General features: G+C 33.9%; 199 protein-coding genes, 2 tRNA genes, 1 rRNA gene, 1 pseudogene and 2 riboswitches (2 of these 205 cut by a window edge). Of the genes and pseudogenes, 133 read left to right on the top strand and 70 right to left on the bottom strand.

Annotation, left to right across the window (positions count from 1 at the left end; genetic code table 11):
- From ACTU6T_RS04250 to tsaB, 13 genes are all read left to right on the top strand, one after another.
- A protein-coding gene (locus tag ACTU6T_RS04250) for a cytochrome c oxidase subunit 3 (RefSeq protein ID WP_460220018.1) crosses the window boundary here: on the top strand, nt 1–212 show its 3' portion. It extends 766 nt beyond the left edge of the window; 212 of the gene's 978 nt are visible here — the last part of the coding sequence; the start codon falls outside the window, past its left edge; the stop codon is at nt 210–212.
- Nucleotides 213–234: 22 nt separating this feature from the next.
- Entirely contained in the window at nt 235–615 is a 381-nt protein-coding gene (locus ACTU6T_RS04245; RefSeq protein WP_460220017.1) for a cytochrome C oxidase subunit IV family protein, read from the top strand.
- Nucleotides 616–704: 89 nt separating this feature from the next.
- Nucleotides 705–1,424 carry a hypothetical protein gene (locus ACTU6T_RS04240; RefSeq protein ID WP_460220016.1) on the top strand — a complete coding sequence of 240 codons (720 nt, stop codon included), beginning with the start codon at nt 705–707 and terminating at the stop codon, nt 1,422–1,424.
- A gap of 1 nt (nt 1,425) precedes the next feature.
- A complete protein-coding gene (locus ACTU6T_RS04235) occupies nt 1,426–2,190 on the top strand; it encodes an SCO family protein (RefSeq protein WP_460220015.1) in 765 nt (254 codons plus the stop codon).
- Nucleotides 2,183–2,731, top strand: a complete 549-nt coding sequence (locus ACTU6T_RS04230) for a DUF420 domain-containing protein (RefSeq protein WP_460220014.1) — start codon at nt 2,183–2,185, stop codon at nt 2,729–2,731. Before ACTU6T_RS04235 ends, ACTU6T_RS04230 begins: the two co-directional genes overlap by 8 nt.
- A 3-nt stretch (nt 2,732–2,734) precedes the next feature.
- Nucleotides 2,735–2,962 (top strand): hypothetical protein, encoded by a 228-nt coding sequence (locus ACTU6T_RS04225; protein ID WP_460220013.1) that lies wholly within the window; start codon nt 2,735–2,737, stop codon nt 2,960–2,962.
- A gap of 136 nt (nt 2,963–3,098) precedes the next feature.
- On the top strand, nt 3,099–3,800 hold the full coding sequence (locus ACTU6T_RS04220) for an ABC transporter ATP-binding protein (protein ID WP_460220012.1): 702 nt from the start codon (nt 3,099–3,101) through the stop codon (nt 3,798–3,800).
- Nucleotides 3,793–5,037, top strand: coding sequence for an ABC transporter permease (locus tag ACTU6T_RS04215; RefSeq protein WP_460220011.1), 1,245 nt, complete (start codon nt 3,793–3,795; stop codon nt 5,035–5,037). Before ACTU6T_RS04220 ends, ACTU6T_RS04215 begins: the two co-directional genes overlap by 8 nt.
- 1 nt (nt 5,038) lies before the next feature.
- Entirely contained in the window at nt 5,039–6,298 is a 1,260-nt protein-coding gene (locus ACTU6T_RS04210; RefSeq protein WP_460220010.1) for an ABC transporter permease, read from the top strand.
- A gap of 20 nt (nt 6,299–6,318) precedes the next feature.
- On the top strand, nt 6,319–7,479 hold the full coding sequence (locus ACTU6T_RS04205) for an efflux RND transporter periplasmic adaptor subunit (protein WP_460220009.1): 1,161 nt from the start codon (nt 6,319–6,321) through the stop codon (nt 7,477–7,479).
- 52 nt (nt 7,480–7,531) lie between these two features.
- Nucleotides 7,532–8,974, top strand: a complete 1,443-nt coding sequence (locus tag ACTU6T_RS04200) for a TolC family protein (protein WP_460220008.1) — start codon at nt 7,532–7,534, stop codon at nt 8,972–8,974.
- Nucleotides 8,975–8,977: 3 nt separating this feature from the next.
- Nucleotides 8,978–10,297 carry an efflux RND transporter periplasmic adaptor subunit gene (locus ACTU6T_RS04195; RefSeq protein WP_460220007.1) on the top strand — a complete coding sequence of 440 codons (1,320 nt, stop codon included), beginning with the start codon at nt 8,978–8,980 and terminating at the stop codon, nt 10,295–10,297.
- 10 nt (nt 10,298–10,307) lie between these two features.
- Nucleotides 10,308–10,979 carry a tRNA (adenosine(37)-N6)-threonylcarbamoyltransferase complex dimerization subunit type 1 TsaB gene (tsaB, locus tag ACTU6T_RS04190; protein WP_460220006.1) on the top strand — a complete coding sequence of 224 codons (672 nt, stop codon included), beginning with the start codon at nt 10,308–10,310 and terminating at the stop codon, nt 10,977–10,979.
- Here the strand turns inward: tsaB and ACTU6T_RS04185 are convergent.
- The 4 genes from ACTU6T_RS04185 to ACTU6T_RS04170 form a co-directional block, all read right to left on the bottom strand.
- Nucleotides 10,976–11,788, bottom strand: coding sequence for a mechanosensitive ion channel family protein (locus ACTU6T_RS04185; protein WP_460220005.1), 813 nt, complete (start codon nt 11,786–11,788; stop codon nt 10,976–10,978). The genes tsaB and ACTU6T_RS04185 overlap by 4 nt on opposite strands.
- An 89-nt stretch (nt 11,789–11,877) precedes the next feature.
- Nucleotides 11,878–12,561, bottom strand: a complete 684-nt coding sequence (locus ACTU6T_RS04180) for a hypothetical protein (RefSeq protein ID WP_460220004.1) — start codon at nt 12,559–12,561, stop codon at nt 11,878–11,880.
- Between the two features lie 110 nt (nt 12,562–12,671).
- Entirely contained in the window at nt 12,672–12,872 is a 201-nt protein-coding gene (locus ACTU6T_RS04175) for a dodecin family protein (RefSeq protein ID WP_299333818.1), read from the bottom strand.
- A gap of 58 nt (nt 12,873–12,930) precedes the next feature.
- Nucleotides 12,931–13,836, bottom strand: a complete 906-nt coding sequence (locus ACTU6T_RS04170) for a NifU family protein (protein WP_460220003.1) — start codon at nt 13,834–13,836, stop codon at nt 12,931–12,933.
- A 334-nt stretch (nt 13,837–14,170) separates the two neighbouring features.
- Between ACTU6T_RS04170 and ACTU6T_RS04165 the strand changes: the two genes are divergently transcribed.
- Nucleotides 14,171–20,719, top strand: coding sequence for a choice-of-anchor L domain-containing protein (locus ACTU6T_RS04165; protein WP_460220002.1), 6,549 nt, complete (start codon nt 14,171–14,173; stop codon nt 20,717–20,719).
- A gap of 7 nt (nt 20,720–20,726) precedes the next feature.
- The gene (locus ACTU6T_RS04160; protein ID WP_460220001.1) at nt 20,727–21,734 is read left to right on the top strand and encodes a PorP/SprF family type IX secretion system membrane protein; all 1,008 of its coding nucleotides are present in this window, start codon (nt 20,727–20,729) and stop codon (nt 21,732–21,734) included.
- 200 nt (nt 21,735–21,934) lie between these two features.
- Here ACTU6T_RS04160 and ACTU6T_RS04155 read toward each other — a convergent pair whose 3' ends face one another.
- Together ACTU6T_RS04155 and ACTU6T_RS04150 are read right to left on the bottom strand one after the other, a co-directional pair.
- Nucleotides 21,935–23,095, bottom strand: coding sequence for a VWA domain-containing protein (locus ACTU6T_RS04155; RefSeq protein WP_460220000.1), 1,161 nt, complete (start codon nt 23,093–23,095; stop codon nt 21,935–21,937).
- A gap of 13 nt (nt 23,096–23,108) precedes the next feature.
- Nucleotides 23,109–24,125, bottom strand: a complete 1,017-nt coding sequence (locus tag ACTU6T_RS04150) for an SIMPL domain-containing protein (RefSeq protein WP_460219999.1) — start codon at nt 24,123–24,125, stop codon at nt 23,109–23,111.
- Nucleotides 24,126–24,338: 213 nt separating this feature from the next.
- Between ACTU6T_RS04150 and ACTU6T_RS04145 the strand changes: the two genes are divergently transcribed.
- Genes ACTU6T_RS04145 through ACTU6T_RS04130 form a run of 4 tightly spaced genes read left to right on the top strand, consistent with a single transcriptional unit; the run spans nt 24,339 to nt 28,170 of the window.
- Nucleotides 24,339–26,507, top strand: coding sequence for a histidine kinase (locus ACTU6T_RS04145; protein WP_460219998.1), 2,169 nt, complete (start codon nt 24,339–24,341; stop codon nt 26,505–26,507).
- Nucleotides 26,508–27,242, top strand: a complete 735-nt coding sequence (locus tag ACTU6T_RS04140) for a LytR/AlgR family response regulator transcription factor (RefSeq protein WP_460219997.1) — start codon at nt 26,508–26,510, stop codon at nt 27,240–27,242.
- On the top strand, nt 27,239–27,637 hold the full coding sequence (locus ACTU6T_RS04135; RefSeq protein ID WP_460219996.1) for a hypothetical protein: 399 nt from the start codon (nt 27,239–27,241) through the stop codon (nt 27,635–27,637). Before ACTU6T_RS04140 ends, ACTU6T_RS04135 begins: the two co-directional genes overlap by 4 nt.
- A 17-nt stretch (nt 27,638–27,654) precedes the next feature.
- Nucleotides 27,655–28,170: a gamma carbonic anhydrase family protein gene (locus ACTU6T_RS04130; RefSeq protein WP_460219995.1), complete on the top strand. Its 516-nt coding sequence runs from the start codon at nt 27,655–27,657 to the stop codon at nt 28,168–28,170.
- Between the two features lie 10 nt (nt 28,171–28,180).
- Here ACTU6T_RS04130 and murI read toward each other — a convergent pair whose 3' ends face one another.
- From murI to ACTU6T_RS04090, 8 genes are all read right to left on the bottom strand, one after another.
- Complete coding sequence (gene murI / locus ACTU6T_RS04125) at nt 28,181–28,960, bottom strand: glutamate racemase (RefSeq protein ID WP_460219994.1); 780 nt, start codon at nt 28,958–28,960, stop codon at nt 28,181–28,183.
- A 66-nt stretch (nt 28,961–29,026) separates the two neighbouring features.
- Complete coding sequence (locus tag ACTU6T_RS04120; RefSeq protein ID WP_460219993.1) at nt 29,027–29,536, bottom strand: OmpH/Skp family outer membrane protein; 510 nt, start codon at nt 29,534–29,536, stop codon at nt 29,027–29,029.
- Nucleotides 29,537–29,569: 33 nt separating this feature from the next.
- A complete protein-coding gene (locus tag ACTU6T_RS04115) occupies nt 29,570–30,616 on the bottom strand; it encodes an OmpH/Skp family outer membrane protein (RefSeq protein WP_460219992.1) in 1,047 nt (348 codons plus the stop codon).
- A gap of 168 nt (nt 30,617–30,784) precedes the next feature.
- On the bottom strand, nt 30,785–33,391 hold the full coding sequence (gene bamA, locus ACTU6T_RS04110; RefSeq protein ID WP_460219991.1) for an outer membrane protein assembly factor BamA: 2,607 nt from the start codon (nt 33,389–33,391) through the stop codon (nt 30,785–30,787).
- Nucleotides 33,363–34,103, bottom strand: coding sequence for an isoprenyl transferase (locus ACTU6T_RS04105; RefSeq protein ID WP_460219990.1), 741 nt, complete (start codon nt 34,101–34,103; stop codon nt 33,363–33,365). The genes bamA and ACTU6T_RS04105 overlap by 29 nt, the downstream gene beginning before the upstream one ends.
- Entirely contained in the window at nt 34,104–34,769 is a 666-nt protein-coding gene (porG, locus tag ACTU6T_RS04100) for a type IX secretion system protein PorG (protein ID WP_460219989.1), read from the bottom strand.
- A gap of 122 nt (nt 34,770–34,891) precedes the next feature.
- The gene (locus ACTU6T_RS04095) at nt 34,892–35,767 is read right to left on the bottom strand and encodes an NAD kinase (RefSeq protein WP_460219988.1); all 876 of its coding nucleotides are present in this window, start codon (nt 35,765–35,767) and stop codon (nt 34,892–34,894) included.
- Nucleotides 35,768–35,769: 2 nt separating this feature from the next.
- Nucleotides 35,770–36,426, bottom strand: a complete 657-nt coding sequence (locus ACTU6T_RS04090; protein ID WP_460219987.1) for a CBS domain-containing protein — start codon at nt 36,424–36,426, stop codon at nt 35,770–35,772.
- A 94-nt stretch (nt 36,427–36,520) separates the two neighbouring features.
- Here ACTU6T_RS04090 and ACTU6T_RS04085 point away from each other — a divergent pair, with 94 nt between their 5' ends.
- From ACTU6T_RS04085 to ACTU6T_RS04055, 7 genes are all read left to right on the top strand, one after another.
- Complete coding sequence (locus ACTU6T_RS04085) at nt 36,521–37,234, top strand: pyridoxine 5'-phosphate synthase (RefSeq protein WP_460219986.1); 714 nt, start codon at nt 36,521–36,523, stop codon at nt 37,232–37,234.
- Nucleotides 37,235–37,289: 55 nt separating this feature from the next.
- Complete coding sequence (locus ACTU6T_RS04080) at nt 37,290–38,072, top strand: alpha/beta fold hydrolase (protein WP_460219985.1); 783 nt, start codon at nt 37,290–37,292, stop codon at nt 38,070–38,072.
- 3 nt (nt 38,073–38,075) lie between these two features.
- Nucleotides 38,076–38,426, top strand: coding sequence for a phage holin family protein (locus tag ACTU6T_RS04075; RefSeq protein WP_460219984.1), 351 nt, complete (start codon nt 38,076–38,078; stop codon nt 38,424–38,426).
- A 98-nt stretch (nt 38,427–38,524) separates the two neighbouring features.
- Nucleotides 38,525–39,847, top strand: a complete 1,323-nt coding sequence (gene tig / locus ACTU6T_RS04070; protein WP_460219983.1) for a trigger factor — start codon at nt 38,525–38,527, stop codon at nt 39,845–39,847.
- 108 nt (nt 39,848–39,955) lie between these two features.
- Complete coding sequence (gene clpP, locus ACTU6T_RS04065; RefSeq protein WP_460219982.1) at nt 39,956–40,630, top strand: ATP-dependent Clp endopeptidase proteolytic subunit ClpP; 675 nt, start codon at nt 39,956–39,958, stop codon at nt 40,628–40,630.
- A gap of 120 nt (nt 40,631–40,750) precedes the next feature.
- The gene (clpX, locus tag ACTU6T_RS04060) at nt 40,751–41,983 is read left to right on the top strand and encodes an ATP-dependent Clp protease ATP-binding subunit ClpX (RefSeq protein WP_460219981.1); all 1,233 of its coding nucleotides are present in this window, start codon (nt 40,751–40,753) and stop codon (nt 41,981–41,983) included.
- A gap of 23 nt (nt 41,984–42,006) precedes the next feature.
- A complete protein-coding gene (locus tag ACTU6T_RS04055; RefSeq protein ID WP_460219980.1) occupies nt 42,007–42,630 on the top strand; it encodes a hypothetical protein in 624 nt (207 codons plus the stop codon).
- 304 nt (nt 42,631–42,934) lie between these two features.
- On the opposite strand, the gene ACTU6T_RS04050 is transcribed toward ACTU6T_RS04055, so the two are convergent.
- Nucleotides 42,935–44,455: a GH3 auxin-responsive promoter family protein gene (locus ACTU6T_RS04050; RefSeq protein WP_460219979.1), complete on the bottom strand. Its 1,521-nt coding sequence runs from the start codon at nt 44,453–44,455 to the stop codon at nt 42,935–42,937.
- A gap of 43 nt (nt 44,456–44,498) precedes the next feature.
- Between ACTU6T_RS04050 and ACTU6T_RS04045 the strand changes: the two genes are divergently transcribed.
- Nucleotides 44,499–45,293: a DUF2797 domain-containing protein gene (locus ACTU6T_RS04045; protein ID WP_460219978.1), complete on the top strand. Its 795-nt coding sequence runs from the start codon at nt 44,499–44,501 to the stop codon at nt 45,291–45,293.
- A gap of 57 nt (nt 45,294–45,350) precedes the next feature.
- On the opposite strand, the gene ACTU6T_RS04040 is transcribed toward ACTU6T_RS04045, so the two are convergent.
- The 5 genes from ACTU6T_RS04040 to ACTU6T_RS04020 all read right to left on the bottom strand — a co-directional run bounded on the left by ACTU6T_RS04040 (nt 45,351) and on the right by ACTU6T_RS04020 (nt 50,732).
- Entirely contained in the window at nt 45,351–45,971 is a 621-nt protein-coding gene (locus ACTU6T_RS04040) for a LysE family transporter (protein WP_460219977.1), read from the bottom strand.
- A gap of 99 nt (nt 45,972–46,070) precedes the next feature.
- Nucleotides 46,071–46,265, bottom strand: coding sequence for a 30S ribosomal protein S21 (gene rpsU / locus ACTU6T_RS04035; RefSeq protein ID WP_033957818.1), 195 nt, complete (start codon nt 46,263–46,265; stop codon nt 46,071–46,073).
- A 28-nt stretch (nt 46,266–46,293) separates the two neighbouring features.
- Nucleotides 46,294–47,157 carry a sigma-70 family RNA polymerase sigma factor gene (locus ACTU6T_RS04030; RefSeq protein ID WP_460219976.1) on the bottom strand — a complete coding sequence of 288 codons (864 nt, stop codon included), beginning with the start codon at nt 47,155–47,157 and terminating at the stop codon, nt 46,294–46,296.
- A gap of 143 nt (nt 47,158–47,300) precedes the next feature.
- Nucleotides 47,301–49,937: an AsmA family protein gene (locus tag ACTU6T_RS04025; RefSeq protein ID WP_460219975.1), complete on the bottom strand. Its 2,637-nt coding sequence runs from the start codon at nt 49,935–49,937 to the stop codon at nt 47,301–47,303.
- 90 nt (nt 49,938–50,027) lie between these two features.
- Nucleotides 50,028–50,732 carry a queuosine precursor transporter gene (locus tag ACTU6T_RS04020; RefSeq protein WP_460219974.1) on the bottom strand — a complete coding sequence of 235 codons (705 nt, stop codon included), beginning with the start codon at nt 50,730–50,732 and terminating at the stop codon, nt 50,028–50,030.
- 70 nt (nt 50,733–50,802) lie between these two features.
- Here ACTU6T_RS04020 and folK point away from each other — a divergent pair, with 70 nt between their 5' ends.
- Nucleotides 50,803–51,933, top strand: coding sequence for a 2-amino-4-hydroxy-6-hydroxymethyldihydropteridine diphosphokinase (folK, locus tag ACTU6T_RS04015; protein WP_460219973.1), 1,131 nt, complete (start codon nt 50,803–50,805; stop codon nt 51,931–51,933).
- Here the strand turns inward: folK and ACTU6T_RS04010 are convergent.
- Together ACTU6T_RS04010 and ACTU6T_RS04005 are read right to left on the bottom strand one after the other, a co-directional pair.
- Nucleotides 51,910–52,617, bottom strand: coding sequence for a class I SAM-dependent methyltransferase (locus ACTU6T_RS04010; protein WP_460219972.1), 708 nt, complete (start codon nt 52,615–52,617; stop codon nt 51,910–51,912). The two genes, folK and ACTU6T_RS04010, sit on opposite strands and share 24 nt — an antisense overlap.
- A gap of 4 nt (nt 52,618–52,621) precedes the next feature.
- On the bottom strand, nt 52,622–53,155 hold the full coding sequence (locus ACTU6T_RS04005; RefSeq protein ID WP_460219971.1) for an RNA methyltransferase: 534 nt from the start codon (nt 53,153–53,155) through the stop codon (nt 52,622–52,624).
- Nucleotides 53,156–53,265: 110 nt separating this feature from the next.
- On the opposite strand from ACTU6T_RS04005, the gene mutS reads away from it, so the two are divergent.
- The 6 genes from mutS (at nt 53,266) to ACTU6T_RS03975 (ending at nt 59,512) form a co-directional block, all read left to right on the top strand.
- Nucleotides 53,266–55,878 carry a DNA mismatch repair protein MutS gene (mutS, locus tag ACTU6T_RS04000; protein ID WP_460220739.1) on the top strand — a complete coding sequence of 871 codons (2,613 nt, stop codon included), beginning with the start codon at nt 53,266–53,268 and terminating at the stop codon, nt 55,876–55,878.
- A gap of 102 nt (nt 55,879–55,980) precedes the next feature.
- Nucleotides 55,981–56,052, top strand: a tRNA-Gly gene (locus ACTU6T_RS03995).
- Between the two features lie 22 nt (nt 56,053–56,074).
- Nucleotides 56,075–56,158 (top strand) — tRNA-Leu (locus tag ACTU6T_RS03990).
- A gap of 445 nt (nt 56,159–56,603) precedes the next feature.
- The gene (locus ACTU6T_RS03985) at nt 56,604–57,422 is read left to right on the top strand and encodes a hypothetical protein (protein ID WP_460219970.1); all 819 of its coding nucleotides are present in this window, start codon (nt 56,604–56,606) and stop codon (nt 57,420–57,422) included.
- Nucleotides 57,423–57,457: 35 nt separating this feature from the next.
- On the top strand, nt 57,458–59,029 hold the full coding sequence (locus ACTU6T_RS03980) for a phage tail sheath family protein (protein WP_460219969.1): 1,572 nt from the start codon (nt 57,458–57,460) through the stop codon (nt 59,027–59,029).
- Between the two features lie 39 nt (nt 59,030–59,068).
- Nucleotides 59,069–59,512: a phage tail protein gene (locus tag ACTU6T_RS03975; protein WP_460219968.1), complete on the top strand. Its 444-nt coding sequence runs from the start codon at nt 59,069–59,071 to the stop codon at nt 59,510–59,512.
- Nucleotides 59,513–59,559: 47 nt separating this feature from the next.
- Here the strand turns inward: ACTU6T_RS03975 and ACTU6T_RS03970 are convergent, their stop codons facing one another.
- Nucleotides 59,560–59,943 (bottom strand): hypothetical protein, encoded by a 384-nt coding sequence (locus ACTU6T_RS03970; protein WP_460219967.1) that lies wholly within the window; start codon nt 59,941–59,943, stop codon nt 59,560–59,562.
- 108 nt (nt 59,944–60,051) lie between these two features.
- Complete coding sequence (locus ACTU6T_RS03965) at nt 60,052–61,278, bottom strand: 3-deoxy-D-manno-octulosonic acid transferase (protein WP_460219966.1); 1,227 nt, start codon at nt 61,276–61,278, stop codon at nt 60,052–60,054.
- 89 nt (nt 61,279–61,367) lie between these two features.
- Here ACTU6T_RS03965 and ACTU6T_RS03960 point away from each other — a divergent pair, with 89 nt between their 5' ends.
- Entirely contained in the window at nt 61,368–62,522 is a 1,155-nt protein-coding gene (locus tag ACTU6T_RS03960; protein ID WP_460219965.1) for a DegT/DnrJ/EryC1/StrS family aminotransferase, read from the top strand.
- Nucleotide 62,523: 1 nt separating this feature from the next.
- A complete protein-coding gene (gene galE / locus ACTU6T_RS03955; protein ID WP_460219964.1) occupies nt 62,524–63,546 on the top strand; it encodes a UDP-glucose 4-epimerase GalE in 1,023 nt (340 codons plus the stop codon).
- Here the strand turns inward: galE and ACTU6T_RS03950 are convergent, their stop codons facing one another.
- Together ACTU6T_RS03950 and ACTU6T_RS03945 are read right to left on the bottom strand one after the other, a co-directional pair.
- Complete coding sequence (locus ACTU6T_RS03950) at nt 63,547–64,587, bottom strand: sensor histidine kinase (RefSeq protein ID WP_460219963.1); 1,041 nt, start codon at nt 64,585–64,587, stop codon at nt 63,547–63,549. It lies immediately after the preceding gene.
- A gap of 121 nt (nt 64,588–64,708) precedes the next feature.
- Complete coding sequence (locus tag ACTU6T_RS03945) at nt 64,709–65,485, bottom strand: LytR/AlgR family response regulator transcription factor (protein WP_460219962.1); 777 nt, start codon at nt 65,483–65,485, stop codon at nt 64,709–64,711.
- Nucleotides 65,486–66,057: 572 nt separating this feature from the next.
- Here ACTU6T_RS03945 and ACTU6T_RS03940 point away from each other — a divergent pair.
- The 4 genes from ACTU6T_RS03940 to ACTU6T_RS03925 are packed head-to-tail and all read left to right on the top strand — an operon-like array spanning nt 66,058 to nt 72,383.
- Nucleotides 66,058–69,102, top strand: coding sequence for a SusC/RagA family TonB-linked outer membrane protein (locus tag ACTU6T_RS03940; RefSeq protein ID WP_460219961.1), 3,045 nt, complete (start codon nt 66,058–66,060; stop codon nt 69,100–69,102).
- 17 nt (nt 69,103–69,119) lie between these two features.
- Nucleotides 69,120–70,595, top strand: a complete 1,476-nt coding sequence (locus tag ACTU6T_RS03935) for a RagB/SusD family nutrient uptake outer membrane protein (RefSeq protein ID WP_460219960.1) — start codon at nt 69,120–69,122, stop codon at nt 70,593–70,595.
- Nucleotides 70,596–70,613: 18 nt separating this feature from the next.
- Nucleotides 70,614–71,450 carry a hypothetical protein gene (locus ACTU6T_RS03930; protein WP_460219959.1) on the top strand — a complete coding sequence of 279 codons (837 nt, stop codon included), beginning with the start codon at nt 70,614–70,616 and terminating at the stop codon, nt 71,448–71,450.
- A gap of 12 nt (nt 71,451–71,462) precedes the next feature.
- Nucleotides 71,463–72,383 carry a hypothetical protein gene (locus ACTU6T_RS03925; protein WP_460219958.1) on the top strand — a complete coding sequence of 307 codons (921 nt, stop codon included), beginning with the start codon at nt 71,463–71,465 and terminating at the stop codon, nt 72,381–72,383.
- Nucleotides 72,384–72,435: 52 nt separating this feature from the next.
- Here the strand turns inward: ACTU6T_RS03925 and ACTU6T_RS03920 are convergent, their stop codons facing one another.
- Nucleotides 72,436–73,644, bottom strand: a complete 1,209-nt coding sequence (locus ACTU6T_RS03920; RefSeq protein ID WP_460219957.1) for an amidohydrolase family protein — start codon at nt 73,642–73,644, stop codon at nt 72,436–72,438.
- Nucleotides 73,645–74,272: 628 nt separating this feature from the next.
- Here ACTU6T_RS03920 and ACTU6T_RS03915 point away from each other — a divergent pair.
- Nucleotides 74,273–75,550, top strand: coding sequence for a metal-dependent hydrolase family protein (locus ACTU6T_RS03915; protein ID WP_460219956.1), 1,278 nt, complete (start codon nt 74,273–74,275; stop codon nt 75,548–75,550).
- 42 nt (nt 75,551–75,592) lie between these two features.
- Here the strand turns inward: ACTU6T_RS03915 and lspA are convergent, their stop codons facing one another.
- The 4 genes from lspA to ACTU6T_RS03895 form a co-directional block, all read right to left on the bottom strand.
- On the bottom strand, nt 75,593–76,090 hold the full coding sequence (gene lspA / locus ACTU6T_RS03910) for a signal peptidase II (RefSeq protein WP_460219955.1): 498 nt from the start codon (nt 76,088–76,090) through the stop codon (nt 75,593–75,595).
- Nucleotides 76,091–76,095: 5 nt separating this feature from the next.
- A complete protein-coding gene (gene fabD, locus ACTU6T_RS03905; RefSeq protein ID WP_460219954.1) occupies nt 76,096–76,989 on the bottom strand; it encodes an ACP S-malonyltransferase in 894 nt (297 codons plus the stop codon).
- Nucleotides 76,990–77,065: 76 nt separating this feature from the next.
- The gene (locus ACTU6T_RS03900) at nt 77,066–78,625 is read right to left on the bottom strand and encodes an NAD(P)/FAD-dependent oxidoreductase (protein ID WP_460219953.1); all 1,560 of its coding nucleotides are present in this window, start codon (nt 78,623–78,625) and stop codon (nt 77,066–77,068) included.
- Nucleotides 78,626–78,630: 5 nt separating this feature from the next.
- Nucleotides 78,631–79,560, bottom strand: a complete 930-nt coding sequence (locus ACTU6T_RS03895) for a dihydrofolate reductase (protein WP_460219952.1) — start codon at nt 79,558–79,560, stop codon at nt 78,631–78,633.
- Between the two features lie 299 nt (nt 79,561–79,859).
- Between ACTU6T_RS03895 and ACTU6T_RS03890 the strand changes: the two genes are divergently transcribed.
- Nucleotides 79,860–80,159, top strand: coding sequence for an isoamylase early set domain-containing protein (locus ACTU6T_RS03890; RefSeq protein ID WP_460219951.1), 300 nt, complete (start codon nt 79,860–79,862; stop codon nt 80,157–80,159).
- A gap of 77 nt (nt 80,160–80,236) precedes the next feature.
- Here the strand turns inward: ACTU6T_RS03890 and ACTU6T_RS03885 are convergent, their stop codons facing one another.
- The 5 genes from ACTU6T_RS03885 to ACTU6T_RS03865 all read right to left on the bottom strand — a co-directional run bounded on the left by ACTU6T_RS03885 (nt 80,237) and on the right by ACTU6T_RS03865 (nt 85,502).
- On the bottom strand, nt 80,237–81,061 hold the full coding sequence (locus ACTU6T_RS03885; protein WP_460219950.1) for a thymidylate synthase: 825 nt from the start codon (nt 81,059–81,061) through the stop codon (nt 80,237–80,239).
- Nucleotides 81,062–81,307: 246 nt separating this feature from the next.
- Nucleotides 81,308–83,032, bottom strand: coding sequence for a nucleoside transporter C-terminal domain-containing protein (locus ACTU6T_RS03880; protein ID WP_460219949.1), 1,725 nt, complete (start codon nt 83,030–83,032; stop codon nt 81,308–81,310).
- Nucleotides 83,033–83,044: 12 nt separating this feature from the next.
- Nucleotides 83,045–83,653: a bifunctional nuclease family protein gene (locus ACTU6T_RS03875; RefSeq protein WP_460219948.1), complete on the bottom strand. Its 609-nt coding sequence runs from the start codon at nt 83,651–83,653 to the stop codon at nt 83,045–83,047.
- A gap of 115 nt (nt 83,654–83,768) precedes the next feature.
- Nucleotides 83,769–84,731: an electron transfer flavoprotein subunit alpha/FixB family protein gene (locus ACTU6T_RS03870; RefSeq protein WP_460219947.1), complete on the bottom strand. Its 963-nt coding sequence runs from the start codon at nt 84,729–84,731 to the stop codon at nt 83,769–83,771.
- A 24-nt stretch (nt 84,732–84,755) separates the two neighbouring features.
- Nucleotides 84,756–85,502, bottom strand: a complete 747-nt coding sequence (locus ACTU6T_RS03865; RefSeq protein WP_460219946.1) for an electron transfer flavoprotein subunit beta/FixA family protein — start codon at nt 85,500–85,502, stop codon at nt 84,756–84,758.
- A 332-nt stretch (nt 85,503–85,834) separates the two neighbouring features.
- Between ACTU6T_RS03865 and ACTU6T_RS03860 the strand changes: the two genes are divergently transcribed.
- Nucleotides 85,835–86,812, top strand: a complete 978-nt coding sequence (locus tag ACTU6T_RS03860; protein WP_460219945.1) for a pyruvate dehydrogenase complex E1 component subunit beta — start codon at nt 85,835–85,837, stop codon at nt 86,810–86,812.
- Nucleotides 86,813–86,878: 66 nt separating this feature from the next.
- Entirely contained in the window at nt 86,879–89,389 is a 2,511-nt protein-coding gene (locus tag ACTU6T_RS03855; RefSeq protein ID WP_460219944.1) for a DUF5686 and carboxypeptidase-like regulatory domain-containing protein, read from the top strand.
- Nucleotides 89,390–89,440: 51 nt separating this feature from the next.
- Here ACTU6T_RS03855 and ACTU6T_RS03850 read toward each other — a convergent pair whose 3' ends face one another.
- Nucleotides 89,441–89,881: a hypothetical protein gene (locus tag ACTU6T_RS03850; protein ID WP_460219943.1), complete on the bottom strand. Its 441-nt coding sequence runs from the start codon at nt 89,879–89,881 to the stop codon at nt 89,441–89,443.
- Between the two features lie 141 nt (nt 89,882–90,022).
- On the opposite strand from ACTU6T_RS03850, the gene ACTU6T_RS03845 reads away from it, so the two are divergent.
- The 5 genes from ACTU6T_RS03845 to ACTU6T_RS03825 all read left to right on the top strand — a co-directional run bounded on the left by ACTU6T_RS03845 (nt 90,023) and on the right by ACTU6T_RS03825 (nt 97,655).
- Entirely contained in the window at nt 90,023–90,550 is a 528-nt protein-coding gene (locus ACTU6T_RS03845) for an inorganic diphosphatase (protein WP_460219942.1), read from the top strand.
- 114 nt (nt 90,551–90,664) lie between these two features.
- Nucleotides 90,665–93,079 carry a sodium-translocating pyrophosphatase gene (locus ACTU6T_RS03840; protein ID WP_460219941.1) on the top strand — a complete coding sequence of 805 codons (2,415 nt, stop codon included), beginning with the start codon at nt 90,665–90,667 and terminating at the stop codon, nt 93,077–93,079.
- 129 nt (nt 93,080–93,208) lie between these two features.
- Nucleotides 93,209–95,956, top strand: a complete 2,748-nt coding sequence (locus ACTU6T_RS03835) for a T9SS type A sorting domain-containing protein (protein ID WP_460219940.1) — start codon at nt 93,209–93,211, stop codon at nt 95,954–95,956.
- A gap of 136 nt (nt 95,957–96,092) precedes the next feature.
- Nucleotides 96,093–96,608: a hypothetical protein gene (locus tag ACTU6T_RS03830; protein WP_460219939.1), complete on the top strand. Its 516-nt coding sequence runs from the start codon at nt 96,093–96,095 to the stop codon at nt 96,606–96,608.
- A gap of 51 nt (nt 96,609–96,659) precedes the next feature.
- Entirely contained in the window at nt 96,660–97,655 is a 996-nt protein-coding gene (locus ACTU6T_RS03825) for an App1 family protein (RefSeq protein WP_460219938.1), read from the top strand.
- 112 nt (nt 97,656–97,767) lie between these two features.
- Here ACTU6T_RS03825 and ACTU6T_RS03820 read toward each other — a convergent pair whose 3' ends face one another.
- From ACTU6T_RS03820 to ACTU6T_RS03805, 4 genes are all read right to left on the bottom strand, one after another.
- Nucleotides 97,768–98,382, bottom strand: coding sequence for a deoxynucleoside kinase (locus tag ACTU6T_RS03820; RefSeq protein WP_204346931.1), 615 nt, complete (start codon nt 98,380–98,382; stop codon nt 97,768–97,770).
- 2 nt (nt 98,383–98,384) lie between these two features.
- Nucleotides 98,385–99,167, bottom strand: a complete 783-nt coding sequence (locus tag ACTU6T_RS03815; protein WP_460219937.1) for a hypothetical protein — start codon at nt 99,165–99,167, stop codon at nt 98,385–98,387.
- A gap of 108 nt (nt 99,168–99,275) precedes the next feature.
- Nucleotides 99,276–99,953, bottom strand: coding sequence for a response regulator transcription factor (locus ACTU6T_RS03810; RefSeq protein ID WP_460219936.1), 678 nt, complete (start codon nt 99,951–99,953; stop codon nt 99,276–99,278).
- Nucleotides 99,946–101,481 carry a sensor histidine kinase gene (locus ACTU6T_RS03805; RefSeq protein ID WP_460219935.1) on the bottom strand — a complete coding sequence of 512 codons (1,536 nt, stop codon included), beginning with the start codon at nt 101,479–101,481 and terminating at the stop codon, nt 99,946–99,948. The genes ACTU6T_RS03810 and ACTU6T_RS03805 overlap by 8 nt, the downstream gene beginning before the upstream one ends.
- 127 nt (nt 101,482–101,608) lie before the next feature.
- Between ACTU6T_RS03805 and ACTU6T_RS03800 the strand changes: the two genes are divergently transcribed.
- The 4 genes from ACTU6T_RS03800 to ACTU6T_RS03785 all read left to right on the top strand — a co-directional run bounded on the left by ACTU6T_RS03800 (nt 101,609) and on the right by ACTU6T_RS03785 (nt 107,485).
- A complete protein-coding gene (locus ACTU6T_RS03800) occupies nt 101,609–102,457 on the top strand; it encodes a GLPGLI family protein (RefSeq protein ID WP_460219934.1) in 849 nt (282 codons plus the stop codon).
- Nucleotides 102,458–102,575: 118 nt separating this feature from the next.
- On the top strand, nt 102,576–103,463 hold the full coding sequence (locus ACTU6T_RS03795; protein ID WP_460219933.1) for a GLPGLI family protein: 888 nt from the start codon (nt 102,576–102,578) through the stop codon (nt 103,461–103,463).
- A 63-nt stretch (nt 103,464–103,526) separates the two neighbouring features.
- Nucleotides 103,527–106,283 carry a carboxypeptidase regulatory-like domain-containing protein gene (locus ACTU6T_RS03790; protein WP_460219932.1) on the top strand — a complete coding sequence of 919 codons (2,757 nt, stop codon included), beginning with the start codon at nt 103,527–103,529 and terminating at the stop codon, nt 106,281–106,283.
- A gap of 365 nt (nt 106,284–106,648) precedes the next feature.
- Nucleotides 106,649–107,485 (top strand): GLPGLI family protein, encoded by an 837-nt coding sequence (locus ACTU6T_RS03785; protein ID WP_460219931.1) that lies wholly within the window; start codon nt 106,649–106,651, stop codon nt 107,483–107,485.
- Between the two features lie 202 nt (nt 107,486–107,687).
- On the opposite strand, the gene metK is transcribed toward ACTU6T_RS03785, so the two are convergent.
- Nucleotides 107,688–108,944 carry a methionine adenosyltransferase gene (gene metK / locus ACTU6T_RS03780; RefSeq protein ID WP_460219930.1) on the bottom strand — a complete coding sequence of 419 codons (1,257 nt, stop codon included), beginning with the start codon at nt 108,942–108,944 and terminating at the stop codon, nt 107,688–107,690.
- Nucleotides 108,945–109,327: 383 nt separating this feature from the next.
- A riboswitch (SAM riboswitch) is annotated at nt 109,328–109,453 on the top strand.
- 141 nt (nt 109,454–109,594) lie between these two features.
- On the opposite strand from metK, the gene ACTU6T_RS03775 reads away from it, so the two are divergent.
- The 21 genes and pseudogenes from ACTU6T_RS03775 (at nt 109,595) to ACTU6T_RS03675 (ending at nt 131,414) form a co-directional block, all read left to right on the top strand.
- Nucleotides 109,595–110,887, top strand: a complete 1,293-nt coding sequence (locus ACTU6T_RS03775; protein ID WP_460219929.1) for an O-acetylhomoserine aminocarboxypropyltransferase/cysteine synthase family protein — start codon at nt 109,595–109,597, stop codon at nt 110,885–110,887.
- A 71-nt stretch (nt 110,888–110,958) separates the two neighbouring features.
- Nucleotides 110,959–111,978 carry an alpha/beta fold hydrolase gene (locus ACTU6T_RS03770; RefSeq protein ID WP_460219928.1) on the top strand — a complete coding sequence of 340 codons (1,020 nt, stop codon included), beginning with the start codon at nt 110,959–110,961 and terminating at the stop codon, nt 111,976–111,978.
- Nucleotides 111,941–113,014, top strand: a complete 1,074-nt coding sequence (locus tag ACTU6T_RS03765) for a homoserine dehydrogenase family protein (protein ID WP_460219927.1) — start codon at nt 111,941–111,943, stop codon at nt 113,012–113,014. The genes ACTU6T_RS03770 and ACTU6T_RS03765 overlap by 38 nt, the downstream gene beginning before the upstream one ends.
- Before the next feature lie 4 nt (nt 113,015–113,018).
- A complete protein-coding gene (locus tag ACTU6T_RS03760; RefSeq protein ID WP_460219926.1) occupies nt 113,019–114,185 on the top strand; it encodes a trans-sulfuration enzyme family protein in 1,167 nt (388 codons plus the stop codon).
- Between the two features lie 25 nt (nt 114,186–114,210).
- Nucleotides 114,211–114,621: an RrF2 family transcriptional regulator gene (locus tag ACTU6T_RS03755; RefSeq protein WP_460219925.1), complete on the top strand. Its 411-nt coding sequence runs from the start codon at nt 114,211–114,213 to the stop codon at nt 114,619–114,621.
- Nucleotides 114,622–114,747: 126 nt separating this feature from the next.
- Entirely contained in the window at nt 114,748–115,011 is a 264-nt protein-coding gene (locus ACTU6T_RS03750) for a DUF2061 domain-containing protein (RefSeq protein WP_460219924.1), read from the top strand.
- Nucleotides 115,011–115,625 (top strand): phosphoadenosine phosphosulfate reductase domain-containing protein, encoded by a 615-nt coding sequence (locus tag ACTU6T_RS03745; RefSeq protein ID WP_460219923.1) that lies wholly within the window; start codon nt 115,011–115,013, stop codon nt 115,623–115,625. The genes ACTU6T_RS03750 and ACTU6T_RS03745 overlap by 1 nt, the downstream gene beginning before the upstream one ends.
- A gap of 11 nt (nt 115,626–115,636) precedes the next feature.
- Nucleotides 115,637–116,541, top strand: a pseudogene (gene cysD / locus ACTU6T_RS03740) (sulfate adenylyltransferase subunit CysD).
- A gap of 48 nt (nt 116,542–116,589) precedes the next feature.
- Nucleotides 116,590–117,837: a sulfate adenylyltransferase subunit 1 gene (locus ACTU6T_RS03735; RefSeq protein ID WP_460219922.1), complete on the top strand. Its 1,248-nt coding sequence runs from the start codon at nt 116,590–116,592 to the stop codon at nt 117,835–117,837.
- A gap of 9 nt (nt 117,838–117,846) precedes the next feature.
- The gene (locus tag ACTU6T_RS03730; protein WP_460219921.1) at nt 117,847–119,937 is read left to right on the top strand and encodes a HEPN domain-containing protein; all 2,091 of its coding nucleotides are present in this window, start codon (nt 117,847–117,849) and stop codon (nt 119,935–119,937) included.
- Nucleotides 119,938–119,944: 7 nt separating this feature from the next.
- Nucleotides 119,945–120,709 carry a uroporphyrinogen-III C-methyltransferase gene (gene cobA, locus ACTU6T_RS03725; protein WP_460219920.1) on the top strand — a complete coding sequence of 255 codons (765 nt, stop codon included), beginning with the start codon at nt 119,945–119,947 and terminating at the stop codon, nt 120,707–120,709.
- A gap of 11 nt (nt 120,710–120,720) precedes the next feature.
- A complete protein-coding gene (locus ACTU6T_RS03720; RefSeq protein WP_460219919.1) occupies nt 120,721–121,296 on the top strand; it encodes a precorrin-2 dehydrogenase/sirohydrochlorin ferrochelatase family protein in 576 nt (191 codons plus the stop codon).
- A 2-nt stretch (nt 121,297–121,298) separates the two neighbouring features.
- Complete coding sequence (locus ACTU6T_RS03715) at nt 121,299–122,348, top strand: NAD(P)/FAD-dependent oxidoreductase (protein WP_460219918.1); 1,050 nt, start codon at nt 121,299–121,301, stop codon at nt 122,346–122,348.
- A complete protein-coding gene (locus ACTU6T_RS03710) occupies nt 122,348–122,668 on the top strand; it encodes a 2Fe-2S iron-sulfur cluster-binding family protein (protein ID WP_460219917.1) in 321 nt (106 codons plus the stop codon). Before ACTU6T_RS03715 ends, ACTU6T_RS03710 begins: the two co-directional genes overlap by 1 nt.
- Before the next feature lie 7 nt (nt 122,669–122,675).
- Nucleotides 122,676–123,434: a serine O-acetyltransferase EpsC gene (gene epsC / locus ACTU6T_RS03705; RefSeq protein ID WP_460219916.1), complete on the top strand. Its 759-nt coding sequence runs from the start codon at nt 122,676–122,678 to the stop codon at nt 123,432–123,434.
- Nucleotides 123,421–124,326, top strand: coding sequence for a cysteine synthase CysM (cysM, locus tag ACTU6T_RS03700; RefSeq protein WP_460219915.1), 906 nt, complete (start codon nt 123,421–123,423; stop codon nt 124,324–124,326). The genes epsC and cysM overlap by 14 nt, the downstream gene beginning before the upstream one ends.
- A 69-nt stretch (nt 124,327–124,395) precedes the next feature.
- Nucleotides 124,396–124,513: riboswitch (SAM riboswitch) on the top strand.
- Nucleotides 124,514–124,569: 56 nt separating this feature from the next.
- On the top strand, nt 124,570–125,571 hold the full coding sequence (locus ACTU6T_RS03695) for a homocysteine S-methyltransferase family protein (protein WP_460219914.1): 1,002 nt from the start codon (nt 124,570–124,572) through the stop codon (nt 125,569–125,571).
- Entirely contained in the window at nt 125,571–128,294 is a 2,724-nt protein-coding gene (gene metH, locus ACTU6T_RS03690) for a methionine synthase (protein ID WP_460219913.1), read from the top strand. Before ACTU6T_RS03695 ends, metH begins: the two co-directional genes overlap by 1 nt.
- A gap of 279 nt (nt 128,295–128,573) precedes the next feature.
- Nucleotides 128,574–129,530 (top strand): methylenetetrahydrofolate reductase [NAD(P)H], encoded by a 957-nt coding sequence (metF, locus tag ACTU6T_RS03685; RefSeq protein ID WP_460220738.1) that lies wholly within the window; start codon nt 128,574–128,576, stop codon nt 129,528–129,530.
- 40 nt (nt 129,531–129,570) lie between these two features.
- Entirely contained in the window at nt 129,571–130,668 is a 1,098-nt protein-coding gene (locus tag ACTU6T_RS03680) for an acyloxyacyl hydrolase (protein ID WP_460219912.1), read from the top strand.
- On the top strand, nt 130,665–131,414 hold the full coding sequence (locus ACTU6T_RS03675) for a head GIN domain-containing protein (RefSeq protein ID WP_460219911.1): 750 nt from the start codon (nt 130,665–130,667) through the stop codon (nt 131,412–131,414). Before ACTU6T_RS03680 ends, ACTU6T_RS03675 begins: the two co-directional genes overlap by 4 nt.
- Before the next feature lies 1 nt (nt 131,415).
- Here ACTU6T_RS03675 and gldA read toward each other — a convergent pair whose 3' ends face one another.
- The gene (gldA, locus tag ACTU6T_RS03670; RefSeq protein ID WP_460219910.1) at nt 131,416–132,312 is read right to left on the bottom strand and encodes a gliding motility-associated ABC transporter ATP-binding subunit GldA; all 897 of its coding nucleotides are present in this window, start codon (nt 132,310–132,312) and stop codon (nt 131,416–131,418) included.
- A 281-nt stretch (nt 132,313–132,593) separates the two neighbouring features.
- On the opposite strand from gldA, the gene ACTU6T_RS03665 reads away from it, so the two are divergent.
- The 14 genes from ACTU6T_RS03665 to rlmN all read left to right on the top strand — a co-directional run bounded on the left by ACTU6T_RS03665 (nt 132,594) and on the right by rlmN (nt 148,450).
- A complete protein-coding gene (locus ACTU6T_RS03665) occupies nt 132,594–133,421 on the top strand; it encodes a prephenate dehydratase (protein WP_460219909.1) in 828 nt (275 codons plus the stop codon).
- Nucleotides 133,418–134,563 (top strand): pyridoxal phosphate-dependent aminotransferase, encoded by a 1,146-nt coding sequence (locus ACTU6T_RS03660; protein WP_460219908.1) that lies wholly within the window; start codon nt 133,418–133,420, stop codon nt 134,561–134,563. The genes ACTU6T_RS03665 and ACTU6T_RS03660 overlap by 4 nt, the downstream gene beginning before the upstream one ends.
- A gap of 3 nt (nt 134,564–134,566) precedes the next feature.
- Entirely contained in the window at nt 134,567–135,418 is an 852-nt protein-coding gene (locus ACTU6T_RS03655) for a prephenate dehydrogenase (RefSeq protein WP_460219907.1), read from the top strand.
- 68 nt (nt 135,419–135,486) lie between these two features.
- The gene (locus ACTU6T_RS03650; RefSeq protein ID WP_460219906.1) at nt 135,487–136,569 is read left to right on the top strand and encodes a chorismate mutase; all 1,083 of its coding nucleotides are present in this window, start codon (nt 135,487–135,489) and stop codon (nt 136,567–136,569) included.
- A 178-nt stretch (nt 136,570–136,747) separates the two neighbouring features.
- The gene (locus ACTU6T_RS03645) at nt 136,748–138,391 is read left to right on the top strand and encodes a hypothetical protein (RefSeq protein WP_460219905.1); all 1,644 of its coding nucleotides are present in this window, start codon (nt 136,748–136,750) and stop codon (nt 138,389–138,391) included.
- 84 nt (nt 138,392–138,475) lie between these two features.
- The gene (rsgA, locus tag ACTU6T_RS03640; protein WP_460219904.1) at nt 138,476–139,426 is read left to right on the top strand and encodes a ribosome small subunit-dependent GTPase A; all 951 of its coding nucleotides are present in this window, start codon (nt 138,476–138,478) and stop codon (nt 139,424–139,426) included.
- 2 nt (nt 139,427–139,428) lie between these two features.
- A complete protein-coding gene (dtd, locus tag ACTU6T_RS03635; RefSeq protein WP_460219903.1) occupies nt 139,429–139,881 on the top strand; it encodes a D-aminoacyl-tRNA deacylase in 453 nt (150 codons plus the stop codon).
- The gene (locus ACTU6T_RS03630) at nt 139,881–140,402 is read left to right on the top strand and encodes a metal-dependent hydrolase (protein ID WP_460219902.1); all 522 of its coding nucleotides are present in this window, start codon (nt 139,881–139,883) and stop codon (nt 140,400–140,402) included. The genes dtd and ACTU6T_RS03630 overlap by 1 nt, the downstream gene beginning before the upstream one ends.
- 129 nt (nt 140,403–140,531) lie before the next feature.
- Nucleotides 140,532–142,403, top strand: coding sequence for a DUF3857 domain-containing protein (locus ACTU6T_RS03625; protein WP_460219901.1), 1,872 nt, complete (start codon nt 140,532–140,534; stop codon nt 142,401–142,403).
- A gap of 2 nt (nt 142,404–142,405) precedes the next feature.
- Nucleotides 142,406–144,352 carry a DUF3857 domain-containing protein gene (locus tag ACTU6T_RS03620; protein ID WP_460219900.1) on the top strand — a complete coding sequence of 649 codons (1,947 nt, stop codon included), beginning with the start codon at nt 142,406–142,408 and terminating at the stop codon, nt 144,350–144,352.
- A 2-nt stretch (nt 144,353–144,354) separates the two neighbouring features.
- Nucleotides 144,355–144,681 carry a nucleotide pyrophosphohydrolase gene (locus tag ACTU6T_RS03615; protein ID WP_460219899.1) on the top strand — a complete coding sequence of 109 codons (327 nt, stop codon included), beginning with the start codon at nt 144,355–144,357 and terminating at the stop codon, nt 144,679–144,681.
- Nucleotides 144,682–144,709: 28 nt separating this feature from the next.
- Nucleotides 144,710–145,936, top strand: a complete 1,227-nt coding sequence (locus ACTU6T_RS03610) for a 3-phosphoshikimate 1-carboxyvinyltransferase (protein WP_460219898.1) — start codon at nt 144,710–144,712, stop codon at nt 145,934–145,936.
- Between the two features lie 143 nt (nt 145,937–146,079).
- A complete protein-coding gene (queA, locus tag ACTU6T_RS03605) occupies nt 146,080–147,129 on the top strand; it encodes a tRNA preQ1(34) S-adenosylmethionine ribosyltransferase-isomerase QueA (protein ID WP_460219897.1) in 1,050 nt (349 codons plus the stop codon).
- A 280-nt stretch (nt 147,130–147,409) separates the two neighbouring features.
- A complete protein-coding gene (rlmN, locus tag ACTU6T_RS03600) occupies nt 147,410–148,450 on the top strand; it encodes a dual-specificity RNA methyltransferase RlmN (RefSeq protein WP_460219896.1) in 1,041 nt (346 codons plus the stop codon).
- 48 nt (nt 148,451–148,498) lie between these two features.
- Here the strand turns inward: rlmN and ACTU6T_RS03595 are convergent, their stop codons facing one another.
- A complete protein-coding gene (locus ACTU6T_RS03595) occupies nt 148,499–149,746 on the bottom strand; it encodes a T9SS type A sorting domain-containing protein (protein ID WP_460219895.1) in 1,248 nt (415 codons plus the stop codon).
- 153 nt (nt 149,747–149,899) lie between these two features.
- Here ACTU6T_RS03595 and ACTU6T_RS03590 point away from each other — a divergent pair, with 153 nt between their 5' ends.
- The 4 genes from ACTU6T_RS03590 to ACTU6T_RS03575 all read left to right on the top strand — a co-directional run bounded on the left by ACTU6T_RS03590 (nt 149,900) and on the right by ACTU6T_RS03575 (nt 153,423).
- Complete coding sequence (locus ACTU6T_RS03590; protein WP_460219894.1) at nt 149,900–150,877, top strand: polyprenyl synthetase family protein; 978 nt, start codon at nt 149,900–149,902, stop codon at nt 150,875–150,877.
- Between the two features lie 73 nt (nt 150,878–150,950).
- Nucleotides 150,951–151,517 carry an RNA polymerase sigma factor gene (locus ACTU6T_RS03585; protein WP_460219893.1) on the top strand — a complete coding sequence of 189 codons (567 nt, stop codon included), beginning with the start codon at nt 150,951–150,953 and terminating at the stop codon, nt 151,515–151,517.
- Entirely contained in the window at nt 151,504–152,322 is an 819-nt protein-coding gene (locus ACTU6T_RS03580; RefSeq protein WP_460219892.1) for a hypothetical protein, read from the top strand. The genes ACTU6T_RS03585 and ACTU6T_RS03580 overlap by 14 nt, the downstream gene beginning before the upstream one ends.
- A gap of 27 nt (nt 152,323–152,349) precedes the next feature.
- Nucleotides 152,350–153,423, top strand: coding sequence for a hypothetical protein (locus tag ACTU6T_RS03575; protein WP_460219891.1), 1,074 nt, complete (start codon nt 152,350–152,352; stop codon nt 153,421–153,423).
- A 24-nt stretch (nt 153,424–153,447) separates the two neighbouring features.
- Here the strand turns inward: ACTU6T_RS03575 and ACTU6T_RS03570 are convergent, their stop codons facing one another.
- Nucleotides 153,448–154,728 carry an aryl-sulfate sulfotransferase gene (locus ACTU6T_RS03570; RefSeq protein WP_460219890.1) on the bottom strand — a complete coding sequence of 427 codons (1,281 nt, stop codon included), beginning with the start codon at nt 154,726–154,728 and terminating at the stop codon, nt 153,448–153,450.
- 118 nt (nt 154,729–154,846) lie between these two features.
- On the opposite strand from ACTU6T_RS03570, the gene dnaG reads away from it, so the two are divergent.
- Nucleotides 154,847–156,814 (top strand): DNA primase, encoded by a 1,968-nt coding sequence (dnaG, locus tag ACTU6T_RS03565; RefSeq protein ID WP_460219889.1) that lies wholly within the window; start codon nt 154,847–154,849, stop codon nt 156,812–156,814.
- Here the strand turns inward: dnaG and ACTU6T_RS03560 are convergent.
- A complete protein-coding gene (locus tag ACTU6T_RS03560; protein ID WP_460219888.1) occupies nt 156,811–157,440 on the bottom strand; it encodes a response regulator in 630 nt (209 codons plus the stop codon). The genes dnaG and ACTU6T_RS03560 overlap by 4 nt on opposite strands.
- A 133-nt stretch (nt 157,441–157,573) precedes the next feature.
- Nucleotides 157,574–158,362 carry an NAD(+) synthase gene (gene nadE / locus ACTU6T_RS03555; protein WP_460219887.1) on the bottom strand — a complete coding sequence of 263 codons (789 nt, stop codon included), beginning with the start codon at nt 158,360–158,362 and terminating at the stop codon, nt 157,574–157,576.
- A gap of 104 nt (nt 158,363–158,466) precedes the next feature.
- On the opposite strand from nadE, the gene gldB reads away from it, so the two are divergent.
- From gldB to ACTU6T_RS03540, 3 genes are read left to right on the top strand one after another with little or no spacing between them, the layout of a single operon-like run.
- Entirely contained in the window at nt 158,467–159,429 is a 963-nt protein-coding gene (gene gldB / locus ACTU6T_RS03550) for a gliding motility lipoprotein GldB (RefSeq protein WP_460219886.1), read from the top strand.
- A complete protein-coding gene (gene gldC, locus ACTU6T_RS03545) occupies nt 159,429–159,767 on the top strand; it encodes a gliding motility protein GldC (protein WP_460219885.1) in 339 nt (112 codons plus the stop codon). Before gldB ends, gldC begins: the two co-directional genes overlap by 1 nt.
- A gap of 4 nt (nt 159,768–159,771) precedes the next feature.
- Entirely contained in the window at nt 159,772–160,386 is a 615-nt protein-coding gene (locus ACTU6T_RS03540; protein WP_460219884.1) for a DUF4230 domain-containing protein, read from the top strand.
- Here ACTU6T_RS03540 and ACTU6T_RS03535 read toward each other — a convergent pair.
- Nucleotides 160,381–160,686 (bottom strand): rhodanese-like domain-containing protein, encoded by a 306-nt coding sequence (locus ACTU6T_RS03535; protein WP_460219883.1) that lies wholly within the window; start codon nt 160,684–160,686, stop codon nt 160,381–160,383. The two genes, ACTU6T_RS03540 and ACTU6T_RS03535, sit on opposite strands and share 6 nt — an antisense overlap.
- Nucleotides 160,687–160,729: 43 nt before the next feature.
- Here ACTU6T_RS03535 and ACTU6T_RS03530 point away from each other — a divergent pair, with 43 nt between their 5' ends.
- The 18 genes from ACTU6T_RS03530 to ACTU6T_RS03445 all read left to right on the top strand — a co-directional run bounded on the left by ACTU6T_RS03530 (nt 160,730) and on the right by ACTU6T_RS03445 (nt 178,079).
- Nucleotides 160,730–161,299: a TetR/AcrR family transcriptional regulator gene (locus ACTU6T_RS03530; RefSeq protein ID WP_460219882.1), complete on the top strand. Its 570-nt coding sequence runs from the start codon at nt 160,730–160,732 to the stop codon at nt 161,297–161,299.
- Nucleotides 161,300–161,368: 69 nt separating this feature from the next.
- Nucleotides 161,369–162,442, top strand: a complete 1,074-nt coding sequence (gene paaE, locus ACTU6T_RS03525; RefSeq protein ID WP_460219881.1) for a 1,2-phenylacetyl-CoA epoxidase subunit PaaE — start codon at nt 161,369–161,371, stop codon at nt 162,440–162,442.
- Between the two features lie 103 nt (nt 162,443–162,545).
- Entirely contained in the window at nt 162,546–163,502 is a 957-nt protein-coding gene (paaA, locus tag ACTU6T_RS03520; RefSeq protein ID WP_460219880.1) for a 1,2-phenylacetyl-CoA epoxidase subunit PaaA, read from the top strand.
- 102 nt (nt 163,503–163,604) lie between these two features.
- Nucleotides 163,605–163,892, top strand: coding sequence for a 1,2-phenylacetyl-CoA epoxidase subunit PaaB (paaB, locus tag ACTU6T_RS03515; protein WP_460219879.1), 288 nt, complete (start codon nt 163,605–163,607; stop codon nt 163,890–163,892).
- A gap of 88 nt (nt 163,893–163,980) precedes the next feature.
- The gene (paaC, locus tag ACTU6T_RS03510; protein ID WP_460219878.1) at nt 163,981–164,736 is read left to right on the top strand and encodes a 1,2-phenylacetyl-CoA epoxidase subunit PaaC; all 756 of its coding nucleotides are present in this window, start codon (nt 163,981–163,983) and stop codon (nt 164,734–164,736) included.
- Nucleotides 164,737–164,815: 79 nt separating this feature from the next.
- Nucleotides 164,816–165,316, top strand: a complete 501-nt coding sequence (gene paaD, locus ACTU6T_RS03505) for a 1,2-phenylacetyl-CoA epoxidase subunit PaaD (RefSeq protein WP_460219877.1) — start codon at nt 164,816–164,818, stop codon at nt 165,314–165,316.
- Nucleotides 165,317–165,427: 111 nt separating this feature from the next.
- On the top strand, nt 165,428–166,213 hold the full coding sequence (locus ACTU6T_RS03500; RefSeq protein WP_460219876.1) for an enoyl-CoA hydratase-related protein: 786 nt from the start codon (nt 165,428–165,430) through the stop codon (nt 166,211–166,213).
- Nucleotides 166,214–166,264: 51 nt separating this feature from the next.
- Entirely contained in the window at nt 166,265–167,419 is a 1,155-nt protein-coding gene (locus tag ACTU6T_RS03495; protein WP_460219875.1) for a 3-hydroxyacyl-CoA dehydrogenase NAD-binding domain-containing protein, read from the top strand.
- Nucleotides 167,419–167,826: a PaaI family thioesterase gene (locus ACTU6T_RS03490; RefSeq protein WP_460219874.1), complete on the top strand. Its 408-nt coding sequence runs from the start codon at nt 167,419–167,421 to the stop codon at nt 167,824–167,826. The genes ACTU6T_RS03495 and ACTU6T_RS03490 overlap by 1 nt, the downstream gene beginning before the upstream one ends.
- Nucleotides 167,823–168,275, top strand: a complete 453-nt coding sequence (locus ACTU6T_RS03485) for a hypothetical protein (protein WP_460219873.1) — start codon at nt 167,823–167,825, stop codon at nt 168,273–168,275. Before ACTU6T_RS03490 ends, ACTU6T_RS03485 begins: the two co-directional genes overlap by 4 nt.
- Nucleotides 168,272–169,480 (top strand): 3-oxoadipyl-CoA thiolase, encoded by a 1,209-nt coding sequence (gene pcaF, locus ACTU6T_RS03480; protein WP_460219872.1) that lies wholly within the window; start codon nt 168,272–168,274, stop codon nt 169,478–169,480. Before ACTU6T_RS03485 ends, pcaF begins: the two co-directional genes overlap by 4 nt.
- A gap of 1 nt (nt 169,481) precedes the next feature.
- Nucleotides 169,482–170,084: a short chain dehydrogenase gene (locus ACTU6T_RS03475; RefSeq protein WP_460219871.1), complete on the top strand. Its 603-nt coding sequence runs from the start codon at nt 169,482–169,484 to the stop codon at nt 170,082–170,084.
- A gap of 97 nt (nt 170,085–170,181) precedes the next feature.
- Nucleotides 170,182–172,719, top strand: a complete 2,538-nt coding sequence (gene paaZ / locus ACTU6T_RS03470; protein WP_460219870.1) for a phenylacetic acid degradation bifunctional protein PaaZ — start codon at nt 170,182–170,184, stop codon at nt 172,717–172,719.
- A 1-nt stretch (nt 172,720) separates the two neighbouring features.
- Nucleotides 172,721–173,473: an enoyl-CoA hydratase/isomerase family protein gene (locus ACTU6T_RS03465; protein ID WP_460219869.1), complete on the top strand. Its 753-nt coding sequence runs from the start codon at nt 172,721–172,723 to the stop codon at nt 173,471–173,473.
- A 1-nt stretch (nt 173,474) separates the two neighbouring features.
- The gene (locus ACTU6T_RS03460; protein WP_460219868.1) at nt 173,475–174,071 is read left to right on the top strand and encodes an acyltransferase; all 597 of its coding nucleotides are present in this window, start codon (nt 173,475–173,477) and stop codon (nt 174,069–174,071) included.
- A 2-nt stretch (nt 174,072–174,073) separates the two neighbouring features.
- The gene (locus tag ACTU6T_RS03455; RefSeq protein WP_460219867.1) at nt 174,074–175,390 is read left to right on the top strand and encodes a dihydrolipoamide acetyltransferase family protein; all 1,317 of its coding nucleotides are present in this window, start codon (nt 174,074–174,076) and stop codon (nt 175,388–175,390) included.
- 112 nt (nt 175,391–175,502) lie between these two features.
- Nucleotides 175,503–177,590, top strand: coding sequence for an alpha-ketoacid dehydrogenase subunit alpha/beta (locus ACTU6T_RS03450; protein WP_460219866.1), 2,088 nt, complete (start codon nt 175,503–175,505; stop codon nt 177,588–177,590).
- Between the two features lie 192 nt (nt 177,591–177,782).
- The gene (locus tag ACTU6T_RS03445) at nt 177,783–178,079 is read left to right on the top strand and encodes a hypothetical protein (RefSeq protein WP_460219865.1); all 297 of its coding nucleotides are present in this window, start codon (nt 177,783–177,785) and stop codon (nt 178,077–178,079) included.
- Nucleotides 178,080–178,122: 43 nt separating this feature from the next.
- Here ACTU6T_RS03445 and ACTU6T_RS03440 read toward each other — a convergent pair whose 3' ends face one another.
- From ACTU6T_RS03440 to ACTU6T_RS03425, 4 genes are all read right to left on the bottom strand, one after another.
- Nucleotides 178,123–179,799 carry a SulP family inorganic anion transporter gene (locus tag ACTU6T_RS03440; RefSeq protein ID WP_460219864.1) on the bottom strand — a complete coding sequence of 559 codons (1,677 nt, stop codon included), beginning with the start codon at nt 179,797–179,799 and terminating at the stop codon, nt 178,123–178,125.
- Nucleotides 179,800–179,931: 132 nt separating this feature from the next.
- A complete protein-coding gene (locus ACTU6T_RS03435) occupies nt 179,932–180,501 on the bottom strand; it encodes a DUF4136 domain-containing protein (RefSeq protein ID WP_460219863.1) in 570 nt (189 codons plus the stop codon).
- Nucleotides 180,502–180,521: 20 nt separating this feature from the next.
- Nucleotides 180,522–182,507, bottom strand: coding sequence for a urocanate hydratase (locus ACTU6T_RS03430; protein WP_460219862.1), 1,986 nt, complete (start codon nt 182,505–182,507; stop codon nt 180,522–180,524).
- Nucleotides 182,508–182,637: 130 nt separating this feature from the next.
- Complete coding sequence (locus tag ACTU6T_RS03425) at nt 182,638–182,814, bottom strand: DUF5522 domain-containing protein (protein ID WP_460219861.1); 177 nt, start codon at nt 182,812–182,814, stop codon at nt 182,638–182,640.
- Nucleotides 182,815–182,861: 47 nt separating this feature from the next.
- Here ACTU6T_RS03425 and ACTU6T_RS03420 point away from each other — a divergent pair, with 47 nt between their 5' ends.
- Entirely contained in the window at nt 182,862–183,185 is a 324-nt protein-coding gene (locus ACTU6T_RS03420; protein WP_460219860.1) for a hypothetical protein, read from the top strand.
- On the opposite strand, the gene ACTU6T_RS03415 is transcribed toward ACTU6T_RS03420, so the two are convergent.
- A complete protein-coding gene (locus ACTU6T_RS03415; protein WP_460219859.1) occupies nt 183,186–187,697 on the bottom strand; it encodes an Ig-like domain-containing protein in 4,512 nt (1,503 codons plus the stop codon).
- 199 nt (nt 187,698–187,896) lie between these two features.
- Here ACTU6T_RS03415 and ACTU6T_RS03410 point away from each other — a divergent pair, with 199 nt between their 5' ends.
- The 3 genes from ACTU6T_RS03410 to hemL all read left to right on the top strand — a co-directional run bounded on the left by ACTU6T_RS03410 (nt 187,897) and on the right by hemL (nt 190,896).
- A complete protein-coding gene (locus ACTU6T_RS03410) occupies nt 187,897–188,787 on the top strand; it encodes a 1-aminocyclopropane-1-carboxylate deaminase/D-cysteine desulfhydrase (protein WP_460219858.1) in 891 nt (296 codons plus the stop codon).
- 74 nt (nt 188,788–188,861) lie between these two features.
- Nucleotides 188,862–189,608: a glucosaminidase domain-containing protein gene (locus ACTU6T_RS03405; RefSeq protein WP_460219857.1), complete on the top strand. Its 747-nt coding sequence runs from the start codon at nt 188,862–188,864 to the stop codon at nt 189,606–189,608.
- Between the two features lies 1 nt (nt 189,609).
- Nucleotides 189,610–190,896, top strand: coding sequence for a glutamate-1-semialdehyde 2,1-aminomutase (gene hemL / locus ACTU6T_RS03400; protein WP_460219856.1), 1,287 nt, complete (start codon nt 189,610–189,612; stop codon nt 190,894–190,896).
- Nucleotides 190,897–190,947: 51 nt separating this feature from the next.
- On the opposite strand, the gene ACTU6T_RS03395 is transcribed toward hemL, so the two are convergent.
- The 3 genes from ACTU6T_RS03395 to ACTU6T_RS03385 all read right to left on the bottom strand — a co-directional run bounded on the left by ACTU6T_RS03395 (nt 190,948) and on the right by ACTU6T_RS03385 (nt 193,458).
- Nucleotides 190,948–191,277: a hypothetical protein gene (locus ACTU6T_RS03395; protein ID WP_460219855.1), complete on the bottom strand. Its 330-nt coding sequence runs from the start codon at nt 191,275–191,277 to the stop codon at nt 190,948–190,950.
- 111 nt (nt 191,278–191,388) lie between these two features.
- Nucleotides 191,389–191,847 carry a hypothetical protein gene (locus ACTU6T_RS03390; protein ID WP_460219854.1) on the bottom strand — a complete coding sequence of 153 codons (459 nt, stop codon included), beginning with the start codon at nt 191,845–191,847 and terminating at the stop codon, nt 191,389–191,391.
- A gap of 99 nt (nt 191,848–191,946) precedes the next feature.
- Entirely contained in the window at nt 191,947–193,458 is a 1,512-nt protein-coding gene (locus ACTU6T_RS03385; RefSeq protein WP_460219853.1) for a hypothetical protein, read from the bottom strand.
- Nucleotides 193,459–193,770: 312 nt separating this feature from the next.
- Here ACTU6T_RS03385 and ACTU6T_RS03380 point away from each other — a divergent pair, with 312 nt between their 5' ends.
- The 6 genes from ACTU6T_RS03380 (at nt 193,771) to ACTU6T_RS03355 (ending at nt 198,983) form a co-directional block, all read left to right on the top strand.
- Nucleotides 193,771–194,238, top strand: a complete 468-nt coding sequence (locus ACTU6T_RS03380; protein ID WP_460219852.1) for a hypothetical protein — start codon at nt 193,771–193,773, stop codon at nt 194,236–194,238.
- A 39-nt stretch (nt 194,239–194,277) separates the two neighbouring features.
- Nucleotides 194,278–194,760 carry a hypothetical protein gene (locus tag ACTU6T_RS03375; protein WP_460219851.1) on the top strand — a complete coding sequence of 161 codons (483 nt, stop codon included), beginning with the start codon at nt 194,278–194,280 and terminating at the stop codon, nt 194,758–194,760.
- A gap of 75 nt (nt 194,761–194,835) precedes the next feature.
- On the top strand, nt 194,836–195,531 hold the full coding sequence (locus ACTU6T_RS03370) for a CPBP family intramembrane glutamic endopeptidase (protein WP_460219850.1): 696 nt from the start codon (nt 194,836–194,838) through the stop codon (nt 195,529–195,531).
- Nucleotides 195,532–195,580: 49 nt separating this feature from the next.
- The gene (locus tag ACTU6T_RS03365; RefSeq protein ID WP_460219849.1) at nt 195,581–197,230 is read left to right on the top strand and encodes a dipeptidyl-peptidase 3 family protein; all 1,650 of its coding nucleotides are present in this window, start codon (nt 195,581–195,583) and stop codon (nt 197,228–197,230) included.
- A 90-nt stretch (nt 197,231–197,320) separates the two neighbouring features.
- On the top strand, nt 197,321–198,199 hold the full coding sequence (locus ACTU6T_RS03360; RefSeq protein WP_460219848.1) for an alpha/beta hydrolase: 879 nt from the start codon (nt 197,321–197,323) through the stop codon (nt 198,197–198,199).
- On the top strand, nt 198,159–198,983 hold the full coding sequence (locus tag ACTU6T_RS03355) for an alpha/beta hydrolase (protein WP_460219847.1): 825 nt from the start codon (nt 198,159–198,161) through the stop codon (nt 198,981–198,983). The genes ACTU6T_RS03360 and ACTU6T_RS03355 overlap by 41 nt, the downstream gene beginning before the upstream one ends.
- A gap of 54 nt (nt 198,984–199,037) precedes the next feature.
- On the opposite strand, the gene ACTU6T_RS03350 is transcribed toward ACTU6T_RS03355, so the two are convergent.
- From ACTU6T_RS03350 to ACTU6T_RS03305, 10 genes are all read right to left on the bottom strand, one after another.
- Nucleotides 199,038–201,521 carry a zinc-dependent metalloprotease gene (locus ACTU6T_RS03350; protein ID WP_460220737.1) on the bottom strand — a complete coding sequence of 828 codons (2,484 nt, stop codon included), beginning with the start codon at nt 201,519–201,521 and terminating at the stop codon, nt 199,038–199,040.
- Between the two features lie 168 nt (nt 201,522–201,689).
- Nucleotides 201,690–202,949 carry a fibronectin type III domain-containing protein gene (locus ACTU6T_RS03345; protein ID WP_460219846.1) on the bottom strand — a complete coding sequence of 420 codons (1,260 nt, stop codon included), beginning with the start codon at nt 202,947–202,949 and terminating at the stop codon, nt 201,690–201,692.
- A gap of 105 nt (nt 202,950–203,054) precedes the next feature.
- On the bottom strand, nt 203,055–205,643 hold the full coding sequence (locus tag ACTU6T_RS03340) for a T9SS type A sorting domain-containing protein (protein WP_460219845.1): 2,589 nt from the start codon (nt 205,641–205,643) through the stop codon (nt 203,055–203,057).
- A gap of 124 nt (nt 205,644–205,767) precedes the next feature.
- Entirely contained in the window at nt 205,768–207,453 is a 1,686-nt protein-coding gene (locus ACTU6T_RS03335; protein WP_460219844.1) for a toxin-antitoxin system YwqK family antitoxin, read from the bottom strand.
- A gap of 102 nt (nt 207,454–207,555) precedes the next feature.
- A complete protein-coding gene (gene lysS / locus ACTU6T_RS03330; RefSeq protein ID WP_460219843.1) occupies nt 207,556–209,244 on the bottom strand; it encodes a lysine--tRNA ligase in 1,689 nt (562 codons plus the stop codon).
- 108 nt (nt 209,245–209,352) lie between these two features.
- Complete coding sequence (locus ACTU6T_RS03325) at nt 209,353–210,171, bottom strand: tetratricopeptide repeat protein (protein ID WP_460219842.1); 819 nt, start codon at nt 210,169–210,171, stop codon at nt 209,353–209,355.
- Nucleotides 210,168–210,665 carry a hypothetical protein gene (locus tag ACTU6T_RS03320; RefSeq protein ID WP_460219841.1) on the bottom strand — a complete coding sequence of 166 codons (498 nt, stop codon included), beginning with the start codon at nt 210,663–210,665 and terminating at the stop codon, nt 210,168–210,170. Before ACTU6T_RS03320 ends, ACTU6T_RS03325 begins: the two co-directional genes overlap by 4 nt.
- A complete protein-coding gene (locus ACTU6T_RS03315) occupies nt 210,655–211,554 on the bottom strand; it encodes a hypothetical protein (protein ID WP_460219840.1) in 900 nt (299 codons plus the stop codon). The genes ACTU6T_RS03320 and ACTU6T_RS03315 overlap by 11 nt, the downstream gene beginning before the upstream one ends.
- Before the next feature lie 4 nt (nt 211,555–211,558).
- On the bottom strand, nt 211,559–212,017 hold the full coding sequence (locus tag ACTU6T_RS03310) for a DUF1573 domain-containing protein (RefSeq protein WP_460219839.1): 459 nt from the start codon (nt 212,015–212,017) through the stop codon (nt 211,559–211,561).
- A gap of 110 nt (nt 212,018–212,127) precedes the next feature.
- The gene (locus tag ACTU6T_RS03305; protein WP_460219838.1) at nt 212,128–213,192 is read right to left on the bottom strand and encodes a helix-turn-helix domain-containing protein; all 1,065 of its coding nucleotides are present in this window, start codon (nt 213,190–213,192) and stop codon (nt 212,128–212,130) included.
- Nucleotides 213,193–213,378: 186 nt separating this feature from the next.
- Between ACTU6T_RS03305 and ACTU6T_RS03300 the strand changes: the two genes are divergently transcribed.
- Genes ACTU6T_RS03300 through lipB form a run of 3 tightly spaced genes read left to right on the top strand, consistent with a single transcriptional unit; the run spans nt 213,379 to nt 215,048 of the window.
- Nucleotides 213,379–213,537 carry a YqaE/Pmp3 family membrane protein gene (locus ACTU6T_RS03300; protein WP_460219837.1) on the top strand — a complete coding sequence of 53 codons (159 nt, stop codon included), beginning with the start codon at nt 213,379–213,381 and terminating at the stop codon, nt 213,535–213,537.
- Between the two features lie 39 nt (nt 213,538–213,576).
- Nucleotides 213,577–214,347 (top strand): hypothetical protein, encoded by a 771-nt coding sequence (locus ACTU6T_RS03295; protein WP_460219836.1) that lies wholly within the window; start codon nt 213,577–213,579, stop codon nt 214,345–214,347.
- A gap of 2 nt (nt 214,348–214,349) precedes the next feature.
- Nucleotides 214,350–215,048 carry a lipoyl(octanoyl) transferase LipB gene (gene lipB, locus ACTU6T_RS03290; protein WP_460219835.1) on the top strand — a complete coding sequence of 233 codons (699 nt, stop codon included), beginning with the start codon at nt 214,350–214,352 and terminating at the stop codon, nt 215,046–215,048.
- 30 nt (nt 215,049–215,078) lie between these two features.
- Here lipB and ACTU6T_RS03285 read toward each other — a convergent pair whose 3' ends face one another.
- The 4 genes from ACTU6T_RS03285 to ACTU6T_RS03270 form a co-directional block, all read right to left on the bottom strand.
- Nucleotides 215,079–216,128, bottom strand: a complete 1,050-nt coding sequence (locus tag ACTU6T_RS03285) for a nucleoid-associated protein (protein ID WP_460219834.1) — start codon at nt 216,126–216,128, stop codon at nt 215,079–215,081.
- Nucleotides 216,129–216,248: 120 nt separating this feature from the next.
- Nucleotides 216,249–217,787 (bottom strand): OmpA family protein, encoded by a 1,539-nt coding sequence (locus tag ACTU6T_RS03280; protein ID WP_460219833.1) that lies wholly within the window; start codon nt 217,785–217,787, stop codon nt 216,249–216,251.
- Nucleotides 217,788–217,909: 122 nt separating this feature from the next.
- On the bottom strand, nt 217,910–220,345 hold the full coding sequence (locus tag ACTU6T_RS03275) for a ribonuclease HII (protein WP_460219832.1): 2,436 nt from the start codon (nt 220,343–220,345) through the stop codon (nt 217,910–217,912).
- A gap of 27 nt (nt 220,346–220,372) precedes the next feature.
- On the bottom strand, nt 220,373–220,975 hold the full coding sequence (locus ACTU6T_RS03270) for a ribonuclease HII (RefSeq protein ID WP_460219831.1): 603 nt from the start codon (nt 220,973–220,975) through the stop codon (nt 220,373–220,375).
- 203 nt (nt 220,976–221,178) lie between these two features.
- Here ACTU6T_RS03270 and ACTU6T_RS03265 point away from each other — a divergent pair, with 203 nt between their 5' ends.
- The 6 genes from ACTU6T_RS03265 to ACTU6T_RS03240 all read left to right on the top strand — a co-directional run.
- Entirely contained in the window at nt 221,179–224,217 is a 3,039-nt protein-coding gene (locus ACTU6T_RS03265) for a SusC/RagA family TonB-linked outer membrane protein (RefSeq protein WP_460219830.1), read from the top strand.
- 17 nt (nt 224,218–224,234) lie between these two features.
- Nucleotides 224,235–225,722, top strand: a complete 1,488-nt coding sequence (locus ACTU6T_RS03260) for a RagB/SusD family nutrient uptake outer membrane protein (RefSeq protein ID WP_460219829.1) — start codon at nt 224,235–224,237, stop codon at nt 225,720–225,722.
- Between the two features lie 18 nt (nt 225,723–225,740).
- A complete protein-coding gene (locus ACTU6T_RS03255; protein ID WP_460219828.1) occupies nt 225,741–226,574 on the top strand; it encodes a hypothetical protein in 834 nt (277 codons plus the stop codon).
- A 12-nt stretch (nt 226,575–226,586) separates the two neighbouring features.
- Nucleotides 226,587–227,492, top strand: a complete 906-nt coding sequence (locus ACTU6T_RS03250; protein ID WP_460219827.1) for a hypothetical protein — start codon at nt 226,587–226,589, stop codon at nt 227,490–227,492.
- Between the two features lie 116 nt (nt 227,493–227,608).
- A complete protein-coding gene (locus ACTU6T_RS03245; protein ID WP_460219826.1) occupies nt 227,609–229,585 on the top strand; it encodes a putative porin in 1,977 nt (658 codons plus the stop codon).
- Nucleotides 229,586–230,004: 419 nt separating this feature from the next.
- Nucleotides 230,005–230,686 (top strand): 16S ribosomal RNA (locus tag ACTU6T_RS03240); it runs 844 nt beyond the window's last position.

Raw genomic sequence — 230,686 nt, 5'->3', positions numbered from 1 at the left:
CGCTATTTGCTGATTTCTTTTTCTTTATTACAGGTTTTCACGGTTTCCACGTATTCTCTGGAGTTGTGATTAATATTATCATTTTCTTCAACGTTATCCTTGGTACTTATGAGCGAAGAGGAAGTTATGAAATGGTTGAAAAAGTAGGTTTATATTGGCACTTTGTCGATTTAGTTTGGGTATTTGTATTTACATTCTTCTACCTGGTTTAAATTTTATTTAATAGTATAAAACATGGCACACGAACATAAATTAGCAATATTTAGAGGTACACTCAAGTTTAAATCCAATACTCAAAAAATTTGGGGAGTATTAATATTATTATCCATTGTAACCGCTGTTGAGGTCGCACTAGGTATTTATAAGCCTGAGTATTTAATGACTAAGGTTTTAGGTATGAAACTCCTTAACTGGATTTTCATCATCTTAACCATTGTAAAAGCCTATTATATTACTTGGGATTTCATGCATATGAGAGATGAAACCAAAGCATTAAGACGTATGGTGGTTTGGACTACTATTTTCTTAATTTGTTACTTAGTGTTTATCTTATTACAAGAAGGAGGTTATGTAGAAGGCGTATGGGAAACAGGCTTTACCAAAAAAGATTTTTAAATGATTTTATTATCATAAAGTATACAAAAAGACGGTTTTTTTAAACCGTCTTTTTTATTTTTGCACCATAAAATCAAACTCAGCACCTTATGAATAAAATGCCATTAAAAACCGTTCTTATTTTAGGTGTTTTATTCTTCCTGCCTGTCATTTTTTTGTTATTTCTTTACCCTTCAACACATAATTATAATCCTTTAGAAGTTGTTGATGAAAAGGTAACCGAATTGGAATTGTTTTCTTCATCCTCTGAAGATAAAATTAAGTTAGAAGATCACATCACTATTTTAGGATTTCTCGGAAATGAGCCCTTTGATGCTGTCATTGCTGCTTCAAACCTCAAAGAATTAGTTTACGATAAGTTTAAAGGGTTTAAAAAATTTCAGATTGTTATTGTATTGCCAAAAGGAGCCGAAAAAAAGGCTTTAGCCCTTCAGAAAGAAATAAATAACTACGATGACATGCGTTTTTGGCATTATGTTTTTGGTGAGCCAAATGATATTAAAGCAGTATTTAATAGTTTAAAAACAGAGGAAGCTTTAGGTGAGAGTTTGTTTACAGATCATGTGTTTATTGTGGATAAAGATTTAAAGCAACGTGGAAGATTGGATGATAGGGAAGATAACGAGAAAGAAAAACAGGAACATGTGTATTCACTTTATTCTTACGATTGTATTGAAGTTGCCGAAATTAAAAATAAAATGAGTGACGATCTTAGGATTTTATTTACAGAGTATCGTCAAAAACGAAAAGGTGAATTTGATTCTTCTACGCGACGTGCCGAAGATTTAAATGCAGATAAAAATAAATGATATGAGCACAAAAAAAACAAACTACACCTATATAGGAATTGCTTTTGCACTATTGGTCTCTGGAATCATCTTTGTTCCAAAGATTGTTGATCGAATTAAAGGAGGTGATATCACTCGAACAGAAAGTAGATCTCAGGATGTGTCTTCTAATACAAACGGTTATATTTCTGATTTAATGTTTCTAGAAATTAATAACGAACCTAAAAAAGTTCCGTCATTTTCTTTTGTTGATCAAAACGGGAAGACAATAACCAATAAAGATTTTGAAGGCAAGGTGTATGTAGTTGAGTTTTTCTTTACGACCTGTCCAACAATTTGTCCTAGAATGACTAGAAACCTAGTTCAAATACAAAATACCTTTTCAGATTTTGAAGATTTTGGAGTGGCTTCATTTACAATTAATCCAAAACATGATACACAAGAAGTGTTAAAATCATATGCCGAGAATTACGGAGTAACTAACCCTAATTGGCATTTAATGACTGGAGAGCAAGATGCGATTTATGCTTTGGCAAATGTAGGATTCAATATTTATGCTGGTGTAAACCCTGAGGTTGAAGGAGGTTTTGAGCATTCGGGAAATTTCGCATTGATTGATAAGAATGGATTTATACGTTCTCGACAAGATAACTTCGGAAATCCTAAAATATTCTACAAAGGTATTATGAGTGAAAGCGATCAAGAGGATGAAGATGGAGAAACTCAGGAAATAAGTATACTTAAGGAAGATATTGCTAAACTATTAAAAGAAGACTATAATGACTAAGGTTAATACGACTTCAACTGAAAAAAAATACAACAAATGGATCGTGCTTTTGGCTATTGTTATTCCACTTGTTGTAGCAGTATTATCAAGAATAAAATTGCAAGACTTTGGTATTGAGGTTGAGCCTTTAACATTTTTACCTCCAATTTACGCTGCGATTAACGGACTAACGGCTTTAATTTTAATTCTCGCAGTAATCGCAATTAAAAAAAATAATAGAAAACTTCACGAACGTTTGATGAAATTTGCCATTACATTATCAGTAGCATTTTTGGTGATGTATGTAGCCTATCACATGACTAGTGATTCTACGAAATTCGGAGGTGAAGGAGCAATCAAGTACGTCTATTATGTAATATTATTATCTCATATATTATTGTCTATTGTTATTATACCATTTGTATTGATTACATATGTAAGAGCTATAACAAATAATATTGAACGCCATAAACAAATCGCCAAGATTACATTTCCTCTTTGGTTATATGTTGCTGTAACTGGAGTTATTGTGTATGTAATGATTTCACCTTATTATATATAAACTATGAAACAGAAGGTGCTTTTTACAATATATCTTGCATTAATTTCATTAAGCGCAAGTGCACAATGTGCTATGTGTAGAGCGGTTTTAGAAAGTGAAGAAGGACAAACTACAGCCGAAGGAGTTAACGACGGTATTATGTATTTAATGGCCATTCCTTATCTACTTGTTGGAGGAATTGGATTCGTGATTTATTGGAAGTTTTTTAGAAAAACAAAAGAAACTCAATAAAATCACGTTATAACTGTAACATTATTGATGTTTTGTCGTCTTTTATATATATCAATCAAAAATCAATTCTTAACAAATACTTAGGATAAATCATTTTAGGTTTTAATTAAATTTGTAGGAATTAACCATCCGTATTATGATTCAAATCAAAGATTTGCATAAATCTTATCATATGGGAAGCAACTCGCTTCACGTATTAAAAGGTATAAATTTTGATGTAAAACAAGGAGAACTCGTCTCTATTATGGGGTCTTCAGGCTCAGGCAAATCCACTTTGCTAAATATTCTAGGAATGTTAGATGAAGCTGATGAAGGGCAGTATATTCTTGATAATGTTCCAATTAAGAATCTTAACGAGAAGATTGCTGCAAAGTATAGAAATGAATTTCTTGGATTCATTTTTCAGTCTTTCAATCTTATCAATTATAAATCTGCACTCGATAATGTCTCAATGCCTTTGTATTATAAAGGTATAAAACGTAAAGAGCGTACAGATCGCGCCATGCATTATCTTGAAAAAGTTGGTTTAGCAGATTGGTCACATCATTTACCAAGTGAATTATCTGGCGGACAAAAACAACGAGTTGCTATTGCCCGAGCTTTAGCAAGTGATCCAAAAGTGCTAATGGCCGATGAGCCAACAGGAGCACTAGACACTAAAACATCTTATGAAGTCATGGAGCTTATTCAAGGCATCAATGACGAAGGAAAAACGATTTTAGTAGTGACGCATGAGCACGATATTGCTCAAATGACAAAACGAATTGTGAACCTAAAGGACGGAATTATTATTAACGATACTACTGTAGAACAAGTAAGAGCATCTCAACATGTTTGATATAGAACGTTGGCAAGAAATTTTTGAAACCTTACGAAAAAATAAACTTCGTACGTTTTTAACTGGACTTTCAGTAGCATCAGGTATATTCATTTTAGTTATTTTACTTGGTTTTAGTAGAGGACTGGAGAATGGTGTTAAATCTGAGTTCGAAAGAGATGCAACCAATCTTATTACAGTATGGACTGGTGTCACTACTAAGGGATATAAGGGTTTAAACCCTGGACGTTATATTCAAATGAAAAATGAAAATTTCGATTTCATTTCTGAAAAATATAAAAGTAATATAGAACACGAAACTGCCTTATATTCGATTTGGGGAGCAGATATTACCTATAAAAATGAAAGTGTTAGATATCAAGTAAGAGGTGCTATGCCTGGCCATCAATTTATTGAAAATGCTGATATGGAAACTGGGCGATTTGTGAGTGAAATAGACTTGGAAGAAAATCGGAAAATTGCAGTTATTGGTAGAAAGCTACGCCAAGATTTATTCAAGGATGAAGATCCAATAAATAAGGATATTAAAATCTTTGGCATGAGTTTTAAAGTAGTTGGTGTGTTTATTGACCCAGGTGGTGAACGTGAAGAACAACAAGCATATATTCCATTAACTACTGCACAAAAAGTGTTTGGTGCTGGAGATGATATTCGAAATATTTTGGTTACTGTGAAAATGAGTGATGATTTTGAAGAAGCAGTACAATTGTCTAATAAGATGTCTGATGCTATAGAAAGTGAACTTAAACAAATGCATACTGTATCACCTGAAGATACAAGCGCAATTAGAGTATTTAATACACTAGAAGAAGCAAAAAAAATCTATGGACTCATTGATATGATTCAATTGGTATTTTGGATTATTGGAGTTTTAACCATTATAGCTGGTGTGGTAGGTGTTGGAAATATTATGCTCATTATAGTTAAAGAACGAACCAAAGAAATAGGAATCAGAAAGGCTTTAGGTGCATTACCAATTTCTATCATTGGGATGATTCTTCAGGAAGCTATTTTTGTAACTATGTTCGCCGGTTTATTCGGCTTGATCTTTGGGTTGGGACTGTTAGAATTGTTAGGGCCTCAGATTGAACATGATTTTATTAAATATCCTCAAGTCGATTTTAATATTGCCATAAGTGCTGTATTTGTTCTTGTTTTTGCAGGAGCCGTAGCTGGTTTTTTCCCAGCATATCGTGCAGCTAAAATTCGACCTATTGTAGCACTAAGAGACGAATAATATGTTTGATAAAGAACGCTGGAGCGAAATATTAGAAGCATTAAATGCAAACAAGTTTAGAACCGCCTTAACGGCATTTGGTGTAGCTTGGGGAATATTTGTACTTGTTATTTTATTGGCACTAACCAATGGACTTCGTAATGGTGTCACTGCCGATTTTGGCGACTTCGCTACTAATTCCATGTTTATGTGGACTCAAGGTACATCGAAACCCTACAAAGGCTTGCCTAAAGGACGCTTTTTTAATTATAAAATAGACGATGTAGCTGCTATAAAAAGTCAAGTTCCTAGTCTTAAATATGTCTCTCCTAGAAATCAACTTGGTGGCTTTAGAGGTAATAATAATGTCATAAGAGGTACAAAAACTGGTGCATTTGAAATTTATGGAGATTACCCAGAGTATATTAAACAACAGCCCATGGATATTCTACAGGGTAGATTTATTAGTTATTCGGATATTAATGAAAAGCGAAAAATATGTATTATTGGGACTGGAGTTATAAAAGGACTTTATGATAAAACGGAAGATGCTCTAGGTACTTATATCAAAATAAATGGAGTCAATTTTTTAGTTGTAGGGACGTTCAAAAACACCAATAGTCAAGGTGATAGTGAAGAAGAAGCTAATACAATTTATATTCCATTTACTACGTTTGGACAAGCCTTTAATAGAGGAGATCGCGTGGGTTGGATGGCTATAACAGCAGAAGATAATGTTCCAATAACATCTATTAAACAACAGGTTTTTGATTTAATGAAATCTCGACATAAAGTACATCCAGAAGATGATCGCGCGATTGGTCATTTTGATCTAGCTGAAGAATTTGGAAGAATTAATGGTTTGTTTTCTATACTGAGTATCGTAGGATATTTTGTTGGAATACTTGTGTTAATGTCTGGTATTATTGGCATTAATAACATTATGCTTATCGTCGTTAAAGAGCGTACTAAAGAAATAGGAATTAGACGAGCACTTGGAGCTTCACCTTGGACCATTAAATCTCAAATCCTTCAAGAAAGTTTATTGTTAACCACCTTATCAGGAATGTTAGGAATTACATTTGCTGCATTTACAATTTGGGGTATGAATTCGATTTTAGATAGTGCAGGTCCAACTGAAAACTTTGCTAACCCGAGTGTAGGAATGCAGGTCGTTGTGATAGCTCTTGTTATATTAATAGTTTCAGGGTTGGCAGCTGGATTTATTCCGGCGAGTAGAGCAACTAAAATGAAACCGGTCGACGCTTTAAGAATAGAATAAATTAAATTAATCATCAACACATGAAAAGAACAAAAACACTAATCGCTTTAATACTTATTGTAATTCTATTTGGAGCTGCACTATTTTATCTGTGGCAGAAGAATCAAGAAGATCCAGTTACTTATACTACAGAGGTACCTTCTGAAGAAACCATCGTTGTCAAAACGGTTGCAACAGGAAGTATTGTGCCAAAGGAGGAAATCTTAATCAAACCAAATATTTCTGGTGTAGTGGAAGAAGTATTCATTGAAGCTGGTGAGTATGTCAAACAAGGAGATTTAATTGCTCAAATACGAGTGATTCCTAATGTATCTAATTTAACAAGTGCAAAGAATACTATAGCGTCTAATAGAACAGCATTACAAACCGCTGAAATTAACTACAAAACTCAGAAGGCGATTTTTGATCGACAAAAAGGACTTTTTGAAAAAGGTGTTATTGCTGCAAACGAGTTTGATCAAGTAAATAACACTTATTTACAAGCAAAGCAACAAGTAGAGCAGGCAAGAATTAATGTCACCCAATCGCGTCAAAATTATGATATCATTAAAACAGGAACAACTTCTGGATTAGGTAATATTGCTCAAACTCAAGTGAGAGCAACTGTAGCAGGAATGGTTCTTGACGTTCCGGTAAAAGCAGGTAATCAGGTTATTGAAGCCAATAATTTTAATGAAGGAACCTCTATTGCTTCATTAGCCGACGTTACAAAGATGATCTTTGAAGGAAAAGTTGATGAAAGTGAAGTTGGTAAAATTAAAGAAGGGCTTCCTTTAGAAATTACTGTTGGTGCTATTGAAGACGAAACTTTTGATGCCGTGTTAGATTATATTGCACCTAAAGGTGTTGAAGAAAATGGCGCTATCCAATTTGAGATTAAAGGAACACTTAAAAAAATGGACTCAACGTTTATTCGTGCAGGATTAAGCGCTAATGCGTCTATTATTTTAGAGAAAGCAGTAAAAGTATTGGCCATTAAAGAAGCACTTGTACAATATGATGAAGAAACGAAAAAGCCATATGTAGAAGTAGAAGTGGGAGACCAAAAATTTGAACGTAAAGATTTAGAATTAGGTATAGGTGATGGTATTTTCGTAGAGGTTAAAAGCGGTATAACAAAAGACGATAAAATAAAAGTTTGGAATCCTGTCCAAGGTGGTATGCAGTTCGCTGGACAATAAATTTTAACATGCAGTGTAACACTTTAACATTTATAGAGACATATAGATAATTATGAAAAAAATAGTTAGCATTTTCATTGTTCTAGTAACAATTAGTTTACAAGCTCAAAATAAAAAATGGACACTTATTGAATGTGTTCAGTATGCTTTAGAAAATAATATTTCAGTAAAGCAAAGTGAATTAGATATTGAAACAGCAGATATTGAGAGGCTTACTGCAATTGGTAATTTTCTTCCAAGTATAAATGCAGGCGCTGGAGTATCTGAAAACACCGGACTTAGTTTTAACCCAGTAACCAATAATGCTCAAACAACAACATTTTTATCAGCTAATGGTAGTATCAATGTTGGGTATACATTATTTGATGGTCTTAGAAATATAAGATCTGTTCAGCGTGCTGAAATATCAAAACTCGCAAGTCAGTATCGTTTAGATAAAATGAAAGATGATATTTCACTTTTTGTGGCCAATGGATATCTTCAAGTGATATTAAATAAGGCTAATGTGGAAGTGTTGAAATCTCAGAACGAAGTCACTAAAGAACAAATTCAACGTACAGAAGATTTGGTTGAAGCTGGCTCATTGCCTAGAGGAGATTTACTAGAAATTCAAGCAACAGACGCTAGTGAACAACAAGCTATTATTAATGCTGAAAATAACGTAAGAATATCACTCATAAGCTTGGCCCAATTACTACTTATTAAGGATTATGAAACCTTCGATATTGAAGACGAAGGCTACGATATAGTTGACGACGGTATCGTAGGGAAGGATATTTCAGAAATTCTAACTAAGGCAAAAGAAGTGCGATCTGAGATTAAGATTGCTGAACAAAATGTGGAACTTGCAAAAAAAGACTTGCAGATTTCGAAAGGGGCTAACTTACCAACGTTATCAGCATTTTTTGGCTACAATACACGATATGCCAATACTACATCTTTCATATCTGAAGTTGATCCAGACAATCCAACTGTGACACAACAAATAGGTGTTGTTCAGGCTACAGGTCAATCTGTTGTAGGAGAGTTTCCTAATACAATTGTACGTGAAGTTGGAGCAGATCCTTTTGGAGATCAGTTGTATCAAAATGATGGTATTGGTTACGGCCTTAATTTAAATATTCCTATTTTTAATGGGTTTGCCACTAAAGGAAATATAAAAAGAAGCAAAATAAATTTACAACGCACACAATTTCAACTCGAACAAGCTGAATTAGATTTAGAGTCAAATGTGTATCAAGCCTATGTAGATGCAAAAGGCGCTTTAAAATCATTTGAAGCTGCTGAATCTGCGTTAGAGTCTCAGAGACTAGCCTATGATTATGCAAAAGAACGCTATGATGTAGGGTTAACAAATGCATTCGATTTTAGTCAGTCAAAATTGCGATACGACAATGCTCAAATTGAAGTTAATCGTGCAAAATATGATTACATATTTAAGTTGAAGGTTCTCGAATTATACTTCGGAATACCTGCAACAGAATTAAAGTTTTAAACCATGACCAAAAAAACAAAAATCATTCTCGGGATTGCTGTCTTGCTACTTATTGCTTTAGTAGCAGGAAAGTCAATGGGAATGTTCGGCAAAAAAGGGAATTTTAAAGAAGTAGACGTAAAGAAAGTAGCACTAGTAGATATTACTGAAACAGTTTCTGCTACGGGTAAAATTCAGCCAGAAGTTGAGGTAAAAATATCTAGTGAAGTTTCTGGAGAAATTTTAGCACTTCCATTTAAGGAAGGTCAACAAGTTGAAAAAGGTGACCTTTTGGTGCGTGTAAATCCAGATTTAATTCAATCTGCGGTGAATCGTTCTCAAGCTAGTTATCAGAATGTTAAAGCTGGGTTAGAACAGGCTGAAGCATCATTAAAAGAGGCTAAGGCCAATTACGACAGAAATAAAACGCTTTTTGAAAGAGGTGTCATCTCTAAAGCAGACTGGGATAGAGCTACTGCTGCATATGAAACTGCAGAAGCATCTAAAAGCTCTGCCTACTATAGTGTCCAAAGTGCCGCAGCGACAGTAAATGAGGCAAAAGATAACTTAAGTAGAACTGAAATTTATGCGCCAATGAGTGGTACAATTTCGATGCTAAATGTTGAATTAGGTGAACGCGTTGTTGGAACACAACAAATGGCTGGAACCGAAATTTTAAGAGTGGCTAACCTGAATAATATGGAGGTTGAAGTTGATGTTAATGAAAATGACATTGTGAAGGTGCAAATAGGAGACTCCACTATTGTTGAAGTTGATGCGTATTTAAAGAAAGAATTTAAAGGAATAGTTACAGAAATTGCCAACTCGGCTGCTGGAGCTTTAACGTCAGACCAAGTAACAAACTTTAGAGTTAAAGTTAGAATACTTGAAGAGTCATATCAAGATTTAATTGAAGGAAAACCAGAGAATTTTTCCCCTTTTAGACCAGGTATGACAGCAACAGTGGATATTATAACCGATAAAAGTAATAATTCTGTAGCTGTACCAATAAGTTCGATTGTCATTAAGACCGAATCTGAAATGAAAGAAAAAAAGAGAAGAAGAGGAAATGATGATAATGATGACACTGAAGAAATAAAAGCCGAAGATGAAGAAAAATTTGAGTGTGTTTTTGTGAATGATAATGGTGTTGCTAAATTAAAGAAGGTTACTACTGGAATACAAGACGATACAAATATTGAGATTGTTTCTGGATTAAGTGAAAGTGATGAAATAATCACTGGACCATATAATATGGTTTCAAAAACACTTAAACCTGGCGATAAAATTGAAAAGAAAAATAAAAAAGTAAAAAAAGAGAATGATTCTGCGGAAGATTCTTAAATAAATAGTCATGTCTCTAATATTAAATATAGAAACATCTACAACTAATTGTTCAGTCTCTCTTTCTAAAGAAGGAGAGACTTTAGTTTTAAAAGAAGACAATAATGTCAATTATTCACATGCAGAATCTCTTCATGTGTATATTGATGATGTTTTGAAAACTGCTGATGTTAAACAAGATCAACTTAAGGCTATTGCAGTAAGTAAAGGGCCAGGATCTTATACAGGATTAAGGATTGGAGTATCGGCAGCAAAAGGCTTAAGTTATGCCTTAAATATTCCGCTTATTTCCGTGTCAACATTGGAGGCTTTATCCAATCAGGTGCGAATTGATGAGGGGGTTATAGTGCCTATGCTCGATGCAAGACGATTGGAAGTGTATTCTGCTGTTTTTGATTTTCAGCATGAAGAAATAAGAAGAGTAGAAGCTCAAATTCTTGATGAAAATTCCTTTAATGAATATTTGAAAAAAGGTCTAGTGTTTTTCGTTGGAAATGGTGTTGAGAAAACGAAAACGTTAATTAATAATCAAAACGCAAGATTTATTGACGGAAAACTACCATCAGCTAATGAAATGGGCGCGCTGTCTTATGCAAAGTATAAAAAAAGCGACATCGAAGATGTCGCCTATTTTGAACCTTTTTATTTAAAAGATTTTATCGCTTTAAAACCAAAGTCTTAAGCATCTTTTTGAATTTCCACAGCATGTGGGTATGGAATTTCAATTCCAGCTGCATCTAATGCCATTTTTGCACTTTCATGAGTATTAAAATGAACATCCCAATAATCTTCAATTTTCACCCAAGGTCTTACAGCAAAATTAACAGAACTGTCTGCCAATTCTGTAACATTTACTAAAGGAGCTGGATCTTTAAGAACTTTAGGGTTTGAAGTTAGTACATTCATCAACACGTCTTTAGTTTCCTTAATATCTGCATCATAACTAACACCAAACACTAAATCTAAACGTAAAATTCCTTCTGTAGAATAGTTTACAATATTGCCATTAGACAATGCGCCATTAGGAATAATAACTTCTTTATTGGTAGGTGTTAACAACTTAGTAGTGAAAATCTCAATTTCTTTTACCACACCTAGTTCCCCTTGTGCTTCTACAAGATCACCAATTTTAATAGGTTTAAAAATCATGAGTAAAACACCTCCAGCAAAATTAGCAAGAGATCCTTGTAAGGCTAATCCAATAGCAAGACCTGCTGCTGCTAAAATAGCGGCAAATGACGTGGTTTCTATTCCAACGGTACCAAGAACAACTACAATAAGAACGATTTTTAAGACCCAACTTAATAGATTTAAAAGAAATTTCTTTAAACTTTCATCATATTCTCTTTTATCCATGACTTTGCGAACACCTTTTAAGATACTCTTAATAATCCATGATCCAATAATCCATATGGCTATTGCAGCCAATACTTTTGGGCCAAAGTCGATAAGTAAATCGTAGCCCTTATCAACCCATTTTTGTAAATCCATAATATAGTTTTAAATTAGACTATAATATTAATAAAAAAACCCGAACGATTCATAAAATTGTTCGGGTTTGATATTTTGAAAAATGTAATCTATTGTACATTTAGAAAGTTTACTAGCTTAATGAGGTCTTCTTTCTTAGAAGGCTTTATTTTTTCAGATTTCATAAAGGCAGCTATTTTACTTGAGTTCTCAGGAAATAGTTTTAATATATCTTTTTTCTTTTCAGGTAGTATTTGAGCAGTATTGTTTTTTATTATAATGTAATACACGTCATCAACCTTTTTAAATCGTGCAGGTTTGGTATCTTGATAGCTGCTTTTTGCAGGTTGTCTTTCAATGAATTTTTTCGATTCTTTTAATAATAAGTTTATTTTCGAATCAGGACTATTAACATGGATGAAATAACCTCTTTCGGCAATGCCATCTTCATTTATGTAATTAAGCGATTGATAGGTTTTATTATCTTTTAGAAATGTTATTGTCACGCCTTCAATATTTCTATTTATGGCTTGAATTGTATTTTTGTCTGACTGAACTTCCATTTGATCAGAAACAGCATTGTATCTAAGATTAAATATTTTGTTTTGATCTGCCGAAACTCTTGCAGGTGTAAATTCATCTATGATATAGGGTGTTCCTTGAATAGTTTTATCACTTCTATCAAATGTAAAACTCATATTACCAGTGGTAAGTGTTTGAGTCTGAACCAAATCTTGAGCGAACGAAACTGCAGAAGCTAATAATAAAACGATAAATAATTGTGTTGATTTCATAACGAGTAATTTTAACAATTAGCATCAAATTTAATGCCAACTCTATTGATTTAGGGGTTTGTTTTTTTGTTAATTAGAAAAGCACCCTTAATAGAGTGCTTTGACGTGGTTTATTTAACTTCAAAAGTTAATTTGACATTGACTCTAAATTCAGTAACATCATCATCTTTTACAATTGCGCTTTGATCTTGTACATATACAGATCTAATATTTTTTACGCTTTTAGAAGCTTGCTTTACAGCTTTTCTGGTTGCATCTTCCCAACTTTTATCAGAATTTGATAATACTTCAATTACTTTTAATACTGCCATTTGATATTTATTATTTAATTATTATTAAGTGAGTTAAATATAGAAATAATATTTAAAATTAGCCATTAATTGCTTCAACGGTTTCAACTTTCCCTTTAAGCATTTCTTTTAGCATATTTTCGATACCATTTTTTAATGTAAAGGTTGAAGAAGGACAACCACTACAGGCACCTTGAAGTATAACACTTACTTTCTTCTCTTCTGCATTATAAGATTGAAATTCAATATTACCACCATCACTTGCAACAGCAGGTTTTACATACTCTTCTAGGATATTAATAATTTCTTTGGATATATCATCCTTTTGTTCAAATTGTTCATCTAAATAGCTTTGATTCTTTTCAACTTGTTTTGGAGCATTAGCGTTAATAATTTCTTTTCCGTTTTCTACATAAGCTCTAATAAACTCTCTTAATTCTATTGTAATATCATTCCATTCTGCAATATCGAATTTTGTAATAGACACAAAGTTCTCATCAATAAAAACACTTTTAACAAATGGGAAATGAAATAATTCGGCAGCTAAAGGAGCATATTTCGTATCGTCTATTGATGTAAATTCGTGTGACGCAGTTACCAATTTTTTATTGGCTACAAATTTTAAAACACTAGGATTAGGAGTGCTTTCCGCATACACAGTTACAGGAACTTTCTTGTTTGCATTGCCTGTGGATGTTACTACGATTCCTCCGTTGTTGAGGTAAGATTTAATTTGTTCAGCAACTTCATCTTGTACATCAATCCATTCGACAATGTTAAATCGTTCTATTGCAATAAAGTTACTTGAAATGTAAACTTTTTTCACAAAAGGTAAATAAAATAGTTGTTGTGCTAAAGGAGATGATTTGGCTTCATCAATATTGTTGAATTCAAAACTTTGATGTTGTGTAATAAACTGATCGATTTCAAATTTTAATATTGTTGGGTTGCTTGTTTCTTTAATTGCAATTGAATAAGTAGACATATATTTTTCTTTTTGCAAAAATAAGTAACAAAAATGTCAAAATACTAGTTTTAAGAATTTGATAATGACATAAAACAGGATATTAATCGTAATAACAAGTTATTTGAACGAAGGTGTTAGGGTTTTTTAGTGTTAAACTGTTATTTTTAAAACGATTTAGAAGTCGTTATTACTTAATTTTTATTAAATTTCGCTCTTATTATCAAAAACCTCTACCTATAACTAGATTGTCTTTTCTTCTCGTTAAGAAAACAATTATTCATCGTTATAGTCTTCATTTTTTATAAAATGAAAAAGTGGTTTATAATAAGTATAAATACTATTTTAAACCGCTATGAAGAAGCTTTACATTTTATTTATCTTATTTTCCTACATTTCATTTGCTCAAGATTTAAATATGCAAGATGGATCATTCGTAAGATGTGCTCCAGATAAGTTTTTTGATTCAGGAGGTGCAGGAGGAGCCTATGGAAGTGACGAAAATTTTGTAACCACAATTTGTGCACAAAATGCAGGGGAGTTTATCATCTTAGATTTTACAGCATTTAGTACACAACTTAACGCAGATGTCTTAACAATTTATGATGGAGATGATACAACAGCTCCAGTAATAGGTACTTACTCAGGGGTTGCTGGTCCAGGATTGGTTATTGCATCAGACACTAATACTAGTGGCTGTATTACTGTACAGTTCGTGTCAGATTCTGCTGGAACTACTACTGGATGGGAAGCCGATATTATTTGTGCTGTTCCTTGCCAAACCATTACACCTTCAATTACAACTGTCCCTGTAGCAAATACAGGAGGTGTTGTACAGGTTAATGTTGGTCAGCAGGTCGATTTTACAGGCAGCGCTACATTTTCTGATGATGGTACTGGAGCAACATATGATTGGAGTTTTGGTGATTTTAATTCAGATACTGGACAAACAGTTTCAAATACTTATGCAAACCCGGGAACATATACAGTTACTTTAACCGTTACAGATGCCAACCCAGTTGGTTGTGATGAAATTGCTCAAGTTACAGTTTTTGTGGTTGGAGAAAATATTGTAGTCGACCAAACTACATTTACGGTTGAAGAACTTGTTCAGGATGTTCTAATTGACAGTCCTTGTGCTTCTGTTAGTAATATTACTTTTTCAACGGGAACTAATTTTGGAGATGATAATGGGATTGGTTATTTCATTAATGATGGTTCTATTTTTCCATTTACTGATGGAGTTCTTTTAACTTCTGGTGATGCAAGTAGAGCAAGAGGTCCTAATGATAATGCATTGAGTGATGGTGCATGGCCAGGTGATCCAGAATTGGATGCAGTAGTTGGGATTAATTCTAATAATGCATCTATTATTCAATTTGATTTTGTGCCATTAGCAGATAGTATCAGTTTTGACTTCTTGATGGCTTCTGAAGAGTATAATGGAAACACAGGTGGTACTTTTGAATGTACATTCTCTGATGCTTTTGCATTCTTACTTACAGATTCTGCTGGTACTACTACTAATTTAGCTGTTTTACCTGGGACAAATACACCAATTCTTGTTACTAATATTCATCCTGAAAATCCAGGATGTCCAGCTATTAATGAACAGTATTTTGGTGGCTATACAGATACAGTTCCAGGAGATAATTCACCACCAATGAGTTTTGATGGTCGTACAACAGTATTTACAGCCTCATCACCTGTTATCCCTGGAGATACGTACACAATTAAACTGGTAATTGCTGATGCTTCTGATAATGCTTTAGATTCAGGAGTTTTCATTGAGGCAGGAAGTTTTAATCTAGGCGGTGACTTAGGAGATGATATTACTATAGCTGCGGGTACTGCTGAATGCGGAGGAGAAATTATTACGCTAAATACTAATGCACCTACAGCTAATCATGTTTGGTATAAAGATGGAATTGAAATTGCTGGCGAAACATCATCAACGCTCGACGTTACTGAAGCTGGTGTATATAGTGTAGATGTTGTTTTTTCTGGAAATTGCCAAGCCACTGATTCGGTGATTGTCGAATTTAAACCAAATGCAGTAGCAAATACACCTCCAGATTTGTCGATTTGTAGCTTTTCTGGAGTAGGAGATTTTATACTTACTGATAATGATGATGATATTCTTGGAGCCCAAGACCCAGGAGATTTTCTAATCTCATATCATCTTACCGAGCAAGATGCAATGGATAATGTAAACCCGTTGGCAAGCCCGTATACTAATATTTCTAACCCTCAAACAGTTTATGCCCGAATTTCAGATAATACTCAGGAATGTTATGCAACTACTATGTTTGACCTTGTATTTACGAACTTAAATATCAACACATCGGTAACTCCTTTAGATGAATGTGATGATAACAATGACGGATTTGCAATGTTTACATTAACAGATAGAAATCTTGAAGTTATTGACACTCTTGACCCTAGTACTGTTACAGTGTCTTATCATGAAACACAAGCTGATGCAGATATTGGAGCAAACCCTTTACCAATACCTTACACTAATAGTATTCCTAATTTGCAAACGGTATTTGTTAGAGTTGAGGCAAATGGTGTCCCAGATTGTTACAATACAACGACTTTAGATTTAATTGTAAATCCAACTCCTATTCCTAATTTGCCTTCGGCTTTGGAAGTTTGTGATGATGATAATGATGGTTTTGCAACATTTAATTTAACGTTGAAAGATTTAGAAATTATAGGACCGCAAACTAATATGACGGTAACCTACCATGAAACACAATCTGATGCAGATACAGGAAGTAATGCGCTTGCAAGTCCGTATAGTAATATTTCCCCTAATACACAGACAGTTGTTGCGAGGTTGGAAGATGCCAATTCTGGATGTTACGATACTATTGAATTAGTATTAATTGTTAACCCTTTACCTACTGTAGGAACGATTTCTAATTACGAATTATGTGATTATAATTTACCAGGTGATGAAACTGAAATTTTTGACTTATTTTCTAAAAATGTAGAAGTCATAAATGGACAAGTTGGAGTTTCTGTGTCATATCATGAAACTCAAGCTGATGCCGAAACAGGATTAAATCCACTTCCGCCTTTATATAATAATACGAGCACACCTCAAACTATATATGTTAATGTTACTAATACGACAAGCAACTGTACAAATGTTGGTAGTTTCGATTTAATTGTGAATCCATTACCTGCATTAGTAGCCCCAACGTCTTTAGAGGTTTGTGATGATGGGACTCCAGATGGAATAACGAGTATAGATTTAACGTTAAAGAATGTAGAGGTTACGGGGAATAATCCAAATTATTCGGTGAGTTATCATTTAGATCAGTTTGATGCAGATAATAATTTAAATCCTTTACCGATACCTTATACAAATACAGTCAATGGGCAAATAGTAGTTGTACGTGTTCAAGATATAAATACGGGTTGTTATGATACTACAACATTAGAGCTTATAGTTGAGCAGGCACCAATAGCCAATACTCCGACTGCATTGGAATATTGTGATCCAGACAGTGATGGCTTTGGTGTATTTGATTTAACGAGCAAGGATATAGAGATTACTGGAGGAGATCCAAGTTTAACGGTGAGTTACCATGAGACTATGGCCGATGCTGATAATGATGTGAATCCACTAGTGAGTCCATATAACAATATCGTAGAGGATCAGCAAACGGTTTATGTACGTGTGGAGAGTTCAACCATAGCGACAGATTGCGCTACTATAGTAGAACTTATATTGATAGTCAACCCAACGCCACAGTTAGGGGCAGGTCCAAGTCCATTAGAGATTTGTGATGATTTATCGGCAGATGGTTTTGGACAATTTGATTTAACGAGTAAGGAGGCAGAGATTCTACAGAATTTATCAGATCCAACCTTATATACGGTTACCTATTATGAGACAGAGCTCAATGCAGACACAGGGTCTAATGCAATTTTAAATCCAGCGAATTACACAAATACAACTGCGTTTAATCAAACGATATGGATACGTGTAGAGGATAATGCGACAGGTTGTTATAAGTTAACGACCTTAGAGTTAATAGTTAATGCATTACCAGTATTGTTGCAACCAAGTCCATTAGAGTTATGTGATGATAATAATCCAGGCGACGAGATGGAGTCTTTCATGTTGGAAGATGCTACAGATGAGATATTAAACGGTCAAACAGGGATTAGTTTAACCTATTATGAGACACAGGCAGATGCTGATGCAGGGACGAACCCAATTTCAAGTCCTTATACAAATATTGTGAACCCACAAACGATATTTGTAAGAGCAACCAATGATGTTACAGGCTGTTTTGTAAGCACTACAGCGAGCATATTACTTAGAGTAAATCCAATACCATCACCAACAGCTCCGATGGATTTAGAGGTTTGTGATGAGGACAATGATGGTTTTGCAAGTTTTGATTTAGAGGAACGAACATTAGAGGTTATAGGAGGAGAATTGGACACAGCGGTGACTTATCATGAGACTCAGGCAGATGCAGAGAGTGGCGATAATGCGTTATCAAGTCCGTACACGAATATAGTAGAGACCGAGCAAACGATTTACATCAGACTGACCAATACGGTTACAGGTTGTTATAATGCCACAGCGACCTTAACGATTCGCGTATTAGAATCACCAGAGGTTCCAGTAGATATAGAAGACTATGTAATTTGTGATACAAATGCAGATGGTATCGCTCAGTTTGATTTGAGTATAAAAGATGCAGAGATTTTAGGAGGTCAATCGGATGTGACATTAACTTATCATGTAACCCAGGCAGATGCCGAAACAGGCAACAATCCAATAGCTAATGTTGGGAACTATACTAATACGAGTAATCCACAAACGATTTATGTGCGATTGGAGAGTGTAGTCAATGGTTGTGTAGATACAGGGGAATTTGAGATTCGAGTAGAGCTTCCACCAGTAGGAGTACAACCAAGTCCATTAGAGTTATGTGATGATGAGATAGCCGATGAGATTACGGTATTTGATTTGAGTGTAAAGGATAATGAAATCACAGGAGGTGAGGCAAGTTGGAGTGTGAGTTATTATGAGACACAGGCAGATGCTGATGCGCAGATGAATGCTGTAGATGCAGAGAGTTATACCAATACTTCAGTAGGAGGAGCGCCAGCAAACCCACAAACACTTTATGTAGTAGTTACCGATACCGATACAGGTTGTACTGATCAGGTTACTTTGACAATACGAGTGCTTCCAAACCCAACCCCAACAACGGTATTACCAGAGCTTATCCTTTGTGATGATATCAATCCAGGGGATATGGAAGAGGTATTTGATTTAACGACCAATGAAGTTTTATTACTTAATGGCGAAGTAGGAGTTACACCGACCTATCATGAGACAGAGGAAGATGCAGAAGATGGTGTTAATGCGATAGCTGACCCAACGATGTATACCAATACTAGTACACCACAGGAGATTTATGTACGTGTGACTAATGATATTACAGGATGTTATACGATAGTAAGCTTTACCCTTATTGTTAATCCGTTACCGGATGTTGTTGCAGTTACAGATTTTATAGCCTGTGAGCTTAATAATGATGGGTTCTATGATTTTGATTTAACGATGAAGGATGCTGAAGTACTAAATGGTCAAGATCCAGCGTTATTTACAGTAAGCTATCATGCTACTCAGGCAGATGCTGATGATTTAATGAATGCACTAGTGAGTCCATATACGAATGTAACTAACCCACAACAGATTTTTGTGGCTATTACTAATAATGATACAGGCTGTTCAATAAGTACACCGAGCTTTAATGTAGAGGTTCAAGAGGCAGCAGAGGCTAATAGTGATATGGAGGCTATTGTTTATGAGATTTGTGATGATCAGATGGATGATGATAATGATCCGACCAATAATAGTGCACAGTTTGATTTGACGACACAGAATGATTTTATACTTGATGGACAAGATCCAGCGAATTATATAGTGAGTTATTATGCGAGTGAGGCGGATGCAGAGTTAGGAGTTAACCCATTACCATTTTTGTATGAGAACTTAGTGAATCCTCAAGTAATATGGGCACGAGTTGATAATGACACTCCAGATGGAGCGGGTATGGATACATCGATATGTTATGCAGTGGCATCATTGACCTTACAGGTTAATCCATTGCCAGTGTTTGATTTAGAGGACAGTTATATTCTGTGTGTGGATACTAATGGGACAGAGGTGTTAAATGACTTGATCTTAGATACAGGATTGAGTACACCAACTTATAGTTTTACCTGGTTTTTAAATGGAACAGAGATCACAGGAGCTACCCAGGGGAGTTATATGCCGAGTGAAGGCGGAACTTATAGTGTGACTGTAGTTGATGTGAGTAGTTCACCAAATACGATGTGTGAGAGTAGTGATAGTACGGAGGTGATAGAGAGTGATCCACCAGAGGTGACAGCTACGGTAACTACAGATGCTTTTGCAGATACACATGTGATAGAGGTTAGTGTAGAAGGTGTTGGTGATTATGAGTATAGTTTAGATGATGGGCCGTGGCAGGATGAGAATATTTTTGTAGATGTATCTATAGGAGATCATGTGGTAACTGCTCGAGATAAGAATGGATGTGGAGAGGCAAGTGATACAGTCACAGTGATGGATTATCCAAAATTCTTTACTCCAAATGGAGATGGCTATCATGATACATGGAACATTAGCGCAATAAATAGTCAACCAAGCGCAAAAATTTATATATTTGACAGATATGGAAAGTTACTCAAACAACTTAGTCCAACAGGAGCAGGTTGGGATGGAACCTATCAAGGGAATCTAATGCCAACGAGCGACTACTGGTTTGTAGTAGAGTATAATGAACCTAATACTGGCGACCGTAAAGAATTTAAAGCCCATTTTACCCTGAAAAGATAAAAATCGTATGAATCTAAAAAAGTATTGTTTAATTGCTAGTGTAGCATTATTTTCATTTATTGGGACTGCCCAAGAGGGATTACCCATCTATGCTGATTATTTAACAGATAACTATTATCTCATTCACCCGTCAATGGCAGGTGTTGCTAATTGTGCTAAAGTGCGTTTGACTGCTCGAGCTCAATGGTTTGGACAAGACGAAGCACCTAACCTTCAAACCTTAAGTGTAAATGGTAGAATTGGAGATACTCCTTCTGCTGTAGGTGCCATTGTATATAATGATAAGAATGGGTATCATTCGCAAACTGGTGCATATTTAACATATGCACATCATTTAATGTTCTCTCGAAATGAGATTGATTTAAATATGTTGTCCTTTGGTTTAAGTGCAGGATTGATTCAATATAAATTGGATGAAACGGAATTTTTAGCAGATGGATTTGACCCTATCATTGCTGGTGTAGAGCAAAGTGCTACTAATTTTAATGTTGACGTTGGATTTTCATATCACTTAATCGATTTCTATGCTCATGCTACAGTAAAAAATGTATTAAGCAACGAGGGTATTAATTTCAATGAACAAGGATTGAGTTATGATAATTTAAGAACTTACATTTTTTCGGCAGGAAATACGTTTAGCAAATACAATAGTGATTGGAGTTTTGAACCTTCAATCATGTTTATGTATAGAGATGCCACTGAAGAAGCATCGATAGATATTAATGCTAAAGCTTATAAGGTCATGGACTTTGGGAAACTTTGGGGTGGATTATCTTATCGCAGAAGTTTAGATGGTGCCGAGTTTCAAGATGGAGCTGGTGTAAGTAGTCAAAAGCTACAATATTTTACGCCATTTGTAGGAGTTGATTATAATAACTTTGTATTTGCATACACATACTCTTACCAAGCTAATTCTGTAGTTTTTAATAACGGAGGTTTTCACCAGATAACCTTAGGTTATAATTTCAACTGTAGACGAGAAAAGTACGAGTGTAATTGTCCAGCGATTAACTAAAAATAGATTACTTATATTATAAAAAAAGTCTCGATATTATCGAGACTTTTTTGCATTAGTGATGGAGGTATTGTTGGAGCTCTCCAGTTAAGACTGGAAGCGACTACCGAGAGCACGACCCATATCAAATTAGTGAGAATTTGATGTGGGTAATGCCCAACTCCACTTAACCATTATTGGGTTAGTCCTCATCATTTATTTTACCAGTTATATTTCTTTTCTTTGGCTTGCGTCTTTATAGCTTTTATCATGGCATTTTCCAAACCATTGGAGTCATTTTGTTTTTGTGTTTGAATATGTTGTCTACGCTTTTCATTTAAGTCTTGAATTTCCTTTTGGATAGATGCTCGCTCTTGACGCTTTTTAGCGACATAAGCTTTAATTTCGGATGTTGATTTTCCTTTTAACTCTTTTGGGAGTTGTTCTTTTTTTAGGTTTTTATATGAAAAGCTTTCTTCTTGTTCAGCATCAACTAAATCCCATGTAGAGTTCATATACAAATGTGAACTTTTGCTTACCGTACGACTTACAGCATTTGCTTGACTATACCCTAATGCATTTATATCTTGTTCAGCCTGAAGTTCCATTTTTTTATGTCCTGCACTACCAAATGCTACATAAGTATTATTTAATTTTTCGTTTAGTTTGAGAATTTGGTTATCATAAGGTGTTGCCACATAAATAGTTTCTTGATTATGATTTATTGCCATATAGTCGCCATGTGCTAAATCGGCACCATCTTTCCAATATGAAGCAATTCCTTGATTATAATCACCGCAAAAAATGGTATTGATGGTAACATCATTTTTATGAGCTAGTTCTGCTGCATCTTGATAACTAATCTTTCCTTGGGTAAATGGTTCATTTCCTGCAATAAAAATTAGTTTTAAGTCGTTTTCATTTTGTCCCCATTTTAACTGCTTTAAAGAGGTTTGAATAACATGACCGCAATATTCATTTCCACCGTTGGTAGTCAATGAAAAAAGTTCTTTAGAAATTTCATCGAGATCATTACTAAATGCTAAAATTTGTCTTATGTAACCTTCATCACTACTTAGATTATCATTACCATATTCGTATAAAGCAATTTCTAGATTTGGTTTTTTATCACCACACTTGGCATATGATAATTCGTTAACGATGTCCCATAATTGTGCTTTAGCTTGATCGATAAGACCATCCATGCTATTGCTAGTATCTAGTAATAAGGCAACTTTAATAAATTGTTTATCTGTGCGATGAGACTCTACTTTAGTATTAGCAAATGCTAAGGCTTTTGTTTCTTTCTTCTCTCTGGCGTTGCATGATAAGGTGCTTATCACACAAAAAATAATGGCGAATGTTTTGACTATTGTTTTCATTTCATACTATTTTTTAATCTGTTTGTAATGCTTTGATGTCTAATGTTCCATTTGGAGATACGACATAATATTTATGTTTTGTTTCAGTTTTAACTATAGGTTCTTGTTTAGCTTCTTCAGGTTTTGGCGAGTACTGTAGTCTTATGTTCATTCCTATTTGTACAACAGGTTCTAGAATAGATGGGTTAACAACCACATCATAGTTTTCGTAGGATAAAGGTTGATAGTAATAGCTAGTTTGTTTTTTTGCAGTAGTTACCCCTTTTTTCTTTGTTATGGCTTCAAACGAAATACTATTAAAGGCTTGATAGCTTTGATAAAAATCTTTTGGGAAATAGCAGTATTGATCGTCAGCAATCGCAACATTATAATTAGCCAAATCAAATCCCAGAACTTTGTAATAGGTTTTCTTTTCTTCGATGAGTTTTAAAAGTTGTGTTTGGAGGTTTTTATACACTTCAGCAATATTCTCGATGTAATAATCTACTTTAACCAGATTGTATATTTCGCTTTTGGCACAAGCGGTTAAAATGGACTCAAATTGACTGGTTTTTTCAAATTGGATATGTAGATTTTGTTGAAGCTCAAATCCATTTGGAACTTCAGTATAGGTTTTACTAAAGAGTTTTTTCTGTATTTCAATTTCATAATTTGGTACAAACGAGATAACATCAACTGCAAAATGTTCTTCCCCAATTCCATCAGATTTTAACTGACTTTTAATTTTGTTAATTCGTTGATTGATAAGAAGGGTTGTACTATCTGCGGTAGGTCCAATTTGAGAGACATTAAAGATTGCGGTATAAGTTGTTGCGTCTACGTTTTGTAATGCTTTTACATCTACAAAAACATGAGTGCTTGGAGTTAATACTTTGTTGACTTGTTGGTGAATTGTAGGGTTATATATCGCGGCATTACCAGAGTGTAAAATGTTCTGTCTGGAGATTTGATCATAATTACCTTTGTGTTGGGCATGCATGCCATAGATACATGTAAAAGCTAATAATAAGCTAAGGGTTTGATTTCTCATTTGTTACGATTGTTTTTTGATTAACACTGTAAATCTATGGTCAACTTTTTTGTATTAAAAATGAGAATGAGCGAATGGTGATGATGAATGAGTGAATGCGATTATTAAATGAGTGAGCTGTGGTTTTTAGGAGGTTAAATTATATGACTTTCGAAATACTCATTTTATTTACTCAATTAAAGTGTGTAAGTTTATTCCATTCAATTTTTAATAATGAAACAATTAGTTATATATAGCCTTTTAATTTTGATGCTTTTTCCCTTCGGAAATGTAAGTGCTCAAGAACGTGAAGATTCGGTTCAAAAAGTTAGAACGGCTACCTTATTTACTATTAGAGGTTCGGTTAGAGAAAGTGACACCTACAAACCTATATCTAAAGTAAATATCGAAGTTAATGGAGGTGCTTATACAAGAACTGATTTGGATGGAACCTTTATTATACAAGCACGACAAGGAGATGAATTGGTTATAAGACATAAAGATTTTGAAACCGTGTATTACACTATAGAAAGTGACGAAAGAATATCGGTTGAAGTAGAGCCAGCGAAAGTTAGAGCGCAAGAGGAAACCAAATTTAAAAAGGATATTAAGGTATTTAATGCACTAATAGATTCGGTAACAAAACACAAAAAAACGGATGTTGATAAGAGTATATCTTTTGTTGGTGAGGCCTTATCTCAAAGTAGTTCTCAAAAGCAAAACGCTGAAGCTTATTTAGTTCTTGCCGAAGTTTACATGTATTGGAAGCAGTATGATTTGGCAGTTACCAATTACAGGATGAGTCTTCAAAATATTGAGACTAACGAAGCTAAATTAGGTTTAGCTAAAGCTTATGGTCTCAATAAAAATTATCAAGAAAGCATTGAAACTTACAAAGCAATAGACGAAAAAACACTTAGTAACTATCAGCGTGTAGCCTTACATGAGGGTCTTGGAGATACCTATTTTAGTATCAAGAATTATGCAGCTTCTATTGCATCTTATAAGGAAGGTTTATCTATTGCAAATAAGCATTTGATTAAACCGAAAATTGTAGACCTCAATTCAAAAATTGCTCAAGGCTATAATTCGAGCGGTAAGGTAGAAAAAGCCGAAAGTTTCTTTTTAAACTCATTAGACTTAGCTGAAAAAGAAACCAAAAAACGAGCTTTAGAAGAGAAGGTGACGGTTGCCGATTTTCGAAACACCAATCGTAATTATGAAGAGGAAATTCAACTGAGAAAAGAGATAGTAGAAGATGTAAAAGAGGTTCAGAAAGATTCGGTTATTGTAAATGAAAGCCCGTTAACACTTCAAAAGCAAAACTATAAAATTGGGAATGCTTATTTTCTACAGAAAGATTATGCCAATGCCATTCCATACTTAGAAAAAAGTATTGAAGAAGCCGATGCTAATGAAGATTTAGTGGTTAAAAAAGATGCGACAAAAAAATTATCTGATGTGTTTGCGGATGCTGGTGAGTATGAAAAAGCTAAAATTGCATTTGAAGATTACAAGAATGTAGTTGATGAGCTTTACATAAAACGAGAACAAGAACTGTCACGTGCTGATCAATTTAGGAGAAATATTATCCAACAGCAAAATCGTATTACAAGCTTAGAAAGTGATCGTGAACTCACCTCAAGTTTAGCCAATGAGCGTCATAAGAATCAACAACTAATTATCTATTCTTTGATTACAGGATTGATTTTATTGTTGATTACCGCTTTTTTTATGTTCAAATATATCAAGCAACAACGTTTGGCTAACAATTTATTGGCACTCAAATCATTGCGTAGTCAAATGAATCCTCATTTTATTTTTAACGCGTTAAACTCAGTGAATAGTTTTATAGCGAGTAATGATGAACGCACAGCAAATAAATATTTATCAGATTTTTCGCATTTAATGCGAGCTGTATTAGAGAATAGTGAAGAAGATTTTATTCCCTTAGAAAAGGAGATTGCCTTACTAGATTTGTATACCAAGTTGGAACATTTCAGATTTCAAGATAAATTTGATTATACCATTGCAGTTGATGACGATGTTAAAGTAGCTGAATATCAGATTCCTCCAATGTTATTGCAGCCTTATATTGAAAATGCAGTGTGGCATGGCTTACGTTACAAAACTGAAAAAGGTCATTTATATATTAAAATTGCTAAGAAAAGTAATACAGAAATTACCATTACCGTTGCTGATGATGGAATTGGACGTATACGCTCAAAAGACTTGAAAACGGCCAATCAGCAAAAGCAAAAATCAAAAGGAATGGGCAATATTAAAAAGCGAGTTGCGATACTTAACAATATGTATAAGGATAAAGTGGATGTATCTATCGCTGATTTTCAAGATGCAGAAGACACAGGAACTAAAGTCGTTGTAACCTTAAAAAAAGACTAAATGAAATTAAGATCTATAATTGTTGAAGACGAAGAAACTAGTAGACAAATTCTAAAGAATTATCTCTATAAATATTGTCCTAATGTAGAAGTATTAGGAGAGGCTGCAAACATTGAAGAGGCTTTAGTATTGATTCGAAATACCGAGCTAGATTTGGTGTTCTTAGATGTGGAGATGCCTTACGGAAACGCATTTGATTTATTAGATAAGGTTGGTGATGTGAATTTTGAAACGGTGTTTGTAACGGCGTACAACCATTATGCGATTGATGCGTTAAATGCACATGCATCATATTATTTGATGAAACCAATTTCTATAGATGAACTTATTAAGGCTGTTGATTATGTTACTGAAATAAAGTCGAAAGAAGACGCCTTACAGGATCAGGTTTTAGTTCCAAAAACGAGCGCAGTTAATGGTAAGATTACGATACCACAACAGGATGGATTTGAAGTTTTAGAAACGGCAAATATTTTATATTGCAAGGCCGATGATAACTATACCGAAATTTATCTCAACACTAACAAAAAGAAATTAGTAAGTAAGACCTTAAAATATTTTGAAGAAGCTTTACGTGACAGTAATTTTGCTAGAGTTCATAAAAGTTACCTAGTTAATGTTAATGAGGTTAAAAAATATGTAAAAGGTAAAGGAGGAAGTGTGGTTCTAAGCAATGGGAAACAGATTATGGTATCTGCTTCAAAAAAGTCGGATTTGTTATCTTATTTTAAGTGAAAACTATTTTTACCACTTTGTGTTTTGTGACTTTTATAAATCTGAGTTCTAGTCAAGACATTATCGCTACATATGTGTACGAAAAAGAACTAGAAGGAAGAAATTCAATAAAAGAATATACAACATGGTACTTTTCTCGATTAGATAGTTTAGTTCTCTATAAAGATGGAACGTTTTATCGAAATGTAAAGATGAAATTTAACGAAACAATTCAAACTCAATATAATGGAAAATGGAGAAAAGAGAATAGAATATTAACGTTATATAATCTAAAAATTAATAATGAAGAGAAACTTGATGATAGAAAAGAATTTAGATTTAAGATTAAACGAAAAAAAATAATTCCTTTATCTGCAAACAGAAAAGATTCGAATAAAATGTCTAGATTGCTTTAATATTTAATTTAAAATTTATGCCAATCATAAAACCAGTAAAAGGAAATTACCCACAGCTACCTGAGGATTGTTTTATTGCAGAAAATGCCACAATTATTGGAGACGTCACTGTTGGAAACAATTGTAGTATCTGGTATAATGCTGTTATAAGGGGAGATGTTCATTTTATTAAAATAGGCAATAAAGTTAATGTGCAAGATGGAGCTGTAATTCATGCAACTTATCAAAAATCACCAACGACCATCGGGAATAATGTATCCATAGGGCATAATGCAATAGTTCATGGTTGTACCATTCATGATAATGTGCTTGTTGGAATGGGTAGTATTGTAATGGATGATTGTGTAGTTGAAAGTAACAGTATTATTGCTGCAGGAGCAGTACTTACAAAAAACACCGTTGTCGAGTCAGGAAGCATCTATGCAGGAGTACCAGCAAAAAAGGTAAAAGATATTAGTCAAGAGTTAATTTCTGGTGAAATTAATCGAATTGCTGATAACTATGTTAAATATTCCAGTTGGTTGAAGGAATAATTACTTGCGATTAAAAATCTAGAAATTTAACCTCGTAAGTATGATCTAAAATAGCATCTAAGATGGTCGTATTTCCATTGGAATAAAATAGATGATCTGTAGTAGTACTTGCAGTATTAGATAGCTTGTTTTGATTTAGAATCGATTTTGTTTGTTTAGCTACAGCGAGTCCAGAATCAATAATTTTTACATGAGCAGGTAGCATATTATTCAGCAAAGGAATGAGATAAGGATAGTGTGTACAACCCAAAACCAAATAATCTATATTAGCTTTAAGCATAGGTTTTAAATACATACTTAGCAAGTCTTTCATTTCTTCACTTTCGACCTGTCCTTGTTCTATTAATGGAACAATACCTTCACCTACTTTTTCGATAACAGTAATACCATCACTATATAAATCTGTTGTTTTATGAAAGAGTTTACTACTCAAAGTTCCTTTAGTTGCTAGAATGCCAACCGCTTTTGTTTGTGTACGTAATGCAGCTGGTTTGATGGCAGGTTCTATTCCTATAAAAGGGATCTTATATGTTGCTCGTAAATAGGATATAGCATTCGTAGTAGCAGTGTTACATGCAACAACAATAAGTTTACAGTTTTTTTCTAATAACAGTTCTGTATTTTTTATACATAAAGCAATAATCTCATCACCAGATTTATTACCATAAGGTGCGTTTTTACTATCGGCTAAATAAATGGTACTCTCGTGTGGTAATAGAGCACAAATCTCCTTGAAGATTGATGTGCCTCCAATACCAGAATCAAAAAGACCTATAGGTTGCTTACTCATTATTACAAAAATAAAAAAGCCACTTATTAAAAGTGGCTTCTTATCGATTTATTTAAGTATTCTTTCTTAGAATCCTAATTCTTTTTTTACATCTGCTAAAAGGTCTTTCCCAGTTGCTACAATGACACCACCACCTTGTGTAGAATCTAATACGTATTGGAAACCTTGATCTGCAGCAACTTTAGTAATTGCAGCTTTAGCCTTCTCAAAAATAGGCTTTAATAAGGCAGCTTCTTTTTTACCTAAATCTTCTTGAGCTCCAGCTTGGTACTCACGAATACTTTGTTCCATTTGCTGAACTTCTTGTGCACGTTTTGTGTTCTCTTCTTCAGTCTTAGTATCAACTTCTGCTCTATATTGCTTTACTTTATTTTGAAGTTCAGTAACCATGGTTTTGTAATCTGCATCATACGTCTTAGAGAGCTTTTCAATTTCTGCTTGAGCAGCTTTCATCTCTGGCATTGACTGTACCAACTCAGTCGTGTTAATATGAGCAACTTTACTTTGTGCTGTTGCAAGGCTTGTAGTACCTACAAATAGTATAGCTGCTAATAAAAGGGTTTTTAAATGTTTCATTTTTAAATTTGTTACGTGTTATAATTATTGTTTTTAGTTATCGTCATTAGGAACGGAGTCATTTTCTTTCTTTTGTGCTTCACGTTCTTCCTTAGCTTTTTTTCTTGCGTCTAATATTTTCTTTTTTCGATCTTCAAGTGCTTTTTTTCTTGCTTCACGGTCTTTAATTTTTTGTTGTTTCTTTTCTTCTGCTAGTTGCGCTGGAGTTTTAGTTCCAGTTGCCGCTTTAGCAGTTGATGAATCTGTTTTTCTAGCATTTCCACCTTTTTCTGTTGGAGGTGATTTGGCACCTTTAGCGCTATTTACACTATCTCTCGCAGCTTTAGCTTTAGCTCTATCATCTAATATTTTTTGACGCTTTGCAGCTGCAGCGGCTTTCAATGAATCTCTGCGTTTTAATTGAGCAGCTTGACGTTCAGCAATCTGTGCCTCACGAGCAGATTTTTTATCTTCTATTGCTTTTTGACGCTCATCTAATTCCTTATTTACCACAGGAACGACATCTTCTTTTTCTGCTTGTTTACGTTCGGCTCTAGATTTTGCTTGTGTTCGTTTTGATGATCGTGTAATACTTCTAATCACTAATTCACTTAAATCAAAACGTTCAGCAGAAAATAGCATCACAACATCGGCAGATTTATCAAAAATAAAATCATATTTTTTTCCACTCGCTATTTCTTGAACAGCAGCAAAAATTTGATCTTGAATTGGTTGAATCAACTGTTGCTTTTGAATCATTAAATCACCATTAGGTCCAAATCGTTTTTGTTGATAATCAAGTATTTCAGCTTCTTCAAATGAAATATCTTCTAGACGTTCTTCATACAACTCTTTGGTTAATAAGACACTTTCACTGTTTAATTGTTTCTTTTTAGAGTCAATTTCAGTTAGTCGTTGCTCGATTTCAGTTTTCCACTGTTGTACCTTGCCTTCTAATTGTGAAGAGGCTTGCTGGTATTCAGGAATATTTTGTAAAATATATTCTGTATCAATATAACCTATTCTTACACCACGTTGGGCATTAGATACAAAGCTCATTAGACTTATGATGGTCACTAAAAAAAGAACTTTACTTTTCATCTGTAATATTTTTGATTTATGATAACTTCTATAAACTTCAAACAACAGACTCAAATTACGATTCTGTCTTTTTTGTGTTTAGTTTTTCAAATTAACGAAATATATTTAGAAAAATTTCAACACATAGATTAAATCGTCGTATTGTTAATAGAAAATATCGTGCCAAAATTAAAATTGCTGTCCAATTATAAAGTGCGTTTCTAATCCATTTCTCACTGTTTGACCAGGAAGTGCATCAAATCCATAACCAAAATCTATACCTAATAAACCAAAGGCTGGCATAAAAATACGTATACCTGCTCCTGCCGATCTGTTTAGTGTAAAAGGGTTGTAATCTCTAAATTTATCATAAGATCCACCTGCTTCAAGGAAGGTTAATCCATAAATTTTTGCTTGTGCTCCAAGTGTAATAGGGTAGCGTAATTCTAAAGAGAATTTGTTATAAATACTAGAACCATCTGTAGAGGCTCTTCCAGTAGTTTCATCTAAGTGAGTTAGCGACTGGTTGGGATATCCACGAAGCTGTATTACCTCACGACCATCTAGGGCAAAATTTCCTAAACCATCACCTCCAAGAAAAAATCGCTCAAAAGGAATGACACCTCTATCTTGGTTGTAGGCTCCTAAGAATCCAAATTCAATACTTGATTTAAACACCAATTTATCAACGATTCTAGTGTACCAATCTCCTTTAAATTTAACTTTGTAAAATTCTAGCCAGCTAAATCGCTCTTGATCTATTTCTCCAATTCTTGCACTGTTTGGATCTGTAGCTAATAATTGTTCGCGTTCTTCTTTTAAAGCACCATAATCTACATCATTAAATAATGAATAAGGTAAGGAGAACTTGGCACTTATAGAAAAACTTGATCCACCCATAGGGTAAATAGGATCTGTTCGTGTATTATTACGTGTTAAACCAACCGTATATGATAAGTTGTTAGAGTAACCATCTCCAAATGTAAATAAGCCAGTGTTGTAATTTTTTAAGTTATAGTGTTGAAACGCAACAGCTTGAGATAATTGGAAATAATCATCTGGTACTTTTAAACGTTTTGCTATACCTACTGAAATTCCAGTAATGTTAAAACGTCTGTTGCTATCACGTCGTCGAGATATTGGATCAAATAAAAATTGTCTCGTGTGCGATATAGACGTTGATAATTGTACAGGTCGTTTTCCTCCTAACCAAGGTTCGGAAAAAGAGAAACTATAGGTTTGGAAAAACTGTGATGCCTGCAAACGCAGTGCTAAACTTTGACCATCTCCAGATGGGATAGGCTTATAAGCTTCTTTCTTGAATATGTCTTTTATCGCAAAGTTGTTAAATGATAATCCTAAAGTACCAATAAAGCCACCTCCACCGTAACCACCTTGAAGTTCAATCTGACTAGAACCTCGTTCTACCACTTGGTATTCAATATCAACAGTACCATCCTGAGTATTGAAATTTTTCATGTTAGGGGTTAGTTGTTGTGCATCAAAGAATCCAAGTTGACCAAGTTCTCTAATGGTTCTTATTACATCGCTTTTACGATATAATGCTCCTGGTTTTGTTCTAAGTTCTCTATAGATAACATGATCATTAGTTTTGTCATTTCCAGAAACAGATACATCATTAAAGTATGCTGGTTTACCTTCGGAAATTCTAATTTCCATGTCTATTACATTACCTTCTGCGCTCGTTTCAACTGGGTTTATCGTCGAAAACAAATATCCACTGTCTTGATAGAGATTGGTAATATCTACCGCATCTGGTTTTGAGTTATCTGCAATACGTTTTCTCAATTCAACACCATTATACGTAGATCCTTCATTTATTTTTAATATCGAATGAAGTTGTTGGTCTGAATACACGGTATTACCAACAAAAGAGATTTTACCAAACTTGTATTGTTCACCTTCTTCAATATCAATGTAAAGCGTTACAGTTTTATCATCTTTGTATACAATTGAATCGGATAAGACTCTAGCATCACGATATCCATTTTCTTTGTAGGCATCAACAATACTAATTTTATCTTCTTCGAAATCTTCCTTAATATATTTAGAACGCTTAAGTATTCGAATTGGATTTTTTTGTTTTGTATTTTTCATGGCCTTTCTAAGTTTTTTACCTGAAAGTTTTTCATTACCATTAAAAATAATTTTGTCAATTTTTACCTTTTCACCTTTGTCGATATACACTAGCATATCAACTCTACTCTTTTCAATAGAGTCAACAACTGCTTTAGTATTTACAGTGACTTTGGTATTTAAAAATCCGTCTTTTTTGTATTTATTAGTGATGTAATTACGTGTTGTAGTCACTAAGTTTTCAGTAACTTTTACACCTTTAGCAAGATTATTATCTTTTTTTAACTGATCTACTTTACCTTTTTTTACACCTTGAATTGTCGCTTCATTCAATTCTGGTAAATCAATAAGATTGATTTCTAAATAGGCTTTATCGCCTTCAACTTTTGTTAGAAAAACATCAATGCTACTAAATAGGTTAGAATCCCATAGTTTTTTAATAGCATTACTAATTTGTTCACCTGGAATTATAATTTCTTCACCAATCTTCAACCTTGAATACGTGATAATTGTTCCAGGGTTAAAATTAGTGTCTCCAGTAATTTGAATGTCTTCAAGGATATATCTTTTGCCTTGATTAAAATCGGATTGCTGTGCAGTAACTACTGTAGAAATTGTACATAATAATACAATAAGTAGTGACTTAATATATGTTTTCAAAAGTAAATTGTTAGCTAAGTTGTTCACTTGTTTTTCCAAATCGTCGTTCTCTATTTTGATAATTAATCAAAGCTTCATAAAGGTCCTTCTTCTTAAAATCAGGCCAAAGAATGTCTGTAAAATATAATTCGGCATAAGCAATTTGCCATAATAAAAAGTTGCTTATCCTCTGTTCTCCGCTGGTTCTAATTAATAGATCAACATCTGGCAAATTATGCGTGTAAAGATGCTTATTTATAATTGATTCGTCAATACTTTCTACGGAAATTATATTATTTTTAACTTTATCTGTTAATTCTTTTATAACCTTAACAATTTCTTCTCTAGATCCATAACTCAATGCTAGAGTTAATGTCATATGTGTATTGTTTTTGGTTTTATCTATGACTTCTAATAATTCAATATGAGCTTTTTTAGGTAAATCTTTTAGATTTCCAATTGCCAATAATCGTATATTGTTATCCTGAAGTGTTTTAATCTCTTTTTTTAATGATTTTACTAGAAGTTTCATTAGTGTTTGTACTTCTAATTTTGGGCGTTTCCAGTTTTCAGTTGAAAAGGCATACAAGGTTAAGTTTTTGATGCCTATTTCTGCACTTGCTTCAACAACATCTCGTACAGATTTCGTGCCATTTTCATGACCAATAACTCTAAGCATACCTTGTTGTTTTGCCCAACGACCGTTTCCGTCCATGATGATAGCAACATGGTTAGGTAGTTTATTGATATGTATTTGGTCTTTTAAGTTCATTTAAAAATTACAATAACATGGTCTTTGTCCAAATGTATAAGTTAATGTGAAGCCGGTAAATACATACCAATCATCACTATTTGTGTTACCAAAGCTTAGATTTTCTCTAAAAGGGTCATCAGGTACGCTTCCATCCAACTCATCAGAGAACGTATATCGTGCACCAATTTCGAAACCTAAAACAAAATGTTTGGTAATATTGCTTTTTACACCTAACACAATTGGAATCCCAAAAGCCCAACTATTAGTGTTTTCAGATGTATAATTTCCATTAACATCAAAATAATAATTTGGATGTCTTGCGGTTGAAATTCCTGAATATAAGTATGGCGTAAATTTAATACCACTTTGATGTAAATCGAAATCAACAAAAGTAAATTCCATTCCTGCTGAAATCTCCAAAAGATTACTGTCAAAACTATAATCACGTTGTAAACGTCTTGGATCATCAGACTTTGAATCATATCCTTTTAAGTCTGAATACATTATCGATACTCGCCATGAGTGTCTAGGGCTACGATTCCATTTTAATAATAGTCCCAATGCCGGAGCATTTGGTGCGATATAAGTTGTTGAGCCTACATCTCCAATAAAATTACTTCCTCCTGCAAAAACACCTACTTCATAGATTTGAGAGTGGCTAGATTGCATGAAAAAAATACTCAATATTAATAAGATTAAATACCTCATAAAATTTTAAAAGTTTGCAAATATAACAAATATGAATTGCCTATGGTAATTTGTGGCAAATAGTCTTACAGAAAACAGATTTTATAAGGTTTTATTGTTTAGTTTCGTCTATCTTCTCCCCAAAGCATTTTCTTTCTAAGCGTATCAATAAAACTCTCATCTAGAAGCTCAACCATTTTAATTTTAAAATTTGCTTTTTTTATGGTAATCAATGTATCGTTAGAAAGTGTTATGATTCTTGAGTCTAAAGACATTAAATGCTGATCTTCACGTCCATCTACCTTTAATTGTATGACAGTGTTGTCAGGAATAACCAAAGGTCTTGCATTCAAATTATGAGGCGCAATAGGCGTCAATACAAAACTGTTAGCTTCAGGAGTAATTACTGGTCCACCGCAGCTTAATGAATATCCTGTAGAACCTGTTGGTGTTGCTACAATAAGTCCGTCAGCCCAATAAGAGGTTAAATACTCATTGTTTAAATGTGTTTCTACCGTAATCATCGACGTTGTGTTTTTTCTACTCACAGCAATTTCATTCAAAGCAAAATTGGTGTCTTTTAAATCGTCGTTGCTAGCATTAGTTTCAACACTTAGTAATGAACGTTCTGAGGTTTTATAATTTCCGTTGAGAATATGTTCAATAGCAGAAGTGATGTCATCGGTTTGAATGGTTGCTAAAAAGCCAAGTCGTCCCGTATTAATGCCAACAATAGGGATTGAAAAATCTCTAACATAGGTTATGGCTCTTAAAATCGTTCCGTCTCCTCCAACACTAATTAAAAGGTCATAACTGTCATTCAATTCTGAAAAGGTATGTACCAAATTCATAGCTTTTATTTCGGCATTGATGTGTTTGTAAAATGAAGATTCAATATAAATATCAACATTGTTTTTATGAAGTATATCAATGAGATCTTCAAAAGATTGAAATGATTTTCCCGAATAGAATTGACTGTAAATCGCTACCTTCATTGTTAAATGTCTAAATATTTTTTAAGGTATTCTGAACGCTCTTTAAGATTTTCAACATAGGTGTCTTCTTCGTGACCTGAGATGATATTATAACTATAACGTCTAAAGGTTTGAATCACATCATTAAGTCCTGAATTTCCTATTTTTAAGGTGATTTGAATCACATCACTTTCCATTTTAGACACAAAAGCCCCTAGTATTTTAGCATCATTAGATTCAACTATTTGGCTAATTTCACTAAATGAGTAGTCTTGAATACCTTTTTCAACAATTAAAATGCCACCTGGTTCTGCAAAAAATGGAGTCTCATTAAATAAACCAATAATATCACCCAATTCATAGTAGCCTAAATAGTTATTGTGTTTGTCTAACACAGGCATGATATTACACGAATTTTGAGCAAAGGTTTCAAGAACATCTAACCAATTGGTGTCTGATTTTGCAAAAAAACTATCTAGAGCATAGTTGCAATCGGCAATTGTTTTTTGAGATTCAAAACAATGAGCATCGGTTTCAGATATACAACCTTGATATCTGCCCTCATTTTCAACAGGAATATGAGAGTAGGTTAATTCATTAAAAATAAGCTGCACGTCACTCACCTTGTCATTAATGTTAAGTGGTTTTATATCGTTAATTATATATTCTCTTAAAGGCATATCTATATAGTAAATTCTACTGCAAATTAATTAAAAATAACCACAATAAGCATGAACTAGTTCTGTATTTTTGTATTCTAAATGAATGGATATTATGACAAAATTAAGTGTAAATATTAATAAGATAGCTACGCTAAGAAATTCTAGAGGAGGAAACACACCAAATGTAGTAAGCTTTGCTAAAGATGTACAGCAATTTGGTGCAGAAGGTGTTACTGTGCATCCTAGACCTGATGAGCGTCATATACGTTATCAAGATACGAGGGATTTAAAGCCTGAAGTGTACACCGAATTTAATGTGGAAGGAAACCCTATTTCATCGTTTGTGGATTTGGTACTAGAAGTAAAACCTACTCAGGTTACTTTAGTTCCTGATGCTGTAGATGCATTGACGTCTAATGCTGGTTGGGATACAATTACTCATAAATCCTTTTTGACTGAAGTAATTTCAGAATTTAAATCTAATGGTATTAGAACATCTATTTTTGTTGATCCAGTTTTAGATATAGTTGAAGGTGCTAAAGCTACAGGAACCGATCGTATCGAATTATATACCGAAACATTTGCACATCAATATGGTTTGGGAAATGAAAAAGCTATTGAATCCTTTACAAAAGCTGCCGAGTTATCCAATTCTATTGGATTAGGAGTGAATGCAGGTCATGATTTATCATTAGACAATATCAAATTTTTTAAAGACCATATACCAGGTTTATTAGAAGTGTCTATCGGTCATGCTTTGGTCTCTGAGAGTCTGTATCTTGGTGTTGAAAATGTGATTCAAATGTATCTTCATAAATTAAAGTAAACTTTTTTGTTACATCGAGAGCAGTCGAGATGTCTCATAAATAAAAAAGGCGGCTATGACACTACATTCAAAAATTTTAGGAGAAGGACAACCCTTTATCATTTTACACGGATTTCTTGGTATGTCTGATAACTGGAAAACCCTAGGAAATAAATTTAAAGAGGCTGGATTCCAAATGCACTTGGTAGATCAGCGCAATCATGGTCGGAGTTTCCATCATGACGAATTTAATTATGACGTTTTAGCCCAAGATTTAAAAAGCTATTGTGACGAGCATAAACTTCAAGATATCATTCTCTTAGGCCATTCTATGGGAGGGAAAACAGCCATGCTTTTTGCTGCTGAATATCCTGAACTTGTCTCAAAACTGTTAGTCGCAGATATCAGTCCGCGTTTTTATCCTATCCATCACGATGCAATTTTAGAGGGATTATCTGCTTTAGATTTTTCAGACATTAAAAGTAGAGGTGCAGCCGATACTATGTTATCGCAATATGTTTCTGAAATAGGAACACGTATGTTTTTGCTTAAAAATTTGTATTGGGTTGAGAAAGGACAATTAGGCTTGCGTATTAATCTTGAAGTTCTGAGAGATCATGTGTCTGAAGTTGGAGAAGCATTACCCATACACGCCAAGTTTGAAAAACCGACCTTATTTCTAAGAGGAGACAAAAGCGAATATGTAATGCCAACTGACGAGAATTTAATAAAGCAGCATTTTCCGCTCGCGGAAATAGAAACCATTAGTAATGCTGGCCATTGGTTACATGCCGAAAACCCTACAGCATTTTATGAGGCTGTGATTAATTTTGTAACTTCAAATCAACAAAATCTATAAGTTATGAATCTTTTAATCCGATTACTAGTCACAGCAGGTATAGTCATGTTACTATCACATTTTTTATCAGGTGTAGCTGTTAGTGGTTATGAAGCAGCGCTAATTGTTGCTGTAGTTTTAGCCTTGCTTAATACTGTTGTAAAACCTATTTTAATCATCTTAACCATTCCGATTACCATTTTAACGTTTGGCTTGTTTTTATTTGTAATTAACGCATGTATCATACTGTTGGCAGACAAATTTATAGATGGCTTTGGTGTTAATGGTTTTTGGACGGCTTTATTGTTTAGTATACTATTGTCTATCTCACAATCTATTGCCTATTCAATTCTTAAAGACAAAAAGAAAAAGTAGTCTCAAACACAGTCTATTAAAATCTTGTTGGGTTGCAAAAAAAGTCGTATTTTTGCAGCCCTTTTTAACACCCAATAATGGGTTTAGTATAGATAGAAATGAATATTACAAGAGAAAACATCGATGCATTAAATGCAGTGGTAAAAGTAGATATCGCTAAAGAAGATTATAGCGATAAAGTGGAGCAAATATTAAAAGACTACCGTAAATCGGCTAATATTCCTGGTTTTAGAAAAGGTCATGTACCAATGGGCTTAGTAAAAAAACAATACGGGAAAGCAGTTTTAGTTGATGAGGTAAACAAGCTTTTACAAGATGCTTTAGGGAAATATTTAACCGAAGAAAAATTAGATGTATTAGGTAATCCATTACCTAAACCTCAAGATGATTTAGATTGGGATGCAGATGCCTTTTCTTTTGAGTTCGAATTAGGATTAGCTCCAGAATTTGAAGTGAACTTAAAAAGTAAAAAAGCGATTACACATTATAATATCGTTGCTGATGATAAAATGCTAGACAACCAAGTAGAGCATATTAGAAAGCAATACGGTAAAATTGTTTCTGAAACTGAAGTGTCTCAAGATTCTGAGATTACTGGTGTGTTCAAAAATGAAGAGCAAGGTATCGAAAACTCTACAATGATTACTTTAGATAAATTTAAAGGTAAGGCTACAGCAAAGAAATTTATTGGGGCTAAAGTTGGTGATGTGATTACTTTAAAAACTAAAGGCTTATTTAATGACGATCATGATTTAATGACCTTCTTAAAAGTGCCTCATGATGATGCTCATGGATTAGCAATAGAAGTGACATTTACAATTTCAGAAATCAATTCTAGAGAATTAGCCGATTTAGACCAAGAGTTGTTTGATAAATTATTTGGACCTAAAGTTGTCACATCTGTGACTGAATTAAAGGCCAAAATTAAAGAAGATTCTGAAAAGCAATTTGCACAACAAGGTGATCAAAAGTTGTTAAATGACGTCACTGAGTATTTAGTAGACAATACAAAGTTTGATTTACCAGCTGAGTTTTTACAGAAATGGATGCAAACTGCAGGCGAATCTGAAATGGATGCAGAGCAAGCTAAAGAAGAATACGAAAAATCTGAAAAAAGCATGCGCTATCAATTAATCGAAGGGAAATTGATTGAGAAACATGATCTACAAGTAAAGTTTGAAGACTTACAGTCTCACGCTAAAGAAATGATTAAAGTGCAAATGGCTCAATTTGGTCAAACAGATCCTTCAGATGAAGAGTTAGACGGTATCGCATCACGAATTTTATCTAACAAAGATGAAGTGAAACGTTTATCTGAACAATTGATGAGCACTAAATTGTTAAACCTTTATAAAACCGAAGCCAATCTTAAGACAAAAGAGATAACTTACGACGATTTTGTAAAAGAGTTTTACAGCTAAGTAAATACATTATAAATTAGTATCTTTGAGCGTAAGACTTTCAGGTCTTACGCTTTTTGTTTAAAAGCATATTGAAATCAATTAATATAAAACGATTTAAAACAATCTATGGATTACGGAAAAGAATTTGAAAAATTCGCAATAAAGGATCAAGGGATTAGTAGTACATACTATAATAAGATTATTAGTAGTATGTATCCAACGGCATTAACTCCTAACATTATTGAAGAGCGTCAAATGAACATTGCTATTTTTGATGTATTCTCGCGTTTAATGATGGATCGTATTATTTTTATGGGTACAGCGATTAATGATCAAGTAGCCAATATTATTCAAGCACAATTATTGTTTTTAGAAAGCACAGATGCGTCTAAAGATATTCAAATATATATCAACTCTCCAGGTGGTAGTGTATATGCTGGCTTAGGTATTTATGATACTATGCAATTAATTAAACCTGATGTTGCAACAATCTGTACAGGAATGGCTGCGTCTATGGGAGCCGTATTATTATGCGCTGGAGAAAAAGGAAAACGTAGTGGGTTAACCCATTCTCGTGTTATGATTCATCAACCTTTAGGTGGTGCACAAGGGCAAGCGAGTGATATCGAAATAACAGCACGAGAAATATTAACACTCAAAGAAGAGTTATATAGAATTATTAGTAAGCATTCAGGACAAGATTACGACAAGATTTATGAAGATAGTGATCGTGATTACTGGATGAAAGCTGATAAAGCTAAAGAATATGGAATGATAGACGAAGTACTATCAAGAGGATAATTATTTGTACTTCGGAAATAACAGTGTCTTAGTATTTGTTTACTAGAATTTACACTGTCATTTCGAGCGAAGTCGAGAAATCTCTTTTAGAGTTTTTAGAATAGAAGTTAATATTAAATAATGGCAAAGGAAGAATTAGAATGTTCGTTTTGTGGTAGAAAAAAGCCAGAGACCAATCTGTTGATTGCCGGTCTTGATGCACATATATGTGATCGCTGTATCGAGCAGGCACATGGTATTGTTTTAGAGGAATCTAAACAATCAGATAATGCAGAGTTAACCTCTGAGTTAATGCTTAAAAAACCACAGAAGATAAAGGCATTTCTTGATGAATATATTATCGGTCAGGAACACACAAAAAAAGTGATGTCTGTAGCTGTTTATAATCACTATAAAAGGTTGCTACAGCCAGCTTCTGATGATGATATCGAAATTCAAAAATCGAATATCATAATGGTTGGACAAACAGGTACTGGTAAAACCTTAATGGCAAAAACAGTAGCAAGGATGTTAAATGTGCCTTTAGCTATTGTAGATGCAACTGTTTTAACTGAGGCTGGATATGTAGGTGAAGATGTTGAGAGTATTTTAACACGATTACTACAAGCTGCCGATTACAATCTTGAAAAGGCAGAACGCGGTATCGTTTTTATTGACGAAATAGATAAAATTGCGCGCAAGAGTGATAACCCATCTATTACTAGAGATGTGTCAGGTGAAGGTGTACAGCAAGCCCTATTGAAATTGCTAGAAGGAACGGTTGTTAATGTACCGCCTAAAGGAGGTCGTAAACATCCTGATCAGAAGTTTATTGAAGTAAATACTGAGCATATTTTATTTATAGCTGGTGGAGCCTTTGATGGTATAGAACGTGTGATCTCTAAGCGATTAAACATGGCTGCAATAGGATTCAAAGCATCTCATGATGATGAAATTGCCGATCCTGATAATATGTTACAATATATCATTCCAAAAGATTTAAAAGACTTTGGGTTGATTCCAGAAATTATTGGCCGTCTTCCAGTATTGACTTACATGGATCCATTAGATGCAAACACCTTAAGAGCTATTTTAACAGAGCCAAAAAATGCAATTATCAAACAATACAAAAAGTTGTTTGCAATGGACGACATTGATTTTACTATTACAGAAGGGGCATTAGAATTTATCGTAAGTAAGGCGATTGAATATAAGCTTGGAGCTAGAGGATTGCGTTCGCTTTGTGAAGAAATCTTAACAGATGCCATGTTTGAAATGCCAAGTTCTGATGATAAAAAACTGAATGTAACAAAATCCTATGCTGAAAGTAAACTTACTAAGACAACGCTTAAGAAATTAAAAGCAGTTTCTTAAATCATTAATTTTATTTCTACTTTATGTTTAAGCCAGTTTTTATACCTGTTAAAAGATTGAAATGCGCTTTACCTTTATTAGGATTACTTATCCATTTTTGCCTTTTATCTTGTAATTCTAATGATGATTCTAATACGAGTGAAGAAGAGGAAGAAGATTTTTTTATAACAACTGTAGAATTGATAATGGTTCCTGAAGGCGATGGTGATACAATTACTTCTACAAGTTATGATCCTGATAGTTGGGATGGACCAACTCCTGGGCCAAGTGCTACCTCTGGAGTAGGTGAGTTTAATACCACCTATGTTGGAAGTGTTAGATTTTTAAATGAACGTGTAGATCCACCTATTGATTATACACAGCAAATTATTGATAATGGGATACAATATCAAGTCACGTTTGGAACCATAACTGGTGGAACACCATTTTCTTATGAATACTTGCCGCCATTTGATAGTAATGGAGAGCCATTAGGTATTAATTTTAAGATCCATAGTAGTGATGAAAACTGCGGTGTACTATTCTTGTATTTAAATAAAATTGAAACCTCAAAACTTTTAGATGTAACTGGATTAGGTGGAAGCCAAGTTAATCAAGATGTTATAGCTGGAACGAATACTTTAATAGAGTGTAATTATGAGGATTAATATGAATTATTTTTTATAAAAAAAGAAAACCACTCTTTCCCAGGAGTGGTTTTTTTATTAGGATTAAAAACTAATATTGCTAAACAATATTTTGAATATTTTTATCAATTTTAGGTCTTTTTATAATCATAAATTTTTGTTGATTTTTTTTAAGACTTCGTAAATATAGGTGCATTAGCTTCAGAATAAAAACGACTTTGGGCAGTTTTGGATAAACATCAACAAATACTCGTTGTGTGGGAAAAATCGTTACCGTTCATCGGTGTTTTGAATTTTAAGAATGATTCTATAGATAATAATCAAACTATAATGGTCTATTTAAATGGAGTAATTCATCTATATATTCTCTACTATTTGATAATCTAGGAATTTTATGTTGTCCACCAAGTTTGTCATGTTGTTTTAACCAATCGTAAAATAAACGTTCTCTTGCAATATGCACTTTTGGCATGTTTAAAGTCATATTATTTTGACGTTTAGCTTCATAATCAGAATTTAATGATTTTAACTTGGTGTCTAATAATTCATTAAAAGTATTAATGTCTTGAGGCGGTTTTTTAAATTCGATTAACCATTCATGAGAACCTTTATTTTTTCCACTCATAAAAATAGGTGCAGCGGTGTAATCAACAATTTCAGATTGTGTAGAATGACAAACTTCTCTTAGAGCGTCTTCAGCATTTTCAATAATGAGTTCTTCTCCAAATGCATTAATGTGATGTTTTGTGCGCCCAGATACTTTAATTCGATATGGATTAATAGATGTAAAACGTACGGTGTCTCCAATTTTATAACGCCAAAGTCCGGCATTAGTCGTAATAATAACAGCATAGTTTTTCCCAACTACTACTTCACTAAGAGGAATGACATGTTGTTGAGGTGTTCCATAAGTATCCATTGGAATAAACTCATAGAAAATACCATAGTCAAGCATTAATAATAATTCGCTGCTATTGTTTTGATCTTGAATGGCAAAAAATCCTTCTGAAGCATTATAAATTTCGTAGTATTTAAAATCAGATTTAGGTAAAATCGTTTTGTATTGATCAACATATGGAACAAAACTTACACCTCCATGAAAATAGACTTCCAGATTTGGCCATATATCTAATAGATTATTTTTACCTGTGCTTTCAAGAACAGTATTGAGTAGTACCAACATCCAAGAAGGCACACCAGCTAGGCTTGTTACATTTTCATTTATAGTCTCTTCAACTATAGCTTGCATTTTTATTTCCCAGTCACTCATTAAAGATACTTTACTGCTAGGTGTACTACTAAACTCAGCCCAAAACGGCATATTATCAATTAGAATGGCCGATAAATCACCAAACACAGTTCCGTTTTCACGATAGAGCTCTTTACTTCCGCCTAAACGCAAACTCTTTCCTGTAAATAACTGTGAATTTTCATTGTTGTTGAGATACATGCATAGCAAGTCTTTACTTGCAGCATAATGACATTCTTCAAGAGATTCTGTACTAACAGGTATAAACTTACTTTTCGCATTTGTTGTACCACTAGATTTAGCAAACCATCGTATTGGAGTTGGCCAAAATATATTTTGTTCTCCACGACGAGAGCGTTCGATCATATCTTGACAATCTTCATAAGACGAAATTGGAATGCGTTCGCAAAAAGTTTTATAATTGGTTATAGAACTAAAGTCATATTGCTTACCAATTTCAGTATCTTTTGCTGTAGAAAGCAACTGAAAGAGTAATTCATTTTGTACCTCATTGGGGTATTTTAAGAACAATTCAATCTGATGGAATCGTTTTTTTAAAAACCATGAAGCAATAGAATTTACTAATGGAATCGGCATTTTTATAGTATCTTTAAGTTTTAAAAATAATACTTTTTTTTATATGTTTTATCAAGGTGTTTTAACAAAAATGCAAACTGAGTTTGCCGAACCTATTCAATATTATTTGATATTAGAAAATGATTTCCTGAATATGAATCAGTTATTGGATAAGAGCATCACAATGGAATTTATAAAACACCAATGTTTAATGTGTGGTTTAGATAAGCCAATTTATCGTCAAGGCTTTTGTAAAGACGACTTTTTTGATATTCCTCAGGCAGGTGATTGGATTATGAGACCAGAATTATCTACAGCACATTTAGGCAAAGAAGATCGCGATTTAGAGTATGAAAAAAAGGTGCAATTACAGCCACATATTGTGTATTTGGCAAATTCAAGTAATGTGAAAGTAGGTGTTACTAGGAAATCTCAAGTCCCAACACGCTGGATTGATCAAGGAGCACATGAGGCTATCGAAATTGTAGAAGTTCCTAACCGCTATCTTGCAGGAATTACAGAAGTAGCCCTTAAAGATTATGTAGCCGATAAAACCAATTGGCGAAAAATGCTCAAGAATGAGAATGAAGATGAAAATTTAGTTGAGTGGCGTGAGCGCTTAAAAGATTATATTCCTGAGGAAGCAAAAGACTATTATATCGCTTCTAATACTGAAACTAATCTTCAGTTTCCTGTGCATCAGTATCCATTAAAACCCAAAAGTCTTAATATCAAAAAAGAGCAATCTTATACAGGAAAACTTGTAGGTGTAAAAGGTCAATATCTCATTTTTGAAGACAATACCGTTTTTAATGTGCGTGCTAATGAAGGTTTAGTTGTAAAATTTACAATAAACTAGATTTAGATGTCGTCTTGAGTACAGTCGAAAGATTGTTATAAGGAATCAGGATGCCTTTTATAAACTTAATTTAATAGCTTGAACAATTCCTATTACAATCAATAAAACACCAGTAACTTTATTAATTACGAACAAGATGTTTTGCACTTTGTTTTTGATCACAATACTAAATTTGCTATAGAGGTATAGGGTTACTAATTTTCCTAGGTATACACCTGTAAAAAACAAAAATAATACGAATAGTGGAGATCCTAATGACAACATTAAATTGTTATTGTTAATGATTCCAAAAGCTACAATCCAATAGATGAGTACAGGAGGATTTAAGATACCTAATAAAAATCCCGTGGCATATTTAGAAGAGGTAAGCTTATTCTTTTTTGGCGTCTTTTCTGTTGTCTTTTTAAAAATCAAAACACTTCCAATAATCATAAGAAGAATAACAATTGTTATTTGAATCCACATATTACGATCAAAAAAGTCTCTAACAACCATGTTACAATGTAAAGCGTAATATGATAATACAACTTCGGCGACACCAGCTGCAATAGCTATTTTAAAGGCCTGTTTCGCGTTCTGTTTGATTGTTGTATTGATGACAGCAATATTTGAAGCGCCAAGTGGTAAAGCACCAATAATACTAGCTAAAACTCCAATTAAAAAGTATAAAATAATCATATGGAGTTAGTAGATTGTATTCTGAAAAGCTTACAGAGAAATATAAAAAAAGCGTCCTGAAATTTTCAGGACGCTTTTTTTATATAAAGTGAAAAACTACTAAATATCTTCTTGATCTCTCAAGTTTTGGATATAACCAGCTTTTTGGATTTCACGTCTTCTTTTTACAGATGGCTTAGTGAAAAATTGATTTTCACGAATGTTTTGCATTGTCTTTACGTTACGGTGTTTTCTTTTGTAACGTTTTAAAGCACGTTCAATGCTTTCTCCTTCTTTTACTAAAATTTTAATCATTGTAATACTTGTAATTATTGGTTTAGGGCTATCCTAAATACGTTTTTAATATTTTACTTTTCGAATCTTGGCGCAAGCGCTTGATTCCTTTTTCTCTAATTTGTCTTACACGTTCTCTTGTTAAATCAAATGTTGCTCCAATTTCATCTAAAGTCATTGGTGGCTCATTACTTAATCCAAAATTTAAACGAATCACATCACTTTCTTTTTGAGATAGTGTGTCTAATGCTCTATTGATTTCAACATTAAGTGATTCTTTCATCAAATCTCTATCAGGATTTGGTGATTCACCAGATTTAACAACATCGTATAAACTCGATGTCTCTCCTTCTTTTAAAGGAGCATCCATCGATAAATGTCTCCCAGAATTTTTTAAAGATTGTTTCACTTCTGAAACCGTCATGTCTAATTCATGTGCAATTTCTTCAGCACTAGGAGGCCTTTGATGTGTTTGCTCTAAAAATGAGAACGTCTTATTGATTTTATTAATAGAACCAATTTTGTTCAAAGGTAATCTAACTATTCGAGATTGTTCTGCTAAAGCTTGTAAAATTGCTTGCCTAATCCACCACACAGCATAAGAAATAAATTTAAATCCTCTGGTTTCATCAAAACGTTTTGCTGCTTTAACAAGTCCAGCGTTTCCTTCGTTAATCAAATCAGGAAGTGTAAGTCCTTGATTTTGATATTGTTTTGCAACAGATACTACGAAACGTAAGTTAGCTGTCGTGAGTTTGTCTAAAGCTAATTGATCGCCTTCACGTATACGTTGTGCGAGCTCAACTTCTTCTTCAGCAGTAATCATTGGTAACTTGCTGATGTCTTGTAGGTATTTGTCTAGAGATTTAGATTCACGGTTGGTAACTTGTTTGGTAATTTTTAATTGCCTCATGTATGTAAGTGTATTTAAAAAGTTTGCAAGAGTACATTATAACTTTTAAAATGGAAAAAGCAAATATTTAGGCACTTCTTTGCAAAAAAATCTTGAATTTGACTAATTTTCAGCCTTTTTTTAAGCTTAGAATTTAAAATCGACTAGTTTTTAGTAGAATCTTTTTGTTTTTTTCGGTTTTTAAGCAAGCCTCCTAGTAAATCTTTAACCCCTTCTTTAAGAGGATCTGTCGTTTTTATACCATTTGTTTTTGTACTTGTAGAATCTTTAGTCGTCTCATTCTTATTTCCACCTAAAATCCCTCCAAGTAAATCATCTAGTTTATCGGTACCTTTGTCAATAAGTTTTTGTTTTTCAATTTCAATTAATTGCTGTGTTAAATTTGAAATTCCACTGGTTAAATCTGTCTTTACCTGTGGACTCGTATAACTACCTGTTATATTTGCTGTCACTGGAATAGTGATTTTAGCTACTTCTGGATCGTTAATCTTTCCTATTAATTGATTTACTTCACTGCCTAGATATTTTGCTGGGACTTGAAATACTGCATTGTAATTCAAAGTTTTGTCAAATCCGTGAGCACCAGAAACGATAATATCAATATCCTCATATTTTAAATTAAACGGTTTGACGTTGACTTGCCCATCTGAAAAATCCAATCGGGTTTTAATGTCTTTTAAGTTAAGTTTCTTAAAATCGATAAAGTCTAAAGCGCCACCTAATTTATTTAATATAGACGCTTGATCGTTATTTAAGTTTGTTGAAAATAATTCTGCAAACGCATCACCTGATACTGTGTTTAAATTAGGTGTAAATTCTTCATCAAGTGTACCTTGAAGTTTAATTACTGTATTTAGTTTTCCTTGTAAGACTTTAGCAATTGGAGCCAAGTTTTGAAGTAGTTCTAAATCTTTGAAGGATTGCGATATATCAAAATCTTCGGCACCTAAATTTAAATTAAAGACAGGTGTGTCTGTTTTTGTAGACACAGTTCCTGTCATAGCGAGAACACCATTAAACAGATTTGATGTTAGGTTTTTAAGATTTGCTTCTTGATCTTTTATCGCTAGTGTGCCTTTAACATCTTTAAGCGTTAAGTTATCATAGGTTACGGATTTGGCGTTTGCGTTTATTGTGCAATCTAAGAAGTCGGGAATTTTGAGTGATTCGCCATCCGAAGTAGTTTTGTTAGAATCATCCACGGCCATTTCATCCTCAACCATAAAATCACTTACTACAAATGTATTAGAATTAACATTGAAATTCCCTTGTAGCTTATTATCACTTAAAAGAAATCCTAGTAAATTTTTTATGGTTCCAGTGGCTTTAAAATCGCTTGTTCCTGTTTTGGCATCAAAAGAGTTAAGTGTTACATTGCCAGGATTAAATGTCATGCTTGCTGTATTGATTTGAATTGGATTAACAATGTCTTCCGAAGAAAACACAAAATCACTTACGCTTATATTACCATTATTTTTGATACGATTATAGGCATTAGTTTCAATGGCATTCATATCAAAAGCAGTATTGAGTTTTCCTTTAAGAATACCACTTAATTGTTTTTCAAAATCGATAGGATAGGCTTTAGAAATGTTAGCTAAGTTTAAAGTGCCATCAATATTAGCATTTACCAACATGTTTTTTGTTAGATTCTTTAAGGTAACATTCGATTTAAATACATCTTCATCAATTTTAAAATTGAGTGTTTTGATGTCCACAAATGTATCGTCAAGGTTTCCTGTGGTGTTTTTTATAGCAGTATTTATGGTAATATTCTCAACACGTTTTGGTAAATCTGGATATTTAAAGGAGGCATTATCAGATGAGATATTTATATCCAAAGTTGGAATTGTTAACTCAGTTACTTTTCCTTTAATAACACCGCTAACTTTAAAATCCCCAGAAGTGTCAACATCTTCAATGTTTTTAGAATACGATTGAGGGATAACAGCAAGAAAATCTTTAAATGAAGATTCTGGGTTTTCGAAAGAAATATCAATATCCTGGCCATCTTCTAGTTGTTGTATGTAACCATTAAAAACAAGAGGGAGTTGATTTATGAACCCTTTATTTTCCATGAAAGTGTATTTCTGCTCATTAAGATTCATGCCTATTAAGGCATCCAGTTTTATATTATTTTGGTTGAGGTATTGCGTACTGTCAATACTCATACTTACATTGGCAGTTGTTTCTGTGTCGAGTTGTGATATCTCTTCGGAAAACGTACCATGCCCAGAATGGTTTAATTCTGAAATATACAATCTAGTATTAGACTTTTCATCTATATAAGTAATTGCACTATTATTGATATTGTAATCCTCAATGTCAAATGCAAATCCGTCTGATGTATCTGAAACTGTTGTATCATTTCCCTTTTCTTTAGTTATGTCATAATTATTGTTGCCTAAAGCGTCAGATTTTATTGTTAGTACAGCTTCATCAATGTTGATAGCGTTAACAACTATAGGATCTTCATCAGCACTTTTAAATAGCTCCTTTACCGACATCGTGAAGTTCAAATTTTTTGCAGTTGCAAAAGTTTCGTCTTCAAAAGGTTTGTAATTTGTAATCACCAAATCATCAACACTTACATGTGCTTGAGGAAAACTGCGAATGAAGCTTAAACTCACATCGCTAAATTCTACTTTAGCATTGAGATTCTCATTAATAAAAGTTTTAACCATGTCTTTGATTTGCCCTTGAAAAGCAAATGGAATGGCGAGTAATAAGAAAAAAATGATGAGAATAGTAATTCCTGTAATCTTTAATGCTTTCTTCATATGATTGTTTTGTATACTATATACGTGCAGAATAAAGTTTAAGTCTAATTAATGCAAAAGTTTAATATAATTTTAACCCGAATTTAGGCTTTAAATCAGTTCAATTTCTTCATTCACTTCTAAGTTGAAGCGCCTTCTGAAAAGAAAAACACCAAGATATAAAAACGGAGTGTCAAGAGCGGCAACAATAACTTTAAAAATAAATCCGCTAATTAATAAACCTTTAAAATTAACCCAAGGTATAATTCCGAAAGAACATAATAGCATTAGGATTGTAAACGTATCTACAAATTGAGAGAACCATGTAGAGAAATTATTTCTTAACCATAAATGCTTGCCTTTTGTAAGTCGTTTCCAAAAATGATAAATCTGAATATCTACAAACTGAGCAAATAAATACGTAATCATGCTAGCGAAGACAGCTATTGAAGAGTTCCCAAATACCTGTGTAAAGGTTTCGTCGTTAACATAAGACCATGTAGTTGCTGGTACATGACTAGATATTAATATGATTAGTAAAGAAAAAATAGAGGCAAAAATACCAGCTACAACAACTTGATTTGCACGTTTCTTTCCGTAGATTTCACTAATTAAATCGGTAATTAAAAAGGTTAATGGGTATGGAAGTAATCCAACGGAGATTTCAAAAAGCTTTGTGCCGAAAATTTCAACATCAAAAGGATACCAGTAAAAAAATTTCTGGAAAATAAGATTTGAAACAACCAATGACGTAATAAACAAGGCTGCGAGAAATAAATAAATTTTTTGTGCATCAAGTTTATCTTTTAACTCCATAAATTGTGAATAAATACTTGGTGTAAATATAAGCTAAAATGGATTTCTTTTCATTATTTTGACGATTCATATGAATTCTACTAACCAGGTTTATATCGCTCTCGGAAGCAATAAAGGTGACAGATTAAAATATCTGCAAGACGCTGTGAATTTGATTTTTACTGAAATAGGAAAAGTCATCAGTATAGCTAAAGTCTATAATACACCTGCTTTTGGGTTTGAAAGTGATGATTTTTTAAATACTTGTATTGTTGTAGAAACTAGGTCTTCTGCCGAAAAGACGCTTAAAAAACTTCAAGATATAGAAGCTAAATTAGGTAGAGAGAAGACAAAATCAAACACTTATGAAGCCAGAACTATTGATTTGGATATTCTGTTTTTTAATACAGATTGTATTTCAATTAATGGATTAGAAATACCACACCCTCGTCTTCAAAATAGACAATTTGTTTTGCAACCTTTAAAAGATATTGCTCCGAAATTTGAACACCCAAAGTTTGAGAAAACCATTGAAGATATCTTGGTTGAATGTGAGGATAAAAGTGAGATTGAAGATGTTAAAATTTGGTTGAAAAACCCATCAAAACAATTTGATTTTTCTAAGTACAATTATATCGCCATCGAAGGCAATATTGGAGCCGGTAAAACGAGTTTGGCACACCAAATATCAAATGATTTTAATGCCAAGTTGATTTTAGAGCGATTTGCAGATAATCCGTTTTTACCTAAATTTTATGAAGAACCGCTGCGTTATGCATTTACCTTAGAAATGTCTTTTCTCGCTGATCGTTATCAACAAATAAGTGATGATTTATCACAACTCGATTTGTTTAAAGATTTTATTGTGAGTGATTATGATATTTACAAATCTTTAATTTTCTCCAAAATTACGTTGCCTGAAGATGAGTTTAAATTGTATAGAAAGTTATTTTATTTGATGTACAAAGATATTGCTAAGCCTGATTTGTATGTATATCTCTATCAAAATACTGAGCGACTTCAAGAGAATATTAAAAAACGAGGACGTGATTACGAACAAAATATTGACGATGAGTATTTAGAAAAAATTAATTCGGGTTATTTAGAGTTTTTGAAAAATCAATCAGAACTCAATGTGAAAATTATTGATATTTCAGATAAAGACTTCGTAAAGAATCGTTCGGATTATTTGTGGTTGTTAGGGGAGATTTGTAATGAATAAATTGCAACTATTAGCTTGTTGTAAAATTGATAATCCATAATAAGTCGTCAAAATCTGTCCCTTATTGTTGCCTAATGTGATACAGTTTAATACAGATTGTTTATTCACTTTTAAATTAAAAGGAGCTTCAAGTATATTAACACCACTATTATATTTTAATCTATTTCCTTGTCCTGAAATGATATCTTTATTTGGTGTAAATGTTTTTTCTGGGACATGTTCAGTAACAATGATGTGCTGGTAATTATTTAGTTTTTTAACAATGTTATGGATCTCTTGATTCGATAAATGTTGAAGTACCTGTCTTAAAATGATACAATCTGCAGATGGAAGTTGGTCTTTGGCAATATCTAAACAAATAAACTCAAGATGATTTGCTTTGAATTTAGTTTTGTTTCTCTTGATTAAATCGTCTACAATATCAATCGCGATATAGCTTTTTACATATTTGATTAGATGCTGCCCAATATTAAAATCACCACAACCTAGATCACAAATAGTTAGTGAGCTATTGTGTGACTTGAGAAAAGATATGACAGCTTCTAAATATGGATTCACAATGTTTAAATCATGAGAACCTTCTCCTGAATAGAAATCAAATTCGTTTCCACCCCAAAGATGCTGTTCATAAATTTGAGTCATGACTGCCTTTGTTGGCCAAGGTGTTTTCTTTTTTTTAGCCAATCGTTTAGGTGTTACGGAGTTTACTAAACATATCCCATATCACCACGCCACAACTCACCGAAATATTTAAGGAATGCTTTGTTCCAAATTGTGGAATTTCAATGACGATATCACTAGCATTAACTACATCTTGAGCGACTCCTTTTACTTCATTGCCAAACACTAAAGCATAAGTTTGATTTGGGATAGGTTTAAACTCGTCAAGCATTGTAGCGTGTTCTGCTTGTTCGATAGCTATAATTTTAACATGTTTAGACTGAAGTTGGTTAACAACATCTAAGGTGTCTTTAGCATATTCCCAAGCTACAGTATCAGTGCTTCCTAAGGCGGTTTTTCTAATGTCATTGTGAGGTGGAACTGCTGTAATACCACAGAGGTATATTTTTTCAATTAAAAAGGCATCACTCGTTCTAAATACTGAACCAATATTATTTAAACTTCTGATATTATCTAATATAATAATAAGTGGAGTTTTTTTAGCTTGCTTAAATTCAGTAACATTTAATCTGTCGAGCTCGCTATTTTTTAGTTTTCTCATGTTAAAATCTTATTGTTTTTGTAGATAACTTATAGTTTCTAAGCTTTAGAAAACTTGAAATTATAAGTACATTAGCAGTCTTACAATTGTCACAAAAATACGTAAAAGCATTGGCTAAAAAAGCAAAAAAAGAAACCCCGTTAATGAAACAGTATAATGCTATTAAGGCGAAATATCCTGATGCACTGCTCTTGTTTCGTGTGGGCGATTTTTATGAGACCTTTGGGCAAGATGCTGTTAAAGCATCGAAAATTTTAGATATTATTTTGACCAAACGTGGTGCAGGTAGTGAAACTGAAACTGAATTAGCTGGATTCCCGCACCATTCTCTTAATACATATTTACCTAAATTGGTTAAAGCTGGTGAGCGTGTTGCTATTTGTGATCAGTTAGAGGATCCAAAGCAAACCAAAACTATTGTAAAGCGTGGCGTTACAGAATTAGTAACACCTGGAGTTGCACTTAATGATGATATTTTACACTCTAAAACCAATAACTTTTTAGCTGCAGTGTGTTTCGGAATAAAAGCTGTAGGCGTATCATTTTTAGATGTGTCTACCGGCGAGTTTTTTATCTCACAAGGAAATGAAGAGTACATTGATAAGTTGCTTCAAAATTTTAGGCCAAGTGAAGTATTAGTAGCTAAGCCTAAGCGGAAGCATTACAATGAGGCTTTTGGGAATGATTTTCATGCTTTTTATTTAGAAGATTGGGTATTTCAGGATGATTATGCTAATGAAACCTTATTGAAACATTTTAATACCAAGTCGCTTAAAGGGTTTGGTATTGATGATTTATATGAAGGTATTGTTGCAGCTGGAGCGATTTTACATTATTTAGGGGAAACACAACATCATAAATTACAACACATCACATCAATTCAACGCTTATCAAAAGGGGAGCATGTTTGGATGGATCGCTTTACGATAAAAAATCTAGAGTTGTACCATTCTACAAATCAAAATGCTGTAACCTTAATCGATGTTATTGATAAAACTATTTCTCCAATGGGAGGACGTTTACTTAAGCGTTGGTTGGCCTTGCCTTTAGTCAATATTGAGCAAATTGATCAACGCTATGAGATTGTAGAGTATATAAAGAATGATTCAGATGTGTTGCAAAAATTTCAGCATCAGTTAAAACATATTGGTGACATAGAGCGCCTTATTTCAAAAGTAGCTACAGCTAAAATTACGCCACGTGAAGTGGTTCAACTTAAAAATGCTTTAGAAGCTATAGTACCTATTAAGTCACTTGCACTTCAAACAAAAAATAAAGCGCTACAACATTTAGGAGAACAAATGGATACTTGTGATATCCTTCGTGAACGTATTAAGCGTACTTTAAATGAAGAGGCACCAGTTAATATTTTAAAAGGGAATACTATTGCATCAGACTTTTCAGTAGAGCTAAAAGAACTACGTGATTTATCGGCTTCTGGAAAAGAATACCTAGATAATATGTTAGAGCGAGAAAGTGAACGTACTGGAATTACGTCGCTTAAAATAGCGTCTAATAATGTGTTTGGTTATTATATTGAAGTGCGTCATACTCATAAAGATAAAGTTCCAGAGGAGTGGATTAGAAAACAAACTTTGGTTAGTGCCGAACGTTATATTACTGAAGAGCTAAAAGAATACGAAACCAAAATCTTAGGAGCAGAAGAGCGTATTTTAGCTATCGAACAACAATTGTTTGCTGAGCTTGTGAGTTGGATTGGTCAATTTATTCAACCTGTTCAAAAAAATTCAGCATTAATTGCACAACTAGATTGTTTAACTGGTTTTGCGCAATTGGCCTTAGATAATAATTATACGAGACCTACACTCAATGATAGTTATGAATTAGATATTAAAAACGGAAGACATCCGGTTATTGAAAAGCAATTGCCACATGGTGAGCCTTATATTGCAAACGATGTCTATTTGGATCGTGAACAACAACAAATCATTATGATTACCGGTCCAAATATGTCTGGTAAATCTGCAATTTTAAGACAGACCGCTTTAATAGTATTGTTGGCTCAAATGGGTAGTTTTGTTCCTGCTGAAACAGCAACTATAGGATTAACCGATAAGATTTTTACACGAGTAGGTGCTAGTGATAACATTTCTATGGGAGAATCAACATTCATGGTAGAGATGAATGAAACCGCATCTATTTTAAATAATATCTCAGATCGAAGTTTGGTGCTACTTGATGAAATAGGTCGCGGTACAAGTACCTACGATGGGATTTCTATTGCATGGGCTATAAGTGAGTATTTACATGAGCATCCAAGTAAAGCAAAAACCTTATTTGCAACACACTATCATGAGCTCAATGAAATGTCTGAAACCTTTGATCGGATTAAAAACTTTAATGTTTCTGTAAAGGAATTGAAAGACAATGTCTTATTTCTTAGAAAATTAGTAGAAGGCGGAAGTGAGCATAGTTTTGGAATTCACGTCGCTAAAATGGCTGGTATGCCTCAGCAAGTGATTCATCGTGCTAATAAAATTTTAAAGCAGTTGGAGAAATCGCATTCTAGTGAAGAGCTCACTGATAAGGTGAAAACCTTGAATAGTGAAATGCAATTGAGTTTTTTCAACTTGGATGACCCTCTATTAGAGCAAATAAAAGAAGAAATTGTAAATACAGATATTGATACATTAACACCAGTTGAAGCCTTGATGAAACTCAATGAAATAAAACGTATGTTATTGAAAAAGAAGCGTGCATAAAAAAAGTGTGATTTTTTACAGAAAAGGCTTTGCATTTCTAAGAAAAGTCTTAAATTTGCCCTCGCAATTACAACAAACGTTCATTTAAATAATTGCTATAATGCGAAAGTAGCTCAGGGGTAGAGCATCACCTTGCCAAGGTGAGGGTCGCGGGTTCAAATCCCGTCTTTCGCTCTGCATCTTAAAAATATACCAAGCTGAAGTGGTGGAATTGGTAGACACGTTGGACTTAAAATCCAATGTCCATTAGGACGTACGGGTTCAAGTCCCGTCTTCAGTACAGATGAAAAGCCGAAACGAAAGTTTCGGCTTTTTTAGTTTTAAAAATTATAGGAAGTTTATTTCCGAAATGATTTTTAAAACTAAAAAAGAATCCAATAATTTGGATAGGCTTTTCTCAAGATGTTGAAATGAGACTCACCGAAGGTAAAACCGTCTTCAGTACAGATGAAAAGCCGAAACGAAAGTTTCAGCTTTTTTGATTTCAAAATTGTTAGAAGTTTACATCAAATACTTCACTATCGCCTAAATTCAGGTATTTCTACTTAGTAATATTATGTTGTTTTTAGTTAGCTTTGAAAGAATTGACTTGCTATTGTTGGTCAAAGACAGTAAATAATTAGATAAGTATTACTACCTTAGGTGTTCTAAGTTCTTAATAAAAAAATAAGCTGAGCTATGCGGTTAAGAATAGGCGAGGTAGAATGACTTCAAAACAACACGCAATGACAAATTCTTATAGTGTATTATTCGATTTTCAGGTTACTCATACTTACTTTGAAAGTGGTTTTAGCAAGAATTTAGTTTATTCTACTTCAAATGAAACTCAACAAATAATTGATAGATTCGGGTTCAAACTCGTTATAAATGAAAAAGGATTTCAGTTTTATGTTCCTCAAGAAAAATCTATTGTAGAACTTTTAAATTATATAATTCAGACAACAGGGATATCGTATTTTGAATTCAATATTACTACAATAGATCAAACATTTTATCAATATACAAATTTCCCGACTGATGAGGTTAGAAGTTTAGTTTTTGATTCGAGTGAAGGTAATTCAGAAGATGATTTTATAGTTTTAAAACAACAGTTTCTTCAGGATAACTCAGATAATCATTTATTTAAATTACGAATATATTTTGCAGATCTTTTAAAACTTGCTACAGATGATTTTCCAGTTCATTACAAGATAGGTTTCTTTTCAAGAGCTACAATTTGGCAATACAATATTATAAATAATAGTCAACAACGCTTTGAACAGCTCTCTATTAAAGGAGATGCTAATATAGAATTTGACTCAGGAAAGGATGTTATCTTACAAAATGGCCAAGCAGCGACATGTTTTATGTCTATTGGGCAAGGTGTTTTATTAAGTGAAATTCCTAAATACAGTTTTGATTTAGTTAATACCATAGAACGTTTAGGTGTTAAAGAAGAGAAAACAGTTTTTAAAAATTTGCCGATGCCCAATCCAAATCAATTGCAAGTAATTGTAGAGAATACCCAAAAGCTAATAATTTCACCGATGTATGTGTATATATAGTGACAAACTTTTAAAATATTTAAAACAACTATTTTATGAATTTAGCTACAATTAAGACTCCAGGAGTTTATGTCAATGAAATAGATGGTTTCGGTAATTCTGTAGTGCCAGTTCCAACAGCAATTCCCGCATTTATTGGATATACGGCGAAAGCATCTTATGACGGTGTTTCGTATACAAATGTTCCTGTAAAAATTACTTCATTTGCAGAATTTCGTGCTATTTTTTGTTACCCAGATTCAGCAACTCCTGCAGACCCTGTTAAACAATATAAGCCTGATTATTATCTCGTAAAACAAATGGATCAGCCTACTGAAGGGAACTATCTTACTATTGAAGGTGACTATTATTCAATTTTACCTGATCCTAATACCATTTATTATTTATACAATTCTATAAAACTTTTTTATGATAATGGAGGAGGAGATGCTTATATAGTTTCTGTAGGGAGCTATGGTTCGCCAAGTGGTGGTCCAGTAGATTTAGGAGTGCAGATTATCAATACAAACGTTCAACTTAATGAACTAATGGATGGTTTAGATCTGTTGAAAAATCAACAAGAACCTACGATATATATCTGCCCAGAAGCAACATTATTAACCGTTGGAAATAATGGAAGTTTAATGCAGGCGATGATGGCTCAAAGTACAGAAATGAAAACCTCTATTTCGATTTTTGATATTATTGGAGGTCAAAATTCTGACGAATTGAAATATGATGATTACATAGATACGTTTAGGAATCATACAGGTGTTAATAACCTTGGATTTGGAGCTGCATACTTTCCTTTTGTTTGTACCTCAATTATGCAAGCTACCGATATTGATTATACTAATATATATGGAGGTGATGTAACACAACTAGAACCTTTATTAAATCCAGCTTCAAACCCTAATCTAGAAGCATCAAAAATTCTAACAAATTCTAAAAGTCAAGAATTAACAGTTAATCAATATCATAATGCTTTAATTACTGCAAGTACTACTTACAAAACTATTATTTCAAGCTTATTAAAAGTGGCTAATATTTTGCCGCCTAGTGGAGGAATAGCAGGATTAATTACTACTGTTGATAATAATGTTGGTCCATGGCAAGCTCCTGCAAATATGTCAATGAATTCGGTAACTGGATTACCTCTTGATTTAACACAAAGCCAACAAGAATCACTTAATGTTGACCCTATTTCAGGAAAATCTATTAATGCTATAAGAACTTTTAGTGGTCGAGGAACTCTAATTTGGGGTGCAAGAACTTTAGACGGAAATAGTAATGATTGGAGGTACTTGTCAGTTAGAAGAACCTTGATTTATATAGAGCAATCATGTAAATTAGCAGTACAAGCCTATGTGTTTGAACCAAATAATAAGAACACTTGGGAGGCTGTAAAAGCTATGATTTCTAGTTTTTTATCAGGAGCTTGGCGTCAAGGGGCATTAGTTGGTGCTAAACCATCTGATGCTTTTTGTGTAGAATGTGGTTTAGGTATCACAATGACTCCAAATGATATTACATTAGGATTTATGAACGTGATGATAAAGGTTGCTGTCGTAAGACCTGCAGAATTTATGATAATAACATTTCAACAGCAACAAGCAACTTCTAGTTAATAGAATTTATTAATGAAGAATATTTAAAACATATACATAATGGCAACAGATTACTTAGTTGGTTTTTATTTCGAACTCTCACTTGATGGAGAAAATATAGCATTTAAAGAAGTTTCAGGGATATCTAAGGAGCTTGGAATTGAAGAAGTAAAAAGTGGAGGTGAAAATCGCTTTAAATATCGTTTGCCTACTATAACTTCAAGTAAAAATCTAGTGCTTAAACGGGCAATTGCCCCAAACAACTCTTCGCTAGTAAAATGGTGTTCAGACACCTTAGATGGTGGGTTGACCCAACCAATTAGACCTCAAGATCTAACTGTAAATTTATTAAATGAAAAGGGAGAAGTGTTGATGAAATGGTTGTTTTATAAGGCGTACCCAGTAAAATATGCAATAGCAGATTTAAAGTCACGAGACAATGAAGTTTTAGTTGAAAGTGTAGAGCTAGCTTATACTTATTTTGAGGTAAAAACAATAAAATAAAAAAGGCCTAACTTTCGTTAGACCTTAATATTTTAAAGTAACTAATCTTAGTTATCTTTTTTCAATTTATCTGCTGCATCGTTTAATGCTTTAGCACCATCTTCTTTAGCTTTATCTGCTGCATCATTAACAGCATCTTTAGCATCATCTACCATGTCTTTAGCGCCTTCTTTTACTTTTTCAGCACCATCCTTAATCGCATCACCAGCAGCATTAACGGCATCTTCAGCACCTTCTTTAACTGCGTCTGCACCTTCTTTAATAGCATCTCCAGTTGCTTCTGCAGCATCTTCGATTGCGTCACCAGCTTCTTGAGCTGCATTTTCTACTGCATCTCCAGCTTTTTCTGCTCCTTCTTTAGTTTCTCTACATGATGTTACAGACACAACAAGTGCCAATACCAATGCGATGTTTAAAATCAATTTTTTCATTGTAATCGTTTTAGTGTTAATTGTTAATACACGAAATTAATAAGTTAATTTGGATTTTTGTTAAAAAATTTAACATTTATTATTATTTCACCGTATTTGATTTCAGTTCTATATACGAATAGACTCCATGATTTGGACTACTGCGCCTTTATTTTTACTGATAAAACTTGCATTTTTAATGCCTTCTGAGGTTCTATATTCAGTTGAAGATAATAACATATCGAGTACGGTTTTTAATTCTGTTTCGTCTTTTACTGAAGTAACTCCAGCTTCTTTAATCATGATTGAAGCTTCTGGAAACTTTTTATAGTTTTTTCCAATAATAATTGGTACACCAAAAACGGCAGGTTCTAAAATATTATGTAAGCCTGTAGTTCCCATAGCGCCTCCTATATATGCAATATCAGAATAGCTATAAATTTTAGATAATAAGCCAATTGTATCAATTATCATTACTGAAAAGTCGTTTAGTGATTTGCCGTTTTTTTCTGAAAATAAAATAGTGTCTACACTTAATTTGGAAAGTATGGCTTTAACATGATTCTGATGAACCTCATGAGGCGCAATGACAAATTTTAAGTCCTTTGAAGCATTCGCATTAATATAAGGGATAAGTATGTCTTCGTCTTCTGGCCAAGAGCTACCAATAACAATACAGGTACTATTACCTTTAAATTCAGAAATAAAATCGAGTGTATTGTTTTGCGATAATTGACTAGTTACACGATCATATCTTGTGTCACCAGTAACAGTAACTGAATTATAATTAATAGAGTTTAATAATGTTTTAGAGTTTTTATCTTGAGTGAAAATATGTTCAAAGGCAAATAGTGCAGAAGCTCGCTTACCTCCATAAAATTTAAAGTACGATTGATTTTTTCTGAACAATGCTGAAATTAAAATGGCCTTTTTACCACGCCGTTTTAAACCTAATAAGAAATTTGGCCAAATATCATATTTAACAAAAATGACTAATTCAGGATCTATAATATCTAAAAATCTTGATGCATTTTTTTTGGTATCTATGGGAAGATAGACAACATGATCAGCTATTGGGGTGTTTTTTCGCACTTCATAGCCTGATGGTGAAAAAAATGTAAGTATGACTTTGTAATGCGGATAGTGATGTCTTAATGCTTCAAAAACAGGAAGCCCTTGTTCATATTCGCCAAGGGATGCACAATGGAACCATAATGTTTTGTCATTAGGTGTAAGGTGTCGTTCTAATATGTCAAATGTTTTAGACCGACCTTTAACCCCTTGTTTAATCTTATTATTAAAAGGTGCAAGTAGCTTTAAAATAATAGAAAAGATATGTATTCCGAAGTTGTACAAATAATAATGAGTTTTAGGTCTTGCTAAAATAGGGTTCTTTGCTATAATTTCATTGTTTAATGTGGACGAATTTTGTAATTTCGTGACATATGAGAAAAATACAAATGGTTGACCTTAAAGGTCAATATAGTAAAATAAAAGCTGAGGTAGATGACTCCGTTTTAGAAGTTTTAGAATCTACTGCGTATATCAATGGGCCAAAGGTTCATGAGTTTCAGAAAAACTTAGAAAATTATTTAGATGTAAAACATGTAATACCATGTGCTAATGGAACAGATGCACTGCAAATTGCCATGATGGGTTTAGGTTTGAAACCAGGCGATGAGGTTATTACAGCCGATTTTACTTTTGCAGCTACAGTAGAAGTTATAGCATTATTGCAATTAACACCAGTTTTAGTAGATGTGGATCCTATTAGCTTCAATATTGATATTGAAGCCATCAAAAAAGCTATAACGCCAAAGACAAAAGCTATTGTTCCTGTTCATCTTTTCGGAATGTGTGCTAATATGGAAGCAATAATGGAAATCGCAAAAGCTCATAACCTTTATGTTATTGAAGATAATGCACAAGCTATTGGAGCATCTTATACGTACAGTGATGGTACTAAAGCAAAAGCAGGTACTATTGGTCATGTAGCTTCGACATCATTTTTTCCATCCAAAAACCTTGGTTGTTATGGAGATGGAGGTGCTATTTTTACAAATGATGATGATTTAGCACATACTATTAGAGGTATTGTGAATCATGGGATGTATGTACGTTATCATCATGATGTAGTTGGTGTTAATTCTCGATTGGATTCTATTCAGGCAGCAATTTTGAATATAAAATTGAAACATTTAGATACTTATAATGCAGCACGGCAAAAAGCAGCAAGAGCTTATAGCAATGCATTTGAAGCTCACGATAATATTATCGTTCCTTCGGGAAAATCAGGTTGCAATGGAATCTGTGTTGATTGTGATTGCCATGTGTTTCATCAATATACTCTTCGTGTTTTAAATACTGATCGAGATGCTTTGGCTAAACACTTAAATGAAAATGGAATTCCTTGTGGTGTATATTATCCAATTCCTTTACATCGTCAAAAAGCGTATTTAGATTCAAGATATATTGAAACCGATTTTACCGTTACAAATCAACTAGTCAAAGAAGTGATTTCTTTACCTATGCATACTGAACTAGACGATGAGCAAATTGCATTTATTACATCTACTGTCATAAATTTTATTAATTCGTAGTATGAAGAAAATATTGGTAACTGGTGGATTGGGGTTCATTGGTTCGCATACTGTCGTTGAATTACAAAATGATGGGTTCGAAGTTGTTATTATTGATAATTTATCAAATTCTTCCTTGGATGTTTTAGATGGTATAACTGCTATTACAAATCAAAGACCAATTTTTGAAGAGTTAGATTTAAAGGACAAATCCAGCGTTCAACATTTTTTTAAAGAACATCATGATATTCTTGGTGTTATTCATTTTGCGGCCAGCAAAGCTGTCGGAGAAAGTGTCGAAAATCCATTAATGTATTATGAGAATAATTTAAATACGCTTATTTATATGCTCCAGGAAGTTTCTGAATTAAATACCTCAAACTTCATTTTTAGTTCGTCATGTACCGTTTATGGACAAGCAGACGAATTACCAATTACAGAAGCAGCTCCTGTAAAGATAGCTGAGTCACCTTACGGAAACACAAAACAAATTGGAGAAGAAATTATAAGAGATACTTGTAAAGTAAAATCGAAGTTGAATGCCATTGCCTTGCGTTATTTTAATCCAATTGGAGCACATCCAAGTGCGAAAATTGGAGAGCTCCCAATTGGTATTCCTCAAAACTTAGTGCCATTCATAACGCAAACAGCTGTGGGATTACGTGACTGTTTATCAGTTTTTGGTGATGATTATCCAACACCAGATGGTACGTGCATACGTGATTACATTCATGTGGTAGATTTAGCTAAAGCTCATGTTGTTGCTCTCCAGCGATTAATTCAAGAAAAGAATGACTCCAATTATGAAACTTTTAATGTAGGTACAGGAGTGGGAAGTTCAGTATTAGAAGTGATTCAATCTTTTGAAAAAGTATCTGGGCAATCTTTGAACTATAAAATTGCGCCTAGACGTGAAGGTGATGTCATTTCAGCGTATGCTCACACAGAGAAAGCAAATGCAGTTTTGGGATGGAAAGCTAAGTCTAGCCTAGACGATGCAATGCGCTCTGCTTGGGATTGGGAACGATATATTAGAAACTTATAATTAATCTTCTGTTGATAATTCTGAAATAGCCAATTTTATTGGAAAACAAACTTTTGTGATTACCTTTTTATTTTCATTGTAAATTTTAAGTTCATAATTGGTGTTAAAAAGGGATTGTAATCGATCGTTTATGTTAGAAAGTCCTGTTCCCTTATTCAAAAGTGTAGATGTTTTGTTATTAATTTTTTTACCATTATTTTCTACTTTTATAATTAATTTATTAGCTCTTTTATAAATAAACAAATAGACATTAAGTTTTAATATATTCTTATTGTACCCATGTTTTATGGCATTTTCAACAATTGGTTGAATAAGCATATTTGGAACAAGAACATTTTCCAAATCATCCTCTATGCTAATGTGAAAATTGAGATGATCAGAAAATCGTGTTTTCTTGATATTAATATATTTGTTTAATAAATGAAGTTCGTCTTGTAATTCAATAAGGTTTTTGTCTTTGTTGTCTAATACTTCACGTAATATATCTCCTAAATCTACAATCATCTCTTTAGACTTTATAGTATTAGTATCCATTAGAGAATGAATACTGTTTAATGTGTTAAAAAGGAAATGTGGATGTAGTTGAGATTGTAATACTTTTAAACGAGTAGATACTAATTGATATTCGAGTTTTGATTTTTGTTCTTCAATTAATTTGATTCTCTTGAGATAATAATAGCCATAGATAATTCCTATCATTGAAAAGTAAACCAACATATTATAATCTAAAAATTGCATATACTCATCAATAAAGTACTCCCAGAATAATGAAAATTTGAAATTTTGATCTATAGCAAGGACAGTAAAGATGAATACGAAGTAGATAAAAAATCCACTAGTCAATGCTAACAATATATGCATTAAGATTATGAGTTTAGATTGCTCCCATTTTTCGAACATATTCTTAGAAACACAACTTATAATCACCATAAGTAAAATTACAACAACCCATTTAATAACAATGTTGTACATTATGTAGTCGAAGAAAGACATTTTCATATCATCTAGTACTCCAGTCCGTTTATAATAGATCTGTTTCATAAAGTTCATGAACTCAATTAAAGTATAAAATAAAACCAAATATTTAATGAGTTTGAAATCAAAATGTTTTTTAAAAAATGTCACGCGGTATTACGGTTTAAATTCTGGGATACTAAGGATTTTATATGCCTATTCTTTGTTGAAATTCTTTTTTATAAGTTTTGCTTATTCTGAATAGCTTTTCATCATCCATTTTTACATCAACTTCACCATAGTTAGAATATATGACCTCTTTGATTAAAGAAATATTTATTATAGTCGATCTATGAATACGATAAAAATTATTAGTTTCTAATTGAGCAATAAGAGATGTTAAAGACTCTCTTAGAAGGTATTTTTTTTTGTCAGTAAAGATTTCTACATAATAACCTGATGCTTGTATGTATTTAATGTCTGATTTTTCAATAAAAGAAATTCTTCCACTCGATTTTATTGGTAATTTGTTGTTTTTGAATTCTGATAATCGCCTTTCTGGGCTTTCTATATAATCTATCAGATCGTTGATTTTATGATTTAAACCTGATGGTCTATTTGATAAAGCAGACGTGATAAGCTTACTTGTAGATTTGTAAAACCGTTCATCCTTAAATGGTTTTAACAAATAATCAAATGCGAAAAAATCAAATGCTTTTAATGCAAATCCATCATATGCAGTTATAAATATAATTTGAGGACGCTCGGTTGGATCTAACTTTTGAAGAACTTCAAAGCCTGTCATATCTTTCATTTGAATGTCTAAATAAATTAAATCTGGTTTTTTAGTTTTAATCATCTTTATAGCTTCCTTGCCTGACCCACATTCACCAATAACCTTAACCTCTTTAATATCATTTAATAGATTGATTACTCTTTTACGAGCCAATGATTCATCGTCTATTATAATTACTTTGATAACCATGCTTTGAGAGTGTCTTTATAGTTTAGATGCATAAAATTCAATATGGTTGCGTCAAAATTTATTGGTAATTCCAAATGAAATCTAAAACAATTTATTTGCTCTAAGGTGACATTTAAAAGTGATTCGTATTGATTTTTAGGAGTTTCACTTTTTTTTAATTGAGTTTCAAATCAAAATACTTGAGTTTCAAATCAATTATTTAGTATTTATGAAAATGAGTTGATAGACATCATTTATCCTAATATAGGTCAATAGTTTCATGAGTTATAGTTTCAATCATTTGTACTGGTACAATGTGTTTTTTTCAATCAAATCATTAATGTGTCATTTTGATTCAGTAAAAAAGTATTCTGAATCATATATACTTAATCAGGCTTATAAATATTCTTCTTTTACGCTAGCAATTGCAAAAGGCATGGTGGTGTAAGTGTGACTTATTATGCATTAAACCATGTTAACTTTAATTTCATAAGAGTAATTATTTTGAGTTAGTCTTCAAAAATAAATCGCTTCACCACTAGCCTTTTCATATTGCACTATAACTAACTCGTAATAATTAAAATTGAAAATTTATGAAAGTAAAAAATTATGTTTTAGTGGTGGTGCTCTTCTTTTTAAATATGGCTACAATGTTAGCTCAGGAGAAAACGATCACAGGTACAGTTACATCAGCAGTAGACGGATTACCGTTGCCAGGTGTTAGTGTCATCGTAAAAGGAACAACGCGTGGAGTTCAAACAGATTTTGATGGTAACTATTCTATTAAAGCAAGTGCTAATGAAGCCTTAGTATTTAGCTATGTAGGAAACAAAACAGCAGAGGAACTCATAGGAAACAGAACAACAATTAATGTGGCATTACAAGAGGACATTGCGTCATTAGAAGAGGTTGTTATTGAGGCCTACAGAACTTCAACAGCCGAGAAATCTAATATTGCCTCCACAACAATTACAGCAAAGACGGTAGAGGCAAGACCAAATGCGTCATTTGCGCAGACCCTTCAGGGTCAGGTTGCTGGACTTAACATTACAACAGGTTTTGGTCAGCCAGGAGGTGATAGTACCATTAACTTACGTGGTGTATCATCCTTATCAGGTAACACAGAGCCATTATTTATTATAGATGGTGTTCCAGTAGATGAGGATAACTTTAGATCTTTAAACCCAAATGACATTGAGTCATTATCTGTACTTAAGGATGCAGGGGCCACTGCTATCTATGGTAACAGAGGAGCTAATGGTGTTGTACTTATTAAGACACGAAGAGGGTCTTATAACTCAGGATTAAAGATAAACTACATTGGAACGACAGCCTTTTCAACTTTACAGAATCACGATTATAACTTAATGAACTCGAGAGAGCAGTTACAGTTAGAGAAGGATTTTGGTTCAGGATTTGGAGCGACTTTATCTGATGCAGAATTAGCAATCAGAGCTCAGCAAACCAATACAGACTGGTTAGATGTGTTCTTTGGAACAGGACTTACTCAGAGTCATACACTTAACTTGGCGTCAGGTGGTGAGAACATTAACTCGTTCACATCATTTGGTTATCATAATCAAGAAGGAATCTTGAAGAAGGCAAGTACGCTTAAACGTTTTAACTTCAGAAGTAATATATCTGGTAAATCAAGTAATGATAAGTTCAACTATGGAACATCATTTACATTTAACTACTCAGAATCTAATGAACCAAATAGTATCATTGGTGCAGCGGGTTCTGTAAACAGAAACTTTGTAGTGGGGGCCAATCAATCCTTGCCTTATGTTTCAACAGCATCATATATCCCAGGACAAGGCGCTAATATTCCTGTGACCTTTGCAAATACGCCATTGTTTTTATTAGATAGAAGGGATACCTATACAAGACGTGAAGATGAAATTAAGGTTATCGCAAACGTAAATGCAAGTTATAAAATAACAGATAATTTAACCTTTAGAACTTCTTTTGGTGGTGATTTTACAGATGAGCAATTATTACGTGTAGAATCTCCAATATCTTTTAACGCACAATTATTTGCTGCCACAGGAGATAACACACCAGGATTCTCAGATCAGGATTCAAGACGTTCAGTAGCATTAAATTTTAACAACTCACTTACGTGGTCAAAAGTATTTGCAGATAAGCACTCTTTAGAGGTGTCTTTATTTACAGAATACTTTAAAGCACATAGGCGAAGTTTTGGATTTAGACAGTTAGGGTTCACTTTGGCAACCTTCTCTCCTGGAGATGGAGCGGCTTTCGTAAATGATAATGCTAATGATGATAACTATGTAGATACTGGTCGTGCAACTGTTAGAGATGCAGGTTTATTCTCGTACTTTGGATTCGTAGATTATGATTATGATACAAGATATGGATTCTCTGCCACTGTTCGTCGCGATGCATCTTACCGCTTCTCTGCGTCCAATCGTTGGGGTACCTTCTGGTCTGTTTCAGGGCGTTGGAATATTTCAAACGAGGCGTTTATGGAAGATTCAATCTTCGATCAGTTAAAGCTTAGAGGATCTTATGGAACTACAGGTAACCAGAGAATCGTAGCAGTAGCTGGACAGTTTGCTTACTTTGCTGCACCAGATTTAACAGAGAACTTCTTTAATACTGGAGGACAATATGGTGGTGTTAATGGTTTATCAGTAGGACAAATTGGAAACAATGATCTAAAATGGGAAACAATTGTACAAGCTAATATCGGTTTAGACTTTGCACTTATCAATAATAGATTAAGAGGTAGTTTTGATGTGTATCAAAGAAACACTGAAGACTTATTTATTAGAACGCCAATTGCACCATCATTAAATGGAGGTGTTACTGGAATTAATGCAAATGTAGGTGAATTACAAAACAGTGGATTTGATGTAGAATTACACTACGACCTTTTTAAAGCAAAAGAAGAAGATGGCTTTAATATGACACTTAACTTGGTAGGAAACTACAATAAGCAAGAAATCATCAGCTTAGGAGCTGGAGGAGATCAGCCATTTGTGCGACGCGTTGGTGGTGTTATTGGAGAATTATTTGCAGCGCCATATATGGGTGTTAACCCAGCCAATGGTAACTTATTGTTTTTAGATATCAATGGTAACTTAACCGAAGATATCACAACGAATGATCAAAGAGCAACTGGAAAGAACATTTTCCCAGATTACCAAGGTAGTTTCGGTTTTGATGCAGATTATAAGAATTTCTTCTTAACAACACAGTTTAACTATACCATTGGTGTATATCGTTCAGATTTCGATTTACAAGGATTTTTAGATCCAACAGCAATTGGTCAGTTTAGACATTCAAGAGATCTTTTAAGAGCATGGTCACAACCAGGAGATATTACAGATATTCCATCACTTAATGCAACAAATGCAAGTGATGAGTTCTTATCAGATAGAAACATTAGAGAGTCAGATTACTTAAGATTACGTTTTATCCAGTTTGGATACAATGTACCAAAGAAAGTGTTAGATAAAATAGGATTCACATCACTTAGAGCATTTGTAAGTGCTGAGAACTTAGTAACATGGAGTAAGTGGAGAGGGTTTGATGCAGAAGCATTGGGGGCATCTCAAAACGGATACCCAACTCCAAAGACGTATTCGGTAGGAATTGAATTTGGATTTTAATAAAAAAATAAATTAATATGAGAAATATATATAAAATACTATGTGTTTGTTTGGTCTTTGCAGTGGTGTCGTGTAATGATGCGATTGATATTGATCAACCAGGACGATTAGGAGCCGACAATGCGTTCCAAACGGTTGCGGACTTGAGAAGTGGTTTGCTAGGAGCGTACAATTTCCTAGACACAACCAATGAAATAGGCTATACGGCAGCATTTACAGATGAGTCGTTTAGAGGTGTGCAAAATGGAGGACAAAACTCCAACACACAGAACTATAATATCAATACTAATAGTGGTTATGTAGCAGGTATTTGGGCCTCCAACTATGGAGCGATAGGCATGGCGAACAGAATCATTGCAGCTGCAGAAACTATTGATAGAGCGGAAGACCCAACAGAATATGATAATGTTGTAGGACAGGCTTACGCAATTAGAGCGTTTTCACATTTTAAAATTCTGACGTTCTTTTCAACAGATTATACTAATGATGCAGCATTAGCAGGATTATTACTTACAGAGCCAACATCAGATATTTTTGCGAGTGTAGCAAGAGCTACTAATGGCGAGTTTTATACTCAGATTACATCAGATTTAAATACTGCAGTTAGTTTAATTACTTCTGATGAAGGAGCAACTTTTATGGGTCAAGATTTCATCACAGCTCTTAGAGCAAGAATGGCAGCCTATAGAGGGCAGTATGCAGCAGCAGATGGATTTGCAGCAAGTTTATTAGCAAGCTATCCAATTGCTAACCAAGCACAGTACTTCTCTATGTACGATGATGCAGACTTTACAGAAGTGATCTTTTCTTTAGAAAGAGCTAGAGGAGACACCTATGATGGGCAAGGAACCGCTGGTGGTGGATGGGCAGGAAGCTTATGGGCATTTATAGACCCAGGAGCAGGTGGAGGACCATTTATGGAAATCTCACGTTCTACATTTAATATCATGAATGGAACAGCAGATATTCGTCTACCAAGAGCAGTGAACTTAGCTGAATCTTCAATTGATCCTAGTTATGCAAGTAACCCTAACTTCTTAAATGATGATGTATTATTAGTGTGGAAATATCCTGGATCGAATGGTCAACCACTTATGAATGACTTAAAAGTATTCAGATCAGCAGAGATGTTACTTATTAGAGCAGAAGCAGCGGCAGATGCAAATCAATTAGGAACAGCAGCACAATTTATCAAACAACTTAGAGATGCAAGGTTCGGAACTCCTCAGCCTTTACCTGCGTATGCAAACCAGGTGGAGGCTTTTGGAGGCATCTTAGACGAGAGACGTTTAGAGTTATTGTTTGAAGGTCATAGATGGGTAGATTTAAAGCGTTTAGGAAATAGAGGAAATAGAGTGATGGAAAGAGATGCAAAAGAGTGCTCAATCTTAGCTGGATGTTCATTGCCAAATGATGATCACAGATATACATTACCTATTCCTTTAGCAGAGACTACAGCCAACAGTGCTGCAGAACAAAACCCTGGGTATTAATAAAAAAATTAAATGATTATGAAAAAAATAAAAATAGTAGTATTATCATTGATGGTAGCAGCCTTTTTTGGTTGCGATGAAAATGATAATATCAATACAACGTTTGATAGCGTAAACGGACAAACATTAGTGGCATTTGCTGGAACTAGCACTAATCTTCCAATATTGATTGATGGAACCGGAAGTGCAGACATTTCTGTAGAAGTATCTACGGTGTCTTCGACAGATAGAAATGTATCGTATACCATAGTTACTGAAGGTGATGCCACTACTGTATTGCCAGCTAATTATATGTTATCACCTTCAATTTTGGTTCCTGCGAATTCACACATTGGAACATTGACTGTCACAGGTATTGATGACGAAAATCTTGGGACAGCAGCTGAGACACTTACGATAGTGATTACTGATATTGATGGAGGCGGAACTATAAATGATGCCCCTCATGTAATTAATTTATTTCAAGTATGTCCTGTACCAGAAACTTTTATGATTGGTAACTATTTAATGGAACAAGTGACACCATTTTTAGGTGGTAGTGCTACACTATCTGACGGAAGTATTACAACGATTACTGCAGATGGTACATCGCGTACTTTTGATACGTTTAATTATCCTGTATTTTGCACAACTAATAATCCATTTACATTTAACTTAGTGTGTAATGAGATTAATGTGCCTACACAAAGATGTAATTGTGTTTGTAATACAGGAACAGACTGGTTTACACAACCAACAGTAGCAGAATCTTATGATTTATCAGATGATACAGAGTTTTTCTTAACCTTTACAGATGATACTCAGGCTGATTGTGGTGCAACAGCACAAACAACTTATAAATTCACCAAACAATAAAATACAGAGAATATGAAAAACATTATAAAACTATGTAGTGTGATTTGTTTAGTGATGTGCTTTACAGCATGTGACGATAACGATGATTTAGGGTTTAGACCAACAGAGAATGTAGGATGGATTCAATTTGTTGAGGGTAGCCCGAGTACCATTATTTCCAATCAAGCAGATCAAGAAATTCTTAGAGTTGGTGTCGATATTCAAGTTCCTAGAACCGATGAAGATTTAACCATTAATTATAATTTAGTAAGTATATCTGGATTAGACCCTAATGGTGTATTTTCTAACTCTGGGTCAATTGTAAGTCCTGCTGGACAAACAAGTTATATGGGGCCAGATAATGGGACAGGGATTAACTATGTTTTTTTACCAACAATTGATTTTGATATATCAGAAATTGGAATGAATTTGACCGAGCCAATGATTTTTGATATCGTATTAGCAAGTACAAGTTCAAGTGTAATAACTGTGGGTCTAGGTAGCGAAGGTTTTCCAGCTTCACAACGCATAGCAATTTGCCCAAGTCTTGATGCATCAGGTGGGTTGTTGTTAGGAGATTATACATTAACAATTCCAACTGGTGATGGCCCATTTGGAGCGCAATTTGAAGATAGTTTGGTTGTAACAATAACTGAAGGCGATAACGGACCATTTAGTAGGACTTTTTCTGCAGATTATTTACCAGGTATAACACTAGGATTCCCTGTGGTAGATATTCCATTTCAATTAGATAATGGAGTTGTTACAATTCCTGATGGGATAACTACTGGACTTGCTTGTGGAGGTGTTCCTGTGTTTATTGGAGGAGATCAAACCAATTTATCAGAACTGCCTTGTGGAGATGCAGTGATAACATTGAATATGATTGACTTTCAAGGAGGGGCTTGCGGCCAAATGGATGTGCCATTTACAATTATGCTAACTAAAATCTAGTATATTTATTAACCCTAAATGAAAAGACGCTGTAACAATTACAGCGTTTTTTTTATTGCTTATTTTGAGATTTTAGCTCAAATTGTCCATTTTTAATGACGGAATGAATATCACTTGTATTGGAAATATTATCTATTGGATTTGAATTTAAGACAACAAAATTTGCATTCGACCCTAGTTCTAAAGGGTTGATATGTTTTTTGTCATTTAAATATTTCATTGGGTTAATTGTAGCAGTTTGTATTACTTCTAAATTTGTGAGACCAGCTTCTGATAATAATTCTAATTCCTGGTGCAATGACTTTCCTGCTTCTATGCTTTCTAGACCAGTATCAGTAGAGGCTAATATTAATACACCTTGACTTGCAAACCTTTTTGTGTACTTCTTGTAACGATCATATAATGCTTCACCTAAAGGTTTTTGCTCTTCAGAATACGATTTTAGAAATTCCTTTTCAGATAATAAATTAGGAGAAAACGCTGTATGAGAGTTTTTCATTTCTATTGCTAAGGTATCAAGAAATGAGCCGTCAAATTTTGAAATGGCTTGCATCATATTAAGCGGGTTTTTATTTTGAAAACTTATCGCTCTAATTGGAACACTAATATGCTCAATTGAACTAATGTCAAATTCTCTAATATATTGCAGTATATCAACTCCTTCTGGGATATGCCCAACTATTTTTATATTGTTTTTTTTCGCTAGCGAATCTAATATAGGAATTAAATTATCAGGATAACAATTGTGCAATTTGTAAAATTTGGCGCCTATGCTTTTGGTGTAATTAATAGATTTAATAACATCGTCAAATTTTGAGATGTGCTGGTGACCATTAAAACAAGTTGTATCACTATAAAATAAACCAGCATATTCTATTTCTGGTATTGCTTTATTGTTCAACTGTTTCCATTTAATTAAACTATCTACATTTGATTTAATTCTTGCTCCCATGTCTCTTACACCTAAAACACCATAGTTAAAAAATTGTTTTAGTTTTTGTTTGTTTCCATGAATATGAACATGCATATCCCAAAGACCAGGAATTATATATTTCCCTTCTAAATTTATTATTGATTTCGCTTTAAGAATCTTTGGGTTTTCAACTATTAAACCTTCGTTTATGGTTAACGTGCCTTTAGAAATTTCTCCAGTATTAACATCAATAATATTTGCGTTAATTAAAACGAGATCATTAACTTCAGAATTTGAGCAGCTAAAAATTAAAATTAAGGATAGGAAACATACTATTTTTACTTTCATAATTACTTGATGTTTTTTGTGTTAAAGACTCAATTATAAAAGTCATGTTGCAAAAAATATCGCAAATGAATTAGAATGCTAGAATTGCGATTTGAACATATAGAAAATAGAACTAATTGACAGTATTGTAAATTGCTTTAGTAAAAGAAAAATAGTTGTTGTCTTTAAAAAATAATCTTTTGCATTAATTTGATTATTTTTAATAACATATATGGTTTTCCTTTGTTCAGTAGAATCGTCACCCTAAATTATAATAGGCATTAGTTACCATACTATGATTCTCAAATTGGTTTTTGAACTTGAGCTAAATAAACTTATGATATAGTAAGCTTTGTCATTCCATAGAAAATGTTGCTTCGTTTCCCATTAGTTCACATGTGCCTTCCCGATTACCTATAAAAGAATTAAAAATTTCAGTTTTTGATCACTCGAAATACATGGCAGTTATATTAAAGAAAGTATTGTTTTCATAATTAATGAATAATTTAATTGCTATTTTTATGCAGATATACATTTTTTAGCGGTTAACTACTTAAATTATACTCAAAATACCAGGCTTACGATGATTTGATTTGACCCATATAGAGCATGATTCTAAAAAAGCAAAAACCATCTTTATTTATATATTATGAAAACCATACTTAGTTTATTTTTATGTTTAATAACATGTTCACTTTCAGCTCAAAATACTTATTTGTACTGCGGAAAATTAATTGATACCAAATCAGGAATTGTCTTAACTAAAAAAACAATTGTTGTATCTGAAACTAAAATTATTGCTATCAATGATGGGTACACATCTCCAGAATCATCAAATGATAAGGTAATTGATCTCAAAGATAAAACCGTTTTACCTGGACTCATAGATATGCATGTACATATAGAAAGTGAAACGAGTCCAACACGGTATTTAGATGTATTTACTAAAAATGATGCCGATGTCGCCTTTAATTCAGCTGAAATAGCTAACCGAACGCTCATGTCTGGATTTACAACGGTTAGAGACCTTGGGGGTAGTGGTGTTAATGTGTCTTTACGCGATGCCATTGCAAAAGGAAAAGTGCCTGGACCTCGAATTTTTACTGCTGAAAAAGCGATTGGAACCACTGGAGGTCATGCTGATCCTACAAACGGAAGAAAAAAAGAATTAATGGGAGATCCTGGACCCGCTGAAGGCGTTATTAATAGCCCAGAAGATGCGAGAAAAGCTGTAAGACAACGCTATAAAAATGGAGCGGATTTGATTAAAATCACTGCTACAGGAGGTGTCTTAAGTGTCGCTAAAAATGGGCAAAACGCACAGTTTACTCAAGAGGAAGTCAATGAAATTGTAAAAACAGCCAAAGAGTATGGAATGGTCGTTGCTGCACATGCTCATGGAAAAGAAGGAATGAAACGTGCAGTTATAGCTGGGGTACAAACTATAGAACATGGCTCTTTTATGGATAAAGAAGTCGCAATGCTTATGAAACAGCATAATACCTATTTAGTACCAACATTGTCTGCAGGACGTTATGTAGAGGAAAAGGCTAAAATTCCAAATTATTACCCTCCTGTAATTCTTCCTAAAATTACTAGTACTATGGCTGTGTTAGATAAAACTTTTGACATGGTAGTTAAAGAAGAGGTGCCTATTGCTTTTGGTACAGATGCTGGCGTATTTCCTCATGGTGAAAATGCTAAAGAATTTAGATATATGGTTGATGCTGGATGGTCACCCATGTTTGCTTTGCAAAGTGCTACAATTACAAACGCAAAGTTATTAGATATGGAGAACCAATTGGGGCAACTTAAAGTTGGCTTTCTTGCAGATATTATTGCTGTAGATGAGGATCCAACCAAAAACATATCTACAATGGAACATGTTGTATTTGTAATGAAAGAAGGAAAAATATTTAAAAACTAAAACTAATGATAAAAAAAGCCACTTCAAAAGGAGTGGCTTTTTTTATGCGTTTTGAGTTTTTCTCTTGAGAAAGAATGTACTGTAGAGTAGTATAAGCATTCCAAAAGTAACAGACATATCTGCTACATTAAAAACTCCTGTTCTAAAGACACCTCCAAAATCTAAATGAAAGAAATCTGTTACCGAGCCAAATGCTATTCGATCAAAGACATTAGCAATTCCACCTCCAGCAATGCAGGATAATGCAATCTTACTTAATTTGTCTAGACCTTTATTATTTATAATATAATATACTAAATAGCACAAGACAAGAACAGGTAAAATCTTCAATAGAAACAATTTTAGTGTAGGATTCATGTCGCTTCCCATACCTAAAAATGCTCCAGTGTTTTCTACGTTCATCATCAAGAAGGTGTCTCCTATAACATTGATGCGATCCGTTGGGTCTATGTTGGCTCTTACTATAACTTTTGAAATTTGATCAATTGCAATATTGAATACTATAAGCAAAAGTATACCTGCCGTTCGGGATAATGTCATATCAACTATACGTTTGTGTCTAAAGTAGCTGAAGTAGTTTCTGCTTCTCTATGAATTTTTCTAACTAAGCCTTGTAATACTTTTCCTGGACCTACTTCAGTGAAATGAGTTGCTCCATCTGCAATCATTTGCTGAACTGATTGTGTCCAGCGTACAGGTGCTGTAAGTTGAGAGATAAGGTTAGTCTTAATGTCATTTTCATTAATTACAGCTGAGGCTGTTACATTTTGATATATCGGGCAATTTGGCGTACTAAATAATGTGCTTTCAATAGCGGCAGCTAATTCCTCTCTTGCTGGTTCCATAAGAGGCGAATGAAATGCACCTCCAACAGGAAGTACTAAAGCACGACGTGCACCTTCTTCTTTTAAGGTGTCACAAGCAGTGTTAATAGCGTCAATTTCTCCAGAAATAACTAATTGACCAGGGCAGTTATAATTAGCGGCTACAACTATACCATTAGTAGTAGCACATACTTTTTCTACGATATCATCATCTAGTCCTAAAACAGCAGCCATAGTACTTGGTTGTAATTCGCAAGCTTTTTGCATTGCTTGTGCACGTTGAGATACTAATTTTAATCCGTCTTCAAAGTTTAATGTACCATTAGCTACTAGAGCAGAAAATTCACCAAGTGAATGTCCAGCAACCATATCAGGTTTGAAATTGTCACCCAAAGTTTTTGCCAAGATTACAGAATGTAAAAAGATTGCAGGTTGAGTAACCTTAGTTTCTTTCAAATCTTCTGCAGATCCTTCAAACATTATATCAGTAATAGAAAAACCAAGAATACTATTAGCGGTTTCAAATAGTTCTTGAGCTAGTTCTGAGTTTTCGTATAAATCAAGTCCCATTCCTGAGAATTGAGCACCTTGACCTGGGAAAATATATGCATTCATTGTTGTCAAATTTTATGCGACAAAAATAGGAATAATATCTTAATGATAACGTTACAATATGTTTGTATAAATAAATCTATAAATGACCTGTTGCTGCTTCAGCACAACGTTCACCATCCATAGCTGCTGAAATGATCCCACCAGCATAACCTCCACCTTCACCACAAGGGTATAAGTTTAATAATTCAGGATGTGCTAAATGTTCATTTCGAGGGATATTAACAGGAGATGATGTGCGTGATTCGACTCCAATAATGTTAGCTTCAGCAGTATAAAAACCTTTCATTTTATCACCAAATGCTTTAAATCCTTTACGAAGAGATCCTCCAATCAATTTTGGAAAAAGAGAATGTAATGGTGCCGATTTCAATCCAGGTTGATATGATGTTGGATTTAAATCGGTTGAGAGTCGTCCTTCAACAAAATCGGTAAGTCGTTGTGCTGGTGCTGCTTGTGTTCGTCCTCCTGCAGTGTAGGCAAGTCGTTCAAAATCCTTTTGATATTCTAAGCCTTTAAGGGCGCCATGCTGTTCGTATTTATAGAGGTCTCTATCCACATTAATTTCAACAACAATACCCGAATTTGCATATTCATTATTTCGTTTGGAAGGTGACATTCCATTCACTACAACTTCACCATTAGTAGTGGCAGCAGGAACGATAAAACCACCAGGACACATACAGAAAGAATAGACACCTCGATTATTAACTTGCTGAACCAAACTATATGCGGCAGCAGGTAACAATTCGTCACGTTGCTCACCTCGACAATGGTATTGAATACCATCTATAATGTCTTGAGGATGTTCAACACGAACACCCATTGCAAATGATTTTGCTTTTAATTGAATATGTTTGTTATTCAATAAATAGTAAATATCACGAGCCGAATGCCCTGTGGCTAAAATCACCTTGTCTACATCAAGTTCTTTACCATTCTGAAGTATTATAGATGTTATCAAGCCTTTCGTTATACTGAAGTCGGTCACTCGTGATTCAAAATGTATTTCACCACCAAATCTCAAAATCGTTTCTCTAATATTTTTTACTACTTTAGGAAGTTTGTTTGTGCCAATATGCGGATGAGCATCAACCAGTATTTGATCTGTGGCACCATGAAAAACTAAATTTTCAAAAATCTTTCTTACATCTCCACGTTTTAAACTTCTGGTGTATAATTTTCCATCACTATAGGTTCCAGCACCACCTTCCCCAAAACAGTAATTAGAATCCTCATTGACGAAATGATCTTGATTAATAGCTTTTAAATCACGTCGTCTATCTTGAACATTTTTTCCGCGTTCTAATACAATGGGCTTAAAGCCAAGTTCAATACAGCGTAACGCAGCATACATACCTGCAGGACCAAAACCAATAATATGAATGGGTTTTGCTTTGGAAACATCTTTGTAATCAAAAGTGTATGTTGTATGTTCAGGTGCTTTCTCATTAATGTAAACTTCTACCTTGTAATTAAGTATAATGAGTTTTTTTCTAGCATCTATCGATTTCCGAAGCACTTTTATTGCGGAAATATCATCAGGTTTTATATGTAGCATCTCAGATGCTTTATCAACCAAAACTCCAGCTTGGCGCTCTTCTTGAAGTGTAATACGAAGTTGAAGTTGTTTAATCATGTAATTTAGATTCTCTCGTAGGTCAAAAATGTAAAAGCAAACTCATGCTTTTCATCTTTATCATGAAATTTGCTGTAAGTTTCTTTCCAAATAGACCTGTCGATATCTGGAAAAAATGTATCGGCATTTTCAAAACTATGATGTACACGAGTAATTTCAATTTTATCAGCAAGAGTCATAGACTGTTTATAAATTTCACCGCCTCCAATAATAAAAGGTTGCTTGTCATGTCGTGCAGCATCAAGGGCATCTTCCATTGAGTTAACCACAATTACACCATCTGGAACTTTATAGTTTTGTTGTCTCGTAATAACAATATGTATTCTGTTTGGTAAAGGTTTTGGAAAGCTTTCAAAAGTTTTTCGCCCCATGATAATATGGTGGCCATTAGTAAGAGATTTAAAACGTTTGAGATCATCACTCAAATGCCAAATTAAATCGTTGTCTTTTCCGATAGCATTGTTTTCGCCTGCAGCGACAATAATGGTTAATTCAGATTTTTTTTTTTGATTTGTAGGTTTTGTGTCTAGTGTTTCGTTATAAGCTTGAGATTTAGCAATTTCAGTCTCCTCTTTTAAAAACTGTTGTTTTAATTTTTCTATTCGTAATTGTTGTTTAGCTACAAGGGCCTCCCGTTGCTGATCTTCCCAATCTTTACCCATAAAACTGTGTGTTATAAAGACACTAACAAAATGATAAATAAATAGAGCAAGCCATAATACTATGGCAATGACAAACCAATCTAATCCTACTATTTTTATATCTTTTCCTATTCCTAAGACAGTATTAGCAAGAATTAAAATAACAGAACCTATTAAAAAAATGACAAAATGAATATAGACACGTTTTTTTTGTTTGATACGTTTTTCAGCATACTTTATTAGTGCTAGTTGCTCTTTGTCAATTTGAGGTATGGGTTTCTTTTTTCCGAACATAAATCAAAACATTTGTAAATGTAAAGTTAGTCTTTTTAACGCAAACGTTGTAATTATTTTTTTTCTCTGAAAAATCAAAATCACGCAAACGTTTTCGTTTGTAATATTTTGAAAATCAATGTTTAATGGTTGGGGTTAGCGTTACGAATCGTATAAAATAAGTATTGGTTTTTTTTGAATTTAAAATCATTGTGAGCTTAATTTTATTAAAATGATAATTCTTTTATTTCTAGTATTACATTCGTTTGAGTGTGACTATTTCTTTTATACATTTGACCCAGAAATTAATTCATATTATTATGGCAATTAAAAAGCAATACTTAAAGAGCAAACCAGTATGTAAGGTGACATTTTCTGTGCCTGCTGAAGACGCAAAAAAAGTAGCAGTAGTAGGAACATTCAATGAATGGAACGAAAAGAAAGCTGTTAAATTGAAAAAATTAAAAAACGGTACTTTTAAAGGAACTTTAGATTTAGAAAAAGATAATTCTTATGAGTTTAGATATGTGGTAGATGGTCAATGGATAAACGATGACCAAGCCGATGCTTATGCATGGAGTGATTTTGCCGCAGCCGAAAATGGTGTTTTAAACGTGTAAGAATTTAAATTGTTAAATTCACAAAAAGCATCCAATACTATTGGATGCTTTTTTTATTTACAACTGTTATTTTTAGTTTAAACAGCTACCACACCTTTAATATGAGGATGAGGGTCATAGTTTTCTAATGTAAAATCTTCAAACTTAAAATCGAATATATCTTTGATTTCAGGATTTAATGTCATCGTTGGAAGAGCTCTAGGCTCTCTAGATAATTGTAAATCTAATTGTTCCAAATGATTACTATAGATATGTGCATCACCAAAGGTGTGAATAAAATCACCAGCTTCATAGCCGCAAACTTGAGCCATCATCATGGTAAATAAGGCATAAGATGCAATATTAAAAGGTACGCCTAAAAAGATATCTGCACTTCGTTGATACAATTGACAGGATAATTTTCCGTTAGCAACATAAAACTGAAAAAAGGCATGACAAGGCGGTAAGGCTGCTTTTCCATTAGCAACATTTTCATCAAATGATTTTGATGTGTCTGGCATTACAGAAGGATTCCAGGCAGATACCATCATGCGACGACTATCTGGATTGTGTTTTAAGGTGTGAATTACGTCTTTTATTTGGTCAATATCATCACTATTCCAGTTGCGCCATTGGTGGCCATAAACTGGCCCTAAATCTCCATTTTCATTAGCCCATTCATTCCAGATACGAACACCATTTTCTGTGAGATAATTAATGTTTGTGTCACCTTTTAAGAACCAAAGTAATTCGTAAATAATAGATTTTAAATGCAATTTTTTTGTGGTTACCATTGGGAAACCCTCACTCAAATCAAATCGCATTTGATAGCCGAACACACTTTTTGTACCTGTGCCTGTACGATCTTCCTTTTTATTTCCATGTTCTAAAACATGCTTTACTAAGTCGTGGTATTGTTTCATAATATTGCCTGCCTTTTGGCTCCGCTTTAGATAAAATATAGCGGAAATCTCTTTTAATTAAACTTTTGATTATAAATTGAAGACACTTCGACTGCACTCAGTGTGACAAATAATAAATAATAGTGGAGACGAATTTAGTTAAAAACACAAGTTTTTATTGCAGGAAATTAATGATAGATATTAAAAGTTATTAACTATAAAAACCTGTTAATTATGTAGAATATTGCTTTATTCGAAATGGGATAATTATCCGATGATCATTCCAGCAATTGTTGCCGAAATCAATGAAGCTAGTGTCCCTCCAATCAAGGCTTTCATTCCAAATTGAGATAGTACTTTACGTTGTCCTGGTGCCAATGACCCAATACCACCAATTTGTATACCTATAGAAGCGAAATTAGCAAAACCGCATAGCATGTATGTGGCCATAATAATAGATTTTTGATATTTGAGATGGGTTACATTAGCAGCATTTTTAAGATCTGCTAATTGAATATAGCCAATAAATTCACTGGCTGCTAATTTGATACCTAATAATTGTCCCATAAGTGCCATATCTTCTGTAGCAACACCAATAAGCCACATCAAAGGCGCAAATACATAACCTAGAATAAGTTCAAGAGAAAGCCCTTGATATACAGTGTTTGCAATAATCCAATCATTTAGAGTAGTTACTTCTCCAATCCATCCTAGAACACCATTAATCATGGCTATAAATGCCACAAAAACTAACAACATGGCACCTACATTTACTGCTAATTTTAATCCTTCAGTAGTTCCATTAGCGATAGCGTCAAGTAAGTTTGAACCAATTTTTTCTTGGGATACAGAAACATCTGTGTTGACTTCTTCTGTTTGAGGATATAAAATTTTTGAAATCACAATAGCACCTGGAGCAGCCATTACAGAAGCGGCTAATAAATGCTTGGCATAAAATAAACGCAGGGCTTCATCTTCACCTCCTAAAAACCCAATATAAGCTGCAAGAACGGCTCCTGCAACAGTTGCCATACCACCAATCATGACTAAAAGCATTTCTGATTTGTTCATTTTTTCAAGATAGGCTTTGATTAAAAGAGGGGCTTCGGTTTGACCTAAAAAGATATTTCCAGCAACACTTAAACTTTCAGCACCAGAAATTTTAAGAGCCTTAGATAATAACCATGCCATAGCCTTTACGACTTTTTGAATGATTCCTAAATAGAATAAAACGGAAGTTAGTGCAGAAAAGAAAAGGATTGTTGGTAATACTTGAAAGGCAAAAATAAACCCAAAAGTATCCATATCCATAACTAGCCCTTCAAATAGAAATTTACTTCCTGCTCTGGTGAAATCTAGTACACTAACAAATAGACTACCAACCCATTCAAATGCGGCTTTTACAAATCCTACTCTAAGTACTCCAATTGCAATAATCAGTTGAAATGCTAAACCAATAGCTACGGTTTTCCAATTCACAGCTTTACGATTACTGCTAAACAAAAAGGCTATAAATATTAGTGTAATCATACCTAAGGCACCACGCCATAAACTATTCATCGAGAAGCCTTGACTTGGTATAATATCATTTTCGATATCTGATGTTATTGCTGCAGTAGCTTCTGTACCTTCTAGAGTTTTAGAACTTTTAAATCTATAAATGATATTCTTTTCTGTAAAAACCAAAGTAGAATCTGTAAGCTCAGAAATTTTATAATGTCTAATAGTGTCGTTAGGTTGTGTGTAGTAAAACACTAATAAGTTATTTTGATAGATATAATCGCCTGAAGCTTTCAAGCTGTTCTTTGCATTCAAAGAATAAGTAAATTCCCCTTCTTTTATGTTCAGAATATCAGATTCAAAGACTTCAAAAAGTGTGTCTCCATTATCATTTTGTATAGCTTCAAACGTCCATTTTTTTTCTAAATCTTGGCCAGAGGTCATTGTAATTCCAAAAAAAACAGCTGTAATAGCTAGTAAAAAATGTTTCATGTGAAGGGGTTGTTAGCGTTTGGAAATTTCGTCTCTAATTTTGGCTGCCTTTTCATAATCTTCATTATTAACAGCCTCATCTAAAAGTGTGTGTAGTTCTTGGAGTGATTTATCCATGTAGTTGTCTTGAATGTTAGCTTCGATTTCTTCGGCTACCATATCATCTACAAGAATAGAATCTTGTTCTTCATTCTCTTTTTTAGGGTTTACCTTGAGATAAATTCCTGCTTTATCTAAGATGTTTTTATAAGTAAAAATAGGCGCTTTAAAGCGTAATGCCAGTGCTATAGCATCACTTGTTCTAGCGTCTATGATTTCTTCAATTTTGTCACGTTCGCAAATTAAACTAGAATAGAATACACCATCCACAAGTTTGTGGATAATAACTTGCTTGACTACTATGTCAAACCGATCTGCAAAGTTTTTAAATAAATCGTGAGTTAAAGGTCGAGGAGGTCTAATCTCCTTTTCTAGAGCAATAGCAATAGATTGAGCTTCGAATGCACCAATAACAATTGGTAATTTACGATCGCCATCGACTTCATTCAGAATTAAAGCATAAGCGCCATTTTGGGTTTGGCTATATGAAATCCCTTTGATATTTAATCTAACTAAGCTCATAATCTATAAAACACAAAGAACTGTTTTAATTCGGACTTTAACAACTGCAAAATGCAGATTTATGTCTAAAGAACCAAATCAAAACAGCCCTTTTCAAACTACAATTTATAAAAAATTATGCGTTTTGAGCTTTAAAAGCTTTTAATTTTTCAATCAATGTTGGAACAACCTCAAAGGCATCACCTACAACCCCATAATCTGCAGCTTTAAAGAAAGGTGCTTCAGGATCTGTATTGATAACTACTTTTACTTTGGATGAGTTAATACCAGCTAAGTGTTGTATTGCACCAGAGATTCCAATGGCAATATACAAGTTTGAGGCTACTGGTTTTCCTGTTTGTCCAACATGTTCACTATGTGGACGCCATCCTAAATCAGAAACAGGCTTTGAACATGCTGTTGCAGCTCCTAAAACATCTGCTAATTCTTCAATCATTCCCCAGTTTTCAGGGCCTTTTAATCCACGACCGCCAGAAACTACGATTTCAGCATCGGCAATCGTAACCTTATCTGTAGCTTTATCTACAGATTGTACTGTTACTCCAGATGCAGGAATAGATGGTGAAAAATCCTCAACATTAGCGCTTCCTGAAGATTCAGCTAAACCAAAGGCATTTTTAGATACTCCTACAACCTTATTGGTAGTGTCAATAGAAGTCATATTAAACGCTTTGTTAGTAAATGCTGTTCTTTTAACCGTGAAAGGCGCTGTACTTGAAGGAACTTCAACAACATTAGAAGCGTAACCTGCTTCTAAACCAACTGCTACCAAAGGAGCAACATATTTGCTGTCTGCACTAGAACTTAAAATAACGACATTAGCATTTTCTTGCTTTGCAGCTTGTTCAATAATACTTGCGTAGGTATTGGCATTGAAATTATTTAAATCGCCATTGCTTACCTTTAAAATTTTATCAACACCATAAGTTCCTAATTCTGAAGTGTCATCAGCATTAATCGAAACAGCTGTTACACTAGTTCCCATTTGTTCTGCAACTGCCTTTGCGTAAGACGCTGCTTCAAAAGCTGTCTTTTTAAATTTTCCTTGTTCTGATTCTGTATATACTAAAACTGACATGTTTTTTTTCTTTTAATAGGGTTATTAAATCGCTTTAGCTTCGTTGTGAAGCAAATTGATTAGTTCATCAATATTATCTGCGTCTACTAAAGTTACAGCACCTTTAGGAGCTGGCTTTTCAAAAGATACAGATGTAGTTTCAGTAGTAGCATTTGTTGGTTCAACAACAGATAAGGGTTTTTGACGTGCCATCATAATTCCTCTCATATTTGGAATGCGTAAATCACTTTCTTCAACTAATCCCTTTTGTCCACCAATTACTAAAGGTAAACTTGTAGTAACAGTTTCTTTACCACCATCAATTTCACGCATTGCAGTAGCATTGTTGCCATCAACCTCTAAACTTATACAATTCGTTACAAAATTTGCGTTAGTTAATGCAGCTAACATTCCAGGAACCATACCACCATTGTAATCGATAGACTCACGACCAGCAATAACTAAATCGTAACCACCATCATTTACAACATTTGCTAATTCTTTAGCAACCTGAAAACCATCTTTAGCTTCTGTATTTACTCTAATAGCTGCATCTGCTCCAATAGCTAAAGCCTTACGAAGCGTAGGCTCAGTTTCTGGACCTCCAACATTAACAACAGTAACGTTAGCACCTTGTTTTTCTTTAAACCACATGGCACGTGTTAGTCCAAATTCATCGTTTGGATTAATCACAAATTGCACACCGTTAGTGTCAAATTTTGTGTCGCCATCAGTAAAATTAATCTTTGATGTTGTATCAGGAACGTGACTAATACATACTAATATTTTCATATCGAATTATTTATGTTGAATATAATTTTTTTTCTAGTGCACGAAGATAATTATAAAAATCCGAATTTTACTATGCATGCATAGTAAAATTTTGTGAAAAATTAAGTTTCTGCAATTTTGATTAATAAAATCTCAGAATTTCATAATAAAATCGGCAATTATTCATTTTTTTGGCCAAGCTATTAACAGTTCGAGGCGCGTTTCGGCATAAAAATCATTAAAATTAATCTCATGAAGTGGTGCTAGAAATTTCATTCTCTTTTTCGACATCAATTTTATGGTATTTTATTATCAATAATTATTACTTTTGCTATTCCTAAAAAAACTGATACATGAAGACAATTCAATTTAGAGAAGCGGTTTGTGAAGCCATGAGTGAAGAGATGCGTAGAGATGAAAGCATTTATTTAATGGGAGAAGAAGTGGCAGAATATAATGGAGCCTATAAAGCTTCTAAGGGGATGTTAGATGAATTTGGATCTAAGCGTGTTATTGATACGCCAATTGCTGAACTTGGTTTTGCTGGTATCGCTATTGGCTCTACAATGACAGGTAATCGTCCTATTGTAGAGTACATGACATTTAACTTTTCTTTAGTTGGAATTGATCAAATAATCAACAACGCTGCTAAAATTAGGCAAATGTCTGGCGGACAATTTAAATGCCCAATTGTATTTCGTGGACCAACAGCATCTGCTGGTCAGTTAGCAGCAACCCATTCGCAAGCTTTTGAAAGTTGGTTTGCTAATACACCTGGTTTAAAGGTGGTTGTACCTTCTAATCCTTACGATGCTAAAGGATTATTGAAATCTGCGATTCGTGATGATGATCCAGTTATTTTTATGGAAAGCGAGCAGATGTATGGGGATAAAGGCGAAGTTCCAGAAGGGGAATACACTATTCCGCTTGGTGTTGCTGATATCAAACGTGAAGGAACAGATGTAACCATTGTATCTTTTGGAAAAATTATTAAGGAAGCTTATACGGCTGCTGACGAATTAGAAAAGGAAGGTATTTCTTGCGAAATTATTGATTTGCGTACGGTTCGTCCTATGGATAGAAAGACTATTATAGAATCGGTAAAGAAAACCAATAGATTAATTGTTTTAGAAGAAGCTTGGCCATTTGGTAATGTCGCTACTGAAATTACATATCTAGTACAATCTGAGGCCTTCGATTATTTAGATGCTCCAATAGTAAAAATTAATACAGCAGATACACCAGCTCCTTACTCACCAGTATTATTGGCTGAGTGGCTTCCAAATCATGAAGATGTGGTAAAAGCCGTTAAAAAAGTGATGTATAAATAAATAATTCGCAATTTTTTGCGTTATCAAAACTTCATTAGCACGATTGTTGATGAAGTTTTTACTTATATGAAAAAACAGCTCCTTATTTTATGTCTATTCTTCGGAATATCTATTGCATTCGCTCAAACGAAAGTTAGCGGACATGTTTTTGATGAGAATGACGAACCCGTTGCTTTCGCTAATGTACTTTTTAAAGGGTCTACAGAAGGTACCATTACTAATGAAGATGGTCGATTTTATTTAGAGTCTGAAAATACTTGGGAAACACTAATCGTATCTTTTTTGGGATATGAACTAAAAGAAATTCCACTCGACAAGAAAGTCAATTACGATTTAAGGTTTGTACTTAAAGAAGAAGCCGGAGCACTTGATGAGGTTGTGATTGTTACAGGAAAACAATCTAAAAAAGCATCTGAAAACCCAGCTATTAGAATTCTTAAAAAGATTTGGGAGCGTAAGCGTCAAAATGGTTTGCGCCAGTTTAAACAATACCAATATGATAAGTACGAAAAAGTTGAATTTGATTTAAATACCATTGATAGTGCTCTTATTAAAAGCAAGCTGTTTAGAGGTATGGAGTTTGTATTCGAAGAGGTCGACACATCAAGTGTTACGGGTAAGACTTATTTGCCGATTTTCTTAAATGAAGCGGTAAGTAAAGTGTATGGAGATAATCTCCTGAAAGAAGAAAAGGAAGACCTTAAAGGGAATAAGAATTCTGGTTTCAGTAATAACCAAATTATCATTGATTTTATTGATGATCTCTATGCCGATTTCGATATTTATGATAATTACCTCAAGTTTTTTGACAAGAGTTTTGTAAGCCCCTTATCACGAACAGGAATTCAAACCTATAACTATGTACTCTCAGATAGTGCTTTTATTGATAACAAATGGTGCTACAATATCATATATTATCCGAGACGAAAAAATGAACTCACATTCAAAGGTGATTTTTGGGTAAATGATTCTACTTATGCGATTAAAGATATTAATCTACAAGCCTCAAAAAGTGCTAATATCAATTGGGTAAAAGAGATTTATATTGAGCAAGAGTTTGAAGTTTTAAATGATTCGTTGTTTTTGATTAAGCGCGATTATATGTTGTCTGATTTTGCGCTGAATAAAAAGGAAAAGTCACGTGGTGTTTATGGAAAGCGTACAACCTTGTATGATAATTATAAGTTCGATATTCCGAAGGACGAAAAGTTCTATGATGTTGAAGTGTATAATTATAATGAAGACGCTTATAATAGAGATGATGAGTTTTGGCAGCAAAACCGTATGGAATCTCTTAACAAAGACGAACGTGGTGTTTATAAAATGCTTGATACACTTAAAACGGTTAAAAAGTTTAAGCGACTCTATAATCTCGGGAGCATTTTAGCTTCAGGTTATATTGAGTTTCCTAGTATTAATTTTGATTATGGACCAATTTTCTCAACGTTTGGATCTAATGAAGTTGAAGGGATTCGATTGCGAACAGGAGGTAGAACCTATTTTGGACCTAATGACCTTTGGCGAGTAGAAGGATTTTTGGCTTACGGATTTAAAGATGACAAATTCAAGTATGGGATTTCTGGAAAATGGTTAATTGATAAAAAGAGACGGATTATCATTTCTGGTGGGAATCGTCGTGATGTAGAGCAAATAGGTGCAAATTTAACAGCTTCAACAGATGTTTTAGGGCGTAGTTTAGCTTCCTCTGCTGTTGTTGGAACAGCAGTTAATGATAAGTTGACAACGATCAATTTAACTACAATGGCTGTTGAAATAGAACCAACTCGAAACTTTGTTGTTCGAACTAGTGGCACCTATAAAACACTAGAATCGGCGTCACCTACATTTAGTTTAGATTATAATGATCCAAATTCACCTACGGGAATTTCTTCGGAAGTAAAACAATTTGAAACAGCTTTATCGCTATCCTATTTTCCAAAGCGAAAAATGACTGGGTTTGGGGTAGAACGTCGTGTTGCAAATGATGGTTTTGCAAGTTTATTTGCTCAAGTAACGCGAGGAGATCGTAACCTCTTTAATAGTGATTTTGATTATACTAAGGTGCAATTTTCTTACATTCAGCCATGGCAAGTTGGTGGTTTCGGACGATTAACCACTACAATTGAAGCGGGAAAAACATTTGGAGAAGTGCCTCTGGCTTTATTGAGTGTAGTTCCTGGTAATCAATCTTATTTTTCAATATATAATACCTTTCCGCAACTTGATTTTTATGAGTTTGTGACAGATACCTATACATCTTTGCATTTAGAGCATAATTTTAACGGGCGCATATTTTCACGAATTCCATTTCTGAAAAAATATAACCTTAGAGCTATTCTAGGTGTTAGAGGTGTTTGGGGAGATATATCAAGGGAGAATATTGCGTTAAACACCACTGGAAATCCAGTGGAAACACCTTTAATTGCACCAAGCGATGATATCTATTATGAGTACAGTTTTGGTGTAGGTAATATTTTTAAAATACTACGTATTGATTTTAACTTTAGAGGAAACTATCTCACTAACCCTGACGCTAGAGCTTTTGGTGTGACTGGAAGTTTTGGGTTTAGTTTTTAAAGTTATACAGAAGTCATCATTTAATCTTTTCTAAATAATTTAACTATTGTATTAAGTGCATGCATTTTTTATTGTTTCTAGTGCTTGCGGAAATGTACGTGTCATAAATTCAACATGTTCATCTAAGACATCTATTTCAACCAAGAGTGAATTGATATTTTTTTCTCCTGTAAGTGTATAAGTTTCTGTAGCTCCAGACCACTTTTTTACTTTGTCATCAATAGGTTGCTCTTTTCCTTCTATAACATTTCCAATATGCTTGAATTGTATAGTTTTATTAGGAATATGTTTTTCTATATTACTGCATATCCCACTTTTGTCAGGACCAAGAAAATGTACTATACTACCTTCTTTCCAATTTTTAGTTACAGCATAAGACCCTTCAAAGAAGACACCTGCCCAGTTGCGATACCCTTTGTCTGTCCAAAGTGCGTCCCAAATCTTGGTTTTTTCTGCATGGATAGTAATTGAAAATTTTAATCGGTTAAGCATTATTTTAATTGTTACTGTTTATAAGAACTAAGATATAACTTTGATACAAAATAAATAGAAATACCACATTTTTAGCAGAGTTCGATTGCTCAACTCAAACAATAACTTATCTTTGCAGCCCGAAATAAGAATCAAAACAAAATGACGAAAACAGGAAAGTTGACCTTTGACGTGCTAATTGAAATTCCAAAAGGAAGCCGTAATAAATATGAATATGATTTTGAACTCAATAAAATACGATTTGATCGTATGTTGTTTTCTTCAATGATGTACCCTGGAGATTATGGGTTTATTCCTGAAACTTTAGCGCTCGATGGTGATCCGTTAGATGTATTGGTTATGGGAACAGAACCAACATTTCCAATGTGTGTTATGGAAGTTAAACCGATTGGTGTTTTTCATATGGCAGATGAAAAAGGACCTGACGAAAAATTGATTTGTGTACCTGTTACTGATCCAATTTGGAACTCTTACACAGACATTACAGATTTGAATCCACACAGAAAAAAAGAAATTACGCATTTCTTTCAAGTGTATAAAGACTTAGAAAAGAAGAAAGTAGATGTAGGAGGTTGGGGAAATGCTGAAGAAGCTTATGAGATTCTAAACAAATGTATCGACAGATACGAAAATAGCGATCATAAAACAAAAGGCGATTTTACGATTTAGATCAATAAAAACTCTAAAATTACACCCTACGTTATTAAATACGTAGGGTTTTTTAGTTTTAATGGATTTCACTACTTTTGCCCAGCTAAATAACAAATCAAATAAAATTATAATATGGAGTCATTAATGATTTACATGCCAATAGCTTTGGCGCTTTTAGGATTAATTTACATGATTGTAAAGCAATCATGGGTTATGAAACAAGATGCTGGAGATGGTAAAATGAAAGAAATTTCAGATCATATCTACGAAGGTGCATTGGCATTTTTAAATGCTGAATATAGATTACTAGCTATTTTTGTAGTAATTGTGAGTATTTTACTTGCTATAGTATCTTTTGTTGTGCCAACAACGCACATTCTTATAGTAGTTGCTTTTATTTTTGGAGCTGTTTTTTCTGCTTTCGCTGGAAACATCGGAATGAAAATCGCTACGAAAACAAATGTTAGAACTACACAAGCTGCTCGTACAAGCTTACCAAATGCATTAAAAATCTCTTTTGGTGGAGGAACTGTAATGGGACTTGGAGTGGCTGGATTAGCTGTTTTAGGATTAACAGCGTTCTTTATATTTTTCTTCCACTTCTTTATGGGAGGTGAATGGACAAACACCATGGATATGACAGTTGTGTTAGAAACCTTAGCCGGATTCTCTTTAGGAGCAGAGTCTATTGCCTTATTCGCTAGAGTAGGTGGAGGTATTTATACAAAAGCAGCAGATGTTGGAGCCGATTTAGTGGGTAAAGTTGAAGCAGGTATTCCAGAAGATGATCCTCGTAACCCTGCAACAATTGCAGATAACGTAGGAGATAACGTAGGTGATGTAGCTGGAATGGGAGCTGATTTATTTGGGTCTTATGTTGCAACTGTATTGGCTGCTATGGTACTTGGAAATTATGTTATTAAAGATATGGGTGGTGCTATAACTGATGGTTTTGGTGGTATTGGCCCAATTTTATTGCCAATGGCAATTGCAGGTGCAGGTATTATTATTTCCATTATTGGTACCATGCTTGTAAAAATTAAAAGTAACGATGCCAAAGAAGCTCAAGTAATGGGAGCTTTAAATATTGGTAACTGGACATCTATTATTTTAGTTGCTGCGTCATGTTTCGGATTATGTATGTATATGTTACCTGAAACAATGAAAATGGAATTCTTCGGAGAAGGCTTACAAGAGATTTCTAGCATGCGTGTATTCTTTGCAACCTTAGTTGGATTATTCGTAGGTGCAGTGATTTCATCAGTAACAGAATTTTATACTGGATTAGGGAAACCTCCTATCTTAAAAATCGTTCAACAATCATCTACTGGAGCTGGTACTAACATTATTGCTGGTTTAGCAACTGGTATGATTTCTACATTCCCTTCAGTATTATTATTTGCTGGAGCAATTTGGGCATCATATGCATTTGCAGGATTCTATGGTGTAGCTTTAGCAGCTTCAGCAATGATGGCAACAACAGCAATGCAGTTAGCAATTGATGCTTTTGGACCTATTTCTGATAATGCTGGTGGTATTGCTGAAATGAGTGAACAAGAACCAATCGTTAGAGAGCGTACAGATATTTTAGATTCAGTTGGAAATACTACTGCAGCAACAGGTAAAGGATTTGCTATTGCATCTGCAGCATTAACATCATTAGCCTTATTTGCTGCCTATGTAACGTTTACTGGGATTGACGGAATTAATATTTTTAAAGCACCAGTACTAGCCATGTTATTTGTTGGTGGTATGGTGCCTGTAGTGTTTTCTGCATTAGCAATGAATGCGGTAGGAAAAGCAGCCATGGAAATGGTGCAAGAAGTACGTCGTCAGTTTAGAGATATTGCTGGGATTATGGAAGGTACTGGGAAACCAGAGTATGATAAATGTGTGGCAATTTCTACTAAAGCGTCTTTAAAAGAAATGATGTTACCTGGTTTATTAACTATCGGATTTCCATTAGCTATTGCATTTCTTCCAATGCTATTTGGTATGGATCATCAAGCGATCGCCGAAATGTTAGGTGGTTATATGGCTGGTGTGACTGTGTCAGGTGTATTATGGGCTATCTTCCAAAATAATGCAGGAGGCGCTTGGGATAATGCAAAAAAGTCTTTTGAAGCTGGTGTTGAGATAAATGGTGAAATGACTTATAAAGGCTCTGATGCGCACAAAGCTGCAGTTACTGGAGATACTGTAGGTGATCCTTTTAAAGATACTTCTGGACCTTCAATGAATATCTTAATTAAATTGACATGTTTGATAGGTTTGGTTATTGCTCCTATTTTAGGTGGGCATACAACTGAAGAAGGCTTAGCGAATGCGGAAATGGAAGTAGAAATGACTATGGACGCTAAAGATATTGCTCAAGCTACAATCACTTATACAACCATCGAAAATGGTGAAGAAGTAACTAAAGAAGAAACATTTTCTGGCACTGAAGCTGAAATTGAAGAAAAAATGAAAGCATTCGAAGTTTCAGCGACTAAGACTGAAGGAGAAGCAATTAAAGTGATTAAAAAAATGGAAGTGATCAAAGAATAACTACCATTTATACTCATATATAAAGCCATGCTATTTCCAATATAGTATGGCTTTTTTATTTTCAAGCTTTTCATTAAAATTGAATTAGTTATTAGTATCTTCGAAATTGAAAAAGAAAAACCAAGTCTTATGAAAAAAAAATTACTGCTATTAGGTGGGCTTTTGGCTACACTATTAATTTCTATCGTCCTTATTTACTCAGAAACATCAAATGACCAAAAACATGTCTCAAGCTTAAAATATCTTAAGCCTGAAAAGACAAGTAAAAAAACTATGGCTGAAAAAATGGAAGCCGTAGAAGATCGTGTTCAATTTGAATATGATATGCAAAAAAACCCGCTAACAGGTGTGATTCCTCTTGATGAAAAAGAAGAGGAGCTAACTATGGCACTTCAGGTTAAAGAAGAAATGTTAAGCATCCAATCCAGAAGTTTTGCTAGCCCTTATGTATCTAGAGGTCCTTCAAATTTAGGTGGGAGAACAAGAGCATTCGCTATAGACCTAAGTGATGCCACTGGAAATACCATGTTAGCTGGTGGAGTAAGTAGCGGACTTTTTAGAAGTACCGATGGAGGTGCTTCTTGGGTGAAGGTTTCTAGTAATGATGAAATTCATAATGTGACTGCAATCGCGCAAGATCCAAGAGATGGATTTCAAAATATATGGTATTACGGTACAGGAGAGTTGTCTGGAAATAGTGCCAGCGCCGTTGGAGCATTTTATTTAGGTCAAGGGATTTGGCGCTCAACAGATAATGGTGTTACGTGGGCCCAAATACCACAGACTAATACACCTTTCGAGTCATTTGATGGTCTGTTTGATATCATTAATTCATTAGTAGTGAGTCCAACAACTGGAGAGTTGTATGTAGCGGCTTATAGAGCAATTTTGAGATATGATGGAACTAATTTTAATACAGAACTTCAAAATACAGCTGGAAGTGGTTTTACAGATGTTAAAGTAACGACTACTGGAAGAGTATTTGCTGCAATGCCTGGTAATGGAGTGCCTAATAATGGTGTATTTACTTCAGAAACTGGAAATAGCGGTTATACCAATATTGCGCAAAATTCTAATCCTTTAGGATGGTCTTCAAATGGACGTATTGTGCTTGGAATTGCACCGTCTAATTCAAATATTGTGTATGCTTTATACAGAAATGGAAATGGAGGTATTGAAGCCGATTTATGGCGATATGACTTAAATGATGGTTCATGGATAGATTATTCAAGCAAACTGCCTGATGAACCTGGTGGAGATTTAGCTGGAAATGACCCATTTGCAATTCAAGGTGGATATGATCTTGAAGTTTCGGTAAAACCAGATGATCAAAATTTTGTAGTTATTGGAGGAACTAACGTTTATAGAATTAATAATATTATTACCGATGCCACATTTAACCGCATTGGCGGCTATATTAGTAACTTTAGTTATGGATTATATAATTTAGGAGGAGGCGATTCACATCATCCTGATATTCATGATCTTGTGTTTAGTCCTTTTAATAATAATATATTGTATTCTGGTACAGATGGAGGTGTTCATAGTGCTGATATTACAGCAGGTACAGTAGGTTGGACGAATCTAAATAACAATTATCAAACTTATCAGTATTATCATGTAGCTATGGATCCTCAAGCAGGTTCTGATTTGGTTATTGGAGGTGCTCAAGATAATGGAACAACTTTAGGTAGTGCCTCTCCACTTAGTGGTTTAGGAAGTTCTACTGAAATGCTCTCGATATTTGGAGGCGATGGAGTAGCTGTTGCTATTGGACGCACTGATACAGGTGAGAATTTAGATGATATTCAATTATACTTAGGAACTCAAAATGGTAATTTCTTTACTTTGAGAAATAATTCTTTTCAAAACATAAGGCCTTCTTCTACTACTGGAAATGGAAACAAAAGTATTTTTGTAACTTATTTTTATTTAGATACAGAAACCAATACGCTGTACTACATCAATGGAAATGATATCTATAGAGCTCTTGAGGCCTCAACTGTAGATCAGTTTTTGACTTGGGAAAATATCGGTCCATTAACTACAGGCGAAAATATTAGAAGTATGGCCTCAACAAGAGGGACATATTCGGCATCGAGTTATACGCTTATTGGAGGACAAAATGGTGGTGTGTTTAGACTTGATGATCCTAGAAACTTTACCTCTAATTCAGCTTCTGCAGTTAATATTACGCCTGCTGGTGCAACAGTAGGTGGAGGAACTATGGTGAGTGGTGTAGCAATTCATCCAACCAACCCAGATATCGCGATGGTAGTGTATTCTAACTACGGAATTGATAATATCTTTATAACTTCTGATGCAACTAGTGATGCACCTACTTGGGAATTAGTGGAAAGAAATCTAGCATCTTATTCTATTCGATCTGCTGCAATTGCAGAAGTAAATGGACAAATAGGATATTTTGTCGGAACAGCAAGAGGCTTGTATTCTAGTTTAGACCCTACAACTACCGATTGGCAATTAGAAAGTCCAAACGAAATAGGTTTAGCAGTAGTGAGTAGTTTAGTGTATAGGCCTTCAGATAATATTTTATTGGTTGGTACTCATGGTAATGGAATGTTTCAATCTGATTTAACAACTTTGGGTCTTGAAGAGACTACAATAAATGATACAGCTGTTAGATTGTATCCTAATCCAGCAACTGGCCCTGTTACCATTGCTTATAATGGCAAGCATACACTACAAAATATAAGTGTGATTGACCTTAATGGAAAAGTGCTTCGTAATCAATCTTTACAAGGAATTAATTCAGATATTCAAATAGATACTCAAGATTTATCTTCTGGAATATACTTTGTTAATCTTACTGCTGATACAGGAGCTATAATTGTTAAGAAGCTAATTATACGATAATACACAGGGTTAAAAAAATAAAAGCAGCCATATGAATTCTAAGTTAAATCTAGAAATTTGTGGCTGCTTTTTGTAGTAATAAAAAGGGTATTTATACCTATGTGTATTCAGGGCAATTCTTTTACTTTTATGATATATGAAAAGTAAATTAGATCCAACATATTTGCTTCAAACTATGACCTCCATAAAGGTTGTGAAATGTGCAATGCATCATGAAAGTGTGTTGATGGATGTTAACAATCAACCAATTTATAAAACCCAAGGCGCTTCAGTAGTGTTCAATCGTGTTAAACTTTGTAATGAAAGAGCTTCTCGTTTGGGTTGTGCGCATTCAGGAGTAAATTATAAGTTTGAAAATCTTCTTGAAAATCTTGTAATGGTCTATCCTAAAAAAAGAACCGTGATTTTAAATTTCAAAGAAAAATTCAAATCAATCATCACTGCCATTTATAAGTTAGATCACGATATGGGTCAATTAGAGCATGAACTAGCTGTAGAAAAAGTCAACAAGCGGTATAGATTAATAGATGAATTGTTAGTGACGAAAGATAAATTAAAATCTAATCATAGGTTACTAATGGAACAATTATCCGATCTAAAGTCTGAAATAGAAGTGTTTATAAAGTTGGAGATGAATTACAATGCTATATAGGTTTTTATGTTTTTCGATTTTAGTATCTTGAACCTCTAATGTATTCGATTAGTGTTCAAAAAAGACCCTTTACAAGTTATTACTTTTCAAAGCTACGGAACAGATACGCATTTCTACATGCGAGGTCGTGCCCTTGAGGACGAAACAATAGATTTAGAACAGAAAGGATTATTTGGTCTGTTTATTAATTCATGGAAACGTTTTGAGAGTGATGAAATCAAATATACTGAGCTAAAAATTACATTGCCAAATGGTACTGTTTTAAATACAATTACCGATGATCATGGCTATTTTAAACTTGATGAACAGGTTGAAGGTTTAAATGATTTAGCAAATGACGAAGGTTGGCTTAATTTTGAAGTGGCTTATAATGATGTTAATATTAATAGAAGTATTCAAAATTCTAATCGGTTTCCAGGTGAATTATTAATTCCCTGCTCTCAAGCTGAATTTGGAGTTATAAGCGATATTGATGATACGATCATTCATACCGGAGTAGTATCTACATTGAAGTGGAAAGTACTTATGAATAGTATTTTTAAGAGTGCTGCAAGTCGAATTCCTCTAGAAGGTGCAGCAGAATTCTATCATAAATTGCATCGTGGCAAATCTGGTGAAAATGCTAATCCTATTTTTTATGTGAGCCACAGTCCATGGAATTTATATCGTTATCTTGAGTTTTTCTTGAAACAAAATGCATTCCCAAAAGGCCCTATATTATTACGGAGTTTTAAGGATATTTTTAAAAAGAAATCTGGAGATCAACCTCAAAAGCATATTGAAATTGTCAATATTTTAAAAACGTATCCAAAGTTAAAATTTATTTTAATTGGTGATAGTGGTGAGCATGATGCCGATATATATATGGATGTTGCTAAGGCATTTCCATCTCAAGTGGCTGCTATTTATTTACGAAGTGTAAGTCATAAAAAGAAAATGCAACGCGTTAAAGCTTTGTTTGAAGGCTATAATCAAACCCCTGTGTTATTAGTTGAAAGTAGTGCGCAAGCTATTGAACATGCTAGACGCAATGGTTTTATAAAATGACCTGAAATTGCGTTAAGGATGGAGGTATTGTTGGAGCTCTCCAGAAATTTATTTCTGGAAGCGACTACCGAGAGCCTGACCAGCCGAAGTTTAAGCGTAGGTTGGTAACGCCCTAAAATAAACCATTTATTTGTGCATCAATTTTGTTTATGATACCACCTAAGTCTTCTGGGTTGGCCACAAAATCTAAATTATCAACATCAATAATTAATAGGTTGCCCTTGTTGTAGCCATGAATCCAAGCTTCATAACGTTCATTGAGGCGACTTAAATAATCTATACTAATAGAATTTTCGTAATCTCTACCTCTTTTATGGATTTGCGACACCAAATTAGGAATAGAACTACGTAAATAAATTAATAAATCAGGACCTTCAACAAAACTTTCCATTAAATCAAAAAGTGAGCGGTAATTTTCAAAATCGCGATTGGTCATTAATCCCATAGCGTGAAGGTTAGGTGCAAATATATGCGCATCTTCGTATATGGTTCTGTCCTGAATAATATCCTTTCCACTTTGACGAATTTGAGAGACTTGACGAAACCTACTATTTAAGAAATACACCTGAAGATTAAAGCTCCATCGTTCCATTTGATTATAAAAATCATCAAGATATGGATTGTCTACAACGTCTTCCAATTGAGGTTCCCATCTAAAGTGTTTTGCGAGTAACTTAGTAAGTGTGGTCTTTCCAGCGCCAATATTTCCTGCGACAGCAACGTGCATATCTATTCGATTTTTAGTTGGTATGAATGAAGTTTTTTCGAATCGTAAATATACAAGGTTTCATTGGTTAGTAAAAACTGATTTATTAACAATTTGGGAGTCGCAATTGGAATAATAGTATCGCTTTGTTTTGCTTTGTAAAATAGGTTAGTATTCGATTTCAGAATCATGTTTTCATCCTGTATTGCTATTGATGTAAAACCTTTGTTTTTAAGTTTTGAGACGAGGCTTCCGTAATAAGTGTATTGATACAAATAAGCTTTAGTAAGTATCCAGCATGAGTTGTAATCACTTTTTAAATCCAATACTTCGGATGGAATTGGAACTGTTGTTGCTCTTGTTCTATCAGTCTTATAATCATATAATTCTAATTGCTGTTGGTCTTGATTAAAAATCCAAAGCGTATTATCAAAACCTGTAGATACATGAGAAACATTTTTGTAAGGCTGGTTATTGTTGAAATCGATTTTGAAAATTTCAGCCAAACGATTATCCAGAATAATAACTGTATTAAAATCCTGATAAAACATATTTATTTTTAACGGATTGAATGCGTTAACTGTTGTTGGAAACCCTAATTGAACATTGCTGTAATTTATAGAAGACTTGTCTTTTGGTTTTTTATATAAAACAGGGCCTTTGGTATAATAGATGGTTTCAAAATTGTCTATCGCAATAATTTGATCTGCTTCAAGTTCAATAGCCTCTTTAGGAAGAAGCTCTATTGTGTTTTGGGCAATAAGGTTCGCGCTAAACAGTAAGAAAAGAAATCTTAATAATGTCATGTCTAAAATATAGAACTGAAAAATACAAAAATTGAGCCAGTATTAATTAAACTCATCATTAAGATTAAAAGTATAATTGTAAATAAAAATATAGAGTTGTTGCTGCAACTAGACCACTAATTTATATCCAAATCCTCTTACATTGATAATTTTAATGTGCTCATCGTTTTGGAGTTTTTTTCTGAGTTTTGTGATAAAAACGTCCATGCTACGTGCTGAGAAAAAATCGTCATTTCCCCATAATTTATTGAGTATAATGGAGCGGTCTAAAACTTGATTTTTATTGCTTATCAAATGAAATAATAAGTGCGCTTCTCTATGTGTGAGTTGTTGTGTGTGCGTGTCAAAATATAATAATTGCTTTGGAAAGTCGAAGGTGTATTTACCAATCTGAATCATCTCAGATGTTTTTTGAACTCTTGTTCTATTGAGTAGATTATTTATTCTAACAATGAGTTCTTCCATGCTGAATGGCTTTTTTAAATAGTCATTGCCTCCAATTGTAAAGCCTTCAACTACATCTTTAGTTTGTGATTTAGCAGTTAGAAATATAATTGGCACCGAATTATCAATAGCTCTAATATCTTTAGCTACAGTAAAACCATCTTTCTTTGGCATCATAACGTCAAGAACCAGTAATTCAGGATTTTGATTTTGGTACGTTTGTAAAGCGGTTTCGCCATTATCACATAACAATACGTGGAAATCTCTTGTTTCAAGACTTTCTTTTATGATTTGTCCTAAGGCTGGTTCGTCTTCAGCTAATAAAATCGTGGTTTTAGACATTTGGTATGGTAATGTTAAATGTGGTTAGTGAATTGCTGAGATCTAAAGAAATACCACCATTGTGCTTTTCAATAATTTTCTTGGTATAATATAAACCAATTCCAAAACCTTTGACATCATGAGTATTGCCTTTAGGTACGCGATAAAATTTTTCAAAAATTCGTTCTTTATGAGTTTTGGTAAGCGATCCTCCATTGTCTGAAATCACGATATTAATTACCGACCCCATCTTTGCTAAACGTACACTAATGTCTGATCCTCCATACTTGAAGGCATTATCAACAAGATTATTAATAGCATTTTCAAAATGAAATACATCAACTTTAGCATATACGTCTTGTTCAAGATTACATGTGATAGTTTTGTTGGAGTGCTGTAATTTGTGTTTTTCTGTGATGCTTGATATGACTTCAGAAATATTATAAGTGTCAATATTGAGCTCTAAATTATCACTATCTAGGCTTGCTGTTTCTAAAAGTTTTTCAACCATTGTATTTAATTTTGAAAGCTGGTTGCTTGACATATCTAAATACGTTTTGGTTTTGTCTTTGTCCTCAATAGCATTAAAATTCTGAATACTTTCTAAGGCCACACCAATAGTCGCTATGGGTGTTTTAAATTCATGAGTAATATTACTTATAAGGTCATTTTTAACTTCGGCTAATTGCTTTTGGTTCTTTATGATGCTTAGTAAATAAAATAGACAACTAATAACAGCTAATACAAGCAAAGTAGAAATGATAATTCCCCATATAATTCGTTTTAAAACAATCCATGTTGTATTTTGGTATTGAATGGCAAGTAGGCTATTTTTTGGAAGAAAACTAGACTGAGAAGACGTTCTTAATGTGAATTTATCAGCTGTAAATGATTTGTCAAAGCTTAAATGGTCGGTCCAGCTTATGGTATCACATTCAATTTTGTCATTATAAACAAGTTCGTACTCTAGATTGATGCCTTTACGATTTAAATCTAACAGAAGTAAACTATCTATTTTTGAAATATTTAATGAGTCATTAGAAATAGATATCACAACTTGCTTGGTCAACATTTCAAAACTGGAAATATCAACATTTAGACTGTCTTCAGAATTAAAATCTTTGATGAAAAATTTAAAATTTTGAGCCGACATGGGTTGTTTAGCCGAATCATTGTGATGTATTAGTGTATCAATACCATGACCTTTTAAAACAGTAACGCCTTCTAGAGATTGAATATCTAAAGAGTCTATATGTTTAAATGTGCTATTAGCTTTATCAATAGAGGCTGTGACTTGTTCTAGAATACCTCCTTCATCAAAAGCGCTATTATGGGTATTGTTATCAAACTTTAGAGCTAGTGTTGTTTCTTGAGCAAGATTTGCATAATAATCGTTGACAGCATCATCCAAACTGGCCTGTACATCATTAATAAGTTGTTGCTTGCTAGACTGGTAACTCTTATAATTCCAATAGGCCTGAATCCCTATTGTAGATAGAATAACAATGATAATAACATATAGTATGTATCTGTATTTCAAATCATTCATAAGTCAAAAGTAAATGTTAAAACCTTTAAAAACTAATCGGTTAACACACGTTAACACTGGTTAACTAAAATAGTAGATTCTGAAATTTACATTTGTAGTGTATTAATCATAAAACAACAGAAAAGTCATGAAATTAATTGTTAAACTAATCATTGTGTCAACATTATTAGTTGTTGCAAATGTAAGTGCTCAGGATTTCCAAGGAGAGGCGACCTATAAGTCAAAACGACAAATAGATATCAAATTGGATAGTACTCAAGTAGATACTGGAATGCATCAACAAATGATGGAAATGCTTAAAAAGCAATTTGAGAAAACTTATATTCTATCATTTAATAAAGAAGAATCTATCTACAAAGAGGAGGAAGCTCTTGCAGCGCCTCAGCCTCAAGGAATGCAAGTGTTTGTTGTAAGCACAGGAGGTGCAGATGTGCTTTATAAGAATATTAAAGAAAAACGCTTTACTAATCAAAATGAATCTTTCAGTAAATTATTCTTAATTAAAGATGAGTTAGTTGAACATGAATGGACCTTAGGGTCTGAAACTAAAAACATAGGGGATTATACGTGTTTTAAAGCGACCATGACACGCGAAATTGAAGATATTGAAAGTGGTATTAGTATCAATGGAGATAAAGATTTAAGTACTTCAGATGAAGCGCCTAAAATGAAAGAAATTACAATTACGGCATGGTATACACCACAAATTCCTGTGAGTGCTGGTCCTGGGAATTATCATGGACTTCCTGGGTTGATTTTGGAAGTGAATGACGGAAGTGAAACAGTAATCTGTAGTAAGATTGTTCTTAATCCTAAAAAGGCTTCTGAGCTCGTAGAACCTAAAAAAGGTAAAGTGATAACACAAGAGGCCTATGATAAAGTGATGGAAAAGAAAATGAAAGATATGGAAGAACGCATGCGTTCTAATAGACGAGATGGTGATGGTCAGAGCTTTGAAATTAGAATTGGAGGATAGAGTACTCTCGATTGTTTAAGAAAAGTTTAACGGTTCAAGATTTTACTTATCATATGTTTTGAAGTCTAATTAATTTGTAAAGCATTAACTTTACTCTAAAGACAAAGATTTCAAAATTATGAGACCATTTATAGCTAAGTTCTGTATTGTATTTGTGCTTTTTTTAAGCATGTCTATTTCAGCTCAAGACTTTCAAGGGCAAGCCATTTATCAAACCAAAACTACTGTCGATATGAGTAGTTGGGGAGGTAATAAAATGAGTGAGCAACAGAAGAAGATGATTGCTGAGCGTATGAAAAATATGCTAGAAAAAACCTATGTATTAAATTTTAATCGTAGTGAATCTACATATAAGGAAGAAGAAAAATTGGAAGCGCCAGGATCTGGAAATAATCCATTTAGAGGTATGATGAGCAGCTTTACAGGCGGACCTCAATACAAAAATGTAAAAGAAAGCTTATTGTTGCAAGAACAAGAATTTTTTGGAAAGTCTTTTTTAGTTCAAGATTCATTACCAAAACTAGAATGGAAGTTAGAAGGCGAAACAAAACAGATTGGGCAATACACTTGTTTTAAAGCCACAACAACAAAGAAAGTGGATGAAATGGACTTTATGAGTATGCGTCGAAAAAATAGAAACAAGGATAAAGATGAGGAAAAGAAAGACAGTGAAGAAGTTGTAGATTCAACTAAGTCTGATGATCCTTTCGATGAAGTAGAAGTGCCTAAGTTTATTATTGTAACGGCATGGTATACACCTCAAATACCAGTGAGTACTGGTCCTGGAGAATATCAGGGCTTGCCAGGATTAATTCTGGAAGTCAATGCAGACAGAACAGTAATGCTCTGTACCAAAGTGGTGATGAACCCTAAAGAACGAGATACAATAGAACGTCCAGAAAAAGGTGAAGTTGTGACTAGAAGTGAGTACAATCAAATCATGAAAGATAAAATTCAAGAAATGCGTGAGATGTATGGCGGGCGAGGTCGAGGACGCAGAAATTAAAAGACACATTAATCAAAAAATATCCATTTTCCGAAGCGGAAAGGAATAAAAAAAATCAGCCAAATGCGACATATTTTTTTAATCATGTTACTGTTCGTAACAAGCATAACTACTGCCCAAATTACGGTAAGAGGCGTTGTTAAAGATAGTATTGGAAATCCCTTAGAGCTTGCCAATGTTATAGCTATCAATAAAGAAACTAAAGCCATGGCGTCTTATGCTATTACCAATGATAAAGGGCAATTTAAGCTCGATTTAGAAAAGAATAAAACCTATAGTGTTCAGGTAAGCTATATCGGAATGAAGACGTTGTCTGAAGAGATTGTAACAAAAGAAGTCAATATTTCTAAAGATTATACACTCAAAGTTGATAACGCTTTAGCTGCTGTAGAATTAACTTATGAAATGCCAGTAACCATAAAAGGAGATACCTTGGTGTATAATGCCGATTCTTTTAAAGATGGAACCGAACGAAAATTGGAAGATGTTCTCAAAAAATTACCTGGTGTTGAGATTAATGAAGACGGACAAGTAGAAGTCGAAGGAAAAGTGGTCTCAAAAGTCATGGTTGACGGTAAAGATTTTTTTGATGGAGATTCTAAATTAGCCACAAAAAATATTCCATCTAATGCGGTCGATAAAGTTCAGGTACTGAAAAACTATGCTAACGTTGGGCAATTAAGTGGTGTCACCAATAATCAAGATAATATTGCCATTAATATCAAACTTAAAGAAGGGAAAAAGAACTTTTGGTTTGGAGATATTACAGCTGGAGGCGGTGTTGCTGATAGTGAAGGCTTATATGTCTTGCAACCTAAGTTGTTTTATTATAGTCCGAAATATAGTGTCAATCTCATTGGTGATTTAAACAATATTGGTGAAGTTGCATTTACAAGACGAGATTTCTTTAATTTTTCGGGCGGATTTAGAGCACCAAGTCGTCAGAGTGGTACAAACATTAATTTAGGAAATAATAACCTTGGTTTTTTAACACTTCAAAATAATCAAGCACAAAGCATAGAAACCAAATTTGGAGCAGCTAATTTTAGCTACTCGCCTAAAAAGACTTGGGATATTGGTGGCTTTGCCATTTTTACAAGTTCTAGAATCGGACTTCAAGAAAACCGTTCTGTGAGATATACCAATCCTGATTTAGGAATTCCAGATGAAGATACCGAAAGTAATACCGAGCAAAAAAGTGATTTGGCGCTTCTTAAATTAACCACTAAATACCAACCCAATAGTAATAACCAATTAGACTATTCGGTAATTGGTAGAACGTCTAAAGAATCTCAAGATCAACGATTTACATCGTCTGTTGTTGGTGATATTTTGCAGGATGAAGCCAATAGTCCGTTTAGTATTAATCAAGAATTGAACTACTATTACACGCTTAATGAAACTAATATATTTGCGCTCGAAGCCCAGCATTTAATTCAAGATGAAGATCCGTTTTATAATGCCTTATTAGATAATGATCCTACAAATAATGATAACGGATTTGATCCAAATGATAACCTTCCTGATGAAGATCCATTTGATAGTACAGCCGAAGCTTTAGGCTTTGATCGATCTTTAGATAATTATGATATTGTTCAAGACAAGCGTATTCGATCTAATCAACTTGATGCTAAACTCGATTATTGGAATGTCTTAAACAACAAGAGTAATATCAACTTTACGCTAGGAACGATTTTAAGTAGGCAAGATTTTAATAGTAATATCTTTCAATACTTAAATGATGGATCTGTATTTGATTCGGCTCCAAACTTTAATGATGGTATCGATACTAATGACACTAAATATAATTTTAGCGATCTGTATTTAGGTGTACATTATCGCTTAAAAAGTGGTATGTTTACGTTTACACCTGGATTTTCAACGCATGCATACAGCACAAAAAACACACAGTTTGGAACCGAGTTTAAAGACAATTTCTTTAGAGTGCTTCCCGATTTAAATGTGCGTATGGAACTTAAAAAGAGTGAGAATTTAAATCTTAATTATCGCATGCAAACTGAATTTACCGATGTTACCCAACTCGCTAGAGGATTGGTGATGAATAATTACGATTCTTATTTCTTTGGAAATCAGCAACTCCAAAATGGAACGTCTCACAATGTAAATCTCTCGTATTATAGTTTTAATATGTTTAATTATACCAATGTGTTTGCAAACCTAAGTTATAGTAAACGTATCGATCAGATTAGATCTTTAACCGATTTTGAAAGTATCATTAGAACGAGTTCGCCATTTAATTCAGGATTTGCCGATGAAACCTTCAATGCTTTTGGACGATTTCAACGTAACTTTAAAAAGATAAGAGCGACGTTAAGAGGTAATTTTACTTATTCTAAATTCAATCAGTTCATTCAAGGCGAACGCTCTGTAAATGAGAATTTCAGACAAAGTTATACCGCGCAATTACGTACCAATTTTAGAGAAGCACCAAATGTAGAAGTATCGTATACGCATTCTATAAACGATAACAATCAAGGTGGTCGAAACACTAAAATATTTACTAGTGCACCAACCATCGAGTTTGATGCTTACCTCTGGAAAGCTGTCACCTTTAGAACCGATTATACCTATACCAATACTAGAGATGAAGAACGTACGCTTAATAGTAATGACTTGTGGAATGCCTCATTGGCGTATCGAAAAGATAAAGATGCAAAATTCGAATACGAATTAAAAGCAACCAATTTGCTCAATACACAATCCAGATTTAATAACGGTCAAGGTGGATTTTCTGTAAGTACAACCGAGTATTTCATTCAACCTCGATTTATCACCTTTAGAGTCATTTATTCTTTATAATATTTTGGGTGTTACCTAAAGGTCAGGCTCTCAGCAGTCGCTTTTATATGTTGTCATTCCTCATTATGATGCGGAATGACAACATATAAAGAGCTCCACAATGCCCTCCATCCTTAACGCAGCACTAAGGCTACAAAATAGTGCTTCTGTTGTCATTTTGAGCGCAGTCGAAAAATCTCAATGATCTATAATATAGTACTTTAATAGTGTTTAGATTTCATTTTCATTCAGAATGATAATTTTCAAACAGCCTCTTGTTATTATCAGTTGTTTGAGATTTAGACTGTTAATGTTATAATAAAGCGATTAAATGTTGTTTAATAATTTATTAAATTTGTTAAACAAAACATCGACTATTCAGTATTATGAAATCATTGATCACAATATTAGGAATGCTATATTGTCTTGTAATAACAAGTCATGTAAACGCGCAAGATTTTCAAGGGCAAGCCATATATCTTACAAAATCTACTATGGATTTAGGACGATGGGGCGATCGTCTTACCGAAGCTCAAAAAAAGCAAGTTAAAGAACGCTTAAAAAACCGTTTAGAGAAAACCTATACTTTAGTCTTTAATAAAGAAGAATCGGTATTTAATGAAAATGACAAACTCGATGCCATTTCTGGAGCTACAGACTCTTGGGGAAAAAACTTCACGCCTGGTGAGCAATACAAAAATGTAAAGACCAATACGCAAATACAAGAACAAGAATTTTACGGTAAACGCTTTTTAGTGAAAGACAAACTCCAACCAATCACTTGGGTCATGGGTGAAGAATCAAAGCAAATAGGCAATTATATGTGCTTTAAAGCTACAGCATCTATTCCTTCAGATGAATTATCGTGGTATAATTTTTCATGGGATAAACTCAGACGTCAAAAGCCAGCAGAAACCACAGAAGGAGACACAGTAGAAGCACCAGACATTCCAATGACCCAAGTCGAGGCTTGGTACACACCACAAATTCCAGTGGGTCATGGCCCTTCAGAATATTGGGGATTACCAGGATTAATTTTAGAAGTGAGTGCAGGTAATACAACTATGCTTTGTTCTAAATTAGTGATTAACCCAGAAGACAAAATAGAGATTAAAGCACCCAACAAGGGGCAAGACATTACAAAGCAAGCCTATCAAGAAACCATTGTAGAAAAAATGAAAGAGTTTCGACAAAACCGAATGGGCGGCAGAAGCCGTCGATAATTGCTGAATATTAATAATTCACAATGTAGCCTTCCTCTAATAGGGAAGGCTTTTTTTGCTGCGTTTAACGTGTACTTGTATGGTTGGTGGTAGATTGCGTGAGTTTTTATTTTCTGACCAAGATGAAGTATGAGCGGTTAACACCAAAAAAAAAACCCATAACAAGCTGTTATGAGGTTTTTAGATATATGTTATTATGAGTTTAATCTATTCCAAACGCAGCTTTTACTTGGTCTACATGGTCTAATTTTTCCCAAGTAAACAACTCTACATCTAAAGTAACAGGGTTGCCATTAGGTTGCTCAAAGGTTTTACTTACCGTTTCCGCTTGGCGTCCCATATGTCCGTAAGCCGCCGTTTCGCTATACATCGGTTGGCGTAATTTTAAACGCGTTTCAATCGCTGCTGGTCGCATATCAAAAATAGTTGCAATTTTTTCAGCAATTTCACCATCGGTTAAATTAAATGGGCAAGTACCATAAGTATCTACAAAAATAGAGGTTGGTTCTACCACACCAATAGCATAACTTACTTGTACTAAAATTTCATCACACACACCTGCGGCAACCATATTTTTTGCAATATGTCGCGTGGCATAAGCGGCACTTCGGTCTACTTTACTTGGGTCTTTTCCTGAGAATGCACCACCACCATGAGCGCCTTTTCCGCCGTAAGTATCTACAATAATTTTACGTCCTGTAAGTCCAGTATCACCATGTGGGCCTCCAATTACAAACTTTCCTGTTGGGTTAATATGGTAGGTGATATCGTCATTAAATAACACCTGAATGTGTTCAGGTAGTTTAGCAACAACTCTTGGGATTAATATCTCTATGATATCTTTTCTAATTTTAGCGAGCATGGCGTCGTCGGCATCAAAATCATCGTGCTGCGTCGATACAACAATCGCATCAATACGTTGTGGGATGTTATCATCGCTATATTCAATAGTCACCTGACTTTTAGAATCTGGTCGTAAATAGGTGATATCTGAATTCTCGCGACGTAAATCGGCAAGCTCTTTTAAAATACGATGCGATAAATCGAGCGCTAAAGGCATATAGTTTTCAGTTTCACGTGTGGCATAACCAAACATCATCCCTTGATCTCCTGCACCTTGCTCTTCTTTACTGTCTCTATCTACGCCACGATTAATGTCTTCAGATTGCTCATGAATTGCAGAAAACACACCGCAAGAATTACCATCAAACATATATTCGCTTTTGGTATATCCAATCTTATTAATGGTGTCACGTGCAATCTTTTGCACATCTAAATAGGTGTTTGATTTCACCTCACCTGCAAGTACGACTTGTCCTGTAGTTACTAAAGTTTCACATGCTACTTTCGACTCTTTGTCAAAGGCTAAAAAATGATCTATTAATGCATCACTAATTTGATCTGCTACTTTGTCTGGATGTCCTTCAGAGACGCTTTCCGAAGTGAATAAATATCCCATATAATCCCTTTAAATATTATTGTGTTTTGAAAAATAAGTTGAGATTGCTGAGTCGCTAGAGAAGTTGAAAACTAACTGCTTTAGCATTTTTTTATGAGGTTGCAATCAGAACAAATTTTTCCTCGTTTTTAATCGGTAGTAAAAGTACAGATATATTTGATATTAGAAAAGAATGTCTCATAATTTAGGAATATAGCGTCATTAGGAAGTAGGTGTTAAAACGTAATAATTTTGATTATTATGATGCGATATTGAGTATTTGATGAAAAATTTTCGGTTTAATTACGATTATGTTAATTATTTAGAAAAATTTTCTATTTCATTTGGATGTGAAAATTTAATTTTGCAATATTTGTGCTCACAAAGTTCAATAACTTACTGAAATGTTATCAAGAAAGGTGGAGAGATTAGACTCGCAGAAGCCTTAGCAACCCTTTGAATTTATCAATGAAGGTGCTACATTCTACTAAGTGTTTCGATTCATTTATCGAAAACTGGATAGATAACCCAAACGTAATTACTCATCTGTAATGACGTATTTCTTTTTAACATTTTTCTATTAGGTATGCTTCTTATGAAGCTTATTTGACTTTTGGTTTTAATCGTGCTTTTACAAAAGCACTTAGTATTAACTCAAAAAAATTAGAAAAATGAGTACACAAAAATTCGCAACGAAAGCGTTGCATGCAGGACACGACGTTAGTCAAACAGGAGGAACAAGAGCTGTTCCAATTTACCAATCTACAGCTTATGTTTTTGATGATTCAGATGATGCCGCAGGGCGTTTCAATTTATCGGTTCCAGGATTTATCTACACACGTTTAAATAATCCAACCAATGATATTTTAGAGCAACGTATTGCAGCTTTAGAAGGTGGAATTGCTGCAGTAGCTACGGCTTCAGGAACCGCAGCCATCTCAACAACATTATTAACCTTACTAAAAGCTGGTGATCATATAGTAGCGTCTAATAGTTTATATGGTGGTACTTATAATCTACTAAGTGTCACACTACCTAGACATGGTATTACTACAACATTTGTTGATCCCTCAGATCCAGAAAATTTTGAAAACGCCGCACAGGAAAATACTAGAGCATTCTTTGTGGAGTCTTTAGGGAATCCAAAACTAGATGTGTTGGATATTGAAGCGATTTCTAAGCAAGCCAAAGCTCATAAAGTGCCATTTATTGTTGATAATACAGTTGCAACACCATATTTACTCAACCCAATTGAGTATGGTGCCAACATTGTGATACATTCCTTAACAAAATATATCAATGGTAATGGGACCTCACTTGGAGGAATTATTATAGATGCAGGAACGTTTGACTGGACCAATGGGAAATTCCCAGAATTTACCGAACCATCTCCAGGCTATCATGGATTAGTCTATAGCGAAGCTATTGGTGCTGCTGCCTTTATTGCTAAAATAAGAATAGAAGGTCTGCGTGATTATGGAGGTGCATTGAGTCCGTTTAATGCGTTTCAAATTATTCAAGGTTTAGAAACCTTAGAACTTCGTATCAAAAAACATAGTCAGAATGCTTTAGAGTTAGCAAAGTGGTTGCAAGAACAGCCTGAAGTAAATTGGGTAAACTATCCAGGGCTTGAAACGAGCAAATACAAGGATCTGGCGAGAAAATATTTACCAGATGGCCAAAGTGGTATTGTCACTTTTGGAGTTGAAGGCGGATATGAATCGGCTAAAACTATTGCAGATACGACTAAGCTATTCTCATTATTAGCAAATATCGGAGATACAAAATCTTTAATCATTCATCCAGCGAGTACAACCCATCAGCAATTAAGTGACGAAGCTCAAGAAACTACTGGTGTTACCAAAGATTTGATTCGATTGTCTGTCGGTATCGAAAATGTAGAAGATCTCAAAGCCGATTTAAAAGAAGCTTTCACTGTCGTTAAAAAAACAGTATTAGCATAATCTATTAGTTAGTGTTCAATAGATGCTGCGTGTTGTCTTTGTGCGTGGCATCTATTACTAAAAATATTAAAATGGCGGCATTACAATATATATTCATTTCAAATTTTGAATTGCCTTCGGGAGTATTTCAAGATATTAAATTATCTTATCAGCTTTTTGGTCAACCTTTAGGTGAAGCACCAATTGTGATGGTAAATCATGCCTTAACGGGTAATTCTAATGTCTGCGGAAATGAGGGTTGGTGGAACGATTTGATAGGTGAGAATAAATGTATCGATACGGCACGTTATACAATTTTAGCATTTAATATTCCTGGCAACGGATTTGATGCAGTTGAATCTCATCTCATTGAAAATTATAAAGACTTTACAGCAAGAACCATTGCCGAATTATTTGCAATTGGTCTAAAGCAATTACAAATCAATAAATTGTTTGCAGTGATAGGTGGTTCTGTTGGTGGAGGAATTGCGTGGGAGCTAGCAGCTCTTGAGCCTAGATTAATTGAACATTTGATTCCTGTGGCTAGTGATTGGAAATCTACAGATTGGCTCATTGCCAATTGTCACATTCAAGATGCTATTTTAAATCACTCAAAAGCGCCTTTAGCAGATGCTAGAATGCATGCTATGACCTTGTATAGAACACCAGAATCTTTTACAAATAAGTTTGGTCGTTCTGAAGTGTCTAAAGCGCGTTTTAATGTAGAAAGCTGGTTAGATTATCATGGTAAAGCATTGAATAAACGCTTTAATTTACCGGCATATAAGTTAATGAATCAAATTTTAAAAACAATTGATATTACTAAAGAACGAGGCACATTTAATGAAGTGACTCGTAACATTAAATCCAGTATACATATCGTGACAATTCCTAGTGATCTCTTTTTTAAATCTGAAGAGAATTGGGATACCTATGTAGATTTAAAACTTATCAAAGATAATGTCAGTATTTCTGAAATTAAATCCATTCATGGACATGATGCCTTTTTAATAGAATACGAACAACTGAATAAAATTTTAAAACCCATTTTTCAAACCAAAAACCCAGTTACAAATGAAGCAGATACACTTAGTCGTATTCGGAATAGGTAAAGTTGGAAGTACATTGATTGGTCAAATTAATGCAGCAAAAGAACGACTTAAAACACATGATGGGATTGATTTAAAAATTCCAATTATTGCTAACTCCAGATTAGTGTTTTTTGAAGATGAATCACTAACAAATACATGGGAAACTAATTTTGAAATCGCTTCAGTGCCTTATCAAATTGAGGATATTCTCAGTTATATTAAAAAAAAAGACTTCGATAATTTAATTGCAGTAGATGCTACAGCTAGTAAAGATTTTGTCAAACAATACAAGGCACTTATCCAACATGGTTGCCATGTGGTTTCAGCAAATAAAATTGCCAATACTTTAGATTTTGATTTTTATAAAGACTTAAGGGCTTACCTAAAAACATACAACAAGAAGTTTTTATACGAAACTAATGTTGGTGCTGGTTTGCCTGTTATTGAAACCGTGAAAAATATCTTTAATTCTGGAGATCGTGTTAAAAAAATAAGAGGCGTGTTTTCAGGATCTTTAAGCTATGTATTCAATACCTTTTCTTCTCATGATGAACCTTTTTCTAAAGTAATTTTAGAAGCAGAGCGCTTGGGATTAACTGAGCCTGATGCTCGAGAGGATCTATCGGGTAATGACGTTGCAAGAAAACTCTTGATCTTAGCTAGAGAGTTAGACTTAAACGTTGAGTACAATGATGTTAGTATAGAATCTTTAGTGCCTGAGCAACTGAATGGAAAAACTACAGTACATCAATTTAAATCAAGAATTAAGGAACTTGATCGTCCGTTTCGTGAACGTAAACAATGCTTAACTAATAATAATGTACTACGTTATATAGGCGAGTTAGATGTTGAAAGCAAATCTTTGGAAGTTAAGCTCATTTCCGAAGTACAGCATTCACCACTAGGGCAATTACAAGGGTCTGACTCTATTTTCGAAATTTTTACAACATCATATGGAGAACAACCTTTAGTTATTCAAGGTGCTGGAGCAGGAAAAGAAGTAACAGCTAGAGGCTTACTGTCTGATATTATTAAACTAGCTAATCAATTAAATTAAGAACATGAGTGATTATAAATTTGAAACAGACGCCATAAGAATACAAAATGAGCGTACTCAGTTTTTAGAGCATTCTACACCATTATACCTCACGTCTAGTTTTATATTTGATGATGCCGAAGATATGAGAGCGTCATTTTCAGAAGAAAAACAACGCAATATTTATAGTCGTTTTACCAATCCAAATACGTCTGAGTTTGTAGAAAAAATATGTAAAATGGAAGGTGCTGAAGCGGGTTATGCTTTTGCTACAGGAATGTCTGCAGTATTTTCAACATTTGCAGCTTTGTTAAACTCAGGAGATCATATCGTATCTGCAAGAAGTGTATTTGGGTCTACACATGGGCTGTTTACAAAGTTTTTACCAAAATGGGATATAAGTACTAGCTATTTTAATGTGAATGATTTAGATAGTATTGAGACTTTAATTCAATCAAATACCAAAATTTTGTATGCTGAAAGTCCAACAAATCCTGCAGTCGATATTCTCGAATTAGAACGTCTTGGGCAGATTGCTAAACAACATAATCTTTTGTTAGTAATCGATAATTGCTTTGCTACGCCTTACTTGCAAAACCCAATACAATTTGGAGCACATTTGGTGATTCATTCGGCTACAAAGTTAATTGACGGCCAAGGTAGAGTTTTAGGTGGTGTGACGGTAGGACGAGCCGATTTAATTAGAGAGATATATTTGTTTTCGAGGAATACTGGGCCTGCTTTGTCGCCATTTAATGCATGGGTATTGTCGAAGAGTTTAGAAACTTTGGCTGTAAGGGTCGATAAGCATTGTGAGAATGCGTTAAGAGTGGCCGAGTTTTTAGAAAAACACCCTAAAATTAATCTCGTTAAATATCCTTTTTTAAAATCACATCCGCAATATAACATTGCAAAACAACAAATGAAATTAGGAGGAAACGTAGTTGCATTTGAAGTTAAAGGAGGTGTTGAAGCTGGTAGAACGTTTTTAAATAAAATTCAATTATGCTCTTTATCTGCAAACCTTGGAGATACTAGAACAATTGTTACACATCCTGCATCAACAACACATGCAAAGCTAACAGAACATGATCGTTTAGAAGTTGGAATAACAGATGGTTTAGTAAGAATTTCAGTAGGTCTAGAATATGTATATGATATTATTAGTGATTTAAAACAGGCTTTAGATTAAAGATTAAATAAAGTATCTTTGAAGCATGCTTTCAAAGAAAACAAAATATGGTATCAAAGCGCTGACATATCTGGCAAGACAAGATCATCGCAAACCTGTTCAAATTGCGACTATTTCTAAGAGTGAAAATATTTCAGTAAAATTTTTGGAAAGTATTTTACTTACTTTAAAAAAAAATGGCATTTTAGGTTCAAAAAAAGGAATAGGTGGAGGTTATTATTTACTAAAAGACCCTCAAGATGTTCCAATGACAAGCGTTATGCGAATTTTAGAAGGGCCAATTGCAATGGTGCCATGTGTAAGTTTAAATTACTATGAAAAATGTGATGATTGCCCAGATGAAGATAAATGTGCAGTTCATCGATTAATGATTCAGATAAGAGATAATTCGCTCAAAGTCTTCAGGAATACGACATTAGCAGACTTGTCGAATTAACATATTCGCAAAAAACAATAACAATTTTTAACAAATAATAACTAGGATTTTAATAAATATACTATATGTTTGTATTAATATCCTACTTATCCGATAGGATAATAGAATTAAATAATAATTACTAACATGATTGATACAGTTTTGCAAAGGCATAATGTTACAAAAGTTGAAAAAAATGACTCAGAAGCATCTGGTGAGAAAGTAAAAAGAACATTGGTTAAAACTATTAGTTGGAGGGTTTTGGGAACTCTTGATACCGTACTGATCTCTTATCTAATTACAGGAACATTGACTTTGGCTTTTTCAATAGGATTTGTAGAGTTGGTTTCGAAGTTGGTGTTGTATTATGTTCACGAACGTGCATGGAATAAAATAAAATGGGGGAAGTAATGAGTTTAAATTTAAAAGACATAAATGCTGTTTTAGCTAATAAAACACCATCAGAAATTGTACAATGGGCATTACAATATGCTAAACGACCAATTGTTACTACAAATTTCAGGCCTTATGAAGCGGCTATTTTAAACATAGTAACTCAAGTTAAAAAGGATATCAAAGTGATTTGGTGTGATACTGGTTATAATACACCAAATACTTATAATCATGCTGAAAAAATTATACAGCAATTAAATTTGAACGTACATTTATATGTGCCAAAGCAAACAGCTGCACATCGTGATGTTGTTTTAGGCGTACCTTCAATTGATGATCCTAAGCACATTCTTTTTACAGAACAGGTGAAATTAGAGCCCTTTAAAAGAGCCATGTCAGAGCATCAACCAGATGTTTGGTTTACAAATTTAAGAAAAGGGCAAACAGCATTTAGAGACAGTATTGATATTGTATCTCAAAGCGCAGATGGGACACTAAAAGTAAGTCCGTTTTATCATTGGTCCGATGATGAATTAGATAGATATCTTGATGATCATCATTTGCCTAATGAGTTTACATATTTTGATCCTACAAAGCAACTAGCAAATAGAGAATGTGGCTTACATGCCTAACCTAAATAATTATGAAAACAAATACATCTAATATAAACCCATTAGAGCACGAAGCTATCTATATTTTAGAGAGGTAGCCGCTCAATTTGAGAAACCAGTCTTATTGTTTTCTGGTGGGAAAGACTCTATTACATTAGTGAGATTAGCTCAAAAAGCATTTTATCCTGCTAAGATTCCTTTTCCATTAATGCATATAGATACAGGTCATAATTTTCCTGAGACCATTGAATTTAGAGATCGCTTGGTTAAAGAATTAGATCTAGAACTTATTGTAAAAAATGTTCAGGACACTATCGATGCTGGTAAAGTTAAAGAAGAATCTGGTAAGTATGCCAGCAGAAATAGTTTACAAACAACAACACTTTTAGATGCCATTGACGAGTACAAATTTGATGCATGTATAGGTGGTGCTCGACGTGACGAAGAAAAAGCGAGAGCCAAGGAACGTATTTTTTCGGTGCGTGATGATTTTGGGCAATGGGATGAAAAAAATCAACGTCCAGAATTGTTCGATATGCTCAACGGACAAATTGAGTTAGGACAAAATGTACGTGTATTTCCCATTTCTAATTGGACCGAATTAGATGTTTGGTCTTACATTCAAAGAGAGCAAATTGAAATTCCATCCATCTATTTTGCACATACGAGAGCGACATTTTTAAGAGATGGATTAATCTGGTCTGCTGATGATGGTGTGGTTTACCGTGAAGAAGATGAAGTCGTTAAAGAACGATTAGTACGATTTAGAACAGTTGGTGATATGAGTTGTACAGCTGCTGTGCTTTCTGATGCCGTTGATATTGATACAGTTGTGCAAGAAATTAGAGAATCTTCTATTTCAGAACGTGGTGCTCGTATCGATGATAAACGATCTGAAGCCGCTATGGAAAAACGTAAGCAACAAGGGTATTTCTAGAAAAATTTACAAATAATAATTTAGGGTGAAAACCAAAAACAATATAGAATGGACGTATTAAAAATTGCAACAGCAGGAAGTGTAGATGATGGAAAGAGTACCTTAATTGGTAGGCTGTTATACGATACAAAATCATTAACTACAGATAAATTAGAAGCTATTGAAAAAACCAGTAAGCAAAAAGGATATGATTATTTAGACTTTTCATTAGCAACCGATGGTTTAGTTGCCGAAAGAGAACAAGGTATTACAATTGATGTTGCTCATATTTATTTTTCAACACCAACTAAAAGTTATATTATCGCTGATACCCCAGGTCACGTAGAGTATACGCGTAATATGGTAACAGGGGCTTCTACATCACAAGCGGCAATTATATTAATTGATGCACGTAAAGGTGTGATTGAGCAAACCAATCGCCATTTTTTTATCAATAACCTCTTAAGAATTAAGGATGTAGTTGTTGCTATCAATAAAATGGATTTGGTTGACTATTCTGAAGACTCTTATAACCGTATTAAAACCGATTTTGAAGCCTTAATGTCAAAACGTGATTATCAAGATCAAAGTATAACTTTTATTCCAGTGAGTGCATTAAATGGTGATAATGTTGTACACAAATCAACTGCTATGAATTGGTATAAAGGCGAAACCTTGTTAGCGCATTTAGAAGCTATTGAGCGTGAAGATATTTTTAATGTTGGAACACCAAGATTTCCTGTGCAATATGTAATCAGACCTAAAACTAATGAATTTCATGATTACAGAGGTTATGCAGGAAAGGTGTATGGAGGGGATTTGAGTGTAGGTGATGAGGTTGTTGTTTTGCCTTCGAAAACAACATCAAAAATTAAAGATATTCATGTATATGATCAGGCTTATGAAACTGCTTCTAGGCGTTCTTCTGTAACGATAACCTTAGAAGATGATATTAATGTAAGTCGTGGAGACATGATTGCTAAAGTCGATGATTTGCCTCAAATTGAAAGACAATTTACGGCAACTGTCTCATGGATGAGCAATGAAAAACTTACTGCTGGAGGAAAATATGTCTTGCAACATGGAGTCAATAAAGTATTGACAAAAGTGGAGACGATTCACCATGAAATTCATCCAGATTATTCTGGTACAGATTCAGAAACTGATGCTTTAGCAATGAATGATATAGCGAAGGTAACGTTCAAATTGAACAAACCTATTTTTTTCGATCCTTTTAAAGCACATCGTACCAATGGATCTTTCATATTAATCGATTCAAATTCTAATAATACCGTCGGAGTAGGTTTCATTCAATAAATACATGTTATGCAAAGTTTTAGAACCGAAATAGAAAATCCTATTGTCGAAAAGGATATTATTGAATTAGCGACTAAAATAGCGCTTTTTCATGATGGCAAAATTGATGAAGAAAAATTTAGAAGTCTTCGTTTAGCAAGAGGTGTTTATGGTCAACGTCAGCAAGGTGTACAGATGATTCGCATCAAATTACCATACGGAAAAGTGCTAAGTCATCAATTGCGCAGAATTGCAGATGTGTCTGACGAGTACTCTCGTGGGCGATTACATATCACAACACGGCAAGATATTCAAATTCATTATGTCGACTTAGATCGTACTCCACAATTATGGGAGGAGTTAGAACGTGATGACGTTACTCTACGTGAGGCTTGTGGTAATACAGTCCGAAATGTCACTGCAAGCGAAACCGCAGGAATTGACGTCAATGAACCTTTTGATGTATCTCCTTATGCTGATGCTTTATTTCGTTTCTTTTTGCGAAACCCTATTTGTCAAGAGATGGGACGAAAATTTAAGGTATCATTCTCTGCGTCAGATGAAGATACAGGTTTGTCATACATGCATGATTTAGGTTTTATTGCGAAAATCAAAAATGGCGAAAGAGGGTTTAAAGTGTTATTAGGTGGTGGTTTAGGTTCTCAACCTAGACATGCAGATGTACTATATGAATTTTTACCTGCCAATAGAATTATTCCAGTAATGGAAGGTGTTCTTAGAATATTTGATCGACACGGTGAACGTAAAAGTAGAGCTAAAGCGAGATTGAAATTCTTAATCAAGAACATTGGTTTAGACGCTTTTAAAGCCTTAGTTGAAGATGAACAAAAAGCCATAGAATTTAAAACTGTTGATATTGATGCCAATGCGTATCAAGCTTCCATTCCAGTAGAAAAAGATATACCTAAAGTTAATATCGATAATGAAAATTACTTTGAACAATGGAAAGCGACAAACATTATCCCTCAAAAACAAGACGGTTATGTTGCGATTGGAATAAAAGTCCTTCTTGGAGATTTTTATACTGATAAAGCTAGACTATTAGCCAATTTAGTTGAAAAATATGCAGCAGGTGAGCTGAGATTGACCTTGCGACAGAATATATTGATTCCTTTTGTGAGAGAAGAGGCATTGCCATTTTTCTATACCGAATTGCAAAAACTAGGTTTTACTGAACTTGGCTATAATAAGGCAGTAGATATTACAGCATGTCCAGGTACAGATACTTGTAATTTAGGAATTTCTAGTAGTACAGGAATTGCAGAAGAATTAGAAAGAATTATAAAAGCTGAATATCCACAATATCTTTCCAATGAAGATTTGGTGATTAAAATTAGTGGTTGCATGAATGCTTGCGGTCAACATAATATGGCAAACATAGGATTTCAAGGCATGTCTATTCGCACTAAAGATAAACGCGTTGCGCCTGCACTTCAGGTATTACTTGGCGGAGGAAATAAAGGTAATGGTAAAGGCGTGTTTGCAGATAAAGTGGTGAAAATTCCAAGTAAGCGAGGCCCTGAAGCTTTGCGTCGAATTTTAGATGATTACGAACAATTTGCAAAGAATCAAAAGTTTGAACAGTATTATGAAGAGAAAGGTGAGAAGTATTTTTATGAATTGCTTACCGATTTGTCTAGCATTGAAAACTTAACTCAAGATGATTTTATTGATTGGGGAAGTGAGAAAGCTTATATAAAAGCTATTGGAATTGGAGAATGTGCAGGCGTTGTTATTGATCTGATTGCGACTTTATTTTTAGAAAGTGAAGAAAAGATAGCAGAAGCCAAAGAAGCACTAAATAATCAGGTATTTTCGAGTGCTATTTATCATGCGTATAGTTCTATGGTAAATTCTGCCAAAGCGATTTTACTATCAGAAGGTGTGTCAACTAATACACAAGCTGGAATCATTAGACAGTTTGATGAACTTATTATTGATACTCAAAAATTAAATTTAGGCGTATCGTTTTCAGATTTAGTCTATCAAATAAAAGTACATGCTCCTACTGAAAAGTTTGCTAAAGCGTATATCAAAAATGCAACAGAATTTTTATCTGTTGTAAGAGTATTACGTGAACAAGATGTAAGTGAAAATTGATATTGATATGGAAAGAAGAGCAAAATTATCCATTGTAGGCGCTGGACCAGGAGATAAAGACTTAATTACCATTAAAGGCATTAAAATTATAGAGTCTGCTGATGTCATTTTATATGACGCACTTATAAATACATCACTTTTAGACTATGCGTCACCTCATGCCGAACTCATATTTGTTGGAAAACGAAAAGGTTGCTATGCGTATCAGCAAGATCAAATTAATGAGTTGATTGTAAGTAGAGCAAAGACTCATGGTCATGTTGTAAGACTTAAAGGAGGAGATCCTTTTATCTTCGGGAGAGGCGCAGAGGAGATTGATTATGCAAAACAGTTTGGTATAAAAACTTATGTGGTTCCTGGGATTTCATCATCTATTGCAGTGCCTGCTTATCAAGGTATACCATTGACAAAAAGAGGTGTCTCTGAAAGTTTTTGGGTGATTACTGGAACTACCAAATCACATCAAATTTCAAAAGATGTTGCTCTTGCCGCTCGGTCAACGGCAACCGTTATCATTTTAATGGGTATGGGAAAATTGAGCGAAATAGTCCAGATTTTTGCTTCGGAAAATAAAAGTGACATGGCTGTTGCTATTATTCAAAATGGAACAACCAATCGGGAGAATGTAGGTATTGGAAAAATATCAACTATAGAGGCTATTGTTACTAAAAAGCAACTGTCTTCACCTGCAATTATTGTTATTGGAGAGGTGGTTAATCAACGTGTTGAATTAGATTCTATTTGTAATAAGGTAGAAGCCCAATTTGTTTAAAAGAGACTAGTATGGAACGAAATAATTTATACCCAATATTTTTAAAAATGCATGAGTTACAAGTGCTTATTGTAGGTGGAGGAAATGTAGCTTTAGAAAAATTAACGTTTTTATTAAAATCAAGTCCAACTGCTAATGTAACCATGGTCGCGCCATTTTTTAGACCAGAAGTCATTGCATTAGCAACAGCCTATGATATTAAGATGTTCAATTTAGCCTATGATGAATCTTTTCTTTGTGATAAAGATTTAGCTATAGTGGCTACAGATAAACTAAATGTAAATCATCAGGTCTACAGAGATGCCAAGCGTAGAAATTTATTGGTTAATGTGGCTGATACGCCAGAATTATGTGATTTCTATTTAGGAGGTATTGTGACTAAAGGCCATGTGAAAATTGCCATTTCAACCAATGGGAAATCACCAACTACAGCTAAACGTTTGCGACAGTTTTTTGAAGCTGTTATTCCAGAAGACATTAATCAATTGGTACAAAATTTAAATGCGTATAGAAAAACCATAAAAGGGAATTTTGAAGATAAAGTTTCGGCTTTAAACAAAATAACTGAACATTTAATACAGAAATAAAAATGATACAAACAGATATATTAATCATTGGAGCAGGACCAACAGGCTTATTTACAGTTTTTGAAGCTGGATTGTTAAAATTAAGATGTCATTTAATTGACGCATTACCACAGCCTGGTGGTCAATGCTCTGAGTTATATCCAAAAAAACCAATCTACGATATTCCAGGTTTGCCAGAAATTTTAGCAGGTGATTTGACAAAAAATTTATTGGAACAAGGGAAACAATTTGAACCAGGGTTTACTCTTGGAGAACGTGCAGATACTATCGAAAAACAAGATGATGGAACTTTTATTGTGACCACAAATAAAGGTACCAAACATCAAGCGCCAATTGTAGCAATTGCAGGTGGTTTAGGAAGTTTTGAACCTCGGAAACCTTTAATTGAACATATTTCAGATTATGAAGATAAAGGGGTGTCTTATTTTGTAAAGGACCCAGAAATGTATAGAAATAAACGAGTGGTAATTTCTGGAGGTGGAGACTCGGCATTAGATTGGAGTATTTATTTATCAGATATTGCCTCAAACGTGACGTTAATTCATAGACGAAATGAGTTTAGAGGTGCTTTAGATTCTGTTGAACGTGTTCAAGAATTAAAACTCCTAGGAAAGATAAATCTCATTACACCAGCAGAAGTGATGCAAATTCATGGAAAGAGCCATGTAGAAGCTGTGACGGTGACTAAAGGAGATGAGCAAATTCACCTAGAAACCGATTATTTTATTCCACTATTTGGTTTATCTCCAAAATTAGGACCAATTGCAAATTGGGGTTTAGAGATTGAGAAGAATGCAATCAAAGTGAATACGTTAGATTACCAAACTAATATCCCTGGGATATTCGCTATTGGAGACGTTAATACTTATGAAGGAAAATTAAAACTTATTCTATGTGGATTTCACGAAGCAACTTTGATGTGTCAATCAGCTTACAAAATTTTGAATCCAAACAAGAAATTTGTTTTAAAATACACAACTGTTAGTGGTATTAATGGGTTTGATGGAACTAGAAAGCAAGCAGAAAAAGCTGTCGTAAAGGCTATTGTATAATGAATGATGTTAATCTAATTATAAAAGATCGAAATGGTGTAATTCATAATGTAGTTGCTCCTACAGATATGGCAATGAATCTGATGGAAGTTTTTAAAATGTATGAACTTCCTGTTGAGGGGACTTGTGGTGGACTGGCTATGTGTGCGTCTTGTCAGTGTTATGTGCATTCTGATCATAATTTGCCAAAGATGCAAGAAGATGAAGAGGCAATGCTTTCTGAAGCATTTTATGTTAAGAATAATAGTAGGTTAGGTTGTCAAATACCAATAACTACTATATTAGCAGATTTGGAAATTGAAATAGCTCCAGAATATTAGGTATGATATGAAAACTAAATTGCATCAAAAACAAGTACAAAAACATTACAATATTGCTTTAAAAGATACTGTAGAAATATTTACTAAAACATTATTTTATAGTTTGTTCGATACAAATGCTATGTCGATTAACCAAGGTAATTTACAAAGCCTGTTTTTAGAGATAACTCAAGGTTTGAACATTCAAAATAACAAGCAATTGTGGAGTGATTTTAAATCAACCTTCATAGACGTAAGACAAGCCTTAAGTTTAGATGCTAAGGCCATAGAAGAAAATGACCCAGCAGCAAAAAGTTTAGAAGAAGTCTACTTAGCTTACCCAGGTTTTCATGCGATTGCAGTATATCGATTAAGTCACGAACTTCATAAATTGAAGGTCGCAATTTTACCTAGAATGATGAGTGAATATGCCCATAGTTTAACAGGCGTCGATATTCACCCAGGTGCTAAAATAGGATCTTCTTTTTTTATAGATCATGCTACCGGAATTGTTATAGGAGAAACAACGATTATTAAAAATAATGTAAAGATTTATCAAGGTGTTACACTTGGAGGAATACAAGTCAAAAAAAATTTGTCAAGAGTAAAACGACACCCAACTATTGAAGATAATGTAACTATATACGCCAATGCCACAATTTTAGGAGGTGATGTAACCATAGGTGCTAATTCAATAATTGGAGCCAATGTTTGTGTAACAAATTCTATCCCTGAAAATTCAATATTAACGTATAAAAAAGAGTATAAATTAAGTGAGCGGTCCTAGTCAAATAATAAGTAAACAAATTACCGATCAAATTGGTAATACGCCAATGGTTGAGGCTAAAAACCTTGTGTCTAAAGCAGGTGTTCGACTCTTTTTAAAGCTGGAAGGCAATAACCCTGGCGGAAGTGTCAAAGATCGTCCAGCATTTCATATGATTAATGAAGCCCTGAAACGAGGTGATATTAAAAAAGGTGATACATTAGTTGAAGCCACTAGCGGAAATACAGGAATCGCTTTAGCTTTTATTGCAAAACTTTTAGGCTTACAGATGGTGTTAGTTATGCCAGAAAATTCAACCGAAGAGCGTATCAAAACCATGAAGGCTTATGGGGCAGAAGTAATTTTGACATCAGCAGATATAGGAATTGAAGGGTCGAGAGATATAGCCTATAAGTTAAGGGATGAAAACGGGTATACATTATTGAATCAATTTGAAAATAATGATAATTGGAAAGCACATTATAATACTACTGGCCCAGAAATTTGGACAGATACGCTTGGTGAAATTACACATTTTGTATCTGCTATGGGAACTACAGGGACCATTACAGGTGTCTCTACATATTTAAAAGAACAAGATCCTAGTATTACCATTGTTGGTGCTCAACCTATGGATGGGTCGAGAATACCTGGTATTAGAAAATGGTCTCCAGACTATGTTCCAGGGATATTTAAAAGATCTAATGTTAATCGTATTATTGAAGTTAGTGAAACAGAAGCGCGATTAATGACTCGTCGATTAGCAAAAGAAGAAGGAGTTTTTGCAGGAATGAGTAGTGGAGGTTCTGTAGCTTCAGCTTTAAAATTAATCGATACTCTAGATCAAGGAGTTGTTGTAGCTATTATCTGTGATCGAGGAGATCGCTATTTGTCTTCCTCTTTATTTGATTAAAAACTTACTTTTTATGTATGAAATAATAAATTAATTACGTTTCTTTGTTTCGTTCATTAATATTTTGAATTGTTATCATGAAAGGCAGAGGGAATAGACCCAATGAAGCCTTAGCAACCCTTTATCTTAAAGAAGGTGCTAAATTCTACCAAATTATGAGATGTTTCATAATTTGGACAGATAAACAAAGATTCAAGTAAACTCTCTTACTTTTCAGATGACATTTTTTATATAAAAATTAAAATGTCAGACATATTACAAGCTTTACAAAAAAGAATACTAGTCCTCGATGGAGCCATGGGTACAATGTTGCAACGTTTTGAGTTTTCGGAAGAAGACTTTAGAGGTGATCGCTTCAAGAATTATCCAACTTCAGTAAAAGGAAATAATGATTTACTGTCATTAACACAACCTCAAGCTATTGCCGAAGTTCATAGACTGTACTTTGAAGCTGGAGCCGATATCATAGAAACCAATACGTTTTCTGGGACAACAATAGCTATGGCAGATTATAACATGGAAGATTTAGTATATGAATTGAACTTTGAATCGGCCAGAATAGCAAAACAAGTCGCAACAGAATTTACGAATGCAAATCCTGAAAAGCCTAGATTCGTTGCTGGAAGTATTGGGCCAACCAATAAAACGGCAAGCATGTCTCCTGATGTCAATAAACCTGAATATAGAGCGATTACATTTGAAGAGTTACGTGTTGCGTATAAACAACAAGTTGAAGCATTAATTAATGGAGGTGTTGATGTATTGTTAGTAGAAACTATATTTGATACACTCAATGCTAAAGCAGCATTGTTTGCAATTGAAGAAGTGAAGGAAGAACGAGAAATGGATATTCCAATCATGGTATCTGGAACCATTACCGATGCTTCAGGACGAACTTTATCTGGTCAAACTGTCGAAGCCTTTCTTACTTCTATATCGCATATTCCTTTATTAAGTGTAGGCTTTAATTGTGCTTTAGGTGCAGAACAACTCAAACCTTATCTTCAACGACTATCTAACGAAACCCAATTTTATACTTCGGCACACCCAAATGCTGGGCTACCGAATGCCTTTGGAGAATATGACCAATCACCAAAGGAAATGCAATCGTATATCGAATCGTATTTAAAAGATGGTTTAATAAACATTATTGGTGGTTGTTGTGGAACAAATCCAAACCATATCAAAGCTATTGCTGAAGCGGTCAAACACTATCAACCAAGAACTGTAAATGTAAATGTATAATGGCAGATATTGATTGTAAGAAATACTTGACCTTATCAGGACTTGAACCTCTAGTGGTTACTCCGGAAAGTAATTTTATAAATGTTGGTGAACGTACTAATGTTACTGGATCTCGTAAGTTTTTAAGGTTAATTAAAGAAGAAAAATATGATGAAGCGCTTAGTGTTGCTAGAGAACAAGTAGAAGGTGGAGCTCAGATTCTAGATGTAAATATGGATGAAGGAATGCTAGATGGAAAGCATGCCATGATCAAATTCTTAAATCTTATTGCATCAGAGCCTGATATTGCTAGAATACCATTGATGATTGATAGTTCAAAATGGGAGATAATTGAAGCAGGATTGCAAGTCGCTCAAGGGAAATGTGTCGTGAATTCAATTAGTTTGAAAGAAGGTGAAGATGAATTTGTCCGACAAGCAAAACTTGTTAAACGCTATGGAGCAGCAGTAATTGTTATGGCTTTTGACGAGGTTGGTCAAGCCGATACGTACGAACGTCGTATCGAGATTTGTGAACGATCATACAACATATTAGTTGACGTTGTTAAGTTTCCTCCTCAAGACATCATTTTTGATCCTAATATTTTTCCAGTGGCTACAGGAATGGAAGAACATCGATTAAATGCTTTAGACTTTTTTAATGCGACGAAATGGATTCGTGAAAATTTACCGTATGCTAATGTTTCTGGAGGAGTGAGTAATGTGTCGTTTTCTTTTAGAGGAAATAATGTGGTAAGGGAAGCAATAAACTCTGCATTCTTATATCATGCTATCAAACATGGTATGAATCTAGGTATTGTAAACCCGACCATGTTGGAAGTTTATGATGAAATTCCAAAGGATTTATTACAACATGTAGAAGATGTGTTGTTTGATATACGTGATGATGCTACAGAACGATTATTGGATTTTGCTGAAACTGTAAAAGGCCAGAAAAAGGAAGACGATACCAAAATTTTAGAATGGCGAAATAATACCTTACAAGATCGTATCACTCATAGTCTGGTTAAAGGAATTGATACTTATATTGAGGATGATGTAGAAGAAGCAAGATTGGCTTCTAAACAACCTATTGAAGTCATTGAAGGGCATCTTATGATTGGAATGAATGTAGTAGGAGATCTCTTTGGAAGTGGGAAAATGTTCTTGCCTCAAGTGGTTAAATCTGCTAGAGTCATGAAAAGAGCTGTTGCTTATTTACAGCCATTTATTGAAGCAGAAAAAGATGGTAAACAAGAGTTTGCTGGTAAAATTTTAATGGCTACGGTTAAAGGAGATGTGCATGACATTGGTAAAAATATTGTAAGTGTTGTTTTAGGTTGTAATAACTATGAAATTATTGATTTAGGAGTTATGGTGCCTCCAGAGAAAATTATTGAGACTGCTGTTAAAGAACAAGTAGATGTGATAGGATTAAGTGGTTTAATTACACCTTCTTTAGATGAAATGGTTTACCTCTCTAAAGCCATGAATAAAGAGAATTTATCTATTCCATTAATTATTGGCGGCGCTACAACATCTAAAGCACATACATCGGTGAAAATTGCACCAAATTATGATCATACTGTTGTGCATATTAATGATGCGTCACGAGCTGTCACTGTTGTTGGAAATCTACTGCAAAAAGATAATACAATTTACAAAGAACAAATTCGAGAAGAATATGATAAGTTTCGGGAGCAGTTTTTAACTCGCGGAAAACGAAAAACGTATCTTTCTATAGATGAAGCTCGAAAAAATAAATTTAAAATCAATTGGAGTATAACAGAAATAATGAAACCAAATCAATTAGGTGTTCAAATAATAGAAGACTTTGATATTACTCAATTAGAACCGTTTATTGATTGGAGTCCGTTTTTTAGAAGCTGGGATTTGCATGGGAAATATCCTGAGATTTTAGACGATGATATTGTTGGAGAGCAGGCAAAAGATTTATTTAATGATGCACAAGTCTTACTTAAACGAATATTTGATGATAAGTTATTAGAAGCCAAAGCTGTTTTTGGTTTGTTTCCAGCAAATGCAGTTCATGATGATGACATTGAAGTTATTGTTGAAAACTGTCATGCTGAGCGTAGTAGAAGCATCTCAACTAAGGCTAATAAAAACAGTATTAGATTTCTAACTCTCCGTCAACAACTAAAAAAACGTGAAGGTGTTTCAAATTATGCGCTAAGCGATTTTATTGCCCCAAAAGATTCAGGGAAGCAAGATTATATAGGAGCTTTTTGTGTTACGACTGGTTTTGGAACCCAAGAATTGGCCCAACAATTTGAAGCTGATAATGATGATTATAATTCGATAATGATAAAGGCCCTAGCCGATAGACTAGCTGAAGCTTTTGCTGAATATTTGCACAAAGAAGTAAGAACTAAACATTGGGGCTATGCTAAAGATGAAGATTTTACTAATGCTGAGCTTATCAAAGAAAGTTATAAAGGAGTTCGTCCAGCTCCTGGGTATCCAGCTTGTCCAGATCATTTAGAGAAAAAGACCATTTGGAACTTGTTAGATGTAGAAAAAAACATTGGAGTTAGGCTTACAGAAAGCCTAGCTATGTGGCCAGCTGCTAGTGTGAGTGGCTATTATTTTGGAAACCCTGAGGCCAAATATTTCGGATTAGGAAAAATAACAGAAGATCAATTACAAGATTATGCTAGGCGTCGCCAAATAGGTGAAGATGAAGCCAGAAAATGGCTCAACCCAAACTTAGCAGAAGCTTAACAATTTGTTAGAATTAGAATATAAATCAGGTTGTATTCTTGTAAAAAATTTGAACATATAAATTATGAAAAAGTATAAATTAGAATTAAGATTTGTTTTGCAATTAGTTTTTCTTACTGCAGTAGCATTAGTGTTGGCGAGTATTATTAATTAGTTGCTCGCGTTAGTGATTGAACGATTTGTTTGAGCTCCTTGAAAAAAGCGAGAAGAGAAAGCGCGACCTTTAGGGAACGCCAAAAATATTAAAATAAAAAAATGCCCACCATTGTGGGACTGTATATGAAAATAACTGATCACATTAAACAAGCTAAAGGAGATACCTTGTTTTCCTTTGAAATTATTCCGCCAAAAAAGGGAAATAGTATTCAGGAGTTATATGATAATATAGATCCTTTAATGGAGTTTAAACCACCTTTTGTTGATGTTACTACTTCACGAGAACAATATGTTTATATTGATAAAGGTAATGGGTTGTTAGACCGAAGAATTACGAGAATGCGCCCTGGAACTGTGGGGATTTGTGCAGCAATAAAGCATAAATATAACGTGGATACTGTACCGCATGTATTGTGTGGAGGGTTTTCTAAAGAAGAAACCGAATATTTGCTGGTTGACTGTCATTATTTAGGTATAGATAATGTGATGGCCTTACGAGGTGATGCTATGAGTCATCAAAAATATTTTGAAGCAACAAAAGGAGGTCATCAGTATGCAAGCCAGTTAGTGGGTCAAATTCAGAACTTAAATTGTGGTAAATATTTACATGATGTATTAGAGGCAGATCATAAGTCTGATTTTTGCATTGGTGTTGCTGGCTATCCAGAAAAGCATATCGAAGCCCCTTCTTTGAGTACAGATTTAAAACGCTTAAAAGAAAAAGTTGATGCTGGTGCCGATTATGTAGTAACTCAAATGTTTTTTGATAATTCTAAGTATTTTGAATTTGTTGAAGCAGCTAAAGCTACAGGAATTACAGTGCCTATAATTCCTGGAATAAAGCCTATTGCAGTGAAACGTCATTTACAGTTGCTGCCACAGGTATTTAAAATTGATTTGCCAGAAACTCTGATTGAAGCCGTAGAACAATGTGATTCTAATAAAAAAGTGAGACAGGTAGGTGTTGAATGGGCTGTGCAACAGTCTAAAGAACTTATGGGTGCTGGAGTACCTGTGCTACATTATTATTCTATGGGGAAAAGTGATAATATTAAATCAATTGCCTCTCAGGTGTTTTGATTGCATTATTTCTGTTATTTTTGCTTCATAACCTATATTAATGAAGCATTTCATTGTCTATTTTTTTTGCTTGTTTACCCTGTTCTCTTTTGCTCAAGACAAAGATCCAAATCTATTTAGTTTAGATGCTAATTTTTTCTACGGAACAGTGTTGGAGCACAACCCAGATATTCAGCACTTAATTACAGATCATCCTACAGGTATAATTCTAAGCTATAACAAAAAAACGTTCGGATTTAAAGACTGGGAAAGTCACTATAATTATCCAGATTGGGGATTGTCATTCATTTATCAAAATATGAAAACCGAGACTCTAGGTGAGAATTATGGGCTCTATGCACATTATAATTTCTATTTTTTAAACCGACACCTTAATTTTAGAATCGCCCAAGGAATCGCTTATACAACAAATCCGTATGATAAGGTTAAAAATTTCAGAAATAATGCTTATGGTTCTGATTTGTTGAGTTCAACCTATGTGATGTTGAATTATAAGAAAGAGAACATCTTTAAAGGTATTGGAGTACAGGCTGGTATCTCGATTGTACATTATTCTAATGCCAATTTTAGGGCACCAAATACATCTACGAATACATTTGCTTTTAATATTGGAGCTAATTATATGTTTAATGATGATAACAAGCCTGAATATATTTCATCTTCAAAAGAGAAAACTTTTAAAGAACCTATAAAGTATAACCTAGTTTTTAGAACAGGTCTTAATGAAAGTGATATTATCGATATGGGACAATATCCGTTTTATATTGTGTCAGCTTATGCAGATAAGCGCTTGAACCGGAAAAGTGCGGTGCAATTTGGAACTGATGTTTTCTTTTCAAAATTTTTGCAAGAGTTGATTCGCTTTTATGCTGTGGCATTTCCTGAACGTAATATCTCTAGTGATGAAGATTGGAAACGTGTTGGACTTTTTGTAGGTCACGAGCTATTCGTTAATAAAATGTCAATTGTAACACAATTAGGGTATTATGTGTATTACCCGTATGATTTTGAAGGACAGGTGTATAATCGTATTGGTTTGAAACGGTATTTTGGAGATAAAGTTTTTGGTGCTATTACTTTAAAATCTCATGGAGCAAAAGCAGAAGCTGTTGAATTTGGAATAGGAATACGATTATGAAAAAAGGGTTATATATCATATTGACAATCTTGTTATTTTCTTGCAATGGAGAAAATGTGCCTGATTGTTTTCAAAATGCTGGAAATATCATTGAGAAAGAGTTTGCAGTAGATAGTTTTACTGAGATTACAACATTTCCTCGTATAGAGTTAATAGTTACTGATGCTCCTACTCAAAAAGTTATTGTTCAAACGGGAGAGTTTTTAATGGATGACATTGATGTTCGCGTGGAAGAAGGTCGATTAAAAGTGTATAATAATAATGCATGTAATATTACAAGGGATTATGGTATTACTAAGGTGTTTGTGAGTTCACCTAATCTAACTGAGATTAGAAATGGATCGGGTTCTGCTGTACGAAGTGAAGGTGTGTTGAACTATAGTGCGTTGAGGTTAATCTCTGAAGATTTTAATACCGAAGAGGAAGTCAATACTGATGGGGTTTTTGATGTAGAAGTCAATTGTAATACAATAAATATTGTAGTAAATAACTTGTCTACAGTTTATATTAAAGGTGAAGTTAATACTATAACAATAGGTTATTTTTCCGGTGATGCACGTTTTGAAGGACGGGATTTAATAGCTCAAAATGTTGATATTTTTCAGCGTAGTAGTAATGATATGGTTATCAATGCCCAACAATCTTTAACTGGTGAAATAAGAAGTACAGGAGATGTGATTCTTGTTAATACGCCTGTAGTACTTGATGTTGAGCAGTTTTATACTGGGCAACTTATTTTTGAGTAATCTAATTTGATGTCAATTCTCTAAACAAACTTTCTAAACTTGCATTTTTCTGATTGAGCTGAAGAATTTTCAATTCATTATCATGAGCAAAATCAAACACATGAGAGCGCATATCATCTACTGTAGAAAAGGTGATTTCGTATGTGAAATCATGAGTGTTCTTTACAGTTTTGACGTTAGGCAATTTTAGCAAAAAAGCATCTTCAACACGATAATCAAATTCGACTATTACCGTTTGTTCTGTGTTATCACGTAAGTCTTTTAATTTTTTATCAGCTACAATTTCACCTTTGTTAATAATGATTACGCGATCGCATATAGCTTCAACTTCTTGCATGATATGGGTTGATAGAAACACCGTTTTATCCTTGCCTATGTTTTTAATTAAATGTCTGATATCTACCAATTGATTTGGATCTAAACCAGTAGTAGGTTCATCTAGAATTAATACAGACGGATTGTGAAGTAAAGCATTAGCTAAACCAACTCGTTGTCGATATCCTTTGGATAGTTGACTTATTTTTTTATGCGCCTCTGGAGTCAATCCCGTTAATTCTATTACGTCATGTATTCTAGATTTTGGTGTGCTATATACACCAGCATTAAATCTCAAATACTCTTTAACATACATATCTAAATAAAGTGGATTGTGTTCGGGTAAATATCCAACATTATTTTGTACCTCTTGTTTATCAAAGTCGACATCAAAACCACTTACTTTGGCACTACCGTTAGTTGCACTAATATAAGTAGTGAGGATTTTCATAAGTGTTGATTTTCCTGCACCATTTGGTCCTAAAAACCCAACAATTTCTCCTTTGTTTACTGCAAATGAAATATTATTCAGCGCTTTTTGTTCGCCATATACTTTTGAAATGTTTTCAACCTCAATAGACATATATCAATTTATTTGTTCAAAAATAGTAATTATTACCAATGACTGCCTTTAAATTATGAATTCTTTAAAACTGTAACGAAAAACACAAAAATATCTTATAACAATTTTGATTTCTTAAAATAATAATTACATTAGCATCATAATTAAGCACATGAATACTTTGAATCATACATATTTTAACTGGTTTTATTTCTTTTTTAATGAAAAGAGAGAGACGTTATATGTATAGTTTATTTAAAATAAATATAATATAAGTCTCGATGTAAATCGAGACTTTTTTTATGATAACATCGATAGCCATACAAGGAGTAAAAGGATCATTTCACCATATTGTATCTCAACAATTTTTTGGTGGTAGAGTTGAATTGCGTCAATGTTTAACATTTGATAGTGTAGTTGATAGTATTTTAACCAAAGAAAGTGATGCAGCTATCATGGCTATTGAAAATTCTATAGCAGGATCTATAATCCCAAATTATGCCTTGATAGATGATTATAATTTGCATATAATTGGTGAGCATTATTTAGATATTCAGCATCATTTAATGGCATTGCCAAACCAAACTATTGATGATATTAAGGAAGTGTATTCACATCCTATGGCATTATTGCAGTGTAAAGCATTTTTCAAGCAATATCCACATATTAAGCTTATTGAAGATAAAGATACTGCCGAAGTTGCTCAGCGAATTCAAAAACAGCAAACTAAACAGGTTGCAGCAATTGCTTCGCGATTAGCAGCAGATTTATTTGAACTAGAAATTGTTTCTGAGAGTATTCAAACCATAAAGCATAATGAGACTCGATTTGTGGTTGTAAAAACTAAAAACTCTGAAATTTCCGAAGATCAAATCAATAAGGCTTCAGTAAAATTTGAATTAGACCATAAAAGAGGAAGTTTAGCGACAATTTTAAACGTATTAAGTGATTGTAAGTTAAATTTAACGAAGATACAATCGCTCCCAAAAATTGAAACACCTTGGAAATATGCTTTTTTTGTGGATTTAACTTTTGAAACCTATAAAGATTTTGAAAAAGCAAAATCTATAATGAGTATTATGGCTCAAGATTTTAAAGTATTGGGAGAATATAAAAATGCAAGACTATGATGCAGATTGCTAACCGATTACAAAACGTTGAAGAATACTACTTTTCTAAAAAATTAAGAGAAGTAAGCTTGCTTAAGTCTCAAGGAAAACCAATAATTAATTTGGGTATTGGAAGTCCAGATTTAAACCCTCCAGAACGCGTACTCAACGCTTTGGTGGAAACCTTTAATAATGATGGTGCACATAAGTATCAAAGTTACCAAGGGATCCCAGAATTAAGAGAGGCAATTGCTAGTTTTTATCAGCGTCATTTCAATGTGGCTCTCAGCCCATTGACTGAAGTCTTGCCTTTGATGGGAAGTAAAGAAGGTATTTTGCATATCTCGATGGCATTTTTAAATGAAGGTGATGAAGTGTTAATTCCAAATCCTGGGTATCCAACATATAAATCGGTAACCAACTTAGTTGGAGCAACACCAGTGATGTATGATTTAACAGAAGATAATAACTGGCTTCCAGATTTACTTGCCTTAGAAAAAAGAGGTTTAGAAAAAGTGAAATTAATGTGGGTTAATTATCCACACATGCCAACTGGAGCACAAGCAACCAATAAGTTATTTGAAGACTTAATCACCTTTGCTAAGCGTAATGATATTTTAATTGTTAATGACAATCCCTATAGTTTTATTTTAAATAAATACCCGAGAAGTATATTAAAATATAATGGAGCTTCAGAGGTGTGTTTAGAATTAAATTCGTTAAGTAAAACTTTTAATATGGCAGGTTGGCGTGTTGGAATGTTATTGGGTAAACCTGAGTATATCAAAGCTGTAATTCGTGTTAAAAGTAATATGGATTCTGGAATGTTTTTAGGCATTCAAAAAGGAGCTATAGAAGCATTGAATTGTTCAGATATATGGTATTTAAGTTTAAATAGTGTGTATGAACAACGTCGAGAGATTGTTTGGCAAATTGCCGACGCATTACAATGTACTTATGATAAAACAGCCACAGGATTGTTTGTTTGGGCTAAGCTTCCCGACTACTTGGAAGCTGAAAACTATATTGATGTTATCTTAAAAGAAAAGTCAGTATTCATAACTCCTGGGACCATTTTTGGGAGTAACGGAAATAGGTATATAAGAATTTCATTGTGTGCTCCACAAGAACAGTTGGAAGACGCTTTAGCAAGATTAAAATAACACATGAATAGAGTTTACATAATAGGCGTAGGGTTAATAGGCGGGAGTTTGGCACTAGATATTAAATCTAATAATGACCAAGTAACCGTCTATGGCATTGATTCTAATATGTCACATTTGGATGAAGCTCTTGAGCTAAATATTATTGATGCCATAGCAACTTATGACGATTTAAATTTAGCTGATTTGGTCGTGCTGTCTATTCCTGTGGATAAAGCTCTGATAGAATTACCAAAAGTGTTGGACGCTATTTCAGATGATACTTTAGTGATTGATGTTGGCTCAACAAAACTTCCAGTATGTGAAGCAATTAAAAATCACGAACGCCGTCGTAATTTTTTAGCAACACATCCTATTGCTGGTACAGAATTTTCTGGTCCAAAAGCGGCAATTAGACATTTGTTTCAGAAGAAAACTAACATCATTTGTGAGGTAGAAAAAACCACTTTTAAACTTCAAGAAAAGGCATTGCAATTATTTTCAGATTTAGGGATGCGTATTCGTTATATGAATCCTGAAGCTCATGATAAGCATATTGCTTATGTATCGCATTTGTCACACATCAGTTCGTTTATGTTAGGAAAAACAGTAATAGAAAAGGAAAAGAACGAGCGCGATATTTTTGATATGGCAGGTAGTGGTTTTGAAAGTACAGTACGTTTGGCAAAAAGTTCGCCAGCTATGTGGACCCCAATTTTTAAACAAAATAAAGAGAATGTTATAGAGACTCTTGATGAATATATCAACAATTTAAAACACTTTAAGCTTCTAATGGAAGCTGATGATTTTGAGGAAATCTATAATGAAATGGAAAATACAAATCATATAAAAGATATTTTAAACGGAATACAATAAGAATGTCAGGTAAATATGTCACACTGAGCGCAGTCGAAGTGTAATGAAAACCTGTTTAGTAGAGAATTATGGAAAACAAAAAAGAAATGAGAACATGGTTAGATGATTTAGGATTAAATCATCCATTAGTTATTGCAGGACCATGCAGTGCTGAAACTGAAAATCAAGTATTACAAATAGCACACGAGCTAAAAGATACAGATGTTAATTATTACAGAGCTGGTATCTGGAAACCTAGAACACGTCCAGGTAATTTTGAAGGTGTTGGGGCTTTAGGTTTAAAGTGGTTACAAAAAGTAAAAGAAGAGACTGGTTTAAAAACCGCTACAGAAGTTGCTAATAGAAATCACGTAGAGTTGGCACTAGAGCATGATATCGATTTATTATGGATTGGAGCACGATCAACTGTTAGTCCGTTTATCATGCAAGAACTTGCTGATGCTTTAAAAGGAACAGATAAAGTAGTTCTTGTTAAAAATCCAGTAAACCCAGATTTAGCCTTGTGGTTAGGGGGAATTGAACGTTTGTACACTGCTGGAATTGATAAATTAGGAGCAATTCATAGAGGGTTTTCAACTTATGAAAAATCAAAATATAGAAATATTCCAGAATGGCAATTAGCAATCGAGTTTCAAAATAAGTTCCCAGACCTACCTTTAATTAATGATCCATCTCATATTACAGGAAAACGCGATATGATTTTTGATGTGTCTCAAACCGCCTTAGATCTCAATTTTGACGGTTTAATGATTGAAACACATGTTGATCCAGATAATGCATGGAGTGATGCTGCACAGCAAGTTACGCCTAAACGATTGGTGCAAATCATGGAAGATTTAAGAATAAGAAAAGAAACAGATCCTGAGGCAGAATACAATGCTGAGCTAAATAATTTGAGAGCTCAGATTGATGTTGTAGATCATCAAATTATAGACTTACTAGGTAAAAGAATGAAAGTAGCCGATGGTATTGGACAACTAAAAAAGCAGAAGAATGTTGCTGTGCTTCAAAGCAAACGTTGGAACGAGATCTTAGGAAAAATGGTGCTTGAAGGAGATGAGCGTGGATTAAGTGAAGAATTTATTTTAAGAATGTTTAAAGCTATTCATCAAGAATCGATTAATCATCAGGAAAAGATTATTAATGGGTAATAAATAAAAAAGCTTCACAATTTGTGAGGCTTTTTTATCCTTTAATGACACGCAACTTGAATCCAAAAAAGCGATAAGGATTTAGATTATGACTCTTAATATTTGAAAAGTCAATTAAAAGTCTATTTTTGCTGTTGAAAGTAATTTCTTTCAACATCAACAACTAGATAACTTACTTATGATTAAAAAAATGATGTGCTTATTAATGATGGTTGGTCTCTCATTAATAGTTAATGCACAAACTATTGGACCAATTTCAATCACTCATGGACAAGAAATAGAAGCTGACAAAGAAAAAATTGTTAGAATCGCTGGTGAAGCTAATGGTAAAATTTACACCTTAGCGACTAGAAAAAAAGGGTTTTATATTAAGGTTTTTAAAGCAGATGATATGTCTTTGATTTCAACCAATGAAATTGAAATGAAAGATTTTAAAGATAAAGAACCAGATTTTGAAGATATTACTGTGTTAGATGGTAAAATCTTTATTCTTGGAAGTGTCTACGATAAAAAAGCAAAAGTCTCTAATTTATTAGCAGTTGAGGTTTCCGAAGATGGGAAATTAACAGATAATGCTAGGAAATTGTTTTCTACTAAAGTGACAAAAAAACGCGAAAGAGGTGCGTTTTATTTCAAAGAAGGGCCAGGTCGTGATAGATTATTAATTTTACATGCAGCCTTGTTTGATAAAGAAGAAGTGATTCAATATGAAATCAAACTAATTAATAATAGTCTTAATGTTATTGCAGAGCACATCGAGAAAGTGCCATTTAATGATAGAAAAGGTTTAGAGTTTGATATTGCCGATTTCGACGTCAATTTTAATGATGATATTTTTATTGTTATTAACGAAAGCTTTAGAGATAAAAAGACAAAAACCAATCACGAGAAATTTCAACTACATGCTTTTAAATCGGCAAACGGATTCCAAAAAGAAGTTATCGATATTGCATTTACAGATAAAGAAATTATCAATTGTGAAATGCTTGCCGATGAAAGTGGTAAAGTGAGATTGGTAGGCTTTTACTCAAGTGTAAGAAAAAATGGTAAAGCTAATAAAGAACTTAAAGGTGTTTATGCCTCTGTTGTAGATGTTAATACCAAAAATGTAGATCAATTAAAATTTAACGAGTTTGATTATGATACCAAAGTTAAATTAATTGGTGAGCGTCGTGCTAAAAAAGGTAAAGATGTCAAGCCATTATATGTAACACATAGTTTAGTGCAAAAGAATGATGGTGGGCTTATATTATTATCAGAGTATCAACTTATAATTGTTGGTAGGAGTTCTGGTATTGGACCACTACAAATTACACCTGTTACACATATAAATAATGAAATTATTGTAACTTCAATCAACCCAGATGGATCGGTTGGCTGGTCAAATGTGATTCCTAAAAAACAAAAAGCAGCTTATTCTGCTCTTTCAGTAGGTTTTGCTGCATTTGCTGGGAATTCTAATTTTACAGTTAGTGCTAGTGTTAGTATTCCAATTGGAGTGTTAGGAAAAGGGCCTGAGTATTTAAGTGCTATGCCAATTTATGAAAATGGACAACTTACTGTTTTATTTAATGATAATACAAAGAACTATGGTGTAACTGATATTGAAGAAATTAAATGGTTAGGAAATTATAACAAAGCTGTTCCTGCAGCTGTTATGTTTGATGATAATGGAAAAATGACTCGTGTAGATCAAGAAGATGTTGAAAAATTTCAATTGGTGTTGAGACCAAGAGTGCATTACAGAAGTTCACCAACCGAGTATATTATTTATTCATCTAGGAAGTCTCAAGACAAACTTGGACGTATGAAAATTAACTAAGAATATGTTTTATAAGTTAAAAGGCCGTCAATCGATGGTCTTTTTTTATTGGTTAATGCTACAATAATTAGCATCTTTGTTGTTATGACAGGACTCATTTATAAATCAACCGGAAGTTGGTATACTGTGAAAACAGATCTTGGTGCTACATACCAATGTAGAATCAAAGGGAAATTTCGTATAAAAGGTATTAAAAGTACGAATCCCATTGCAGTAGGAGACATTGTTGATTTTGAGTTAGAAACCAATAATGATGAGGTTACTGGTGTGATATACAATATCCATGACCGTATTAATTATATTGTCAGAAAATCGGTAAACCTATCCAAACAAACACATATCATTGCATCAAATGTAGATCAAGTTTTTCTGCTTATTACCATAGATAATCCACCAACGTTTACAAGTTTTATTGATCGTTTTTTGGTGACTGCCGAAGCCTATTCAGTTAAGACAATTCTCTTGTTCAATAAAATAGACACCTATGATAAAGAGACTTTAGATGAAGTACGCTATTTAGCTCATGTGTACAGAAAGATTGGTTATGAGTGTATTGGTATTTCTGCAGAAACAGGTAAAAATGTAGATAAAGTTAAATCATTAATGGTAGATAATGTAAGTATGTTTGCAGGACATTCTGGTGTAGGAAAATCAACTTTAGTAAATGCGATTGAACCAGGTTTGGATTTAAAAACCAAAGCAATTTCTTCACAGCATAGTCAAGGACAACACACAACCACCTTTGCTGAAATGTTTGATTTGAGTTTTGATGCGAAAATCATTGATACACCTGGTATTAAAGGATTTGGGGTCGTTGATATGGATAAAGAAGAAGTCGGCGATTATTTTCCAGAGTTTTTTGAATTGAAACAAGGTTGTAAATTTAATAATTGTCTTCATGTGGAAGAGCCTAAATGTGCCGTGAAAGAGGCCTTAGATGATGATGAAATTGCCTATTCTAGATATCGAAGTTATTTGCAAATTTTAGAAGGCGAAGATGAGCATTATAGAACTGATAACTGGGAAGGACAATAACGATGAGAGCTGTTATTCAACGTGTATCAAAAGCTTCAGTTACTATTGATAACCAAAAAGTAGCCAATATCAATTCAGGTTTACTTGTGCTGTTGGGAATTGTTAATGACGATACTCAAGACGATATCAAATGGTTGTCTAATAAAATTGCAAACCTTCGTATTTTTTCTGATGAGAATGGTGTTATGAATAAATCACTTCTTCAAATGCAAGATGATGCTATCGTTGTAAGTCAGTTTACCTTACATGCAAGCACTAAAAAAGGAAATCGACCAAGTTATATTAAAGCTGCAAAGCCAGATGTGGCTGTTCTATTATATGAAGCCTTTGTTAAGCAACTGGAATCAGATTTAGGAAAAACAATTCAAACTGGACAATTTGGTGCAGATATGAAGGTTGAATTACTTAACGATGGACCAGTAACTATTATAATTGATACTAAGAATAAACAGTAATGGCATCAGTATTTGGACATGGCTTAGTTGCATACACCACAACAAAAGTGATAGATTCAAAGGCTAGCAAGCTATTAGTGTTTTTAGCTATTGGCTCATCAATGCTTCCAGATTTAGATGTCATAGGGTTTCATTTTGGAATCAACTATATGGATCCATTAGGGCATAGAGGATTTACACATTCAATTCTGTTCACAATTCTATGGAGTGGTATGTTGACCGCTCTGTTTGGGAAAACGAAGAAACGAGTTTTTATGTTAGTCTTGCTGTTATCAACATTGTCTCACGGATTTCTTGATGCGTTGACCACAGGAGGTAGAGGTGTCGGCTTTTTTATTCCCTTTGAAAATTCTAGACACTTCTTTCCATTTAAAATCATAAAAGTATCTCCAATTGGTGTTGAGGAGTTTTTTTCAGAATGGGGACTTCGTGTTATATTGAGCGAGCTAAAATATATAGCAATTCCTTGTGGAATAATATTAATTGCTTTATATGTATCTAAAGGGTTTCAAACCAGATAAAAACACAATAAAACCATAGTATTTTTACGATTTTAAAACCTGTTGATTGTAGAAAAAAAGCTATATTTGAGTAACACTTAACTAAAGCTATTTATGAGGCCCTTTAGAATTCTAATGACATTGATTTTAATGTCATTATCTATATGTTTATATGCACAAGATGATACTGTTTTTGACGCCTATTCTATTCCTATAGAATTAAAAACAAAGGCCAATGCTGTGGTGAGGTATGATCAAACGACTATTGAAATTAAATCTTTTGACAAGTTTATATATACTAACAAACGTATAGTTACTGTATTAAACGCCCAAGGAGATTCCAAGCCTGGAGCTTATGTGCATTACGATAAAAATATCAACATTAGTAAACTTGAGGCTAGAGTCTACAATGCTAATGGAGATGAAATTAAGAAAATAAAAAAAAATGATTTTCAAGATGTGAGTGCCGTTAGTGGCGGAACATTGTATTCTGACAGTCGCGTAAAATATCTAGATTATACCCCAATTAACTATCCTTATACTATATTATTTGAGACTGAAGTGGTATATCATTCAACTGCTTTTTTGCCAAATTGGAACCCTATAGATGGATTTTATGCTAGTACCGAATTTTCAGAATATAAAATTGTTAATGAATCTGATGTTGAAATAAAACTGAAATCATCTAATTTCGAAAATTATACCATAGAGCAGTATAGTGATTATCATTATTCTGCCAAGAATTTGATGGCGCTTAAAAGAGAAGCCTATAGTCCATCATTTGAAACTTTTGCACCCAAACTGAAAGCAGCTTTAACTAAATTTGACATGGAGGGTGTTGTTGGAACAAATAATAACTGGGAAGATTTTGGGAAATGGGTTCATGATAAATTGCTTGTCGAAACTGAGGTGTTACCTGTTGAGGTGGTTAATGAAGTTAAAATGCTTACTCAAAGTGCAACTACCGATTATGAAAAAGCAAAGCGTGTTTATGAATACATGCAAAATAAAACACGTTACATAAGCGTTCAAGTTGGTATTGGAGGTTGGAAACCAATGCTTGCTGGTGAGGTAGATAGATTAGGCTATGCCGATTGCAAAGGGTTGTCAAATTATACTAAAGTGTTACTTAAAGAGATTGGGATTGAAGCAAACTATGCCATTATTTATGGTGATAGAAACCTTCGAAGTATCGATGAAGATTTTTCATCAGTACAAGGAAATCATGCTGTTTTATGTATAACAAATAAAGACAAAGATATTTGGTTAGAGTGTACCAGTCAAACAAATCCCTTTGGTTTTACAGCAGGTTTTACAGACGATAGAGATGCATTGCTTATTACTCCACAAGGTGGAAAAATAGTGCATACAACGGTATACTCAACAGAGGATAATTTACAAGACACCAAAGCAACGATTAACTTTGCTAGTGATGGTTCCATGTCAGCAAACGTCACTATAAAAACTTATGGTTATCAATATGCGCTTCATGAAGGCGTTCAAAACAAGCCATTACGTGAGCAGAAATTAGACTTAAAGGAATATTGGAATTATATCAATAATTTATCAATTGATGAGGTAGAATATCATAACGATAAAGATAGCATCGTTTTCACCGAAAAAGCTAAAGTATCATCACCAAGTTATGCCACTAAAAGCGGGAAACGTTTTTTATTGCAACCAAACGCCTTTAATAAAAAAACGAATATTCCAACGCGATATAAGAAGCGAACATTAGATTTTGAAATTGAGCGTGGATTTATTGATAAGGATGAATTTGTGATTAATATTGATTCTTCACTTAAAATAGAAGCTGTTCCTGATAATGTGTCCATATCCAATCAATATGGCAGCTATTCATTTTCAATTGAAAAGATTTCTGAAAATGAATTATTGTACAAAAGAACCTATATGCTCAATAAAGGCTATTATCCAAAAGAAGATTATAAAGCTTTTCGAGATTTCATGTCTCAAATAGTAAGACATGATAAAACTAAAATTGTATGTATATCAAAAACCTAACTATGAAAACCAACCTAACCATTGTATTAATATTACTTACATTTTGCGTACAAAGCCAAAACTTTAAATTTGGTAAAGTGTCAAAAGAAGATTTCGCTGAGACTATTGATGTTAATGACTCTACAATAGGAGCCATTATGCTCTATCGAAACCATAGAGTCTGGTTTGATTATCAGGACAATAAAGGGTTTGTTCAAGAAGTTGAAGTACATCAACGTATAAAAATTTTGAATAAAAAAGGTCTAGATTGGGCTACTAATAAGATAAGATTATATAATAGATCATCAGCAAATAGTGAAAGTGTACGTGGTTTAAAAGGATATACTTATAATCTTGATGGTGGTGACATGACCAAAGATAAACTCAAAAATGATGGTGTTTTTGATGAAGTTGCAAATAAATATTGGAGATATAAATCCTTTACATTACCAAATGTAAAAGTTGGAAGTATTATCGAGTTTACCTATAAAATAGAATCACCTTATATTCAAATAGATGAAGTAGATCTTCAATATTCTATTCCGATCAAAGTTTTTGATTTGAAAATAACTACACCAGAATATTTTGTGTACAATAAACTCTTAAATCCTAGAGCGTCCTATGTTCCAAAGTTAGATGTGTCAGCTAAAAATGTAACAACACCCTTAGTGTATACAGTAGATATTATTTCTGCAAATTTAAAAGATGTACCAGCTTTAAAAGATGAGCCTTTTGTCAATAATATTGATAATTATAGATCTAAGCTTATTATGGAATTGAGCATGACCAGAATGCCTAGGTCTAATCTAGAATATTATAGTACTTCTTGGGACAAGGTAACAGAGCGTATTTATAAGAATCCTAATTTTGGAGATCAACTTGATAAATCATCGTTTTACAAAGATGATATTGATGCCTTATTATCTGGAATTGAAGATCCAATACAAAAATCACATTTGATATTTAATTATGTGAAATCTAAAATGAATTGGAACGAGTTTTATGGATATAGCTGTGAAAATGGGGTGCGAAAATCATATAAAGAAGGTGTTGGAAACGTAGCGGATATTAATTTGATGTTGGTGTCAATGTTGCGTTACGCTGGGGTAAGAGCGAATCCAGTTTTAGTCAGTACCAAAAATAATGGAATCCCATTATTTCCAACGAGACAAGGCTTTAACTATGTAATTTGTATGATCGAAAATGAAGGGTTTAATGTGTTGTTAGACGCTACTGAACGATATAGTACTTATAATGTATTACCAACTCGAGTGTTAAATTGGCAAGGCCGTGTGATTCGTGAAAATGGAACTTCAGCTTGGATTAACTTAATTCCATCTACATTATCAAATGATGTAACTTCGCTTAATGTGAAAATTAATCCTGATCTAACTATTGAAGGTAAGGTGCGTCAACAAAAAACAAATTATGTAGCAATGAACTACAGAAATCGTTATGCAAACATAAGTGCTGATGAACATATAAAAAGCTTAGAACGTAATAATGGAGAACTTGAAGTTGTTGAAGTGAGTATGGATAATAGAAAAGATTGTAACAAACCTTTAAAAGTTACTTATGATTATAATTTAACTGACGGCATTGAAGATATTGGAGGAAATTTATACTTTTCACCTATGTTATTTTTTGCTTCTGAAGAGAATCCTTTTAAACAAGATACAAGACACTTTCCTATTGATTTGTCTTATCCTTTTTCCGATAGATATATGATTAACATTATGATTCCTGAAGGTTATGCTTTAGAATCCTTACCTTCAAGTGAAAAAATTCAATTTAATGATGTAGGAGATTTTACGTTTTTAGCTAAAGAAAACGGTAGTTTTTTGCAATTAACAGTTGCATTAAATATGAAATCACCAATTATATTAGCAAGTGATTATGAGGTTTTTAAAGGATTTTATTCAAGAGTTATTGAAAAACAATCTGAAAAAATTGTCTTAAAAAAGTTATAACAATGGAAATTAAAAATGCACAATTACAAGTAGATGCATGGATTAAAGAGCATGGTGTACGTTACTTCAATGAGTTAACTAATATGGCTCAACTTACTGAAGAGGTTGGTGAAGTTGCTAGAATTATTGCACGACGTTATGGAGAACAAAGCGAAAAAGACAGCGATAAAGATAAAGACCTAGGAGAAGAATTAGCCGATGTTGTTTTTGTAGTTTTGTGTTTGGCCAATCAAACTGGAATTGATTTACAAAATTCTTTTGATAGAAAAATGGACAAAAAGACAAAGCGCGACCATGATAGGCATCATAATAATGAAAAATTAAAATAAACGTACTCCTCTTTTAGGAAGAAATTTTATGGTTTTACATCTTTATAAATCGAAAGTAAGAAAACAATCTAGCCTAAAGATTACTGGATCAAAGAGCGAATCTAACAGATTACTTTTGTTACAAGCGTTATATCCAGAATTGCATATAGACAATCTCTCTAATTCTGATGATAGTATCGTGATGTCTAAGGCTTTGGCTTCTACCTCTCATGTTGTTGATATTCACCATGCAGGAACTGCCATGCGATTTCTCACGGCTTATTTTGCAAGTAGAAACGAAAGAGAAGTGATATTAACCGGTTCTGATCGTATGAAAGAGCGACCAATTGCTATTTTGGTTGACGCTTTAAACCAATTAGGTGCAAATATTATATACAAGGAATCACAAGGTTGTCCGCCGTTAATTATCAAAGGGCAGCAATTATCAAAACATAAAGTGACACTTAAAGCCAATGTGAGTAGCCAATATATTTCGGCTTTATTACTTATTGCCTCAAAACTAGATAATGGTTTAGAATTAACTTTAGAAGGAGAGATAACATCAATCCCTTATATTAATATGACACTTGATCTATTAAATCAAGTTGGTATTGAAACAGATTTTAATGAGCAAATTATTACTGTTAAACCTAAAGCAGATGGTTTAAAATCTACACAATTAACCGTAGAATCTGATTGGTCCTCTGCGTCTTATTTCTATAGTATTATTGCGTTGAGTCCTATTGGAACAGAAGTTACCTTGTCTTCATATAAGAAAAATTCCCTGCAAGGAGATTCTGTATTGTCAGAAATCTATAAAACTTTTGGTATTGAAACAAGCTTTGAAGACCATGCAATCACTATCAAAAAGGTTGGACAATTTAAAGAGAATTCAGTTGAATTTGAACTTAATAATTCTCCAGATATAGCTCAAACTATTGCCGTTACGTGTTTAGGACTTGGTGCAAAATGTTACTTGACAGGATTACATACGCTAAAAATTAAAGAAACAGATCGATTGGTAGCACTTCAAAATGAGCTCCAAAAGTTGGGTGCTCAAGTAGATATTACAGATGATAGCCTAATATTACATGCTGCCTCAACTATCCGAAAAGACATTACTATTGCAACTTATAATGACCATAGAATGGCTATGGCATTTGCACCTTTGGCTATAAAAACTAATCTATTTATAGAAGATCATATGGTAGTTTCAAAATCATTTCCAACGTTTTGGGAAGACTTAGAAACGCTTGGTTTTATTTTTTCTAAATAAATACTGCATTTTACTTGACAACCCCTATGTTGAGATTGTATATTTGCGACTTGTAAAAACTCAAAGATAGCATCTGTTATTATTAATAATATAATATTAAATAATAATGTAGACGTTATTTAATATTTTAAAAACGACTTTAAATGAAATTATCACACTTCAATTTTGACCTTCCACAAGAATTATTAGCTGAGCGTCCTGCAGATATTAGAGACGAATCACGATTAATGGTTTTGGATAGAGCCAATCAAACAATCGAACATAAACTATTTAAGGATGTCATCGATTATTTTGACGAAGGTGATGTCATGATATTAAATAACACTAAGGTGTTTCCTGCGAGATTATTTGGAAATAAAGAGAAAACTGGAGCTAGAATTGAAGTCTTCTTATTACGTGAGTTAAATGAAGAGCAACGTCTTTGGGATGTATTGGTAGATCCAGCTCGTAAAATTAGAATTGGGAATAAATTATACTTTGGAGATGACGAAACTTTAGTTGCTGAGGTTATTGATAATACTACATCTAGAGGAAGAACATTACGTTTCTTATACGACGGGTCTTACAGCGAATTTCGTAGAAAACTAACCGAATTAGGTGAAACACCACTTCCAAAGTATATCCAAAGAGATGTAGAGCCAGAAGATGAGGAGCGTTATCAAACAATTTTTGCTAAAAATGAAGGAGCAGTTGCTGCACCAACAGCTGGATTACACTTTTCTAAACACTTATTGAAACGATTAGAAATTAAAGGAGTTGAATTACCTGAAGTAACTTTACACGTAGGATTAGGAACCTTTAACCCTGTGGAAGTAGAAGATTTATCGAAGCATAAAATGGATAGTGAAGAAATTTTCATCACAAAACCTTCTGCCGATATAATTAATCATGGAATCGCTAATAAAAAACGTGTTTGTGCTGTAGGTACAACTGCAATGCGTACCATAGAAAGTTCTGTGTCTTCTAGTGGAACACTTAATGAATATTCTGGATGGACCAATAAATTTATTTTCCCTCCTTATGATTTTAGTATTGCTAATAGTATGATTACTAATTTCCATACACCAAAATCTACTTTGTTAATGATGGTGTCTGCTTTTGCAGGTCACGATTTTATGAAACGTGCTTATGACGAAGCTGTCAAAGAAAAGTATCGTTTTTATACCTATGGTGATGCGATGTTAATTATATAATCATACGTCATAATATAAATGAAGGCCTCAATAGTGTTATTGAGGCTTTTTTTATTTGGGCATTACCCTAAAGGGTCGTGTTTTCTACTATATCTTTTTACTTTAATTTTAGTGTTTTTATTGTCTGTTTACTATAAATACTTAGAATATTATAATTATTTAAATATATCAATAACAAGTAAAAAGGATGCCGTTTCAACCACTAATGCATAAAGGCTGTTTTAAAAAATAAATAGAATAATGAATATCGGAACGGGATTAACTATTTTTGTAAAACGATATGGAGACTAAAAAGAAAGATATACGAGCACTAACAAAAGAACAATTACGAGAGTTTTTTGTTAACGAAGGTGATAAAGCCTTTCGTGGTAATCAGGTTTATGAGTGGTTATGGAGTAAAGGTGCGCATGCTTTTGATGATATGACTAATATTTCTAAGGAGACAAGACAGAAGCTTCAAGATAATTTTGTAATTAATCATATCAAAGTTGATCAGATGCAAAAAAGTGCTGATGGTACTATTAAAAATGCGGTGCGTTTACATGATGGGCTAATTGTAGAATCTGTTTTAATACCCGCAAAAAATAGAACCACCGCATGTGTCTCTAGCCAAGTAGGTTGTAGTTTAGATTGTAAATTTTGTGCTACAGCTCGATTAAAGCGAATGAGAAACCTTAATCCAGATGAAATTTATGACCAAGTGGTAGCTATAGATAAGGAGAGCAGATTGTATCATAATAGACCACTAAGTAATATTGTGTTTATGGGGATGGGTGAGCCACTTATGAATTACAAAAATGTACTTAAAGCCATTGATAAAATTACCTCGCCAGAAGGTCTTGGAATGTCACCAAAACGTATAGTTGTTTCTACTTCAGGAGTACCTAAGATGATAAAAAAAATAGCCGATGATGATGTGAAATTTAAACTGGCAGTATCATTGCATTCTGCTGTTGATGAGATTCGTACATCCATTATGCCATTTAATGCTACATTTCCGCTAAAAGATTTAAGAGAAGCTCTAGAATATTGGTATTCTAAAACGAAAAATCGAATCACTTATGAATATGTAGTTTGGGATGGTATAAATGATAAGATGAGTGATGTTGAAGCTTTGATCAAGTTTTGTAAGTTCGCTCCTAGTAAGGTCAATTTAATAGAATACAATCCAATTGATGATGGAGAATTTCAACAAGCCAGCTCTAAAGCTATAGATATGTATGTGAAGATGTTAGAAGCCCAACACATTACAGTAACAGTAAGACGATCACGTGGTAAAGATATTGATGCAGCTTGTGGTCAGTTGGCAAATAAAACATAAAAAAAGAGCTACATTATGTAGCTCTTTTTTTTATTAACCTTGAAAAGATTATTGCTTTAAAATTTTGATCGTTTTGCTACGCCCAGCTATGGTTATTTTACTAAGATAAATACCATCTTTTAAGCTCGACATGTCAATAACTTCAGTACTTTGAGTTAAGGCTTTATTGATTACGCTTTGTCCTAAAATATTAAACATTTCAATATTTTCTAAAGGTAATTCAGAAGATTCTAAAGTTAACTCATCAATATCTTTATTATAAGAATATTTAAAAGTATTCGAATCAAATTCATCTACACTTAAAGTTTCGTCAACAGATAAACTCATTAACATGAATACATCGCTGTTTAATACATCAGTCGTAGCATGAATACCAATATAAAAATCACCGTCAGAAGGTGCAGTGTAAGTAGCCATACTAGTGTAAGCTTGAGAAATTAAATCATTACCCATAGTATCTCCAAATACACCACTTTGAGTTATTCCTGAGTATGAACCAATAACAGTTTGGTTAGCAGCAGCAGCAGATGGAGAATCTAAAACTACTATGTCAAATGTTTCATTTGCTGTACCTCTAAGATCAACACTATTGTATACCAGAGTTACAGTATAATCTGCACCAGAAACACCAGATAAAGCAGGTGTAAATAACCAATCATCTTTAGCAACGGTTGGATCTGGAGGGAATACATTAACAACGATATCATTAAACCCATCACCATCTAAATCATTAACGGTGTTATACGTCCAACCTGTACCGTCAGCATTAGCATCTTCGTTAGAATAACAAACTTGATAGCGAGTGGCATCAGTCCAATCATCAGAGTAAGGGAAAGAATCTGGGCAAGAATAAGAAGATTCACTTAATGTAAAATCAAATCCACCAGCGTCCCATCTATCGTCAAATGCAATATAATACGTAGTCCCAGTAGAAACAGCCCAAGAGCCATCAGATAAATAATTTCCTGCACCAATATCATCATTACCACCAACACAAGTAAGAGCACCACAAGCTCCTGTATATACATGGAAACGTGTGTCGCCTCCAGCATTCGCTGGTAAGTCAGTAGTGATATTGGCTAAACCGTCAACAGTTGCAGTAAATGTATACCATTCTGCAAGCCCCATACCACCTGCTCCATTAGCGGCGCATAAAGGGTCAGGAGTATCAGTGCCAGTCAATGTTGGTACAGTAGTCGTGCCAGCACTCACAGAGGTAGCAGTCGCACAAGTCGATTGAGCATTACCAAAGGTAAATGCTAATAAAGCAATAAACAGTAAAGTAATTTTTTTCATAAAGTTCGGATTTTAAATTAATTGTATCTAAATATACAAAAAAACAATAATCAAAACTTCCCAATTAAAGTTTTAACGAATTATTGTTAGAATATCAATCGATACAGACTTAATTAGTAATTTTGTATTACCAACCTAATAGATTAATATTACTTGAAGATTACCGAGAAAATAAAACAGCCTATAGCCTATGAAATGGAGCTTTTTGAACAAAAGTTTCTACTCTCCATGTCAAGCAAGGTGGCTCTATTAAACCGAATTACGCATTATATCGTAAACCGAAAAGGTAAACAAATGCGCCCTATGTTTGTGTTTTTGGTAGCTAAAATGGTTGATAATGGTCAGGTTAGTGAACGTACCTATAGAGGAGCTTCTGTTATCGAATTAATTCATACCGCAACTTTAGTGCATGACGATGTGGTTGATGATAGTAACCGCAGACGTGGTTTTTTCTCTATTAATGCGCTTTGGAAGAATAAAATAGCTGTGCTCATAGGTGACTTTTTATTATCAAAAGGCTTGTTGTTGTCGATTGATAATAATGATTTCGATTTATTAAAGATTATTTCGGTAGCTGTTCGTGAAATGAGTGAAGGTGAACTACTTCAAATTGAAAAAGCTAGGCAGTTAGATATTACTGAAGCTATTTATTACGACATCATTAGACAAAAAACAGCAACACTTATTGCTGCTTGCTGTAGTTTAGGAGCTGCTTCTGTTAAACCAAATTCTGACCATGTTGAGTCTATGCGTAGATTTGGCGAGCTCATTGGAATGGCGTTTCAAATTAAGGATGATTTGTTTGATTACGGGGAGGAAGCTATAGGTAAACCAACTGGTATAGATATTAAGGAACAAAAAATGACATTGCCTCTTATTCATGTTTTAAATACCTGTACTAAAAAAGATAAGGCTTGGTTAATAAACTCAGTAAAGAATCACAATAAGGATAAAAAGAGAGTCAAAGAAGTCATTGTTTTTGTGAAAGCTAATAATGGTCTAGATTATGCCATTGAAAAAATGAAACAATTTCAATCAGAAGCCTTACAGATTTTAAATACTTACCCAGATTCTCAATATAAAACGGCCTTAGAATTAATGGTAAACTACGTTATTGATAGAAAAAAATAATTTTTTTCTGTTTTAGGCAACCATTTGTATAGATATTGCGTCTTTATAATTAGAAGACCAAACGAAAGCTATTTTGAAAGTCATTCAATTACATCACAAAAATAACACTGCACTGATTAAGAAAGCTGCAAAAGGTAAGCGAGATGCACAGCACACATTGTTTGAAATTCATGCGCCTAAAATGTTAAGTGTGTGTAGATATTATATTAGAGATTTACAAAACGCAGAATCTGTAATGTTGAATGGGTTTTTTAAAGCCTTCACTAATTTAAAAAAGTTTAAAAATGAGGGAAGCTTCGAAGGTTGGTTAAGGCGAATTATGGTGAGAGAGTCTATTTCTTTTCTAAGACAAAAAAAGCATATAGAATTTTCAGTTGAAGATGAAAACTTTTATCAAGAGCAATACAATAATATAAATTCGAATATTGAAGTGGCTCAAATTCAACAACTCATAGATGAGTTGCCAGAAGGTTATAAAATGGTATTTGTAATGTACGCCATTGAAGGGTATAAGCATAATGAAATTGCAGAGATTTTGAAAATCTCTCAAGGTACATCAAAGTCGCAATTATTTAAAGCAAGACAAGTACTACAGCAAAAAATTAAGGACATAAATTCAGCAAGTTATGGCACCAATTAAATTTGAAGACAATATAAAAGAAAAGTTAGAGGAACGAACCTTGCAGCCTTCACAGGATGCGTGGAGTCAATTATCGTCAAAACTTGATAGTAAAAAGAAAAATAATTCTAAAAGCATGTTTTTGTATGTTGGTATTGCTGCAAGTTTTATAGGTGTGTTATTAGTGATAACGGTGTTTTTTAATGGTTTGAAAATTGAAAACACAACAAATGTTGTTGTAGATGTGCCAACTGAAACTCCACAACCTAAAGAAGAAAAAGTGATGATTTCACAGGAATCTGACCAGGTTGTTGAAACAAATACTAATGTGAATTCAACGAATGTTCAGAAAGAAACTACAGTCTTAAATAGAAATTCACCAATTATTAATAAACAATCAAATGTCGCTTCAATTTCCGAAGAACATATAACCCATCAGCCAAAAAATAAGCTGGCTAGTCTCGACGAAGTCAAAGCGCCTGAAATTGTAACTGATGTTTCAGTTGAAAACTCGCCTATTGATTCATCTTTAAATGAATTAACTTATGAAGATGCTAAAGCTATAGAAGTTGCTAGCGAAATTAAAAAGCTAGAAATTAAAAATGGAGAAGTAACCAACGCTGAGATTGAGGCACTATTAAAACAAGCCGAAAAAGATATTTTAAGACAACGTATTTACGATGAGACTACACGAACAGTTGATGCAGATGCCTTACTTCAAGACGTTGAAGAAGATTTGGAACGATCGTTTAGAACCAAAGTATTTGAAAGTTTAAAATCAAGTTACAAAACGGTAAAAACTGCAGTAGCCGAGCGTAACAATTAAATAATCATCAATTAAAAAACAAACATTATGAACACTATTACTAAGTACTTAGTGCTACTCATTTTATGCCTAATCGTATCTAATGCCAATGCACAAAACAAGACGTCAGACTCTATTTCAGATGAAAGAATCAACTATAAGATTGAGGTTTTAGAAAGCCTAAAAAGAACAATTCAGGAGGAAGAACGAGAATTCTTAAAGAAAGAAGTAGAATATATTAACCAACGTTTAGATGAGGGCGAAATCACCAAAAATGAAGCCGAAAAACTTAAAAAAGAGGCTGCTAAAAAACGAGCTTTAAACATTGAAAACCGATTAGCTATTATTGATAATAAAATAGAATTATTAAAACGAAATGATACTGAGTACAATGATGATTTAGATGAAACTGTACGTTTTGGAATAAGTCTAGGGAAATTTACAGGAATAAATATTAATTCCAACCGTAGACCAAGAAAATATGATAAGCGTACTACGAGCGATCTTGTGTTTGCTATCGGTTTTAACAATGCCATTGGTGACGGACAAAAAATTGGTGACAATTATACCTTTTTGACTTCAGGTTTTGTTGAATTAGGTTGGGCATGGAAAACACGTGTTTTTAAAGATAATAATGCTGTGCGTTTAAAATATGGATTCTCATTTCAATGGAATAAATTAACTCCAAAAAATGACATGTATTTTGTTCAAGATGGAAATACAACAACCTTAGAAGCGTTTCCTAGTGAGTTAAAAGAATCAGAATTTAGAATTACTAACCTTGTATTTCCTGTGCACTTTGAGTTTGGGCCCTCTAGAAAAATTGAGCGTAAAAACTATTTTAGATATAGTACTAATAGGCACTTCAAAATTGGACTTGGAGGTTATGCAGGTTTTAATATTGGAACCCAGCAAAAACTGAGATTTGAAGAAAATGGTGATCGTGTGAAACAAAAAATTAGACGTAACTATAATGCGTCACCATTTGTATATGGTTTAAGTGGTTATGTTGGCTACGGAACTCTTGGGTTGTACGTGAAATATGATTTAAGCCCGATGTTTAAAGATCAATCTTTTGATCAACATAACCTATCTATGGGGTTTAGATTTGATTTGGATTAGTCTCCAGAAATATTAAACACAAGCTTATAAATTTAAATCTTGAATTTCTATGTCATTTGTGCTAAAACCGTAACAACGCCAAAAATTTGGCCCTAAACCATTGTATTTCCATACTACGACCCCATCTTGAGTTACTTCCCAAAATCCATAATCGCCTTCAGAAATGATAGTGTTTCCGTTGTCTAATCTGTCTGCTCCCGAAATGCGACCAAAAAATAGGTCTTCATCAGTAAAACTCCACACAATATTTGGTTCATTATTGGCGTTGGGCGTTAGTTCATAGTTTGCTGGCATTTCTAATTCGTAAACTGTTGATTGCTCAATGTTATTACCATTTCCATAAACCAAAACGTTACCAGCACCTGGCTCATCACTTTGTAAAAAATTAGGAAAATGATTGTTATAAAATAACCGTTCGCCTGAAGTGTTTTGATAGGCTTGTGGGTTGCCAAATCTGTAAAGCAAATCTCCACCTTTGTTATAGTTTCCTCCAGAATGACTTGCTGCTTCTTCTGTCGTCGTACTATGATCAATAACCCATACTTCATGATAAAAGTTTACACTTAAAAAAATAACATCATTTACTGGGTCATAATCAATACCGTTAGCATGCATAATGTCTCCATTTTCAGAATCGTTATAGTTAATATCAATTAATTGTGGGTTGTCGCTAACTACACCAAAATTATTTGCGCTAGGGATTTGATCTTGTATGATATGATCAAAGCTTCTCCATTCCCAAACAATTTCATTAGTATTCGGATTGATTTCGATCAGTTTTTCAGGAAAAATATCTATACTAGAAGAAGAGCCTTCTATTGCTCCTAAAAAAGAACCAATTCGTTCCCAAGCTATAAATAGGATATTCCCGTTAGGTAACATTTCTACATCATGATGAGCAATAAAATTACTAGTCGCATAAAGGTACTCCCACTCCACTTCGTCATCTGCATTTATGATCTTGATTAAGCCTCCAAATCCTCCAAAATTAACATCAGGGCTTTGGGTTTTGAATAAGCCTAGTAATTTTCCAGATGGTAGTAATTGTAGGTCATTTCCAAGATTGTCATCAAAGGTCCATTCTTTAATTTTATTGCCATTTTTTGCTAATAAGTATGAAGAAGTACCTCCATTTTCTACAGCCAGAATAAACCCGTTGTCTATAAGGTCTTCATTATATACTTCTACATTGTCAGTTAGAACAACTTCCGGTTCCTCAGGAGTTGTGCTATCATCATCAGAATTACACGCAATACATATTAAACTCAGAATAAAAGATAATTTGAGAATTTTAAAGTTCTTCATTTTATTTATTTTTTTGACATATAAATGTAAACAAAATTATAGTTGCTTTACACCTTGCTAATAATAATTATAAGTTTAATATCATTAAATTTGTCGTTCATAGACTATATTAAAATTTTTGATATCAAAATCCACCATAGAACAAGTATTTGAAACCGCTCGTGTAGAGGAGGTTATTGGTGATTTTGTGCAATTAAAAAAAGCAGGAAGCAATTTTAAAGGTCTAAGCCCCTTTAGTGATGAGCGTTCGCCGAGTTTTATGGTATCTCCAGTAAAGCAAATTTGGAAAGATTTTTCCAGCGGAAAAGGAGGTAATGCTGTGACATTTTTGATGGAACATGAGCATTTTACTTACCCTGAAGCTATTAAGTATTTAGCTAAAAAATATAATATAGAAATTGAAGAAACTGAGCAAACTAATGAGCAAAAGGCTGAAGCTAATGAGCGCGAAAGTTTGTATTTAGTTAATGAGTTTGCTAAAGACTATTTTGAGCGTATCATGTTCAAAACCGATCAAGGGCAAGCCATTGGGTTGAGTTATTTTAAGGAACGAGGATTTACAAATGAGACGATAAAGCAGTTTAATTTAGGGTATTCTCTTGACGAATGGCAAGCCTTTACTGATGAAGCTTTGAAGAATGGATATCAATTAGAATTTCTTGAAAAAACAGGTCTTACTATTGTAAAACCTGAAAAGAAATTTGATCGATTTAAAGGTCGTGTGATGTTTCCTATTCATAGTATGAGTGGACGTGTTTTAGGGTTTGGTGGACGTATCCTAACATCAGATAAAAAAGCGGCTAAGTATTTAAACTCTCCTGAAAGTGAAGTCTATCACAAAAGTAAAATTCTTTATGGTATATACCACGCTAAACAATTAATAGCAAAAGAAGATAACTGTTATCTTGTAGAAGGATATACCGATGTCATTCAATTTTATCAAACCGGAATTAAAAATGTGGTAGCATCTTCTGGAACTGCATTAACACCAGAACAGATAAGATTGATTAATAGACTAACAAATAATATCACGGTGCTTTTTGATGGTGATGCTGCTGGGATTAGAGCTTCCCTTAGAGGTATTGACTTGATTTTAGAACAAGGCATGAATGTAAAAGTATGTGGGTTTCCTGAAGGTGAAGATCCTGATAGTTTTGCCAAACAAAATACATTAGAAGAATTAAAGGCTTTTCTCAATGAGAATTCTAAAGATTTTATTCAATTTAAAGCCTCATTATTAATTAAAGAAGCGAATAACGACCCCATAAAAAAAGCCGAAACAATTAGAGATATTGTAAATAGTATTTCTAAAATTCCGGATCAAATTAAGAAAGAAGTTTATATCCAAGAATGCTCTCGCATTATGGATATTAGTGAAGATGTATTGTTTAGTACTCTTGCTCAAATTGAAAAAAAAGATACGCAAGATGTGGCTAAAAATTATAAAGCAAAACAAAAAGCATTTGATGTTGTAAAGCCTCAGGCACGAGCACCAAAAGTCGATTTGCAATATGAGTTAGAACGAAAGATTATAGAAATTTTGTTGCTCTACGGAACTGAAACGGAAGATTTTGAAGATCTTGTCCTAAAAGAAACAGAGGATGGTGAATTACAACTTGAACCCGTAATTCATAATGCTAAGGTGTTTGAAAAAATCTATTTAGACCTTCAAGAAGATGAAATGCAATTTACGAATCCGCAATTTAAATCATTGTATTACACTATTATAGATACACTTCATCAAGAACCAGATTTTTCAACAAAGAACTTTGTAAATAGATTAGATCAAGAATTAGCAAATAATGTCACGACAATTTTAATGAATGATGAGCGTTACATGCTTCATGATTGGGAACGTAATCATATTATCCCTAAGGAAAAGAAACATACTGTAGCACAATTAGTTACACAAACTATCTTGACTTTAAGATGTTATTTGATTGATAAAAAAGTTGCTGAATATCAAAATGAAACCTTAAAAGAAGAGATAAATACTAGAAATATTCTTGAAGATGTTAAAGATTATGTTGGTCTAAAAATGTTATTATCTCGTAAGCTTGGTAAAGTAATAGGAGGTAAAGTTTAACTTAAATCTAATTGTTTGCCTTGATTTACTAAATCAATAAGGTTATTTACATTTAATTTTTTAAATAATCTAGCTTTGTAAGTACTTACTGTTTTTTCATTAATATCAAGCTCTAACGCAATTTCCTTATTCTTTTTACCAGAAGATAATAATTTTAAGACTTCTACCTCACGTGTTGACAAGCGCTTGTAAATTCTGCTTTTAGAGTTTTTGGTGTCATTGTAATTGAGGTGCTTAGACATTTTATTACTCAAATAAATATCGCCATTATGAGCACTTTTAATTGCTTTTATAATAACTTCAATGGGTTCAGATTTAGAAACATATCCCGAGGCACCAGCTTTAATTGTACTTATAGCATAGATTTCTTCTGGATGATAACTAAACATGATGATATTGATATGACTATGTTCTTTCTTAATAGCTCTAAGTGCAGTAATACCATTAAGTTCAGGAAGTTCAATTTCTGAAACAATCACGTCTACGTCATGTCGTCTAACAAATTCAAAAATATCCACACCACTTCCAACTGTGCCTACAACTTTTATATCTTCATGATTTTCGAACAATAGTTGAAAGCCAGTAGTTACGATAGGATGATTGTCAACGACTAGTACCTTAATCATAATACAGTATTTAATTGGTTAGTTAGTATATAGAGTGCCAGAACTTATTAAAGTTCAAGAATGTGGAGATTTGCAATGCAAAATTAATAAAAAAATCAACACTTACGATTTTTTACACATAAAAACTCAATAATTATTTTAAAATTTTAGGAATTTCGCAAATCGGTATCGGAATCATTTTATGAAGATTTGAACGATTATACCTCATAAATATTTGATAAACCTGCTTTTGACGTCCTTCAAAATCAGATTCAGTTTTACCTTCGTCTTTCATTTGCATCGCCCATTCTAATTCTGGGTAAGATGCTCCAATTTGATCTTCATCACTTCTTGCATCTCCAAAAAGCCCATCACTTGGTGCAGCTTTCATAATAGACTTTGGGACATTAAGTAATTCTCCTATTTCGTATACTTCAGATTTTAGTAAATCTGCAATCGGACTCAAATCAACGCCACCATCACCATATTTAGTGTAGAATCCTACCCCAAAGTCTTCTACTTTGTTTCCTGTTCCCGCAACTAGTAGTCCCATGAGTCCTGCATGGTAATATAAAGTGGTCATTCGTAGTCTTGCTCTTGTATTTGCTAAAGCCATGTCAACTGTCGCTTCCTTGCCGTCGAGATAAACCTCCGTTTTAAATTCTTCAAAAACAGGAGTTAAATCTACTCTTATGTCTCCTACATTTGAAAAACGTTGTTTTAGCTGAGCAATGTGCTCTTGTGCTCTTGTGACATGACTAGCAGCTTGATGAATAGGCATTTCAATACAAAGTAAATCGAGACCGGTTTTGGCACAGAGTGTTGATGTTACTGCCGAGTCTATTCCGCCAGAAATGCCAATAACAAATCCATTAACACCTGCGTTCGTCGCATAATCTTTAAGCCAATTTACAATATGATCAACAACTTTTTCTGTTTGCATTTTAATAAGTTTTTAGACTAATGTAGTACCTTTGTGTAACAAAAATAACGTAATAGCGTTACTAATAAAAATTTAGTAAGATTAAGTTTTCGTAAATATAGTACATGAAAAAACTCCTGTTATTAAGCCTTATTAATATAGCACTTTTTGGTTGTAAAAGTGATAGTCCAGTAAAGACCGAAATATCGAAATTGAAAACTAATGTCGTTGTTGAGCGTTTTGATCGTGCATTTGCAGAAGCAGAGCCAGAAGATTTAGCAAGTTTAAAAGCCGCGTTTCCTTTTCTGTTTCCTAAGCGTGTTCCAGATTCTGTATGGGTTGAAAGGATGAAAGATTCAAATCAAGTATTATTGAATGCTGCTACACATGAAAAGTTTGGAGATTTTAAGGAAGTTACTAGTGATATTAAACGGTTATTTCAGCATTTAAAATTTTACAATAAAACTTTCAATGAACCGAGAGTAATAACCTTGACAAATTTTGTAAACCACAGAGAAAAATTAGTGGTTACAGATTCTGTTGTCGTTATTGCTATTGATAATTATTTAGGAACTGATCATGACATTTATTCTGGGATTCAAAGGTATATTACTAACAATTTAAAGCCTTCACAAATTGTAGTTGATTTAGCAAAAGCTTATAGTGAAAAGCAAATTTTTCAGATGCAAAAGAAGACACTTTTAGATGAGATGATATATTTTGGCAAGCAATTGTATTTCAAAGATGTTATGATTCCGTTTAAAACAGATGCAGAAAAAATAGGCTATACTCAAGAGCAACTAGAATTTGCTGAAATCAATGAAAATATGATATGGACACATTTTGTAGAGCACGAAATGTTGTATGATACTGATAGTAGTTTACCTGCACGTTTTATAGCAGATGCTCCTTTTTCAAAATTTTATTTAGAACTAGATAGTCAAACACCAGGTAGACTCGGGCAATATATAGGATGGCAAATCGTAAGAGCATATATGACCAATAATACAGATGTGTCCCTTGAAGAATTAATGCAGAAAGAGGCTATCGACATATTTAATAAATCTAATTATAAACCACCTAAATAATGGGAAACAACCATACATCAACAATAGAATTAAGTGTAGAACTTGATGAAAATAAAGTGCCTGAAAAATTGCACTGGACAGCAGAAGATGGCGGCATTTCGAACGAAGAAGCTAAAGCAATGATGTTAGCTGTTTGGGATGCTAAAAATAAAGAAACCTTGCGTATCGACTTGTGGACTAAAGATATGCCTGTTGACGAAATGAAACAGTTCTTTCACCAAACTTTAGTCGAAATGAGTAAAACATATCAGAGAGCAACCCAGGATGAAAAAATGTCGGCAACGATGATGGATTTCTGTGATTATTTTGCAGAAAAATTAGAGTTGAAAAAACAGTAAAATCATGAGAAAAGTATTTTTTGGAGTCATAATCACATTGGTTATTTTATTTACATTCAAATACTGTGGTGACAAAAAAGAAGATAAAATTACACTCCAAGAAAATACAGCTTTGATAAGAGAGCAGGTTAAAAATGTTGGTAAACTAGTAGTAACCGAAGGTCATTTTAGTGAGGTGTTTACTTATAAAAATTCTAAAGCTGTTTTCGCTGATTTGCTTGAAGCTAAAAAGCAAGCTATAGTTATTGTAAATGCCGATGTGACTATTGGGTATGATCTTAGTAAGCTTGAGTATGAAGTGGATGAGATAACCAAAACGCTACGCATAATTACTATCCCAAAGGAGGAGATTAAAATTAGCCCTGATTTTGAATATTATGATATACAAGCTGATTTTTTTAATCAATTTGAAGCCAAAGATTATAATGACATAAAAGACATTGTGAACAAATCATTGATGAAAAAAATAGAAGCTTCCGATTTAAAGTCCAACGCCGAAAATCGTCTCATAAGTGAACTTGCCAAATTTTATATTCTAACAAGATCACTTGGGTGGACTTTAGAGTACAATATGAATCCTATTAATTCTTCAGAAGAATTACAAGAATTAAAACTATAGTTGCCTTTCTATATTAACCCAACCACCTCCATTTATAGCATTAATGTTATTAAGGTTTAAAAACTTTGCAGCTTTTGCCGAACGAATACCACTTTCACAACAAACAATAATTGGCTTAGCTAAATTTTTAACTTCTGAAATGCGATTCCTCAATTCATTCAATGGAATATGAATTGAATTATCAATATGTCCTCTATCCCATTCTCGCTGTGTTCTCACATCTAAAATAACAGCATTTTTCTCTAAATAATAATGTACTTGACGTTTTTTAGCGCCAAAAATAAAACTTAAAAATCCCATAGTTTCTTTTTGTTTAAATTTACGAATAATTACAATTAATAGTTTGAAACAAGAGACGCGTAAAGACGAAATAATTAATACAGCAGCTAAACTATTTAAAGAAAAAGGCTACAGTGCAGTGACAATGCGTGATTTGGCAACGGCCATGGGAATCAAAGCTGCGAGTCTATACAATCATATAAATTCTAAACAAGACATACTAAAAGGAATTATTATTTCTATTGCCGAAGAATTTACAAATGGAATGCATGCCGTTATTAATTCTGACGTATCTAATATTTCAAAATTGAAACACATTGTTTCCTTGCATGTTAAGATTACTGCTAATAATACAAATGGTATGGCGTCTTTAAATAACGATTGGATGCATCTCGAGGATCAATTAGAATATTATTTGAAACTTCGCAATGATTATGAGGCTAATTTTCTAGACATTATTAAAAACGGGATTGCAGCTTCCGAAATTAAACAAAGTAACCCAGAGATTATCATGTTTTCTATGTTAACAACTTTGCGCTCCTTATATCTTTGGATTCCTAAAAAAGAAGATCTAAATGCAAACGATTTAGCAAATAACCTCAGTGAAATTCTCATCGAAGGAATTAACTACTAATTAAGAATTATATTTTGTATCTTTGTTCACCAAACTAACAAGCGTTAGTTTAGGGTTTAAAGATGACATATGGCAGATTTTCACAAGCTAAAAATTGCAGAGATATACAAGGAAACTGAAGATACTTCGGTAATAACTTTTGATATACCGCTAGAGTTGCAAGACAACTTTAAATTTAGACAAGGGCAGCACTTAACTTTGAAATCCGATATCAATGGTGAAGATGTACGTCGTTCATATTCGCTGTGCTCAAGTCCGATAGACGGATCTTGGAAGGTAGCTGTAAAACAAATTCCAGGTGGTAAATTTTCAACTTACATTAATGAGCATTTAAAAGCTGGTGATCAACTTGAAGTAATGACACCTAGCGGAACATTTGGAGTGTCCGTGCAGCCTGAAGCTTCAAAGAATTACTTGTTCTTTGCAGCTGGTAGTGGTATTACGCCAATACTATCAATGATTAAGACTCATTTGAGGGCAGAGCCAAACTCAACTTGTAAGTTGTTTTATGTAAATAAAACAGCAAAATCCATTATCTTTAAAGAAGAACTTGAACAGCTTAGGAATGCCTATTTTGGAAGGCTTGAGATTTATTACTTTTTAACCAAGGAACGTCGAGATATAGAATTGTTCAATGGGCGCTTTGATGACGAAAAGATGAAAGTCTTAACTAATACATTTATTGATATTCCAGATACTAGTGAAGTGTTTTTGTGTGGGCCTGAGAATATGGTGAATTATGTGTCTGAGTATTTAGTCAATGCAGGATTACCAAAAGACTTGGTGCATTTTGAATTATTTGTAACTGGTCTTTCTGAAGAGGATATCAAAAGAGCTGAGCGTTTAGCACAACAAAATGTCGAAGGAATCGAAGTGACTATAGTTGATGGAGGAAAAGAGTTTGTCTTTACTATGACTAAAGCGTATGATAATATTTTAGATGCTGCTTTAGGTGCTGGAGCCGATTTGCCTTTTGCTTGTAAAGGAGGTGTATGCAGTACTTGTAAATGTGAGGTAATTGATGGCTCTGTAGAGATGAAAATAAATTATGCATTAGATGATAAAGAAGTGTCGCAAAATTTAGTGCTAAGTTGTCAAGCTGTACCAACAACAGAAAAAGTTGTCGTCGATTTTGACGTGTAGATGTTATTCCATAATGTCACACAGAGTACAGTCAAAATGAATTATGGAATTCAAAATATATTGAAAAAGAAAGTAAGTCGCTAATAGCCAAAAGCTAAAAGAAATGAGTGAAGAACAAATTAAAAATCTGGAGAAGCAATTCGAGGAACGTATCGCAAGAGACGAAAAAATCGAACCAAAAGATTGGATGCCTGAGAAGTATCGAAAAACACACATTAGGCAAATGTCACAGCATGCGCATTCAGAAATTGTTGGGATGCTTCCTGAAGGAAATTGGATTACTAGAGCACCATCATTAAGGCGTAAAGTAGCACTTTTAGCAAAAGTGCAAGATGAAGCTGGGCATGGCTTATACTTGTATTCTGCCACAGAAACTTTAGGCGTATCTAGAGATGAACTCTATGAGCAATTACATTCTGGTAAAGCTAAGTATTCAAGCATCTTTAATTATCCTACAATTACTTGGGCCGATATGGGAGCTATTGGTTGGTTAGTAGATGGTGCAGCAATCATCAATCAAGTGCCATTATGTAACACATCTTATGGGCCTTATGCTAGAGCCATGATTCGTGTATGTAAAGAAGAAAGTTTCCATCAACGTCAAGGTTATGAAATCATGATGAAATTGGCTAATGGTACTCCAGAGCAAAAAGAGATGGCTCAAGATGCTTTAAATCGTTGGTGGTGGCCAAGTTTGATGATGCTTGGTCCAACAGATGATGTATCTGTTCATACAGCACAATCCATGAAATGGAAATTAAAACGAAAATCTAACGACGATTTACGTCAACAATTTATTGATCAAACAGTGCCTCAAGCAGATCTAATTGGTTTAACCATTCCAGATCCTGATTTGAAATGGAACGAAGAACGCCAAAGTTACGACTTTGGAGAAATAGATTGGGATGAATTTTGGCAAGTTGTTAAGGGACATGGACCAATGAATAAAGAACGTATGAAAGCTAGAGTTGGAGCTTGGGAACGTGGTGAATGGGTTCGCAACGCAGCTATGGCTCATGCAGAAAAGAAAAAAGAAAGAAAACAAAAACAAGCAGTTTAAATTGTTTGTCGCCTTGAGTATTGATTGAATGGAAATACATTTTCATTGAAAGCACATTGCAAAACAAATCGAAAGGACGTCAAGCAAGTAAAAAATAAAATTATGGCAACAAAAAACTGGCCGCTTTGGGAAATCTTCGTAAGAAGTAAAAACGGGTTAGAACACAGGCATTGTGGTAGTCTTCACGCAGCAGATGCTGAAATGGCTTTAGAAAATGCTAGAGATGTCTATACAAGACGTAATGAAGGTGTGAGCATATGGGTTGTAGAGTCCAAACATATCACAGCTTCTAACCCTGAAAACAATGGAGAATTGTTTGAGCCTGCTCAAGATAAGATTTATCGTCACCCTACATTTTATGATTTACCTGATGAAGTAAAACATATGTAGTAATTGTGATTCCTACAAAAGTTGGAATCACAAAAATAAAATCTAAATGTCACCTTGAGCGCAGTCGAAAGGTCTCAATTTAAGAAATATGAAAAACGAAAACTTATATAATTACATTCTTGGTATTGCCGATAATAGCTTGATTCTTGGACAACGAATGGGAGAGCTATGTGGCCACGGACCAAGTTTAGAAACAGATATTGCTTGTACTAATATTTCATTGGATTTATTCGGGCAAGTACGTAGCTATTTTCAGTATGCAGGAAAAATTGCTGGTGATGGTAGAACAGAAGATGATATTGCCATGCTTCGTAAAGAGCGTGAGTATAAAAATGTGTTGTTAGCCGAACAACCTAACACCAATTTTGCATACACCATTGGTCGTCAGTTTTTATTTGATGTATATCATTTAGCTTTTTTGGCAGAATTGCAAAAGAGTTCCGATTTGACACTTTCGGCAATTGCTAATAAGTGTATCAAAGAAGTCAGTTATCACGAACGTTTCTCCTCAGATTGGGTCAAACGTCTTGGAGATGGAACCGATGAAAGCAATCAAAAAATGCAACAAGCAATCAATGATTTGTGGACCTATACCGATGAATTATTTCATCAAACCGAAGCAGATAAAGTTATGGTCTCAGAAGGTATAGGAGTAGATGTTACTACATTAAAAGATAATTATTACAAGCAAGTAAGTGATCTTTTAAAAGAAGCAACATTAGAAATACCAGAGTCCAAATGGTTTCAAAAAGGAGGTAAAGAAGGTGTTCATACAGAGCATCTAGGGTATTTGTTGAGCGATTTACAATATATGCAACGCACATACCCCAACATGGAATGGTAACAAATTCCTGAGAAGGAAGTAATCTCAAAAAAATTAAACTAAATGTCACTCTGAGCGCAGTCGAAGAGTCTCAATAAATATGACAGCAACAGAACAAAATATCGATGAAAAGCTTCTGCCTATTTTAGAGCAGGTTTCTGATCCTGAAATTCCAGTATTGTCTATAATGGATATGGGTGTTGTGCGTTCAGCTGTGATTATAAATGATATCGTTAAAGTAGAAATTACACCAACCTATAGTGGTTGCCCAGCAATGGATGTCATTGGAGACGATATCAAGAAAGCATTAAATGAAGCAGGATACAAATCTGAAATAGATTTGATCTTACATCCAGCTTGGACAACCGATTGGATCACACCAAGAGGCCGAAAAGCGTTAGAAGATTATGGTATAGCAGCGCCTTTAGATGCTGAAGCAAATAAAGATGTGTTGCTACATGGAAAACGAATGGTGAAGTGTACCAATTGTGGGTCACAAAACACACGTTTGGTTAGTCAGTTTGGTTCAACAGCATGTAAAGCACAATTTCAATGTGATGATTGTCAAGAACCATTCGACTATTTTAAATGTTTAAAATAAGTATAGCGTTACCCGAGGGTCAGGCTCTCGGCAGTCGCTCTTAAAGTTGGTACTTTAAGGAGCTTCAACAAAGCCTCCATCCTTAACGCATATGGAGATAAAATATAAGGTATGAGTAATAATTCAATTCTTTTAAAAATTGAAAATAAAGTAGCGTACATAACGCTCAATAGACCAGAAGTTTTTAATAGTTTTAATCGTGAAATGGCATTGAGTCTTCAATCCATTATGGATGATTGTGAAACCAATGACAAGGTGAGAGCTATAGTGCTTTCTGGAAATGGAAAAGCATTTTGTGCTGGACAAGACCTAAAAGAAGTCACTTCTCCAGAATTAAATCCAGGATTTAAAAAAATTCTCGAAGAACATTATAATCCAATAATTCAAAGAATTCGTTCAATTAAGAAGCCAATTATAGCAGCAGTAAATGGTGTTGCCGCCGGAGCAGGAGCAAACATCGCATTGGCTTGTGATATCGTTGTTGCACATGAAAAAGTAAGTTTCATTCAAGCCTTTAGTTTAATTGGTCTAGTGCCTGATAGTGCCGGAACGTTCTTTTTACCAAGATTAATCGGATTTCAAAAAGCGTCTGCCTTAGCCATGTTAGGTGATAAAGTGTCAGCAGAAGAAGCCGAACGTTTTGGCATGATATATAAAGTGATTCCATTAGAAAGTTTTGAAGAAACTGTTAATCAATTAGCATTGAAATTGGCTAACATGCCAACTAAAGCTCTGGGATTAATTAAAGAACTTTTTAATCAATCTATGACAAATACTTTAGATGATCAATTAGCTCTTGAATCTAAATTACAAATTGAAGCGGCTCAAAGTGAAGATTATGCTGAAGGCGTTGCTGCATTTATAGAAAAACGAAAGCCAGAATTTAAAGGAAAATAATGAGACTTGTCATTCTGTGCGCAGTCGAAGGGTCTCTCTTAAAATAAAAAAATGAACGTAGGAATAATAGGTAGCGGAACAATGGGAAGTGGTATTGCACAAGTTGCTGCAACTGCTGATTGTAAAGTGAAATTATACGATACTAATCAAGGAGCTTTAGATAAAGCTAAAACTACTCTTGAAAAAATATTATCACGTCTTATTGAAAAAGGACGAATCGATGCTAATGAAAAACAAAGAATCCAATCTAATATTTCTTATGTGGATAGTTTGAAGGATTTATCTAATTCAAACTTGACAATAGAAGCGATTGTTGAAAATATTGATATAAAGAAAAAAGTCTTTTCTGAATTAGAGAGTTATGTAAGTGATGATTGTATTATTGCGTCAAATACGTCTAGTTTGTCTATAGCATCTATTGCGGCATCATTAGAAAAACCAGAACGATGCATTGGAATTCACTTCTTTAACCCAGCGCCTTTAATGAAATTGGTAGAAGTGATTCCTGCTATTCAAACCTCAAAAACGGTTTTAGATACTTCAGTACAAATCATTTCCGATTGGAAAAAAGTTGTGGCTGTTGCAAAAGACACGCCTGGTTTTATTGTAAATCGTGTAGCACGACCATTTTATGGAGAGGCTCTCAGGATTTATGAAGAAGGAATTGCAGATTTTGCAACCATCGATTGGAGTTTAAAAACCATTGGTGGTTTTAGAATGGGACCGTTTGAACTCATGGATTTTATTGGTAATGATGTCAATTATACAGTAACCGAAACTGTATTTACAGCGTTTTATTTCGATCCAAGGTATAAGCCAGCATTTACACAAAAACGTTTTTCAGAAGCAGGTTACTTGGGTAGAAAATCTGGTAGAGGTTATTATGATTATACTGAAGGAGCTGCTAAACCGAGTCCAATTGAAGATAAAGGCTTAGCAGAAAAGATTTTCAATCGCGTTTTAGTAATGTTAATTAACGAAGCTGCAGATGCCTTATTTTTAAATATAGCATCGGCTGAAGATATAGATAATGCCATGACAAAAGGCGTCAATTATCCAAAAGGATTATTGGCTTGGGCAGATGAAATTGGAATAGATAAATGTGTTACTGCATTAGATAGATTGTATGACGAATATCATGAAGATCGATACCGTTGTAGCCCACTATTACGTAAAATGAGTAGAGAGTATAAAACATTCTTTTAATGAAAGGAGCAGATATTCCATATAAAATGTTAAGCCAAGATGCTTATAGCCAATGGCTGGGTATTGAGATTTTAGAATGCGAAATAGGCAGATGCAAAGTAGCTATGACCATTCGAAAAGATATGCTCAATAGTATGAATTATGCGCATGGTGGTATCAGCTATTCATTAGCAGACACTGCTTTTGGTTTTACAGCCAATACGCATGGTAAATATGCCGTGTCAATAGAAACAAGTATTAATCATATTGAAGCATTGGAAGAAGGTGATTATTTGGTGGCAGAATCCATAATCGAAAAAGTAAATAATAAATTAGGTTTTAACATCGTCGAAGTAAAACGAGGAAATGAATTAGTAGCACTTTTTAAAGGTGTGGTGTATAGAACTCAAAAAGATTGGGAGAAATGATGAAATATTATTTGAAACGGTTTTTAATTTTAATAGCGCTAGGTTTAACTCAAATTGCAGTAGGTCAAGTTGATGTTGATTTTCACATAGATTCTGAGGAATTCATTAAGGAATCCGATCAAACCTTTATGACTAAAGATGGTGCTGTATTTGTGGCGTTAGAAACTTTTAAACATGATTATAAAGTCATAGTTGCCGATTTTGAATCTGAGAAAGTTCAAAATCCTGAAGCGTTAACTATTGAGTATTTCGAAGATAAGCAGATTTGTTCTTCTATGGAGGTAGAAAAATATAGAGATAAGAGGCATTTTGTTTCTGTAAAAATTATAAAAGGGATAGACGATAATATCACTTTATATGTTATGGCTGCATTTCCATTAAAAAAGAAGGATAAATATTATCCATTATTAGTAGATGCTGTAAAATTTGCAAAAATAAAGAAACAATGAAAGAAGCTTATATTATAGATGGTGTGCGTACACCAATAGGAAATTATAAAGGGACGCTGTCGGCTATTAGAACTGATGATCTTGGGGCTTTGGTCATTTCAGAAGTTGTAAAACGAAACCCTAATATACCAAAAGAAGCTTATGATGATGTGATTATGGGTTGTGCTAACCAAGCAGGTGAAGATAATAGAAACGTCGCTCGAATGTCGTTGTTGTTAGCAGGGTTGCCATTTACAGTGCCAGGTGAAACTGTAAATAGATTATGTAGTTCAGGCTTGTCAGCAATTATTCATGCTAATCGTGCAATAAAAGCAGGTGATGGAGATATATTTATTTCTGGAGGAGTAGAAAATATGACCAGAGGGCCTTATGTTATGGCCAAACCGTCAAGTGCATTTGGAGGAGATTCTAAAATGTATGATTCTACTTTTGGATGGCGATTTGTAAATCCAAAGATGCAGAAGCTTTATGGAACAGATGGTATGGGAATGACCGCAGAAAACTTGGTTGAGAAGTATAATATTTCCCGTGAAGATCAAGATAAGTTTGCGTATTGGAGTCAAATGAAAGCGACTAAAGCTCAAGAAAATGGGCGTCTATCAAAAGAGATAGTAACAGTCGAAATTCCTCAGCGTAAAAAAGATCCAATTCAGTTTTCTAAAGATGAATTTGTAAAACCAAATACATCACTTGAAGTTTTAGGGAAATTAAGAACAGCTTTTAAAAAAGAAGGTGGTAGTGTTACTGCTGGAAATGCATCAGGTTTAAACGATGGAGCTGCAGCAACAATAATTGCTTCAGAAGATGCGATAAAAAAGTATAATCTTAAACCATTAGCTAAAATAGTGAGTTCGGCAGTCGTTGGAGTAGAGCCTAGAATTATGGGAATTGGCCCAGTTCAAGCGTCAAATAAAGCTCTAGCGAAAGCAGGCTTAACCATGGATGATATGGATGTTATTGAGCTAAACGAAGCGTTTGCTGCACAAGCCTTGGCATGCACAAGAGCATGGGGCTTGGCTGATGATGATCCAAGATTAAATCCAAATGGAGGTTCGATAGCAATTGGCCACCCATTAGGTGTTACTGGAGCACGAATTGCTTATTCTGCAGCTTTGGAATTACATGAACAAAATAAAAAATATGCCTTGATTACGATGTGTATTGGTGTCGGACAAGGTTATGCAGCAATAATAGAAAAAGTATAAAATGAAGATTTTAATCATTGGAGGAAACGGTACCATTGGGAAAAAGGTAAGCGAACGCTTAGCTCAAAAGCATGAGGTACTCATTGCTGGACGAAACTCTGGTAATGTAACTGTAGATTTTTCTGATGCATCATCTATAAAGACCATGTTTGAATCGGTTGGTAAACTGGATGCCATTGTCGCAATCGCTGGTGACGCGAAATGGGATAAATTGGATAAGCTTTCCGAAGAGGACTTTTATATAGGGATTAAAAGTAAAATGATGGGTCAGGTTAATGTTGTTCGCATTGGTAAGCATTATCTAAATTCTGGCGGCTCAATAACATTGTCCACAGGGATTTTAGCAGATGATCCAGTAGATATGACCACCAGTGCTGCCATGGTTAATGGAGCTATAAATAGCTTTGTTAAAGCAGTTGCTTTAGAGTTAGAAGATGGAAAACGAATTAATGTAATTTGCTCAGATTTAGTTGAAGACTCTTATCAGAAATATGCAGCTTATTTTCCTGGTAATACACCAGTGCCTATGGGTAAAATTGTAGATGGCTATGTGAAATCTATTGAAGGTAAAATCACAGGAAGAATTTTAAGAATAATGGCTTAAGGTATTATGAAATAAGCATACCTATGTAGATTTAATTAGCTTGAAATATTTTCTATGCGAATTGCATCTGACAATAATTGAAAATGAACATTAACAGATGAAAAAAATACAACATTATGTTCAAGGCACTTGGACAACAGGAACCGAAGAAGGAATACCAATTCATGATGCTGTTACAGGTGAAGCCTTCACTAGTGTAGCAATCGAAGGGTTAGACATTCCTGAAATTTTAAATTACGGAAGAACCAAAGGAGGGGAACAACTTCGTAAAATGACATTTCAAGAGCGTGGTAATATGCTTAAAAAATTAGCATTATATCTTACAAAACGAAAAGATGCATTTTATGAGTTAAGTTATAGAACTGGAGCTACAAAAGTGGATAGCTGGATAGATATTGAAGGCGGCTTTGGAAATCTATTCGCTAATGCATCATTACGAAAGTTATTTCCAAATCAAACTTTTCATGTTGAAGGGGATCCTATTGATTTATCTCGTGGTGGACGATTTATGGCGCATCATATTATGGTGCCAAAAAAAGGTGTTGCTGTGCATATTAATGCCTTCAACTTCCCAGTTTGGGGCATGTTAGAAAAGTGTGCAGTAAACTGGATGGCAGGAATGCCAGCGGTAGTTCTACCGGCTCCTTCTTCGTCTTATTTGGCTGAAGCTGTAGCAAGAAAGATTGTAGAATCTGGAATTTTACCTGAAGGTGCATTGCAAATTATAAATGGAACGGTTAGAACAATTCTTGATACAGTAGAATCTCAAGATGTCGTAACGTTTACAGGTTCTGCCGCAACAGGAAGATTATTAAAAGCACACCCAAGATTGATTCAAGAGTCAGTACCATTTACGATGGAAGCCGATTCATTAAATGCTTCTATTCTTGGTGAAGATGCTATACCAGGAACTCCAGAATTTGATTTGTTTATCAAAGAAGTTCGAAAAGAAATGACCGTGAAAGCTGGACAAAAATGTACTGCGATTCGCCGTATTATTGTTCCAGAGGATGTCGTTGAGGATGTTCAAATAGCTTTAGGGAAAGCATTAGATAAAGTTACCATTGGAGATCCTAGATTAAAAGAAGTTCGAATGGGGTCTTTAGTGAGTCGACAACAAGTAAATGCTGTTAGAGAATCTGTAAATGACTTATCTAAAGAAGCACAGATTGTTTATGGTGATTTAGACATCATAGAAACAATTGGAGCAGATGCTAAGAAAGGAGCATTCATTAGCCCTGTTTTGCTGCGGGCAGATCATCCGTTTCAAAATACGATCATTCACGAACGTGAAGCATTTGGTCCTGTAAGTACCATAATGCCATACAAAAACTTAGAAGACGCAGTTACCTTGGCTCAAATGGGTAAAGGATCATTAGTATCTTCAATTGCTACTAACGATGATAAAATAGCGAAAGACTATGTAGTTAACGCTGCGAGCCACCATGGAAGAATTTTAGTGCTTAATAGAGAAAGTGCTAAAGAAAGTACAGGACATGGCTCACCATTACCATATTTAGTTCATGGTGGTCCCGGTAGAGCAGGTGGAGGAGAAGAAATGGGAGGTATGCGAGGAATTAAGCATTATTTGCAACGCACAGCAATTCAAGGATCGCCAACTACCTTAACAGAGATTACTGGGATTTACCAACAAAATGCCAAATACAAGGAAGCAGAACAGCATCCATTCAAATACCATTGGGAAGATATTCAACCAGGAATGTCACTCAAAACACATAAACGAACATTTACTGATACGGATATCATCAATTTTGCAAACCTAACATGGGATCATTTCTATGCGCATACTGATATCACTTCTCTCGATGGAAGCATTTTTGAAAAGCGAACTGCTCATGGTTATTTTATTATATCTGCAGCGGCTGGATTATTTGTGTATCCAAATAAAGGACCAGTAGCAGCAAATTATGGTTTAGATAGTATTCGATTTTTAAGACCATTATATCATAACGATACCATATATGTGCGTTTAACTTGTAAGGAAAAAGTTGATCGAGATGTGGCTACAGCCGAACATCCGAGCGGCATTGTAAAATGGCATGTAGAAGTTTTTGATGCCAATTTTGAGAATAAACCAGAAAGTCAAAAAACTGAAAAAGATAGTCCTTTGGTTGCAGTTGCTACCATCTTGACAATGGTTCAAAAGAAACAAGAGACTTTTGTTGAAATGACTGATGAAAAGATAGATGAATGTTTATCTACGTTGACCGAGAGCATGAAGCCAAAATGGGGAATCATGACGCCTCAACATATGATTGAGCATTTAGAATATACCTATAAAATTGCCGCAGGAGAAATACAAGATTTTGAAATTTCAACACCAGACAAGATTTTAGAAAAGGTTAAAAATAGTTTGTACGACTATAGAAAGTTTCCTCATAATTCTCAATTTCCATTATTGGAAAAAGATACGCTTGATACATTAAGATACGATAATTTAGCTACAGCAATAGAGCAGTTCAAGGCTCAAAGAGAAACATACTTGAATTATTTTAAAGAAAACCCAGAAGACTTATTAAGAAATATGGTCTTCGGAGAATTAAATAGATATGAATGGTATTTGCTAGAACGAAAACATTTAAACCATCATTTTGAACAATTTGGATTGATATAATATGACACAACCTTACGTAAAACAAACGATTGAAAACGAAGTAGGATATATTGAATTTTTTCATCCTGCTCATAACTCCTTACCAGGAGATATATTAGCAAAATTGGCACAAACCATTACTGATGCTGGAGCAAACGATAACATTAAGGTCATTGTTCTAAAAAGTGGTGGTGATCGAACCTTTTGCGCAGGCGCAAGTTTTAAAGAACTCATCAATATTAATGATGCAGCTACTGGTAAAGTCTTCTTTTCTGGCTTTGCTAATGTGATTAATGCGATGCGAAAATGTCCAAAGTTTATCATTGGCCGTATTCAAGGTAAAACTGTAGGAGGAGGTGTTGGACTAGCTGCCTCAACCGATTATTGTATGGCAACTAAATTCGCAGCGATTAAATTAAGTGAGCTTAATATTGGTATTGGACCGTTTGTTGTTGGACCCGCAATTGAACGTAAAATGGGGTTAAGTGCTATGTCACAAATTGCAATAGATGCTAATTCGTTTTATCCAGCAGAATGGGCAAAACAAAAAGGGTTATTTACACATGTTTATGAGAGCACTGAAGATTTAGACGAAGCTGTAAAAGCTACGGCAGAGCATTTATGTACGTACAATACAGAAGCTATGTTAGAAATGAAAAAAGTCTTCTGGAAAGGAACAGATGATTGGGATGAGCTTCTTGCTGAACGTGCTCAAACTAGTGGTCGATTGGTGCTTTCAGAATTTACGAAAGAAAAATTGAAAGGATTTAAATAAAATGATATACAGCTTTAAAGGTTTTATTCCGGTAGTACACGAAACAAGTTTTGTGCATCCTTTGGCAGCTGTAACTGGCAATGTTATTATTGGAAAACACTGTTATGTAGGTCCAGGAGCTGCCATTCGTGGAGATTGGGGACAAATCATTTTGGAAGATGGTGTAAATGTGCAAGAAAATTGTACAGTACATATGTTTCCAGGGAAGTCAATCACACTTAAAGAAAGTGCTCATGTTGGGCATGGTGCGATTATTCATGGTGCGAGTTTAGGTAGAAATTGTCTTATCGGAATGAATACCGTCATTATGGACGATGCTGAAATTGGAGATGAATGTATTATTGGTGCTATGGCTTTTGTAAAAGCCGAAACTAAAATCCCAAAACGAAGTTTAGTTGTTGGTAATCCTGCAAAGGTGATAAAAACGGTTAGTGACCAAATGATTGAATGGAAAACAAAAGGGACTCAATTATACCAACAATTGCCATCAGATTGTCATGATAGCTTACGAGAAGTAGAGCCTCTTCGCGAAGTTCCAAAAGAAATGAAAATTCAAAACGATGTGTATAAAACACTTCGTGATTTTATGAAAAAATAAGAATGTCTAAAGTAGAATTTAAAATGCCCAAATTGGGCGAAAGTATTACAGAAGCCGCTATCATCACATGGTTTAAAAATGTTGGCGATGTTATTGAAGAAGATGAAATGCTACTTGAGGTAGCGACTGATAAAGTCGATTCTGAAGTGCCTTCAACTGTTTCTGGTGTTATTGAAGAGATCTTATTTGAGGCTAATGAAGTCATAAAAATAGGTGAGACGATTGCTATTATCAAAGCTAATGGCAATGTTTCAGCTTCAAAAAAAGAACGTGTTATTCAGGACAATAACAAAGAATCTCGTGTAAAAAAGAAAAATAAAAAAAAGAAGCAATCTGTCATTCCAAGCGCAGTCGAAGAATCTAAATCAACTTCATTTTCAGTTTCTAATAGTAACACATTTTTTTCTCCTTTAATTATTGAAATAGCCAAAGCTCATCATATTAGTTTTGAAGAATTAGCTAGAATACCAGCTACTGGGCACGAAGGAAGATTGCGCAAGAGTGATGTATTTCAATATATAGATGATGGACGACCATATAAGTTTGCTCAACCAGTTATTCAAAATGACCCAACAGCTTACCGAATTCCACAATTGAATTTTGATAAAGGAAAAGGAAAAGTGATTGAAATGGATAGGATGCGTCAAATGATTGCTGATCATATGGTATATTCTAAACATACCTCTCCTCATGTGACGGCTTATGTAGAAGCCGATTTAACAAATATGGTGAATTGGAGAAATGCGAATAAAGTAGCGTTTCAAGAAAAGTATGGCGAGCGTTTAACGTTTACACCGTTATTTGTTGAGGCAGTCGCTAAAGCTGTGAAAGACTTTCCTAATATCAATGCCTCTGTAGATGGTAAAAACATCATCGTTAAAGAGGATATTAATATAGGTATGGCTACTGCTTTGCCTAGCGGAAATTTGATTGTTCCTGTAGTTAAAAATGCAGACACTAAAGATCTAAAAACATTGGCTTCTGATGTGAATGTTCTAGCAAACAAGGCTAGAGAGAACAATTTAAAAGCCGACGATATACAAGGAAGTACCTTCACTATTTCTAATGTTGGAACCTTCGGGAGTGTCATGGGAACACCAATAATAAATCAGCCTGAAGTAGCTATACTAGCCTTAGGAATCATTAAAAAGAGACCCGAAGTTATTACAACTGAAAAAGGAGATGAAATTGCTATTAGAAGCATGATGTACTTATCGCTTTCCTTTGATCATAGAGTCGTTGATGGCTTTTTAGGAGGAAGTTTTGCGCGTCGTGTTGCTGATTATTTTGAGCAATTTGATACAAATAGAAAGATATAATTAAACTGTCGTTCCGCATTTGAGTACAGTTAAAGTATAATGCGGAATCCACAAACACATAGATTACTGTCTTCACAGGAAATCGAAGATTCGGCGGAAGCCAATGATAATTATGAATAAAGAGATATTAAAAGAAGGATTTTCAAAACTCTGTACTGCAAAAGCAATGACAGAATTATATGAGGCTAATTTTAAGCAAGTATCTAAGTATGTGCATGCCACATCACGAGGTCATGAAGCAATTCAGATTGCTTTAGGAATGCAATTATTGCCTCAAGATTATGCATTTCCATATTACAGAGATGATGCTATGTTGTTGTCTTTTGGGTTAGAGCCTTATGACTTGATGTTACAACTATTGGCTAAAAAAGAGGATCCATTTTCTGGGGGTCGAACCTATTATTCACATCCTAGTTTAAAAGATGACGATAAACCTAAAATCCCTCATCAATCTTCTGCGACAGGAATGCAGGCGATTCCAGCAACAGGTGTAGCGATGGGGATGCAGTATAAAGAATTACAGGGATTGGATGATTATTCACTTGATTCAGATCCTGTCACGCTGAGCACAGTCGAAGCGTCTATAAAACCTATTACTGTATGTTCCCTTGGTGACGCATCAGTGACCGAAGGTGAAATAGCAGAAGCTTTTCAAATGGCTGCATTAAAACAGATGCCTATTTTGTATTTGGTACAGGATAATGGCTGGGATATTTCAGCTAATGAAGCCGAAACAAGAGCTCAAAATGCATTTGAGTACGCACAAGGTTTTCATGGTTTAGAAGCTATTTCTATAGATGGTGCTAATTTCACTGAGAGTTATGAAGCTGTGGAAAAAGTAATCGCTACAATTAGAAAAGAGCGCCGACCATTTTTAATTCATGCCAAAGTACCGTTATTAAATCATCATACGTCTGGTGTGCGTATGGAATGGTATCGTGATGATTTAGAAGAAGCGCGATCTCGTGATCCTTATCCGGTTATTAAACAACAACTATTAGATTATGGGCTGTCAGAAAAGGAAGTAAATAAGATTGAAACTGACGCTAAAGAGATGGTTCAATCCGATTTTGAAAGAGCAATAGAGGCTGAAGATCCTATGCCTGAAGATTTATTTACAAACGACTTTGCACCAACACCAATTACTGAAGAAAAAGGAATACGTGAACCTGAAGGAGCTGATAAAGTGGTGATGGTTGACTGTGCCTTATTTGCAGTTGAAGAACTCATGCGAGAACATAAAGAATGTTTGTTATATGGTCAAGATGTTGGTGGTCGACTTGGAGGTGTATTTCGAGAAGCTGCAACATTGGCTCAGAAATTTGGAGATGATCGTGTGTTTAATACGCCTATTCAAGAAGCTTTTATTGTGGGATCTACCGTTGGCATGAGTGCAGTGGGATTAAAGCCAATTGTTGAGGTGCAGTTTGCCGATTACATATGGCCAGGTTTAAACCAACTATTTACTGAAGTAAGTCGAAGCTCTTACTTATCTAACGGAAAATGGCCTGTAAGTATGATTCTTCGTGTGCCTATTGGTGCTTATGGAAGTGGTGGCCCATATCATTCGTCTTCTGTAGAAAGTGTAATTACCAATATTAGAGGAATAAAAATTGCTTATCCAAGTAATGGAGCCGATTTAAAAGGCTTAATGAAAGCTGCCTATCATGATCCTAATCCAGTAGTGATTTTAGAGCACAAAGGTTTGTATTGGTCTAAAGTACCAGGAACATTAACAGCTACTTCTGTTGAACCTGCTGAGGATTATGTATTGCCATTCGGAAAAGCCTGGGTATTACAAGATATTTGGAAGCAAGAAGATGTTGAAACGTGTACGATAGTCACCTACGGAATGGGTGTGCATTGGGCTTATAACGCATCTGGAGAATTGGGTATGCGTGAGCAAATTGAAATTATTGATTTAAGAACATTATTTCCTTTGGATGAAGATTCTATTATGACTTCAGTGAAGAAAACAGGGAAATGTTTGGTTGTAACTGAAGAGCCTTCAAATAATAGTTTTGCACGTGCATTAGCTGGTAAAATTCAAGAAATATGCTTTAAACACTTGGATGCACCAGTAATGACTATTGGTAGCGAGAACATGCCTGCAATTCCATTAAATTCGACTTTAGAACAAACTATGATTCCCTCTACAGAAAAAGTGAAAGCTAAGATTGAGATGCTATTAAACTATTAAAATCGTTTAATTTTAATATAATTCTCTAAATTTTGTATATTGAACTCTTAATACATAACTACAATCATGGAACATACTTGATATGTACATGAGTACTTAAATAATAAAATAATGATGAGTAAAAAAAGATTACTAGTTCTGAGTCTTGCGTGTTTTTTATTTGTTGGGAGTCACTTGTCTTTTGCACAAACAATGACAACGCAACAAGAAATGACAGCACATAAAATTGAATCTTCTCCAAAAGAGAATGCTCAAAAAGTGATAAACGCTTTAGAAAGAGAAGCCAAATTGGACGCAAGTCAGAAAAACAAAGTATTAGATATTTTTGTTGCAGTTGAGAAAAAGATGAAAGGTATTTCGGCAATAGAAAACACAGAAGAACGCAGTAAAAAGAAAGCGAAAATGCAAGAGTATATCAATAGTAAATTGAAAATGGTTTTAACTCCTGATCAATACGAATTATATACAAAGAAAATGGCAGTACATTAAGTAGTGTTTCTAAAAACAAAAAGCGACCGTTTGGTCGCTTTTTTTATATGTTATATTCCGAAAGTGGCTTAGTGAATTTTTCAGGATCTGCTGCCAAATGATATCTTGGATCATCAACATCTTCTACAATAACTTCCTTAAATTTTGGACTAGCCTTATATAGTAATATTTTACAGTCTGAACTTAAATGTTTCAGTGTGATAGTTTTACCTTCGGCTTCATATTTGTTTACTAAATTATAGATGGCTTCTATTGCCGAATGGTCGCTCACTCGAGATTCTATAAAGTCTATTTCTACATTTTGAGGATCATTCTTTGCATCAAATTTTGAATTAAAATTTTGAATGGATCCAAAAAATAATGGCCCCCAAATTTCATAAGTTTTCGTGCCATCGGCTTGTATACGCTTTCGTGCTCTAATCATGGTTGCGTTTTTCCAAGCAAATACTAAGGCCGATATGATCACACCAGCTATAACAGCGACGGCTAAATCTTTCCAAACTGTAATTGCAGATACGGCGATGAGTACTAGAGCGTCAGACAATGGAATTTTTCTAATAATTCTAAAACTACTCCAGGCAAAAGTTCCAATAACAACCATAAACATGACACCTACTAAAGCAGCTATTGGTATTTGTTCTATTAAAGGTGCTCCAAATAATACGAAACACAATAAAGCGATTGCGGCTATAGCACCTGATAAACGTCCACGTCCACCAGAATCGACATTAATTATAGATTGTCCAATCATTGCACATCCTCCCATACCGCCAAATAAACCATTGAGAATATTGGCTCCTCCTTGAGCAATACATTCACGATTTCCATTACCTCTAGTTTCAGTGATTTCATCAACTAAATTTAATGTCATGAGTGATTCGATTAATCCAACTGCGGCTAGTATAAATGCTGTAGATATAATTAAATCCCAATGGCCTGCAAGAGTTCCAAAAAGACCAAATATTTGATCTTGAAATGTTGGTAAACTACCTTCCAGTCCTTTTCCTCCACCTTCTTGAATAAATGAACCAACTGTACTCATTTCTATTCCACCAAAAATGGTAATACAGGCCACTACAATTATTGCTATTAGTGCTGCAGGAATTTTTTTAGTCAGTTTTGGGAGGCCATACATAATGCCCATTGTTAAACCAATAAAACCAAGCATTTTCCATAATGCCACATTTGAGAATAAGTAAGAAAACCATTCAGAAGTTTCAGTCCAAATAGAAATATCTTTAGGAACAGCATTAGGGAATAACCCTAATTGAGATAAGAAAATAACAATAGCTAAACCATTTACAAACCCCATCATTACTGGATGTGGTATGAGTCGAACAAACTTTCCAAGTTTAAACACGCCAGCTAATATTTGGATACCACCTACAAATAATAACGTGATAAACAACCATTGTAAACCGAGATTATCAATAGGAACATCTAAATTAGTACCAACCTCATTTCCTTTTTGAATTAAATGAACCATAACAACAGCCATAGCACCTGTAGCACCAGAAATCATTCCTGGTCTACCTCCAAAAAGGGCTGTAACTATTCCCATCATAAATGCTCCATACAAGCCTACTAATGGATCTACACCAGCTACGAAAGCAAAAGCAACGGCTTCAGGAACCAAAGCTAAGGCAACTGTTAAACCCGAAAGAATATCATTTTTTGGGTTTTGAGTAAAGTTTTTTCTTGTTGTTTGTCCTAATATCATAGTACTTGCCTTTAAAAGTCGGCAAATATAGGGTTTTAGAAATGAAGTGTGAAATATAGACTTAATTGCAAAAAAAAGCAGCAATAACTTTTTTCGTCATTACTGCTTTTGATAAGCTATAATATAAAATGTCTATTGAGCCAATTCTGGTGGGTATTTCTCCATAATTCTGGAAACAAATTCTTTGATTTTTTCTTCTTTCTTCTCAACACTTCTTTGTACTAAGACTCCAGATCCCATGCCTTGCCATACTAATTCTTTTTTATTTGCGTCTATAAGGTCAACAAACAAAACACCGTGGTTTTTAGTTGATACTGTTGGTTGGTTCCAGCCGTTCCAGCCCCATCCCCATCCAGGTCCGAAGCCGCCCCAACCCCATCCACCAACTCCCCAAGAGTTGTTATAGACGTTAACGCGTTGTTCTGATTTTGTAAAAATACTTACCAATAAGTCTGGGTTTTTAGACTTTGTATAGCCTTGAGCCATCAATTCACTTTCAATAGCGCGAAGAATTCTACGTTTATCAAGATCGCTAATTTCGGCTTTGTCAATTCCTGTTTTAAAGAAGGCAAAGGTTTTATATTCTTTAAAGTTCACATCTTTATCGTAATCTGATGCAACTTTTACTGAACTGCATGAAGTGATAAGGAAAGTTATCATCACTACAGGCAATAATTTGAGTAGATGTTTTAAATGTTTCATAGTCATTTTTTTATAATGGTTTATAACGAGTTCAATAAATTCTCATCAACTTTATTTGGAAGTGTAACCTTTAAATTGGGTTCAATTTCCATAGCACGTTTGATGGCAAATTCGGCACCTTCATTTCTTGCCCAACTTCGTCTCGCAATTCCGTTGTTGACATCCCAGAAAAGCATTGATTTTAAACGTCTTGACGCTTCTTTACTACCATCAAGAACCATACCAAAACCACCATTTATAACTTCGCCCCATCCAACACCTCCGCCATTATGAATGCTCACCCATGTGGCACCTCTAAAACTATCACCAATCACGTTGTGAATTGCCATATCTGCTGTGAAACGAGAGCCATCATAAATGTTACTAGTTTCTCTGTAAGGGGAATCTGTTCCTGAAACATCATGATGATCACGGCCTAAAATAACAGGACCAATATCGCCATTTGATATGGCATCATTAAAAGCTTCTGCAATTTTCATGCGACCTTCGGCATCAGCATAAAGAATACGTGCCTGAGAACCAACAACTAATTTGTTGTCTTGAGCTCCTTTTATCCATTGGATATTATCAGCCATTTGTTGCTGAATATCTTCAGGAGATTTCTTTTTAATCTCCTCTAAAACCTCACAGGCAATGGCGTCAGTTTTTGTCAAATCTTCAGATTTTCCTGAGGCACATACCCAACGAAACGGACCAAACCCATAATCGAAGCACATAGGACCCATAATATCTTGAACGTAGGAAGGGTATTTGAAATCAATACCGTTTTCGGACATAATATCTGCTCCTGCTCTTGAGGCTTCTAATAAGAATGCATTTCCATAGTCAAAAAAGTAGGTGCCTTTATCAGTATGTTTATTAATGGCTAATGCATGTCTTCGCAAAGTCTCTTGTACTTTATTTTTGAAAAGCTCTGGGTTTGATGCCATCATCTCGTTTGCATCTTCGAAAGACATGTCAACAGGATAATAGCCTCCAGCCCAAGGATTATGCAAGGAAGTTTGATCACTTCCTAAGTCCACATGTATGTGCTCTTTATCAAATTTTTCCCAAACATCAACAATATTTCCTAGGTAAGCTATGGATATGGTTTCCTTTTGATCTTTGGCTTTTTTAACTCGCATAACCAATTGATCTAAATCAGTAATTTTTTCATCAATCCAACCTTGATCTAAACGAACTTGTGTTATTTTCGGATTGACTTCTGCGCAAACCGTAATACAACCTGCAATGTTTCCTGCTTTGGGCTGTGCACCAGACATACCACCTAATCCGGAGGTTACAAATAAATTTCCTTTAGGTGATTTCTTTATTTTTCGAAAACCATTTAAAACCGTAATGGTTGTTCCGTGAACAATTCCTTGGGGACCAATATACATATAGCTTCCAGCAGTCATTTGCCCATATTGGGTTACGCCTAGAGCATTAAATTTTTCCCAGTCATCAGGTTTTGAATAATTAGGAATCATCATTCCATTTGTTACAACAACACGAGGTGCATCTTTATGGCTTGGAAATAACCCCATAGGATGACCAGAATACATAACTAAGGTTTGTTCATCTGACATTTCAGATAAATATTTCATGGTAAGTCTGTATTGCGCCCAATTTGAAAATACGCCTCCATTACCTCCATAGGTGATTAATTCATGAGGATGCTGTGCTACAGCGTAGTCAAGATTATTCTGAATCATGAGCATTATTGCTGCAGCTTGTTTTGATTTTGCAGGATATTCGTCAATGGGTCTAGCATACATTTTATAATCTGGACGCAAACGGTACATGTAAATTCTTCCGTAAGTATCTAGTTCATTTTTAAACTCTGGAAGTAAAACATCGTGATGTGACGTGTTGAAGTATCGTAAGGCATTTTTAAGAGCTAACTTTTGTTCTTCTGAAGATAGTATTGCTTTACGTTTTGGAGCATGATTTATGGATGAGTCGTAAGGTTTAGGTTCTGGTAGAATGTTAGGTATTCCTTCTTGTATTTGGTCTTTAAATGTCATTTTTAGCTTGTTTTTTATTAATAATTACTCATAGTTATTTATATAGGGAATTTGCTATGGGTAACGAATATCTACGCGATGATGCGTATTTGCTATTTTGATTTTATAGAGCCTTAATAATGTATCCAATTTAATTTGTGTTTTTTCTTGTATTGAGTTGAGTTGAAGGATTATACCCATATGGGCAATGTCTACATCCACTTTCACAACAATAGCCTCTCTTTAAATGGTATTGTTCAGTAAAACAACGATATCCTTCAGGAGTAATATAATAATCTCCTTCTTCTACTGGAATTATCTTCTTCATATTACAAAGATAATGTAAATTGGAAAGATTTTTGATTATAGATGTATATGGTTTTTATTTCAAAATTTTTGGTGCCAAAAGGCTATTTAGGTATTAGTGTCTACCCTTTTATATTTCTTAAATATCAAGAGCTTAAAATGAACGTTAGTTTAATCAATCATGAACGTATCCATTTAAGACAGCAATTAGAACTACTGGTGATCCCTTTTTATTTATTTTATGGGATTGAATTTTTAGTAAGACTTATAAAAACTAGAAACTGGCTACAAGCCTATAAAAATATTTCCTTTGAAAGAGAAGCATATCATAATGAAAAAGACCTTAATTATTTAAAATCAAGGCCTTTTTTTAAATTTATTACTTATATGTAGTTACTGTTTGAGAACTACTTTCTGAGTCTTTTCTGTACCATCTACAAGTCTTACTTTCGAGATATAACTTCCATCAGATAAATGCTTCGTTTCTATTATTAATTCTGTGGAGTTATTAACATCTTTAGTATCCATAACAACTCTGCCTAATAAATCGTATAATGTAACATCATGAATCGGACTAATAGTAGATGTTATTTTTATATGTTTACCACCTGGAGCCATTATAGAAAGTCCGTTAGAAGATTCAGATTCATTGGTTGATAGTGTGTCTGCTGTATACCTTAAAATAAATCTATTATTAAAACTTCCTGCTTCTGAGCTAAAGCTATAAGGACTTAATCGTAGATCATGAATGGTATTGGTAAATGTATCTTCTAAGTAAATATTAATTTCAGAAGAAGCAAATATACCATCCAAATTATTAATACCAATCGTGTAAGTACCACTTTGAGGTGTTTCAAAACCAAGAGGAACTAAATCTGCTTCATCAAATGGTAAAGAGCGACCTTGAATAGCCATTTTTTCATCTTCAATTAATGAATAAAATAACGTGCTTGTACCTGCTAATTGATTGCCATCATAAAGGCGGTCTTTTTCATACGTTGCACCAGTAATATAACCTACTAAAATTGAATATGCAGAATTGTTGCTATCTATTAAATCTAACCAAATTCTATTTTTTTCAACGATTGTAGTTTCTTCATTTTCATCATTTGAAGAGCCATCTGTCCTATAGAACTGGTCATTTGCATAAACCCCACTTCTCATGGTATTGTCAAAAATAAGGTTTGAAGGATTCGTAGCTCCATGATCCATCAGGACGAAAAACCCTTGACCAGCACCAATATACCCATTGAACCCAGCTGGTGTTGAACCTGTAAGGTTATATGCAACATAATCATTAGGGTTATAATTATAAACATAATCACCGTAGAATGGGTCAGTTACTGCATTGCTAGGAATAGATTGATGACGCCATAGGTATACTGTTCCAGCGATTGTTGGATCAGTATCATCGGTTATGTTTGCAGCATTAGTAGTAATAAAGGTGTCCGCATAAATTGCCGAAGGAAATGGGTTACCTACTAGGTTCCAATTATCATCAATAGCGGTAGCTAAAGTTGAACCAGGTCCAGCATAGTCAGCACCATTATAAGTTCCTCTTGTAATTGCTCTATTAATAATACCATTACTTGGACGACCAATAAATTCTGCTGTATTTGCAGTGGCAGTACCTGTTAATTCTCTAATAGCATAGCCTTTACCTGGAATCATGTTTTCTGCTGTAGCTTGCCACTCACCGTAATTACCTGTACCATTTCCGCCAACGGTTGGCAGCCATTCAAGAATTAATGCAGCATTTGAACCTGGAGACACACTAGAAACGCCAAAGTTTTCTACTGCAGATGACCAATACACATAGTCATAATTACCAACACCAGTAACTTCTCTTTGCATATTAATATTTCCAGTATTGTTATTAGTGGCAACGTTCGTGACTTGAACTAGGTTTGCACTACTTCTAACATTAAAAGTTCCAGCCGGATCAACATTAATCCAGTCGGTAACTGTTAAAGATGTTGAAGGTTGTAATTCTAGATTACCATTGCTTAATACTGATAGATTTCTTGCATAAGCTGGTGTTGGAGGTATAGGAGGACCTAAGAGTTGAGGATCAGGTAATGCACCAACATCTCTAATGATCACACAATTATCTGCGGTAGGTATACCACGGGGAGACCAATTGTCGGGATCATTCCAGGTGGAAGTACCTTGACTGCCATCCCAAATTTTGGTGTTATTAGTAATGGTAATTGGTCTATTAACTATACAACCATTAGATAGTGTGGCAAAGGCTGTAAATGTAAAATCATCCTGCTCTAATTGTGTTAAGGTTGGTCGTATATATACTGAACTAGCTGTTGTTCCAGGAACATATTCAAAAGGTGTTACAGCAGAAGGGTCTGTATAGGCATCAACTCCAACAGACCATGTGAAAGACGGTGATAAAGGACGTGATCCGTAAAGCTGAATATTATCAACAGCAACACCATCTACCCATTCGCCATAAAAACGAATACGAATTCTTAACTGGGTCTGGTTTATATAAGCAGATAAGTCATAACTTTCGTCTTCAAATTCAGTGCCATAGCCTACATCTCCCGTATACCTGTTAATCTCGTTAGCTACCGGCCAGGTGGCGCCTCCATCTGTTGATATTTCAATTGAAACATAATCAATAGCGGCACCGATGCCATCGGCTAAATAATGTGAATAATACATGTCAAAATCTAATGACAAGTCAGTATAATCTGTGCTATTTACAACTGCTGAGGTCAAAGCATTGGACGTTATATAAGCAGGATAAGGAAATGTTGGTGATTGTCCAACATCAGAATTACATACTGCAAAATTATTAGTTCCAAAACCTGAAGACATGGCTGGAAACCAAATCAGGTAGTCAGGGAGCCCAGGTACATAAGTACTGCTTTCGTTTTGCCAATTAGCGGTAGCAGGTGCAGTATTGTCAGCCAAACTTATATTTGAGAAAGTACCTAAACCACCACCTTCAAAATCTTCATCAATTAAATAGGCTGTTTCAGTATCACCCGAAGCCGTAATTTCAACAATGTCGTCAACTCCGCAAACGCTAGTGGCGGCATTTATTGTTAAATTAGTTATTGGGTTCATTGTACCTACTATTTTAAGTCGTTTTAAAGACTCGCAATTGCCGTCAGATGCTGTAACCCAATATTCTGTTGTTGATGTAATATTAGGTGTAAAGGTCCCTGTGCTATTTGACGCGACAAGATTTCCTCCTGTTTCGGCATCGTATAAATTGAAGGATGTGGCGCTCGCATTACCGGTGACTTGCAACGTAACAGGTCCAGGGCCACAAGTAACGCCATCAGTAATACTTGCAATAGTTGCAGCACAGCTTTCTACAACTGTAAATGTATAGTCTTCAGCTTCTCCGTATTCGAAAAAGTTAACATTTCTAGATCCACAACCCGGATCTATAGAAGCTGTAAAGCCAGTAAATGTTGTACAGCTATCAAAGTGATTTAAAGGGTCTGAAGCTATTTCATAAACCCCGTCACAAGCAAATCCCGGACCATTATAGTAACCAAATGAATTATAAAAACGTATTCTAATTCGATAATCTCCTATGGCTTGTGCTGCTGGAATTACAAAACCAAAAGTAGTTGTGGAAGTAGCAATGCCATTAGTATTATAGACTTCTTCACCTGCATCAGTAAAGTCACCATCTTTATTCCAATCAACCCATGCCTTCCAAGCTCCTCTACCAGTAATTGATCCTACATAAATATTGACACCTTCACCTTGAGCTTGTACACTGTTTGGTCTACTTGTGTAATCAGAATAACCAGGAGAAGTGCTTGAAGTTCCATTTCCTAAATTCACATCATTAACTAGATTTCCAATAAATTCAACATCATCAATATATAGAGCCGTTGTACTGTTGCTTGTTGAAGGTGTACAGTAGGTTGAATTTGTTGTAGTCGTATTGCCTGTAAGAGGATTTGAGTTATTGTAAATTGGCCCGCCAATACAACCATTGTCATTAAAAGAATAGATATAAAAGTAATATTGTGTATTTGGAGTTAAACCAGTTGCGGTAAAACTAGTATTGTCATCAATATCTACTACTGTGCCTGCACCTATGGCATCTCCTATATTATAGGCAGTGCCATCTTGTGGCCCTGGAGCTGGTGGTGAGGCTAAAGGACTTCTAACGACCAAATAATTATCTGCTGCAGGGACAGCAGCAGTGAAAGACCCATTGATTGTGTCGCCAGTTGGTGTTAAATTTAAAGCTGTAGGCTGCTGAGTTGGTGCTACACAAGGTGAAAGCAAAATTCCTTGAACATCAATGTCATCGATAATTAAGCCAGGAAACCCTCCAGAAAAACCATCATTATTCCATCCAAAACCTAAATAAAAAGTTTGCCCATCTAAAAAGGATAAATCTAAATTAGTTACTGACTGCGTTGTGTTTTGACCTGCATATAGGTCTGGTAAAATTGTCCAAGTATTCGCATCCAAAGAGTACATAACAGTACCATAATCAAAGTAAAAACCGAGTAAAGATTCTCCTTCACAAATCCAGTTAAAGTCTAAAGTTAAATTACTATAATTTGTAGCATCAATAGGTGTAGTATGATACACGAATGTCGCAGCTGTTCGGGTAGTTCTATATCTTGGAATTGTACCAGGACCATTGTCGACAGGGTTATTTCTACTAACAGCCATCGAATATTGACCATTTATAACAGGTGCTCTATTTTGATTAAAAATCCAGAAATAGTTATTGTTCGTTGGTGGTGTAGTATTAAATTGACCATTTTGCCAGCCTAAGTATGGTCCGGCAATATTTTGAGCACCTGTAGCGGCCTCAAAATCTTCAGAGAAGATGGTGACTTGGGCATGAAGTCCTGAGCTTAAAAGAACAGTAAAAAGTGAGGCAAAGAGTAATTTTTTCATCATACATTTTCATTTTTAAGTATAACAAAATCAAATCATTATTTGACATGATTTGAGCGTAGGAAAAGGTTGACGAAATGTGGGGACTCGTTTTAGAACTATAGCATTTGGTTTGTTGGTTCTTAATAATGCATACAAATTCTAATATAAATATACTTTTTTTAACTTTTTTTTTGGAATAACAGTTGTTATATTCGACCAAATGTTAAAATTTAAAGACCAAAGGAATTTAAGTGTTGATAATCAGGTTGATATAAAGCCAGAGTATTTGATGCATGACTATATTTCAGGTAATAAATATCGCAAACTAAAATACAATTTGCTTGAAGCTAGAAACCAAGGAAAAAATACCTTATTGACCTTTGGTGGAGCTTTTTCAAATCATATCGCTGCCGTTGCTTCGGTAGGGATAGAATACGGTTTTGAAACTATTGGTGTTATAAGGGGAGAGGAGTTAATTTCAAAAATTCATGATAATCCTACCTTGCGTTTTGCACAGCAATGTGGAATGAGGCTAAAATTTATTTCACGAACTCTTTTTAAACAAAAACAAAAACCTTTTTTTGTCAAAGGTTTAGGAAATGAATTTGGGGATTTTTACATAATTCCAGAAGGAGGTACAAATACTTTAGCGGTCAAAGGTTGTACAGAAATACTTTCTGAAGCAGATTCAAAATACGATTTTATTTGTTGCTCGGTTGGAACAGGTGGTACAATATCTGGTTTGATTAATGCTGCTTTGCCGCATCAAAAAATTATTGGTTTTCCTGCATTGAAAGGTGATTTTTTGAAAGAAGAAATCGCTAAATTTGCAACCCTAAAGAATTGGGAATTAGTTACCGATTATCACTTTGGAGGTTATGCAAAAATAAATGAAGAATTAATAAGGTTTATGAATCAATTTAAGCGTAAACATAATATTCCACTAGATCCCATTTACACTGGTAAAATGATGTTTGGTATTTATGATTTAATTGTCAAAAGTTATTTTCCGAAGCATTCAAAAATATTAGCAATTCATACTGGTGGGTTACAGGGTATTGATGGAATGAATGCTAAATTGAAACAACAAAATAAGCCTTTAATCGTTTAAGATTTATGAAAAAAATAGTGAGCCTATTATCAATATGTGCCTTAATTTTTAGTTGTGGTTCGAAACAAAAAATTGTGACCAAAAAGACTAAAACTAAACAGCAAACTGAAAGGGTAGACGTGAAGACAGAACCTGTCTCAGAAACCGAAACTAAAATTGAAACTGTTGAAGTGCCTAAGAATAGTGCTCTTAATGCTACTGAGATATACATATTAAAGTATAATGCCATCGCGATGGATGAAATGCGGAAATCTAAAATTCCTGCAAGTATTACATTGGCACAAGGTATCTTAGAGTCGGGCTCAGGTAAGGGTAGACTCGCTGTTAAGGCCAATAATCATTTCGGAATTAAATGTCATGGTTGGACTGGTAAAAAAATCTATCATGATGATGATAAATCTCAAGAATGTTTTCGAAAGTATAGTAATGCTTTTACCTCATTTGAGGATCATTCTTCATTCTTGACAACTCGTGGTCGTTATTCTAAATTGTTCAAATTGAGACCTAACGATTATAAAGGTTGGGCAAAAGGATTGAGGGCAGCTGGTTATGCGACCGATCGAAAATACCCTCAAAAGTTGATTAGTTTAATTGAACGATACAAGCTTGATGAGTATGATGATATGGTGCTAGGAAAACGCTCAAATACAAAAGATTCATCCGAAAATACTCATGCAATTAGCCATAAAGTCGTAAAGGGAGATACCTTGTATTCGCTTTCAAAAACATACAATACGACTGTTGACGAATTGAAACGTATCAATAAATTAAAATCCAATGATTTGTCATTGGGGCAAATTCTAATTATAAAATCCAATTAATATGTTATATCAGCGTAGTAGTGCATTGTTCAAAGCGGCAGAAACTGTTATTCCTGGCGGTGTGAATTCACCTGTTCGTGCTTTTAAAGCAGTTGGAGGAACACCTATTTTTGCAAAATCGGCTAAAGGTGCTTATGTATATGATGAAGATGGTAATCGGTTTATAGATTATATTAATTCTTGGGGCCCAATGTTATTAGGTCATGCATACGAGCCAGTAGTGAATGCTGTGATAGAAACGACGAAAAGAGGGACGTCTTTTGGAATGCCAACAGAAATTGAAACTAAAATTGCCGAGTTAGCAGTTTCAATGGTGCCTAACGTTGATAAAATTAGATTTGTAAACTCAGGAACTGAGGCATGTATGAGTGCTGTTCGATTAGCAAGAGGTTACACGGGGAAAGATAAAATTATAAAGTTTGCTGGGTGTTATCATGGACATAGTGATGCTTTTTTAATACAGGCTGGAAGTGGAGCTGTTACTTTTGGAAGTCCAAATAGTCCAGGTGTTACTCAAGGAACTGCAAAGGATACCTTGTTGGCAAAATTCAATGATATCGCTAATGTGGAAGCTCTAGTGGCTGCTAATTCAAATCAAATTGCATGTGTTATTGTTGAGCCAGTACCAGGAAATATGGGATGTATTCCACCTAAGGATGATTTTCTGCAGCAACTAAGAGATTTATGTGACGCTCATGGCATTCTGCTTATTTTTGATGAGGTCATGACAGGGTTTAGACTTGCTAAAGGTGGTGCGCAAGAGCTTTATAATATTAATGCCGATATTGTTTGTTTTGGAAAAGTTATTGGTGGAGGTTTGCCTGTTGGTGCATTTGCTGCACGTAATGAAATTATGAATCATTTGGCGCCTTTAGGAAGTGTGTATCAGGCAGGTACTTTAAGTGGAAATCCTTTAGCAATGGCTGCTGGGTTAGCTATGCTTACGGCAATTGAAACGGATGTATCTCTTTTTGAACGACTTGCTGAAAAAACAGCGTATTTGCATAAAGGCTGTGTCGAAGTTTTGGTTAAACATAATATAGTGCATACTATAAATCGAAAAGGATCAATGATGTCGATTCATTTTGCCAAAGATGAAGTAAAAGATTTTGAAACGGCAACCCAAGGCAATAATGATAGATTCAAAGCTTTTTTTCATGGAATGCTTCAGGAGGGAGTGTATATTGCACCAAGTGCGTTTGAAACTTGGTTCATAACAGATGCCTTAACTTATGAAGATTTAGATGAAACAATAAGAGCTGTTGAGAAAGTGGCTCAAACCTTATAAAATAAAAAAGCGACTTGATTAAAGCCGCTTTTTTATTTTATAATCTCGTTATTATCTGTCTCTAAAATGTTTGAGATAAGATACATATTGTTCTTCAGGAAGTATATTTTTTAATCGTTCGTCTAAAGCTTTGTTTATCTTTTCTAAACGTTCTGTATTACTAGCAATATTGTTACTTATTTTTTTATATGCAATACCATAATCTTGGTAAGCTTTATATACATCTTGCATCAACTCACGATCAAATTTAATGACCTTTCTTAGTTCTTTAGTTTTGGTGTTAGCTTGTGCGTTTATTTCTAAAGTGTTTTGAGCAAAAGTGAATTGCGAGTTTAATAATAAAGCTAGCGCAAACAGGCAAAGTGTAATTAGTTTTTTCATTGTGTTTCGATATTATAAATCAAATAAGTTTTTAAAATTAACCATTTTTATCATAAAAAAAAGCATCGATTGAAAAAAACGATGCTTTTAATATGATTTAATCTAGTAAAACTAGTGTTTAGTTTTTACTTTTTGTTTCATTTGTCCATGACGTCTCACTTGCATTTTTTCCCACTTATTATATTGCTCTTCAGATAAAATAGATTTCATCTTTTTCTTAACTTCAATTTTGCGATCTAGTCTATTATTTATTGCTTTAGGGTCTATTTCTTTTACATTTTCAATCTTAACAGAGCTCTTAGTTTTCTTAGCATCCCTCATTAGTTCTTTTTCCTTCATTTTTTGTTTTCTGAAGTTGGCTTCTTCAAGCATTACTTCTTTGACTTGAGATTGCTGCTTTTCATTTAAATCTAGTGCTAAGGTCATTTTTTTTGTAATGATAGTGGCTTGATCTTCAGCAGACATGTTTTTCATGTGTTCAGCTTTAGATCTTCTGTCTCCTTTGTGTTTGTCTTGCGCTACAGCTTGTAAACTTATAAATGCTACAGCGATTAAGATTAGTTTTTTCATAATACGATTTGTTTAATTTAATAGAATTCAATTTTTTAATTGATATTCATAGGACAGCATTAGTTGTGATTGGTTTAAAGAGCTAAATAAATTTAACGTCTAATTAACAGTTTGAGCTTTTTTGATAAGTCCTATCGTTGTGGTATACAATGGTTTTGATTCCATTTTGCTTTTTAACCAAGCATAAAAACTCATTACAAAAATATCCTCTTGCTTTTCGTCAACCCAAATAAATGCGTTTTCTACCTTAGTTTTAAAATCGGTGGAAGTTACCTTCTCGGGATTTTTAAAATAAGAATGAACCAAATTTATAAAAATAATTGCTCTTTCTTGGTCTATCTGTCTTAAATAATCAAAATACGAGCGCTTGAAACTCAGTAGCCTAGATTCTACAAGATCGAGTTCATCTAATTCTATAAATAAAATGATTTCGGCCAAATTCTTTTTTATTATCCATTCTTTTCCCGCTTTTTGAATGTAATATTTATCAGTATGATAAAACTTAGAGAAGATACTTTTAGCACTTTTAAAGTCTTGTTTCTGCATATAAAACATCACTAAAGCTAAATGAATATCTAATAGCGACTCAAGGTCGGTATGTTTTGTTTGTTTAACGCGTTCTAATAATTGAATGGCCTTTTCTTGTTGGTTGCTATAATTGAGATTTAAAGCTTTAAGTAAATGGTATTTAAGTTTGAATGTAGAATAGTATTTTCTTCGTTGTAGTTGCATTAATTCGTGCATCTCTTCTAGGTAGTTTAATGATGCTGTAAATTTCTTGTTTCTAAATAATGTATTCGCGATGAGGTAAACCACTTTAATATGATGAACCAGTTGTTTGTCTTTGGTTTTGTGGTCAATAATTTTTTGGTAAGTTTCAATTAAAAAGGGTTCGATTCTTAAATAATCATTCGTTACGAAGGCAGACAAGCTTACTATGGTTATTAATTGATATAAGGATTTAAAAGACAAGGATTCTGATAAATCTATATTGTGTTCGTTAAGCGTTTGGTATAGTAGGGTTTTGAAATCGATCACCTTTCCTTGGTAAGTGATATCACTTAAAGTTTGTCTGATTTTTGCATACACTAAATTAAGTTCCTCTTCAATAAAATGTTGTTTTTGATTGCTTCGGAAATTGCTAATCAAATTATTGATATCTACTGAAGGATTTAAATAAGCATATTGAATCTTAGTATGGTAAATCTCATTTAAAATTGGAAATAAATGATGTTCTTGAGCTAGTCGTTCTGCTTTATCTAAAATATGATAGGCGATTTTCGGTTTTTTATGAAATAAAAAGGTTCGCGAGGCTAATATGTATTTTATGATTTGCATATCGACCGAATTTTCTTCTTCAAGATTGTTATTGGCTATAAAGTCTATTAAAGATTGATAGAGTCGTTTCCGTAATGCATGATAGGCATCTTTTTTGTACGACCCATAAATATGTTTAGATATATCTTTTGACGACAATTCATTGTCAACTAAAAGCTTAAATAATTGAATGTTTTTAGTGTCATTTCTTTTGTTTTTTCGCTCAAGATAGTTGATAAACTGTTGCTCGTCTTCCCGGGAAAATGTAGACACAATAGCATTTAAATCTGTCATTTTATCGTCAGTTAATTAGTGATTATAGTAGAATAATTAACTAATATAAGGATAATGTTGCAAATATAATCATCAGTTTTTATTTAAATGTGTGTTTTTTAACCAACTTAACTGTCGCACATTTGTCATGTAATCAACAAAACAAAATAGTTATGCAACAGTCTTTTAAAATCACACTATTTATAGTAGCTATATGTACTCTTATAGTGTTTTCTAAGCAGATTCAAAATGAGATAATAGAAGCATATAATCATTGTGTAAGTCAGTTAGCAAGTCGAACCATGACTAATTCAATCTCAACTGGTTTTTAGCATGCAACTCAAAAAGGTAAATACAGCTTTTATTGTTACGACAAGTGTTTCTGTAATTGTATTTATGTATTTGGTGTTTTTAGGATATGATGATATTAAGACATTAAAAGATGTTATTAAAATTATTGCGTCAATTCTATTTCCAATTCCACTATTGTTTTTTGTGCGTTTTGTGTTGATAGAGCATTATTTACCTCAAAATACAGATGAATATAAACTGAAACATCAAAAGCCAGCAACAGTATTACTAATTATAACCATAGCTATTGGCCTTATAAGTATGCAACTTATCGAATGGATTACTGGTCAAAAATTAGAAGATCGCCTCATTTTTGCTCATCTCATCAATTCTACAACTATTAGTAGTTATGTGCTTAATTACATTTTGTACAACAATTTGAGAGTTAACGGAATTTTAAGCGGTGTTTTACTCTCATTAGCAATACACGTGTTTTTTCTAACTGCTTAAGTAATTAAATAACATAAAATCATCAAAAAAATAAATATTATGAATCCAATTGTACAACCTCCGAAACCAAGAACAAATGCCAACAAGCGTGAATTGTTGTTTACATTTCAATCTATCATTGTTACAGGTTTGTTAGCCTTTACTGCTATTGCATTTTTTATGCATTTCAACCTGAGAATTGAAAAAGGCATTAAAGTTATCTTTGCTCCATTTTTATCTGTTGTGCCTTTATTGTTTGTCTTGTCTATTCTTAGAGATTTAAGAAACGGCTTTAAAGAAGGTAATTACTCTAAAGATGAAATTATAAAATTTTGCCTCATAACAGCTGGGATAACAGCTGCCTTTACTGGAATTACCTATTTGCTGACTCAAATCGGCGCACTCGAAATATTATTAGCAGCCATTATGGCAATCTTGAGTATTGTATTCTTTTTAAGAAGTAAAATCAAAGATATTTTAGGAATGAGCATCATCACAGGAATTGCTGAAGGAATTATCGTCTATATGATTTTTTTGTTTTGATGATGGGTTGGTTGGTGACCCAAAACCTTTCAGGTGTTAAAGCCTGAAGGGTTTTAAATCTAAAAAAGTGTTATTATGAAATCAAAACTTACATCATATCTTTCCGACTTTTCAAATTTTAGTTTAACAAGACCTATATCAGATAAAGTAAGGGGTCTTGAAATATTAGCTGTAGTATTAACAGGTGTGGGGAAGTTTATCTTTATGGATCATTTAAATTGGCGTTTGCCGTATGTGGTGATTGCAATTTTATCATGGTCATTCTATGTTTGGTATCGTCATAAAAAAGATAAACAGGTCTTATCTGATTGGGGGTTTAGACGAGATAACTTTAAACCAGTTTTAAAACTAATGCTTCCTTTTGCTGTCGTATCTGTGATATCATTTTTTATTATAGGCTATATTCAAAATAGTATAAATTTAACATGGCATATTTTCCCATTATTAATTACTTATCCTATTTGGGGAACCATCCAGCAGTTTCTTACTATTGGTTTGGTTGCAAGTAATTTGAGTACCTTAAAAGCAATTCAATTGAAAAAATCCAGCGTCATTTTGATGACTGCAATATTATTTTCTTTGGTACACTATCCATCTATTTGGCTCTTAGTAGGCACATTTATTTTGGCACTAGTTTATGGTTATATTTATCTGAAATCAAAAAACCTTTATGTTTTAGGATTATTCCATGGTTGGCTCGGCGCACTATTTTATTATACGGTTCTTGATCAAGACCCTTTTGCAGATGTGTTTCTGAAATGGTTGAATTAATGTTCAAAATTGCTAACTTTGGGTGAATTTAAAAAAACACTATTTTCAAATGAAAAAATCACTAATAGTATTGATTGTAACCACCTTGTTTTATGCTTGTAAATCAGATAAAAAAGAGGTCGTAACCGAAGATGAAACGCCTAAAGTTGACACGAGCATTATGGAAAAAAACTTGAGTAAGTATACCAGCTTTAAATTAACTGCAGATCTTTCAGTATTAACTGAAAAAGAACGTCAAATGTTGCCGTATTTAATTGAAGCAGCAAATATAATGAACGACTTGTTCTGGTATGAATCCTATGGAGATAAAAGTGAATTGCTAAAGTCTATTTCAGACGACGATACAAAGCGATTTGTTGAGATTAATTATGGCCCATGGGATCGTTTAGATGGTAATGCATCTTTTGTAGATGGTATTGGTCCTAAACCTGCTGGTGCTAATTTCTATCCTAAGGATATGACAAAAGCAGAATTTGAAGCTGCTGATATTGAGAATAAATCGAGTATTTACAATTTTGTACGTCGTGATGATAACGGAAAACTGTATTCAATTCCTTATCACAAGCAGTTTGAAAGTAAACTAAAAGAAGTGTCGCAACTACTATTGAAAGCTTCTGAATTGGCTGAAGATGCTGGACTTAAAAATTATTTAGAATTAAGAGCCCAAGCATTGTTAGATGATAATTATCAACCAAGTGATTTGGCTTGGATGGATATGAAAAATAATACACTTGATATAGTTATTGGACCAATTGAAACTTATGAAGATCAATTGTTTGGTAATAAAGCTGCACATGAAGGGTATGTGTTAATTAAAGATCAGGAATGGAGTGAGCGCTTAGCAAAGTTTAGTGCATATTTGCCAGAATTGCAACGCGGATTACCAGTTGATGAGGCTTACAAAAAGGAAACACCAGGAACTGATAGTGATCTTAATGCTTATGATGTTGTATATTATGCAGGCGACTGTAATTCGGGAAGTAAAACCATTGCTATTAACTTGCCTAATGATGAAGAGGTGCAATTGCAAAAAGGAACACGTCGTTTACAACTTAAAAATGCTATGCGTGCTAAGTTTGATAAGATTTTAGTGCCTATCTCTAAAGTATTAATTGATGAGAGTCAGCGAAAACATATCACTTTTGATGCCTTTTTCTCTAATACCATGTTTCATGAGGTGGCTCATGGTTTAGGAATTAAAAATACAATTAACGGTAAAGGAACTGTAAGAACTGCTTTAAAGGAACACTCTAGTGCTTTAGAAGAAGGAAAAGCAGATATTCTAGGTTTATACATGATTCAGCAACTGAATGCTAAAGGAGAATTAACCGATGATATAAAGGATAATATGGTAACCTTTATGGCTGGAATTTTCCGCTCAGTGCGTTTTGGTGCGTCTTCAGCACATGGAAAGGCGAATATGATTCGTTTTAATTTCTTTAAAGAGAAAGGTGCATTTACAAGAAATGCAGATGGAACTTACAAAGTGAATTTCGATAAAATGGAAACTGCAATGCGAGATTTGTCTAGCCTTATTCTAACCTTACAAGGTAATGGAGACTATGATGGTGTTGCTCAGTTAGTTGCTGAAAAAGGCGTTATTTCTGCAGAGTTACAAGCCGATTTAGATCGCTTAAGTGAGGCTAGTATACCTGTAGATGTGGTTTTTGAACAAGGCACAAAGGTATTGGGCTTATAAAATATAATCAATTGCAAATGTTAAAGGCTCTAGGTTCATACTAGAGCCTTTTCGTTTTAATTTTATATCTTGTTAAAACAAATTTGTTTTATGTCGTATTGGTTATCCATTATCATTACTATTCTTGCTATTTATGTCGCAATTAGTATCGCCTTGTATTATTTACAAGATTACATGTTGTTTAAGCCTGAAAAGTTACCTACCGACTTTCAGTTCGCCTATGAGAATCAAGAGACAAAAGAGTATAATTTAGAAACACGTGATGGGGCAATTATTAATGGATTGCGATTTTTTCCGAAAGGTGAAAGCAAAGGTGTGGTGATTTACCTCAAAGGAAATTCGAAAAGTATTAAAGGTTGGGGAAAATTTGCTGTTGATTTTACAAGGCATGGCTATAATGTGTTGATGGTGGATTATCGCGGCTTCGGAAAAAGCACTGGTCGACGCTCTCAAAAAGCTATAAAACGTGATTTGCAACTGGTTTACAATAAGGTAAAAGAGCAAACTACTGAAGATCGAATTATTCTTTATGGACGTTCCCTTGGTTCTGGTTTTGCAGCAAAGTTAGCATCCATGAATCAGCCTAAAATGCTTATCCTTGATGCACCTTACTACAGTCTGACAAAAGTTACCGCACGTTACGCACCTTTTATGCCATTGTCTTTGCTGATGAAATACCCGCTTCCAACCTATAAATGGTTAAAATATGTACAATGTCCAATACACATTATTCATGGAACACATGATAAGTTAATTCCATTTAAAACGAGCTTAAAATTATCGAAGGTAAATCCAAAATTAACCAAGCTACATACCGTGATTGGTGGTGGACATAAAAATCTCAATAATTTTGAATCGTATCATCTAATGCTAGATGATATTTTGAATAAAACTCCCAAAACCATCGATTTAGAAACTACAAGTATCAATGTCATCCACAGTTCAAAACCCACTAAGAAAAAAGCTTAAAAAAGGGTTTAAAATCCTTTTGTTTTTATATGTTATGATAGGCGCATCACTTTATTTTTTACAAGAAAAAATACTATTTCTTCCAACGGTTTTGGAGCAAGATTACCAATACGAATTTAATTATTCGTTTGAGGAAGTGTTCTTGAAACCTAGTGAAAATGTGAGTATTAACGCGCTACATTTTAAAGTCGAAAACCCTAAAGGTGTAATTTTATATTTTCATGGAAATGCAGGTGATTTAAGTCGTTGGGGTACTATTGCCGAATTTTTTGTTGCTCAAGATTACGATGTTTTTATTATGGATTATCGTACCTATGGAAAAAGTAAGGGTAAGTTGAGTGAGCAAGCGCTTTATGATGATGCTCAATATTGTTATGATTATCTTTTGAAACACTACTCTAAAAGTGATATTACATTCTATGGACGATCGCTAGGAACTGGAATAGCAACCTATTTAGCCTCAAACCATCAGCCGAAGCAATTAATCTTAGAAACACCGTATTATAGCATTCTCGATGTCGCAAAGCATCGGTTCCCTATATTTCCTGTTGCTTCTCTGTTGAAATATCAATTTCCATCTAATGAATATATCAAAAAATTGAATTGCCCAATTACAATATTTCATGGAACAGAGGATAATGTCGTACCGTATTCTTCTGCAGAAAAATTATTCCATGTTGCACCTACAGGCAATACAAAGTTTGTGACCATAGAAGGAGGAAGTCATAATAATTTGATAGAATTTGATGATTATCGAAACGAAATTACTAATGTGCTTAAATAAAAAAGCTCCAGATTTTTCTGAAGCTTTTTTTAATTCATTTAATTTTATTAAATATTATCCATTAGGATTTAATATGGCGTCGATGCGTTCTAGTGCATCAGCAATATGAATTCTACTCATAGCATCTGCGCCACGAGCAGATCTTAATTGGCTGCGCAATGTTTTTAATTCTGCTCTCACAACAGCTCTAATATCTGACTGACTCGTATTTACAGCAGTTGATTTTTGATAGCCTCCAAAAGCTGGTGCCTTACGTTGATTTTTTGCAGTCATTAAATAAGCTAGTCGATCAATGTGCGCGCGTTGCAAGTTACGTCTGTAGGTGCCAATTTTTTTGCCAGTACGTAATTCACTCCAAATGCCTTGACGCATGTCTCTCATCATTTCTGTTAAGGAGTAGGCATCAGTACCATTAAAAGTTTCGGCTTCGGTTAAACGTTGCATTTTACCTAAACTCATAATATTATTTAATGTTCTTACTTGTAACCCACGAATACGGTCCACAGAACCTGAGTACTCGATACGATCAAAAATAGTTTTATCAATCAACCAATCAGGTGTTGTAAATAAATGTTCCTGAATAAATTTCATCGCGCGTTTTTGATGTTCTTTTGGAACAACGGTATACACAGCACCTGGTTGATCTGCAGCTTTATAGTGTTCGTATACACCTCCAATATTATTTGATACGTGTCCCATATAGCGTCTGAATTGAGATAATACATGACCATACATTTCTTGCAAATCATCATAGTCTTCTCCTGCTTCCGTAGTCCAATTAATAAGATTAGGAACAATACGCTTTAAGTTTTTAATTCCATAGTCACTAGCAAGCATGGCGTCATCACCTAAATCTTCTGTTTGAGAACTAGGATCGTGAACATCACCTACTTGTTGGTGTCCAAAGCGATACATAGGATCTCCTGCATGTTTCATAATCCATTGATTAAGAATTGGCTTTTCTTCCTCTGCTGTTTTTCCTAAAATTGGTCTATAACCCCATGAAATCGCATACTTGTCATATACACCAATGTTTGGCATTAAGGCTACACCTTCGTCACCTGGTTGTGCGACATAATTAAATCGGGCATAATCCATAATTGAAGGTGCTGTACCATACTTTTGAGTAAATTCAGCATTTCTTAAATCTTCAACTTTATAAGCAACACTGCTTCCCATGTTATGAGGTAGTCCTAATGTGTGTCCAACTTCATGAGCAGATACAAAACGTATCAAGCGTCCCATAACTTCATCTTTAAATTGCGGACTTTGTGCATCTGGATTAATTGCAGCTGTTTGCACAAAGAACCATCCACGAAGTAATGACATCACGTTATGGTACCAGTTGATGTCACTTTCTAAAATTTCACCAGTTCTTGGGTCACTCACATGAGGCCCATTTGCATTAGGTATTGGAGACGCTAAGTAACGAACTACAGAATAACGCACATCTTCAGGTGTCCATTCAGGATCTTCTTCTACTGTTGGTGGATCTTTAGCAATAATAGCATCTTTGAATCCAGCAGCTTCAAAAGCGACTTGCCAATCTTCAATCCCTTGCTTGATATATTTACGCCATTTTTTTGGTGTTGCTCTATCAATGTAGTAAACAATTTGTTTTTTAGGAACGACTAATTCGCCTCTTTTGAATTTTGCTATATCTTCATCTTTAACCTCTAGTCTCCAACGATCTAAAAAGGTTAATGACTTGCTTTTCTGATCTCCTAAACCATAATCGGTTTGACTTCTAGCAAACCAACCAACACGTTCATCAAAATAGCGACGTTTCATAGGGTTTTCAGGAAGTAAAATCATAGAATTATTAATTTCGATTGAAATACTACCTGTACTGAAATTAGAAGGAGGTGAGCCAGCAGCATAAGTTTTTACATGTCTTGCTTCAATATTTCTAGGGTAACTTTTTATGTTTTCAATAAATGATTTATCACTTTCAAGGCGAGTTACTTTAAAAGGACGTCTTCTAAATTGAGGTAAACCAAGTGACTTTACATCTTTTTGAAATAATGGAGTGGCATCAATCACTGTACTTGTTGAATCTTTGCTATATGCTTTTATAGGAAAAGTGTACAATACAGGCTCAAAATTTGAATTTGCAACTGCTTCGTTAACAGGAAGCGAGTCTGCAGCTACAACATTATAAGATACAACACGTAGAACAACTTTCTTTCCTTTCTTTTGCCAACGTAATACTTGCTCGTTTTGTTTTCCTCCACCAAAGCCTAAACCGCTTGCAGTTTTAGAAATACGAGTAACCATAAGCATCTCTCTATCAAAGAGAGAGTCTGGGATTTCATAATAATACTTGTCGTCTAAAGTGTGGACCGTAAAAAGTCCTTCGTCACTTTTGGCGTCTTTTGTAATAACTTTGTTATAAGGTTTTGGGTCATTTTTTCCAGGCTTTTTTGCTGGAGGTTTTGTTGCAGTAGTAGCTGTTTTAGACTTACTAGCTTTTTTTGTTGTAGAACAAGATAAAGCAACAAAACATACTGAAACTACGAGAAGTAGTTTAATCGAAATGTGTTTCAATGTGGTTGAGTTTAAAATTAGTGTCCCAAATTAAGAAATATAAGAGAGTGTAGAAAACATATCTTAAGGTTTTAATAGTATTTTAACGTAATAAATAATAACTCAATAAAATAAAAAAACCACTCTTTCGAGTGGTCTTAGAATTATAAAAATAAATTTTTATTCAAAGGTGTCTAGATATTCTAAAACGAGTTCAATACCTTCATCATGATGAATAGTCGTGCCAATCCATGGCATTGTGAATCCAGGTTGAAAATCTGAAGTCAATCTATTAATTATACTATTTTTTCTATTTACAAGATCAGAATCATTTAAACTAGTCTCATAATCCAATCTTAAAGAGGATGGAGATTCGCAAATACCACCTTCGGTATGGCAATGTGCACAGTTCATATCAAGATAAGCTCTTGCACGTTCTTCTAGTGTGTAATTAATGGCGTCTTCCCAATTTGGCAACACACTAACCGTTGATGCATCAGATATACCTTCTAGTAATTCGCTATCAATTAATTGTTGTAATTGATTAACACCATTAATATTAAAGTTTAGAGATCTAAGTCTTGGTCCTATTGGTTTTTTTACTTCGCCTGTTCTATGGCAGGTAAAGCATTGTAAGTCGGAAGGTATCGAGTAATTGATAGAATTTGTTTCGCCATTAGCATCTATCCATGTGACAGGAACAAAACTACCATTTAAATCTAAAATAGCATCTGTTTGGTCATCATTCCATTTGTAGTCTCCAGTTTCCCAAACACCATTAATTTTAATTAAAATTCTTGTTTCTATAATATGTTGCCCCAATGATTCATCACGTTCATCTAAATTGTAATAAAATGTTTTTGCTATTAGTGTATTGTCTGGATACAAAGGTAATCCATCACCATCATAAGTCATTTTTTCACCTTCAGGCAATACAATAAAACGTTGTTTATGTGCATAATCTGAAAACAATGGTGTATTTAAATCATATTCAAAAGCGTACGGCGAAACAGTTAAATTTTCTAAATCTCCAACAAATAAATTCAATTCTGAAAGCATTGTTCTAAATTCGGGTACAACAGGTGGAGCCAATGTCGTAAAGCTATATACACTGGTGTTCATACTCACATTAGATTCAGAACAAATTGTTTGTACATAGATATCATAACTTGTATTTGCATTAAGTCCGGTGAGTTCTGTAAACGTGTTTGTTACTGAAATTGTAGTGCCACTTCCAAGTGCGAAGCCAGAAACACCATATTCTAAGATGTATGATCCAACAGTATTAGGATCATCCCATGAGATAGTTGCGGTATTGTTTGAAATAGTATTGGCTGAAACATTTAGCACAGCATCGCAAGCTGCAACTAAATCATCATCATTGTTACATGCAAAAATAAGACATGCAAGACATGCAAGTAGACCAGTTTTTTTTAACATTTGGGTTTTTTTATCTGATTAATAGCTCAACGAATGTAGTAAAAATCTATTTCATCTAATGAATAAATCGTTATATCGTCTATTTTTGTCTTTAAATAGAGCTTGTTAATTAATTATCACTTGTTTAGATAGCTTCTGTTCCTGATGTTCTAAAGCTAAAAAATAATTCCCAGCCGGTGTATTATGATCAATTGGCCATGATATAGAATTCTGTCCGATATTTACATCTCCATCAAAAATCGTTTTTATTTTCTGTCCCAATGTATTATAAAGGTTTAATTGAATGTTACTCAATAGGTTTTTAGAATTAATACGTATATATAATACATCAGTATGCTGAGAAGGGTTAGGATATATGTCAAAATTGGTAGTGCTAATTTCAAATGATTCTACATTAAGTGTACTTGCTAAACTTCTTTCATAAATGCCATGTCCATGTGTTGCAATTCTAACTTTACTATTAGCTGGAGACAAGTTTAAATCATATACCATAACGGCTTCTGGTAAGCCTTCGCTAAAATCTTCCCATGTATTTCCTCCATCTGCTGAAAAATGCATGCCTAGATCATTTCCAATGTAAACGTGATTAGAATCTGATGGATCAATTAAGACCGTATTTGTTGGCAAATCTGGAAGGCCATTATCTATTGAAATCCATGTATTTCCTCCATTTATCGTTTTGTAAACATGATTGCTTCCAAAACCAGAAAATGTAATATAGACTGTATTTTCCTCATTAGGATCAAATTCTATATCTTTTATAACTCGGTCAGGAAGTCCATTCATTTCTGTAAATGTAGCTCCACCATTAACAGATTTAAAAAGCTTTGGTGATTGGAATGATACCGTTAGCGGTATTTTACTAGTTGCAACATACAAGACATTAGCATTGGTAGGTGATACTGCTATTTTTACGATTACATTAGTGTCATCAACTTCAGAGGATACTGGAAGCCAGCTGTCTCCTCCATTACCTGAACTATATAGCTTTCTTGATCCTGCATATACGATATTATTATCTGATGGCGCCAATACATAAGGTGCAGAAAACGCCGTATAATCATCATTATCAATAATCGGTCTTCTAACAGAGAACGTCTCTCCACCATTATCCGATCTTAATATATATAAACCTTGTGCTGAGCCATAAACAATTTGATTATTATCGCTATTAACAGCAGTTGTCATACCATCACCACCAATTACTCGAGACCATGATGGTGTCCCATTATAAATGTAACTAGCATTGTCTTGTGCTCCCGCAATACAAAAATTTGGATTTGAAGATGCGCTAGACATATCTGCATAAAATTGTGTGGTTTGCAATCCGCCATTATGCGTCGTAAAGGTGTCACCGCCATCAGATGATGAAAATACTCCACCATCAGATGCGAAAAAAACCTTGTTAGGGACAAGAGGATGGTAATACACTGCATGTATATCGCCGTGAATATAATTATCACCACCTTCTGGAGTATCAATAGAGATTTCACCAAAGGGCCAAGCCATCCAATCAGACTGTTTAATAAATAGGGTTCCAGAAAGTGTCGATTTCCATGCGTCAATACCAACACTCATAATTTCAGTAACATTATTTGGATTGACGGCTATATCATGAGAATACCAACCTTGAAAACGAGCAATGTTTTGATTGTTGATATTGGACCAAGTATTTCCACCATTAACAGATTTGAATAAGCCAGCGTTTGTCGTGCTACTTGTGGTTTGCGCATCATATATTGATGCGTACACAACATTAGAATTTACAGGGTCTATTTCTAGTTTAGCATTTCCAGACCAGGCAGATACTAAATTTCCTGGATCTGTGAGCTCAACAAATGAGCTTCCTCCATTTGTAGATTTAAATATTCCACATGAATCAGGTGATAAAATCGTATTAAGATTTCCTTGAGACACATAAACGTTATTTGGATTATTCCAATCTATTTCTATATCAATACAATGAGGTTGGTTTAAAACGAGGGTCCATGAATTACCCGAATTTTCACTTCTATATAATCCATCACTAGTGGCAGCTAAAACTACTGATGAGTTATCAGGATTGATTGCAAGGTCAGAAACGCCTTTGATATCATCTTGGTCAAAAATTAGTACATGTGACCAAGTAGATCCTCCGTCGATTGATTTTAAAACGCCTATACCAAACGATCCACGTGTTAATCTGTTTTCTGTTCCTGGTTGAGCAAGACCAGAACCATAGACTTCACCAGTGCCAATGTACATCGTGTCGGCATTATTAGGGTCGATGGCGATACTGGCAACTCCTAATACTGGGAATCCTGTTTCTATATATTCCCAAGCATTGATACCAACACCTTGTGTTGTCGTTTTCCATAAGCCACCACTTGCTGCACCAGCAAAAATAATATCTGGATCTGTTGGGTGAAATGCTAAGCAAAGTGTACGGCCGCCAATATTTTGTGGCCCTAAACTTTCCCATTCACCAGCAACTTGCGATGATCTTCGAGCCTGTATTTTATCACTAAATGCATTAAGATATTTCGATGTTGGGATGTCTCCACTTGGATAGGCACGTTCTTGCGACCAAATATCTAGACTTTTAGCAGCTCCTGAAATTTTAAAATCTGGGGTAGTGCCTATAGTAAAAATATAGACACACGTGATAGCAATTATAAAGCATGCCATGATAAGACTTATGCGTTTAGTAATCATAGTGTTTTTATTTTAAAGCTACGTAATTTTCTAGAGAAAAGATAATCGAATTATAAAATTTACTAGAATCGTTTGTTTTGAAATATAAATGTAAAAGCCTAATTGAGAGCTGAAGTTTATGATCTTAATTATTTGAACTCTCCTTATAATTTTCTGTATGATAATACAATTGCCTCGGGAAATTTTCTGAAGAAAAATTTAAGTCCTCTATTGTATTTAGAGAATTTTGGATATTAATATAAAACTCTGAATTTACAGGTAAATTAGAAATCCACTTGTTTAAAAGGGGATGAACAACGACTCGTTTAAATTTAGTTTCTCCATAATCGTTACTGTAATATACAATCATTTCAAATGGATTTGGTTCAATATCAGAATAGTCAATTTTTACGTAATCTTCTGTTTTAATAGGTGTTAAAATCACTAGTTTGGATAATGTGTCAGAATGATTTTCAGTTGAAAACAGCGATTTCTTATTGTTTTGATCAAATAGAATTACATCACCTTTCAATTGTCCATTTTCAAATGTGGTTTTAAGTATAGGATTACCATTACTATCAAATTGTAAGTAATCGCCATATGCTGATGCTTTACACTTGTATTCTAAGCTGAAAGATTCTTGCTCTAGAAGAAGGTTGGGGAGGTAGGTTTTTGGTATGGTAGGCTTTTCCTTTGAGGTCTCTATCTCGTAACTTTGGGCTGATTCTATTACTGTTTCTTCAACGTCTTCAACTTCAGCATAATTTAGTTCTCTATCTAAACAATCTTCAGCTAAGAAGTTTACATGGTGCTTTACTTTAGAGTTTGGGTAATAAAAAAGCCAACTTCCGTCTTCTATGCCGTCTTCATTATAGATTACTTTGGATTCTAATTGCTCTTTATCGTCATAATTTTTCCAAATGGTTTTATTGTTTTCCATGGTCATAGACCTATAAAGGGTATAATCATCTAAATATGCCCTTCTTAAATCCCAAGCAATTAATTTACCATTTTTATAGGTGCCATTTCCTTTGTAATAATATACAATTGATGATTCGGTTTTAGTTGATTCATAATAAAGATTGCCGTTTAAAATATCATCTTTATAATTTCTTTTAATTATATATTCGTCTCCTCCAAATGAAGTCCACAATCCTTCTTTTTTATTATCAATAAATTGTCCTTGAGTATTTAATTTTCCGTCGAAATCATAGACTTTGACAACGCCTTGTAACATATTATTAATTTGATATGCAGCATACCTTATGTTTCCATTTTCGAAGTATTCTATAAAATCACCATTTACTTTTCCATCTTTATAAATTATAAATGCTCTTTTGTTTCCATTTTCATAATACTCTTCATACAAACCATCTCTAATATTATTTTTCAAATCAATACGTCCTCGAAGGTTTCCATTTTTATGATAAGCTTTGTATGTTCCATGTTCTACACCATCATTATAAGGTACAATCAAGCTGATACTTCCATTTTCAAAATATTGCGTGGCTTTTCCATGAGGTTTACCGTTTTTAAATTGGACTGTGCTTTTCGTTTCCCCAGATTTGTAATAATGAGTAACTAAGCCGTCAAAAAAAGTAGAGTCTTGCCGAATAGAAAGGCCTTTCATTTGAAGTTGACCGTTAATATAATAATCTTTGATTAGATATTTGCCGTTTTTTAGTTTTGGTTGAGGTCTAAAAAACTCGGCATAATATTTTGACGTTTCATTCCAATCTTGATCAAACCAAATGGTGTCATTTTGAGCTCTACTTAAAAATGAAAAGCAAGCAAAAAGTATACAAAATGTAATAATAGTTTTGTGGTGCATGCTAATGGTTATGGATGTGTTAAAGCTTTAAATATATATAATTAGAACAAAAAAAGAACCACAATTGTGATTCTTTTAAGTGTATGTCAAAGCGATAGGTGACTATAGCACATTTACAAAGAGACCATCATCATTTTTAGTTACAGATGCGATCTTCTTACTTGTAAGTCCTTTTATGGTTTTATCCCATTTTTTATTGCTCAATCCTGATTGAGTTTTAAGGGTGTTCAAGTCAATTGGCGTATTCGATTTTAAAATCGAAAAAACTGCTTTTTCCTCGTCTGTCAATGGAACTTGTTTTTGTTCTGGTTTCATTTGCGGGAAGAATAATACTTCCTGAATCGATTGATTGTTAGTTAAGAACATTATTAAACGATCCATGCCAATTCCCATACCAGACGTAGGAGGCATTCCATATTCTAAAGCTCTAAGGAAATCATGATCGATAAATTCAGTTGCTTCATCATCACCTTTCTCAGCTAATTTTAATTGATGTTCAAAACGTTCTCGTTGATCAATTGGGTCATTTAGTTCTGAATAGGCATTTGCAATTTCTTTTCCGCAAACCATTAATTCAAAACGCTCAGTTAAATCAGGATTATCACGATGCTCTTTACAAAGCGGACTCATTTCTTTAGGATAATCAGTAATGAATGTGGGTTGAATATAATTGCCTTCACATTTTTCGCCAAAAATCTCATCAATTAATTTCCCTTTACCCATAGTATCGTCGACTTCAATGCCTAAGTCTTTTGCCGCTTGACGAATTTCATCTTCTGTTTTACCTGTAATATCAAACCCTGTAAAATGTTTAATAGAATCGGCCATGGTTACTCTAGCATAAGGTGCTTTGAAGTTAATTTGATGTTCACCAAAAGTAGCTTCAGTTGTTCCGTTAACAGCCATTGCACAATGTTCTAATAGACGTTCGCAAAAGTCCATCATCCAATTGTAGTCTTTGTAAGAAACGTAAATTTCCATGGCTGTAAACTCTGGGTTGTGAGTTCTATCCATGCCTTCATTTCTGAAGTTTTTAGAAAATTCATACACACCATCAAAACCTCCAACAATAAGACGTTTTAAATATAGCTCATTAGCAATTCTCATATACAATGGGATGTCTAAGCTATTGTGATGTGTTACGAAAGGACGTGCTGCAGCACCACCAGGAATAGGTTGTAAAATAGGTGTTTCGACTTCAAAGTATCCGGAGTTATTAAAAAACTCACGCATTGCATTAAAAAGTTTTGTTCGTTTAATAAAGACTTCTTTTACGTGTGGATTAACAACTAAATCGGCATAGCGTTGTCTGTAGCGTAACTCAGGATCTGTAAACGCATCATAAGTGACGCCATCTTTTTGTTTAGGGATTGGTAATGGCTTTAGAGCCTTACTAAGCAATTTAAATTGCTTAACCATAACCGTTTTTTCACCTACTTTTGTTGTAAAGAGATCACCTTCAATACCAACAAAGTCGCCTAAATCTATTAGTTTTTTAAAAATATCATTATATAACGATTTGTCTACACCAGTACAAATCTCATCTCTGTTAAAATAAACTTGAATGCGCCCTTCACTATCTTGTAATTGCGCAAAAGAAGCTTTTCCTTGAATGTTAATTGACATTAAACGTCCAGCAATAATCACCTTTTTGCCTTCTTCGAAAGTGTCTTTAACCTGTTTAGATGTATAATTTACAGGATATAAATCTGCAGGATAAGGGTTAATACCTAAGGCTCTTAATTTTGCGAGTTTATCGCGTCTTACTAGTTCTTGTTCTGAAAGCTGCATGCTACATATATTTTGAGGTGCAAAATTACATTATTTGCAAAAAACATCGTAGTAAATTGAAGAAGAATAGTTTGATAAATATTCAGAATAGAATTAATTGATGTGATTTTAAATTGAGTTTAGAGATTTTATTTCATTTTCGACATCAGAAATAAAAACTTCAAACCCTGAATTTATGTTTTTAAAGCGATTTATTTCTGCATATTTAGAACGTGCTTTATTGAATTGTTTTTTGACTTCAATAAGATTGGATTGCCCTTTCAAAGCGAGCCCTAGAAAATAATAGGTTTCTGCAATGTCCTTATTCAAAGATAGTTGCTTGTTTAATGTCGTTATGGCTTTATCATATTGTTGGTCCAAGACATAGAGCATTCCTAGTGAATGATAATCAGTTAAACCAATATCGTCTGCAGAGTTTGCGTTATTAATAGTATTTAAAATGATACTTATCCCTTTTTTATAATTCCCATTTTTAGCATAAGCTAAGCCCAGTATAATTTTCATGTCTTTGTCTCCTCCAGGTGTGAATTGCTGATAGGCTTTAGGTAAATTGTAATAGGTTTCCAAATCAGAAATGCAACGGTTGTAATTTTTGTATTGCCAAAACCAGTATGCTCTATAACATAAATACTCCTTTGGGTCAAGTTCAATGGCTTTGTTTAGTATGGATAAACCTTCAAGTAAAAATCCCCGTTTAAAATATGGAACAGATTTTTCATAATAAGCCCATGCAAATTTTGGCCCTATCGCTATGGCTTCATCAAATAATTCTTGAGACATTTTGCTGCCTTGAGGATAGGTTATTGCTTTATAACTTAATTCGCAAGCTTTTCGTTCACCACTTCCTTTAGGATAAATATAGCAATTGGGTTGAGCGAGGCTAGATAAAGACAATAATAGCGTTATAACTAGAAGTTTTGATTTCATGTGTTTATAATTTTACCATTTTCTATTTTTATAACGCGAAATGTATAGCTATCATAATCCTTTCCGTTATATATTGCATGATTCCAGTCTTTTAATTCTTTGAAAACAGATTGTATATGCTGAAATAAATCTTCGGGACATTTGGTGGAGTTAAAATCTGTATCGAGTACTTGAATCCGGAATCGTCCGGATTCATTCTTACAATTTACAGCAAAGCGAATGATGAAATATCCACTAAAAAATCTGTAGTCGGATTGATAATTATAAGACTCCAAAATGGCCTTGTTAAGAGCTTTATTGCCTCCAGTGTACGATATGAGAGCTCTTCTATGTAATACCTTTGTTGAGTCACAAAACTGAAATTGTGGGTCATCTAAGTCAGCATTAAAAGTTGTGTCGCCAATATGATCTTTATAATCTGTTTTTACTTCTCTTGATGTTTCACAAGACATAAGAACTAGAATAAGTACTACTATTCTAACACTATTTTTCATGCATATTTGTTTTTATTGCATTAAGGTTTTCAACCAAATCGGTATTGTCTGGAAATTGTTTAATAGCATTTTCCATAACTTTAATCGCTTTTTTTGAATAGCCATTAATGCCTAAAGTATTAGCTAAACTCATGCGTGCTCTTGGTTCATTTGGAAAAAGTTTAGTGTTTAATTTGAAAACCTCAATGGCTTCATCATGTCTGTTAGTAGAATAGAGTATGCGACCATAAGTATTGAGTTCATACATGCTACTAACTTTTCCATTAAATGTTCTTAATAGTTTTTTGCCTTGCTTTTTAAGCCCGTTTAGTCCATCTTCTTTTAAAATAGCATTGACTTTTGAGACAATCTGATAGTTTGATTTATAATCATTTTTTGAGATGATATTTAGAATGTCTTTTTCTAAAGTTTCAACAGGATGTTCAACTATTCGGTTAACTTCTTTTCGGTTTTTATGAAAAATAATTGTAGGTACACGATGGATGTTTAGGCCAGCTTCTTCATGGTTAGGACTTTGCTTATACATATTTGGTTTTCTGCTTAAAGCAATGACCTTGAGTTGATCTTCAGGAAAATTACAGGCTTCCAATATTTTGTATAAGCGTGGTACTTCCTTTTTGCTATCTCCACACCAAGTCCCCATAAATAATGTGATTTGGTATTCTTTTAGTTTATCGGAAATTGCGGCAACAGTAGACGTGTCTAACGTGTAATCGTCTTTGTTTTTTGAAAACCATGAATTATAGTTTTTAGTAGTCAATCCATCTTTATTGATTGTTCCGAGCAAAAAAGGAGTTTCTCCATCAATAGCAATTTCTGTATTGATGTCTTGGGCAAATGTGGCTATAGAAAATAATATAGCCACAACACATATTTTGTGAATTTTCATAATACTATTTTTTTATGGTTTTAGTGTCTTTCTTAATTACATTTCCCTTAATTTGAAGGCGTTTTTGTCCTTCATCAGCATTTGAAAAAATAGTAATGGATTTTGAAAATTTCCCAACTCTATTGGTTGCATATTTGATATCTATAGTGCCAGATTCTCCAGGTAGAATTGCTTTTTTGGGATATGTTGGCACAGTACAACCACATGTTGTTTTAACTCTAGAAATTACGATTGGAGCAAGACCTCTATTTTTAAATTTAAATGTTCTAACGCCGTTGTCGTTTTGTTGAATAGTACCATAATCTATGGTTTCAGCTTCAAAAACGAATACACCAACTTTGTCGTTAGCGGCGTAATCTTGAGAAAACCCTGAGTTTGAGTATAAAAGTGAGAAAGTTATACAGAGTAATGCAATTAAGCTGTTCTTTTTTGATTGATTTTGAATGAAAGTAATGAGTGTCATAATGAATGATATTTTTGATTAATACATTCACAAACATCATGATTTGAATGAAAAAATAGTGTCTATTTAGGGTTGGAAAAGAGTACTAGTCCCTAGGTTGAATTTTGTAACTACTTGCTAAACAAGGTTTTTAATTCCTCTCTGGAGTTAACTTTTAATTTCTTATAAACATTGTTTACATGTGTTTTTACAGTGCTTACGCTTACAAAAAGAGCTTCGGCAATGTCTTTATTGCTATTATCGTTTAGTAAAAGTTCTAAAACATTTTGCTCTTGTTTAGTTAATTGTTCTTTGGCATGAGTATGTTGCTTTTTCTTTTTTTTCTTGGCTGAAAACACAAAATATAAGTTTAATAAACCAGATATTAGGAGTAAGCCTATGAGAAGGTAGGTCCAATCTGTTTCAGGTGTTTTTTTTGAAGTTTCTGGTGAAAGAATAAATTTATCTGAAGTGAGTTCGGCTTCATACTGAGTTGCATAACTCGAATTTGGGTATTTGCTTTGAAGACGATTTAATAACTCGTCATAATAAGGGTTGTTTTTTAAATCTTCGAGATAATAATTGTGAAACTGATTGCCTCGATCTGATAGAAATGTATAGATGTAAAGTTCAGCTAGAGGCTCGTCAAGAGCTTGCCCAAAATCTTGAAGTGTCTTAAACCATTTTTTATTGTTAAGTTGTCTGTTAGCTTTACTTCTAAACTCAGAATAGGCAAACCTCATGTCTTCCTTTAAAGAGTCTATCTTTATAAATGCTGCTGTCTTTTGATTATTAGATATAATATCGCAAAACATTTCAGCATCAAAAGAGAGTGGAAATGTAACGGTGTCAGTGCTTTTTGCTATGAACAAAATATCCTTACTATCGTCACAGTGTCCTTCAAAATGGTTGCTGCCTTGATTAAAAGAAGTACAATTATCTACATGAAGTTTGTAGATTTTTTGCTCAGCATCTAATTGGTCACCTTCAAAAAGAAAAAAGCCTTCCGAATTTGTTTTAGCTTTCGAAATAATTTGCTCATCATTAATGCCTTCAAGAGTTCGATAATCTTCAATAACAGACAAATAAACGTCACTCTGCCAGCGATCTTTATCAATATGTCCTTTAAATTGATGTTGTGCTCTGGCGAGTTTTCCGAAAAAAAGAAAAACAATAAAGTATATAATATATCTCACAGCACTAAACTAGCATTTTTTCTTGTAATCCACTCATTTTAGTTCAAAAACCAAATTTTAACATAAAATCAATAGCTTTTAAGTGTTAAAGTCTTTTGAGAAGTGTAACGTTAGTAAAAATAATGCGTCTTAATAATAGACATCAATCAATCATGCCAAACCTGTTTTGGCAACAAATCAATCATCATGAGTTTTTGGAGAGCAGTCCTTGCTATCATATTCCCGCCTTTATCTGTTATTGGAAAAGGTTGTGGATCTATTTTTATTGTTTTTTTATTGTGGGTTTGTGGTTGGGTTCCAGGAGTTATTGCTGCGCTAGTAATTCTTAACAATCCTGAAAGATAAATTGTATCTTTGTCTTACTTAAATCAAAATCATAACAATATGAAACAATTTTTTACACTTATCGCATGCGCTCTAACCTTAATGTTAACCAGTTGTCAGTTTTCTGAAAACATCTACATCAATGAAGACGGAAGCGGTACAATGGAATTTTCTATGGATGCCTCAGAAATGATGGAGATGGTTGGAGAAATGGGAGAAGGAGAAGCAGCAAAAGGCATGGATAAAGCAATGGATTCAACAATCGTTTTTAAAGAATTTATTGAAGAATATAAAGATAGTATTGCAACCTTATCTGCTGAAGATCAGCAAAAAATAAAAGCACTTGAAGATTTTAAAATGCATATGGTCATGAATCCAGAAACGAAGAAGATGACTTTTGATTTGTCTACCGAGTTTAAAAATGCTAATGAGCTTCAAGATATGTTTAAAGCAATGAATAGTTTTAGTAACCTACAAGGTCAAGGTGGAGCTGCCGCAAATCCAGCATCTAGCCCATTTGCTTCTATGGGAGATGGTGGAGCAACCGATGTGAGTTATGCTTACGATGGTACAACATTTAAGCGATCTGCACGAATCACTGATAAAGAAAAGCATGCTCAAGCTATTGATAGTTTAGGTCAAGCTGCTATGATGTTTGGATCATCTAAATATAAAATCAATTATCACTTTCCTAGACCAGTTAAATCTATCTCTAAAGAAGGTGCTATGTACAGCGAAGATCGTAAAACTGTAACACTTGAAGTTGGATTTATGGATGTACTTAAAGATCCTGAATTACTAGACTTTGAAGTTGTTTTAGAAGATAAATAGTATTGAATAAAAATATAAAATTTGAAGATTTAGGCACTAAAGACTTTAAAGCAACTTGGGATTACCAAGAAGATTTGTTTAAAGGAATTTTAGATGTGAAAATCAAAAATAGACGTGAGGATGCTGGTCTTGAAACAGATAATTATTTTCTGTTTGTAGAGCATCCTCATGTCTATACTTTAGGTAAAAGTGGCGATATGTCTAACTTGCTTTTATCTGAAACTCAGCTTGCGCAAAAGGGCGCGACATTCTACAAAATTAATAGAGGAGGAGATATTACCTACCATGGCCCTGGGCAAATTGTAGGATACCCAATTCTAGATTTAGATAACTTTTTTACCGATATTCATAAATACTTACGATTCTTAGAGGAAGTTATTATTCTCACTTTAGCTGAATATGGTTTACAGGCCGAACGTAGCCCTGGAGAAACAGGGGTTTGGTTGGATGTTGGGACGCCTTTTGCACGAAAGATTTGTGCTATGGGAGTTCGTGCAAGTCGTTGGGTAACAATGCACGGATTTGCATTAAATGTAAATGCAAACTTAGGTTATTTTGATAATATTATCCCTTGTGGAATAAAAGGTAAAGCTGTGACCTCTTTGCATGTTGAGTTGGGAGTTGAAAAGGTTGACGAATCTCAAGTAAAATCTAAGCTGGTAAAACATTTTAAGACGCTTTTTGAAGCGGAGTTTGTTTGATAAATATTACCTCTTAAGTCTTTTTAAATTTTAACCTTCTTCGTTAAAAAAGACTTTGTAATAATGCATTTTTTTTTCTTCATCATAACCGCGCTCTAAATACTCTGCAGAAGCATCTGGTGCGTCAACATCTAGTTTAATGTGAATATTTGTATCAAGTTTAATTTCAGTTTTTATCTTTTGTTTCTGCTTTTTTAAGACCTTTTCTGAAACATCAAACTGATTTCTAATTAAAATATGATGATCATTTTCATAAGTTTTTTTGAAATCCTCAAATAGCTGAAGCGCATCTTCTTTTTCAAATACTTCGTCTTTAAATGATTCTATATTTACTATCTCATTTTCTTTGAAGAAATCTACAGTTTTGGCAAGGAAATTACTTTGCTCTTGTCCACCAAATTGTGGTTGCATAACTTCTTTTGAGAATTCACGACACATTTCAATATAATTCTTGGTGTGCTGATTAGAATCATCTGGGTATTTAATGTTTAAAAAACTTTTAATCCAATATTGTGCATCGTAATTATTGTTATCTATGCTTAATACAATTTTGCCTTCAGTGTCTGCTGCATTTAAGATGAGGACACCTTTATCTACCTTTTTTGTCGCAATTCCTTTTTGTGTTATAATGTCATAACTTCCGTGTTCTAAATAGGTTTGGAAGAAATGAGATTTATTTTCAATTTTAAAAATTCCTACAGCATCTGTTTGATAATCTTCATATTGAATATCGTGAAACATACAAACGATTACATCTCCAGTCTTTATTTGAGCAGAATTGGATTGTTCAAATAAATGCATGACAATGTGCTTGGAGATGTCTACAAAATCTGTGTCATCTTGTAATAATTGTGATGCATAACTATTAATTTCATTTAAATCTATATTAGCATGGTGATTAAAACGATAAGATTCTGCTAGGCTAGTAAATGGTCTCAGTAAATATGGAAGGATTAAGTCATAACTTATTTCTTCAAAGTCTATTGGTTGCTCTGAAAATGCATTTTTTGTGCTATTAAATTTGTTGCCTACCTTATGGAGAATGCATTTAGAAATAGAAGCCTTATTACGTTTTATCATAATGTAAAATTAAAGTCGCAATACTACTAAATTTTAGTCTGAATAAACAAAAAACGCCAAAGAAAACTCTTTGGCGCCTTCATAAAGATTGAGGCATCGATTTGGTTACTATAAATGCGATTATTGTTTTATAAATTCAACACGACGGTTTTGAGCTTTTCCTTCTGGAGAGGTATTGTCTCCAATGGGTTCACTTTCGCCTTTACCATCTGAAAGAAGCCTATTGGCATCAATTTTATAAACTTCTATTAGTGCTTGTTTTACAGCTTTAGCTCTAGTTTTTGATAGTTTCATATTTGTATCATCACTTCCATCGGCATCGGTATGGCCAACAATTTTTAGTGTAATACTATTGTCTTGTTGTAATACTTGTGAAATTTGTCGGATGATTCCGTAAGATTGTGATTGAATAGTAGAAGAACCAGAATTAAATAGAATCCCATTAGTCGAAATTTTCCCTTCACTTATTAGTTTCCGTCTAAGGTCAACACCGCCTTCAGCAACTTTTAAATTTTTAATAAATATGCGTTCTTCACCGTCTTTAAAATTATTGATGTGAAATTTTATGTGATTTAATACATTTGGAACTTCAATAAATCTTGGAATATCAACATATTTAGTTTGATTGACCCATAATCTGAATCGCTTTTTTGTTACAGCAATCGCAATATGTGGTTGATTTAATACGTCGTCTCTAATATCTGATTTAACAGTAGAGTTAACATCACCTCCATTACGATTGAAGAAATTTTGGTTTCTAATATCGAAAGCTGCATATTGACCAAATGGAAGAGATGACATAACATGATGTTCTGTACCTTTGTTAAATTTTAAATTATCACTTAGATAAATGTGTAATCGTGCTGTTGAAGAGGTTTTATCGGTTATTCCACTAGTTAAAATGTCAAATTCTATGGTATAATCTTCTGGAAGTTGTTCAATATCTGGAATAAAAAACAAGCCATAACCTGATTTTAATTCTAACCAATTTTCGTTTTTAATTTTTACAGTTTCACCAGAACCATTCGTATTCCATTTAGAAGGAAAATCACCTATGAAATCTTGAGAAAAATCATCGAAGAAGATAATCTTATCACCAGGAACGAAGTCAAATTTGCTCAAAATTTCTATGTCATCCGATATGTTTTTAGGGGTTTTTGTTTCATCTTTACTGATTTCCGAAGGTTTGTCTGAACTGTTATTAGTTTTGTTAGCTTCTGATGAATCGCTATCGTCCTGTTCTTTAGATTCTCGTTGTCCTAATAATAATTCTTTAGCAGTTTTAATACTATACTTGAGAGCTTTTTTTGCTTTATTGATTTGCAGCGTTGCTTTTCCTTGTTTAAGAATGCCTACATTATCTAAATCTGAAACAATGTCTGGAGCACTTTCACTTAATGCTGTCATTTCTACTAGCGCTTCTTCTAATACATCAATGTCTTCATCATCTAGAGGTGTGCCAGCTTCTGCATAGCCATCATATTTGTATACTTTGTCGTACAAATCAAAAGACTCTTGTACAAAGGTGTCTACACTAGATACACCAACTCTACTTTTTGGTCTTTTAATTTTTTTGGTTTGAGCTTCAGTAAAAGGTGTTGCACAGATAAAAGCCAAACATAACAACAATAGTTTGGTATTATTTAATTTTATAGTCATGAGGAATGCAACAATTTGATTAATAGCATGTTTAAAGGTAAATAATCAAATTTAATTGACAAAAAATGATGTGTGAATTGTATGTTTTTATGTATAGTTGGTTATGGAAAATTTCTTGTTAATTATTGAATTTCATAAACAATAATAGAGTCATTATCTCCTTTGGTAACAATTTCTAGGGCACTATCTTTATCAGTATTACCGAGTTCTAATTCTGAGTTTGCGTACACAGGAAAATTGGCAATTAGTTTTGCTTGGCTGTCAAATAAATATGCTTTTTTTGCTTGTAAGTCGGTTACACTAACATAAATTTTATCGTTAATGTAAAATATTTTTGGCGCTGTATAGTCGCCAAAATCCAATTCTACAGATTTGGATTTTATGTTTAGTATGTTTTCATTCATAACAACAAGAGTTTTACTTGTTGTTGCTATTTTGTGTTCACTACTCGTATTTAAGTTGCTGTGATTAACCGTTCCAGATGGATTTATTTCTAATAATTCTCCATTAGTGTTTGAAGTCGTAAATTTGTTTTTGTATAGGTAAATGTCATTGTCTGAAAAACTGATTTTTTCTTTAACCTTTGTTCTAGTTTTTCCTGTTCTATCAAGTATTTGCATTGTGTTTCCTGAAGCGAAGACCAAATAATCTTTTCTGTTGATTCTAAAATGTTTTGGTTGAGTTGATATTATACTTGGAGCATTTGTATAGGTGAAACCTGAAACTTTTTTTCCATTTTTATCGTACATTAAGACCGATTTTCCTTGAACAATCATAAAACGATATTTTTTGTTTTTATCATAATCAAAAACGGAAACAGGCTGGGTTAATTCATCGTTAAAACCTAATGGAAATGCATTTACATTGTTGCCATTTCTATCTAAAACATAAAGTTTTTTTGAAGTGTTAAAAACTAATTGTAATCGCCCATTTTTATAAGTGTCTATTTGTTCAATTTTGCCAAGAATTTTACCGTCCAATTGTTTTTTCCAAAAGACTTTACCTTTGTTCGATATTAGATATAAGTTGTTATTTACATCTTGCACAACAATATCCATTTGGTTGTTAGTATGGTTTTTAACTAATTGCGGAGGAGAGATTAGGTTTGCATCTATTGATATGTTAAACTCTTCGGTTACTGAATTAACAGAACGCTTTGCTTTATGCGTTTTGAAAACAGCATTAACATGGGCGAAATCTGAATCATAAACAAATTGAATAATTGAATGATTGAAATTAGTGATATCTAGGGTTTTATCATCTGAAAAATTTAAATTGAGGATGTTATTCAATTCTGCTGAATTTCCGAAAAGAAGAATAGAAGCTTCATCACTTAAATCAAGTTGTGTGTCTACGTAATTGTCGCTTTCAGATAAAACGGTATTGTTTTGATGATTAGAAATAATATGCTTTAGTGTATTTAAATCATCAGTAAAAACGAAAAAATCATCTAGGATACTATAATATTTAGCATTAATAGATTTAATAAGTGGTGTAAAAGCGCTGAGAAATTCATTAGTATTAGTGTCTTCGAGTGAATACAAATTTATTGATCGAAAGTTATCTTCTACTTGATTTGCATTTAGAGCATCTTGCGCTAGTGTAGGGTCAATGGATCGAAATAGTATTGCCTGTTTATTATTGATTTTAGTTTGACCAATTTCTATAATGCTTTGAAAAAAACTCAAATGGTGTGAGGTAGAATCTTGATGTTTATGTTGTGTTAGGTTGTTCCTGAAAATACTATAATCATTAAATGTAAAACTGCTAAACTGTTCGGTAGTGTTTGGTAAAATTGAAGCTATTTTATTTTCCTGAGGAATAGTATTTTTAAATAGATTGATTAGACTTTTTGTTGAGTCTTTTGCTTTTGTTATTCCGTTAAGTAAAATTGAATTTTGAGAAACTTCAGTATCAATGAGCGTGTAATTAGAAAATTGCACTTTATTCAAAATGGAGTCGTTAAATATGATTGGTGTAAATGCTCCTTTTTTATGGTTAATTAATACGGAAGTCATTTTTGATTGATCTGAAATGCTAAATAAAGCTTCAATCTCAGGGTTTATAGTTTTAGATGAAGCAGTTTTTGTTAATTCCAACGAGTTTGAAATAAAAAAAGTGCTGTCCACTAATTTGCTGTAAAAGATATTGTTATTAAAGCTTAACTTTCTTATTCCGTTTGAATTATTGAATGTTGAATCTGTCTTTAGGTTAGGAATTGAGTCAAGATGTATATTATGTTTAGGAGATGGGATAATGTAACTTATGTTTAGGCTATCAGTATTCTTATGTGATAAAGTAATGAAACTATTGTTCTTATTAATATGGTGTAAAGGAATTAACAAGGATTGAAAATTCTCAATTTCAGAATACGCTTCAGAGGCTTTGATTAAAGCATTATTCTTTAAGCCGTTTGCTAAACTTTCTTGAGAATTTATTTTGATTATAACTTCGGTATCTTCTGGAACTAGAGATAATGGATTTGAAGGCTTTGATTTTGAGCTTTCGCAATTGAAAAAGCATAATAGACATAAAGCGACGAACCAGATGTTTTTCATTAAAAAGATTTTTACAAATATAAAAAGTTATAAATCTAATTTGAGTTGTTCGGGTAACAATCTGAAAGATTTTCTATGGTATTTGGTGACTCCATATTTTTTAATGGCTTCACGATGTTCTTTGGTTGGGTAGCCTTTGTTTTGTTTCCAGTTATACATGGGAAACTCTTTGTGTATGTGTTCCATGTATTCATCTCTATAAGTTTTTGCTAATACTGAAGCTGCTGCGATAGACAGGTATTTGCCGTCACCTTTTACAATGGTTTCAAAAGGAATGTTATTTAAAGGTTTAAACTTATTTCCATCAACGATAATGAATTCAGGTTTAAGTTTTAAGTCTTCAATAGCATTATGCATTGCTAAAATTGAAGCGTTCAAAATATTAATCTTATCAATATCTTTTGGAAATATGTGTGTATAAGCATATGCTAAAGCCTCTTGTTTAATAAGTGGCTTTAATGATACTCGATTGCGTTTTGAAAGTTGTTTTGAGTCATTTAATATGGTATTACTGAAATTTTCAGGAAGGATAACCGCGGCTGCTGTAACAGGACCAGCTAAACAACCTCTTCCAGCTTCGTCTGTACCGCATTCTAATTTAAAATTTGAAAATGATGATTTTAAGCTCAAAATGTTAAAGTTTAAACAAAGTTAAAATTTTAACGCAACCAATGAACGGATTATGTATCTAATTACTAGTAATTATAGGTCTTAGCTTGCTAAAAATCGATTATTGACTTATGGTTGCTTGTTAACATTTTTTTATTATAAATACTTGTTTATTTAATATATTATTAAGATGTTTGCGCTAGACTAACTCAAATAATTGTTTTATGAAATTAAAGTTAACATGGTTAATGACGCTTTTTATGGCGTTTGTGATGCAGTTCTCTTTCGCGCAAGAGAAAACAGTCACAGGAACAGTTACATCTGAAGCAGACGGATTACCGTTGCCAGGTGTAAGTATTATAGTAAAAGGAACTACGCGTGGAGTTCAAACAGATTTTGATGGTAATTACTCTATCAAAGCAAGTGCTAATGAAACCTTAGTATTTAGCTACGTAGGGAACAAAACAGTTGAAAGACTTGTAGGGTCTAATTCTACTATCAATGTTGCAATGGCTGAAGATCTTGGTGTTTTAGATGAAGTGGTTATCGAAGCCTACAGAACTTCAACAGCAGAGAAATCAAATATTGCATCCACAACAATTACCGCAAAGACGGTAGAGGCAAGACCAAACGCGTCATTTGCTCAGACTCTTCAGGGTCAGGTTGCTGGACTTAACATTACAACAGGTAATGGTCAGCCAGGAGGTGATAGTACCATTAACTTACGTGGTGTATCATCCTTATCAGGTAACACAGAGCCATTATTTATTATAGATGGTGTTCCAGTAGATGAGGATAACTTTAGATCTTTAAACCCAAATGACATTGAGTCATTATCTGTACTTAAGGATGCAGGAGCAACTGCTATCTATGGTAACAGAGGAGCTAATGGTGTTGTACTTATTAAGACACGAAGAGGGTCTTATAACTCAGGATTAAAGATAAACTACATTGGAACGACAGCCTTTTCAACTTTACAGAATCACGATTATAACTTAATGAACTCGAGAGAGCAGTTACAGTTAGAGAAGGATTTTGGTTCAGGATTTGGAGCGACTTTATCTGATGCAGAATTAGCAATCAGAGCTCAGCAAACCAATACAGACTGGTTAGATGTGTTCTTTGGAACAGGACTTACTCAGAGTCATACACTTAACTTGGCGTCAGGTGGTGAGAACATTAACTCGTTTACATCATTTGGATATACAGACCAGGAAGGAATCTTAAAACGTGCAAGTACACTTAAACGTTTTAACTTCAGAAGTAATATTTCTGGTAAGTCAAGTAATGATAAGTTCAACTATGGAACATCATTTACATTAAACTATTCAGAATCAAATGAACCAAATAGTATTGGTTCAGGAGCGATTAATAGAAACTATGTTTTAGGAGCCAATCAATCGGTACCATATATCTCACCAGCATCTTATGTGCCAGGTGGAGGAGGAAATATTCCAGTGTTATTTGTGAATACGCCATTATTCTTATTAGATCGTTTAGATACCTATACAAGACGTGAGGATGAGATCAAGATCATCGCAAATGTAAATGCGAGTTATAAAATAACAGATAATTTAACCTTTAGAACTTCTTTTGGTGGTGATTTTACTGATGAGCAGTTATTACGTGTAGAATCTCCAATATCTTTTAACGCACAATTATTTGCTGCCACAGGAGATAACACACCAGGATTCTCAGATCAGGATTCAAGACGTTCAGTTGCATTAAACTTTAACAACTCACTTACGTGGTCAAAAGTATTTGCAGATAAGCACTCTTTAGAGGTGTCTTTATTTACAGAATACTTTAAGGCGCACAGACGTAGTTTTGGATTTAGACAATTAGGTTTTGATCCAGCAACCTTCTCTCCTGGAGATGGAGCGTCATTCGTAAATGATAATGCTAATGATGATAATTATGTAGATACAGGTCGAGCTACAGTAAGAGATGCAGGTTTATTCTCATACTTTGGATTTGTAGATTATGATTATGATACAAGATATGGATTCTCAGCGACAGTACGTCGTGATGCATCATACCGTTTCGCAGCATCGAATCGTTGGGGTACCTTCTGGTCTGTTGCAGGACGTTGGAATATTTCAAACGAGGCGTTTATGGAAGATTCTATCTTTGATCAATTAAAGCTTAGAGCATCTTATGGTACTACAGGTAACCAAAGAATTATTGCTGTAGCAGGACAGTTTGCTTATTTTGCTGCACCAGATTTAACAGAGAACTTCTTTAACACAGGAGGACAATATGGTGGAGTAAATGGTTTATCGGCAGGACAGATTGGAAACAATGATCTAAAATGGGAAACTATTGTACAAGCTAATATTGGTTTAGACTTTGCACTTATCAATAATAGATTAAGAGGTAGTTTTGATGTGTATCAAAGAAACACTGAAGATTTATTTGTGAATACTCCAATTGCTCCGTCTATCAATGGTGGTGTTACAGGAATTCGTGCAAATGTAGGTGAATTACAAAACAGTGGATTTGATGTAGAATTACACTACGATCTTTTTAAAGCAAAAGAGGAAGATGGCTTTAATATGACACTTAACTTGGTAGGAAACTATAACAAGCAAGAGATCATTAGTTTAGGAGATTCTGGAGATGTGGCTTTAACTAGACGAGTAGGTGGCGTTATTGGAGAGATTTATGCAGCACCATATATGGGTGTTAATCCAGCAAATGGTAACTTATTATTTTTAGATATCAATGGTAACTTAACCGAAGATATTACAACAAACGATCAAAGAGCTACAGGAAAGAACATCTTCCCTGATTACCAAGGTAGTTTCGGATTTGATGCGGATTATAAGAATTTCTTCATGACAACTCAGTTTAACTATACTATAGGTGTACACCGTTCAGATTTCGATTTACAAGGCTTCTTAGATCCATCAGCAATTGGTCAGTTTAGACATTCAAGAGATATCTTAAGAGCATGGTCTCAACCAGGTGATATCACAGATATTCCATCATTAAATGCAACTAACACTGCAGATGAATTCTTATCAGATAGAAACATTAGAGAGTCAGATTACTTAAGATTACGTTTTATCCAGTTTGGATACAATGTACCAAAGAAAGTGTTAGATAAGATTGGATTTACATCTCTTAGAGCATTTGTAAGTGGAGAGAACTTAGTAACATGGAGTAAGTGGAGAGGTTTTGATGCAGAAGCATTAGCAGCATCTCAAAATGGATATCCAACACCAAAGACCTATTCAGTAGGAATTGAATTTGGATTTTAATAAAAAAATAAATTAATATGAGAAATATATATAAATTATTATGTGTTTGTTTGGTCTTTGCAGTGGTGTCGTGTAATGATGCGATTGATATTGATCAACCAGGGCGATTAGGTGCAGATAACGCTTTTCAGAGTGTTAATGACTTAAAAAGTGGTTTGCTAGGAGCATACAATTTCCTAGATACAACCAGCGAAATAGGCTATACGGCAGCATTTACAGATGAGTCGTTTAGAGGACGTGATAATGGAGGACAAAACTCCAACACACAGAACTATAATATCAACTCAAATAGTGGGTATGCTTTTAATATCTGGAGTGGAAACTATGGTGCTATAGGTATGGCTAATAGAATCATTGCAGCAGCAGAGACTATTGATAGAGCAGAAGATCCAGATTTATACGATCATGTATTAGGACAAGCCTATGCGATTAGAGCCTTTTCACATTTTACAATTCTGACGTTCTTTTCAACAGATTATACTAATGATGCGGCTTTAGCAGGATTATTACTTACAGAGCCAACATCAGATATTTTTGCAAGTGTAGCAAGATCTACTAATGGAGAATTTTACACTCAGATTACATCAGATTTAAATACAGCAGCAAGCTTGATTAATGGAACAGATGGTGATACATCAGGACTGTTTTTTATGGGACAAGATTTCATTACGGCTCTTAGAGCAAGAATGGCAGCGTATAGAGGTCAGTATGCGGCAGCAGATGGATTTGCAGCAAGTTTATTAGCAAGCTATCCAATTGCTAACCAAGCACAGTACTTCTCTATGTTTGAAGATGCTGATTTTACTGAAGTGATCTTTTCACTAGAAAGAGCTAGAGGTGATTCATACGACGGACAGGGAACTGCCGGCGGAGGATGGGCAGGAAGCTTATGGGCATTTATTGATGCAACAGCAGGTGGAGGACCATTTATGGAAATCTCTCGTTCAACATTCAACATCATGAATGGAACAGCAGATATTCGTCTACCAAGAGCAGTGAACTTAGCAGACTCTTCAATTGATCCTGGTTATGCAAGTAACCCTAACTTCTTAAATGATGATGTATTAATTGTACAAAAATACCCTGGATCAGATAGTCAGCCATTAATGAATGACTTAAAAGTATTCAGATCAGCTGAGATGTTACTTATTAGAGCAGAAGCAGCAGCAGATGCAAATCAATTAGGAGCAGCGGCACAGTTTATCAAGCAGCTTAGAGATGCAAGATTTGGATCTCCACAGCCATTACCAGCATATGCTAATCAAACAGAAGCTTTTGGAGGGATCTTAGATGAGAGACGTTTAGAGTTATTGTTTGAAGGTCATAGATGGGTAGATTTAAAGCGTTTAGGAAATAGAGGAAATAGAGTGATGGAAAGAGATGCAAAAGAGTGCTCAATCTTAGCTGGATGTTCATTACCAAATGATGATCACAGATATACATTACCTATTCCTTTAGCAGAGACTACAGCAAATAGTGCTGCAGAACAAAACCCTGGGTATTAATAAAAAAATTAAATGATTATGAAAAAAATAAAAATAGCAGTATTGTCATTACTAGTAGCAGCCTTTTTTGGTTGTGATCAGAATGATAATATCAATACGACTTTTGATTCAGTAAATGGACAAACTTTAGTGTCCTTTGCAGGAGCTGGAACAAACCTTCCTGTTTTGATTGATGAAACTGGTAGTGTAGATATTCCTGTTGAAGTGTCTACATCATCTTCAAGTGATAGAAATGTATCGTTTACTGTAGTAACAGAAGACGATGCTACAACAGCATTGCCAGCTAACTATATGTTACCTGCGTCAGTTGTAATTCCTGCAAATTCATTCGTAGGAACAATGACCGTGACTGGTATTGATGATGAGAATTTGGGGACAGCATCAGAAACAATTACATTAATGATTACAGATATCGATGGTGGAGGAACAATAAATAGTTCACCATTTGTGATTAGTATGTTTCAGGTATGTCCAGTACCAAGTGACTTCTTAACAGGAGCTTATTTAATGGAACAAACATCAGCTTTAGTTGATGGACCAACATTATCTACAGGTACTATAACTAATATTACAGCTGATGGATCATCAAGAATGTTTGATACGTTTAACTATCCAGATTACTGTACAACAAACAATCCATTTACATTTAATTTAGTGTGTAATGAGATTAATGTACCAACACAGAGAAGTAATTGTGCATGTGGAGATGGTACAGATTGGTTTTCACAACCAACAGTTGCAGAATCGTATGATTTAGATGATCCTACAGAGTTCTTCTTAACCTTTACAGATGATACTCAGAGTAACTGTAATCCACCAGTTCAAACAACTTATAAATTCACTCAACAATAAAACACAGAGAATATGAAAAACATTATAAAACTATTTAGTGTGATTTGTTTAGTGATGTGCTTTACAGCATGTGACGATAACGATGATCTAGGATTTAGCCCAACAGAGAACGTTGGATGGATTCAATTCCCTGGAGCTAATCCAGCATCTTTTAACTACAATTTATCTTTTGATCTTGGAGCTAGAGTTGGTGTTGATATTCAAGTGCCTGTAGTTGCAAGCGACCTAACAATTGGTTATAACCTAGTAAGTGTGTCTGGATTAGATCCAAATGCAGCATTTTCAAATTCAGGGTCTCTTGTAAGTCCAGCTGGATTATCAAGTTATGCAGGACCAGATAATAACACTGGGAGTGATTACGATTATTTAGCTGAAATCGAATTCGATTTCACTGAATTACCAGTACTTACAGAGCCAATGGTGTTTGATATTGTATTGACATCAACAAGTGATCCATCTGTAGGAGTAGGTTTTAATGATGAAAAACCTATTACTCAAAGAATGACGATTTGTCCAGCATTAGAAGCATCTACAGGATTTGGTCTTGGAGACTATGTACTTACTGTACCAACTGGACCAGGACCATTTGGTGATCAGTTTGCTGATGGAACTGTGGTTACGCTAACTGATAATGGAGATTTCACAAGAACATTCCAAGCAGATTACTTACCAGCTATTGGTGCAGGTTTACCTGTAGTTGATATCGAATTTACATTCAGCGCAGATGGTGCTACGGTATCAGATGGTATTTCAACTGGAGTAGGTTGTGGAGCCGAAATTATTTTAGGTGGAAATGGTGCTTCAGCATTACCATGTGGTGATGATGTAATCATGATTGACTTACTAGACTTTATAGGTGGAGCTGGAAACTGTGGTCAAGCAGATGTTCCATTAACTATTATGTTAACTAAGGTTTAACATATAAAGTTAATTTAATTATATAAAAGCATCGTAGAGTTTTCTACGATGCTTTTTTTGTTACTAGGTACTTTTCTCTCAAAAATTTAGTTCTATATTTGAACTTTATTTTATTCATGAAAAAAATCATTTTTTTTATAATTCTTGTCTGTAATATTTGTTTGGGGTTTACTCAAACGAAAAATATTCAAAAATCTCTTATCAAGAATAGTTCTGATACTATTTCTCCACAAAAGAATAATACGTTTCAAAAAAATGGCAAAACTTCTAAAAGTAAGGATGCAACAATTGATTTATATAAGATAATATCGTATGAGAATGATACGACCTATGTTGATACTTCTCTTACAATACAGAAGGAGTATAAGTTCAATTATCTTAGAAAAGATAATTTCGGGTTGTTACCTTTTGCTAATCTTGGACAAACATATAATCAACTAACAAGAGATTTTGTAAGAAATAAAAATTTACCAGATTTTGGTGCTAGAGCCAGGCATTTTAATTATATGGAGGTTGAGGATATAAATTACTTTGAAGTTCCTACACCTTTCACAGAACTTTTTTATAAAACAGCATTTCAACAAGGTCAACTTCTCGATGCTTTTTTTACAGTTAACACCTCTAAGCAGTTTAATTTTTCAATTGCTTATAAAGGTCTTAGATCACTGGGTAATTATCAACACGCTATTACAAGTTCTGGAAATTTGAGATTTACTACTAACTATAAGACCAAAAACAAAAAGTATACTGCTAAAGCACATATAGTAACTCAAGATTTGTTGAATGAAGAGAATGGAGGCTTAAAGGATAATGATATTATAAACTTTACATCTGGAGATGAGGATTTTATTGATAGAGCTGTCTTTGACCCTAATTTTGAAAATGCAGAGAATATATTAGTAGGTAAAAGATTTTATTTGGACCATCATTATAAATTATTAAATTCTGATTCTTTAAGTAATAATGTCTTGTCAATTCGAAATGTTATTAATTTTGAAGACAAGTATTTTCAGTTTGATCAAACGTCAAGTAATACTTTTTTTGGTGAATCATTCAGAGATAATAATTTAAGGGATCGATCTACTCTTGAAAATTTTCAAACTAAGTTATTGATAGACTATAATAATCCTTCAATTGGTAAGTTGAATTTTGGACTTGTATTTAATGATGTTAATTATGGTTACGATAAAATAACCATTTTAAACAATGAATTAATTCGTAACAGAATCAAAGACCAAATATTTGCTTTAGAAGGAAGTTATTTAAATCAAATTGGTAAATTAATGTTTAGTTCAGAATTTGGGATTAATATATCGGGAGACTTTGATGGAAGTTTTTTTTCTGGAAATACTAATTATCAGTTTAATCATGATATTTCCTTTGGAGCAAATGTCAATATTAGCTCTAATGCTCCTAACTATAATCTGTTATTAAATCAAAGCAATTATTTAAATTATAATTGGGATAACGTTGATAATTTTGAAAATCAAAATAAATTAGATTTTCAGCTTAAACTTAAGTCTAAAAAATTGTTGGATGTTTCATTCCAATACACTTCTATTGATAACTTTACATTATTTACATCTCAATTTCTTACAGATGAATCGCCTATAATTAAACCTAATCAGGTTGAAAATACTATTAATCTGCTTAAAGTAAGATTAGATAAAGAAATTAAGCTGGGTAAATTTGCGTTAAATAATGTGTTGCTATATCAAAATGTAAACGATAAAAGTCAATCGTTAAATTTGCCAAATTTAATTGTTCGTAATACACTTTATTATTCTAATCATTTTTTCAGAAACAATGCTTTGTTTTTGCAAACAGGAATAACGTTTAATTATTTTACAGATTACTATATGGATGGATACGATCCGTTATTGGCAGAATTTTATTCTCAAAGACAAACTGAAATTGAAGGCTTTCCTAGATTAGACTTTTTTATTAATGCTAAGATTAGACAAACTAGAATATTTTTGAAAGCTGAGCACTTTAATTCTTCATTTACAGGATATAATTACTTCTCTGCACCTAACAATCCTTATAGGGACTTTACTGTTCGATTTGGTTTAGTTTGGAATTTCTTTCTTTAAGTAATTAATCAACCATCTTTGTTTCAGGGTGTTATTGAGCTTTCAAAAAATAAATTAAAAAAAGATTGCAAAAGTTTTGGATTGAAGAAAATAGTGGTTGTATATTTGCACCCGCTAACGAGATAAGTTGGTTAAGTTCTGAGACAATATTTGGTATAAAAAAAGGGGTTATAAAAATAATTCAAAAAAAAGATCGAATAGTATTGTGGGAATAAAAAAAGGGTTTTATATTTGCACCCGCTTAAGGCATAAAAGTTTTAAGAGAAGAAAAGAAACAAGTTCATTAACATATTGAATTGACAGCGTAAGTGAGATATTGGAAACGATATTTCACAGACAAAGAATAGACCATTTTGAGTACTGAAATTAAACAATTTCGATTAGTTGTTAATAATATAGTGGAAACACTTAAAAATTTAACGATGAAGAGTTTGATCCTGGCTCAGGATGAACGCTAGCGGCAGGCCTAACACATGCAAGTCGAACGGTAACATAAGAGAGCTTGCTCTTTTGATGACGAGTGGCGCACGGGTGCGTAACGCGTATACAATCTACCTTTTACAGGAGGATAGCCTTTAGAAATGAAGATTAATACTCCATAGTATATATTAATGGCATCATTATTATATTAAAGTTTCGGCGGTAAAAGATGAGTATGCGTTCTATTAGCTAGATGGTGTGGTAACGGCATACCATGGCAACGATAGATAGGGGCCCTGAGAGGGGGATCCCCCACACTGGTACTGAGACACGGACCAGACTCCTACGGGAGGCAGCAGTGAGGAATATTGGACAATGGAGGCAACTCTGATCCAGCCATGCCGCGTGCAGGAAGACTGCCCTATGGGTTGTAAACTGCTTTTATACAGGAAGAAACCACTCTACGTGTAGAGTTCTGACGGTACTGTAAGAATAAGGATCGGCTAACTCCGTGCCAGCAGCCGCGGTAATACGGAGGATCCAAGCGTTATCCGGAATCATTGGGTTTAAAGGGTCCGTAGGTGGATAATTAAGTCAGAGGTGAAAGTCTGCAGCTCAACTGTAGAATTGCCTTTGATACTGGTTATCTTGAGTCATTATGAAGTAGTTAGAATATGTAGT

Source organism: Psychroserpens citreus, from assembly GCF_055686305.1.
The sequence above is the reverse complement of the archived record's forward strand: the minus strand, read 5'-3'. Positions and strand labels throughout refer to the sequence as shown.

What these genes read in the sequence shown, in the direction of transcription:
- ACTU6T_RS04245 (WP_460220017.1), top strand. Translation starts at nt 235, where the DNA reads ATGGCACACGAACATAAATTAGCAATATTTAGAGGTACACTCAAGTTT.
- ACTU6T_RS04240 (WP_460220016.1), top strand. Translation starts at nt 705, where the DNA reads ATGAATAAAATGCCATTAAAAACCGTTCTTATTTTAGGTGTTTTATTC.
- ACTU6T_RS04235 (WP_460220015.1), top strand. Translation starts at nt 1,426, where the DNA reads ATGAGCACAAAAAAAACAAACTACACCTATATAGGAATTGCTTTTGCA.
- ACTU6T_RS04230 (WP_460220014.1), top strand. Translation starts at nt 2,183, where the DNA reads ATGACTAAGGTTAATACGACTTCAACTGAAAAAAAATACAACAAATGG.
- ACTU6T_RS04225 (WP_460220013.1), top strand. Translation starts at nt 2,735, where the DNA reads ATGAAACAGAAGGTGCTTTTTACAATATATCTTGCATTAATTTCATTA.
- ACTU6T_RS04220 (WP_460220012.1), top strand. Translation starts at nt 3,099, where the DNA reads ATGATTCAAATCAAAGATTTGCATAAATCTTATCATATGGGAAGCAAC.
- ACTU6T_RS04215 (WP_460220011.1), top strand. Translation starts at nt 3,793, where the DNA reads ATGTTTGATATAGAACGTTGGCAAGAAATTTTTGAAACCTTACGAAAA.
- ACTU6T_RS04210 (WP_460220010.1), top strand. Translation starts at nt 5,039, where the DNA reads ATGTTTGATAAAGAACGCTGGAGCGAAATATTAGAAGCATTAAATGCA.
- ACTU6T_RS04205 (WP_460220009.1), top strand. Translation starts at nt 6,319, where the DNA reads ATGAAAAGAACAAAAACACTAATCGCTTTAATACTTATTGTAATTCTA.
- ACTU6T_RS04200 (WP_460220008.1), top strand. Translation starts at nt 7,532, where the DNA reads ATGAAAAAAATAGTTAGCATTTTCATTGTTCTAGTAACAATTAGTTTA.
- ACTU6T_RS04195 (WP_460220007.1), top strand. Translation starts at nt 8,978, where the DNA reads ATGACCAAAAAAACAAAAATCATTCTCGGGATTGCTGTCTTGCTACTT.
- tsaB (WP_460220006.1), top strand. Translation starts at nt 10,308, where the DNA reads ATGTCTCTAATATTAAATATAGAAACATCTACAACTAATTGTTCAGTC.
- ACTU6T_RS04185 (WP_460220005.1), bottom strand. Translation starts at nt 11,788, where the DNA reads ATGGATTTACAAAAATGGGTTGATAAGGGCTACGATTTACTTATCGAC.
- ACTU6T_RS04180 (WP_460220004.1), bottom strand. Translation starts at nt 12,561, where the DNA reads ATGAAATCAACACAATTATTTATCGTTTTATTATTAGCTTCTGCAGTT.
- ACTU6T_RS04175 (WP_299333818.1), bottom strand. Translation starts at nt 12,872, where the DNA reads ATGGCAGTATTAAAAGTAATTGAAGTATTATCAAATTCTGATAAAAGT.
- ACTU6T_RS04170 (WP_460220003.1), bottom strand. Translation starts at nt 13,836, where the DNA reads ATGTCTACTTATTCAATTGCAATTAAAGAAACAAGCAACCCAACAATA.
- ACTU6T_RS04165 (WP_460220002.1), top strand. Translation starts at nt 14,171, where the DNA reads ATGAAGAAGCTTTACATTTTATTTATCTTATTTTCCTACATTTCATTT.
- ACTU6T_RS04160 (WP_460220001.1), top strand. Translation starts at nt 20,727, where the DNA reads ATGAATCTAAAAAAGTATTGTTTAATTGCTAGTGTAGCATTATTTTCA.
- ACTU6T_RS04155 (WP_460220000.1), bottom strand. Translation starts at nt 23,095, where the DNA reads ATGAAAACAATAGTCAAAACATTCGCCATTATTTTTTGTGTGATAAGC.
- ACTU6T_RS04150 (WP_460219999.1), bottom strand. Translation starts at nt 24,125, where the DNA reads ATGAGAAATCAAACCCTTAGCTTATTATTAGCTTTTACATGTATCTAT.
- ACTU6T_RS04145 (WP_460219998.1), top strand. Translation starts at nt 24,339, where the DNA reads ATGAAACAATTAGTTATATATAGCCTTTTAATTTTGATGCTTTTTCCC.
- ACTU6T_RS04140 (WP_460219997.1), top strand. Translation starts at nt 26,508, where the DNA reads ATGAAATTAAGATCTATAATTGTTGAAGACGAAGAAACTAGTAGACAA.
- ACTU6T_RS04130 (WP_460219995.1), top strand. Translation starts at nt 27,655, where the DNA reads ATGCCAATCATAAAACCAGTAAAAGGAAATTACCCACAGCTACCTGAG.
- murI (WP_460219994.1), bottom strand. Translation starts at nt 28,960, where the DNA reads ATGAGTAAGCAACCTATAGGTCTTTTTGATTCTGGTATTGGAGGCACA.
- ACTU6T_RS04120 (WP_460219993.1), bottom strand. Translation starts at nt 29,536, where the DNA reads ATGAAACATTTAAAAACCCTTTTATTAGCAGCTATACTATTTGTAGGT.
- ACTU6T_RS04115 (WP_460219992.1), bottom strand. Translation starts at nt 30,616, where the DNA reads ATGAAAAGTAAAGTTCTTTTTTTAGTGACCATCATAAGTCTAATGAGC.
- ACTU6T_RS04105 (WP_460219990.1), bottom strand. Translation starts at nt 34,103, where the DNA reads ATGAACTTAAAAGACCAAATACATATCAATAAACTACCTAACCATGTT.
- ACTU6T_RS04095 (WP_460219988.1), bottom strand. Translation starts at nt 35,767, where the DNA reads ATGAAGGTAGCGATTTACAGTCAATTCTATTCGGGAAAATCATTTCAA.
- ACTU6T_RS04090 (WP_460219987.1), bottom strand. Translation starts at nt 36,426, where the DNA reads ATGCCTTTAAGAGAATATATAATTAACGATATAAAACCACTTAACATT.
- ACTU6T_RS04085 (WP_460219986.1), top strand. Translation starts at nt 36,521, where the DNA reads ATGACAAAATTAAGTGTAAATATTAATAAGATAGCTACGCTAAGAAAT.
- ACTU6T_RS04080 (WP_460219985.1), top strand. Translation starts at nt 37,290, where the DNA reads ATGACACTACATTCAAAAATTTTAGGAGAAGGACAACCCTTTATCATT.
- ACTU6T_RS04075 (WP_460219984.1), top strand. Translation starts at nt 38,076, where the DNA reads ATGAATCTTTTAATCCGATTACTAGTCACAGCAGGTATAGTCATGTTA.
- tig (WP_460219983.1), top strand. Translation starts at nt 38,525, where the DNA reads ATGAATATTACAAGAGAAAACATCGATGCATTAAATGCAGTGGTAAAA.
- clpP (WP_460219982.1), top strand. Translation starts at nt 39,956, where the DNA reads ATGGATTACGGAAAAGAATTTGAAAAATTCGCAATAAAGGATCAAGGG.
- clpX (WP_460219981.1), top strand. Translation starts at nt 40,751, where the DNA reads ATGGCAAAGGAAGAATTAGAATGTTCGTTTTGTGGTAGAAAAAAGCCA.
- ACTU6T_RS04055 (WP_460219980.1), top strand. Translation starts at nt 42,007, where the DNA reads ATGTTTAAGCCAGTTTTTATACCTGTTAAAAGATTGAAATGCGCTTTA.
- ACTU6T_RS04050 (WP_460219979.1), bottom strand. Translation starts at nt 44,455, where the DNA reads ATGCCGATTCCATTAGTAAATTCTATTGCTTCATGGTTTTTAAAAAAA.
- ACTU6T_RS04045 (WP_460219978.1), top strand. Translation starts at nt 44,499, where the DNA reads ATGTTTTATCAAGGTGTTTTAACAAAAATGCAAACTGAGTTTGCCGAA.
- ACTU6T_RS04040 (WP_460219977.1), bottom strand. Translation starts at nt 45,971, where the DNA reads ATGATTATTTTATACTTTTTAATTGGAGTTTTAGCTAGTATTATTGGT.
- rpsU (WP_033957818.1), bottom strand. Translation starts at nt 46,265, where the DNA reads ATGATTAAAATTTTAGTAAAAGAAGGAGAAAGCATTGAACGTGCTTTA.
- ACTU6T_RS04030 (WP_460219976.1), bottom strand. Translation starts at nt 47,157, where the DNA reads ATGAGGCAATTAAAAATTACCAAACAAGTTACCAACCGTGAATCTAAA.
- ACTU6T_RS04025 (WP_460219975.1), bottom strand. Translation starts at nt 49,937, where the DNA reads ATGAAGAAAGCATTAAAGATTACAGGAATTACTATTCTCATCATTTTT.
- ACTU6T_RS04020 (WP_460219974.1), bottom strand. Translation starts at nt 50,732, where the DNA reads ATGGAGTTAAAAGATAAACTTGATGCACAAAAAATTTATTTATTTCTC.
- folK (WP_460219973.1), top strand. Translation starts at nt 50,803, where the DNA reads ATGAATTCTACTAACCAGGTTTATATCGCTCTCGGAAGCAATAAAGGT.
- ACTU6T_RS04005 (WP_460219971.1), bottom strand. Translation starts at nt 53,155, where the DNA reads ATGAGAAAACTAAAAAATAGCGAGCTCGACAGATTAAATGTTACTGAA.
- ACTU6T_RS03985 (WP_460219970.1), top strand. Translation starts at nt 56,604, where the DNA reads ATGACAAATTCTTATAGTGTATTATTCGATTTTCAGGTTACTCATACT.
- ACTU6T_RS03980 (WP_460219969.1), top strand. Translation starts at nt 57,458, where the DNA reads ATGAATTTAGCTACAATTAAGACTCCAGGAGTTTATGTCAATGAAATA.
- ACTU6T_RS03975 (WP_460219968.1), top strand. Translation starts at nt 59,069, where the DNA reads ATGGCAACAGATTACTTAGTTGGTTTTTATTTCGAACTCTCACTTGAT.
- ACTU6T_RS03970 (WP_460219967.1), bottom strand. Translation starts at nt 59,943, where the DNA reads ATGAAAAAATTGATTTTAAACATCGCATTGGTATTGGCACTTGTTGTG.
- ACTU6T_RS03960 (WP_460219965.1), top strand. Translation starts at nt 61,368, where the DNA reads ATGAGAAAAATACAAATGGTTGACCTTAAAGGTCAATATAGTAAAATA.
- galE (WP_460219964.1), top strand. Translation starts at nt 62,524, where the DNA reads ATGAAGAAAATATTGGTAACTGGTGGATTGGGGTTCATTGGTTCGCAT.
- ACTU6T_RS03950 (WP_460219963.1), bottom strand. Translation starts at nt 64,587, where the DNA reads ATGAAACAGATCTATTATAAACGGACTGGAGTACTAGATGATATGAAA.
- ACTU6T_RS03945 (WP_460219962.1), bottom strand. Translation starts at nt 65,485, where the DNA reads ATGGTTATCAAAGTAATTATAATAGACGATGAATCATTGGCTCGTAAA.
- ACTU6T_RS03940 (WP_460219961.1), top strand. Translation starts at nt 66,058, where the DNA reads ATGAAAGTAAAAAATTATGTTTTAGTGGTGGTGCTCTTCTTTTTAAAT.
- ACTU6T_RS03935 (WP_460219960.1), top strand. Translation starts at nt 69,120, where the DNA reads ATGAGAAATATATATAAAATACTATGTGTTTGTTTGGTCTTTGCAGTG.
- ACTU6T_RS03930 (WP_460219959.1), top strand. Translation starts at nt 70,614, where the DNA reads ATGAAAAAAATAAAAATAGTAGTATTATCATTGATGGTAGCAGCCTTT.
- ACTU6T_RS03925 (WP_460219958.1), top strand. Translation starts at nt 71,463, where the DNA reads ATGAAAAACATTATAAAACTATGTAGTGTGATTTGTTTAGTGATGTGC.
- ACTU6T_RS03920 (WP_460219957.1), bottom strand. Translation starts at nt 73,644, where the DNA reads ATGAAAGTAAAAATAGTATGTTTCCTATCCTTAATTTTAATTTTTAGC.
- ACTU6T_RS03915 (WP_460219956.1), top strand. Translation starts at nt 74,273, where the DNA reads ATGAAAACCATACTTAGTTTATTTTTATGTTTAATAACATGTTCACTT.
- lspA (WP_460219955.1), bottom strand. Translation starts at nt 76,090, where the DNA reads ATGACATTATCCCGAACGGCAGGTATACTTTTGCTTATAGTATTCAAT.
- fabD (WP_460219954.1), bottom strand. Translation starts at nt 76,989, where the DNA reads ATGAATGCATATATTTTCCCAGGTCAAGGTGCTCAATTCTCAGGAATG.
- ACTU6T_RS03900 (WP_460219953.1), bottom strand. Translation starts at nt 78,625, where the DNA reads ATGATTAAACAACTTCAACTTCGTATTACACTTCAAGAAGAGCGCCAA.
- ACTU6T_RS03895 (WP_460219952.1), bottom strand. Translation starts at nt 79,560, where the DNA reads ATGTTCGGAAAAAAGAAACCCATACCTCAAATTGACAAAGAGCAACTA.
- ACTU6T_RS03890 (WP_460219951.1), top strand. Translation starts at nt 79,860, where the DNA reads ATGGCAATTAAAAAGCAATACTTAAAGAGCAAACCAGTATGTAAGGTG.
- ACTU6T_RS03885 (WP_460219950.1), bottom strand. Translation starts at nt 81,061, where the DNA reads ATGAAACAATACCACGACTTAGTAAAGCATGTTTTAGAACATGGAAAT.
- ACTU6T_RS03880 (WP_460219949.1), bottom strand. Translation starts at nt 83,032, where the DNA reads ATGAAACATTTTTTACTAGCTATTACAGCTGTTTTTTTTGGAATTACA.
- ACTU6T_RS03875 (WP_460219948.1), bottom strand. Translation starts at nt 83,653, where the DNA reads ATGAGCTTAGTTAGATTAAATATCAAAGGGATTTCATATAGCCAAACC.
- ACTU6T_RS03870 (WP_460219947.1), bottom strand. Translation starts at nt 84,731, where the DNA reads ATGTCAGTTTTAGTATATACAGAATCAGAACAAGGAAAATTTAAAAAG.
- ACTU6T_RS03865 (WP_460219946.1), bottom strand. Translation starts at nt 85,502, where the DNA reads ATGAAAATATTAGTATGTATTAGTCACGTTCCTGATACAACATCAAAG.
- ACTU6T_RS03860 (WP_460219945.1), top strand. Translation starts at nt 85,835, where the DNA reads ATGAAGACAATTCAATTTAGAGAAGCGGTTTGTGAAGCCATGAGTGAA.
- ACTU6T_RS03855 (WP_460219944.1), top strand. Translation starts at nt 86,879, where the DNA reads ATGAAAAAACAGCTCCTTATTTTATGTCTATTCTTCGGAATATCTATT.
- ACTU6T_RS03850 (WP_460219943.1), bottom strand. Translation starts at nt 89,881, where the DNA reads ATGCTTAACCGATTAAAATTTTCAATTACTATCCATGCAGAAAAAACC.
- ACTU6T_RS03845 (WP_460219942.1), top strand. Translation starts at nt 90,023, where the DNA reads ATGACGAAAACAGGAAAGTTGACCTTTGACGTGCTAATTGAAATTCCA.
- ACTU6T_RS03840 (WP_460219941.1), top strand. Translation starts at nt 90,665, where the DNA reads ATGGAGTCATTAATGATTTACATGCCAATAGCTTTGGCGCTTTTAGGA.
- ACTU6T_RS03835 (WP_460219940.1), top strand. Translation starts at nt 93,209, where the DNA reads ATGAAAAAAAAATTACTGCTATTAGGTGGGCTTTTGGCTACACTATTA.
- ACTU6T_RS03830 (WP_460219939.1), top strand. Translation starts at nt 96,093, where the DNA reads ATGAAAAGTAAATTAGATCCAACATATTTGCTTCAAACTATGACCTCC.
- ACTU6T_RS03820 (WP_204346931.1), bottom strand. Translation starts at nt 98,382, where the DNA reads ATGCACGTTGCTGTCGCAGGAAATATTGGCGCTGGAAAGACCACACTT.
- ACTU6T_RS03815 (WP_460219937.1), bottom strand. Translation starts at nt 99,167, where the DNA reads ATGACATTATTAAGATTTCTTTTCTTACTGTTTAGCGCGAACCTTATT.
- ACTU6T_RS03810 (WP_460219936.1), bottom strand. Translation starts at nt 99,953, where the DNA reads ATGTCTAAAACCACGATTTTATTAGCTGAAGACGAACCAGCCTTAGGA.
- ACTU6T_RS03805 (WP_460219935.1), bottom strand. Translation starts at nt 101,481, where the DNA reads ATGAATGATTTGAAATACAGATACATACTATATGTTATTATCATTGTT.
- ACTU6T_RS03800 (WP_460219934.1), top strand. Translation starts at nt 101,609, where the DNA reads ATGAAATTAATTGTTAAACTAATCATTGTGTCAACATTATTAGTTGTT.
- ACTU6T_RS03795 (WP_460219933.1), top strand. Translation starts at nt 102,576, where the DNA reads ATGAGACCATTTATAGCTAAGTTCTGTATTGTATTTGTGCTTTTTTTA.
- ACTU6T_RS03790 (WP_460219932.1), top strand. Translation starts at nt 103,527, where the DNA reads ATGCGACATATTTTTTTAATCATGTTACTGTTCGTAACAAGCATAACT.
- ACTU6T_RS03785 (WP_460219931.1), top strand. Translation starts at nt 106,649, where the DNA reads ATGAAATCATTGATCACAATATTAGGAATGCTATATTGTCTTGTAATA.
- metK (WP_460219930.1), bottom strand. Translation starts at nt 108,944, where the DNA reads ATGGGATATTTATTCACTTCGGAAAGCGTCTCTGAAGGACATCCAGAC.
- ACTU6T_RS03775 (WP_460219929.1), top strand. Translation starts at nt 109,595, where the DNA reads ATGAGTACACAAAAATTCGCAACGAAAGCGTTGCATGCAGGACACGAC.
- ACTU6T_RS03770 (WP_460219928.1), top strand. Translation starts at nt 110,959, where the DNA reads ATGGCGGCATTACAATATATATTCATTTCAAATTTTGAATTGCCTTCG.
- ACTU6T_RS03765 (WP_460219927.1), top strand. Translation starts at nt 111,941, where the DNA reads ATGAAGCAGATACACTTAGTCGTATTCGGAATAGGTAAAGTTGGAAGT.
- ACTU6T_RS03760 (WP_460219926.1), top strand. Translation starts at nt 113,019, where the DNA reads ATGAGTGATTATAAATTTGAAACAGACGCCATAAGAATACAAAATGAG.
- ACTU6T_RS03755 (WP_460219925.1), top strand. Translation starts at nt 114,211, where the DNA reads ATGCTTTCAAAGAAAACAAAATATGGTATCAAAGCGCTGACATATCTG.
- ACTU6T_RS03750 (WP_460219924.1), top strand. Translation starts at nt 114,748, where the DNA reads ATGATTGATACAGTTTTGCAAAGGCATAATGTTACAAAAGTTGAAAAA.
- ACTU6T_RS03745 (WP_460219923.1), top strand. Translation starts at nt 115,011, where the DNA reads ATGAGTTTAAATTTAAAAGACATAAATGCTGTTTTAGCTAATAAAACA.
- ACTU6T_RS03735 (WP_460219922.1), top strand. Translation starts at nt 116,590, where the DNA reads ATGGACGTATTAAAAATTGCAACAGCAGGAAGTGTAGATGATGGAAAG.
- ACTU6T_RS03730 (WP_460219921.1), top strand. Translation starts at nt 117,847, where the DNA reads ATGCAAAGTTTTAGAACCGAAATAGAAAATCCTATTGTCGAAAAGGAT.
- cobA (WP_460219920.1), top strand. Translation starts at nt 119,945, where the DNA reads ATGGAAAGAAGAGCAAAATTATCCATTGTAGGCGCTGGACCAGGAGAT.
- ACTU6T_RS03720 (WP_460219919.1), top strand. Translation starts at nt 120,721, where the DNA reads ATGGAACGAAATAATTTATACCCAATATTTTTAAAAATGCATGAGTTA.
- ACTU6T_RS03715 (WP_460219918.1), top strand. Translation starts at nt 121,299, where the DNA reads ATGATACAAACAGATATATTAATCATTGGAGCAGGACCAACAGGCTTA.
- ACTU6T_RS03710 (WP_460219917.1), top strand. Translation starts at nt 122,348, where the DNA reads ATGAATGATGTTAATCTAATTATAAAAGATCGAAATGGTGTAATTCAT.
- epsC (WP_460219916.1), top strand. Translation starts at nt 122,676, where the DNA reads ATGAAAACTAAATTGCATCAAAAACAAGTACAAAAACATTACAATATT.
- ACTU6T_RS03695 (WP_460219914.1), top strand. Translation starts at nt 124,570, where the DNA reads ATGTCAGACATATTACAAGCTTTACAAAAAAGAATACTAGTCCTCGAT.
- metH (WP_460219913.1), top strand. Translation starts at nt 125,571, where the DNA reads ATGGCAGATATTGATTGTAAGAAATACTTGACCTTATCAGGACTTGAA.
- metF (WP_460220738.1), top strand. Translation starts at nt 128,574, where the DNA reads ATGAAAATAACTGATCACATTAAACAAGCTAAAGGAGATACCTTGTTT.
- ACTU6T_RS03680 (WP_460219912.1), top strand. Translation starts at nt 129,571, where the DNA reads ATGAAGCATTTCATTGTCTATTTTTTTTGCTTGTTTACCCTGTTCTCT.
- ACTU6T_RS03675 (WP_460219911.1), top strand. Translation starts at nt 130,665, where the DNA reads ATGAAAAAAGGGTTATATATCATATTGACAATCTTGTTATTTTCTTGC.
- gldA (WP_460219910.1), bottom strand. Translation starts at nt 132,312, where the DNA reads ATGTCTATTGAGGTTGAAAACATTTCAAAAGTATATGGCGAACAAAAA.
- ACTU6T_RS03665 (WP_460219909.1), top strand. Translation starts at nt 132,594, where the DNA reads ATGATAACATCGATAGCCATACAAGGAGTAAAAGGATCATTTCACCAT.
- ACTU6T_RS03660 (WP_460219908.1), top strand. Translation starts at nt 133,418, where the DNA reads ATGATGCAGATTGCTAACCGATTACAAAACGTTGAAGAATACTACTTT.
- ACTU6T_RS03655 (WP_460219907.1), top strand. Translation starts at nt 134,567, where the DNA reads ATGAATAGAGTTTACATAATAGGCGTAGGGTTAATAGGCGGGAGTTTG.
- ACTU6T_RS03650 (WP_460219906.1), top strand. Translation starts at nt 135,487, where the DNA reads ATGGAAAACAAAAAAGAAATGAGAACATGGTTAGATGATTTAGGATTA.
- ACTU6T_RS03645 (WP_460219905.1), top strand. Translation starts at nt 136,748, where the DNA reads ATGATTAAAAAAATGATGTGCTTATTAATGATGGTTGGTCTCTCATTA.
- rsgA (WP_460219904.1), top strand. Translation starts at nt 138,476, where the DNA reads ATGACAGGACTCATTTATAAATCAACCGGAAGTTGGTATACTGTGAAA.
- dtd (WP_460219903.1), top strand. Translation starts at nt 139,429, where the DNA reads ATGAGAGCTGTTATTCAACGTGTATCAAAAGCTTCAGTTACTATTGAT.
- ACTU6T_RS03630 (WP_460219902.1), top strand. Translation starts at nt 139,881, where the DNA reads ATGGCATCAGTATTTGGACATGGCTTAGTTGCATACACCACAACAAAA.
- ACTU6T_RS03625 (WP_460219901.1), top strand. Translation starts at nt 140,532, where the DNA reads ATGTCATTATCTATATGTTTATATGCACAAGATGATACTGTTTTTGAC.
- ACTU6T_RS03620 (WP_460219900.1), top strand. Translation starts at nt 142,406, where the DNA reads ATGAAAACCAACCTAACCATTGTATTAATATTACTTACATTTTGCGTA.
- ACTU6T_RS03615 (WP_460219899.1), top strand. Translation starts at nt 144,355, where the DNA reads ATGGAAATTAAAAATGCACAATTACAAGTAGATGCATGGATTAAAGAG.
- ACTU6T_RS03610 (WP_460219898.1), top strand. Translation starts at nt 144,710, where the DNA reads ATGGTTTTACATCTTTATAAATCGAAAGTAAGAAAACAATCTAGCCTA.
- queA (WP_460219897.1), top strand. Translation starts at nt 146,080, where the DNA reads ATGAAATTATCACACTTCAATTTTGACCTTCCACAAGAATTATTAGCT.
- rlmN (WP_460219896.1), top strand. Translation starts at nt 147,410, where the DNA reads ATGGAGACTAAAAAGAAAGATATACGAGCACTAACAAAAGAACAATTA.
- ACTU6T_RS03595 (WP_460219895.1), bottom strand. Translation starts at nt 149,746, where the DNA reads ATGAAAAAAATTACTTTACTGTTTATTGCTTTATTAGCATTTACCTTT.
- ACTU6T_RS03580 (WP_460219892.1), top strand. Translation starts at nt 151,504, where the DNA reads ATGGCACCAATTAAATTTGAAGACAATATAAAAGAAAAGTTAGAGGAA.
- ACTU6T_RS03575 (WP_460219891.1), top strand. Translation starts at nt 152,350, where the DNA reads ATGAACACTATTACTAAGTACTTAGTGCTACTCATTTTATGCCTAATC.
- ACTU6T_RS03570 (WP_460219890.1), bottom strand. Translation starts at nt 154,728, where the DNA reads ATGAAGAACTTTAAAATTCTCAAATTATCTTTTATTCTGAGTTTAATA.
- ACTU6T_RS03560 (WP_460219888.1), bottom strand. Translation starts at nt 157,440, where the DNA reads ATGATTAAGGTACTAGTCGTTGACAATCATCCTATCGTAACTACTGGC.
- nadE (WP_460219887.1), bottom strand. Translation starts at nt 158,362, where the DNA reads ATGCAAACAGAAAAAGTTGTTGATCATATTGTAAATTGGCTTAAAGAT.
- gldB (WP_460219886.1), top strand. Translation starts at nt 158,467, where the DNA reads ATGAAAAAACTCCTGTTATTAAGCCTTATTAATATAGCACTTTTTGGT.
- gldC (WP_460219885.1), top strand. Translation starts at nt 159,429, where the DNA reads ATGGGAAACAACCATACATCAACAATAGAATTAAGTGTAGAACTTGAT.
- ACTU6T_RS03540 (WP_460219884.1), top strand. Translation starts at nt 159,772, where the DNA reads ATGAGAAAAGTATTTTTTGGAGTCATAATCACATTGGTTATTTTATTT.
- ACTU6T_RS03535 (WP_460219883.1), bottom strand. Translation starts at nt 160,686, where the DNA reads ATGGGATTTTTAAGTTTTATTTTTGGCGCTAAAAAACGTCAAGTACAT.
- paaE (WP_460219881.1), top strand. Translation starts at nt 161,369, where the DNA reads ATGGCAGATTTTCACAAGCTAAAAATTGCAGAGATATACAAGGAAACT.
- paaA (WP_460219880.1), top strand. Translation starts at nt 162,546, where the DNA reads ATGAGTGAAGAACAAATTAAAAATCTGGAGAAGCAATTCGAGGAACGT.
- paaB (WP_460219879.1), top strand. Translation starts at nt 163,605, where the DNA reads ATGGCAACAAAAAACTGGCCGCTTTGGGAAATCTTCGTAAGAAGTAAA.
- paaC (WP_460219878.1), top strand. Translation starts at nt 163,981, where the DNA reads ATGAAAAACGAAAACTTATATAATTACATTCTTGGTATTGCCGATAAT.
- paaD (WP_460219877.1), top strand. Translation starts at nt 164,816, where the DNA reads ATGACAGCAACAGAACAAAATATCGATGAAAAGCTTCTGCCTATTTTA.
- ACTU6T_RS03500 (WP_460219876.1), top strand. Translation starts at nt 165,428, where the DNA reads ATGAGTAATAATTCAATTCTTTTAAAAATTGAAAATAAAGTAGCGTAC.
- ACTU6T_RS03495 (WP_460219875.1), top strand. Translation starts at nt 166,265, where the DNA reads ATGAACGTAGGAATAATAGGTAGCGGAACAATGGGAAGTGGTATTGCA.
- ACTU6T_RS03490 (WP_460219874.1), top strand. Translation starts at nt 167,419, where the DNA reads ATGAAAGGAGCAGATATTCCATATAAAATGTTAAGCCAAGATGCTTAT.
- ACTU6T_RS03485 (WP_460219873.1), top strand. Translation starts at nt 167,823, where the DNA reads ATGATGAAATATTATTTGAAACGGTTTTTAATTTTAATAGCGCTAGGT.
- pcaF (WP_460219872.1), top strand. Translation starts at nt 168,272, where the DNA reads ATGAAAGAAGCTTATATTATAGATGGTGTGCGTACACCAATAGGAAAT.
- ACTU6T_RS03475 (WP_460219871.1), top strand. Translation starts at nt 169,482, where the DNA reads ATGAAGATTTTAATCATTGGAGGAAACGGTACCATTGGGAAAAAGGTA.
- paaZ (WP_460219870.1), top strand. Translation starts at nt 170,182, where the DNA reads ATGAAAAAAATACAACATTATGTTCAAGGCACTTGGACAACAGGAACC.
- ACTU6T_RS03465 (WP_460219869.1), top strand. Translation starts at nt 172,721, where the DNA reads ATGACACAACCTTACGTAAAACAAACGATTGAAAACGAAGTAGGATAT.
- ACTU6T_RS03460 (WP_460219868.1), top strand. Translation starts at nt 173,475, where the DNA reads ATGATATACAGCTTTAAAGGTTTTATTCCGGTAGTACACGAAACAAGT.
- ACTU6T_RS03455 (WP_460219867.1), top strand. Translation starts at nt 174,074, where the DNA reads ATGTCTAAAGTAGAATTTAAAATGCCCAAATTGGGCGAAAGTATTACA.
- ACTU6T_RS03450 (WP_460219866.1), top strand. Translation starts at nt 175,503, where the DNA reads ATGAATAAAGAGATATTAAAAGAAGGATTTTCAAAACTCTGTACTGCA.
- ACTU6T_RS03445 (WP_460219865.1), top strand. Translation starts at nt 177,783, where the DNA reads ATGACAACGCAACAAGAAATGACAGCACATAAAATTGAATCTTCTCCA.
- ACTU6T_RS03440 (WP_460219864.1), bottom strand. Translation starts at nt 179,799, where the DNA reads ATGATATTAGGACAAACAACAAGAAAAAACTTTACTCAAAACCCAAAA.
- ACTU6T_RS03435 (WP_460219863.1), bottom strand. Translation starts at nt 180,501, where the DNA reads ATGAAACATTTAAAACATCTACTCAAATTATTGCCTGTAGTGATGATA.
- ACTU6T_RS03430 (WP_460219862.1), bottom strand. Translation starts at nt 182,507, where the DNA reads ATGACATTTAAAGACCAAATACAAGAAGGAATACCTAACATTCTACCA.
- ACTU6T_RS03425 (WP_460219861.1), bottom strand. Translation starts at nt 182,814, where the DNA reads ATGAAGAAGATAATTCCAGTAGAAGAAGGAGATTATTATATTACTCCT.
- ACTU6T_RS03420 (WP_460219860.1), top strand. Translation starts at nt 182,862, where the DNA reads ATGGTTTTTATTTCAAAATTTTTGGTGCCAAAAGGCTATTTAGGTATT.
- ACTU6T_RS03415 (WP_460219859.1), bottom strand. Translation starts at nt 187,697, where the DNA reads ATGATGAAAAAATTACTCTTTGCCTCACTTTTTACTGTTCTTTTAAGC.
- ACTU6T_RS03410 (WP_460219858.1), top strand. Translation starts at nt 187,897, where the DNA reads ATGTTAAAATTTAAAGACCAAAGGAATTTAAGTGTTGATAATCAGGTT.
- hemL (WP_460219856.1), top strand. Translation starts at nt 189,610, where the DNA reads ATGTTATATCAGCGTAGTAGTGCATTGTTCAAAGCGGCAGAAACTGTT.
- ACTU6T_RS03395 (WP_460219855.1), bottom strand. Translation starts at nt 191,277, where the DNA reads ATGAAAAAACTAATTACACTTTGCCTGTTTGCGCTAGCTTTATTATTA.
- ACTU6T_RS03390 (WP_460219854.1), bottom strand. Translation starts at nt 191,847, where the DNA reads ATGAAAAAACTAATCTTAATCGCTGTAGCATTTATAAGTTTACAAGCT.
- ACTU6T_RS03385 (WP_460219853.1), bottom strand. Translation starts at nt 193,458, where the DNA reads ATGACAGATTTAAATGCTATTGTGTCTACATTTTCCCGGGAAGACGAG.
- ACTU6T_RS03380 (WP_460219852.1), top strand. Translation starts at nt 193,771, where the DNA reads ATGCAACTCAAAAAGGTAAATACAGCTTTTATTGTTACGACAAGTGTT.
- ACTU6T_RS03375 (WP_460219851.1), top strand. Translation starts at nt 194,278, where the DNA reads ATGAATCCAATTGTACAACCTCCGAAACCAAGAACAAATGCCAACAAG.
- ACTU6T_RS03370 (WP_460219850.1), top strand. Translation starts at nt 194,836, where the DNA reads ATGAAATCAAAACTTACATCATATCTTTCCGACTTTTCAAATTTTAGT.
- ACTU6T_RS03365 (WP_460219849.1), top strand. Translation starts at nt 195,581, where the DNA reads ATGAAAAAATCACTAATAGTATTGATTGTAACCACCTTGTTTTATGCT.
- ACTU6T_RS03360 (WP_460219848.1), top strand. Translation starts at nt 197,321, where the DNA reads ATGTCGTATTGGTTATCCATTATCATTACTATTCTTGCTATTTATGTC.
- ACTU6T_RS03355 (WP_460219847.1), top strand. Translation starts at nt 198,159, where the DNA reads ATGTCATCCACAGTTCAAAACCCACTAAGAAAAAAGCTTAAAAAAGGG.
- ACTU6T_RS03345 (WP_460219846.1), bottom strand. Translation starts at nt 202,949, where the DNA reads ATGTTAAAAAAAACTGGTCTACTTGCATGTCTTGCATGTCTTATTTTT.
- ACTU6T_RS03340 (WP_460219845.1), bottom strand. Translation starts at nt 205,643, where the DNA reads ATGATTACTAAACGCATAAGTCTTATCATGGCATGCTTTATAATTGCT.
- ACTU6T_RS03335 (WP_460219844.1), bottom strand. Translation starts at nt 207,453, where the DNA reads ATGCACCACAAAACTATTATTACATTTTGTATACTTTTTGCTTGCTTT.
- lysS (WP_460219843.1), bottom strand. Translation starts at nt 209,244, where the DNA reads ATGCAGCTTTCAGAACAAGAACTAGTAAGACGCGATAAACTCGCAAAA.
- ACTU6T_RS03325 (WP_460219842.1), bottom strand. Translation starts at nt 210,171, where the DNA reads ATGAAATCAAAACTTCTAGTTATAACGCTATTATTGTCTTTATCTAGC.
- ACTU6T_RS03320 (WP_460219841.1), bottom strand. Translation starts at nt 210,665, where the DNA reads ATGAAAAATAGTGTTAGAATAGTAGTACTTATTCTAGTTCTTATGTCT.
- ACTU6T_RS03315 (WP_460219840.1), bottom strand. Translation starts at nt 211,554, where the DNA reads ATGAAAATTCACAAAATATGTGTTGTGGCTATATTATTTTCTATAGCC.
- ACTU6T_RS03310 (WP_460219839.1), bottom strand. Translation starts at nt 212,017, where the DNA reads ATGACACTCATTACTTTCATTCAAAATCAATCAAAAAAGAACAGCTTA.
- ACTU6T_RS03300 (WP_460219837.1), top strand. Translation starts at nt 213,379, where the DNA reads ATGAGTTTTTGGAGAGCAGTCCTTGCTATCATATTCCCGCCTTTATCT.
- ACTU6T_RS03295 (WP_460219836.1), top strand. Translation starts at nt 213,577, where the DNA reads ATGAAACAATTTTTTACACTTATCGCATGCGCTCTAACCTTAATGTTA.
- ACTU6T_RS03285 (WP_460219834.1), bottom strand. Translation starts at nt 216,128, where the DNA reads ATGATAAAACGTAATAAGGCTTCTATTTCTAAATGCATTCTCCATAAG.
- ACTU6T_RS03280 (WP_460219833.1), bottom strand. Translation starts at nt 217,787, where the DNA reads ATGACTATAAAATTAAATAATACCAAACTATTGTTGTTATGTTTGGCT.
- ACTU6T_RS03275 (WP_460219832.1), bottom strand. Translation starts at nt 220,345, where the DNA reads ATGAAAAACATCTGGTTCGTCGCTTTATGTCTATTATGCTTTTTCAAT.
- ACTU6T_RS03265 (WP_460219830.1), top strand. Translation starts at nt 221,179, where the DNA reads ATGAAATTAAAGTTAACATGGTTAATGACGCTTTTTATGGCGTTTGTG.
- ACTU6T_RS03260 (WP_460219829.1), top strand. Translation starts at nt 224,235, where the DNA reads ATGAGAAATATATATAAATTATTATGTGTTTGTTTGGTCTTTGCAGTG.
- ACTU6T_RS03255 (WP_460219828.1), top strand. Translation starts at nt 225,741, where the DNA reads ATGAAAAAAATAAAAATAGCAGTATTGTCATTACTAGTAGCAGCCTTT.
- ACTU6T_RS03250 (WP_460219827.1), top strand. Translation starts at nt 226,587, where the DNA reads ATGAAAAACATTATAAAACTATTTAGTGTGATTTGTTTAGTGATGTGC.
- ACTU6T_RS03245 (WP_460219826.1), top strand. Translation starts at nt 227,609, where the DNA reads ATGAAAAAAATCATTTTTTTTATAATTCTTGTCTGTAATATTTGTTTG.